Source organism: Brevundimonas sp. FV2ps16, from assembly GCF_058681075.1.
Genome location: NZ_CM178728.1, coordinates 1,461,876 through 1,683,771 on the forward strand (window position 1 = coordinate 1,461,876; position 221,896 = coordinate 1,683,771).

Genomic DNA, 221,896 nt, shown 5'->3' on the forward strand with positions numbered 1-221,896 from the left:
TCGGCGCAGGCCTTCTGGATCGACTGCAGGGCGCGCAGGGTCGGGGGCGACAGGGGGTCGTAGCGATCCGAGACCAGAGGATTGGTCCGGTCGGCGGCGTACATGTACTGGAACAGGTCGTTGGTCCCGATCGAGACGAAGTCGGTCAGCGGCAACAGCGCGTCCAGATGCCACAGCAGCGACGGGCATTCGACCATGGCCCCGACCCGCAGCAGGGCGGGCAGGGCGCGGCCGCGTCGCTTGGCCCAGGCGCATTCGACGTCGACCAGTTCGCGCGCGGCCCGGAACTCGTCCACCGTGGCGATCATCGGGAACATGACGCGCAGCTCGCGGCCCGCCGCCGCCGTCAGCAGGGCGCGCAGTTGCATCCGTAACAGGGACGGCCGGTCCAGGCCCAGGCGGATGGCGCGACGGCCCAGGGCGGGGTTCTCCTCCCGCTCGGCCTCCAGATAGGGCAGGACCTTGTCGCCGCCGATGTCCAGGGTGCGGAAGGTGACGGGCCGGTCGCCGGCGGCGTCCAGCACCAGCTTGTACAGGGCTGTCTGGGCGTCCAGACGGGGCAGCTCGTCCGAGACCATGAACTGGAATTCGGTGCGGAACAGGCCGATGCCCTCGGCCCCCGTCTCGTTCAGGTTCTCCAGGTCCACCGCCAGCCCGGCGTTGGTCAGGATGGTGATGCGCTGGCCGTCCAGGGTGATGGCAGGGGTGTCGCGCAGCTGGGCGAACTGGACCTGGCGTTGATCGCGCACGGCCATCCGCGACTGGACCGCCTCGATCATGTCGGGGCGGGGCCGCAGATAGGCCTCGCCCGCCTCGCCGTCGGCGATGACGATGTCGCCTTCGGACAGCCGGTCGCGCAGGCCCATCAGACGGCCGACGCAGGGAATCTGTAGCGCGCGGGCGACGATGGCGGCGTGGCTGGCGGCCGAGCCTTCTTCCAGCAGCAGGCCCTTCAGCTTGTCGCGCGGGTATTCCAGCAGGTCGGCCGGACCCAGGTTGCGGGCGACCAGAATGGCGTCGTCGGGCAGTTCGCGCTCGCCCGGCTTGTCGCCCGCCAGCACCCGCAGCAGCCGGTTGGCCAGGTCTTCGAAATCGTGCAGCCGTTCGCGGATATAGGGGTCGCGGGCCTGGGCGAACCGGGCGCGGTGTTCGTTCCGGACGCGGTCCACCGCCGCCTCGGCGGTCAGGCCGTTGCGGACCGCCTCTTCCAGCGACCGGTTCCAGCCCCGGTCGTCGGCGAACATGCGATAGGTCTCCAGCACCTCGAACGAGGGGCCGGCCAGGCCCTGGCCCTTGTCCAGCATGGCGTCCAGGCCGGTCTTCAGCGAGGCCAGGGCCAGCTTCAGCCGGGCCTCTTCCATCGCCGGGTCTTCGGCCAGCAGTTTCTCAGGCGGCAGAGGCGCTTCGTGCAGGACCACCCGCCCGACCGCCAGGCCGTCGCCGAACTTCTGGCCCTTCAGACGCTCCGGACGATGAGGCGCCAGTTCGACGTCGCGCAGCTCGTCCTGTTCCAGCAACTCGCCGGAGGACACCGTCTCGGACAGGACCATGGCGATGGTCTGGATGTCCTCGACCTCCTCCTCGTCATAGCGCCGCTCGGTGCGGTTCTGGACGACCAGGACGCCGATGGCCCGGCCGCCGCGCAGCAGGGGGGCGCCGAGGAAGGCGTGATAGGGGTCTTCGCCCGTTTCCGGCCGGTAGGAGAAGGACGGATGCGACGGCGCGTCCGACAGGCTGATCGGCTGGGCCATGCGCGCCACTTCGCCGACCAGACCCTCGCCGGGACGCAGGCGGGTGTTGTGGACGGCGTCGGGGTTTAGGCCCTCGGTGGCGAACAGCTCCAGCTCGCCCGAGGCGCGGCGCAGATAGATGGAGCAGACCTCGGCGACCATGGACCGGGCGATGATCCGCACCACCATGTTCAGGCGATCCTGCGCCGGGGTCGCGCCCGCGCCGGCCCCGCCCAGAGCCTCGCGGATCTGGCGCAGGAGGACCCGAGGTCCTCTGGTCATCGCGCCGCCTGCCGGCATCATGGCTCCCGCGCTGTGGCGCCGAGGCGCCGGTTCAAATCACCTATATCGCGTCCAGGCCATAAGCCGAATGCAATGCGCGTACGGCCAGTTCGGCGTACGCCGCGTCGATCAGGACGCTGATCTTGATTTCCGAGGTCGAGATGGCCTGGAACTTGACCCCCTTGTCGGCCAGGGCCTTGAACATGGTCTGGGCCACGCCGGCGTGGCTGCGCATGCCGACTCCGACGACGGACACCTTGGCGACGTCCTCGTCAATGCGGATCTCCTCGAAGCCCAGCTGATCCTGGCCGGCCGTCATCAGCTCGGCGGCGCGTACGGCGTCGCGGCGGCCGGTGGTGAAGGTCAGGTTGACCGTATTGGCGGTGCGGGCCTGGCTCTGGACGATCATGTCCACATTGACGTTGGCCTCGGCCAGGCGGGTGAAGACGTCGGCGGGGGCGTCCACGCGGTCGGACAGGCCCAGCAGGGTGATGCGGGCTTCGTCACGGCTCATGGTCACACCGGACACGATGCGCTTTTCCAAGATCTCCTCCTCGTCGCAGATCAGGGTTCCGCCCTTGTCGGGCATTTGGCCGGATTCGTCCGGTTCGATGAAGCTGGACAGAACCCGCACTGGCACCTGCTTGGCCATGGCGAGTTCGACCGAACGGGTTTGCAGCACCTTGGCCCCCAGCGAGGCCATTTCCAGCATCTCCTCGTAGGAGACCTTGGCCAGGCGGCGCGCGCGGCTCTCGATGCGGGGGTCGGTCGTATAGACGCCGTCCACGTCGGTGTAGATGTCGCAGGGGCAGGACAGGGCCGCCGCAACGGCGACCGCCGAGGTGTCGGAGCCGCCCCGGCCCAGGGTGGTGATCTTGCCCTCGGGCGTCACGCCCTGGAAACCGGGGACGATGGCGATCTCGCCGGCGTCGACGGCGGCGCCCAGTTTGTCGCCGGGAATGTCGATGATCCGGGCGCGGGCGTGGGCGTCGTCGGTGACGATCGGCACTTGCCAGCCCATCCACGACCGGGCGTTCAGCCCCATGTTGCGCAGGGTGATGGCCAGGAGCCCGGCCGTCACCTGTTCGCCCGAGGCGACCACGACGTCATATTCGTCGTCGCTGAGCGGCAGGCCCGCGGCGGCCGGGCCGGCGCCGTCGGTCCAGGCGACCAGTTCGTTGGTCTTGCCGGCCATGGCGGAGACCACGACGGCGATCTTCTTGCCCGAGGCGGCCTCGGCGGCGACGATCCGCGCCGCGCGCCGGATTCGTTCGAGGTCGCCCATCGAAGTGCCGCCGAACTTCATCACCAGTCGCGTGGTGTCGGATCGTGAAGAATCGGGCCGCGTCATCGTGGCGTTCCGCCCCCTGCTTGCGTGAAAGGGCGCGAAGGTTCATCCCTCGCGCATGACCGCTTCTAGCGACGCCGCACCGTCTCGCCTACCCCGCGAAGGGCATGGTTTTCCGCAAAATTCGTCCGAGGCCGCGTTCGGCGCATCGATCGACCCGGCCGACGTGGCCCGCTTCTCGGCCCAGGCGGCCGAATGGTGGGACGCGCACGGGCCGTTCGCCCCGCTGCACCGGTTCAATCCGGCGCGGCTGGCTTTGATCCGCGAGCAGCTTTGTACCCGTCAGGGACGCGATCCGAAGGCGCGTCGCCCGTTCGAGGGGCTGACGCTTCTGGACGTCGGCTGTGGCGGCGGGCTGATCGCCGAGCCGATGCGGCGGATGGGCTTCATCGTCACGGCCATCGACGCCTCGTCCGAAAATATCGGCACGGCGCGGGCCCATGCCGAGATGGTCGGGCTGGACATCGCCTATCGCGCCGCCACGGTCGAACAGATTGAGGCGGAAGGGGCGGGGCCGTTCGACGTTGTCTTGACCATGGAGGTGATCGAACATGTCGCCGACCCGGAAGCCTTCGTGCGCGCCTGCTCGCGCCTGGTCCGGCCGGACGGGGTGATGATGGTCGCCACCCTGAATCGCACCCTGAAGTCCCTGGCCCTGGGCAAGGTGGCGGCGGAATATATTCTGCGCTGGGTGCCGGCGGGCACGCACGACTGGCGCCAGTTCCTGAAGCCCGACGAGATCCGGGCGATGCTGGCCCAGGAGGCTGTGACGGTCGAGGGACCATACGGCCTGAACTACGACCCGCTGACCGACCGCTGGAGCCAGAGCGACGACGCGGGGATCAACTATATGATGGTGGCCACGCGGGCGGCCTAGCGGTTCTCCCTCCCCCTGCGGGGGAGGGGCGTCGCGCAGCGACGGGGTTGGGGGCGGCCAGGCACGGGCGCACCGATCAGAACTTGGCTTGATTTGCGATGTGTCGCCCTGCCGCTCCCACCCGGCTCCGGCTACGCCTCCGCCCCCCTCCCCCGCAGGGGGAGGGAGAATGTCAGAGTCACACCGCCTTGGCGCGGCTGCGGGTCCAGGCGTAGAGGCCGAACACCGCGACGGCGAAACTGATGATCCCCGCCAGCATGGCCGGCCAGGTCGAACCCTCGGGCAGCATGGCGAACGGCGCATCGTCTCGCGTCGCCACGATCACCCCGGCGGTGAAGACGCCGAACAGGCTCTCGCCGACGATCAGGCCCGAGGCCAGCAGCACGCCCATGCGGCGCGCCACGTCGGCGTAACGGGTGCTCGATACGGCCTTGTCGTAGATCCAGCCGCAGACGGCGCCGATGACTAGCATCGTCGTGACGGCGGCGGGCAGGTAGAAGCCGATGCCGACGGCGAGCGGCGGCAGCTTGACCTTGCCGTTCGTGGCCTTCGACACGACGGCGTCCAGCACGATGATGATCACGCCGATCACCGCGCCCAGGCCGATCAGGTCCCAGCGCAGATCGCCGCCGATGACGCCGCGCGCCAGGGCCGAAATCAGGGTGGCCTGGGGCGCGGCCAGGGTCTTGGCGCCCTCGACGATGGCGGGCGGGCCGCCTTCGAAGCCGAAGGCCTGGTTCAACAGGTTCAGGATCAGCGGAATGACGATGGCGCCGGCGCCGACGCCGACGATCAGGGCGACCTGCTGGCGCCAGGGCGTGGCCTCGACCAGTTGGCCGGTCTTCAGGTCCTGAAGATTGTCATTGGCGATGACGGCGACGGCGAAGACCACAGCGGTCACGATCAGGGCGAAGGCGATGATCGACGGATCGGCCGGAACCCCCGCGATGGCCATGACGCCCAGCATCAGCAGCGAGGCGATGACCACGGCCAGGATGCCGACGCCCGAGACCGGGCTGTTCGACGAGCCGATCAGGCCGGCCATATAGCCGCAGATGGCGGCGACGGCGAAACCGATCAGGACAACATAGACCAGGCCGCCGATGACCAGCAGCGGGGTCGATCCCGCCAGGGCCGGGGCGCTCTGGGCGAACCAGGCCAGCAGGCCGGCGATGCCGATCAGGCAGACGACCGAAATCCCGCCGACCAGTTTGATGGGCAGATCCTGTTCGGTGCGTTCCAGCACCTCGCCATGGGCGCGCTTGGCGTTGGCGGCCAGGGCCGAGGTCAGGCCGCCGATCAAGGGACCGGCCAGTTTGACCAGGGTCCAGATGGCGGCGACGCCGATGACGCCGGCGCCCATGAAGCGGACCTCGCGGCTCCAGACGGTCGCCGCCAGCTCCTCGGCCGGCGCGCCGGCGGGCAGGGTTGAGGCGATGGAGGGGATGCCGTGCGCCGTCAGCCAGGCCACGGTGTCAGGGCTGGTCAGGATCGGCACGGCGATGGCCCAGGCCAGGATCAGGCCGAACAGCTGGGCCAGACCCACGGTCAGGCCGATCAGATGGCCCGCGCCCAGAAGCGCGAACTGCATGCCGAAGCCCATGCCGGTGGCGCCGCCGCCCAAGGCGGCCGGAAGCTTGAAGAAGCGCGCCGCCTCGCCGGCGAAGACGCGACCCGCGACCAGCAGGGCGTAGCCGGCCGAAACCACGGCGCCGGCCACCACGATCCACAGGCCGGACTTGTTCTCGCGCACCGCGCTTTCGGTCTGTTCGGCGCCGCGCGAGCCGACCTTCAGCACCTCGGCGGCGGCGACGCCCTCGGGGTAGGGCAGGCCGCCGTTGGTCACCAGGGCGCGGCGCAACGGGATGGAGAAGGTCACCCCCAGCACGCCGCCCAGGATGCAGATGGCCACCGACTGCCAGAAGGGAAACTCCAGCCACCAGCCGATCATCACCAGGCCCGGTAGGACGAAGATGATCGAACTCATGGCCCCGCCGACCGAGGCCACAGTCTGGACGGTCATGTTTTCCCAGATGGTCGAGGTGCGGAAGGCCCGCAGCACCGCCATCGAGATCACCGCCGCCGGAATGGCCGAGGCGAAGGTCAGGCCGACCAGCAGGCCCAGATAGGTGTTGGCGGCGGTGAAGATCACCGCCAGCAGACAGCCCAGGACCAGGGCGCGAAGGGTCAGTTCAAGCCGGCCTTTAGGCGCAGCGACGGCGTCAGTCATCGAAATCGGTTCCCACGTTCGACGCGGACGTAAGCCCATAACGCCGCCTGCGGCAACCGGTCACGCCCAGACAACGCTCAGGCGGGCACGGGCTGGAGCTGTCGGAACCGCCGCCGCGCCCGGCGCACCAGACCGGGGGAGGCCACGGTGACCCGGTACACCCCGACCATGACCAGGGCCGTCAGGGCCCAGGACAGCAGGATATCCGACAGGAAATGCCCGCCGAAGGCCAGTCGGTTCATCGACAGGGCGAAGGCGTAGACGAGGCCGAGCGGCAGGACGACCGGCCGCCATTTCGCCGGCGTCAGCACCAGCAGCACCCCGACCATCCAGGCCGCGCTGGAGCCCTCGCCCGAAACGAAGGAGCAGTTGGACTGGCAGCCGTCGCTGATCACCCAGACGGGGGTGAAGACGGCCTCGCCGCCGAACTGGTCGATATGGACCGGGCGGGGGCGCCCCCACAGGCCCTTGAGCAGGGTGTTCACGACCAGACCCGGCCCGAGCGTCAGGGCGGCCAGGACGAAGACGGTCCGCCGCGCGGTCGCGCCGACGGAACGCCGACGCAGTGCGCGCCAGGCAAGCCGTCCGATCACGCCGAGCAGCAGCAGGGCCAGCACCAGAGTCGAGCTCTTGCGTAACGCCTTCAGCAAGGGATTGTCGGCGAGGAAGAAGCCGGCTTCAGGTCGATAGAATAGGCGGCTGACGGCGATGTCGACGCCAGGGAAGACCAGGAAATAGACGCTGATCGCCAGAACGGCTGTCGCCGCCAGGATCGCGGCGTCGTCGCGCGAGAAGCCGATAGACCGGACCAACTCGCGCAGGCGTGCGACGCGCGAAGGCGGCGTATGGATGATGACGGACTGAGACACATTCCCCCCGGACTGCTCAAGACGGCAATGACATGCCGGGGTGTCGTTCCCACGTCGGTACGAACAATGTTTTCCTAACATCCGGACGGGGGCGGACGATCTGCTTGGCGCACGCTCCGGGACGGGCTAGGACCGCCCCATGCCTGAACTTCCCGAGGTCGAAACCGTCCGCCGCGGTCTGACGCCAGTGCTGGCGGGTGCGCGTCTGTCGCGGGTGCGGATCAACCGGCCCGACTTGCGTTTTCCGTTCCCGGACCAATTCGTCGAGCGGCTTGACGGGGCGACGGTAGAGCGGGTCGATCGCCGCGCCAAATATCTGCTGGTGCCCCTGTCCACCGGCGAGACCTGGATCACCCATCTGGGCATGACCGGCCGCTTCACCCTGGATGGGAGCCAACTGGGCGAGTTCGAGGAGGCGGCGCCCATCGCCGGCAAGCACGAGCATTTCAGCGGCTGCGCCGTGCGCGACGGCGCCGCGACCCGCATCGGCTACGCCGACGCCCGCCGATTCGGCTTTATGGGCCTGATCCGCACCGACCAGGTCGAGGCCCATCCCTGGTTCGCCGGCCTGGGGCCCGAGCCGCTGGGCAACGGCTTTTCCGGCGCGCATCTGGTCGAGGCCTTCGCCGGCAAGACACAGAACATCAAGGTCTCCCTGCTGGACCAGCGCATCGTCGCCGGCCTGGGCAATATCTATGTCTGCGAGGCGCTTTACCGCGCCCGGATCTCGCCCCTGGTGGCGGCCGGATCGCTGTCGAAGGCGCGGCTGGAGACCCTGGCTTCGGTGGTCCGCGACGTGTTGAACGACGCCATCGCCGCCGGCGGCTCGACCCTGAAGGACTTCGCCAACGCCGAGGGCGGCCAGGGCTATTTCCAGCACCGGTTCGACGTCTACGGCCGCGAGGGCGAGGCGTGTCGGGGGGAGGGCTGCACGGGAACGGTCGCGCGCATCGTCCAGGGCGGACGTTCGACCTTCTATTGCCCGTCCTGTCAGAAGCGCTGAGGCGACCGGCCGTCATGACGAACGGCCGCCGATCCTCTATGACCGGCGTCAACAGAGGAGACCGCCCATGGCCGACGCCTATTCCACCCTGCTGATTGAACGCCATGCCGACGGCTATGCGGTCGTGACCCTGAACCGGCCCGAGGCGCTGAACGCCCTGAACTCGACCCTGTTCGGCGAACTGGCGGCCTTCCTGGATACGGTCGAGACCGACGACAGCGTGCGCTGCCTGATCCTGACCGGCTCGGCCAAGGCCTTCGCCGCCGGCGCCGACATCAAGGAGATGGCGGACCAGTCCTACGCAGACATGTTCAAGGGCAATTTCTTCGCCCTGGGCCATGACCGGATCACGCGTTTCCGCAAGCCGATCATCGCGGCCGTGTCGGGCTACGCCCTGGGCGGCGGCTGCGAACTGGCCATGTTGTGCGATTTCATCATCGCCTCCGAGACCGCCAAGTTCGGGCAGCCCGAGATCAATCTGGGCGTGGCGCCCGGCATCGGCGGTTCGCAGCGGCTGACCCGACTGGTCGGCAAGTCCAAGGCCATGGACATGATCCTGACCGCCCGGATGATGGATGCGGCCGAGGCCGAGCGCGCCGGCCTGGTCAGCCGCGTCGTCGCCCCCGAGGCCCTGCTGGACGAAGCCCGCGCCGCCGCCGCCAAGATCGCTGCCCAGAGCCCGTTGGCGGTGATGATGAACAAGGAAATGGTCAATGTCGCGCTGGAGACCAGCCTGAGCGAAGGCGTCCGCTTCGAACGCCGCCTGTTCCACTCCCTGTTCGCCTTCGAAGACCAGAAGGAGGGCATGTCCGCCTTCGTCGACAAGCGCAAGCCGGACTTCAAGGGGCGATGACTAACGGTCGCGGCCGTCAACCGATCGCCGTGATCGGGCGTTAGGAGCGGGTCATGCGCCGTCTTCTTGCTCCGCTTTTCGCGATCCTGTTCGTCGTCCTGCCCGGCGTCGCCGCCGCCCGGACACCAGTATCGGCGTCTCTCGCCCCGGCCTTCCGTTCCGACAGGATCATCGTCGAGACGCGGGGCGCGGGGCCGGACATCGTCTTCATTCCGGGCCTGGGCTCAACCGGGGCCGCCTGGCGATCGACGGCGGACAAGTTGGAGGGCCGGTATCGGGTCCATCTGGTCACCATCCGGGGCTTCGGCCAGACGGACATCGGCGCCAACGCCGGCGGCGCTTTGGCCGCGCCCGCCGCCCTGGAGATCGAACGCTATATCCGCGAGCAGCGGCTTTCGCGCCCCGCCCTGATCGGCCATTCGCTGGGCGGCCAGATCGCGCTGCGGGTCGCGGCGGACATGCGGGACCGGATCGGCCGGGTGATGGTGGTCGACTCCGCGCCCTTCTTTCCGGCCCTGGTCGATTCCCGCGTCACCGCCCGCGAGGTCGAGCCCCTGGCGCGGCTGGGTTATCAGGCCCTGATGCTGTTCGGGGACCAGGCGCTGAAGGGCCAGGTTTCGGCCCTGGGCGGGGACCTCGGGCTTGCCGGCGACATGGTGTTCGACGGCCTGGGCCTGCAGGGCGGCGACAGGCGGGTGCTAGCCCAGGGGCTGTACGAAGCCCTGACGGTCGATCTGCGCCAACGGCTGCGCGATGTCACCGCCCCGGTCACGGTGGTCTATGGCTGGACGCCGGACACAAACAATCCGCGTAACCGGCTGGAGGGCCTGTACCGCTACGGCTTCTCCAACCTGCGCCGCCCCGCGCGGTTCGTCCGCATCGAAGGCGCCGACCACCAGGTGATGATCGACCAGCCGGCACGGTTTCAGGCGGCGGTGGAGCGGTTCTTGGGGTGAGCCCCGACCTTCCCCCGCTTGCGGGGGAAGTGTCAGGCCGTGGCGCGCAGCGACACGCCTGACGATGGGGGAAGTCTTCCTTTGAGCGACACTCCCCTCTCCGACCCTGGTTCGCTTCGCGAACGCCGGGCCACCTCTCCCGCAAGCGGGAGAGGGTCTTAGCGGCTGCGGGCCTCGCGATGGATATGGTCGGTGACGGCGGTCAGGTCGTTCAGGACGTCGCGGGCCGGAATCCGCAGGGTGCGTATGCCCTGCTCCAGCAAGAAGGCGTCGCGCCGGGCGTCTTGAGCGCCTCGCCCTTCATGACTTTCGCCGTCGATCTCGACCGCCAGTCGGGCGCCGGCGCAATAGAAGTCGAGCACATAGGGGGCGATCGGATGCTGGCGGCGGAACTTCAGCCCGCCCAATTTCTCGCCCCGCAGCGCCTGCCATAGCTGGACCTCGGGCAAGCTCATCTCCCGGCGCAGATCGCGCGCCTTGTCGATGATGTCGGACGGACGACCCTCTTCTGACGCCAGACCCTTCGCCAACGTCTCCAGCACCCCCTTGCCGTAGCGGTCCAGTTTCGACTGGCCGACGCCGGGCAGGGCGCCCAGGGCGGTCAGGTCGCCCGGTTCGGCGTGGGCGATTTCCAGCAGGGTCTTGTCCTGGAAGATGACATAGGGCGGGACGTGCTGTTCCGAGGCGCGGTCGCGGCGCCAGGCCCGCAGGGCCTCGAACCGGGCGCGGACGTCGGCGTCCATGGTCTCGAGCGCGGCGTTGCGACCTTCGCCGGTGCGGTCGCGGCGATTGCGCGGATTGCCCGAGCGCGTGCCGACGTCATAGCCTGCGGGCACGCGGCGGACCTCGATCTTGCGTTCGGCCTTGTAGACGGCGCGCACGGCCTCGCCGTCGCCCAGACCGACCAGGGGCTTGCCGTCGTTCGGATCCTCGACCAGCAGGCCCTCGAACAACAGGTGATCGACGATGTCGCGCCAGCCGTTGGGCGAGATGTCGGCGCCTATGCCCCAGGTGGACAACTGCTGCTCCCACGGCTGGACCGTTTTGGTGCGGCCGGTCAGGTGATCGACGATCCGGCCCCGGCCGAACCGGCCGCCCAGACGCTGGACCGCCGCCAGGGCCTTCTGCGCCGGGACAGTGGCGTCGTAGAGAAGCGGCGGGTCGCCGCAGATGTCGCAGACGCCGCACGGGTCGGCGTCGGTCTCGCCGAAATAGCGGCGCACGGCCTGGGCGCGGCAGACGGCGCCGTCCAGCATGGCGAACAGCTGGCGGGCCTTGCGCACCTGAACCTGTTTGACCTCTTCGGCCATCGGGCGGCTGTCCAGCCGACGCAGGGTCCAGGCGATGTCGGAGGGGCCGTACAGGGTGATGCCCTCGGCCGGTTCGCCGTCACGGCCGCCCCGGCCGATCTCCTGCCAATAGGCCTCAAGACTGCCCGGCGGATCGGCGTGGATGACGAAGCGGACGTCGGCCTTGTCCACCCCCATGCCGAAGGCGATGGTGGCGACCATGACGGCGCCGTCCTCGGCCAGGAACCGTTCCAGCCGGCGGTCCCGCTCCTTGTTGTCCATGCCGGCGTGATAGGCGATGGCGTTGGTCCCGGCGTCGCGCAGAGCCTGGGCCACGCGGTCGCAGCCGTCGCGGCTGCCGCAATAGACCACGCCCGGCTTGCCGCGCCGCTCGCGCACCAGTTCGATGACCCGGGCGTCGGTCTTGGCGCGTGAGGCGCTTTCCTTGCGCTCGGCCGACAGTTGCAGGTTCGGGCGGGCGAAACTGTCGACGAAGACCTTGGCCTGTTCAAGCCGCAGCGAGCGCAGGATGTCGTCGCGGGTGCGGGCGTCGGCGGTGGCGGTGACGGCGATGCGCGGGACGTTCGGGAACCGCTCGGCCAGCAGACCCAGGTTGCGATAGTCGGGACGGAAATCGTGCCCCCATTGAGAGACGCAGTGGGCCTCGTCGATGGCGATCAGGCTCAGCGGCAGCTCGGCCAGCCGGTCCATCATGGCGCCGGCCGCAAGGCCTTCCGGCGAGACATACAGCAGGTCCAGATCGCCGGACCGGGCCGCGGCCCAGATGGCCGAACGCTCGTCCAGCGAGACGCCGGAATCCAGCCGGGCGGCGGCGACGCCCTGCTGCTTCAGAGCCTCGACCTGGTCGGTCATCAGGGCGATCAGGGGCGAGACCACCAGGCCGAGGCCGGGGCGGAGGATGGCCGGGATCTGATAGCAGACGCTCTTGCCGCCGCCGGTCGGCAGGACGGCCAGGACGTCGCGCCCGGCCAGGATTTCGTCCACGACCTGGCTTTGCAGGCCCCGGAAGTCGGCATGGCCCCAGACGCGCGACAGCAGGGACCGGGCGTCGTCCAGCGTCGGGTCTTGGGCGGGGCGGGACTGGGTTTGCGTGGCCGGCATCCGAGAGTTGTGCACTATTTGTTCCGGAATGCGAAGACGCCCCGGCCGTTTTCACGGCCGGGTCTAAGGTTAGGTTGGGCCGTTTCCACGGCCGGGTCTCAGATCAGACGGGACGAAGCCTCAGTGGGCGGGCGAGACGGCGAACTGGCCGCCGTCGCGATAGCGCCACAGGTAGGAGGGGGCGATGGCCTCCATGCCGGTCGGCGTGGTCAGGCCCAGGTCGGCCAGGGTCGCGGCGCCGGGCGAGACGACATTGTCCTTCTCCAGCATGACGACCTGATCGCGGGTCAGGGGCGGGGTCAGGCCGATCAGGCTGACGGTCTGAAGCACCGAACCCAGCAGCTTGGCGACAGGGAAGGGGATGGGCGCCAGCAGGCGGTCGCGACCGGTCTCGCGACGCACCAGCTCCAGCACTTCGCGGAAGCTGTAGACGTCCGGCCCGCCCAGTTCGTAGGTGCGGCCGGCCGCGTCGCCGCGGACGACGGCGCGCGCCACAGCCTCGGCCACGTCGGCGACATAGACCGGTTGGAACCGGGTCTTGCCGCCGCCGATCAGCGGCAGGGCGGGCGACGAGGTCGCCATGGCGGCGAACCGGTTCAGGAAGCCGTCGCTGGCGCCGAACACCAGGGACGGACGCAGGATGACGGCGTCCGGATAGACGGCGCGAATTTCGTTTTCGGCCTCGCCCTTGGTGCGGGCGTAGGCGGAGCGGCTGTTGGCGTCGGCGCCGATGGCCGAGATCTGGACGACGCGCTCCACCCCGGCGGCCTTGGACGCCTGGGCGATGTTCTTGGCGGCCTCGACATGGGCGCTCTTGAAGCCGCGCTTGCCGCCGCCGTCGTGCAGGACCCCGACCAGATTGACCACGGCGTCCGAGCCGCGCACGGCGGCCGCCACGTCGTCGGCGTTGGTCACGTCGCAACGCATGAACTGGATCTGGCCCGGATCGCCCAGGGGCTGGACCTCGATGGCCAGAACCGGGTTGCGCACCGCAACGCGGATGCGCCAGCCGCGACGGGCCAGGGCGCGCACCGCCTGCGATCCGATGAAGCCGGAACCTCCGAAGAGGGTCACGACGCCGGGGGCGAGGTCAGCCATGGGGAAAGCTCCAGTCGAAATCCGTGTTGCGGGATAGCCGATGGGGCGCCGCGCCGCAACGCGGCGATTGACGGTCAAGCTGGCGATCGACGCGTGCGCGCCCATCTGTGGTTCATGCAAGTCTTCACCATAGGCTACGAAGGCGCGAGCCAGGCGCAGGTGATCGATCGGCTGAAGGCGGCCCGGGTCGATCTGTTGGTCGATGTTCGCGCGGTCGCCGCCTCGCGCCGCGCCGGATTTTCCAAGACGATTCTGGGCGAAAGCCTGAAGGCCGAGGGGATCGACTATCTCCATCTGCGCGGCCTCGGCACGCCCAAGGCTGGGCGGGACGCGGCCCGCAAGGGGCATGTCGCCGAGATGCGCGCCATTTTCGCGGACCATCTGGCCGAGCCTCAGGCCCAGATGGAATACGAACGGCTGAAGGCGCTGGCGGGCGAGAAGCGCGTGGCCCTGCTGTGCTTCGAGGCCGACCACGCCGGGTGCCACCGCGCCGTGCTGGCGGAGCGGCTGTCGGACGAGGCCGGCGCGACCGTGATCAACCTTTAGGGACGTCCGTATCTTCTTTCGTCATTCTCCGGCGAGCGTAGCGAGACCGGGGAACCCAGCGGCGCGCGAGAGCGCGAACCTGTCGCGGACCCGATCTTTAAACATCCCGCGGTGGACACATCGCCTTCGGCGCCGCTGGGCTCCCCGGTCTGCGCCGCGAAGGCGCGGCTTGCCGGAGAATGACGAAAGAATAAGGGGGCTGCGCCTTCTAACCCGTCATCGCTTCGCGCGCCTCCTCCCCGCAACGCGGGGAGGAGGCGCGGACAGGTTAAGGTCGGCCCACCAGCTGATCGACCGAACCGCTGGTGACCGGGTGATACAGCGGCCGGGCCTCGGCGTAGATGCGGCGGGCGATGGGGCGACCCCAGTCGCCCTCGTTCCACAGGGTCTGGAACAGGGGCATGACGAACTTGCGCCGGCCCTGGCTGGTCAGGAACCGCTCGGCCGTCGCGACCGACGGTTGGTAGCGATGGGCCAGGGCGATCTGCAGCCAGGCGAAGGTGAGTTCGCTGTTGCCTTCGTTCGCCAGGTTCAGGGTGCGCTCCAGATCGGCCAACTGGGCGGCGGTCAGCCAGTCGGCGTTCGCCGCCAGGCCGTCGGGACGCCAGCCCAGGAAGCGCTGCCGCTGCTGGGTGTTCCACTCCGCCCAGGGAATGGCCGAGGCCGGTCCCTTGTCCTTGAAGAAGGCCACGGCGGCCGCATCGACCGGGGCGAAGGCGTTCGAGACCGGCGCCACGGCGTTGGACGGCAGGCCGGGCTGATAGACCCAGGCGTCCAACTGCAACTGCGACTCCAGGGTGGCGTCGCTCCTCACCAGATGGGTGCGGATGTCCTCCAGGAACATGGCCGTGGTCATCGGCCGATAGGCGTTGCGGTCGAAATAGCCGCGCAGCCAGGCGTCGAACTTATCGCGCCCGGCGATCCGCTCGATGGTGCGCAGGAAGGCCGAACCCTTGTCATAGGCGATGGTGTTCATGCCGTCGTCGGGATCGCGGCCGGTCAGGTCCAGATGCAGGCGGGTGTCGGCGGGGGCCAGGGACTTCAGCTCGTCCTGCAGCCCGTCCCAGCTCAGCACCTGTTCCTGCACCGCCCGGTCATGGCCGTAGATCGACTCCATGATCCGGTTCTCGAAATAGGTGGTGAAGCCCTCGTTCAGCCAGAAGTCGTTCCAGGTGGCGTTGGTGACCAGATTGCCCGACCAGGAGTGGGCCAGTTCGTGCGCCACCAGCGAGACCAGTGACTGGTCCCCGGCGATGATGGTCGGGGTGGCGAAGGTCAGTTTGGGGTTTTCCATCCCGCCGAACGGGAAGCTGGGCGGCAGGACCAGCAGGTCGTAGCGGCCCCACCGATAGGGGCCGTACAGCTTCTCGGCCGCGTCCACCATTTCGGCGGTCGGCTCCAGCTCGGCGGCGGCGGCGCGCAGGCGGCTGGGCTCGGTCCAGACGCCGGTCCGCTCGTCGAAGGGGGCGAAGGCGATGTCGCCGACGCCGATGGCGATCAGATAGGGCGGGATCGGATTGTCCATCCGGAAGCGCCAAGACTTCATGCCGTTTGCGGCCGCCTCGCCCTTGGGCGTCAGCTGGTCGGCGCTCATGACCACGGTCAGGTCGGCCGGGGCGGTGATGCGGGCCGAATAGGTCTGCCGGATGCCGGGGCTGTCCTGGGTCGGAACCCAGGTGCGGGTCAGGATGGCCTGGCCCTGGCTGAACAGATAGGGTTTCTGGCCGCCCGCCGTCTGGCTGGGCGACAGCCATTGCAGGGCCGCCGCGTCGGGACGGGTCGAGTAGCGGACGGTGATCTTGCGCCGCTCATTGGCGGCGAAGGCCGGGAAATAGACCGTCAGGGGCTGGCCCTTGATGGCGTCATTGTCGCCGACGACATAGCGCAGCGGTTGCCCTGAGGCGTCGCGCACGTCCTGGATGTCCAGGTTGCGGATGTCCAGGATCACCTCATTGGCGCCGGGGACAGCCAGGATGTCCAGCGTCGCCGTGCCCGACAGGGTCTTGGCGTTGAAGTCGGCGGTCAGGTCCAGGGCCACGTCGACGACGCGGGCGATCTCGGGCCGGGCGTAGGTGTGGCTGTCCACCGCGTCCGGACCCGGAGCCGGGGCGACGGCGGGCGGCGCCAGGGACGCGGCTCCGGTCGTGGCGGAGCAGGCGCCCAGAACCGAGGCAAGGGCGATGGCGGAGACGAGACCGAAGACTTTGCGCTTCATCGAGGCTTTCCGGGGCTGACCTTAAGGATTGGCCGGAGAACGCGCGGAAAAGCCGAAAAGATCAAGTCTGGGGTCCGTAAAGCCTCAGTGCGCCGCCGCCGGGGCGTGGTGGGCCCGGAACAGACGTCCCCGCTCGGCGAACAGGACCCAGGCCAGGGCGATCAGGCCGAAGACGGTGAAGCCCAGCACCATGGGCACGGTCGTGCCGTTGAACTGCTGCCCCACTGCAAAGCCCAGCAAGGAGCCGAAGATGGTGGAGATGAAGCCCTGGATCGAGGCGGCGGTGCCGGCGATATGGCCCATGGTCTCCATGGCCATGGCGCCGAAATTGCCGGCGATCAGACCGAAGCAGAACATGGTCAGGGTCTGAAGGATCGCAAAGGTCCAGATGGTCTCGTGACCGCTCAGGGCCACCACCGCGTGGATCGCCGAAATGCCGGTGAAGCCGATCAGGGCGGTGTGCGAGATCTTCCGCGACCCCAGCCTCACCACCAGCCGCGCATTGACGATTGAGGCGACGGCGATGCCGCCGGCGATCAAGGCGAAGATCGCCGGGAAGGCCGCCTCGGCGTCGAAGACGTCTGCGAAGATCTGCTGCGACGAGTTGATGAAGCCGAACAGGGCGCCGGTGATAGCCGTCATGGCCAGGGTGTAGCCCATGGCGGTGCGGTCGGTCAGAGCGGTCTTGTAGGCCGAGGTCAGGCGCTTCACCTGGATCGGCAGCCGATCCTCGGGCTTCAGGGTCTCGGGCAGGCGCAGGGCCGCCCAGACGATCAGGCCGACGCCGATCAGGCCCAGGCCGGCGAAGATCCAGCGCCACGGCCCGACCAGCATGATCAGCTGGCCGATGGACGGCGCCAGGATGGGCACGCCCAGGAAAACCAGGAAGCTGAAGGACATGACGCGGGCCATGGTGCGGCCTTCGTAACGGTCGCGCACAATGGAGACGGCCAGCACGCGGGTGCAGGCGCTGCCCAGGCCCTGGCCGATCCGGGCCAGGATCAGCATGTCGAAGGAGGGCGCCAGGGTCGCCAGCAGGCTGAACACCACATAGAGGCCGACGCCGACCATCAGCACGGACTTGCGTCCGAACCGGTCCGCCAACGGGCCGTAAATCAGCTGGGCCCCGCCGAAGCCGAGCAGATAGGCGGTCACCACCCATTGGCGGCTGTTCTCATTGGCCACGCCCAGGTCTTCGCCGATATGCGGGAGGGCCGGCAGCATGGAGTCGATGGCCAGGGCGTTCAGCGCCATCATCAGGGCGATTAGGCAGACGAACTCGACGAAGCCGAGCTCCTTCTTGGCGGGGGCTGACGCGGGGGAAGAGGACATTCGGGCCAGATGCGCCGTCGCGTTGCGAACCGCAACCATGCGCCTGTCATAAATTGCTGCAACGCAGCGAAATCGAGGTTGACCGCCGGGCGCCTCGCCAAAGCCAAGAAGCTTCGCTAGAGGAAGTCATGACAGAACAGATGACAGCACAGGCGGCGCTGGACCGCCTCGAAACCCTCTACACCCAATCCGTGACCAATCTGCGCGACGCCGTGCGGGATTTCGTCAACACCGGCGCGCGGCCCGACCCGCTGAAACGCGCCGAAGGGGTGTTCGCCTATCCCGAACTTCGCATCCGTTGGGACGGGGATCGCCCACAGGACCTGGAGCCGCGCGCCTACGCCCGGCTGTCGAAACAGGGAACCTACGCCACCACCGTCACCCGGCCGGACCTGTTCCGTCCCTATCTGACCGAACAGCTGGGCCTGTTGGAACAGGAATACGGCGCGACCTTTGAGGTCGGGATCTCACGCCAGGAGATACCCTTCCCCTATGTGACCGACGGGCTGGAGGTGGCGCTGGACCGGTCGATGACGGCCGCCCTGGCGCGCTGGTTCCCGACCACGGACCTGGCCCATATCGGCGACGAGATCGCCGACGGCCTGTTCGACATGGGCGGCGACTTCCCTCTGTCGCATTTCGACGGCTTGCGGACCGACTTCTCGCTGGCGCGGCTGCGGCACTACACCGGAACCCCGGTGGACGATGTTCAGTCCTATGTCCTGTTCACCAACTATAATCGCTACGTCGACGAGTTCGTGCGCTGGGCCATCGAACAGCTTCAGACGCCGGGCACGCCCTACGAGACCCTGTCCTGCGCCGGCGGGGTGATCATCACGCGCGAGACGGCCAACCCCGAGGCGGCGATCAGCGACACGGCCTGGAAGAAGCACCAGATGCCGGCCTATCACCTGACCGCGCCGGGCCATCAGGGCGTGACCCTGGTCAATATCGGCGTCGGCCCGTCCAACGCCAAGACCATCACCGACCACCTCGCCGTCACCCGCCCGCACGTCTGGCTGATGATCGGTCACTGCGGCGGCCTGCGCGCCAGCCAGACCATCGGCGACTATGTCCTGGCCCACGCCTATCTGCGCGACGACCATGTGCTGGACGCGGTCCTGCCGCCGGACATTCCGATCCCTTCGATCGCCGAGGTCCAGCGCGCCCTGTACGATGCGACCAAGTCGGTCAGCGGCATGCCCGGCGACGAGGTCAAGCGGCGCCTGCGCACCGGCACGGTCGTCACCACCGACGACCGGAACTGGGAGCTGCGCTATTCCAAGTCGGCCCTGCGCTTCAACCAGAGCCGCGCCGTCGCCATCGACATGGAAAGCGCCACCATCGCGGCCCAGGGCTATCGGTTCCGCGTCCCTTACGGCACCCTGTTGTGCGTCTCGGACAAGCCGTTGCACGGCGAGATCAAACTGCCGGGCCAGGCCAACCGCTTCTACGAAGGCTCGATTTCTGAGCATTTGCAGATCGGAATCCAGGCGGTTGACCTGATGCGCAACGAGGGGCCGAAACTCCACTCCCGCAAACTCCGCGCCTTCGACGAGCCGCCGTTCAGGTGATCGGTGCATGCCTCCTCCCCGCGTTCGCGGGGAGGGAAGCGCCTCAGAAAAAGAACTTTACATAGTAAAGTTCATTGTGCATCCTGTGGTCATCGGATTTCAGGAGGAGGGTGCCATGACGCGCGAGACGCAGACTATTCAGGACGACATCGCCTATATGCGGGCACTGGCCCAGGAGGGGCGGCACGCGCCCTTGCTGGCGGGGCCGTTCCTCGTTACGGCCGCCGTTGTTTTCGGTGCGGCCAATATAGGGCAATGGGCTCTGCTTAGCGGGGTGATCGACGCGAGCCCCTGGGCGCCGGTCTGGCTCTGGATCGGAGCTGGGCTTGTCTTCGGTGCAGCCTTGGCCGTGTTGATTCAGCGGATGAAGGGCAAGCCGGGCTTCAACTCGTCGGGCAATCGCGCGGTTGGGGCGGCCTGGTCGGCCGTGGGGTACGGCATCTTCGCCACATGGCTGGGGCTGATGGCCAGGGGGCTGAACAGTGGCGATTGGTCGGCCATGATGGCCATGCCAATCGTGGTCTTTGTGGCCTATGGCTCGGCCTGGATCATTGCCGGGACTATGACGAACACGCGCTGGATGACCCTGACCGGGCTCGGGTCCTATGTCGGGGCGGTGGCCATGGGCTGGTTTGCGGGCTACATGGCCATGTATCTGGTTTTCGCAGGGATGATCTTCGCCGTCGCCTTTGTTCCCGGCCTGATACTGATGCGGCAGGAACCGTCGGAGATCGTCTGATGGCGGATGATTTCGACATCAGCCGCATCGACGAGGTCATCCACGGGCGGATCCGGCTGGGCATCATGGCCTATCTGTCCGGGGCCGAGGCGGCGGACTTCAATACGCTGAAGGCCCGATTGCAGACGACCGACGGCAATCTGTCGGTCCATCTGCGAAAGCTGGAGGAGGCGGGCTTCGTCGCCGTGACCAAGAGCTTCATCGGGCGCAAGCCTCTGACCGAGGCCAGTCTGACCGAGGAAGGCCGCGCCGCCTTCGTCGCCTACTTGGACGCCATGGCGGGCCTGCTGCCGGCGCGCTAGAAGCGGGGGCATGAGTCACCGTCTCCACGCCTTCGAGGCCATCGACAATTTCCGCGACTATGGCGACTACGCCACGGCGGCCGGGCGACGCGTGCGTCCCGGCCGCCTGCTGCGTTCGGGTCATCACGCCCGGGCCAGCGACGCCGATCTGGAGCGGCTGAAGGGGTTCGGCCTGGGGGCGGTGGTCGATCTGCGCCGACCGGGCGAAAGGCGCGACCAGCCCTCGCGACGGCATGACGGCTTCGACGCCCCGGTGATCGAGGGCGGGATCGACGACGGGATCGAGGCGCCGCACATCACCTTCCTGAAGACGGCGGACCTGACGCCGGATTCGGGTCGGCGTTTCATGACCCAGACCTATCGCACCCTGCCGTTCGACGCCGCTCACATCGACGTCTTCGGCCGCTATTTCCACGCTCTGGGCGATCAGGATCGGCCCGTGCTGATCCACTGCGCGGCGGGCAAGGACCGGACCGGTTTCCTCGCCGCCCTGACCCATCATCTGCTGGGCGTCCACCGCGACGACCTGGTCGAGGACTATCTGCTGACTAACACGGCCGTCGACCTGGCCGGCCGCGCCCCCGCCATTGCGCGGCGTCTGCACGAGATGACCGGCCGTGTCGCCTCCGACGACGCGGTTGTGGCCTTCCTCGGGGTGGAGGCCGCCTATCTGGAGGCCGCCTTCGCCGAGGTCGAGGCGCGGCATGGATCCCTGGACGCCTATCTGGAACAGGCCCTGGGCGTCGACGCGGCCCTGCGCGCCCGGATCGAGGCGCGGCTGTCGGCGTGAACGGCGCACTGACCCATGTGGTCGTCCGCGATCATCCGTGGACGGACCCCCTGGCTGTCGCGGCCGGGATCGGCGGGGCGGACGGCGCCCTGGTCCTGCTGTCTGACGGCGGGCCGGGCGGCCGCTGGTCCCATGTGGCGGCAAGGCCCGACCGGGTGCGTCTGGGCGAAGTCGAGGCCGATCTGTTCGATCCCCTGCGCGATCCGGCCTGGGGGGCAGGCACGGTGGGGCTGGCCGCCTATGACGCCGGCGCGCGACCGGCGACCGGCGAGCGGCCTCTGGTCTGGCCCGACCTGATCCTGGCTCGCTATCCGGCGATGCTGAGCTTCGACCATCATCAGCGGCGTGTTCGCGCCGTCGGTCGGGGGGCGACGGCGGCGCAGGCTGAGGCGGCGGCCGCCCAGGCGTCGCAATGGCGAGCGGCGGCGGTCACGCCTGCGACGCCCGGGGCTCCGGCCGAGACCTTTACGGCCGAGGCGCCGGACCAGGCCTACCGCGACGCCGTAGCCGAGGTCGTGGCCCGCATCGCCGCCGGTGAACTATTCCAGGCCAATATCGCCCGCGCCTGGGGCGGCGCGCTGAAGCCCGAGGCCGATCCGTTCGACGTCTTCCTGCGGCTGCAACAGGGGCGGGCCTCGCCCTATGGCGCCTTCTGGCGGATCGGCGACCGGGCCCTGGTGTCCAACTCGCCCGAACTGTTCCTGGCCTTCGACGGCGAAACCCGGCGCATTGAAGCGCGGCCGATCAAGGGCACGCGCGCCCGATCTTCCGATCCGCGTCAAGACGCGGCCCTGGCCGCCGAGCTTCAGGCCAGCGCCAAGGACCGGGCCGAAAACCTGATGATCGTCGATCTGATGCGCAACGACCTGGCCCGCGCCTCGCGCGTCGGCTCGGTGGCGGTCGAGCGGCTGTTCGCGGTCGAAAGCCATCCGACCGTCCACCATCTGGTCTCGACCGTGGTGGGTCGAGCCGAGCCGGGGGTGACGCCGGCCGACCTGCTGGACGCGACCTTCCCGCCCGGCTCGATCACCGGGGCGCCCAAACACCAGGCCATGAAGGTCATCGCCGACCTGGAGCCCCCGCGCGGCGCCTGGTGCGGTTCGTTGTTCATTCTGGAAGAGGGCGGCGGCCTGACCGCCTCTGTGCTGATCCGCACGGCGTCGTTCGAACGACGGGACGGCCTCTGGACCTATCGCACCCTGGCCGGGGCGGGCATCGTGGCCGACAGCGATCCTCAGGCGGAACTCGCCGAGACCCAAGTCAAGATATCCGCCCTGCGGCGCGCCCTTATTGGGTGATCAGGCGGGATGATCAGCAGGTCGAGCAGGTGATGACGGCGGTCCGCCGCGGCTCCAGCAGGGCGCGGCGCTCGAACCTGAACTCCGGCAGGAACTGCTGGAAGGGCGACGCATAGGTATAAGCCACTTCGGCGATGATCACCGACTCGCCATTGGCCAGCATGTCGGCGGGCACCTTGGCGGCGGCGACGGTCAGGTCCCCGGACAGGGCGCCGGTGGTCTTGGAACTGCGGCTCCAGTCCACCTTGTAGCTGGACGCCGATACGCGGGTGACGCTGCTGATCCTCTGTTCCAGATCCGTAGAGTTGAAGGGAGCCATGATGCCGGGGCCGGCCTCGAAGATGCCGTCCACCTCGGTCGCGGTCAGGACGGTGGACTGGGAGGCCAGATCGGCGACCGCAGCAGCCACGTGACTGGTCCGCTTCAACGCCATATAGCCCTGACACAGGTCCACCAGCCCGGCGTAAAACAGGATCATCACCGGGGCGATCAGGGCGAATTCGACTGCGGACACGCCCCGCTCGTCGCCGGCCAGTCTGCGCAACAGTCTGCGGATCGAGAGCCTAGGCATTCCAGGGCTCGTTGCGGAAGGCGGTGGTGGACGAGATGACGACCTCGCCCGCGCCGCCGCTGGTGACCGCCTGGGTCAGCGACGGGGCGATCATCGGCTGGCGATACCAGATCCGCACCAGGATCAGGTCCTGCGCGTCGCCGCCGTCATAACTGTCTTCATCGGGCACGCCGTCGCCGTCGGCGTCAGTTCCTTCATCTTCCGCGGCGAAATGGGCGACGACACGAACGTCGATCGTGGTCCGTGCCGCGCAGTCGCTCTGGAACACGCTCATGTTGGCGCAGAAGGCCGTCTTGAACTTGGCTGCGTCGAACCCCTGCTCCTGGGCCTGGCCCGTGCGGATCAGACGGGTGGCGTCGATCACGGCGTTTTCGGCCACGGCGTCGATCATGAAGACCAGACCCAGCTCGAGCAGCGAATACAGCAGGACGAAGAAGGGCACGGCCACCATGGCGAATTCGACAGCCGCCGCGCCCTCGCGCGCCTTGCGGGCGGCGCTGCGGCGTGGCCGGATCAAGACAAGGCGGCGGATCATCAAGCGGTCCCTAGGGCGCGACGGCGGCCGCCGCGCCTTGAGACTTGCGTACGCTGGGGGCGCAGGAGGAGCCGCACGCCATTTCGGTCGCTTGGGCCCCGCGCCAGACGCGCACCGTGCCGGTCGAGCCGCCGGTGACGACGATTTCGCGCTGGAACAGGGTGCGGCCCAGGCTGTCCACGGCGACGACCTCGGTCACGCCATAGCCCTTGCCGAGGATGAACAGGGTGTTGGCGTCCACGACGGTGACGTCGGCGATCCCCGGATTGCCGACGATCACAGAGGAGGCCGGACCGCTCAGTTGAACCCGGGCGGAGCGATCGATCTCGACATTAAGGGCGCTGTTCTGGGCGGACGTCGCCATTGGAGCGGCGACAAAGGCGGCGGCGAGCAGGATCGGAAGGGGGCGGGGCATCGGCGGCTCTGGTGCGATAGCGCGTATGAACGCGGACGCGCGCATATTGCCGCCCGCTTCCTCAACAAAGGCTGAAGCAATAAAATTCCGATTTTCTTTGGTGAATCCAAACGTAACCACAATTTGTGACTCACCCTTAATAGGCGTTGGCCATTCTGTCCCTGCGTTTGGGGGTCAAGCGGGCTACCGGCTCCCCCCGCCAAGTTGCTCGCTGGACAATTTTAAAAGGGATCTACCATGACCAAGTTCATTTCGCGTTTCGCCAAAGACGAGTCGGGCGCCACCGCCATCGAATACGGCCTGATCGCCGCTCTGATCGCCGTCGTCATCATCACCGCCCTGACCACCCTGGGCACGAACCTTGACGCGACCTTCAAGGGCGTGAGCGACAAGCTTTCCAAGCCCGCCGCCTAAGGCGCGGTCAAGTCTTGAAATCGTGAAGGGCCGGGGCGGCGACGCCCCGGCCCTTTCTCTTTGTCCTTTGCGGACAGGGGAAACGCGGCCTTAACGTCCGGCCGGTAAGGATGAGGGATGCACGCCTTCCTCCTACTGGCCCTGGGCCTGATGCCTGCGCTCGTCATCGTCGGCGGTCTGCACGACCTGGTGACGATGAAGATTCCGAACTGGATCTCGCTGGCGCTGATCGTGCTGTTCTTCCCGGTCGCCCTGGCGGCGGGGCTCGGCCTGACGGGCATGGGCGTCCATGTCGGAGTCGCCGTCCTGGCCCTGATCGTCGGCATGGGGATGTTCGCCCTGAACTGGATCGGCGGCGGCGACGCCAAGCTGATCGCGGCCAGTTGCCTGTGGCTGGGCTGGAGCGGCTCGGCCATGTTCCTGCTGTGGACCGGCGTCGCGGGGGGGCTGTTCTGCCTACTGCTGATCCTGGCGCGCCAGCATCTGCAATTCCTTACGCCCACGGCGCCCGGCTGGGTCGCCCGGTTGCTGGAGCCCAAGGGCCATATTCCCTATGGCGTCGCCATCGCCATCGGCGCCCTGCTGGCCTTCCCAGAGGCTGATCTGATGAGCGGCTTTCTGGCCGGACGGTGACGTCGTTCCCACCTGACCGGAGCGCATCCAGGCTTAGGAGCGCATTAACCCGCAGGCCTCATGATTGTTAACGGCAGCGCACCATGGACCGGGTCCGGGTCGCGGCGTCTGTCGGAGTTCTCTGGATGAAGCCCGCCCGTATCGTCGTCATCTGCATCGCCGCCGTATCGGCGCTCGGTCTGGCCCTGGTGGTCCGCGCCATGGGCAATGGCGCCCCGGCCGCGCCGGCCGCCGCCGCGTCTGTCGAGGCGCGCCCCATGGCCAAGATCCTGGTCGCGGCCAAGGATCTCGAGCCCGGCAAACGTCTGACCGAGGGCGACCTGGCCTGGAAGGACTGGCCGCTGGACGAGGTCAATCCCGCCTTCATCACCGACGGCTCCACGCCTATTCCCGCCAAGCCGGCCGCCGAGAGTTCAGCCGAGAAGACCGAAGCCGCCGTCGAGGGCACGGCCAAGGCTGTCGCCCAGATGGCCGGCCCGGGCGCCAAGGCGGACTATGTCGGCTCGGTCGTGCGCGAGCCTATTCTGGCCGGCGAGCCGATCGTCGGCCGCAAGATCGTGCGCGCCGGCGACAGCGGCTATCTGGCCGCCTATCTGGAGCCCGGCATGCGGGCCATGGCCATCGGCGTGACGGTGGAATCCGCCGCCGGCGGCTTCATCCTGCCGGGCGACCGCGTGGACGTGGTCTTCACCGGCGAGGACAAGAGCGGCGTCGAGGGCGGCGGCGGCAAGTTCATCGCGGGCACCGTCCTGCATAACGTCAAGGTCCTGGCCATCGACCAGTCGACCCGCGCCGGCGACGACGAACAGGCCGTAGTGGGCGCCACCGCCACGCTTGAGGTCGGGCCGCGCGACGCCGAGATCCTGGCCCAGGCCAAGGCCCAGGGCGAGCTGTCCCTGTCGCTGCGTTCCTATGCCGATACGGCCGGGCCCTCCGGCTCGCTCCGTCGCGGCCCCGCTCCCGCCCAGTCTCAGCCCCAGACCGTCCGCATCTACCGCGGCGGCGCCCCCGAGGTGGTGACGCCGTGAGGAAGACGATCATGCGCAAGACCGCCGTCCTCGCCTGCGCCCTGCTGGCGGGCCTAGCCGTCGCGCCCGCCCTTGGCGTGGCCCAGAGCCGCACCGCCGTCTCGACCGGCGCCGCGCCCCGACTTATCAACCTGCCGCGCGGGACCTCCTTCGCCGTCGACCTGCCGGCCGACGCGCGCGACGTCATCGTTTCCAACCCGCAGGTGGCCGAGGCCATGCTGCACTCGCCGCGCCGCATCACCGTCATCGGCGTCACGCCGGGTGAGACAGACGCCGTCTTCCTGGACGCGGCGGGCCGCACCATTCTCAGCCTGCGCGTCCGCGTGGACGCCGGAACCAGCGCCCTGCAGGACACCCTGAGCCGCCTGATCCCCGGCGGTTCGATCCGGGCCGAGGCGGTCAACGACACCATCATCCTGACAGGCACGGCCACCAGCCCGTCCCAGGCCGACCAGGCGCGCCGCGTCGCCGGCGCCTTCGTCAGCGCGCCAGAGAAGGTCATCAATCTGATCGGCGTCACCGGATCCGATCAGGTCACGGTGAAGGCCCGGATCGTCGAAGTGCAGCGCTCGGCGGTCAAGCAACTGGGCATGGACGTCAGCGCCGTGTTGAACACCGTCGGCGACGGTCTGGCTCTGAGCCAGACATCGACCTTCGCGGTTAACGGCAGCCTGCTGGGCGGCGGCGGGGTGGGCTATCGCGACATCAGCGGAAACGGCAACAGCCTGTCGGCCACTGTCCGCGCCTTCGAACGCGCCGGCCTGATGCGCACCCTGGCCGAACCCAATCTGACCTCGGTCAACGGCGAGAACGCCGAGTTCCTGGCCGGCGGCGAATTTCCGGTGCCGGTCGGTCTGTCCGACGACGGCAACGGCGCCCGCGTCGGGATCGAGTTCAAGCCTTACGGCGTGCGTCTGGCCGTGCGGCCGATCGTCCAGTCGGCAGGCCGGATATCGCTGCAATTGTCGACCGAGGTGTCCGAACTCAGCACCGACGGCGCCTTTACCCTGGGAACGGACTCGACCACCCTGGTTATCCCGGGCCTGACCGTGCGCCGCGCCTCGACCACGGTCGAGCTCCCCTCCGGCGGTTCGCTGATGATCGCCGGCCTCTTGAGCGAGTCGACGCGCCAGAACGTCGACAAACTGCCGGCGCTCGGCGATGTGCCCGTGCTGGGCGCGCTGTTCCGGTCGCGCGACTATCTGTCGGGCGAGACCGAGCTGGTCATCATCATCGAGGCCTATCTGGCGTCGCCCACGGCGCCGGGGCGCCTGCAGACGCCTGCCGACGGGCTGCACATCGCCAATGACGCCCAGACCATCCTGTTCGGACAACTGAGCCAGACCTACGGCACGCCCCAGGCTGCACCCGGACCTGCCTCCGCCGGTTGGTCCGGCCCCGTGGGCTATGTGATCGAATGAGCCGTCCCATGATCAGATTCGCCGCCATCGCCGCCGTCTCGGCCCTGGTTTCGGCCTGCGCCGCCAACGGATCGACCGGCGCGCCGCCCCTGAACGCCGCTTCCCGCTATGTGCTGCAGGTCGAACCGGGCGTCGATCGCATCGCCCTGGCGGTGCACGATGGCGGGCTGTCGACCACTCAGCAGGCGGCCCTGGCGGATCTCGCCGCCCGTTTCGTTCAGGCGCGCGGGGACATCATCCGTGTCGAGACCCCGACCGGCGACGATCCGGTCGCGCATCAGGTCGCCTGGAACACCCGTGACGCCCTGGTCGCGCGCGGCGTCCCGGCCGCCCGGGTTCAGGTCGTCTCCTATGACGCCCCCGCCGCCCGTGCGCCGATCCTCGCCGGGTTCGAGACCGTCCGGGCGTTCGTTCCCAACTGCGCCGCCACCCAGGCCGGCATGCGGTCCAGTTTCTCGAACCAGCCGTCGGCGTCGTTCGGTTGCGCCGTGACCGCCAATCTGGCCGCCCAGATCGCCAATCCCCGCGACATCGTCGCTCCGGCCGCCCTCGCCGCGTCGGACACGGGGCGTCGGGGCAAGGTGTTTGACACCTATCGCGCCGGCGCCACCACCTCGGCGCCGCAAGAGCCGTTGATCGACGGCGAAATCTCCAGAGCGGTCGACTAGTTCATGACTATCCCCGCTTCCCGAACCCCCGAGCCCTACGACGATCCCTATGACGTCGATATGGATTTTTCGGAGGCCGCCGCCTTCCCCAGCGAGCCTGCGCGTTCGCCGCTTCAGTTCACGCCGCCCGCCTCTATGCCGACTTCAGCGGAAGCCCAGTCCGTGACCCCGCCGACCGCCGGCGCCGGCTTCAATCCTGTCGGCGACCTGCTGGCCCAGGCCCAGTCGACCCTGACGCCGGCGCCGCAGGAGACGCTGGCGCCGGCGGACCTGGCCGCGTCTGATCTCGCTCCCTCAGGCCTGCCGCCCGCCGGCTTGGCGCCTGCGACCCTGGCCCCCGTCGGTTTGGCCCCGTCCAGCGCTATCGGCGAAGTGTCGGTGCCGCGCATCGCCATCCATGTCTTCGCCGAGCGCCAGGACACCCTGGCGGCGGCCGAGCGCGCCGCTCAGGACCGTCGCCTGTCGCGCGCCACCACCCAGATCCGCATCGGCGGGATCATGGCCGCCGTGGCCGCTTATCAGCACGAGCCGACTCCGCCGCTGATCATCGTCGAATGCCTGAAGGACCCCCAGACCCTGTTGTGGGAGGTCGATCAGCTGGCCGAGGTCTGCGATGCAGGCACCAAGGTCGTCGTCGTTGGCCCGACCAATGACATTCTGCTGTTCCGCGAGCTGATGCGTCGCGGCGTCAGCGAATATCTGGTGGGGCCGCTCCAGCCCCTGCAACTGATCGCGGCCATCGGCGGCCTGTTCAACGACCCGGCCCAACCCTTCGTCGGCCGCTCCATCGCCTTTGTCGGCGCGCGGGGCGGGGCGGGGGCCTCGGCCGTGGCGCACAACACCGCCTACGCCATTTCGGAACGGATCGGCGCCAACACGGTCATCGTCGATTATGACCTGCCGTTCGGCACCGCGGGCCTCGATTTCAACCAGGACCCGCTCAGCGGCGTCGCCGACGCCCTGGGTCAGCCCGACCGGCTGGATTCGACCCTGCTGGACCGGATGATGGTCCGCTGCACCGACAAGCTCAGCCTGTTCGCGGCGCCCGCCACCCTGGACACCGACTGGGACATTTCGACCGAGGCCTTCGAAGAGGTGACGACGCGCATCCGCTCGACGGCGCCCTTCGTGGTCCTGGACCTGCCGCACCTGTGGTCGCCGTGGATGCGCCGCACCCTGATCAGCGCCGATGAAGTGGTGATCGTGGCCACGCCGGACCTGGCCTCGCTGCGCAACGCCAAGAACATGATGGACCTGATCCGTTCGGGTCGGCCCAATGACGCCCCGCCGCGCCTGGTGTTGAACCAGGTCGGCGTGCCGGCCCGTCCCGAGATCCCGGCCAAGGATTTCGGCGCGGCCCTAGGCGTCCATCCCAGCCTGATCATCCCCTTCGACGCCAAGACCTTCGGCGCCGCCGCCAACAACGGCCAGATGATCCTGGACGCGGGCGCCAAGACCAAGGCGGCCGAGGCCTTCCAGACCCTGGCCCAGATCGTCTCGCAGCGGGAGATTCCGGCGCTGGCCGGACCCAAGGCCAAGCCGGGCAAGACCAGCGGCGCGACCGAGTCGAAGTCGCTGTTCGCCGGCATGTTCAAGAAGCGCTGACGGGTGTTCGGAAAGCGCACAGGCCAGCCCGGCGCCGCGACGGTCCCCCTGCGTCCCGCGCCCGCCGCCGGCGCAGGGCCTGAGGTCGGGACCACCTCGCGCCAGCCGACGCCAGGCGTGCAGACCGAGGCCTTCGCCTTTGGGGGCCCCGAATTGGAGCCTGTGGCTGAAGCCTTCGCCGCGGCCGACGCTCCCGCCCAGTTCGGCGGCGCCTCGTCCGGTACGATGGCCGGCGCGGCGAAGGCCGACCGGCTCGACGCCCTGGCCTCTCGCCCCGCACCCGATGCGCCGCATCCGGCCGCCGCTGCTCAAGGCGGCAAACCCGGGCCCGGCCCCAAGGCCACGGCCGGCTTCGAACAGCTGAAAAAGGCTCAAGCGGTCGCCGAGATCGTCCGGGAACAGAGCGACTATTACCACGCGACGAAGACCACCATCTTCAACGCGCTGATGAACACGATCGACCTGGCCCAGCTGGCTCAGCTGGACACCAAGGCCGCGTCGGAAGAAATCCGAGACATCGTCGCCGAACTGGTGGCGATCAAGAATGTCTCCATGTCTGTCGCCGAGCAGGAGCATCTGGTCCAGGACATCGTCAACGACGTCCTCGGCTACGGCCCGCTCGAGCCGCTGCTGTCCCGCGACGACATCGCCGACATTATGGTCAATGGCGCCGGCCGGGTCTTCATTGAGGTCGCGGGCAAGGTCCAGCTGACCAATGTCCGGTTCCGCGACAACAACCAGCTGATGAATATCTGTCAGCGGATCGTGTCCCAGGTGGGCCGCCGCGTCGACGAGTCGAGCCCGATCTGCGACGCCCGCCTGCCCGACGGATCGCGCGTCAACGTCATCGCCCCGCCGCTGGCGCTGGACGGCCCGACCCTGACGATCCGGAAGTTCAAGAAGGACAAGCTGACGATGAAGAACCTGGTGGACTACAAGTCCATCAGTCCCGAGGGCGCGCGCGTCCTGGGCGTCATCGGCGCCTCGCGCTGCAATATCGTCATCTCGGGCGGCACCGGCTCGGGCAAGACGACCCTGCTCAACACCCTGACGGCCTTCATCGACCCGACCGAGCGGGTCATCACCTGCGAGGACGCCGCCGAGCTGCAACTGCAGCAGCCGCACGTCGTGCGCCTGGAGACCCGGCCGCCGAACCTGGAGGGCCAGGGCACCATCACCATGCGCGACCTGGTGAAGAACTGCCTGCGGATGCGTCCCGAAAGGATCATCGTCGGCGAGGTGCGCGGCCCCGAGGCCTTCGACCTGCTGCAGGCGATGAACACCGGCCATGACGGCTCCATGGGCACCCTGCACGCCAACTCCCCGCGCGAGGCCATCAGCCGGATGGAATCGATGATCACCATGGGCGGCTACGGCCTGCCGTCCAAGACCATCCGAGAGATGATCGTCGGCTCGGTCGACGTCATCATCCAGGCCGCCCGCCTGCGCGACGGCTCGCGCCGCATTACCCACATCACCGAGGTGGTCGGGCTGGAAGGCGACGTGATCGTGACCCAGGATCTGTTCGTCTACGATATCACCGGCGAAGACGAGCACGGCAAGGTCATCGGTCGCCACCGCTCGACCGGCATCGCCCGTCCCCGCTTCTGGGACCGCGCCCGCTACTATGGGCTCGAGCGCGAACTGGCCGACGCCCTCGACGCGGCGGAGTAGGGACATGTTGCCGATCCTCGCGGCGGTCCTCGCCTTCATCACCATCGGCGGTCTGGGCTGGGTCTTCGTCGGCGGAGACGATTCTTCCGGTCAGGCGATCAAACGCGCCAAGAGCCTGGGCGAAGGCAAGCGCGACGCCGCGGTCGCTCGCAAGGCCGCCGCCGCCGCCAATACGCCCGAGGCGCGGCGCAAGCAGATCATGGTCCAGCTTCAGGAGGCGGACCGGCGCGAACGCAAGGCGCGCGCCAACATGGCCTCCAAGCTGAAACAGGCGGGTCTGTCGATCAGTGTCCGGACCTTCTATATCGCCAGCGGCGTCATCGGCCTGATCGCCGGCTTCGCCGCCCTGCTGGGCGGCCTGAATATACTGCTGGCGCTCGGCGTCGGAGTGGTCGTCGGCCTGGGCCTGCCGCGCTGGGTCGTCGGCTTCCTGGCCAAGCGGCGGATGAAGAAATTCTCGCTCGAGTTTCCCAATGCGGTGGACGTCATCGTTCGCGGCATCAAGTCGGGCCTGCCGGTCCACGAATGTTTCAAGATCATCGCCCGCGAGAGCCCCGCACCCCTCGGCCCGGCGTTCAAGAAGCTGGTCGAGGCTCTCGGCGTCGGCATGACGCTGGAGCAGGCGCTGGACAAGATGTTCGAACAGATGCCGACGCCCGAACTGCGCTTCTTCACCATCGTCATCGCCATCCAGCAGAAGACCGGCGGCAACCTGGCCGAAGCCCTGGGCAATCTGTCGACCGTGCTGCGCGCCCGTCGGATGATGGCCGAGAAGGTCAAGGCCCTGTCGTCCGAGGCCCTGGCTTCCGCCGGCATCATCGCCGCCCTGCCGCCGGCGGTCATGACCATGGTCATGTTCTCGAGCCCCAGCTACATGATGATCCTGTTCACCGACATGCGCGGCAACTTCCTGCTGCTGGTCGCGGCCGCCCTGATGAGCCTGGGCGTCTTCGTGATGAAGCGCATGATCTCGTTCAAGATCTGAGGCGGGGACCATGCAGGGCTTCATCCGCTTCATCACCGATCCGCAGAACCTGCTCAGCCTCGGCGTGGGCGTGTTGGTCTTCGCCACCGTCCTGACCCTGCTGTCGTCGATGACCGGCGGGGTCAAGCTGGACAAGCGGATGAAGGCCGTGTCCGAACGCCGCGACGAGCTTAAGCGTCGGTCGCGCGCCGCCATCCACAGCGGTCCGGGCGGCCTGCGTCACACCGACGACGGCGGCTTCAAGAAGCGGGTCGTGGACCGGCTGAACCTGACCCAGCTGCTGGAGGATCCCAAGGTCGCCGACCAGATGGCCCAGGCCGGCTATCGCGGGCCGCGCCCGCTGACCACCTTCTACTTCTTCCGCTTCGCCTCGCCCTTCCTCTTCCTGGTCGTCGCGGCGTTCTACATGTTCGTGATCAAGATCGTGGACTGGCCCACGATGCAGAAGATCACCGCCTGTATGGCCGCCGCCGTGGCCGGCTTCTATGCGCCCAACCTGTTCCTGACCAACCGGATCACCAAGCGCCGCACCTCGATCATGCAGGCCTTCCCCGACGCCCTCGACCTGCTGCTGATCTGCGTCGAGGCGGGTATGTCGATCGAGGCGGCCATCGCCAAGGTCAGCCAGGAGATCGGCACATCCTCCATCGATCTGGCCGAGGAGCTGTCCCTGCTGTCGGCCGAGCTCTCCTATCTGCCCGACCGCCGCATGGCCTATGAGAATCTGGGCAAGCGGACCAATCATCCCGGCGTCAAATCCGTCGCCGTCGCCATGACCCAGGCCGAGACCTACGGCACGCCCCTGTCCTCGGCCCTGCGGGTCATGGCCAAGGAAAACCGCGATCTGCGGCTGTCTACGGCCGAGAAGAAGGCCTCGGCCCTGCCGGCGCAGCTGACCGTGCCGATGATCCTGTTCTTCCTGCCGGTCCTGTTCATCGTCATCCTGGGCCCGGCGATCCTGAACATTATGGACACCATGGCCAAGGGCTAAGATCAGGCTTCCATTCAGGCTTCGGCCGCCGCCTTCAGCCGATCGACAATGTCCTGGTGCGCATCGCGCAGGGCGATCCGGTGCTTGTCGTGGAACAGCTCGCCCCTCAGGCCCGCGAACTTGTGCGCCGACGAGACGATGCAGCTGCCCTTTTCCAGCTCCTCGATGTCGATGTAGCGCAGGGTGCGGAACAGGAAGCCCCGGTTCTCGGTCCAGACCAGCCGCACAAAGGGGCGCCAGTCGGCGACACGGGCGGTCGCGCGTCGCTCGGGCTGGCCCGGAAAGGCCTCGGTCAGGCTCAGCTGACCGCCGAAGGCGATGGCGCCCTCGACCTCCGTCTCAAACGAATTCCATTCGCTCCAACGCGACAGGTCGCTGACCAGCTCCCAGATCCGGTCGGAGGTCGCTCGCACGCCGGCGCGTTTCTCGATCTTCGTGTCGTCCATGCCGCCGATCTGGCACGACTGGACGGCGGAAGAAAGACGTCTCAGTCGGGGACGACCACCTTCAGCCGCCGCCCATCGTCCAGCCCCAGCCGCGTCTTGACCTCGAACAGGTCGGCGCCAGCCGGGATGATCAGCAGTTTCTTGGGATGGGCGGCGTTGACCGCCACCACACCGCCCTTGGGACAGATGTCGAAACAGTCGGTCCCCGCCACGGTCAGCTCGCCCTTGCGCCCCTTCTTGCCCTTCTTCAGGTGCAGATATTTGCGCAGGGCCTTCTTCAGGGTCAGGTCGCCGTCCGGGCCGAACCCGCCGTCCAGCTTCTTCGAACATTTACGGCACACCAGCACGACGTCGCGCCACTCGGTCGTCGTGCTCTTGATCGGCTTGGCCATGATTCGAGTGTCGCCGAGCGATGGGCGTTGCACAAGCGCGGCGGGCGCCCTCATCCTGCGGCTCTGACGATTTCACAGGATGATCACATGCGCCGCCTGTTCGCCGCCTCCACCCTGACCCTGCTGCTCGCGGCGGGCGCCGCCCCGGCCCAGGCTCAGGCCCAGGTCTCTGCGGCCAGCGTGGACGCCGCCATCCAGCGCGTGACGCCCCAGGTGGTCGAATGGCGCCGCGACTTCCATCAGCATCCCGAACTGGGCTTCGCCGAGACCCGCTCGGCCGCCGTCATCGCCGACCATCTGCGGTCCCTGGGCCTGGAGGTCCGCACCGGGGTCGGCAAGACCGGCGTCGTCGGCGTCCTGCACGGCGCCCGTCCCGGCCGGGTCGTGGCCCTGCGCGCCGATATGGACGCCCTGCCGGTGCAGGAGGCGACGGGACTGGATTTCGCCTCGACCGCCACAGGAACCTATATGGGCAATACGGTGCCCGTGGCCCACGCCTGCGGCCACGACATGCACATGGCCATGTTGATGGGGGCGGCTGAAGTCCTGGCCGGGATGAAGGATCAGATCGCCGGCACAGTGGTCTTCATCTTCCAGCCGGCGGAGGAGGGCGCACCTCCCGGCGAACCCAAGGGCGGCGCCGCCCTGATGATCGCCGAGGGCGGGCTGAACGATCCGAAGCCCGAGGCCATCTTCGGCCTGCACGTCGTCCCCGGCCGTCCGGGCAGCGTCTTCTACCGCCCTGAAGGCTTCATGGCCGCCTCGGACCGGGTCGATATCGTGCTGAAGGGCAAGCAGACCCACGGCGCCTGGCCCTGGCGCGGCGTGGACGTGATCGCGGTGGCGGGCCAGGTGATCGAGACGGTCAACACCCTGACCGCCCGCACGGTCGATCCGACCACCACCCCGACGGTCTTCACCATCGCCACCCTGAACGCCGGCGTCCGCTATAATATCATCCCCGACAGCGCGACCCTGTCGGGCACGCTTCGCACCTTCGACGTCGCCCAGCGCGACGCCCTGGTCGCCCGCGCCGAGACCGGCATCGACCACGTCGCCGCCGCCTATGGTGCCACCGCCGAGTTCGGCGTCAAACAGAACGCCGCCCTGGTCTTCAACGACCCCGGCCTGTCCGCCTGGCTGGCCCCGGTCCTGACCGAGGCGGCGGGCGCCGACAACGTCAACCCCGCCACGCCTCCGACCACGGTGGCCGAGGACTTCAGCTATTTCCAGCAAGCCATCCCGGGCGTCTTCTACCATCTTGGAGTCAGTCCCGACGGCGTGGACCCGTCCCAGTCGGCGCCCAACCACTCGCCGGCGTTCTCGCCGAACGAGAAGGTGTTGCCGCTGGGGGTGAAGACGCATGTCCTGACCGCGCTGCGGTTTTTGGAGCGCAGGTAAAGAATGGGTGCTGCCCGAGATGCCCTTGCAGAGACCAAATCTGGCGGCCCAAGCGTGACTGCTGAGTGAGAATGTTTACAAACGAAATACGATGTAATACAAACTTCGCATGGCTTCCCTGACCACCCCTCTCAGTGTCCGGCTTTCTGAGGACGACACCAGCTTCCTTTCGAAGCTGGAGATCGACGGCGCGGTGACGGCCAGCGATAAGATTCGCGGTCTTATCAGGCAGGCGCGGCAAAGGGCTGAGCCGCTCGATTCCTTTCCCGCGGCCCTGGCGGTCAGTCACAATCACATGGCCGCGACGGTCCGTGCGGTCCGCATCATCGAGCAGGATCTGGACCGTCACTCAGACGTCGCAGTGGGGTTGATGAACATCGCCGAGGAATTCCTGGCCCTGGCCCTGACCGCCCCGCGCCCTGGCTCGACGGGCGTTTCGGACGAGCTTGTCCGGCACGAGGCGCGACTGGTGGATTGCGCGACCCGGATGACCGATCAGCTGTTGCGCTGGGCCCTGACGCCCACTGCTCCGGCCTATGACCCCGCCGTCATCTCTCGCCGACTCGCCGAGTCGGCCGAACTGATGCGGCTTGTTTCTGCGGCCCTGGCCGCGCGCTAACGGAAGGATCAAGAGCATGGCGGATACACTTAGCGCTCGCGTCGGCCGCATCGTCTCGGGCAGTGCGCACGCGCTGATCGATACGATCGAAGGCGCCATGCCGGACGCCATCGTCCAGCAGACCCTGCGTGAAATCGACAAGGCGGTGGACGATGTTCGCGCCGAACTGGGCCGCACCATCGCCGGCAAGCATCTGGCCAACAAACGGCTGACTGAACAGAGCAGCCGTCACGAGGAGTTGGCGGGCCAGATCGAACTGGCGCTGCGTGAAGGCCGCGAGGACCTGGCCCGCGCGGCGGTCGAGCATCAACTCGACGTCGAAGCCCAGGTCCCCGTCCTGGAGGCCACGGTGGCCGATGCCGGCAAGCGCGAGATCGAGTTGGAAGGCTATGTCGCCGCCCTGCTCGCCAAGCGCAGGGAGATGGAGGAAGCCTTCCAGTCCATGCTTCTGGCCCGGGCGCGCGGCGCCGAGGACGCAGGTGCGGCCACGGGCGGTGTGGGCTCCGACGGCAAGCCCAGCGTGACCCGCCGCGTCGAGAACGCGACCGGCGCCTTCGACCGGCTGATGGCTCGCGAAGGGGCGCCGCCCCTGGGGGGCGTTGACCGCGAGCAGGGCGCCAAGCTGGCGGAACTGGACGGTCTGGCGCGCCGGAACCGCGTCGAGGAACGTCTCGCCGCCATCAAGGCGCGCACCGGCGACAAGGGCTGACGCCGCCGATGTGGGGGTTTCTTTTTTCGCCGGACAATGTGCCCTTTGTCGCGGCCCTCGTTCTGATGATGCTCATCGGCGTGGTCGAGGCCCTCGGTCTGGGCGGCGGCCTGGCGGCCGGCGATGGGCTCGACGGGGTGGACGCGGACGTCAATGTCGAGACCCCCTCGCTTCTGTCCTGGCTGAATGTCGGGCGGTTGCCGCTGCTGATGTTGATCGTCGTCTTCCTGTTCGCCTTTGGCATGACGGGGCTGATCGGCCAGAGGATCGTCGCCGCAATTTTCGGCCAACCCGCCCCTTGGTTTCTCGCGGCCCCGCTGGCCTTCGCGGTTGGCCTGCCGGTGACGCGAGTCTTCGGTCGCGGCGTCGCCAAAATCATGCCGCGTGACGAGACCACGGCGGTTTCGCGCGACAGTCTTGTCGGGCGGGTGGCGGTCATTGTCACAGGGGAGGCGCGCCACGCCAGCGCGGCCGAGGCCCGCGTGCGCGACGAGCATGGCCAGGTCCACTACGTCATGGTCGAGCCGGACAACGCTACAGACGTCTTCGCCCAGGGTAGCAGTGTGCTGTTGGTCCGGCATGCGGGGGCCAAATACTTCGCCATTCACAACACCAGCGCGTCGCTGCTCGACGCGTCTGTCTGACGACTTTTCAAGTTTAGGGGCCCTTCAAATGAACTCGCTCATAGAGATCGCCATTCTGTCCGGTGCAGGGCTTGTCGCCCTGTTGATCCTGGGCCTGATCTTCGCTCGCCTGTACAAGCGAGCGTCTAAGGAGACTGCCTTCGTTCGCACCGGCTTCGGCGGCGAGAAGGTCGTCATGAACGGCGGCGCCCTGGTACTGCCGGTCCTGCACGAGACGATCCAGGTCAATATGAACACCCTGCGTCTGGCGGTTCAGCGCAGCAATGAACAGGCGCTGATCACCAAGGACCGCATGCGTGTCGACGTGCTGGCCGAGTTCTATGTCCGGGTTCAACCCAGCGCCGACGCCATCGCCTCGGCCGCCCAGACCCTGGGCTTGCGGACGATGCACCCCGAACAATTGAAGGACCTGGTCGAGGGCAAGTTCGTCGACGCCCTGCGCTCGGTCGCGGCCGAGCTGACGATGACGGAGCTGCACGAGCAGCGCACCCACTTCGTCCAGAAGGTGCAGCAGGTCTCGTCCGAGGATCTGCTGAAGAACGGTCTGGAGCTTGAGACCGTGTCGCTGACCGGCCTCGACCAGACCGCGATGGAGCATTTCAATCCGTCCAACGCCTTCGACGCCGAGGGTCTGACGCGGCTGACCGAGGAGATCGAACTGCGCAAGAAGCTGCGCAACGATATCGAACAGGACACCCAGGTCCAGATCCGCACCAAGAACCTTGAGGCCCAGCGCCGTACGCTGGAGATCCAGCGCGACGAAGAATACGCTCAGCTGGAACAGGAGCGCGAGCTGGCCAATCGTCGGGCCGAGCAGGGCGCGGACGTGGCCCGCCAGGAGGCCGAGAAGGCGCGCGAGGCCGAGGCCGCCAAGATCACTTCCCAGCAGCAGATCGAGCAGGCGAGGATCGAGGCCGAGCGTCTCGTCGCCCAGCAGCGCATCGCCATGGAACAGGAAGTCGCCGAGCGCGAAATCTCCAAGGCCCGCGCCGTCGAGACCCAGGACATCGAGAAGGCCAAGGCGATCGAACTGTCCGAGCAGGATCGCGACATCGCCGTCGCTGAGAAGTCCCGCGCCCAGTCCGAAGCCAAGGCCGAGGCCGACAAGGCGCTGGCGCTCGCCGTCCAGGCCGAGGAGCAGGTCAAGACGATGCGAGACCGCGAAGCCGCTGATCGTCAGAAGATCATCGAGCTGATCGAGGCGACCAAGGAGGCCGAGCGCGAGGCCATCACCGTCCGCGTCGCCGCCGAGGCCGAGAAGATCGCCGCCGCCGACCAGGCCGAAGCCCTGCGTGAACAGGCGCGCGGTCAGGCCGACAAGACCACGATCGAGGCCGAGGCCCAGGCCAAGGCCGTGCGCGCGGCCGCCGAGGCGGCGCGGGTCCACTACGAGGTCGAGGCCGCCGGCCAGCAAGCCTTGAACACTGCGGCGAATCTGCTGTCTGCCGAACAGGTCGCGATGCAGATACGCATCAAGCTGATCGAGAACCTGGACCGTATCATCGCCGAGTCCGTCAAGCCGATGGAGAGCATCGACTCCATCAAGATCGTCCAGGTCGAAGGCCTGAACGGCGGCGGCGCTTCGGCCGGCGCGGGCGCCGGCGGCTCGCACGACGGCAACCTGTCGGAACAGGTCGTCAGCAGCGCCCTGCGCTATCGCGCCCAGGCCCCACTGGTCGATCAACTGATGGCCGAGGTGGGCCTGTCTGGAGCTGATCTGAAGGGATTGACCGGCGCACTACGGACGCCGGAGCCCGCGCCGAGCCTGCAAAGCGCGCCCTCGGCTGACGAGGCCGCCGCCCCCGGGCCGGCGAAGAAGAAGCGACCGGACGCCGCCCAGGCGGACTAGGTCTCGGCGGGACGAGCAGGCTTGGCCTGTTCGTCCCTTGGCTTTCACAGCGTGATTGAGTCTATTTCCCCGGCTTCACAGCCGCTCGAACACCGTCTCGATCACCCGGCGATAGACCGCCGTCAGTGTCTCCAGCTCCGCCGTCGGCACCCGTTCGTCGATCTGGTGCATGGTCTGGCCGACCAAGCCCAGTTCCAAGACCGGGCACAGGGCGCGGATGAAGCGGGCGTCGGAGGTGCCGCCGGTGGTGGAGGCCTCGGGGCGGCGGCCGGCGACGGCCTCGACCGCGTCCTGCACCGCCGCGACGAAGACGCCGGGCTCGGTCAGGAAGGCCTCGCCCGAACACAGGTGCTCCAGGCGGATCTGCAGCCCGGTCTCGGCCTGCATGGCCCCGGCCTCGCGGTTCAGCCAGTCGATCAACCCGTCGCCCGTATGGCTGGGATTGAAGCGGATGTTCAGCCGCGCCTTCGCCTCGGCCGGTATGATGTTGGTCGCCGGATTGCCGATGTCGATGCTGGTGATCTCGAGGTTCGACGGCGGGAAACCCTCATAGCCGTCGTCCAGCACATGGTCGTTCAGCCGCGCCATCAGCCGGGCGATCACCGGCGCCGGATTGGCCGCCCGTTCCGGATAGGCGACGTGGCCCTGTTTGCCCGTGACCGTGATCCAGGTGTTCAGCGAGCCGCGCCGCCCGACCTTGATCATGTCGCCCAGGTGCTGCGACGAGGACGGTTCGCCCACCACGCAGGCGTCGATCACCTCGCCCTCGGCCATCAGGGTCTCGACCACCCGTTTGGTGCCGTGCAGGGCCGGGCCTTCCTCGTCGCCGGTGATCAGAAAGGAGAGGGAGCCCTTCGGCTCGCCCCCATTTTCGGCATGATGGGCCAGCACCTGGGACACGGCGGCGACCCAGGCGGCGATCCCGCCCTTCATGTCCACCGCGCCCCGGCCATACAGGACGCCGTCCCTGACCTCGGCAGTGAAGGGCTGGGCCGACCACTGCTCCGACGGCCCGGTCGGCACCACGTCCGTATGGCCGGCGAAGCACAGATTGGGCGAGGCGGTTCCGCGCCGCGCATACAGGTTCTCGATCCGCGCATGGACCCCTTCGCCCCCCGGCCCCTCGAAGGCCAGACGGCGGCAGTGGAAGCCCAGGGCCGTCAGATGGCGTTCCAGCACGTCCATGGCCCCCTCGTCGGCGGGGGTGACGGACGGAATACGGATCAGGTCGCGGGTCAGTTCGACAGGATCGATCACAGGAGTTGATGCGCGGCTCATGCGGCTATGCTTTACGGACATCGCGTCACGGCGAGAAGTCCCATGCCCAAGATCGACATCGACGCCGCGCCCCGGGGCGACGGCACGACCTATCCGGACGAATTCGCCGGCCCCTGCCTGTCGCGCCGCCGCTGGAAGCTGGGCGATGCGGCGGGCCTGAGCCAGTTCGGCGTCAACCTGCTGCGCCTGCCCGACGGCGCCTGGTCCAGCCAGCGGCACTGGCACGAAGCCGAGGACGAGTTCGTCATGGTGGTCGAGGGCGAGGTCGTCCTGGTCGAGGAGGACGGCGAGACCGTGCTTCGCGCGGGCGACTGCGCCGGCTTCAAGGCCGGCGTTCCCAATGGCCACCGGATCGAGAACCGATCCGGCCGTGAGGCGGTTCTGCTCGAGGTCGGCACGCGCAGCCCGACCGTCACCCCTTGCGACTACCCCGACATCGACATGGTCCTGCCTGCGGGCGCGGACCGCTACTTCCACCGCGACGGTTCGCCCTATCCGAAACAGCCCAGACGCACGTGACCACAGACTCTACCGACACCGCCCTTGCCGAAGGCCCCTCCAGTCCCTGGGGCATTCGCGACTTCCGCCTGCTGTGGTTCGGCCGTGTGGTCGCCGTGCTGGCCATCCAGATCCAGTCCTCGGCCCTGTTGTGGCAGGTCTATGAGATCGCCCGGCGCGATCACCCGATCGAGCAGGCCAGCCTGTATCTGGGCCTAGTCGGCCTGTGTCAGTTCCTGCCGCTTCTGGCCTTCACCCTGCCGGCCGGGGCTATGGCCGACCGGCGCGACCGCAAGCGTACGGTGTGGATCTCCATCCTGGTCGAGGCGGCCTGCGCCGGGTCTTTCCTGGCCATGGCCCTGCACGGAAACCCGCCCCTGTGGGGGTTGCTGGCGGTGGCGGCTTTGTTCGGCGCGGCCCGGGCCTTCCTGGCGCCGGCCAGCCAGGCCTTCCTGCCGATGGTGGTGGGGCGCAAGGCCCTGCCGCCCGCCATCGCCGCCCAGTCCATCGCCTTCCAGACCGGGGCCATCGCCGGTCCGGCCCTGGGCGGGGTGATCGTCGGGGTCAACGTGCCCCTGGCCTATGCCGTGGCCCTGGGCATGTTCCTTCTGGCCGTGGCGGCCTTCCTGCTGATCCGCACCAGCGGCAAGCCGGCGCCCCAGGCCAATCCCCTGTCGCCGATCGACTCGGTCAAGGAGGGGCTGGCCTATGTGTGGCAGACCAAGATCGTCCTGGGCGCCATCTCCCTGGACCTCATCGTGGTCCTGTTCGCCGGCGTGGCCCTGCTCACGCCGATCTTCGCGCGCGACATCCTCCACGTCGGCCCCCAGGGGTTCGGCCTGTTGCGGGCTTCGTTCGGGGTCGGCGCCATGGCGGTGGCCATCTATCTGAGCCGCTATCCGATCGTGCGGCACGGCGGCCGGTGGATGTTCGCGGCGGTGGCGGTGTTCGGCCTGTGCACCCTGACCTTCGGCCTGTCCAAGATCGTCTGGCTCAGCGCCCTGGCCCTGCTGATCGGCGGCGGTGCGGACATGATCAGCGTCAATATCCGCCAGACCCTGATCCAGCTGGCCACGCCCGACCATATGCGCGGCCGGGTCTCGTCGGTCTCCATGCTGTTCATCGGCGCCTCGAACGAGCTGGGCGAGGCCTATTCCGGGGTCATGGTCCGGCTGCTGGGCGCGGTCGGGGCGGCGGTGTTCGGCGGGTTCGGCGCGCTGGCGGCGACCGGCGCCTGGTCGGCGATGTTCCCCGGGCTGAGGAAGGCGGACAGGCTGACGTGAAGTCTCCGTCTCTCCCTCCCCCGCAGGGGGAGGGAGAGGTTTGTGGCTCACCACACCCTGAAATGCTTCGACAGCTTAAGGCCCTGGTTCTGATAGTGACTGCCGCTCTCGCCATACAGGCGGCTGGGCCGTTCGGTCAGGGGTTCGTAGACCAGGCGGGCGACGATCTGGCCGTGTTCCAGCAGGAAGGGGGTGTCGTGGGTGCGGACCTCCAGCACGCCCTTGGAGCCGGCGCCATGCGCCTCGTCCGTACCGAAGCCGGGGTCGAAGAAGCCGGCGTAGTGGACGCGGAACTCGCCCACCGACGGGTCGATGGGGGTCATTTCGGCGGCCTGATCGACCGGGATCTCGACGTCGTCGGACGAGGCCAGGATATAGAACTCGCCCGGATCCAGCAGCAGTTCGCCACGCCGCAGCGTCAGCGGCTCCCAGAAATCGCGCGGGTCGTGGCCGTCGATATGGTCCAGATCGACCACCCCGGCATGGCGACGCCCGCGGAAGCCGACGATGTCGCCGCCTTGCAGATCGACGCCGACGCTGCGGGTCTCCAGCTTGGGCGGATCGCCGGCCTTGAGCCGCAGCTGGTTCAGACGGGTGCCGGGGCGGACCAGGATGGAGAAGGTCTGGGGCGCGACCTCCATATAGAGTGGGCCGTCATAGCCTTCGGCCACATCGTCGAAACTGGCGCCCTGATCGGTCAGCAGGCGCACGAAGACATCGACCCGGCCGGTCGAGCTCTTGGGATTGGCGCGGGCGATCAGGCCCTGGGGCAGTTTGAGCCGCTCTTGAAGGCGCACGATATAGACGCAGCCCTTTTCGAGCACGACGCCGGCGTCGGTGATCTCGATGGCGTGCATGGCCACATCGGCGATCCGTTCCTCGACCTTGCGACGGCCGGGCAGGAAGGAGGCGCGGACGCGCCAGGCCTGGTCCGACAGGCGCAGGTCCAGACTGGCGGGCTGGACCTGGTCGTGATCGAATTCTGTGTCCGACGTGATGGCGCCTGTGGCGATCAACGTCTCAATGGACTGGGCGGGCAGGATGCCGGGACGGGGCGCTTGGAAGGAGCTCATGGCGTCTGTCTCACACGGTTTTCGCGACTTGTCTCCAAGTCGCGCTTGCAGCCCGCGCGCGGCGGGGCGAGCATATAGCCCATGCACGATGGTCCTGCCTATACCGCCGAAACGAACGGCATCCTGATCCGGGTCCGGCCCAGCTATCTGGCGGGCCAGTCGGATCCTGACGAGGGCCGCTGGGTCTGGGCCTATCAGGTCGAGATCGTGAACCTCAGCGGATCGACGGTGCAACTGATGGCGCGCCGCTGGACCATCACCGACGGCCACGGCCATGTCGAAGAGGTGCGCGGGCCGGGCGTGGTCGGCGAACAGCCGGTGATCGAACCGGGCGGCAGCTATGCCTACGCCTCGGGCTGCCCGCTGCCGACCGACAGCGGGTCGATGGTCGGCGCCTATTATATGACGGACGCGGACGGCCGCAGTTTCGAGGCGGAAATCCCGGCCTTCTCGCTGGATACGCCCGATGCGCGGCGGGTGCTGAACTGATCGAAAAGCGGATGGGGCTGCGTCAACCCGGATGAACCGCAGCCCCGCCCCCTGAAGTCTCGCCGGCCGCTTGCGCAGGCCGGCGAGGGGGAAGTCGGCTCCCTAAAGAGCATCTGTGACGCGGGGATGAACCCGCGCGAAGCGCGGCGCTCAAGCAGCGAGCGACCGCGTCGTGAGCGTAGCGCCCTCAAATGTAACGCCGCAGGCTGCGGGCCAGGTCCGAACCGCTTTCCTTGCTGCCGCGACGGACTTGCGGCTGGTAGGCGACGCGGGCGTGTTCGACGCAATAGACGCCTTCCGAGGCGCGGCGGCCGCAGAAGCTGAACTCGCGCGACGACGGGTCGCCGATCGGCCATTTGCACATGTGCGCGCCCAGGGTCATCACCGTGGCCGTGCCCGGCAGATCCGGGATCGGAGCGGGCGCCGGGGCGGCCGGCTGAACCGGCTTGGGTTGGACGGCCTCGAGGCGACGCGGCGCCGAGGGCTGGGGCGCCTGGGTCGTGGTCACGGCCGGACGCGGGCGGGTGGTGCGGAAGGTCGTGGCGGTGCGCGCCGGCTGCGACGGGGCGGCCCGGCCCGACAGGCCCAGACGGTGCACCTTGCCGATCACGGCGTTGCGGGTGACCCCGCCGCCTAATTGTTTGGCGATCTGGCTCGCGGACTGGCCCTCAAGCCAGAGCTTTTTAAGCGCGCCTACGCGGTCGTCGGTCCAGCCTGCGGTCATGCCACCCTCCAGCGAGTTTGGATTCAATATCTAGGTTCAGGCTCCCCCTCCGGGGTCTTGACCTACCACTAATCGTAAACCAGCCGTTAAGAGACGCAAGATGTGCGAATCACACTGTCCACAGAAACCAGATATTGAATCTTCGTTAAGGTTAAGCCGGGGGGGGATGACGTGTGAACCGTGAGCCAGCGAAGGTCACGATTCACCAATCACGAGTCACCACGCTCTTGCGAAGCCCGGCCCCAAAGCGCATCTGGCGGCCCATGACCGAGACGCCCGACCTGATCGCTACCCGCCCCGCCGGCCTGCCGCAGCCGCGGCGTTATCCGGGGGTCAACTGGATCGGGGTGCAGACCCTGTATCTGCGCGAGGTGCGGCGGTTCTGGAAGGTCGGGGCTCAGACGGTGGCGGCGCCGGTGGTGACGACCCTGCTCTATATGCTGGTCTTCGTGGTCGCGCTTCAGGACGCCCGGCCGCCGCTGCACGGCACGCCCTTCGCCCTGTTCGTCGCGCCCGGCCTGATCATGATGGCGGTGCTGAACAACGCCTTCGCCAACGCGTCGTCCAGCCTGATCCAGGCCAAGATCATGGGCACGGCCACCGACTTCCTGACCCCGCCGCTCAGCCCGCTGGAGCTGACCCTGGGCTTCACCCTGGGCGCCGCGACGCGCGGGGCGGTGGTCGGCCTGGTCACGGCCGTGTGCGTCCTGCCGTTCGCGCCGCTGGGAGTCGCCAATATCTTCGCCATCGTCTGGTTCGCCCTGGCGGCCAGTTTCATCATGGGCATGACCGGGGTGCTGGCGGGCCTGTGGAGCGAGAAGTTCGACCATCTGTCGGCAGTTCAGAACTTCATCGTCATGCCGATGACCTTCCTGTCTGGCACCTTCTATCTGGTCGAAAACCTGCCCGAGCCGTTCCGCTCGCTCAGCCGCTACAATCCCTTCTTCTATCTGATCGACGGCTTCCGCTACGGCTTCATCGGCCATGCCGAGAGCAATCTGACCGTCGGAGTGATCGGCTCAGCCGTGCTGATGGTCGTGATGGGTGTCGTCTGCTGGCGCGTGTTCCGCTCGGGCTGGCGTCTGAAGAGCTAGGCGGCTAACTCTGGCGGATCACCCTGGGGAGGTCCGCCATGCTGTTCCGTTCATTTGTCGCCGCTGCGGCGCTTCTTGTCGCCGTTCCGGCCACAGCCCAGGATACGGGCGCCGCGATCCAGACCGCCGCCGCTGCCTTCGTGAAGCCGACGAACGCCGAGCGTATGGCTGTGATCGTTGATCAGCTGACCGCCGCCGGCCTGCCGCACGAAATCCAGAGCTTTGAGGGCGGCAATCCCCGCACCGGCCCCATGGCCGGATCCAACGTCGTCGTCACCCTGGGCGACGGCCCCAAGGACATCGTCCTGACCGCCCACTATGACGCGGTGAAACTGCGCGACGGGTCGATGTCTCAGGGGATCGTCGACAACGCCGGCTCGGTCCTGGCCATGATCGAGGCGATGAAGACGCTGAAGGGCCAGACCACCGGCCACCGGCTGATCTTCGTCCTGACCGACCAGGAGGAGCTGGGCCTGATCGGCGCCAAGGCCTGGCTTGACGCCCATGACAAGAGCCGCATCCACGCCGTGATCAACGCCGACGTCGCCGCCTATGGCCGCACCGTCATGTACGGCGAGAACAACGGCGCCCAGTCCGGCTTCGTGCTCTCGGCCCTGCGCAGCCAGTGCGCGGAGCAGGCCGTGAACTGCATCGCCTTCCCCGTCTATCCGCCCAGCGACGACCGGGTCTTCTCGGCGGCGGGCGTGCCCGTGGTCTCCCTGGGAACCCAGGACGCCGTCGGCGCCCACCAGATGTGGCTGGCCTTCAACGGCGGCGAGGACAACGGCCTGAAGGAGGGCTTCGTCCCTCCGGTCTTCCAGCGCATCCATTCGCCCGAGGACAAGCTGTCGTACCTGAACGGCGAGGACGTCGCCCGTTTCGGTCGGTTCATCGCCGATCTGACCCTGCGGCTGGACCGAACGGCGCCCTGACGAAAGCCCATGGCGACGGTGTTGACTAACACCGTCGCCCGTCCGACAACGCCTGTCCCTATGAAACCGGCTCCGTCGCGCCTCGCGTCGGGGCCGTATCGCTTTTGGAGGTCTTAGTCCCGTGTCCACGAACCATCTGATGGGTGTCTACAATCGCGCGCCGCTGGAAGTGGAACGCGGCCGAGGCGCTCGCCTGTGGTCGACCGACGGGACCGAGTATCTGGACTGCGTCGCAGGCATCTCGACCAACGGCCTGGGCCACGCCCACCCCGAACTGGTCCAGGCGGTCAAGGACCAGGCCGAGAAGCTGTGGCACGTGTCCAACATCTTCCGCATTCCGGGCCAGGAAGCCCTGGCCGACGCCCTGTGCGAGAGCAGCTTCGCCGACGTGGTCTTCTTCACCAACTCGGGCACGGAATCGGTCGAGTGCGCGCTGAAGACGGCGCGCAAATATCATTCAGCCAAGGGCGCGCCCGAGCGGATCGACATCTACGGCTTTGACGGCTCCTTCCACGGCCGCACCTATGGCGCGATCAACGCCGCCGCCAACCCCAGCTATACCGAGGGCTTCGGCCCGGCCATGCAAGGCTTCCACCAGCTGAAGTGGGGCGATCACGAGGCCATCAAGGCCGCCATCGCCAATCCCACGACCGCCGCCATCATCGTCGAGCCGGTCCAGGGCGAGGGCGGCTGCCGCGCCATGCCGGAACAGTGCCTGCGTGGCCTGCGCGAGCTGTGCGACGAACACGGCGTGCTGATCATCTTCGACGAGGTCCAGTGCGGCATGGGCCGGACCGGCAAGCTGTGGGCCCACGAATGGGCCGGCATGTCGCCCGACATCATGGCGGTGGCCAAGGCCCTGGGCGGCGGCTTCCCCATCGGCGCCTGTCTGGCCACGGCCCGCGCGGCCTCGGGCATGACGGTCGGCGTCCACGGCTCGACCTTCGGCGGCAACCCCCTGGCCATGGCCGTGGGTCAGAAGGCCCTGTCGCTGATCAACACGCCCGAGTTGCTGGCCAACGTCAACGAGATCGCCGGCTATCTGAAGCAGCAGTTGGTCGGGCTTCAGTCGCGCTTCCCGGACGTCATCGTCGACGTGCGCGGCAAGGGGCTGCTGATCGGGGTCAAGCTGGTCCCGAACAATCGCGAGTTCATGGCCCTGGCGCGCGACACGCAACAGCTGCTGATTGCCGGCGGCGGCGATAACTGCGTGCGTCTGCTGCCGCCGCTGAACCTGACGCTTGAAGAGGCCGGCGAACTGATCGTCCGGTTCGAAGCCGCTTGCGAGGTCGCCCGCGAGAAGTGGGCGGCCTGATGGTCCGCCACTTCCTCGACATCCACCTGCTGGACGCCGCCGATCTGCGGTCCATCCTCGACGACGCCCACGCCCGAAAGGCCGCCCGCAAGGGCTGGCCCCAGGGGCGTCCCGACGCCGACGCGCCGGGCAAGGACCGGGTCCTGGCCATGATCTTCGAGAAGAACTCGACCCGGACCCGCTTCAGCTTCGACGCGGCCATCCGCCAGCTAGGCGGCGCCTCGATCATCGCCACGGCTTCCGATATGCAGTTGGGCCGGGGCGAGCCGGTCGAGGACACGGCCCGGGTCCTGTCGCGCATGGTCGACGCCGTCATGATCCGCGCCAACAGTCACGAGGACGTCGAGCGCTTCGCCCGCGTCTCGACCGTGCCGGTGATCAACGGCCTGACCGACCGGTCGCACCCGTGCCAGATCCTGGCCGATCTGCAGACGATCGAGGAGCATTGCGGCCCAGTCTCGGGCAAGACCATCGCCTGGGTCGGCGACGGCAACAATGTCTGCCACAGCTTCATGCATGCGGCGCCCAAGTTCGGCTTCCACCTGAACGTCGCCTGTCCGGCCGAATACCACCCCGACCTGCGCGACCTGGCCAAGGGCGGAAATGCGGTGACCCTGACCAGCGACCCGCGTGAGGCGGTCAAGGGCGCCGACGTCGTCGTCACCGACACCTGGGTCTCCATGGGCGACCAGGACTATGAGGCGCGCCTGGCGGCGTTCGAGGCCTATTCGGTGGACGAGGCCCTGATGGACCTCGCCGACCCGGACGCGGTCTTCCTGCACTGCCTGCCGGCCCACCGGGGCGAGGAAGTCACCGACGCCGTCATCGACGGCCCCCGCTCCCTGGTCTGGGACGAGGCCGAAAACCGCATCCACGCCCAGAAGGCGGTCCTGGCCTGGTGTTTCGCGGGCTGACCCCGATCTGACGATCGCCAGACCGTGCGTCGCGCGGTCTGGCTCTTGCTTCCTTACGGTCACGCTTGTCGCGCTTGGGGAGGCTGAGGCCATGACCACTATATCCGCTGCGGGTTCCACCCTCACGCAGCAGCTCTATCAGAAGCTGTTCGACCGTCTGAACACCGACGGCGACGACGCCCTGACCCTCGACGAAATCAGCGCCGTCGATGCTGGAAACACCAAGGTTTCAAAGGCTTTCGAAACCTTCGACGCCGATGCGGACGGTCGCGTCACCCGCGCCGAAATGACGCCCGCCGATACCTTCGGCGCCGACACCCTGAACGCCCTAATCCAGGCCCAGTCCGGGTCGGAATCCATTTCCGATCAGGAATATCTTGCCGACTGGTTCGCCCAAACCGACATGGACGGCGACGGTTTGGTGTCGAAGTCGGAACGCGAGGCTTCGGCGGATCTGCGCCGCGCGGCCGCCTATGACGCCGGCTATGCGACCGACCGTGTCCTGATGACCCGGCGCGGCGTGGATACGGATCAGCCGCTGTCCGTCGACGACTTCATCGTCGGCCGTCACCTCGTGATCGATCCGGCGCAGGTTTCCGAGATTCCTCCCGAGCTGAAGGCCGAGATTGAGCGAATGCTGGACAGAAGCAGTGAGGAGACCGGTGCGCCGAGCCCGGAAACGGCGCCCGCCCAGCCGTCTCGCGAACAGATCACTGCGGATCTGGCTGAAAGGGCCTCAGGGCCCACCGGCAGCGTCAGCTTCCTCAGCCGCGAGATCGAGGATCTGAGAACCTCCGAGGCGGCCCGCATCGCCGCCGCCCCGATGAGCGACGCCCTGGCGGCCCGGCTGTTCCAGCAGGCGCTGAACAGCTGGACGCCCTCGGCCGCCAGCCGCGAGACGGTCGCCTGATCAGCGACCGCTCTTGACGTCCATGGGCGGTGACGCCGTCCACGGCCCCAGGGCCAGCACCCCGTCAAAGCCGCCTTCTTCTGGCGGGACGAGAATGACGCCGCGCGCATCGGGATCATAAACCGCCATAGAGGGATGCTCCCCGCACCCCTCTGGCGCGCAATGCCAAGATGATCCGCCTTGTTCAACAACTCTGAGGCTCAGGGTTTCCTGCGTCGGTAGGTGCCCGGCGGCTGGAACGCCCAAGTCGGGATAGTCTTCGAAGGCGGTCTTGCGGGCGTGGATATTGCCGGCCAGGCCGATAACGCGCGCGTCGGGCCGGGTTTGTCGCGCCCGGCTGAGCAGATAGCCCATGTTCAACTCGTACCAGGCCTGATCCAGACCTTCGCCCCGGGACAGGCTGCTGGGCTGGAACAGGTGCAGGCTGATATCGCGGCCGGAGGCTTTCAACGCGCGAACGCGCATCAGCAGATCCAGCAAGGCTTGGCTGGTTCGCCCGTCCTGCACCGCGCGGTTAAGCAGGGTTGAGCCCTCCAGCGTCTCTACTGCGCCGGCGTCGTCCGGCGCGGCGATGAAGGCGTCCAGCGTGGGCTGAAGCGTGTCTTCCAACTCCAGGGCGACGACGACCGGCCCTTGCTCGCTGGCGGCGCAGGCGATCTCGCCGACCGCCCGCGGAGCTTCGGCCGTGCCGTGAAGTTCTCCGATCATGATCACCCGTTCCGGCCGCTCCAGCAGGGTGGATGTTCCTTCAGGCGGAGAACAGGCCGCGATGGCGGCGGCGGTCAGCAAACCCAGCATTGGATACCCCTCAATGTCCTGGATTGCAGCTGAAGCAACCAGAGGGGCGGAATTGTGGTCAAGCCGGACAAGGAAACGCGCGCCAGACTCGGTCTGGCGCGCGTAATCTCAGATCAAGCATCCCGCAGCCTTCAAACCACGGGATAGTCGTGGCCGGCGATCCTATTGCAGGTTCACGTCCGACACGCCGCCGACGTCCGGCTGGGTCTTGGTCAGATTGGCCTTCATCACCTGATAGCCGAAGCCCAGCCCGCCCTTGTCCGAGACCCAGACCCGGCCGTCCTCGGCGTCGAAGCGGATCAAGGTCAGGTGCGGGTCGTCCTTGCCCTCCGGGTACCAAGCGGCGACGACGGGGTTCCAGTATTTGTCGATCCGGGCGCGGTCCTGGTCGATCGACAGGTCGCCGTGGATACAGGCCTGAACCTTGCCGTCCTTGGCCTGGTAGCAGAACATGCCGTCCTGACCGCCGACCGCCACGTCGCGGGCGAAGTCGGTGTCATTGCGGCTGAAGAACCAGATCGTCCCGGTCTCAGGCTCGCCGAAACCGGTCATCGGCTGATGGTGGTATCCGGCCTGGTCCAGGCCCAACATGCCTGTGTTGGATTCTTTCAGGCTGTTCCAGAATTCCTTTTCCGCCTCGGCGGGGGTCAGTTTGTCGGCCATTGTGCGTCTCCTGTCTGGGGTTCGCAGGATCAACCGCTCGGGCTCGCTCGGGTTCCTGAACCGCCTGGACGGGGCGGCCGGTCGGGAGCGGGCGGCCCCGATAGGGGAGCGAACCGCCGCCAGCCATCCCAATTCTGGAAACTAAGTTCTGTCTTTTCAGGGGCCTGAAAATAAAAACCGTGATCAACACGGCGGGGTTGGAAGCCGGGTTATGATCCTGACCTGGTCTTTGACATCGCCATCGGCCCCTGGACTATTTTTCGGAGTTCGACGTCATCCGAACCCGTGCTCCGATGGCGCCGTGCCACTTGCGACGTAAAAAAGACGCTTGGAAACATTGGCTTGCGCAAATGGCGCCTGGCACATGTCACCCTGTTTAGGGGCCGTTTCTCGTTTCGTGTCGGACGGGGCGGCGGCGTTCCTCGCCCTCAGGGGGCGGACACCCAGGGCGGCCGTTCGGCGCCGAACAGGGTGGCCAGATGGATCAGCAGCAGCATCGCCAGGGCGGCGGCGCCCAGCATGATGAACCGCCAGGGGACCATGCGCGGTCCCTTGAATGGATCGGGCGGCCGCGCGCCGCGCCAGCCGGCGAAGACCATGACGGCCAGGGCGGCGCACAGCAGGATCAGGGTGGTGGTCAGGCTCATGGGCTCGCAGGTGGCCCAGGCGCGGCGGGGATGCAAGGCGAAGCGGGCGTGGTTGATGCAGAGATGTCCACAGGCTGGCGAGTCGCCGCAACATCTAGCGGTTAACCATGCGTTTACACCCTCGATATTGGCGTTATAGCCTCCCTCCCATGGGTCGGGAGCCGAATCAGTGAGCGCAGCGGCGCCTTGGAGCGTAAAGGGTATTGATCCGAAGGCCCGCGAGGTCGCCAAGGATCTTGCGCGCCGCTCGGGCATGACCCTGGGCGAGTGGCTGAACTCCATGATCATGGAGGACGAAGACGAAGGGTACGCCACCCTGCCGCGTCGTCCGGCCGCATCCGAAACCTTCGAACGTCGCGGCCGCAGCCGCCGTCTCGACGACGCCTATGACGCCGGCGACGAGGGCTGGCAGCGGATCAGCGCCTCCATCGACGCCATCGCCGCCCGTCTTGAGGCCGCCGAGCGCCGCTCGACCGTGGCGATCCAGGGCGTGGATCAGGCCGTGTCCGGCCTGGTGCGCCGCCTCGACGGTCAGGACGCCCAGACCAAGGGCCAGGCCCGCCGTCTCGACGAGATCTCCGAAGAACTGCGCGAGGGCCACCGCCGCCTGCGCACCTTCGAACGCGACACCGGTCCTCAGGTCCAGGAGAGTTTCGGCAAGGTCGAACAGACCCTCGGCGCCCTGGCCGGTCGTCTTTACGACATCGAGGAGCGTCAGCGCTCCGGCGTCTCTGAACTGCGTCAGCGGATGGAGGCGGTCGAGAAGGCCGCCGGACCCGGCGTCGGCACGGACCTGCTGGCCCAGGTCGGGGCGCGCCTCGACCAGGCCCAGAGCCGCACCACCGAGGCGCTGAAGACGCTCGAACGCTCCTTCGCCGAACTGGACCAGCGGCTCCGCGCCGCCGAAGGCCGCGTCGAACCCGAGGGCGTGCGCGACTCCGCCCGCTTCGAGAAACTGGCCGAGACCCTCTCTCGCCAGATCGAGAACAACCGCGCCGAGATGATGCAACGTCTCGACGCCGCCGAGACCGGCGCCCGCATCGACCGGATCGAACAGGCGGTCCGCACCGTCGGCGACCAGTTGAACGCCTCCGAGATCAAGGGCGCCCAGGGGCTGGAGGCCATGGGCCGCGAGGTCCTGAAGATTGCCCAGAACCTGAACACCCGGGTCCAGACGGTCGAGCGCGAGGCCGTCGGCCGCGCCGAGGTCATCACCCGCAGCGTTACTGACGTGGTCGGCCGCAAGGTCGAGGCCGACCTGTCGCGCCACGCTGAACGCGTGGACCAGGAGTTCGCCCGCCACGTCGATCGCGTCGACCAGCGTCTGACCGCCAGCGACGACCGCCACGCCCTGGCGCTCGAGAAGCTGGGCGGCGAGATCACCCGTATCTCGGACCAGCTCAGCGACCGCATCTCCCAGTCCGAGCGTCGCTCGCAGCAGGCGCTGGACGACATCGCGCGCCGCCTGTCGGAAAGCTCGGAGAAGATCGAGCAGCGCTACGACCGCGCCTCCGGCGAACTGGCCGAGCGCATGCGTCTCAGCGAGGAACGCACGGCCCGACTGGTGGCCGAGGCGCGCGACACCATGGATGCGCGACGCCAGACCGCATCCCGCGACGACGCCTCGCTGGACATTCCCGACAGCGAACCGGCCGAGCCGACGCGGCGCGCCGTCGCCGAACGCGCCATGACGGCCTCGGTCTCCGCCCCGGTCGAGGGCGACTGGCGCTCGACGGTCTTCCCCGAGGACTCGTTCGACGCGGACGACGACTGGTCCGTCGATCCGGTCTCGCCCGAAGCGGCCATGGCCACGCCCTTCCCGGCGGCGCCCTCCGCCGCCGTCATGGCCGAACCCGCCCGGCCAGAGCCGGCGCCTGAACCGCAGACGTTTGCGGCCGCGCCCGAACCTGAGCCCGAGCCCGAGCCCGTCATCCAGCCCTTCGCCGGCTTCGGCGGCGCCGACGTCGACGACGCCCTGGACGCCACAGCGGGCGGGTTCGCCGCTTCGCCTGAAGCGCCGGTCGCCAAGACCGTCGCTCCGGTTGCTCCGGCGATGTCGGACGGCGACGACGACTTCCGCGGCGAGACCGAGTTCGTCGATCCGCGCCGGATTCGGGCCAGCATGGGCGCCGCCGCCGCCGCCGGTCGCGCCGCCTCGACCCGCAGCACCATCGACGCCGCCCGTGCGGCCATGATCACGCCCGCCCTGCCGGCTGAGGCTCCGCCTCGCCAAGGCTTCGGCCTGGCGCCCAAGCGCGGCGGCAAGTCCAAGCTGCAGGAACGGCTGGACAAACAGGCCGCCCGAGACGGATCGACGGTCAAGAAGGCCTTCCTCGCCTCGGTGACGGCCGTGGCCCTGACCGGCGGCGGCTACGCCTTCCTGACCATCGCCGACGGATCGGGCCTGCCCGACATCGAACTGCCCGGCCTGACGGGAACGGTCGCCGCCCCAACCTCGACCTCCACTTCGGACACGCCGATCGCCATGGCGATCACGCCGACCGACGCCGTCCCGACCGCCGACGCCGGCGCCGCCGAGTTCGAGCGCGCCGTGGGCCGGATTGAAGGCGGCGACATGGAGGGCGTCGAAGAGCTGAAACGCGCCGCCAACCTCGGTTACGCCCCCGCCCAAACCTATCTGGGCCAGTTGTATCTGACCGGCGCCAACGGCGTCTCCGCCAACCCGGCCGAAAGCCGCCAATGGGGCCGTCGCGCGGCCGAGGCCGGCGACCCCGGCGGCATGCACCTCTATGGGATGCAACTCTACGAAGGCGACGGCGGCGTGGCCAACCAGGCCGAGGGCCTGATCTGGCTGCTCCGTGCGGCCGAGCGCGGTCTGACCGACAGCCAGTACAATGTGGCCCGCATCTATGAGACCGGCGCAGACGGCGTGGCCAAGAACCCCACCGAGGCGCTCAAGTGGTACATGATCGCCGCCCGCAACGGCGACAGCGAGGCCCAGGCGGCGGTCACCCGCCTTCGCCCTGCGGCCTCCGCCACCGCCCAGCGCGCCGCCCGGACCGCCGCCGACGCCTTCGTGCGCCAGCAGGTGCAGGCTCAGGGTTAGCGCCCTAGGGTTAGATCTTAAACCTTTGCGCGTACGGGTGGCGGCGCGTCGCCCGCGTCGCTAAAGATCACCCGGCGCCTCTCGGCGTCTCCCGTCCCGCTCCAGCCGAAGGCGCGTCCTTTGGACATCTATCTGCCGATCGCCGAAGTTTCGGTGAACTGGCCGACCCTGGTGATTCTGGGGGCGGTGGTCGGGTTCGTCTCGGGCCTGTTCGGCATCGGCGGCGGCTTCCTGATGGCGCCGATCCTGGTCTTCATGGGCATTCCCCCCACCGTCGCCGTCGCCAGCCAGGCCAGCCACGTGGTCGCCTCCTCGACCTCGGGCGTCATCCGCTACGCCGGCCAGGGCGCGGTCGATTTCAAGATGGGCGGCGTCATGGCCGCGGGCGGCGCCGGGGGCGCGATCGCGGGCGTCGAACTGTTCCGCTACCTGCGGCTTCTGGGCCAGGCCGATCTGGTCGTGGCCCTGTCCTATCTGATCTTCCTCGGCGTCATCGGCTCCCTGATGCTGCACGAGAGCCTGACCGAGATCCTGCGTCGCCGACGCGGCGAGCCGGCGCCGCGCAAGGACCGACGCCGGCCCCTGTGGCTGTACGGCCTGCCGCTGCGGATGAAATTCCCCAAGTCCGGCCTTTATATCAGCGCCCTGCCGCCGTTCGGCCTGGGCGTCTTCGCCGGCGTCCTGTCGGCCATCATGGGGGTCGGCGGCGGCTTCATCCTGGTGCCGGCCATGCTCTATGTGCTGCGGATGCGGGCCGGGGCGGTGGTGGGCACCAGCCTGTTCCAGATCATCATCACCACGGCCATCACCACCATTCTCCAGGCTGGCCGCAACCAGACCGTCGACATCCTTCTGTCCACCATCCTGCTGCTGGGCGGGGTGGTCGGGGCCCAGATCGGCGCCCGGTTCGCCGGCCGGTTCCGGGCGGAGGAGTTGCGCGCCGCCTTGGGGCTGATCGTGTTGCTGGTCGGCATACAGATGGGGCTCGACCTGTTCGTCCGGCCTAGCGACATCTTCCTGCTTGCGCCGGGGATCTCGGACTGATGCTGGCGCTTCCCTCACCTCCGCCCGCGATAGAAGCGCCCGCGCCGGACCGGTCCGAGGCCACGACCGGCGAACTGCGCGTCGCCGCCGCCCTCACCGACGCCCAGGTGCGCGTCGATTCCAGCTTCACCGGCGCCTCCATCGTCCTGTACGGCGCGGTCTTCAACCCGACGGATCAGCCGGCCGACGTGGTCGTGGTGGTGCGCGGCCCAGACGCCCCCGTTCGCCTGGTCAAGAAGACCCGCAACATGGGCGTCTGGCTGAACAGCCGTCCGGTCCTGTTCGAAGGCGCGCCCGGCTTCTACATGACCGCCTCGACCCGCCCCCTGTCCGATATCGCCGATTTCGGCCAACTGCGTCGGCTGGGCGTCGGGGTGGACCATCTGCGCATCGACGCGCCGGAAGAGGCCGGGACCGTGACCCGCTACGGCGTGCGCGACGTGGTCGTCAGCCGTCTGGGCGACGACTACCTGGACTGGCGGCGCGCCGTGATCCGGCTGAAGGAGGCGGCGGCCCTTTACGATACCGACCCAGACGGGGTCGAGTTCGTGGATCGCGGCCTGTTCCGGGCCGAGGTCAAGCTGCCGACCGTCGCCCCCACCGGGAAATACTATGCCGAGGTCTGGCTGTTCCAGGACGGCGAGCCCCGGTCGGTGTCCAACATGACCCTGACGGTCGAGAAGGTCGGGCTGGAGCGCGACATCTACGAGTTCGCTCATCGTCGCCCCTGGCTGTACGGCCTGTTGTGCGTCGTGCTGGCGGCCCTGACCGGCTATGGCGCTTCGCGCCTGTTCAGCCGTCGCGACTGAAGCCTAACTCGGCGCGCAGGGCCTCGGCCGTCAGCCCGCCCGCCCGCAGCTCCGCCAGGGTCACTGACCGGTCCCGCTTGGCGTAGCGCCGCCCATCGGGCCCCGTCAGCAGGCGGTGGTGGCGATAGACAGGCGCCGGCCAACCCATCAGCGCCTGAAGCAGCCGTTGCACATGGGTCGCCTCGAAAAGGTCTTCGCCGCGGATGACGTGGTCGATGCCTTGCAGGGCGTCGTCATGGGTCACGGCCAGATGATAGGCCACACCCGTATCCTTGCGCGCCAAGACCACGTCCCCCGCCGTATCCGGACGGACGGGCACGACGCCGGTCTCTCCGTTCGGACAGGCACCCTGTTCGATGAAGTGGAGCCCGCTCCACGCCGCCTCGCCCAGAGCCTCCCGCGCCCGATCCAGTGACAGCCGCCAGGCGAAGGGCTGTCCCTCTTCCAAAAGTCGGGCTTCGTCGTCTGCCGAATGCGGCCCCGGCCGCACCGCATCGCTTGCCCCATGCGGCGCATTGCCGATCTGGTCGAGAATCTCTTTCCGGGTACGGAAACATCGATAGAGCAGGTCACGCGCCCTCAGGGCTTCGATCACCGCCGCGTAATCCGCAAGATGCTCTGACTGGCGTCGAACCGGCGTATCCCAGTCCAGCCCGAGCCATGCCAGATCCTCCAGAATGGCGGCCTCGTACTCTGGTCGACAGCGCGTGGGATCGATGTCCTCGATCCGCAGCACGAACCGCCCGCCCGCCGCCTTCGCCGCCGACCAGGCGGTCAGGACCGAAAAGGCATGGCCCTTGTGCAGGCGGCCGGTGGGGGAGGGGGCGAAACGGGTGGCTGAGATCAAGGTGCCGGCTCTCGCACCAGGGCGCCGCTGGCAGTCGCCTGAGCGATTGCAGCGTGGATGTCGTCTGCAGCGACGAAATCGAACAGGGCGACCAGCCGCTCAAGGGCGAAACTACTCTGTGCCGCGGCCCATTCCATGGCGTGGGCTACCGGGCCGTCAAACCGCGGCCAGGGCCCCTGTCCTGCTCGATAGATGGTCAGCGGCGTCGGCCGAGGCAGTGTGATCGCTCCAGGGCGCAACACCAACCGCTCCTGCGTCATGACGATCTCTTCGAAGAAGGCTTCCGAGGCGCACAGTCGCGCCAGATGGTCGCCAAGGCGGCTGAGCTGCTGCTTGAGCTGAACCTCATCTCGCGAGGGCGCGAAATATTCCCGGAACGACCGGTCCTGCAGCGCGGCCTGTTCCAGCAGGCCGAACAGGATGCGGCCATATAGCGGCGTAACGGAGAAGGTCACATGTAACGACGGGCCTTCGACGGCGATTGCGTCATGATACCAACCGCGTGGAAGGTAGAGCAGGTCGCCCGGACGCATGCGAACCTCCTGGGCCACAGGGCCTCGGCTCTGTTTCAGCCAGGCGCGTGTCTCCGGGGTGTCGGGCGGAAAGTCGACGGGATTGTCGGCGCGGTTGGCGTAGAGGCGCCACAGCTTCTCGCCTTCCAACTGGATGACGAAGACGTGGTGCAGGTCATAGTGGCTGTCGAAAGCCTGAACGTTTTTGAAGGAGCAGTAGATGTTGGCTCCGATCGCTGCGGCGAAGCGTTCGCCCAGCATCTGGGAGACCTCGGCCAGCGCCGGCGTCAGCGTCTGGACGTCGCCTGCCACCACGCTTGCCCCTTCGGCCATGAAGATGGCGACCTTGGCGGGGTCGGGCTGGGTCTGCACACCCGATTGCCCCCGCACGACCCGGCAGTAGTCCTCAAGTGGGATACCAACCCCATCTCGGACCAGTTTCAGCGTCGAAGCCGTCCATATCTGGCTTTGGTTCAGAAGGTGGGCGAAGCCGTTCCAATCGAGCATCCTGCGCTTGTCCGCTTCTTGCGTCGCCGGTACGTGAAGCGGTGCGCGATCATGATGATCGGTCATAAAGCGTTCGACAGCGAACGGCTGGAGCAAGTCGGCGAAGTCACGCATGGTGGCGACGCTAGATCGGAGAGATCATCGTGTCGACCGTCCGTCTTAGCGCTCGTCCCACGACAGCCGACATCGCCACCGCGCGTCAGGCCCTGGCCGACGCCGATCCTGCCCTGGCCCGCGCCCACGCCCAGACGCCCGTGTTCGAGTGGCGGCTGCGACCCGGCGGCTACGAAGGCCTGTTCCGCATGATCGTCGAGCAACAGGTGTCGGTCGCCGCCGCCGCCTCGATCTGGGCGCGCACCATTCAAGGACTGGGCGGAACGGTGACGCCGGACGCCGTGCTGGCCCACGACATCGACGCCCTGCGCGCCTTTGGTCTGTCGGGCCAGAAGGCCAAATACGGCCGCGAGATCGCCCTGGCGCAGGTCGAGGGCCGCGTCGATCTGGACCATATGCAGACCCTGTCGGACGACGACGCCGTCGCCGCCCTGACCGCGATCAAGGGCGTCGGCAAGTGGACGGCGGAGACCTATCTGATGTTCTGCGAGGGCCGGCTGAACGTCTTTCCGGGCGGCGACGTGGCGCTGCAGGAGGCGATGCGCTGGGCCGACCGCGCCGAACAGCGCCCGACCGAGAAACAGGCCTATGTCCGCGCCGAGATCTGGCGTCCGCATCGCGGGGTGGCCGCCCATCTGCTGTGGGGATGGTATGGCGGCGTGAAGCGTGGCGAGATCGCGCTGGAGGACTTCACCGCGTGACCCCCCTCGATCCTGCCCTTACCGAGCCGCTGCGCGATCCCCGCACCGTGCTCGCCGCCCTCGACTTCGCCGGGGTGGCGGTGTTTGCGGCCACCGGCGCCCTGGCCGCCGCACGCGAAAAGCACGACGTTATCACCTTCGCCTTCTTCGCCGCCATCACCGGGGTCGGAGGCGGCACCTTGCGCGACCTGCTGCTGGGCCTGCCCGTCTTCTGGGTGCAGGATTGGCGATATATGGCCGTCTGTCTGCTGGCGGCCGTCGCCATCTGGCTGATCGGTCAGCGCGACTGGCGATTCCGCGCCCTGCTGTGGCTCGATGCGATCGGCCTGGGCGCCTACGGCGTCATGGGGGCGGCCAAGGCCGAGGCGGCCGGCGCCCATCCGCTGATCTGCATCGTCATGGGCACCCTGACCGCCTGTTTCGGCGGGGTGGTGCGCGACATCCTGGCGGGCCAGCCCTCGATCCTGCTGCGGCGCGAGATCAATGTCACCGCGGCCATACTGGCGGCGACCCTCTATATCATCCTGCGGATCCCCGAGGCGCCGATCTGGCCAGCGGCCATCGTCGCCGCCCTCGCAGGCTTCATGCTGCGGGCCGGCGCCCTGCGCTGGGGCTGGACCCTGCCGGGCTTCCCCGAGCGAAATTGAGCCCGTTTCGTCGTCTCTTCGTCATGGCGGCGTCTTCGAATCGGGCGTAGGCTGAACGCCTCGGACTTAGGGAAGGAGACGCGTCTTCAATCCTGTAGCTTCCATACCCCCCGCCGCGAACGGGAGGACCTGATGCAGGTCCTCCACCGACCGCCGTCGGGCTTTCCCGCCCTGGTTCTGAACGCGGACTTCCGGCCGCTGTCCTACTACCCGCTGTCGCTCTGGCCGTGGGAGGAGGCGGTCAAGGCGGTCTATCAGGACCGGGTGGACGTGGTGTCGCTGTATGACAAGGTGGTCCGCTCTCCGTCGATGGAGATGCAACTGCCCAGCGTCATCGCGCTGAAGAACTATGTCGATCAGGATCGCAGCCCCGCCTTCACCCGCTTCAACGTCTTCCTGCGCGACGGTTTCGCCTGTCAGTATTGCGGGGAATCGACCGAGCTGACCTTCGACCACGTCATTCCGCGCTCGCACGGCGGCCGCACGACCTGGGAGAATATCGTCGCCGCCTGCGGTCCCTGCAACCTGACCAAGGGCGGCCGCACTCCCCGCCAGGCCATGATGCCGATCCGCCGCGAGCCCTATCGCCCCAACGCCTGGCAGCTGCAGGAGGCAGGTCGGCGATTCCCACCCCACTACCTGCACCAGAGCTGGCTCGACTACCTCTACTGGGACATCGAGCTCGAACCCTAGGGTTGTCGGCGGCTCAGGTTCCGGGCTGGATATAGGGGATGGCCGAAAAGAACTGGCGCTCGTCGCCGCGCGGGTCGTCGGCCATCTGCGAGGTGACGTCGAACAGCATCGTCTGGCGGCGGGGCAAAGCATATCGATCCCAGCGCGGCAGGCCGGAATGGTTCGGATCGCCATCCCGCGCCAGGGCGACGAAGGCCTGGCGCATCGCGTCAGACACGGTCTGTGCGCCGGGGCCGTTCACGCGAGACTCAGGCGAGGTCACATTGTCGAACACCAGAGGGATGTCGGCCGTATGGAAGGCGCCCCTGCGGCCTGACGGCATCGTGCCCGGATAGTCCATCTGGTACACCCAGGCGGGCGCGCCCGCACGGGCCCGTTCTTCCGCCTCGATCACCGCGCCGCGCCAGGAGCGTCCGGCTGTGGTGGCGGCGATCAGCACCTGGTCCGGAGACCAGTCGGGGTGCATGGCGCGATAGCCCGCGATCACCGCCTCGGGCGTGATGTCGATCCGCATGACGCCCGGCGTCAGCCGCTCCGCCAGGCTGTCCCAGGTCAGTCCGATGTTCCTGGGATCGTCGCCCATGAACCCCAGGGTCTCTTCGCGGGTATTGCCGATGATCATGGGGATCGGACGGCCTTGAGGCGCGGCGTCGGGATAGAAGGGGTGGCGGGGCAGGGTGCGGAAATCGAGCACCGGGCCGAAATAGAGACCGCCGAAGCCCAGGATCGGGTCTTCGGTGGTCTGGGCCTCCAGCAGTCGCTCGATCGGCATCGTCGCCGCTTCCGCCGCGCGATCCGGCGTCAGGCCCAGGGCCTTCAGCCAGGCCGTGGCGCGGGTCGTGGCGTTGATGGGGCCGGAGGCGGTGACCTGCTGACCGCTCATGGTCGCGGCGCGGTGGAACAGGCCCTGGGCCGCCGGCGTGGCCATCAGGGTGGCGATCTTGGCCCCGCCGCCGGACTGGCCGAACAGCATCACACGGTCGGGGTCGCCTCCGAAGGCCGCGATATTGTCCCGTACCCAGCGCAAGGCCAGGATCAGGTCCATCTGACCGACATTGCCCGAATCTTCGAACCCCGGCGTCAGCCGCGCCAGATAGGCGTAGCCGAAGACGTTCAGCCGATGGTTCAGCGTCACCACGACCACGTCGCCGTGCTCGGCCAGCCGTGAGCCGTCGTAGAGTGGATGACTGCCCGAGCCGGTCGCATAGGCGCCGCCGTGGATATAGACCATGACCGGTCGTCGCCCGGCGTCCGTCGCCGGGGTCCAGACGTTCAGGAACAGACAGTCCTCGCTCTGGTTCGGTTCGCTGCCGCGCTGGGGGCTGGCGGCGCCGAATGTGGCGGCCGGGACGGGGGCGCGCCACGGCGTCGGCGGCTCGGGCGGTTGAAACCGCTTTGTCGGCGCGCCGTACCTCAGGCCCTTGAAGACGCTGATCGCTTGCTGGCGGACGCCGACAACCGGTCCGGCCTTCGTCTGGGCGCGGGGATCGCCCGTCCTTGCCGCGCCAAAGCCGGGGCCGGGAAGGGCGGCGGTCGCCATCCCTAGCGCCAATGCCGTGCGACGGTTCACGAGGGGCGATCGGCCCGTTGTCTCGACATTCTGCGCCTGGGTCATTTCGTCTCCTGTCCTTGCCGGCTGTCTGTCGCGCTGGTCGTCATCTGGTTTTGCTTCGGCTTGTCCGTTGAAGATATCCAGGCGGACGAGCTGTTCGCCTTGTTCTTGCCACGGGGCCGCAACTGTGCGTACAACTTCTATGACACCGGTAGCAGCAATCTGGCAAACCAGAACTGACACCGGTGTCGCCCGCCAGCAGCGGGCGGTGAAACGGGGACGATACGATCCCTGAGCGCCAGATCTGGGAGGAGATTTGAAAATGAACCAACGCCACAAATTCGTGCGTTGCGCACTGACGACCACCGCATCGCTGGGCGCTTTGACCCTGGCGCTCATGGCGCATGACGCCGCCGCTCAGCCCGCCGGGACGGGGCAGGCTGCAACCGATGAGGCCGCCGAAGTGGGCGAGATCGTCGTCACCGGCTTCCGCGCCAGCCTTCAGAACGCCCTGAACATCAAGCGGCGCGAGGCTGGCGTCGTCGATGCGATTTCCGCTGAAGACATCGCCGACTTCCCCGACACCAACCTGGCTGAGTCGATCCAGCGTATTCCCGGCGTCTCCATCGACCGGGACGCAGGCGAAGGGCGCAGCCTGACGGTGCGCGGGTTGAGCTCTGAGTTTACCCGTACCCGCATCAACGGCATCGAAGCTCAGGCCTCGACCGGGGCGACAGACTCCTCGGGCGGCGTGAACCGGGGCCGGGGTTTTGACTTCAATGTCTTCGCCTCCGAACTGTTCAACAACATCACTGTGCGCAAGACGTCCTCGGCTGAGATCGAGGAGGGGTCCCTGGGCGCGACCGTGGACCTGAGAACCAGCCGTCCGTTCGACAAGATGGGGTTCCAGGGCGCGATCTCGGGCCAGTACGGCTATAATGATCTGTCCGAGGACTGGAGCCCGCGCTTCGCGGCCCTGGTCTCCAACACCTGGGCCGATGACCAACTCGGGGCCTTGTTCTCCATCGCCTATAGCGAGCGCGACAGCCTTGAAGAGGGTTTCAGTTCGGTGCGCTGGGGGCCTGCGAGCGGCGACTCCGGCTTCCAGAACACCAGCGTCCTGCCCAGCCCTACGACCACCTACCACCCCCGGATTCCGCGCTACGGCAGTTTGGAACATGGTCAGGAGCGCCTAGGCGCGACCCTGTCGTTGCAGGCGCGTCCAGGCAATGGACCGACCCTGTTCACCATGGATATGCTGTACTCGAAGCTGGATTCGACCCGCAGCGAGAACTTCCTTCAAGCCTGGTCGCTGAGCCGTAACGCCAGTCAGGGCGGCAAACCTCAGGTCGATATCGTCGATTTCGAGATCGATCCCGACACGGGGGAGATGATCTACGCTCGGCTCGACGACATGGACATCCGCAGCGAGCAGCGGTTCGACGTGCTGGAGACAGAGTTCAAGCAGATGACGTTTGCGGTCGAGCATGAGTTCTCCGACCGGCTGCGTTTCGACGGTCTGATCGGTCGCGCAGAGTCCAGCTTCGGCAATCCTGTGCAGGTCAGCGCGATCATCGATCGCCAGAACGTCGACGGCTATTCCTACGACTTCCGCGAGAACCGCAATCTGCCCGCCATCAACTGGGGCTTCGATGTCACCGACCCGGCGCAGTGGTCGGTCGTGGGGCCGACCGGCGCTCAGCCCCGTTCAGAGCTGCGCGCCAGCTCCAACTTCCAGGAGAACGTCTATACGACGAGCGAAACGGCGTTCACGTTGGAGGTAAATGACTGGCTGACCCTGAAGGCCGGCGTCAGCCGTAAGGAATATGAGTCCAGCAGCACCGCATTTGCGCGCCTGGCCAACGGCTCGCCGAACCTGCCGGCGGGCGTCTCCGTGGCCGACGTCACCAATATGCTGGAAGGTTTTGGTCGCAATCTTGATCTGCCGGCCGGTTCGGCGACCTCGTGGGTTCGGCCGGATCTCGCCGCGCTGCAGGACGTCTGGAACTACCAGTGCAACTGCGACACCGGGGTTGCGGGCGGCGATTTCCGGTTGATCGGTCTGAACGGCAATACCTCGACCTATGGCAACTGGCGCGACGTCAAGGAAACCGACACCGGAGCGTTCGTTCAGGCTGACTGGGACACTGAACTGATGGGCCTGCCCTTCCGCGGCAACATCGGCGTGCGTCAGGTGAAGACGGAAGTCGAAGCCCTGGGCTATTCCAACGTCGGCGGCGTCGCGACCCCGGTGACGGGCGAGAACGAGTATGACGACACCCTGCCGTCGCTGAACCTCGCGATCGAGCCGATGGAGGACCTGATCGTGCGCTTCGGCGCGGCCAAGGTCATGTCGCGACCGCCGGTCACCAGCCTTGTTCCGGTCTTTACGTTGAGCGCGGCCAATGCCGCCAACAACACGGCGTCACTGGGCAATGTCGAGTTGGAGCCCTACCGCGCCAAGACATACGATCTGTCCATCGAATACTATTTCGCGCCCGAGGCTCTGCTGTCCTTCGCCTATTTCTACAAGGACATCTCGACCTTCGTGCAGACGACGCGTGAAGATCTGACCTATGCGCAACTCACGGCTCTGAACCCGATCGCCTTCCCGGCCGGAGCGCGCGACGCGGCCCTTTCGTTTGCGTTCAGCACGCCCAATAATACCGAAGGCGGCCCCTTGAAGGGGTTCGAAATCAGCTATCAGCAGACCTTCAGCTTCCTGCCGGGTCCATTCGCGAACCTGGGCACGCTCTTGAACTACACCCATGTCGAGTCCCAGATCGACTATTGCACCACGCCAACTTGTCAGGTCATCGCGACCGAGGACCTGGTCAACCTGTCGCCCGAGGCCTGGAACGCGACCCTGTATTATGATGACGGCAAGCTGAGCGCCCGGATTTCGGCCGCCTATCGCGACGGCTATTATCAGAACGTTCCCGGCTCGAACGGCGGCGCCGGCTTGATCCCCTTCCAGGGCAAGTCGGAAACGACGACGATCGACGCCTCGGCCTCCTACAATCTCACTGACAATCTGAGCCTGTCGGTGGAGGGGTTGAATCTGACGGACGAGGAGAACCGCCAGAACCATGGCGATCTCGGAGAGTCGCGCGACAGCACCTATGTCTATCACCACACCGGTCGTCAGCTCTATGTGGGCGCGCGTTACCGGTTCTGATTGCCCGGGCGCCGTTCACGCGGCGCCCTCCTTCCCCTGCCTGGAGAGACGGAATGATCACGAGGCGCGCCGCCGCCGCCGGTCTGGGCCTCGCGGCGGGAGGATGCGCGACGATGGGAGGCGCCGCCGTATCGCTAAACGGCGCTCGAGACGGTGCGCGGGTCTGGACCTTCGACAATCTGCGCCAGGTCGATGGGCTTGCTCTGCATGTCGAGGGCGCGCCGGCCCTGGTGGAGACGCCTTGGGGAAATGGGGTGCGCTTCGACGGCCAGAACGACGCCCTGTTTCTGGATACCCATCCGCTCGCGGGTGCGACCGCATTCACCTTCGAGGCCCTGTTTCGACCCGAGGGCGGCGCGTTCGAGCAGCGGTGGTTCCATCTTCAGGAGATCGGGCCCGATGGAACGCCGACGGACACCCGCATCCTGTTCGAGATCCGCACCCGCGACGGCGAATGGTGGCTGGACGCCTTCGCCAAGGGGCCGGGCTATAGCCACACTCTGATCACCGAGGCCAAGCGGTTCCCGGTCGGGCGTTGGTTCCATGTGGCCCAGACCTTCGGCGACGGCCTCTACAGCAGTTTCGTCGACGGGGCTTTGCAGGATCGGGCGCCTCTGGCCTTCAAGCCTCAGGGCGAGGGGCGCTGTTCCGTCGGCTGCCGCTACAACCGGGTCAGTCCCTTTCGGGGCTCTGTCTGCGCCGCCGCGTTTGACCGGCGGGCGCGGCCGCCCGCCGCCTTCGTGCTGCCGAGCGCGAGAACTCCAGCCTAATCGCCTCGCCTATTGGTAACCGGTGGCATATCTTCCCGTAGACCGCTCGGTTTCGAAGGATTCCTTTATGCCGCATCCTCTTCGTCTCAACCCGGACCGCCTGTTCCCGGCCGACGCCGACAGCCGCACGATCGCGCGGCGTCTGTATGCCGAAATCAAGGGCCTGCCGATCATCAGTCCGCACGGCCATACGGACCCGAGCTGGTTTGCCTTGAACGAGCCCTTCGCCAATCCGGCCGAACTGTTGATCACCCCCGACCACTACGTCTTTCGCATGCTGCACTCGCAGGGGATGGCGATGGAGGACTTGGGCGTCCCCCTGCAAGGTCCCGAGGGCGCAGACGGCGGCCCGGTCGAGTCCGATCCGCGTGCGATCTGGCGCCGGTTCGCCGAGAACTATCACCTGTTCCGGGGCACGCCGTCGCGGATGTGGCACGACTGGGTCTATGCCGAGGCCTTCGGCATAGACGTGCGCCTGTCGGCCGAGACGGCGGACCACTATTACGACGTCATCGACGCCGCGCTGAGGACCGACGCTTTCCGGCCTCGCGCCTTGTTCGATCGCTATAATATCGAGGTCCTGACCACGACCGAGAGTCCGCTCGACACGCTGGATCACCACAAGGCCATCAAGGCGTCGGGCTGGAAGGGGCGGGTGCTGACCGCCTATCGCCCTGACCCTGTGCTGGATCCGGATTACGAGGGCTTCCGTGACAATCTGAAGGTCCTGGCCGAACAGACTGGGCGCGATACCCTGTCGTGGGACGGCTATCTGCAGGCGCTGCGCGATCGCCGCGCGGTCTTCATCGCGATGGGCGCCACCTCGACCGACCACGGCCACCCGACCGCCTTCACCGCCGACCTGCCTAAGCCCGAAGCCGAGGCCCTGTTCCGTCGCGTCTCCACCGGACCGGCCAGCGCCGCCGACGCCGAACTGTTCCGGGGGCAGATGCTGACCGAAATGGCCGCCATGTCGGTCGAGGACGGGTTGGTGATGCAGCTCCACTCCGGCAGCTTCCGCAATCACTCCGCCACCGTCTTCAACCGCTTCGGCCGCGACAAGGGTTGCGATATCCCGACCCAGACCGATTACGTCCGGGCGCTGAAGCCGCTGCTGGATCGGTTCGGATCGGACAGCCGCCTTTCGCTGATCCTCTTCACCCTGGACGAGACCAGCTACAGCCGTGAACTGGCGCCCCTGGCCGGCCACTATCCGGCGCTGAAGCTGGGGCCGAGCTGGTGGTTCCACGACAGCCCCGAGGGGATGCGGCGCTTCCGCGAACAGGTCACCGAGACGGCCGGCTTCTACAACACCGTCGGCTTCAACGACGACACCCGCGCCTTCCTGTCGATCCCGGCCCGTCACGACGTGGCCCGGCGCATGGATTGCGGTTTCCTGGCCCGGCTGGTGGTCGAACACCGGATGGAGGAGGACGAGGCCCATGAGCTGGCGCGCGCCCTGACCTATGATCTGGTGAAGGCGGCCTACAAGCTGTGAGCCGTCTTTCTGCCGCGACCCTTTCGGTCCTGCCCGCCGACGTCGCCATTCCCGGTTACGACCGCGCCCAGGTGAAGACCGGCGTGGTCCATCTGGGCATCGGCGCCTTCCAGCGCGCCCACCAGGCGGTGGTGTTCGACGATGCGCTGGCGAGCGGGGATATACGCTGGGGCGTGCTGGGGGCCTCGCTGCGGTCGCCGGGGGTGCGTGACCAGTTGAATCCGCAGGACGGCCTCTACACCCTGGTCGTTCGCGATGGCTCGAACGAGCATCTGCGGGTGATCGGCGCCGGTCGCGGCGTTCTGGTCGGGCCGGAAGATCCCGCCGCGCTTGTCGCGGCCATGGCGGACGCCGATGTCCACATCGTCACCCTGACCGTGACCGAGAAGGGCTATCGTCTCGACCCGGCGACCGGCGAACTCCTGCTGGACGATCCGGACGTCGCCGCTGACCTGGCCGATATCGCCGCGCCCCGCACCGCGCCGGGCTTCATCGTCGCGGCGCTGCGGGCGAGAAGGGCCGCGGGGCTGAAGCCCTTCACCGTCATCAGTTGCGACAATCTTCCGCACAACGGCAAACGGATCCGCGCCGGGGTCGTCGCCATGGCTCGCCGGATTGACCCGTCGCTGGCCGAGTGGATCGAGGCGGAGGGCGCTTTCCCCCAAACCATGGTCGACCGGATCGTCCCGGCGACCACGCCCGACGACATCGCCGGCTTGACCGCCCGGCTCGGCGTCGAGGACCGGGGCATGGTCAAGGCCGAGCCCTTCTCCCAGTGGGTGATTGAGGACTTGTTCGCAGGCGAACGGCCGGACTTTGCGGCCTTGGGCGTGCAACTGACCGAGGCGGTCGAACCGTGGGAGGACGCCAAGCTGCGCCTGCTGAACGGCGCCCATTCGGCCATCGCCTATCTCGGCGCCCTGTCGGGGCGCGAACATGTTCATGAGGCGGTCGCCGTCCCTGCCCTCCGCGCCTATGTCGAGGCCCTGTGGGACGAGGCCCAGACCACGCTGAACCCGCCGCCGGGCCTGGATATCTCCGCCTATCGCGAGGCGCTGATGGGCCGGTTCTCCAACCCGGCGCTGATGCACCGCACCCGCCAGATCGCGATGGATGGGTCGCAGAAACTGCCCCAGCGCCTGCTGGCCGCCGCCGCCGAGCGGTTGGCCGCCGGGAAGGGGATCGCGGCGCTGGCCCTGGGCGTCGCCGCCTGGATGAAGTGGCAGTCGGGGGTGACCGAGAGCGGCGAGGGCTTCGTCGTTGACGACCCGCTGGCGGCGAAGACCGCAGAGCGGCTGGCCGGCGCCGAGGATGACGCGAGCTGCGTTCTGGCTTTGCTGGGTCTGTCTGCGGTCTTTCCGACCCGGTTGGCGGGCGACAGCCGGTTCGCGGTGGCGGTCACCGACGCCTATCTGTCGCTCAGCCGGAACGGCGCGGTCGAGGCCGCGCGTCTGCTGACGGAGTAGTTCATGTCCCGCGTCCTGATCCTCAACCCCGTCGACGACGTCGCCATTGCTCTGGACGAGATCGCGACCGGGGACACGCCCGACGGTCTGGACGCACCTGCGCGCGCCGACATCGCCACGGGGCACAAGATCGCCCGTCATGCTGTGGAGGCGGGCGGTCTGGTCCGCCGCTACGGCCAGGTCATCGGTCGCGCCAAGGCGGATATTGCGGCCGGAGATCATGTCCACGTGCACAACCTGGCCATGGCCGAGGATGGGCGTGAGGCCGAGGTCGGGGCCGACCTGCGCCCGCCCGCGCCTTTGTCGGGCGCCGCCTTCAAAGGCATCGTCCGCCCGGACGGTCGTGTCGGCACGCGGAACTACGTGGGCGTCCTGACCAGCGTGAACTGTTCGGCCACCGTCGCGCGCCGCATCGCCGACGCCTTCCCCGACTCCAGCCTGCCCAAGGGCGTGGATGGCGTCGTCGCCTTCACCCACCAGGGCGGTTGCGGCGGCTCGTCCCTGTCCAGCGACGTGACCCTGTTGCAGCGGACGCTGGCCGGTTACGCCCGTCATCCGAACTTCCATTCCATCCTGATCGTCGGCTTGGGCTGCGAGGCCAATCAGATCCCCGCCTGGCTCGCCAACGAGGGTCTGGTCGCCGGCCCGCACCTACGCGCCCTGACCATCCAGGAGGCCGGCGGCACGGCCCGCGCCATCGAGGCCGGGATCGCGGTCGTTCGCGAGCTGGTCGCCGAAGCGGCGAAGGTCGAACGCCAGCCCGTGTCCGCGTCGCACCTGACGGTCGGGCTGCAGTGCGGCGGCTCGGACGGCTGGTCCGGCGTCACCGCCAATCCGGCCTTGGGCGCGGCGGTGGATCTACTGGTCGCTCACGGCGGCTCGGCCATGCTGTCCGAGACGCCCGAGATCTGGGGCGCTGAACACCTGCTGCTGCGTCGCGCGGCGTCGCAGGAGGTGGCGGACAGGCTGAATGCGCGTCTGGCCTGGTGGCGCGACTATGCCGAGCGGCATCAGATGGAGCTGAACAATAACCCGTCGCCGGGCAATCTGAAGGGCGGGCTGACCACTATATTGGAGAAGTCGCTGGGCGCGGTGGCCAAGTCGGGCTCCACCCCGCTGAACGATGTGATCGGCTATGCCGAGCCGCTGACGGCCAAGGGGCTCAGCTTCATGGACAGCCCCGGCTATGACCCCTGCTCGGCCACGGGTCAGATCGCCTCGGGCGCCAATCTGATCGTCTTCACCACGGGCCGGGGCTCGGTCTTCGGCGCCAAGCCCGCGCCTTCGATCAAGGTCGCTTCCAACGCCAAACTGGCCAACTGGATGGACGAGGATATGGACGTCGACGCCTCGCCCGTCCTGACCGGGACCAGCCTGGCCGAGGTCGGCACGGCCATCTTCCAGAAGATGCTGGACGTGGCTTCGGGCGAACCGTCCAAGTCTGAAGCCTTAGGCATCGGCGACAATGAGTTCGTGCCCTGGCAGGTGGGGGCCTATCTCTAGGCTTACGCGCCCAGGGCCTCGATCAGGTCGCCCATGTTGCGGATGAAGACGGCGGTCGAGACGCCCTCGACCGGGAAGTCGGTCTGATAGGGCGAGGTGTCCCACAGGTCGCCGACGCGGGTCATCTGATACTCGCCGCCGGTCACCGCTGTGGGCGACGGCCCCTTGTAGGGGTTCGAGGTCGTGGTCAGAGGCGTGGACCAGTAGCCGCGCGCGTTCAGTCCGGCCATCACCTCTGCGGCGCGGTTGGCGTGCGGACGGCTGAGGCGCCGTGCGTCGCTGGACATGTCCCAGACATCGACGTCCTGAAGCGTGAAATATCTCGGCAGGTTCAGCGAACCGGGGCGGGCCTTCAGCGGCGAGCCTTGGGTCGCCTCCTCGACGGACAGGGCCGACAGGCGGGCGTATTCCGCGCGCAGGGCCGGGGTGTCCACGTTGCGGAACGAGCCGTAGTGGACAATCAGATTGGTCGGATTGTCGTCGGCGTAATACTGGCCGTTGGCGATGTTCGACCCGCGCCGGTGGATATAGATCGGGGTGTTGGCGCCCTCCAGGATGAAGGTCGGATGCGTGCGGCCCGGCGTGTTCAGCGGCGGTTTGGCCGCGACCTGATCCAGCCAGTCCATAGCCTCGGGCAGGCGGGCCAGATATTTGCGGTCGCCGGTCAGGCGGTAGAAGCCCAGCATCGACTTGATGTTCGTCCCCGTCGCATGGGTGACGAAGGCTTGCGGCTCGATGGTGCGGGCGCCGGCCGGCTTCAGCGTATCGGGGAAATGTTGCAGGCCCCAGGCGGGTTGCGGCTGGGGCTGCTGGGTCTTCACGAAGATGTCCATGCCACGATGAATGGCGTCCAGCACCTTGGCGTCGCCCCGACCGTTCCGCGCCAGGCCGTGATAGGCGTAGATCAGGAACTCCAGGTTCTCGCCCGCCACATCGTCGTTGAAGGTGATGTAGGGGGTGTAGTCGGCGTGCCCGTGAAGGCCGCCGTTCTCGACGAAGGGATAGCGCTGGGGCCAGCCGCCGTTGGCGTACTGGCTGTCCAGCACGAAGCGGATCGCCTTGTTCAGCGGCGCCAGATATTTGCGGTCCTTCTTCTCCAGATAGACCCGCAGCAGCAGTTGCGACGCCTCGGCCGTGCCGGCGTCGTCGAAGGTGGCGTTGCCGTAGTAGTGGTGGAATTCCTCAAGCCGCCAGGCGTTGGCGGCGACCGTGGCGTACCACTGTTTCAGCGAGTCTTCGCCGGCGGTGTCGATGACGTAGTTCCAGCCGCCGGCCGGGTGCTGGCCCCGGATCAGGGCGTCGGCGGCGGACTTGGCGGCCTCGTAATAGAAGGCGTCGCCGGTGGCGTGATAGGCGTCCAGGTAGAGGTGGCCCATGGTGGCCGTGCCGGGCGGCTGGACCCAGATCATGGTCGGATTGGCTTCCAGCTCGCCCCAGCGGCGCGAGAAGTCGGGCAGGTACTGCCAGACGTAGCCGCCTTGCACAGCGGCCTCCTCGACCATGAACCGGGCGGCGCGCTTCATGGCGTCCAGGACGGCGGCGCGGTCGGGCGAAGCCTGGGCGCCGGCGGGCAGGGCGGGGGCCGAGGCGGCGACGAAGGTGGCGGCGGCGCCGACGGCCAGCAGGGCGCGACGGTTCATGGACGGTACGGGCATGGGAACTCCTGGGTGACCTCTCGACCGGCTCTTGGCGACCGTTTCGAGCGATGACTGAAGCATGATTGACACCGGTTTCCTAGCCCCGATGGGAATGGGGCGGTCACGGGTCCGTCAACGACTTTGTCCCGCCTTGAGGGCATGGAGAAGCCCCGCATTAACTGGACAATAGCTGGAGAAACTTTGGAGATAATTTCCAGCTCTATCGTCGAATATCGAAACCTTCGTGCTGCATGGCGGCTTGGACATCCGCTGCGGAGAAGAGGTTGAAATCGCCGGGGACAGAGTGTTTGAGGCCGGCGGCGGCCAGACCGAAGTCGAGCGCCTGCTGGTCCGACCATCCGCTCCACAGACCGAACAGGACGCCGGAGGCGAAGGCGTCGCCGCCGCCGACGCGGTCGATCACGCCGGCCATCTGGATGGCCTCGGCCTGGCTCTCGATCACGTCGTCTCCGTCGCGGGTCAGCATGACGGCGGACAGGGCCTGGTCGGCGACGCTGTCCTGGACGCGCAGGGTGCAGGCGATGCGTTGCAGGCGGGGGAAGGCGGCGAAGGCGGCGGCGGCGGCCTGACGGCGGCGCACGGCCGGATCGGGATCGTCGAACTTGGTCTTCAGCACCAGGGCGAAGTCGCGGTCGTCGGCGAAGGCGACGGTGGCGCCGGCCAGCATCCGGCCCAGGGTGGTGGGCGGATCGCCGTCCCACTGCTCCCACAGCTTGCCGCGGAAATTGCCGTCATAGCTGACCTTGACCCCGCGTCGCACGGCGGTCTCGATCAGGGCGACGGCGGCGGCTGAGCCGTTCGGCCCGGTCGCCGGGGTCACGCCCGAGGCGTGCAGCCATTCGACCCCGTCCAGCAGCTGGTCCCAGTTGAAGGCGGTGTGGACGTGTTCGACGAAGGCCGAGCCGGCGCGGTCGTACAGCACCTCGGACGGGCGACGCACGGCGCCGGGGGTGAGGAAATACAGGCCCATCCGTCCCGGTCGGAAGACCACGGGCGAGGTGTCGACGCCGTGCTTGCGCACCTCGTCCCGCGCCGCGCGGCCCAGGGCGTTGTCGGCCAGCACGGTGGCCAGGCTGGTCGGGGCGCCGAACTGCGCCAGGGACACGGCGACGTTCGCCTCGGCCCCCGCCGGACGGACCGTCAGGGCGGGGGACTGGAGCAGAAGCTCGTTCTGGTTCGGCGAGATCCGCAGCAGCATCTCGCCAAAGCAGAGGATGCGGTTGGAGGAGGCGTTCTGGGACATGAGACTAACCGCAGCGGGATCGGAACGGCACTGTGCCTGAAAGCGATGCGATGGCGAACGCCTTCAATATTTCTCCGTCATCCTCGCCACAAGGGCGAGGATGACGGAGATGGGGGGGCGTTAGCGCGCCTGCCAGCCGCCGTCGACCGGCAGAATGGCGCCCTGGACATAGTCGGAGGCCCGGCTGGCCAGGAAGACGGCCGCGCCGCCCAGGTCCGACGGCTCGCCCCAGCGGCCGGCCGGGATGCGGCCCAGGATCTCGGCCGAACGGACCGGATCTTCGCGCAGGGCCTGGGTGTTGGCGGTGGCGAAATAGCCCGGCGCGATGGCGTTGGCGGTGATGCCGTGCGGGGCCCATTCATTGGCCATCAGCTTGGTCAGGCCGGCCACGCCCGACTTGGAGGCGGTGTAGGACGGCACGCGGATGCCGCCCTGGAAGGACAGCATGGAGGCGATGTTGATGATCTTGCCGCCGTCGCCTTGCTTGATGAACAGACGGGCGACCGCCTGGCTCATGAAGAAGACCGTCTTCAGATTGATGTTCATCACCAGGTCCCAGTCGGCCTCGGTGAAGTCCACGGCGTCGGCGCGGCGGATCAGGCCGGCGTTGTTCACCAGAATGTCGATCCGGCCCATGGCCGCCAGGGCTTCCTCGACCACCCGTCCGACCGGCTCAATCGAGGTCAGGTCGGCGCTGACGGCGTGGGCGCGACGGCCCATGGCCTGAACCAGGGCGACGGTCTCGTCGGAATCGGACAAGGCGACCGAGACGATATCGGCGCCGGCCTCGGCCAGGGCCAGGGCGATGCCTTGCCCCAGGCCCACATTGCCGCCGGTCACCAGGGCGACCTTGCCGGTCAGGTCGAATGGGTTGCTCATGACAGGCACGTTTCCTCTCAGATCTATTTCAGGCGCCGGAACGGACCCGGCTTGTCTATGTTGGTAACCGGTGTCATATACTGATGCAAACGCTTAGACCATAACCGAAACACAGGCTCGTCGCCCCGCCGCACCCGGAAGGCCAGCCATTGCTGATATTGTCGGCAGCGCCCGCAACCGCCCCAAAAGGATTCCCCCATGAAGATCGCGCTCATCATTGAAAACAGCCAGGCCGCAAAGAGCGAGACGGTGCACACCGCCTTGACCTCCGTCGCCGAGCCCATGGGCCACCAGGTGTTCCACTATGGAATGTATGCGGCTGAGGACAAGGCGTCCCTGACCTATGTCATGAACGGCCTGCTGACCGGCATTCTGCTGAACTCGGGCGCGGCCGATTTCGTCGTCACAGGCTGCGGAACCGGCATGGGCTCCATGCTGGCCTGCAACAGCATGCCTGGCGTCTTCTGCGGCCTGGTCATCGATCCGACCGACGCCTTCCTGTTCGGCCAGATCAACGACGGCAACGCCATCTCCATGCCCTACGCCAAGGGCTTCGGCTGGGCGGCGGAACTGAACCTGCAAGACGTCTATCGCAAGCTGTTCGAGGGCGAACGCGGTCTGGGCTATCCGCGGGAACGCGCCGAGATCATGCGCAAGAACCGCGGCGTGCTGAAGGATCTGAAGGCTGTGACCTGCAAGGACATGCTGACGGTTCTGAAGACCATGGACCAGGATCTGCTCAAGGCGACCGTGGCGGGTGAACGCTTCTCCGAATACTTCTTCGCCAATGCGACGGATGAGGGCATTCGCGAGTATCTGAAGGGCGTCGTCAGCACCTCGCCGGCGCTCGAAACGGTCTGATCGACCAAGGGGCGTTTGGCGTGTGAGGTCGCACGCCGAACGCCCCTGCCATCGACAGGTTCGGTCAGTCGCCCTGAGGAATCGCCGACTTGCGCGTCACGAGCGCCGGGCGAACCTCCTGCTGCTGCAGCTTGGCCGGATCGACGCCCCGCAAAGGCGCCAGAAGTTTTTCCGCCGCCATTCGCCCCATGTCGCGAATCGGAAGCCGTACCGACGTCAGGTTCGGCCAGACACGCGCCGCCATCGGCAGGTCGTCGAAACCCACCACCGAAAGGTCGCGCGGCAGTTCGAGACCCCGCTCGCGGGCGGCCTGCATGACGCCGATGGCCATGTCGTCGTTCAGGGCGAAGATGGCGCTGGGCGGCGTGGCCAGGGAGAGGAGGGCGTGCCCGGCCTCGACCCCGGATTCGAACGTATAGGCGCCCTTGAAGTCGAGCTCGGGGTCCAGCGGAATGTCGCGTGCAGCCAGGGCGTCGACGAACCCCTCGCCGCGAACGGCCGAGGACCGGAACAGGTCCGGGCCGCGCACAAGGCCGATGCGGCTATGGCCCAGGTCCGCCAGGTGATTGGCCGCTTCGGCGGCGCCGACGCCGTCGTTCGTCACCACCATGACCTCGGGTTCGTCGAGGGCCACCGAGGCGATGCGGACATAGGGGCAGTCCAGTTCGCGCAGCAGGTCGATGACCCGTTCGTCCTCGGACACCGAGGGGGGCATGATGACGCCGTACAGGCGCTGGCGCTCGACGAAGCCGCGGATGTCTTCCAGCAGGGTCGGCGAATTGCGGTTGCAGGGATGGACGACCAGCTCCAGGCCCGAACCCTTGAGCGCGTCCAGAACCCCCTGTTGCATGTTGACCACATAGGTCGGGCTGGGGTTGTCGTAGATCAGGCCGATCAGGAACGAACGCCCGAAAGCCAGGCCGCGCGCCTGGGGATCGGGGGTGAAACCCAGCTCTTTGATGACGGCGTTGACGCGTTCGCGGGTGTCCGTCTTCACGAACGGCGACTGGTTGATGACCCGCGAGACCGTCTTCTTGGAGACCCTGGCCTCACGCGCGACGTCATTGATGGTGGCCCGCTTTCCCGGCTTGCCGGCGCGCGGATCGTCTTGAGCCAAGGTCCGGCTCCTTCCTCTTGTCGAGCCCAAGCCATAGCCGCGACTCGCGTCGGACGCCATGGGCCTGTTCTAAACTGGATTGACACCGGTTTCCTTCATGGTTCTTATCGAAGCTTGTTCAAGAGGCGACGGCTTTGACTTCCATCCCCCAATCCGCGAGCCGCGCAGCATGAGCGCGACGCCCGTCACGATGTCCGGCCCTGCCGACGTCCAGACCGCCGAAGCGACGGCGATCGCGCAGCAATTCGTCTCGGCGCGCCTGGCCCGGCGCTGCACGCCCGACTATCCAGGCCGTATTCCGCAGACCATGGCCGAATCCTACGTCATTCAGGACATCGCCATCGGGCTGGCGCCCGATACGGTCGTGGGTTGGAAGGTCGGGGGTGTGCCGCCGGCCCAACGACCGAATCTGGGCGTGCATCGGCTGGCCGGGGCCATCTTCGCCGCCAATGTCTGGCCCGCGACAGCCGACACGGCCACGCCCCTTCCTGAAATCGAGGGTGGATTCGCCGCTGTGGAAGCCGAATTCATTGCCCGGATCGGGACGGACGTGGATCCCGCCAAGACCGAATGGACCATCGACGAGGCCCGGGCCGTGATCGACAAGGTCTTCGTCGGCGTCGAACTGGCCGGCAGCCCCTTGTCGGCGATCAACGACCTGGGCTCGGCCGTGGTGGCCTCGGACTTCGGCAATAACGGCGGACTGGTCGTGGGACCCGAGTTGGAAGACTGGCGCGATACGCTGGACGATATTCAGGTCGAGACCTTCATCAACGGCGCCAGCGTCGGCGTCGGCGGTTCGCCGTCGCTCGAGGGCGGGGCGATGGAGTCGGTGCGGTTTCTGCTGGAACACTGTGCGCGCTGGGGCCGTCCGCTGAAGGCCGGGATGCTGGTCTCGACCGGCGCTGTCACCGGGGTTCACCGCGTGCATGCCGGCGATCAGGCCGTGTGCGTCTTCAAGGATATCGCTGAACTCCAGTGTTCGGTCGTGAGGGCCGAAGCGAAGTAAACATCATCAGGCGCGGAACCCGTTCGCCCTCGCGGTCGAACAAGAAGACGGGGCGCGCCGAGGAACATCAGGAACGGGTAAGAGTCATGACTGACGCGTCGAGCGCAGGTCCGATAAAGATTAAGGCGCCGTCGCCGGGCAAATACCGGTGGGTTATCATGTGGCTGCTGTTTGCGGCCATGGTCATCAACTATGTCGACCGGCAGATGATCGGCTTCCTGAAGCCGACCCTGTCAGCGGAGTTCGGCTGGTCCGAGACGGACTATGCCGACATCGTCTTCTGGTTCCAGGCTTCCTACGCCGTCTTCTACCTGTTGTGGGGCCGGATCATGGACAAGGTCGGGGCCCGCTGGGGCCTGGGTGTGGCCTTCGGCATCTGGCAGATCGGCCATATCCTCCACGCAGGCGCCCGCGACCTGACGCACTTCATCATGGCCCGGGCCGTTCTGGGCGCCGGCGAGGCCGGTGGTTTCCCCGGCAGCATCAAGGCGGTCGCCGAGTGGTTCCCGAAGAAGGAACGCGCCCTCGCGACTGGCCTGTTCAACGCAGGCACCAATATCGGCGCCATCGTTACGCCGTTGATCGTGCCGGGCCTGGTGCTGGCCTTCGGATGGCAGATGGCCTTCGTCATCACCGGCTTGCTGGGCCTGATCTGGCTGCCGATCTGGCTGCTGGTCTATCGCCGTCCGCGCGAGCAGAAGAACCTGTCCGCGACCGAACTGGCCTATATCGAGCAGGACCCGGCCGATGTCGTCGAGAAGGTCAAATGGACCAGGCTTCTGACGGTCAAGGAGACCTGGGCTTACGCCCTGGGCAAGTTTCTGATCGATCCGATCTGGTGGATGTTCCTGTTCTGGCTGCCGGACTTCCTGGGCAAGACCTATGGTCTGGACCTGAAAACCTTCGGTCCGCCGATTGTCGTGATCTATCTGATGTCGGATGTCGGCTCGGTCGGGGGCGGTTGGCTGTCCTCGCGATTCATGCACCGGGGCATGGACGTGAACAGTGCGCGCAAGATCACCATGCTGATCTGCGCCCTGTGCGCCGTACCGGTGGCCTTCGCCGCCATGGCGTCAAACCTTTGGGTCGCGGTGGGCATCATCGGGCTGGCGACAGCGGCGCACCAGGGCTTCTCGGCCAACCTCTACGCCCTGCCGGGCGACGTCTTCCCGCGTTCGGCGGTGGGTTCGGTCGTCGGCATCGGCGGCATGCTGGGCGCGATCGGCGGTATGGCCATGGCCAAGTACGCCGGCTTTGTCCTGGAGAAGATCGGCACCTATACGCCCATCTTCGTCGTTGCAGCCTCGGCCTATTTGATCGCCCTTCTGGTCATCCATCTGATCACGCCGAGGTACGAACAGGCCAAGGTCTGATCCCGCAAGCGGCCGGGGATTTACCGGCCGCCGCCTTCTCTCGGGGATGATATGAAGATCGAACGCAGAAGCTTGCTGGGTTTGGCCGCCGCCGTGGCGGCGGGCGCCGCCCGTCCCGCGCGGGCCCTTGCGCCGCCCGACCCTGCCGAAGTCATTCGACTGTGGCCGAACGGCGCGCCGGGCGGGGAGGGGGTGTCCGTTACGCCGATCGTGCCGGAGCGTTCGACCGACCCGGCCTTCCATGACCGATACGCCCAGTACACGACGGACCCGATCCTGACCGTCTTCCGCCCCGCGCGGCCCAATGGGTCAGCCCTGCTGCTGATCCCCGGCGGCGGCTATCGCTGGGCGGTGCTGGACAAGGAAGGCTATGACGTCGCCCGCGTCTTCGCCGCATCGGGCACGACCTGTTTCGTGTTGCGCTATCGCCTGCCCGCTGACGGCTGGAAGGCCGGGGCTGATGCGCCCCTGCAGGACGCCCAGCGCGCGCTTCGCCTGATCCGAAGCCGGTCGGCCGACTATGGTCTGAATCCCCGCAAGATCGGCGTGCTCGGCGCCTCCGCCGGGGGGCATCTGGCGGGCTTGCTCAGTGCTCGGACGGACGCGACCTATGATCCCATCGACGCCGCCGATACGGTTTCGCTGCGGCCCGACCTGACGGTTCTGATGTATCCCGTGGCCACCATGGCGGACCCGTTCGTGCACGCGGGGTCGCGCCAATACCTTTTGGGCGATGCGCCGACGGCCGAGCGGATCGCCGCCTATTCGCTGGAACAGATGGCCTGGGCCGGCGCAGCTCCGGTCTTTCTGCTTCACGCCATGGACGACGGGGCGGTGCCGGTGGAGAACAGCCTCCAGCTGCTGTTCGCCCTAAAGGCCGCCAACGTCTCGACCGAGGCGCATCTGTTCCAGGAAGGGGGGCACGGATTCGGCGTCCGCCTGATCAAGGGCCGACCGGCAGAGGCGTGGCCTGACCTCGTTTGCGCTTGGGCGGGACGGCTCGACTTCGTTCTGTGACGTGTCAGGCCGCCGGGGCGGGCCTGGCGAAATCTGCCATGGCATCGACAGGCGAAGGGGGCAGGAGCGCCTGTATCTCGCTGAGCAGCAAGGCCAGCGTGAACGGTTTGCCCACATGTCGGTCAGCGCCGGCCTTGCGGGCGGCAGCCACATGTTCGGGCTGCGTATTGGCGGTCAACATGATGATGGGGACAGGGGATCGGCCCGTCTCGCGTTCCGCCTGACGAATGTGGGCGACTGCAGTGATGCCGTCCATCCGCGGCATCTGGATGTCCATTAGGATCACGTCGAAACGCTCGCGTCGCGCTGCCTCCAGGGCCTCGACGCCGTCTTCGGCGGTGGTGATCTCTGCGACGGTCTCCAGCATCATTTCAAGGATGCGCCGATTGGTCGGATGGTCATCCGCAACCAGAATTCGCCACCGCGCGGCCGGAACGAGCGCGGATTCGGGCGTCGCATCCGGCGGGGGAAGGTCCAGCCAGAAGATCGAGCCTCCGGCTTCTCGCGGGGCGGCGTCGATCACGCCTCCCAGCGCGCGGGCGGCTTCCTGCGCCAGAGATAGACCCAGACCCATGCCGCCGAACCGGCGTGTCAGGGCGTCGTCCTGCTGCCGGAAGGCGGCGAACATGGCGTCCTTCGAAGCGGGATCGAAGCCAACACCGGTGTCGATACAGACAAAGCGTAGGCCGCCGTCCAGACGCGGTCCAACGGCCAGGCGGATTTCGCCCTCCTGTGTGAACTTGACGGCGTTGTTCAGCAGCGGCGTCAACACTCTTCCCAAGGCGGCGGCGTCCCCCGTGAAGGTGGAGGGAAGATCCGGCGCAATCGTCACCACGATCTTCAATCCCTTGGCGGCGGCGGGGCCGCGAAGCGGTTGGACCAGACGCTCGATCAGATCCACGAAGGGGCAGGTTTCCAGCTGGGGCGGCGACTCGTCGCCATCCAGGTGAGCGACGGCGAGAAGCTCTTGAAAGCGCTCTTGCAGAGCCGCGGCGGAGGATCGGATCATCGTCGTCACCTCCTCAAGCTCTGGCCCGCGGGATCGGGCCGCGAGCAGATCGGCGCCGGCGATGACGCCGTTCAGCGGCGTTCGGATCTCGTGGCTAATGTTGCTGACGAAGGCGCTGCGCGCCTGATTGGCCTTTTCGGCCTCCTCGAGCGCAATCCGAAGGGCGTCGGCGTCGCGGTGCTTTTGAGTGATGTCTTCGGTCAGGCCGATGAGATGACGAACCCCCTGGTCGTCATAGGTGGCGACCTTGGTGGCGGATAAATATCGCACCCCGCCAGGCGCCGGCGCCTCGTGCACTGCTGACTGGGACCCCATGCCAGGCGTCGCGTCGGCCGCCCATTCCGCAAAGGCGGGCGGCAGCACCTCGGCGACCAGCAGACCGGCCAGACCTTCAAACTTCCCGAACAGCGTCTCCGCAGCGCGATTGGCCAGAATATAGCGACCGGACCGCGCGTCCTTCACCGTCAGGGCCAGGGGCAGCACGTCGATGACGGTGTTCAGGAAGGCGGCGGATTCCGTTTCGCCCGTGACGTCCTCCGCCTTGACCAGTAGCCGCACGATGCGGCCGGTTTCGTCCCGCACGGCGCTGACCGAGGTGTTCAGATACACCGCTTCCGACGCGTCCGTTGCGAAACGCGTCCGGAAGGCGAAGGCCCTGCCGTCCTGCGCCTCCTGTACGCCCCGCTCGATGGAGAAACGGCAGTCCGCCGGCCAGGCGTCTTGCCAGGCCATGGTGTGGGGAGCGGGGATGTTCGGCTGAAAACGGCGGGCGGCTGGATTGACGTGGACGATCCGCCCTTGTGGATCCAACAGCCAGATGTAGGCCGGCGAGGCGTCGGCGATCTGCGCGTGAAACCGGTCGCCCTCGTACGCCAGGTCGTCCTGAACAGCCTCTTGTTTAGCGCCTGAATACCGCACGCCTGAGTCGAGCAACTGATCACCCCCGTCTGGCCATTCCGGCGACGGACGAGTTTTAGCGGGGCTGAATGAAATCTAGGTTAAGCACATCCTTGCATTGCTAACAGTCAAGCTAATGGCAAAGCTAAGTATAATTGCGTATAAACGCCTTGAGGTCGATTTAACCGCACTCGTCAAACATGTTCCCATGATGCGTGGTAGTAGGCCGCGCTTGTAGGGACGGGGCATGACGAAACGTTTGTCTATCGACGCTGCGCTGGTGGTGAAGAACGCCGCTGTCATCCGGCAGTCCATCCTCGACGCTTTTGAAGAAGGCGACACGATCAGCCTTGACCTCGTCGACGATCAGGTTGTCGATCTATGCGGCCTGCAACTGATCGAGTCCGCCCGGCGCCAGGCGCGCGCTGTCGGCAAGACCCTGGTTCTCGAACGTCCGGCGACCGGTTTCCGGTCCGTCTTGGACGCCGCCGGCTTCCTGACGGACGCCCCCTCCGACGATCTTCAGTTCTGGTTTCACGAAGGATCCGCTCAATGACGGCTTCGATTCTCACGGTCGATGACTCGCCCAGCATTCGCGTCGCGCTGAAGATCGCGCTGACGAACGCCGGCTATTCGGTGGCCGAGGCGGTCAATGGCGCCGAGGGCATCGAAAAGGCCAAGGCCAGCGCCTTCGACCTGATCATCACCGACCTCAACATGCCGGTCATGGACGGACTGACCATGATCGAGGAAATGCGGCGCATGCCCGATCAGATGGGCGTGCCGATCGTCTTCCTGACCACGGAATCCGACGAAGGCTTCAAGGCCCGCGCCAAGGCTGCCGGAGCCACGGGTTGGCTGACCAAACCCTTCGATCCCGATCAACTGGTGCGTGTCGCCAAGAAGGTGCTGGGCAGATGAGCGACGAAGCCATTGCGGTCTTCCAGGTGGAGGCTCGGGAAAATCTGGAGTTGATCGAGCAGGGGCTTCTGGACCTGCTGGACCGACCGGAGGATCGCGATCTGGTCGACGCCGTCTTCCGCGGGCTTCACACGCTGAAGGGGTCCGGAGCGATGTTCGGCTTCGACGCCCTGGCCGGCTTCACCCACCACTGCGAGACCGCCTTTGATCGGGTCCGCAAGGGCGAGGTGGCGGCCACCACCGATCTGGTGTCGGCCGTTCTGGCGGCGCGGGACCATATGCGTCAGCTGATGGAGGACCCGTCGGGCGATTACGGCGCGGCGGGCGACCTGCTGTTGGCCGATCTCGAACGGGCCGTGCAAGAGGCGGACGGCGCGGGTCCGCCCGCCGCCGTGACGCCGGGACTGACGACGTGGCGCATCAAGTTCGACCTGCCGGCCAACGCCTTCAAGAACGGAGCCAACCCCCTGGCCCTTCTGGCAGAGCTGCGTGAAATGGGCGAGGCGCGGGTTGTCGCCGACGCCTCGCGTGTGCCGCCGCTGAGCCAGATCGAGCCCACCGACCATTATCTGGCCTGGGACGTGACCCTGACCACCGATCAGGACCGGGCGACGATCGAGGATGTCTTCATTTTCGTCATCGACGACATGAACCTGTCGATCGAGGCGCTGGACGAGGGGCGGCTCGGGGCGTCGCCTGTCCAGACCGCAGCCGCCGCTGAACCGGTCGAGCCGGCGCCTGCCCAGGTCGCTGATCCCATTGCGGCGCCCGCGCCGGTCCAGGCCGCTGCGGCGGTCGCCAATGATCCGGTCGAAGCCGGCGCCGCCAAGACGGCCAAGGCGGTCGAGAGCGTGCGCGTGCCCGCCGACCGCCTGGACGAGCTGATGGACCGGGTCGGCGAGCTGGTCATCGCCCAGTCGCGGCTGACCCAGATTTCCAACTCGGGAACCGACACCGCCCTGCGCGCCGTGTCGGAAGAGATCGAGCGGCTGTCGGGCGAACTGCGCGACACCATGATGGTGCTGCGCATGGTGCCGGTCGCGACCCTGTTCGGCCGCTTCCGCCGACTGGTTCATGACCTGGCGCGCGAGACCGGCAAGGCCATCGATCTGTCGACCGACGGCGAGACGACCGAGATCGACAAGACCGTCATCGAACGCCTGGCCGACCCCCTGGTCCACCTGATCCGCAACGCCGCCGACCATGGACTGGAGACGGCCGAGGATCGGGCCGCCGCCGGCAAGCCCGCCACGGGCCGCATCCGCCTGTCGGCGCATCAATCGGGCGGCGAGGTGGTCATCACCATCCGCGACGACGGTCGGGGCATCGACCGCGAGCGCGTCCGCGCCAAGGCGGAATCGCAAGGCTTGATCGAGGCCGGCGCGGTCCTGAGCGACCACGACCTGTTGCAGATGATCTTCCACCCCGGCTTCTCCACGGCGGCGGCGGTGACCAATCTGTCCGGCCGCGGCGTCGGCATGGATGTCGTCAAGCGCACCATCGAGGCGCTGCGGGGCTCGATCGACATCGCCAGCCGTCCGGGCGAGGGGTCGGAGGTGTCGCTGCGCATCCCGCTGACCCTGGCCATCATCGACGGCCTGCTGGTTCGCGTCGGCCAGGGCCGTTACGTCATCCCGCTGGGCGCCGTCGAGGAATGCCTGGAACTGTCGCTGGACGAGGATCTGCGGTCGCGTGGTCGCAGCTTCATCTCGCTGCGCAACAGCCTGGTGCCCTATCTGCGCCTGCGCGAAATGTTCGAGACCGGCACTCCGCCTGAACTGCACCAGAAGGTCGTGGTCGTCTCGACCGGGACCGAGCGGATCGGCTTGGTTGTCGATCAGATCATCGGCGACCACCAGACGGTGATCAAGTCGATGTCCAAGCTCCATTCCGGCCTGCCGACCTTCTCGGGCGCCACCATCCTGGGCGACGGCGGCGTGGCCCTGATCCTGGATGTCGGACACCTGGTCGCCAAGGGCCAGCAGCAGGAGGCGCAGATGCGCGAGGCGATATGAGCACTCAGACCGAACTCGCCACCGCCCCCGGCTGGACCGGCGCCGAACAGGTCGAGGTCCTGACCTTCGAACTGAACGGCGAACTGTTCGCCCTGCACGCTGTCGGCGTGCAGGAGATCATGGATCTGACGCCCGAGACCGTGGTGCCCGGCGCCGGCGCCTTCGCGGGCGCCGTGATCAACTTCCGCGGCAAGGTCATTCCCCTGGCCGATCTGCGCGTCGCCTTCGGTCTTGAGCGGAACGCCCCCACGATCGACAGCCGCATCGTGGTCATCGAGATCGAACTGTCCGGCGAGCCGACCCTGGTCGGTCTGCGTACCGACAAGGTCCACGAGGTCACCACCCTGGCCCGCGCCGACTCCGAGGCGCCGCCCAGCGTCGGCATGCGCTGGCGGCCCGAGTTCATCCAATGCCTGGTGAAACGAGACGGCGAGTTCATCGTCGTGCCCGACCTCCAGACCATCTTCAATCAACAGCAGGACGCCCGCCAGCCGGTCACGTCCGCCACACGTCATTGACCGACTTCAGGGGCACTGAGTATGCGTTTCACCATCAAGGCTAAACTGGCCGTAGGCTTCGGGATGATGATCATCCTGCTCGTCGGCGTCGCCGGTCTGGGCGTTTACAGCCTGGGCAATCTCAATCAGGCGATCTCCGACGTGATCGCGGGGCCGGCGAAGCGGCTGGAGAATTCTCAGACAGCGAATATCCGCCTGCTGGAATTGATCCGGGCGGAGAAAAACCTGATCCTCTCCTCGAGTGCTGAGGAAATGAGCCGTCACGTGGCGACGGGCGAACAGGCCCGCGAAGCCATGGCTGAGCTCCTGGCGACAGGCGCAGAGAAGGCCTCCGCCGCCGGCAAGCCGGATTGGCAAAGATTGGAAGCCCTGTTGTCGCAGATGACGACGATGGAAAGCCGGATGGCTGAACTGGTGCGCGCCGGGCAGAATGCGGAAGCCATCGCTCTTTCCAATGGTGAAGGTCGTGAAGTCGCGACCGAGATGACGGAAATCTTCCAGAAGATCGTGGCGCGCAACCAGGCCGCCATGGTCCAGGCGGACGACGACACGGGCAAACAATACGCCGACACCCGCAACCTCGTGATCGCCCTGACCCTGGCCGCCCTGGCCATCGCTGTGGCCTTCGCCCTGTGGATCGCCCTGGGGATCAGCGCCGGCCTGAGCCGTCTGATGACCGTGGCCGACGCCGTCGCCATCGGCGATCTGGACGAGCGGGTCGAGATCAAGTCGAACGATGAAATCAAGGATCTGGTCAATGCCTTCAACCGCCTGACCGACAATCTGAAGGCCACCGCCACCATGGCCGACGAAATCGCCAACGGCGACCTGACGGTTCAGCCCAAACCACTGTCGGACAAGGACACCCTGGGAATTTCGCTGCAGTCCATGGTCGAGCGTCTGCGCGGCGTCGTCACCGACGCCCTCTCGGCCGCCGACAATGTCTCCTCGGGCAGCCAGGAACTGTCGGCCACGTCGGAACAGATGAGCCAGGGCGCCACCGAACAGGCCGCCGCCGCCGAACAGGCCTCGGCCTCGATGGAAGAAATGGCCGCCAACATCAAACAGAACGCCGACAACGCCGCCCAGACCGAGAAGATCTCGCGCCAGTCGTCCAAGGACGCCGAGGCCAGCGGCGAGGCGGTCAACCGCGCCGTCGAGGCCATGCGCACCATCGCCGACAAGATCGGCATCGTGCAGGAAATCGCCCGCCAGACCGACCTGCTGGCCCTGAACGCTGCGGTCGAGGCCGCCCGCGCCGGGGAACATGGCAAGGGCTTCGCCGTCGTCGCCTCGGAAGTGCGCAAACTGGCCGAGCGCAGCCAGACGGCCGCGGCCGAAATCGGCGCGGTCTCGGGCGACACGGTCAAGGCCGCTCAGGAAGCCGGCGAGATGCTGCAACGCCTGGTGCCGGACATCCGCAAGACCGCCGAACTGGTGTCGGAGATCAGCGCCGCCTGCCGCGAGCAGGACGTCGGCGCCAGCCAGATCAACGACGCCATCCAGCAACTGGACAAGGTGACCCAGCAGAACGCCGGCGCGTCCGAGCAGATGTCGGCCACCTCCGAGGAACTGGCGGCCCAGGCCGAGGAGCTGCAGACCTCGATCGCCTTCTTCCGCACCGATACCGCCGGCGCTCGCAGTCGCGCGCCCGCTCGCGCTCCGGCCCGCGCCTCGACCTTCAAGCCCGCCGCCAAGCCGGCTGCACGGCCTGTGGCCAAGGCCGCGCCGGTCAAGCCGAGCGTCCACGCCCAGCAGGCCCGCGCCAAGGGCTTCGCTCTGGACATGGCTGTCGGCGGCGCGGACGCCGAGGACATGGACTTCCGGGAGAGCGCCTGATGGCTGAAGCCGCCGAGGGCCAGTATGTCACCTTCAGCCTGGGCGACGAGGTCTTCGCCGCCCCGGTCGGCCTGGTGCGAGAGATCCTGACCTATCAGGCCCCTTCACGCATCCCCAACGGTCCTGACTATCTTCTGGGCCTGACGGACGTGCGGGGCCGGGGCGTGCCGACGGCGGATCTGCGGATCCGCCTGGGCATGGCGCCGGTCGCGCCGACGCTGAACACCCGAATCCTGGTGCTGGACATTCCACTGGAAGACCGGGTGCTGAGCCTGGGCCTGGTCGCCGACCGGGTGTTCGAGGTCGCAGCCTTCAGCGCCGATCAGATCGAGCCTTCGCCTGACATCGGGATCAAGTGGCGTTCGGACTATATCTCCGGCGTCGTCCGTCGCGAGGACGGCTTCGTCGTCCTGATCGATCTGGCGCGTCTGCTGTCCAGCACTGACGCCGTCTCGCTGGCGTCCTTCTCCGACGTCGAACGCGCGGCCTGACGGTCGCTGAAAGTCTGCTGAAAGAGCATGGCCTTGTCACAAGCGGCGCTAGAACAGTCCGCCCCGATCACCGATCAGGTCAGCGCTCGCAATTTCGAGCGTTTGGCCAGGTACATCTACGATTATAGCGGCATCAAGATGCCCTCGTCGAAGCGCACGATGCTGGAAGGACGGCTGCGGCGTCGTCTGCGTAGCACAGGCCACCCGACCTTCGACGACTACTGCGACTATCTGTTCAAGGAAGACGGGCTCGAGGCCGAGTCCGTCTATCTGATCGACGCGGTGACGACCAACAAGACCGATTTCTTCCGCGAGCCGCGGCACTTCGACTATATGGCCAGCCACGTCCTGCCTGAAATCAAGGCCTCGGGCGTGCGCCGTATCCGCGCCTGGAGCGCCGCCTGTTCGATGGGCGCCGAGCCCTACACCATGGCCATGGTGATGCAGAAGTTCGCCGACGAGCAGGGTGGGCCGGACTACCAGATCCTGGGCACGGACCTGTCGACCGATGTGCTGGAGACGGCTTTGCGCGGCGTCTATCCCAGCGAGATGCTGATGCCGGTGCCCGCCGATATGCGGCGCTGGGTCATGACTGCGCGCGACGGCGCCCGTCGCGAGGGCCGCATCCATCCTTCGTTGCGGTCGAAACTCTCTCTCGCGCGGGTCAATCTGATGGACGAGACCTATTCGGTCGGCGACCCGTTCGACATGATCATGTGCCGCAACGTCATGATCTATTTCGACAAACAGACTCAGGCCAAGGTGTTGAAGCGTCTGTGCGACCGGCTGAAGCCCGGCGGACACCTGTTCATCGGCCATTCCGAGAGCATCACCGGTATCGAATTGCCCCTGGTCACTGTGGCCAACACCATCTTCAGAAAGATCTGATCCCATGCCCAAGGTCCGCGTCCTGGTCATCGACGACTCGGCCAGCGTTCGCCAGACCCTGGTCGATGTTCTTTCCGCCGATCCAGGCATCGAGGTCATGGGCGTGGCCTCCGATCCCTTCGTCGCGGCGCGCCGTATCGCCGAGGACGTGCCGGACGTCATCACCCTGGACGTTGAGATGCCGCGCATGGACGGCATCACCTTCCTGCGCAAGCTGATGGCCCAGCGGCCGATCCCCGTGGTCATGTGCTCGTCCCTGACCGAGGCCGGATCCGAGACCTTGATGCAGGCGCTGGAAGCCGGCGCCGTCGACATCATCCTGAAGCCTCGCATCGGTGCGGCGGACCATCTGGCCGAGAGCGCCGATCGAATTCGCGACGTGGTCAAGGCGGCGGCGCGCGCAAGATTGGGGGCGCGGCGCACGACGACACGAAGTCTGGATCCTGGGACCAAGTTGACCGCCGACGCCATGTTGCCGCCGCCGACGGGTGCGGCGATGGCCCGCACCACCGAGATGGTCGCCTGTCTGGGGGCCTCGACGGGCGGCACGGAGGCGCTGCGCGAGGTGCTTCAGGCCCTGCCGGCCAATGCGCCCGGCATCGTCATTGTCCAGCACATGCCGGCGGGGTTCACCGCCGCTTTTTCCAAACGGCTCAACGGTCTGTGCGAGGTCGAGGTGAAGGAGGCCCAACACGGCGACCCCGTCCTGCGGGGGCACGTCCTGATCGCACCGGGCGACAAACATATGCTGCTGGAACGCCACGGCGCCCGCTATCAGGTGGCGATCAAGGATGGACCGCCCGTGTCGCGCCACCGCCCCTCCGTCGATGTGCTGTTCCGCTCAGCCGCCCGTGCGGCCGGAAAAAACGCCATGGGCGTGATCATGACGGGCATGGGCGACGACGGCGCCCGCGGTCTGCTGGAACTGAAGGAGGCCGGCGCCACGACGGTGGCTCAGGACGAGGCGACCTCGATCGTCTTCGGCATGCCCAAGGAAGCCATTGCGCGCGGAGCCGCCCAGAAGGTGATGGCGCTGGAGCATATCGCCCGCGAGATCATGGCCGTCGATCGGTCCAGATAGACTGGATCGACGCCTGCGACACGTGCGTATCGCAGGCGTCTTCGTTTCAGAACAGCAGGTCGTCGAATTCGTCGACAGCCTCGGCGGGCTCGATCGGCGCGTCCACCGTGGCGCCGTCCTGCTGGGCTTCGATCCGGTCGGCCTCGCTGAAGACGGCGTGAGCCGCGTGGATGGTCCGCTCACGCGCCATGGTGTAGCAGCGGCCGATCTCGGTCAGGGCGGCGTCCACCACCCCGGCGATATCCGTCAGGTCATCAACGACGGGCCCCGCCGCCTCGGCCAGGGCGACAGCGGCGGCATGCAGGGCGTCGCCCAGATCTTCCTTGAGGCCCAACTGGTCGGCGGCCTGGGCCAGAGACCGTGCGGTCTCCTCGCCTTGAGCGCCCAGCCCGGCCAGGTCCTTTTCGACCACGTCGGCCGCGCGGCGCAGATCTTCGTGCACGCGATTGAGGCGGCCGGCGTCGAGTTGGGCGCCTTCGGGTTCGTCTTCCGAAACACTGTGCGCCAGTTCGGCCAGGGTCTTTAGAGAACCCAGCGTCTGGTCTGCGGCGTCTTCCAGATGGCTGGCGTGGCTGCTCAATTCGATGGCGATGACGCTGAGCGGCTTGCCGATCTCGCCCAGCCGATTGCAGCGCAGGCTGCTGTTGATCGCCATCTGCTGGATGTCGCGCTTGACCTTCTGGATGGCGTCGACCCGACGCGCCAGGGCCTCGACAGACGAGACGGTCTCGCCGCTGATCCGCTGAGCATTGGTCATCGCCGCCGTGACGTCATCGACCAACAGACCGGCGCGACCGAGGCTGACTTCGAGGTCCCGAAGGTCGCCTCCGTCGTCGGAGAGACCGTGTATGACCATCAACTGGGTCGTGTCCTTGGCCATGCCCGCCAGGTTCTGCGTCACCTTGGCGGCCTCGGCCTCGAAGTCCGAGGCTATGTCGGCCATCTGGTCGGCGACCATGTGCAGCAGCCGGCGTTCAGCACGGTCGCGGGCCTCGGGGGATAGATCCGCCTCGGCGACGGTGCGGGCCGACACCTGAATGCCGAGTTGAACGTGCTCGATCCGCTGGCGGGTGATGTCGCCGATCTGTAGCGCCATCAAGGCCTTGCCGACCTTCATCTGTATGTCCCGCGCGATGGCGGCGACCGACGCGGCGACTTCGGCGATGCGGGCGTGGTGGACGCGCAAGGTCTCGGCGTCGACCGCCAGCTTGTCCGGCACTGCGGGGATCAGCTGCTTGTACTTGCCGCCCAGGCCCTGTTCGAAGGTCAGGGCGCCGTCGAGCTGATTGCGAAGGCGCGTCAGTTCGTCGGCCAGTTCGTCGAGTTGGGTGACGCCGAAGTCCAACTGCTGGCACATGCGGTCGGCGAAGCCGGCGAATTCGTCCGCTCCGCGGATGGTCGAGCCGGCTGTGATCTTCACGTTCAGGGCGAAGGCGCGCAGATAGCGCAGCGTCGTGCGCATCGTGTCGATGTCGGTGTCCAGCGAGGCGCTGGCGGTTTTCAGCTGGTCCAGATGGGCGACGCGGCGCTTCTGAGATTGCGGCAGGGCGCTGAGGCCTGATGCGGTTGAAAGCAGGTCGTTGCTGGTCCGGGAAACCGAGTCGACGTTCAGTGTCAGGCCCAGCCGGTCAAGCGCCTCGATCAAGCCGCCGATCATCTCCAGCGAGCCGGCCAACTGTTGTCCGGCGTGGGAGAAGCGAGTCTCGACCCGCGCGCGGGCCGTTTCAAGCTGATCCGTGACGTCCGGGGCGACAATGGGCCCTGGGGCGGAGGTCGCGAACGTCCCGCCGGGGAAAGGGTCGATCTGCTGCGCTTCCGCCTGCATGAACGGTCTCGTTCTGAGAGTCATGGCGTCAACTTAGCCGCGACATGAAAACCGTCGGTAAACGACGAGAAGAAACGGTCGTACCTCGGGACAAGGTCAATGGGTCAGGTCCGGCGAACGCGCGCGGGCGACCCGGGCGTCTGAACAGCGGAGGTCAGGGCTCGACGGCGACGGCTGATGGCCGACGCCTGAGCAAGCGTGAGGTTCGGGTGGCGCCGTGCGGCATGACGCACCTGTTCGACAAACCCGGGCAGCCAGGCGGCCACGGCTCCGCCGGCTCCAGCGAGGAAATCCCCCACCGAGACGCTGCGGCCTGTGAAGAACTGCAACCCTTCGGCGGCGAGGGCGGCGGCTATAGCGAAGACGACGAGATCATCGCGGCGGCGGCCCGGAGAGATCAGAAACAGGCCGACCGTCATGCCGTAAAAGGCGATGGCGTGGGCGGCCTTGTCGTTCAAGCCGAACTCCTGCTCCAGGCCCTGAAAGGGGCCGAGCATCAAAACGGCCATGCCTGTCGCGGCGAAAACGAACAGCAGGCGAGCGGCGAGGATGATGCGGCGCGACGTGAGCATTGAGGAGGGCGTCCAGGACGGTGATGACGCCATCCTGCACAGGCCGCCCCAAGATGCGGTGAAGCGATATGCTGAACCGTTTACGAACGCCGCTGCTGCCTGCTCTGCTTCAGAGCAGGCTGGACCAGGCAATGGCGTGAACCTTGTCGCGACCGAGAACGGCGGCGAGAGGTTCCTTCGAGAACAGTCCCGCAATGGCGGGATAGCGGACGCTGAGCCCGCCGGTGAAGGCCCCGAAGGCGGGCAGGAGCAGTCGTGAGCCGTCAGTGACGAAACAGGGCCGTCGCACGCCGCGACCATAGCCGACCACGTGCGCTGCGGGATGGAGATGGCCCGCCACCTCGCCGTGGCGGTCGTCGTCCGCTGTCAGCGCCTCGGGTTCGTGCGTCAGCCGCAGCCTGCCAAGGGTCAACTCGCCCACGATCCGGCCGGGCAGGGGCGATGACAGATCGGCCTGGTTCGCCAGGGCGTCGCGGTCGTGATTGCCCTCCAGCCACAGCCAGTCTCGCCCTGAGGACAGACGGTCGAGGCGGTTCCGGTCGTCGCCCGCCATCCGTCCAATGGCCCTCGTGTCATGGAAACTGTCGCCCAACAACACGATCATGGCGGGGTCGAGGTCGGCGATCTCGGTCTCCAGCCGGTCCAGGGTGGCGCGGCTGTCGTAGGGCGGCAGCATCTGGCCACGCGCGGCGAAGGCCGAGCCCTTCTCGAGGTGGAGATCCGCCGCGATAAGGGCGCGATAGGCCGGAAGCCACAGTGCGCCGGAACAGCGCAGCACGCAGGTTTCGCCCGCGATGTGCACCCGCAGCGAACCGCACGCCTTGCGGATGGGGGACAGGGTCTGGCGCAGGGCGGCGTTCATGCGGCGTCCGGCTCCGCCGCGTCCATCACCTCGGCGATCAACAGCTCGGCGCTCTCGTCCAGAATCATTTCGGCGGCGTCGCCGCCGACCCGTTCGCGACCGATCTGCACCAGGACCGGCACGCAGAAGGGCGAGGGGCGCGTCAGGGGCTGATGCCGGATATGACCCTCGATCCGCGCCAGCATCTGGCCCAGTCGCGCCACGTCCAGCAGGCCCGAGGCGGCGTCGGCGCGGGCGGTCTTCAGCAGCAGATGGTCGGGTTGGTGGCGGCGCAGCACGTCGTAGATCAGGTCGGTGGAAAAGGTCACTTGCCGTCCGGTCTTCTCGGCCCCCGGCTGGCGTCGCTCGATCAAGCCGGAGATCAGGGCGCAATTGCGGAAGGAGCGCTTCATCATGAAGCTCTCCTCGAGCCAGGCCTCCAGGTCGTCGCCCAGCATGTCGGATTGGAATAGGGCGTCCAGGTCGATCTGGTCCATCGGCTTGATGGACCAGATGGCCAGAGAATAGTCGGTGACGACAAAGCCCAACGGTCCGACGCCCAGCCGGTCCAGCCGCCGGGTCAGCAACATGCACAGGGTGGTGTGGGCCAGATTGCCCTCGAATGGATAGGCGACCAGGAAATGCCGACTGCCGCGCGGGAAGGTCTCGACCAGCATGGATTCGGCGTCGGGAATGGCGGACCGTTCGGCCTGAAGCTCAAGCCATTCCTGCACGTCGGGCGGCAGGACGCGCCAGTGGTCAGGGTCCTGGACCATGGTCCGCACCCGGTCGGCCAGGGAGGTGGAAAGGGGGAACTTGGACCCGCCCCAGGAGGGGATCTTCGGTTCCTTGTCATTGGCGTGGCTGACCAGGGCGTCGGTTCCGACAATGCCCTGAAACGCCCAGACCTGGCCGGCGAACAGGAAGGTGTCGCCGGGTGTCAGCTGTTCGAAATACCACTCCTCGGCCTCGCCGACCTTGCGGCCGGCGACCAGCTGGCGCGAGGCGCCGCCGCGACGGGCCGCCACGCGCACGTTCAGGGTTCCGGCCGAGACGATGGCGCCGACATTCATCCGGTGGCGCTGGGCGATGTCCTTGGTGCGGGCCTTCCAGCGGCCGTCTGGGGTGCGGACGATGCGGGCGAACCTGTCGTAGGTGCGCAGCGCATAGCCGCCGGTGGCGACGAAATCGACCACCTCCTCGAACTGCTCCCACGCCAGGTCGCGATAGGGGCCGCAGCCGGTGATCTCGTCGTACAGGGCCTGGATGTCGAAGGCTTCGGAACAGGCGACGCCCATGATGTGCTGGGCCAGCGCATCCAGCGTGCCGATGTGGATCGGCTCCCAGTCGAAGGCGTTGTCGGCCACCGCCTCGCGCGCCGCCTGGCATTCCAGCATCTCAAACCGGCTGGCGGGCACCAAAAGGGCGCGTGACGGCTCGTCCAGCCGGTGGTTGGCGCGGCCGATCCGCTGGACCAGACGGCTGGAGCCCTTGGGCGCCGCCATCTGGATGACGAGGTCGACGTCGCCCCAGTCAATGCCGAGGTCCAGGGTCGAGGTGCAGACGACGGCGCGCAGATCGCCGCGCGCCATGGCCGCCTCGACCTTGCGCCTTTGCTCCGCCGCGAGCGAGCCGTGGTGCAGGCCGATGGGCAGATTGTCGTCGTTGATCGCCCAGAGCTGCTGGAAGACAAACTCCGACTGCCAGCGGGTGTTGACGAAGATCAGGGCCAGACCCGCGCGCTGGATGGCGGCGTAGACCTCGGGGATGGCGTGGCGACCCGTATGACCGGCCCAGGGGACCTTCCCCTCTGAGATCAGCACGTCGATGACGGCCGGCGCGCCGGGGTCGCCCTTCACGAGGACGACTCCTTCTCCCCTTGCGGGAGAAGGTGGGCCCGGAGGGCTCGGATGAGGGGGGGGGGCAGCCTCGACGGCGGGCGCCGGTACGTTCGGAAGCAACCCCTCATCCGTCTCGCTGCGCGAGCCACCTTCTCCCGCAAGGGGAGAAGGAAGTCTCGGGGCCAGCCACCCCCGGATCAGATCGGGATCCTCAATGGTCGCGCTCAGACCCACCCGACGCATACCCGGCGAAAACTGCTGTAGCCTCCCTAACCCCAGCGACAGCAGGTCCCCACGCTTGCCGCTCCAGATCGCGTGCACCTCGTCCAGGACGACGCATTTCAGGTCGGCGAAATAGGATCGAGCCCCCTCCCAAGCGCAGAACAGGGCCAGCTGTTCGGGCGTGGTCAGCAGGATGTCGGGGGGAAAGTCACGCTGGCGCTGGCGTTTGGACTGTTTGGTGTCGCCGGTGCGGGTCTCGACATGGATGTTCAGCCCGATCTCGCGGATCGGGGTCATCAGATTGCGCTCGACGTCGGTGGTCAGGGCCTTCAGCGGCGACAGATAAAGGGTGTGGACGCCGGACGCCGGTCCCGTCTGCGGCTTGGGGCCGCGTTCCGCCAGGTCGATCAGACTGGGCAGGAAGCCGGCCAACGTCTTGCCCCCGCCTGTCGGCGCCACCAGCAGGGCGTGCGCGCCTGCTTGGCCGGCAGCGACCATCTCCAGCTGATGGCGCCGAGGCGACCAGCCGCGCGCGGCGAACCAGTCGGCGAACAGGGGAGGAAGCGTCGTCATCCGCTCCACGGCGACAGCAGGCGGCAGCCGCTGTGTTCGAAATGGCGGGTGTTGCGGGTGACGAGGGTCAGGTCATGGACCAGGGCGGTCGCCGCGATCAGTTCGTCGATCACGCCGGCCGTCAGGCCCTGCCTCCGATGTGCGTCGCTGACGGCGCCCCATCGCCGCGCGACGTCGATATCGACGGGCAGGATCCGCTTTCGATAGACCGACAGGATCAGATCCCGCCGCTTCGAAAGCTCGGCCCGCTTTGGATTTTCAGGCAGGTTCAGAATGCCGCGATCCATCTCGCCCAGCAGAAGAACGCTAAGGAATATTCCTTCTTGCCTGTCCGCAGTTTCGGCCTGCTGGTCGTGCCAAGCCATGAAACCGGAATCGGGGCGAGGCTTGCCCAACTCGCTGATGGCGTTGGTGTCGAGCAGAAACCTCAAAAATCAGCCTCGCGCGCCGGCCGAGGATCGCGGGTAAGATCGACGTCGGACCAGTCCATGCCACGGAGAATCTCCAGCATGGTCGGTTTGCGCTTCTGCATCTCCTGGAAACGATTCAAGGGGATCACGACCAAAGGATCGTGGCCTTCGACCTCCAGCTTTTGAGGGCCGTCCGCCTCGACACGAGCAGCCAGCGCCTCCAGCCACGCATCAGGATCAATCGGCTTGTTCACGGCGATCTCCTCGTTCGGACGACATATAGAGCCACAAGACGGTCGAGACCAGATGTTCCCGTTCCGTTTCGCGGCCGGCGTCGCTATGTTGAGGCTGTGTCCGACGAATCCGTCATTGCAGAATCCCGCGTGAGCCGCGCCGAGCCCTGGCTCGACCTGCCGCCGGCGCTCGCCACCCCGCCGGGCGCGGGGGCGGTGTGCGACGAGGCGGGGGCGAGGAAGATCGGGCGGGGGGCGGCCGAAGGGTTGTTCACCGGCGGGCCGGTGCTGGTGGCGCATGCGTCGCTAACGGCGCGGCGGCTGGGGCTGACGCCGCCGCCGCGGTCGAGCGAGTTGATGGATGTGCTGGAGCTTTACGCCTTCGTGCGGCCGGCGCAGTTCTGCGCGCCTTCGCCGACAGGGCTGGCGCTGTCGCTGGGGCTGTCGGAGCCGAAGTCGCCCGAGGCGCAGGCGGCGGTGTTGCGTGAGGCGGCGGCTGTGCTGCTGCGAGAACTGGCGGCGCCCGCCTATCCGGAACGCGAGGCCGCCTATGTTCTGGCCCTGACCCTGCAACGGGCCGACTGGGCCTGGGGCGAACGGGTGGTGCAGGCTCTGGAGGCCGGCGGGGTGCGGGCGCGGCAGCATCGCGGGTCGGGCCTTGACGTCTGGAGCCGGCTGACGGAGTGGGAGGACGAGGCGCCGCGCGGTGAGGCTGGGTCGGCGCCGGTCGATAGCGAGAGCGCCCGCATCCGGCTGGCGAAACTGCTGCAGGCGTCGGGCCTGGACGAGACGCGGCCGACCCAGTCCGACTATGCCGCCGAGGCCGCCTTCGCCTTTTCGCCGCGCAACGAGGAGGGGCGGCCGCGCGTCCTGCTGGCCGAGGCGGGGACGGGGACGGGCAAGACCCTGGGCTATCTGGCGCCGGCCTCGCTGTGGGCGGAGCGGAACCAGGGGGCGGCCTGGATCTCCACCTATACCCGCGCCCTGCAACGCCAGATCGACCGCGAGAGCCAATCGCTGTGGCCCGATCCGGAGGAGCGGCGCAAGAAGACCGTGATCCGCAAGGGGCGCGAGAACTATCTGTGCGTCCTCAATCTTCAGGACATGGTCCAGGCGGCCCAGTTGGGGAACGGCGACCTGATCGGCCTGGCCCTGGCGGGGCGCTGGGCCCTGCATACGCGCGACGGGGACATGACCGGAGGGGATTTTCCGGGCTGGCTGCCGGGCCTGTTCGCCATGCCGCCCGCCCATGCGGCGGGGGCGGCCAATCTGGTGGATCGGCGGGGCGAATGCGTCCACGCCGCCTGTCCCCACTATCGCAGCTGTTTCGTCGAGAAGACGATCCGCGCCAGCCGTCGCGCGGACCTGGTCATCGCCAACCACGCCCTGGTCCTGACCCAGGCCGCCTTCGACGGCGCGCGCTCGGCCCGGGGGCAGAAGCAGGACGGCGAGACGGCGGCCCTGAAACGCATCGTATTCGACGAGGGCCACCACCTGTTCGACGCCGCCGACAGCGCCTTTTCCGCCTGTCTGTCGGGGCAGGAGGCGGCTGAGTTGCGTCGCTGGATCCGGGGTCCGGAGGGCAAGGGGCGTCGCGGACGCGGGCTTGAGCAGCGGCTGGGTGACATGGTCGGCGACAACGAGGCGGCGCTGAAGTCTTTGCAGGACGCCATCCGCGCCTCGGCGGCGCTTCCGGGCGAGGGCGTATCGGGGCGCGTCGCCCCGGCCTCGGGCGAGGTCAATCCCATCGGGCCGATCGAGGCCTTCCTGGCGGCCGCCCTGAACCAGTTGCGCGCTCGTACGGCAGAGAATAGTCCACACGGCGGCCCAGAGTTCGGCATGGAGTGCACACTCAAGCCGGTGACCGATCCGGTGGCGGAGACCGCTCGCGCGGCGGCCCAGGCCCTGGCCGCCATCGAGGCGCCCCTGCTGGCCCTGTCGCGGCATCTGGAGGATATTCTGGATGACGAGGCGGCGGAGCTGGACGGGTCGCAACGGTCACGGATCGAGGGGGCGCTGCGTGGGCTGGACCGGCGCGCACGGATGACCTTGCCGGGCTGGCGCTCGATGCTGGCGGCGCTGGAAGACGGCGGGGATCAGCCTGATCCGGACTTCGTCGACTGGCTGTCGGCCGAGACCGCCTTCGGCCGCATCCATGACGTGGCCCTGCGTCGCCACTGGATCGACCCGACCGTGCCGCTGGAGGCGGCGGTGATCGCGCCGGCGCACGGGGTGCTGGTGACCTCGGCGACCCTGTCCGACCCGTTGCAGGAGGACCCGTTCGACCTGGCGCGTCTGCGGACCGGCTCCGCCCGGCTGATCGAGCCGCCGCGCACCCTGAAGGTCGAGAGCCCGTTCGACTATGCGGCCAACAGCCGGGTCATCGTCGTCAATGATCTGGTCAAGGACGATCCGCGCCAGACGGCGGCGGCGATGCGCGAGCTGTTCCTGGCGGCCGGGGGCGGAGGACTGGGCCTGTTCACCGCCATTCGTCGGCTGAAGGCGGTCTATGAGCGGCTGGGGCCGGATCTGGCCAGGGTGGGGGTGCCGCTTTACGCCCAGCACGTCGATCCGCTGGAAGTGGGCGCCCTGGTGGACATGTTCCGGGTCGAGGAAAACGCCTGTCTGCTGGGCACCGACGCGGTGCGGGACGGGGTGGATGTGCCGGGACGGTCGCTGCGCGTGCTGGCGTTTGACCGCGTGCCCTGGCCGCGTCCGGACCTGCTGCACAAGGCGCGGCGCGAACGGCTGGGCGGACAGTTCTCGCAAGGCAAGGGTTATGACGACGCCCTGGCCCGCGCCCGCATCGCCCAGGCCTTCGGGCGACTGATCCGGCGCGGCGACGACAAGGGGGTGTTCCTGATGCTGGACGCCGCCACCCCGACGCGGCTGTTCGCCAGTCTGCCGCCCGGGACAGAGGTCCAGCGGATGGGCCTGGCCGACGCGGTCGAGACGGTGCGGACCTTCCTGGCGGACTGAACATCGTCGTCCCGGCGACGTTCCCGACGCTAGCGAGCAAGCCTTCGCTTCGACTAAGAAGACCCCATGACCGAGCTTCCCACCAAGCGACACAGCCGCGCGGGCCTCTACGCCCCCTTCGTCATCGCGTTGATCGCCCTGGCCGGCTGGACAGGGTGGTGGTTCTATCTGACGCGCCAGATCGACAAGGGACTGGAGGCTCAGGCGGCGACGATGCGCCAGGCCGGCTGGGACGTGCGCTACGCCGAGAAGCAGATCTTAGGCTGGCCGTTCCGCGCCAATGTGAAACTGACCCAGGTGATGATCGCGGCCCCATCCGGCCACGCCATATCCGCGCCGGAGCTGAACGCCGAAGCCAACGCCTATCAGCCGACCAAATGGGTCGTCGTCGCTCCGGACGGCCTGACCCTGACCCGCGCCGGCAAGGGCAAGGTGGCGGTCAGGGGCGACGCCATCCGCATGAGCGCCAGCGGCATCGACCAACGCTGGCCCAATCTGGCGCTGGAGCTGGTCAATCCAGTCTTCACCGCCCAGGCCGACGGCGAGCCCTTCCCCATCGCCCGCGCGGCGCGGATCGAATTCTATTCCCGGCCCCATCTGGAAGGCTCCACGACCCCGAGCGACGACATCGATGTGATGTTCCGTCTGGTGGACGGTCAGGGACGAAGCGACGGCCCGGTCGAGGGCTTCGCCCAGGACGGCCAACTGACCACCCAGCTTGAGGCGACCATCGGCCGGGCCGACCTGCTGAAGCTCGGGGACGCGGCCGGGGTGTTCTCACAGTGGACCAAGGGCGGGGGGACGTTCCGCAAGGTGCGGGGCGACCTGCAGGCGGGCGACAGCCGCGCCACCTTGAGCAGCGAGGTGCTGAAGGCCGACGCCAACGGGCGACTGATGGGTCAGGTGGCCCTTCAGTCTCAAAAACCTCTGCCAGCCCTGTCCGGCCTGCTGGAGTCGCGTCAGGGGCCGGTGAACCGGGTCGGCGCCGCCGGCGCCGCTGCGGTTGCGGGGGCGGCCGACGCCGCCGGGCGCGAAGACATGGCTTTGACAATCATCTTCCGGGACGGACGCACCTGGCTGGGGCCCTTCCCCCTGGCCCCGGCGCCCAAGCTGTTCTGATGGGACTGCTGGAAGAACCCCAGGACGACGCCGTCCTGTCGGCGCTGGACCGGGCGGTGGTCGAGGCTGTGCGGGCCAGGATCGCGGCCGGTCCGCGGGATCGGTTCGACGCGGGGGGTCTGGCGCTGCGTGATCTGACGGCGGACGTCGGCCCTGTCGAGCGGTCGGCGCTGAAGGCGCTGTGGGGGCGGATCGAGGCGGCGACCGGGCCCTCCCTGGTGACGTGCGGTGGCCTGGCCCAGGCTCTCGCGACCGACCGTTATGGTCTCGGGTCCCGCCCCCTGTCCGCCGATGACGCACTGAAGGCGGTTGAGGGCGGGTCTCGCGCCATGCTCGATCTGACATCGGATCGGCCTTGGTGGGGGCGGCTGCTGGCCCGGCCAGAATTGAGGATCGTCGCCGCCCTGCCGGACGATGGCCGGGGGCGGCCTCAGGCCTTTCTGGTGTCCAAGGAAATCTCAGGCCCGACGGGGGGCGACCGCACCTTCTGGGTCACCGACAGCGGCTGGTCAGAGGCCAAGATCGGGGAAGCTCTGGGCGAGGCCGGCCTGATCGCCGATCCGCTTGCTGCGGCGGGCGGCTTGAAGCTGTTCGTGTTGACGGGCTATGTGCAGGCCGAGGACGGGCGGCTGAGCAACGCCCCCGGCCGACTGACCGGCGTCATCGGCGCCGCCCCCATCTTCTGAGTTCAAGGCTTTCCATGACCGACGCGACCCAGGGCCCCAAGCCCAAGCCCGGCATCCTCGACATCGCTCCCTATGTCGGCGGCAAGTCGTCCATCGCCGGCGTCGCCGAGCCGATGAAACTGTCGTCGAACGAAAACATGCTGGGCGCCGGCGAGAAGGCGCGCGCGGCCTATGAGGCGGCGATCAAGAACATTCACATCTACCCGGACGGTCGGGCGACCAAGTTGCGCGATGCGGTGGCGGAGAAGCACGGGCTGGAGCCCGAGCGGCTGATCTTCGGCAATGGCTCGGACGAGGTCTTCGCCCTGCTGAACCAGACCTATCTGACGGCGGGCGACAATATCGTCTGCGGCCAGTACGGCTTCCTGGCCTATCGGATCAGCGCCCTGGGCTGCGAGGCCCAGGTCAAGCTGGCGCCGGAGCCGAACTTCAAGGCCGAGGTGGACGCCCTGCTGGCCCAGGTCGATGACCGGACCAAGGTCGTCTATGTCTCCAACCCGTCGAACCCGACCGGCAGCTACAACACCGGCGAGGAGATCCGCCGCCTGCACGTGGCCCTTCCGGTCAATGTCATCCTGGTGATCGACGAGGCCTATGCGGAATATGTGACCGAGGCCGATTGGGAAACCGCCTTCCCGCTGGCCAAGGCGGCCGAAAACATCGTCGTCACCCGCACCTTCTCCAAGATCCACGGTCTCGGCGGTTTGCGCATCGGCTTCGGCTATGCGCCGCTGAAGGTGGCCGAGGCCATCGACCGCATCCGCCTGCCGTTCAACGTCTCCGTGCCGGGGCTGGAGGCCGCGACCGCCGCCCTGTTCGACGAGGCGCACCAGACGGCGTCGCGTGATCTGGTGTCGAACTGGAAGCCGCGCCTGACCCAGGCCCTGCGCGGCTTCGGCCTGGAAGTCCTGCCCAGCGCCGGAAACTTCGTGCTGGTGGTGTTCAACGGCGCTGAACGCGCCGCCGCCGCCAACGACCACCTAAACACTCGGGGCGTCATCGTGCGCCCGGTCGGCGGCTATGGTCTGCCCCAGGCGCTGCGCATCACCATCGGCACCGAGGATCAGAACCGCGCCGTGATCGACGCGCTCAGCGAGTTCGCGGCGACCTGACCGGTCGTCGCTTTTCCTCAGCCGCCGAAGCGGCGGGCGAGGAAGACGCCCGTGCGGATGGTGTCGTCTTCCTGGGACAGGGGGCTGTCGGCCACGTCGCCCAGGCGGCGTTCATAGTTGACCAGGGCGCCGGCGCCCCATTTGTCGTTGAGGGGAACCAGCAGGAACAGGCTGGCGCCTGCGCCTTGCAGGCCGCTGCCCGGCGAATAGGCGTCGATGCCGTTGCGGGCGGCCTCGGCGGCGCTGACGCCATAATAGGCGTCGGCCAGCTTGGCGTCGCCGCCACGGGCATAGACCGAGACATTCATCAGGCCGATCGGCGTCACGCGCTGGTGGCCGATCGAGGCGTAGTATTCGGTGCCCTCGCTGACGTCCGTGACGTCGCGACTGATCCGGCCGCCGACCACGATATTGCCGGGCAGGCGTTTGAAGGCGTAGGCGGCGACGTCGGCGCCGAAGTCGGGGCGATCCAGGTCCAGGCCCTCGATGTCTTCGGGCGAGAAACGCGGACGCAGTTGCAGGCCGGCGCGGAAGTCGTCGGTCTTGATCGCATTCCAGCCCAGGCCGTCGATGGCGCTCAGATAGACCACGTCGCGATAGTTGGCGGAGACCCAGGGCACGACCTGGGTCTCGGAGCCCGTGTCGCCGCCGCTGTCCTTGCTGTAGAGGGCGCCGACGCCGAGATCGACGGTCCAGCTGTCGGGCGCGGGGCGCAGTTGCTCATAGGGCTGCGACTGGGCCAGGGCGGAGCCGGCGAAGGAGGTGGCGGCGACGGCGGTCAGAGCCAGGAGGCGCAGGGACATTGGGTGGTTCCTAGTACGGGATCGGTCAGCCCATACGTTCGAGCTGGGCCTTTGGCTCCAAGAGGGCGGTCGAAGCCGTCTCTATGCGACTTTCCAGCAACGCCATCATCGCGCCGCGCTTCAGTCCGGCGGGGATCGGCTCCAGGAACTCGAACACCACCTTGCCCGGATAGCGGCGGAAGCCGTGGGCCGGCCAGTGGACGCCGGAGTTGGTGGCGACCGGCCAGCAGGGGCCTTCCAGATCGCGATAGATGGCCGCGACGCCGGGCTTGTAATCGCCGGGCACGCCGGGGTCGTTGCGGGTGCCCTCCGGGAAGATAACGATCTGGCGGCCTTCGGACAGCCGGTCATGAGCCTGGCGCGTCATGTCCTTCAGCGCCCTGGCGTGGCCCGCGCGGTCGACGGCGATCATCTTGGCCTTCCAGGCGAACCAGCCGAAGAAGGGCAGGGGCATCAGCTCCTTCTTCATGACGAAACAGGCGTCGGGCAGCACGGCCAGCAGGGCGACGATGTCCAGCATTCCCTGGTGCTTCGACGCGATCAGGGCCGCGCCGGACGGGGCATGCTCGAGCCCGCGCACCTCGACCTTGACCCCCGCAATCCAGCGCAGGCCGAACAGCACGATCTTCGCCCACAGCTTGCACACCCCCTGCACATAGCGGTGCGGCGCCAGAAGTATGGGCGACAGGCCGATGGCGACGATCGGCATCGACAGATAGAGCCAGGCGGTGAAGAGCAGGGAACGCAGGGTGTTCACTTAGGCAGGGGCCTTTTCGGGGGGAAGGTCGGAGACAGGGGTGTCGGATGCGGGGGCGTCGCGGCTGAGGCGACGGACGCCCTCGCGACCCAGGGCGGCCAGATATTTCATGTATTCCAGCGTCATCCGACGCGCCGTCACCGTCGCCCGCCACCAGTGCCGATTGTCCAGCGACGGGGTCGAGACGGCGTAGGGGGTCAGTTTGACGCCCGGCAGCTGGCCCCGGATCTCCACCAGCGAGCGCGGCATATGATAGTCGGAGGTGACGACGATCAGGTCGTCATAGCCCTTGGAGCGCGCCCAGGCGGCGATCTCCTGGGCGTTGCCGACGGTGTCCTCGGCCTCGAAGCCCAGGTCGACGCAGCAGTTGAACAGGCGGCTGGAGCCCGGCGTCAGCTCGCGCAGCTCGCGACGACGGACCTCGCGATTGACGCCCGAGATCAGGACGCGCTGGCCCTTGCCCTGTTCCAGCAGGCGGATGGCGGCGTTGACCCGTTCGGCGGACGGGCCGGTCAGGGCCACGATGGCGTCGGCCTGAGCGGGATCGTCGGCGGGCGTCAGCTCGCGCACCCGGTGGGCGAAAGCGAACAGGCCGACCAGCCAGATCAGGACGACGATGCCGACAACGACGAGCAGCCTCACGCCTTCCTCCTGCCTGAGCCCAGCACCTGCATGGCGGCGAATCTGGCCGCGACAAGCGCCACCGTAGCCGCCAGCAGCGGACATGGCGAGAGCAGCAGCAGGTCGCCCCAGGTCACGGGCAGGGCCTGGGTCAGGCCGTCCGAGCCGCCCAGGAACCGCAGGAAGGCCAGCAGCAGGCCTGCTGCTCCCGCTCCGACGGCGCCGGCGCCGGCCGCGATCAGGGCGAAACGCCTTTGGAACAGCCAGGCGATGCGTCCGTCGGTCGCGCCGTTCAGGCTGAGGGTCTCGATCACGCCGCGCCCAGCGGCCAGACCGGCGCGGGTGGCGTAGGCGATGGCGGCGGCGGCGGCGAAGGCGGTGGCCAGGAAGGCGGCGCCGGCCAGGGTTGTGATCAGGGCGGCCGAGCGTTCGACCTCGCCGCGCCACAGGCTGTGGTCGTCGACGGTGGCGTCCAGCCCGGCCTCGGCCAGGGCGCGGCTCAAGGTCAAGGCGCTGGCGGGGGCGTCGGGTTTCAGACGCACCGTCACCAAATGGGGCAGGGGCAGATCCGGCAGGACCGCGTCGCCCAGCCAGGGACGCAGCAGATCCTCGGCCGCCTTGCGGTCCAGGGCCGCCGCCTCTTCGACCCCTTCAACGCCCGACAGGGCTTCGGCCGCGCGGGCGGCGGCGGTGTCGCCGCTTTCGCCGACGCGAGGGCGGACCTGAACCGTGGCCTCCGACCCCAGTTGGCGCGCCCAGCCGTGGGCGGCGCGGTCGGCGGCGGAGGCGGCGACGGCGGCCAGGCAGGCCAGGAAGCACAGGACGGCGATGACGGTCATCAGCCAGGGCTCGCCTGCGGCTGCGGGCGGCAGCAGGCCGGGACGCCCCCTCGACAGGCGGAAGTCGGACAGCCGGATCATGCCGCGACCCTCGCCGCCTTGCTGAGCCGTCCCTGGTCCAGCCTCAGCACCTGAGCGCCCGAGCGTTCGGCCAGGGCCTGGTCATGGCTGGCGATCAGGACGGTGGCGCCCAGCCGGTTCAAAGACTGGAAAAGGCGCAACAGCTTGTCAGCCATGACGGCGTCCACGCTGCCGGTCGGTTCGTCGGCGACGATCAGGCCGGGGCGGGTGATGACGGCGCGGGCGATGGCCAGGCGCTGCTTTTCACCGCCCGACAGGGCCGGGGGACGGGCGTCCATCCGGCGGCCCAGGCCGACCCATTTCAGCATTTCTTCCACATCGGCGGCGTAGTCGGCCTCGCGCCCGCCCGCCAGACGCAAAGGCAGGGCGGCGTTGTCGAAGGCCGACAGATGGTCCAGCAGGCGGAAATCCTGGAACACCACCCCCATGCGACGGCGGAAAGCCGGAATGTCGCGTCGGTCGATATCCGACACATCGGCGCCGAACAGGCGGATGGTCCCCGTGGTCGGTCGGTCGGTCAGGGTCAAAAGCCGCAGCAGCGAAGACTTTCCGGCTCCGGACGGCCCGGTAAGGAAGTGGAAAGAGCCTCGCGTCAGAATGAGGTTAACGTCTCGCAGCACGTCGGGCGCGTCCGCATAGCCGAAACCCACGCCCGACAGGCGGACGGTCTCGGTCACGGGGGCGGCATCGGCGGCGCTGGTTGGCGAGGACGGCATAGAGTTTGTTTCAGGGACAGGGCGCGAAATCGCGCCTTACAGGAGGGGGCGAGAGCCTCGCAGTCAGCGACATGATACTGACCTGCCCCGCCTGCGCCACCAGCTATTTCATTCCCGACGACGCCGTGGGCGCGAACGGGCGCAAGGTGCGTTGCAAATCGTGCGGCGAAATCTGGCGCGCGACCAGCGATGAACCCCTGGAATTGAACGTCGCGCCCGAGCCGCGCGTCATTCCGACACCCGAGCCGGACGCCGCATCCGAGCCCGCCAGTCTGGCCGAGACCCCGGCGCCGGAATTGCCCAAGGCTTTCCGCGCCCGCGCCGAGCAGCAGCGTCGCCTGCGCCGCGCCGCGACCCATGGCGTGGTCTGGGCCGGCCTGGCCAGCGCCTTTATCGGCGTGATCGTTTCGGCCTTCCTGTTCCGGATCGAGGTGGTCGAGGCCTTCCCCCGCGCCGCCGCCGCCTATGCCGCCGTAGGGGCGCCTGTGAACCCAGTCGGCCTGGACTTCGAAGCCATGACCGCCAAGGAAGTCGCCACCCATCCGGGGATGGTTCTGGTCTCGGGCGCTCTGCGTAACGTCCGTGACGCCGAGATCGTGGCCCCGCCGGTCCGCGTCGCCCTGCTGGACGAGCATGGCGCCGAGGTCGGATTCAAGATCGTGACCATCGACGCCGCCCCGGTCCTGCCCGGCAAGGTCCAGGGGTTCGCGGTGCTCATCCCCGATCCCGGCGGCCATGCGGCCGATATCGGCGTCAACTTCGTGACGGCGGAAACCTCCCACGCCAAGCGGGCGAAGGATCATGGCTCTGATGGCCATGCTGCGCCGGCAAAGCCGCATGGGGACGGTCACGGCGAGGATCACGCGGCGCCGGCTCATCCCCCGGCGGACGCACATCCCGCAACTGACGCCCATCCTCCGGCTGACTCTCATGCCCCCGCTGACCATGCCCCGGCAGACGCCCATGCCGAGCTTGCGCCCGCCTCAAACGGCCTGCGTTCGGCCGTGGCGCCGGGGCTCGGAGGGCGCGGCGCAGGCGCTCCGATCGAGGCCCGGCCCATTCCCGTGGTGGACAGAGGTCATGGCGAGGCGGTATCCGCCTCGCATGGCTGATCTCTCTCCTGAGCCGACCGTCCTCCTGGCCGAGGCCGACATCGCCCGCGTCGTGGCGGATCTCGCGGCGCGCATCGCGCCGGTCATCGACGACGAGACGGTCGCCGCCGTCCTGCTGACCGGCGGTCTGTGGTTCGCCGCCGACCTGACCCGCGCCTTGTCGCGCGTCGGCCGCAATGTCCGGTTCGACGCCCTCTGGCTGGCCTCCTACGGCGACGACAAGACCAGCCGCGGCAAGATCGACGTCTATGCGCCGTTCCAGCGTCCCATCGCCGGCCGGAAGGTCCTGATCCTCGACGACGTCTTCGATACCGGCCTGTCCCTGGCCGAGGCCGCGCGAATCGCCCGCGATGGCGGGGCGTCCGAAGTCCTGACTTGCGTCTTCGCCCGCAAGCCCTGGCCCGCCCCTCGCGCGCCCGAGCCCGACTTCGTCGGCTGGGAGGCCCCGAACCGCTTCCTGGTGGGCTATGGCCTCGACAACGCGGGCGGATTGCGTGGCCTGCCGGACATCTGCGCGCTGGACTGACGATAAAGCGACCGGTTCGGCGTTGACTCCGAGACGCCCTTCCGTATATGTCGCCGCTCTTCGCCCCCGGGGGTCTCTCCGGAGGGCGTCTTCATTTTTGCGTTTGCGCTGAGGCTTCAACATGTACGCGGTGATCAAGACCGGCGGCAAGCAGTACCGGGTCCAACCGGGCGATACGATTGTCGTCGAAAAGCTCGATGGCGACGCCGGCTCGGAGCTGAAGTTCGACAGCGTCCTGATGCTGGGCGGCGACAAGGGCGTGACCCTGGGCGCTCCCCTGATCGACGGCGCCTTCGTCGGCGCCACCCTGGTCGAAACCCGCAAGGGTGAGAAGATCAAGATCTTCAAGAAGACCCGCCGTCAGGGCTATCGCCGCACCAATGGTCACCGCCAGATGGAATCGGTCCTGCGCATCACCGGCATCGAAGGCGCCGGCGAGACCGCCAAGTGGGACGGCAAGGTCGATCTGACGACCAAGGCCGAGATCAACCTGCGGGCCCGCAACCTGGCCACCCGCGGCGCGACCTCTTCGCTGGGTTCGACCGAGACGGTCGTGACCGACGTGGACGGCGCCGAGATCAAGGGCGTCGTGGTCGAGAGCTCGGCTCCCGCCAAGAAGGCCCCGGCCAAGAAGAAGGCTGCGCCCAAGGCTGAAGCCGCCGGCGACGAAGCCTAAGACATTCACCGGCGCCTAACCGCGCCAGACCAGTTAAAGAGAGACGTCCTCAAGTAGGCCGAAAGGCCGGTAGGACACTCAGGAAAGACGGAGCGGCAAGATGGCTCACAAGAAATCCGGTGGTTCGTCGCGTAACGGTCGCGACTCCGAGTCAAAGCGCCTGGGCGTGAAGAAGTATGGCGGCGAGCGCGTGCTGGCCGGCAACATCATCGTGCGCCAACGCGGCACCACCTTCCACCCGGGTGAGAACATCGGCATGGGCCGCGACCACACCCTGTTCGCCCTGACGCACGGCGCGGTGAAATTCACCAAGAAAGCCGGCGGCCGATGCTATGTGTCGATCCTCGCGGCGAATGATGACGCCGCTCAGGCGCTCGCCGCCGAGTAACGCAGTCTGGAAATCTCCGGATCGCGTTGCTCCTCCAAGCAGCCGATCCGGACCAGGGAAGATATTCCGCGGGGAGTCTGGATCACCAGGCTCCCCGTTTGCGTTTCCCCGCCTCGAAGACCGTCCGAGCCCTCTAAGGAGGCGGTCCCTGAGAGAGGCGACTGCCCATGTGCGTCATAGAAACCTCCCCCGTCGTCGAGACGCGGCGTCTGGTGCTGCGCGCGCCTGCGCCCCAGGACGCGCCCCGGATCGCGGCCCTGGCCGATGACCTGGATATCGCGCGGATGACCAAGCGGATGCCGCATCCGTTCCGCGTCCAGGACGCCGACGACTTCGTGCTGCAGGTCGCGTCCCAGGATCCGGCGCGGGCCAATACCTTCATCATCGAGCACGAGGCGGCGGGACCGGTCGGGGTCATCGGTCTGTTCGAGGGCGAGGATCGCGTGCCTGAGGCCGGCTACTGGATCGGGCGGGAGTATTGGGGGCGGGGCTTCGCCACCGAGGCCCTGGACGCCGCCCTGGTCTGGGCCAGCCGCAAGTGGAAGCGTCGGGCGCTGGTCGCGGGGCATTTCGCCGACAATCCGGCGTCGGGCCGGGTGCTGGAGAAGGCCGGCTTCCTCTACACCGGCGAGACGCGTCGGTCGTGGAGCCGGGCGCGGCGGGCCGAGGCCGATACGCGGATGATGGTCTGGCTGGCCTGACCTAGCCGGCGGCGAGGCCGGGACCGAAGACGGCGGCGGCGCCCAGGACGCCGGCGATCAGCATAGCCGCGGCCCCGGCGATGAAGGCGGTGGCCGTGCGGGCGCGGCGGCGGCGCATGCCGCCCGCGCGATACTTGCGGATCAGGATCATGGGGCCCCGGGTAAAGGCCTCGGACCCGATGATGTTGTGCTGGGACAAGAAGGCGCTCCCCGACTGTCTCGTGAGCGGGGATCTGTCCGGGGTCGGAGTGGTCAGAAGATGGCGATCCGCGTTACCGGGGTCGCATCTTCGTGAGCGGGGTCAGCCGCAGAAGACCAGCCGCCCGTCATAGGTCCGGTAATAGCCGCTGGCGGGATCGTAGGAGCGGTAGGCGCTGCGGCACCAATCCATGCGACGCGCATCACGGCCGCCATGGCCATAGGTCGAGCCGCCGCCGGGGTAGATCAGGTCTGGACGGCCATAGGCGCCGGGATAGACGCTGGGGCCATAGCCGTAGCCTGAGGCGCGGTAGCGGCGCGGATGCGCCGGCCGCTGATCCCGCCAGGCGGCGCCGCAGTCGGTGCGGCCGGCGTCCCAATAGGCGTCGCAGCGGTAGTCGCCCGGTCGGTCGGCCTGACCGTTGAAGTCGTAGCGGGCGCCGTAGTCCCTGGCGCCGTAATTCAGGGAGCGATAGCTGTCCCGCCCCTGATAGGCTCCGTGGTCGTAGCGGGTCGGGGGCTCGTACCAGGTCTGGGCCACCGCTGGTGCGGAGGACAGGGCCGTGGCGACGGCGGCGATCAGGGCGAGTCTCATGATGTATCCCCAGAGCGGCCGAAGGCCGGGGCGGATGGGAACGCTTACTGAAGACGCTTACTGAAAACCCTTACGGGGCAGATTTACCGAACTAGAGCGTCACATTGACGACGCGGCCGCCCCGGGTGTCAACGCGCCGCATCAGCACCAGGGGGGCTTCGTCGCCGGTGCGGACCGGGACGATCAGGAACCAGCCGCCGTCGGGCAGGCCGCTGAAGCGGAAGCGGCCGTTGGCGCAGGTCTCGGAGCGGACGAAGCCGCTGTAGTTGGCGTTGGCGTCGGGTACGGTGCGGGCGCGAACGACGGCGGCAGGGACGGCGGCCCGGTCGGTCGAACCGTACAGCGTGCGGAAGCGGGCGCGGGTGTAGGGGGTTACGGGCGTCAAGCCGACGGAGGCGACGCAGTCATAGGTCTTGCCGTCCTGAACATAGGCGATCCGGCCTTCGATGGCGGCCTGGCCCGAGCGTTCAGACCAGGCGAAGTCCGCCGTGTTGAAGGCGGCGGGGCCGCCGACGGGGGTTCCCGTCGGGAAGGTGGTCGGGGCGCAGGCCGACAGGGCGGTCGCGGCCAGCGCGGCGGCGAGAACGGCGCGGGGGGCGAGGGGACGGATCGACATAGGCTTCCTCCGGAAATCCGGCCTGCCCTCGGGGAGCCGGAGCCGGAATGATCGTGGACCGGTCGCGGGGGTGCGACGGCCCTCTATCGCACGGGCGATAACGTCTGTTCCACGGTCAAGGTTGCACCCTCTGGACCAGGAACCGACAAAGCGCGAAACAGGCGGGAGAATTCGTCGGGCGCGCCGCCCGGCCGCCTGTACTGGAGTGCGCCCATGACCGTCACCTTCGCCGATATCGAGGCGGCACAGGGCCGAATCGCCGGCCAGGTCGATCGCACCCCGACCCGCTACTCCCGCAAACTGTCGCAGCTGACCGGGGCCGAGGTCTGGGTCAAGTTCGACAATCTGCACTTCACCGGCAGTTTCAAGGAGCGCGGGGCGCTGAACCGGCTGCTGATGCTGACGCCGGAGGAGCGCAAACGGGGGGTGGTGGCGGCCAGCGCCGGGAACCATGCCCAGGCCCTGGCCTATCACGGCGGGCGGCTGGGCGTGCCGGTCACCATCGTGATGCCGGAGGGGACGCCCTTCGCCAAGATCAACGGCACCCGGTCCCATGGAGCGACTGTGGTGATCGAGGGGCTGGACTTCACCGGATCGACCGAGGCGGCTCAGCGGCTGAAGGCGGAGAAGGGCTATGTCTTCGTCTCGGCCTTCGACGACGAAGGGATCGTGGCTGGCCAGGGGGTCTGCGCCATCGAGTTGCTGGAGGACGCGCCGGATGTCGACGCCCTGCTGATCCCCGTCGGCGGGGGCGGGCTGATTGCGGGCTGCGCCATTGCGGCCAAGGCGATGAAGCCAAACATCAAGGTGTTCGGGGTCGAGGCGGCGCGATACCCGTCCTTTACCGCACGGCGGGCGGGCAAGCCGCCGGTCTGCACCGGTCAGACCATCGCCGAGGGCATCGCCATCAAGGCGGTGGGCGAGATCCCCTTCGCCCTGGCCGACCCGCTGGTGGACGAGGTCTTCGTCTGCGAGGAAGCGGACTTCGAACGGGCGGTGGCCCATTACGTCACCTATGAGAAGACGGTGTCGGAGGGGGCGGGCGCGGGCGGTCTGGCGGCCCTGCTGGCCTATCCCGAGCGGTTCAAGGGGATGAAGGTCGGGCTGGAGCTGTGCGGCGGCAATATCGATGCGCGGATGCTGGCGGTGGTGCTGAACCGCGAGATGGTCCGTGAACGGAGGTTGATCGTCTATCGCATCCTGGGCGACGACCGGCCGGGCATGCTGTCGGCCATGGCGGCGGTGATCGGGGGCCTGGGCGGTAATATCATCGACGTGGTCCACAACCGTCTGGCCCTGGATGTGCCGGCCAAGGGCGCCGAGTTCGACATCATGGTCGAAACGCGCGATAGCGCCCACGCCGACGAGATCGGCGAAGCCTTGAAGGAACGCGGCTATGAACTTCGGATGGGGTAGGGCGGCGGTCGTCGCTGTTCTGATGCTGGCGGGCTGCGGCCGGTCGGAACCGGTCGATCCGAACGCGGGCAAGGCCGAGGCGGCCGCCTTCCTGGAGAAGAACGCCAAGGCGGAGGACGTCGTGACCCTGCCGAGCGGGCTTCAGTACCAGGTGGTTCAGTCGGGTGCGGCCGGCGGCGTCAGCCCGGACCGCAACGACCTGGTCAAGGTCGATTACGAAGGCAAGCTGGTCGACAATACCGTGTTCGACAGCTCGTTCGCGCGCGGGGCGCCAGCGGTCTTCACGCCGGAGACGGTCGTGCCCGGCTGGACCGAGGCCCTACAGAAGATGCGCGTCGGCGATGAGTGGATACTGTTCGTGCCGCCGGCCCTGGGTTACGGCGAGGTCGGCGGGGGCAGCGATATTCCGCCCAACGCCGTGCTGATCTTCCGGCTGAAGCTGCTGGATGTGGCGCCCGTGCCGGGCGGCGGATCGGGCGTCGGGACCGGGATGGGGTGAGTGAAGGGCGTCTCCGTCCTCCCTTGTGAGGGGGCGTCCATACATTCAGAAATTAGGCGCGCAAGCCCTGCCATTCCTCCAGAACCTGGGCGTCGGTCTCATTCGCGGCCTGGGCCAGGGCGGTGAAATCGGCGGGGGCCATCAGACGCGACAGGGCCCAGACGGCGGCGCCGCGCACCAGGGTGGCGGGGTCGCTGAGCAGGGCCTGCGTCGGGGCGATCAGGGCCGGGTCGTTGGAATTGCCGACCGCATAGAGGACGTTCCTCAGGAACCGGTCGCGGCCGATGCGCTTGACCGGGCTCTTGGTGAACAGGGCGCGGAAGGCGGCGTCGTCCAGCGTCAGCAGGTCGGACAGCCGCGGGCTGTTGAAGGCGGGGCGGGGCGTCAGCCGGATCTCGCGGGCTTCCTGAGCGAACTTGTTCCAAGGACAGACGGCTAAGCAGTCGTCGCAGCCATAGATGCGCGACCCGGTCAGGGTGCGGAATTCCACCGGCCACGGCCCCGCGAATTCGATGGTCAGGTAGGACAGGCAGCGCCGGGCGTCGAGCTGGAACGGGGCGGGGAAGGCGTTGGTGGGGCAGGCGTCGAGACAGGCGGTGCAGCGGCCGCAGTGTTCGGTCTCTGCCGCGTCCGGTTCGATCTCGGCGGCGGTCAGGATGGTGCCCAGGAACAGCCAGTTGCCGTGGGTGCGGCTGAGCAGATTGGTGTGTTTGCCCTGCCAGCCCAGGCCGGCGCGCTGGGCCAGGGGCTTTTCCATCAGGGGGGCGGTGTCGACGAAGACCTTGATGTCGGCGCCGTTGCGGGCCGCGATCTGACCCGCCAGCTGTTTCAGCCGACCCTTGATGACCTCGTGATAGTCGTCGCCGCGCGCATAGACCGAGATATAGGCGGCGGAACGGTCGGCCAGCTGGTCCAGCGGATTGTCGTCGGGGCCGTAGTTCATGCCCAGGACGATGGCGGTCTTCGCCTCGTCCCACATGGCGGTGGGGTGCTGGCGGCGGTCCAGGGTCGTTTCCATCCACGCCATGTCGCCGTGCCGGCCCTCATCCACGAAATGCCGCAGCCGCTCGCCCGCGGGCCAGGCGTCGGCGGCCGAGGCGAAGCGGCAGACGTCGAAGCCGAGCTCGGCCGCGCGTTGGCGGATGAAGGTTTTCAGGCGGTCAGACACGGGCGGGGGATAGCACGAAATCGGGCGAGGAAGACCGTCCCCCGCTTGCGGGGGAAGTGTCAGGCCGTGGCGCGCAGCGACACGCCTGACGATGGGGGAAGTCTAGCCTTTGGCGACACTCCCCTCTCCGCCCCTGGTCCGCTGCGCGGACGCCGGGCCACCTCTCCCGCAAGCGGGAGAGGGTCTTGGGGCGGTCATTCGTCCGAGGTGGGCGCGCCGTCGAATAGTTCAAGGATCTGGCCCTGGATGTCCGCAGGCCACGGCGTGATCAGGGCGGCGAGCCGGTCGCGGTCTGCGGCGAACAGGGCGCGGCTGGCTTCTTCGAAATCGGGGGCGTCGCCGGCCATTTCGACCATGAAGCCATAGGCGGCCTCGGTGCGGCGGCACCGCGCGTCGTCGTCCGCGCCGGCCTTGCGGGCCTGGTCCACCAGACGTCGCAGGGCGGCCGAGGCGCCGCCGGGCTGGGCCGCCAGCCAGTCCCAGTGGCGAGGCAACAGCGTGACCTCGCGCGCGGCGACGCCCAGACGCGGACGACCGCGCCTGGCGGCCCGAGCGGGTTCTGTCTCGCGGGGGTCCAGATCGACCGGCCGACCGGTCGCCAGATCGAACACGCGCAACGCGGCTTCAGGTGAGACCACCAGAGCCTTGCGGAAGGCGGCCGCCACAGCGGCGTCCGAGCCTCTGGCGATGCGGCGGGGGCCGTCGAACAGAACCAGATCGCGATCTTCGTTGCTCATGTATTTACCCGGGTGAAATTAGCTGGCATGTTTATACCCGGATAAATAAGAGGACGCCATGACCCAGACGAATCGCAAGACCCTGATCGCGGCATACAAGGAGCGGCCGATCATCGCCGGGGTCTATGCCGTGATTTGCAGCGCCACGGGTCAGGCGTGGGTCGGCAAGAGCCGCCACATCGACACCGAACAGAACGGGTTGTGGTTCGCGCTGCGACATGGCGGCAGCCCCTATCGGTCGCTGCAGGCGGCGTGGAAGGCGCATGCGGCCGAGGATTTCCGGTTTGAGCAACTGGACCGCCTGCCGGAGGACATTTCCGACCTGCGGCGCAAGGATGAACTGGCCAGTCGGGCGAAGCTGTGGATCGCGCGCTTGGGCGCGGAGGCGCTTTAAGGGGGCTCGCCTTAGAAATCCAGGTCCGCGTACCAGGCCGAGGGCGGCACGCCGACGAAGCGGTCCGCCAGCAGGGGGCGGAAGCAGGGGCGGGATTTGAGTTTGGAGTACCAGGTCTTGAGCGCGGGCCAGTTGGCCCACTGGACCTCGCCGAAATAGTCGAGGACGGACAGGTGGGCGGCAGCGATCAGGTCGGCCTGGCTGAGGCGGCGGCCGGCCAGCCAGTCGCGGGCGGCGACCAGCTCTTCCAGCATGGCGAGGTGGGATTTCAGGGCGTCGCGGCCGTGGCGCAGGGCGCGGGCTTCGGGCGGACCCAGTTTGAGCAGGGGTTTCTCCATCCGCTCGTGCAGCAGGACGGCGTCGACCTCGTCGGTGAAGCGGCGCTCGAACCAGCCGGTCAGGCGGCGCGCCTCGGCCCGTTCGGCGGGGTCGGCGGGCAGGAGCAGGGGGGATTTCTGCTGGTCCTCGATCCAGCCCAGGACGGCGGGCAGTTCACACAGGGTCAGGGGGCGGCCGCGGTCGGTGGTCTGGACCACGGGCGGCAGGCCCGAGGGGTTCAGGTCATTGACCGGGCAGTCGTCTTCCCACGGACGAACCGGCGTGTCGGTCCATTCGATGCGCGCCTCGCCCAGGGCCAGGCGCGCGGCGCGCGAGGCGGGCTGGAAGGCGAAATGGAACAGGACGCTGGACTCGGACATCACCGCTTAATGCGCCGGCATCCGTTAATGTCCGTTTACCGGATCAGGACCAGGGGCCCTTGGGACGGGGCTGGAGCGGCGCCGGGGAGGCCGGCGCCGCAGGCTCCAACGGGGGCGAGGCGGGCGTCGTCTCGGCCGGCTGGGGGCGGGGGCGGCCGCGCGGGTCGGCGTGGATCAGGATGTCGGCGCTGGGATAGTGGCTGAGGATGCGGTTCTCGGCCTCGACGACGATGGCGTGGGCGGCGTCCAGCGTCAGCTCGGGGTCCAGGTCGACGTGCATCTGGACCATCATCACCTGGCCCGCCATGCGGGTGCGCAGCTGGTGGACGCCGGAGATGCGCGGATCGGCCAGGACGGCGTGGGTGACGGCGGCGCGGTCGGACTCGGGCGCGGCGCGGTCCAGCAGGTGGTCGGCGGCGGCCTTCAACATGCCTGTGGCGCCCCAGAAAAGCCAGACGGCGACCACCAGGCCGGCGGCGGCGTCCAGGCCGGGCGCGTTCAGGAAGGCCCCGGAGATCACCCCGATCAGCACCACCAGATTGGCGGCCAGATCTGCGGCGTAGTGGGCGCGGTCGCCCGCGACGGCCATGGAGCCGGTCTTCTTCATCGCCCGGGTCTGCATCCAGACTAGCCAGGCGGTGATGGCGATGGAGACGATCACCACCCCGCTCGCCCAGCCGCCCGAGGTGACGGGGCGCGGGTCGAAGATGCGGTGAAGGCCCTCCCAGCCGATGAAGACGGCCGAGGCGAAGACCAGGCCGGCCTGGACCAGGGCGGCCAGGGCCTCGCCCTTGCCGTGGCCGTAGCGATGATCCTCGTCCGGCGGGGCGGCGGCCCAGCGGACGGCGTAGAAGGCAGCCAGAGAGGCGACCAAATCCAGCACCGAGTCTGTCAGGCTGGCCAGGATGGAGACCGAGCTCGAGGCGCCCAGGGCGAAGGCCTTGAGCGCGATCAGGACCAGGGCGACCCCGACCGAAAGACGCGTGATGCGCCGGGTCGCCAGATGGGCGTCCTCGATCGGCGTGGGCGCGGGCGGAGAGGCGGGCGGCGTCGTCATCAGGCTCCCTTGTCGCGCAATCATGGCCGAAAGCCAACCGGGAGGAAGTCGAGGCGGCAAATCCAGCGCCCCAACTGGATCAAGCGGTGCGTTAGCGTTAAGGACATGAAACGGCGCTATGTCGGTTTCGGTTCTCTACTTGTGGCATCGGTCGTGGAGACGACATGAGCGCTGACGAACGTTGGATCGCGAGAAGCGAGGCCCTGACCCGACTGGGGGTGAAGGCCCAGACCCTGTACGCCTATGTCAGCCGGGGCCGGATCGCGGCCCGGCCGGACCCTACTGATCCCCGACGCAGCCTGTACGCCGTGTCCGACGTCGCGCGGATGTGCGGCGAGGGCGAGGAGGTCGAGGCGTCCGAGGTCCGCAGGCCGGTCGTGGGGGCGGCGGCGCGCGGCGAGGCGGACATCCAGTCGTCGGTGTCCCTGATCGTCGATGGACGGCTGTTCTATCGCGGTCTGGACGCGGTGCAGATGTCCGAGGCCGCCACGGCTGAGGCGGCGGCGCGCACCCTGTGGGACGCGCGCGAGGCGGATCCCTTCGCCGAGTTGAAGCCCCGGATCGATCCCATCGTCGGCGGCGCGACCCAGAGGCGGGTGCTGGCCGTGCTGGGCCGGCGCGCCATCGAGGACCGGTCGCTGCGGGCGCATGACGGAGCCAGTCTGAAACGCGAGGCGGCCTCGCTGCTGAGCGAGGTGGTGGACAGCGTGTCTGGGCCGGGGCCGCGCCTGTATCTGCACCAGCGGCTGGCGCGCGGGTTCAAGACGGCCGAGCGCGACAGCCATCTGATCCGCCGGGCCCTGGTCCTGGGGGCCGAGTGCGGTCTGGATGAAGCCGTGCTGGCGGCGCGGGCGGCGGCCGGCGGCGGGGCGCCCCTGGCCGGAGCGGTGCTGGCGGGCGTGACCACCCTGTCGGGCCGGGCCCTGACGGAGATGGACGAGGTGACCGCCTATGTCGGCGAGGCGCGGCGAGATCCGGCCGGGGCGGCCCGGCGTTGGATCGGGCTGAAGGGCGGCGTGCCGGGCTTCGGCTTCGCGGCGGAGTTCGGCCGGGTCGATCCGCGCGTTCCGGCCCTGCTGGATTCGGCGGACCTGCCCGCCGATCTCAAGGCGGTATGGACCGAAGGCGAGACGGCGGGCGGCCAGGCGGCGAGCTTCGCCCTGGCCCTGGCCCTGATCGCGCGGCGGCTGGACCTGGGGCCGACCGGGGCGGGGGATCTGCTGGTGCTGGGGCGGCTGATCGGTCTGCTGGCCCATGCGGTGGATCAGGCCACGGACGGCTCGCCTATCCGGGCCAGATTGCGCTATGTGGGTCCGGAGCCGGGCTCCCACTGACACCGGCTCTGCGGGGATCACATGTCTGACTGGCTTGCGGCGATCATTCTTGGTCTGGTCGAAGGACTGACCGAGTTCATTCCGGTGTCCTCGACAGGACACATGCTTCTGCTCGGCCATTTCATGGGCTTCGAGAGCTCGGGCAAGACGTTCGAGATCGTCATCCAACTGGGCGCCCTGCTGGCCATAATCAGCGTCTATTTCAAACGGCTGTGGACCCTGGCGACGCGCTGGCCGTTCGATCCGGAGGCGCGGCGGTTCCTGATCGGCCTGTTGCTGGCGTTCGCCCCGGCCGTGGTGATCGGCTTTTTGGCCTATGACTTCATCAAGACCGTGCTGTTCGAAACGCCCCAGGTGATCTGCATCGCCCTGATCGTCGGCGGGGTGATCCTGCTGGCGCTGGACCGGATGGACAAGCGGCCCCAGTGGCTGGACGCCAATCAATATCCGATGCGGATCTATTTCCTGATCGGCCTGTTCCAGTGCCTGGCCATGATCCCCGGCGTGTCGCGCTCGGGCGCCACCATCGCCGGCGGCCTGCTGCTGAAGACCGACAAACGGTCGGCGGCCGAGTTCAGCTTCTTTCTGGCCCTGCCCACCATGGGGGCGGCCGTGGCCTATGACCTGCTGAAGAACCATAAGACGCTGGACTTTAGCGACGTCGGCCTGATCGTGGTGGGCTTCGTCACCGCCTTCCTGACGGCCCTGGTGGTGGTGCGGTTCCTGCTGGACTTCGTGTCCAAACACGGGTTCGGCCCCTTCGCCTGGTGGCGGATAGTGGTTGGAGTTGTCGGGCTGGCGCTGTTGCAGGCGGGGTTCTGAGTCCCGCGACGCTGGCGAATTGCAGCGTCTGCCTCTAAGGGGCGGGCATGACCACGCTTCTTTACGGCCGACCGCCGGTCGTCTTCGATCCTCCCGGCACTGGAGCGGGCGGCGCGATCCAGACCTCGCCCCTGATCCCCGGCTCCACCGCGCTTGAGACCGTACTCGAGGGTTCGGTCGACGACATCATGATCTACGCCCCGCCCGGCGTGTTGGAGCGGCGCTATGTCCTGGCCCTGGCGCTGAGGGCGCTGAAGGTCGGCGGGCGGCTGGACGTCATGGCGCTCAAGGACAAGGGCGGGTCGCGGCTGAAGAAGGAGCTGACCGGCTTCGGCGTCGAGGTCGGCGAGACGGCCAAGGCGCACCATCGCCGCTGTATCGTGATTAAGCCCGAGACGATGGCCGGGATCGACGCGGCCATAGCCGAGGGCGCGCCACGGATCGTGCCGGGGCTGGAGGCCTGGTCCCAGCCGGGGATCTTCGCCTGGGACCGGATCGACGCGGGTTCGGCCCTGCTGGCGCAACATATGCCGGCGCTGAAGGGGGCGGGCGTCGATCTGGGTTGCGGCTATGGGGCGCTGGCGACGGTGGCCCTGCGGTCGGCGGCGGTGACGTCGCTGCGGCTGATCGACCTGGATCGCCGAGCGGTCGAGGCGGCGCGGAAGAACGTCGAAGACCCGCGCGCGAGCGTCGAATGGGCCGATGTGCGGACGATGATTGCAGAAGGCGAGCTGAACTTCATCATCAGCAATCCGCCCTTCCACGACGGCGGGGCCGAGGATCGCCGGCTGGGCCAGGCCTTTATCAGGAAGGCGGCCGAACTGCTGAAGAAGGGCGGTGTGGCCTGGATCGTGGCCAACCGGCATCTGCCGTATGAGGCCGAGCTGAATACGGCGTTCAATCGGGTGCGGCTGGTTGCGGATTCGGGTGGGTACAAGCTGTTCGAGGCGGTGAAGTGAAGACCCCCACTTCCCGCGTCGACCGACTGCTGGGGTCGATGGGCTATGGATCGCGGGCCGAGATGGCGCGGATGGCCAAGGCGGGGGGGATCGTGCTGGACGGCGCGGACCTGACGGACGTGTCCAAGCGGATCGCGGTAACGCCGGACCTGCCGACCCGGATGGAGATCGACGGCGAGCCGCTGGATCCGGTTCAGGGGCTGGTGATCCTGTTGAACAAGCCGCTGGGCATGACCTGTTCCCACAAGGAAGAGGGCGCGCTGGTCTATGACATCCTGCCGGGACGGTGGCGGGCGCGCGACCCGGCCATCTCGACCATCGGGCGGCTGGACAAGCAGACCACGGGCCTGCTGCTGCTGACCGACGACGGCGACCTGTTGCACCGGGTGATTTCGCCCAAACGCCATGTGGGCAAGGTCTATCGCGCCGGGCTGGCGCGGCCGCTGGTCGGAACCGAGGGCGCGCTGTTCGCCTCGGGCGAACTGGTGCTGGAGGGCGAGGACAAGCCGCTGGTGCCGGCGGTGCTGGAGGTGGTGTCCCCGACCGAGGCCCTGCTGACGGTGACGGAGGGCCGCTATCACCAGGTGCGGCGCATGTTCGCCGCCGCCGGCAACCATGTCGAGACCCTGCACCGCGAACGGCTGGGCGGCCTGACGCTGCCGGCCGATCTGGCGCCCGGACAGTGGCGGTTGCTGACGCCGGAGGAGATCGTGTCGATCTTCGCCTGAGCCGAGATTGTGGACTTTTGACGCCAGATGGCTATCTTGATGGCCATGTCTAGCTACTCCGTCGCCGAAGCCAAGAACAACCTGCCCAAGCTGCTGGATCGCATGCTGGCGGGCGAGGCCGTGACCATCACACGGCGCGGCGTGCCGATCGCGCGGCTTGAACCGACGCAGGAGACAAAGCCGACGTCGGGGCCGATCGATATGGCGTGGGTTGAGAGGGTGCGGATCAAGTCTAAGTCGCCCATCGACTCCGTCACGCTGATCCGGCGCATGCGGGACGAAGAGATTTGACTGTTTATCTCGACACCAGCGTTCTGGTGTCTCTGTTCCATACCGACAAGCACACGCAGCGTACATCGACCTGGATTGCCGACATTGACGATTTCGTTCTGAGCAGTTGGGCGCTGGCCGAGTTTTCCTCGGCCTTGGCGGTCAAGGCGCGAATGCGCCATTTGCTCGACGAGGAGCGGAGGTCGTTTGAACGCGTGTTTGACCAATGGTTGAAGGGCCGGATCGTGCTGTCGGTCGTTGATGGCGACATCGTAGAGTCGCGCGCCATGCTGAGGGCGGACACGAGATTGCGGGCGCCCGACGCCGTGCATTTGGCCATCGCCGCCAGACACGGCTGCGTCGTGGCGACACTGGATGAGGATATGGCCGCGGTAGGCCGCGACATTGGACTGACGGTGATCGTCCCATGAAGACAGCCATCAAGATCTGCGGCCTGACCACCGCCGACACCCTGGACGCCGCCCTGGACGGCGGGGCGGATTTCGTGGGGGCGGTGGTGTTTCCCAAGAGCCCGCGCCATCTGGCGCCCGAGGCGGCGGCGCGTCTGTTCGAACGGGCGCGGGGACGGGCGAAGATCGTGGCGGTGACGGTCGATCCGGACGACGGCCTGCTGGAAGAGATCGCGCGGACGCTGAAGCCCGATTTCATCCAGCTGCACGGGGCGGAGGCCCCGGCGCGGGCGGAAGGCGTGCGGGCCTTGACGGGCGCGGGGGTGATCAAGGCCCTGCCGATCCGGCATGGCGACGACTTCTTCGCCGCCGACGAATGGGATTATCACGCCGATCACCTGATGTTCGACGCCAAGCCGCCGGAGGGTTCGGTTCTGCCTGGCGGGGTGGGGCATAGTTTTGACTGGACCCTGCTGGCGGATCGGGCGTTTCGCCATCCCTGGTTCCTGGCTGGCGGGCTGAATCCCGACAATGTGGCCGAGGCGCTGCGGATCACCGGGGCGCCGATGCTGGACGTCTCCTCTGGCGTCGAAAGCGCGCCGGGTGTTAAGGACCCCGACCGGATCGCAGCCTTCATCCAAAACGCGCGCCGGACGTAATTACGACGCCTCCCTGCGTGAAAGTTGGACTCGTGAACGCTCAAACCCCCATCCAAGCCCTACCCACTGGCCAGCCGTTGTCCAACGCCTATGCCTGGCCGGACGCGCAGGGTCGGTTCGGGCCCTATGGCGGGCAGTTCGTGGCTGAGACCCTGATGCCGCTGATCCACGAGCTGGACGCGGCCTATAAGGCGGCCAAGGCGGACCCGAGCTTCCAGGCTGAGCTGGACGGCTATCTGACCCATTATGTCGGGCGCGAAAGCCCGCTGTATTTCGCCGAACGTCTGACCGAACATTTCGGCGGGGCGCGGATCTGGCTGAAGCGCGAGGACCTGAACCATACGGGCGCGCACAAGATCAATAATTGCATGGGCCAGATCCTGCTGGCGCGGCGCATGGGCAAGACCCGGATCATCGCCGAGACCGGCGCGGGCCAGCACGGGGTCGCCTCGGCCACCGTCTCGGCGCGGTTCGGCCTGCCTTGCACCGTCTATATGGGGGCGGTGGACGTCGAGCGGCAGCAGCCGAACGTGTTCCGCATGCGCCTGCTGGGGTCCGAAGTCTTCTCGGTCACGGCCGGGGCTGCGACCCTGAAGGACGCGATGAACGAGGCGATGCGCGACTGGGTCACCAACGTCTCGGACACCTATTACATCATCGGCACGGCGGCGGGGCCGCACCCCTATCCGGCGATGGTGCGTGATTTCCAGTCGGTGATCGGCAAGGAGATCAAGACGCAGTCGATGGCCCGGATGGGCAAGCTGCCGGAGGCCGTCGTGGCCTGTATCGGCGGCGGGTCGAACGCCATCGGCGCCTTCCACCCCTTCATCGACGACGCGGCCGTGCGGCTGATCGGGGTCGAGGCGGCGGGGCACGGGCTGGATACGCCGGACCATGCGGCCTCGCTGAAGGGCGGTCGATCGGGCGTGCTGCACGGCAACCGGACCTATCTGCTGCAGGACGACGACGGCAATATCGTCGAAGGACACTCGATCTCGGCCGGTCTGGACTATCCGGGCATCGGGCCGGAACACGCCTGGCTGCACGACATCGGCCGGGCCGAATATCGGTCGGCGACGGACGACGAGGCGCTGGAGGCCTTCCAGCTGTGTTCGAAGCTGGAAGGCATCATCCCGGCGCTGGAACCGGCCCACGCCCTGGCGCGGACTGGCGAAGTGGCGCGCGAAGTCGGCAAGGGCGGCGATATCGTCCTGCTGATGTCGGGCCGGGGCGACAAGGACATCTTCCAGGTCGCCAAACACTTGGGAGTGGAACTGTGATCCGTAGCCTGCTGGCGGCGACCGCCGCGCTGAGCCTTTCGACCGCCGTTCAGGCCCAGACGGCGGCGCCCGCGCCTTCGCAGGTCCAGCCCGCCGACGTCGCCCTGCTGCCCGGCGCGCAGCTGTCGCCCGATTGCGGCGGTCTGAACAATCTGGCCGGTCGTGCCTGGTGCGTCACCGCGCCCCTGGGTCAGGTCGGCGCCCTGGCGGACGCCTATATCGCCGATCTGGAGACCAAGGGCTGGCTGGCGGCGGGCGGCGACGAGAATCGCGTCGTCCTGATCAAGCGCCGCGAGGCCGGCGGTTGCGAGGGCATGCAGATGGTCGCCTTCTACGACACCACCAAGACCGCCGTCGCCGAACTGCCCGGCTATCTGGGCTTCGCCGTCGTGCCCGGCGATGTCTGCGCGCAGGCTGCGGCAGAGAAGTCCGCCGCCGAGAAGCCCGCTTCGGAAACCACGCCGCAATGACCACCGCCCGTATCGACGCCTGTTTCGCCGCGCTGAAGGCCGAGGGCCGCGCGGCCTTTATTCCCTATGTGATGGGGGGCGATCCGTCGCGCGAGGAGGCGCTGGAGCTTCTGCGCGGCCTTCCCGCCGCCGGGGCCGACATCATCGAACTGGGCTTTCCGTTCAGCGATCCGATGGCCGAGGGGCCGCCGATCCAGCGGGCGGCGATCCGGGGGATGAAGGCGGGTTTCGGCCTGCGCTCGACCATGGATCTGGCCAAGGAATTCCGCAAAGGCGACGACGTCACGCCGATCATCCTGATGGGCTATCTGAACCCGATCGAGAGCCTGGGCTATGACGCCTTCGCCGCCTATGCGGCCGACTGCGGCATCGACGGGCTGATCGTGGTGGACTGCCCGCCGGAAGAGGCCGGGCCGCTGATCGAAGCGCTGGACAAGGTCTCAATCTCGCTTATCCGTCTGGCCACGCCGACCTCGGACGACGAACGGCTGAAGATCGTGGTCCAAGGCACTTCGGGCTTCGTCTATTATGTCGCCGTCGCGGGCGTGACCGGCGTCAAGGAGGCGAACGCCGAGGTGGTGGCGCCGGCGGTGGAGCGGGTGCGCAAGGCCTCGGGTCTGCCGGTCGCGGTCGGCTTTGGGGTCAAGACGCCGGAGCGGGCGGCCGAGATCGCGCGCGTGGCCGATGCGGTGGTGGTCGGTTCGGCCCTGGTGGACGAGGTGGCGGCCGCGCTGGAGGCTGGCGAAGCCGTTGCGCCGCGCGTGCTGGCCCGGGTCAAGGCGCTGGGCGACGCGGTTCGGTCGGTGCGGACTGGTGCATCCCTGGCGGAAACCGTCTAAGAGCCCGCCCATGGTCGACAAGAACAAACCCCAGGAAAAGCGCGGCGGCTGGCTGAGCCGTTTCGCGCCCGGCGTCCGCAAGATCGTGTCGCGTCGCGACACCCCCGACAATCTGTGGGTCAAGGACCCCGATACGGGCGAGATGCTGTACCGCTCGGATCTGGAGGCGTCGCTGTGGGTGACGCCGTCGGGCCGCCATATGCGGATCGACGCGCCGACGCGGCTGAAGGCCACCTTCGACGGCGGCCAGTATGAGTCCATCGACACGCCGGACGTGCCGGAAGACCCGCTGAAATTCTCGGACGGCAAGCCGTACAAGGACCGGCTGAGCGCGGCGCGCAAGGCGGCGGGGCGCAAGGACACCATGGCCATCGGCTATGGCGTCGTCGGCGGCCAGGCGGCCGTTGTGATCGTCCAGGACTTCACCTTCATGGGCGGGTCGCTGGGCATGGCGGCCGGCGAGGCCTTCATCAAGGCCGCACGCGAGGCCGTGGCCCGCAAGGTTCCGATGATCTGCTTCACCGCCGCCGGCGGCGCGCGGATGCAGGAAGGCGCCCTGTCTCTGATGCAGATGGCGCGGACCACCCTGGCCATCGAAGAACTGAAGAACGCGAAACTGCCCTATGCCGTGGTCCTGACGGACCCGACCACGGGCGGGGTGACCGCCTCCTACGCCATGCTGGGCGACGTGCACCTGGCTGAACCGGGCGCGCTGATCGGGTTCGCCGGTCCGCGCGTGATCGAGGCCACGATCCGCGAGAAACTGCCGCCGGGCTTCCAGCGCGCCGAATATCTGCAGGAAAAGGGCATGGTCGACCGCGTGGTCGTCCGCGCCGATCTGCCGCGCGTCCTGGGCCAGATCCTGTCCATGCTGATGGGCGGAAACCGCCAGGCGGCCTGACGGCCTTGGACCCGATCTCTGAGCGACTGCGCGCCCGACATCCGCAGCGGATCGACTTGTCGCTGGATCGGATGAAGGCCCTGTGCGCCGCCCTGGGCGATCCGCAGCACAGGCTGCCGCCGGTGGTTCATGTAGCGGGCACGAACGGCAAGGGGTCCACCGTGGCCATGATCCGGGCCATCGCCGAGGCGGCGGGGCTGAAGGTTCATGCCTATACCTCGCCCCATCTGGTGCGGTTCAACGAGCGGATCCGGCTGGCGGGGCGGTTGATCGAGGACGATCAGCTGAACGCCATCCTCGACCGGATCGAGGCCGCCATGGCCGAAACCGGCAGCGAGGCGACGGTGTTCGAGAGCACCACAGCCGCCGCTTTCCTGGCCATGGCCGAGACACCGGCCGATCTGGCCATTATCGAGGTCGGGCTGGGCGGGGTGCTGGACGCCACCAATGTCATCGAGCGGCCGCTTCTCAGCGTCATTGCGCCGGTCGATTACGATCATGCGGAGTTCCTGGGCACGGACCTGGCCGTCATCGCCTCGGAGAAGGCGGGCGTGTTGAAGGCGGGCGCGCCGGCGGTGATCGCGCGTCAGCAGGAAGAGGCGATGAAGGCCATCGAGCGGCGAGCCGTCGATGTTCATGCGCGGCTGACCGTGTTGGGGGTGGATTTCGACGCCTGGGCCGAGCGGGGCGGGCTGGCCTTCCAGACGGCCGAACTGTTCATGGACCTGCCGGCGCCGGCCTTGGCGGGGGCTCACCAGATCGATAATGCGGCTTTAGCCGTCGCGGCGGCGGTCGAGTTGGACCTGCCCGAGGCGGCGATCGCGCAGGGGCTGAAGGCCGTGCGCTGGCCCGCGCGGCTACAGCGGATCTCGGCCGGTCCCTATGGCGAGGCGGCGCGGGCGGCCGATGCCGAACTGTGGCTGGACGGGGGGCACAATCCCCATGCGGCGAGGGCGCTGGCGGCGTTTCTGGCCGAGCGACAGGCGCGGGCGCCGCGTCCGCTGGCCCTGATCTGCGGGATATTGTCGAACAAGGATGCGGGTGGGTTCTTTGCGGCGCTGAAGGACAGTCAGGCGACGGTCTTCACGGTCGGCTTCGACGGCGCGGCGGCCGAGCCGGCGGCCCTGGCGGCCGTGGCGCGCGGGCACGGGCTGGCGGCGACGCCGGCGGGATCAGTGGGCGAGGCGGTGGATCTGGCGCTGCGGCTCGGCGCGGGGCGGGTGGCGATCTGCGGGTCGCTGTATCTGGCGGGCGAGGTGCTGGGGGCCAGCCGCGAGACCTGGCCGGAGTGATTTCTCTCCCTCCCCCTGCGGGGGAGGGGCGTCGCGCAGCGACGGGGTGGGGGCGGCAAGGCAAAAGCGCACTGATCTGACTTGAGATGTGTCGCCCTGCCGTTCCCACCCGGCTCCGGCTACGCCTCCGCCCCCCTCCCCCGCAGGGGGAGGGAGAGTCTGGTGTGCTGTCTTACTTGCTCATCCAGGGGCGGGACTTGCCCGCCGCGATGCGGGCGTTCTGTTCGCGTTGGAAGCGGCCGCCACGCGGGGCCTGGGGCCGGGCGTCGAGCGCCGCCTTCTTCAGGCGCAGAGCGCGCTGAACGGGGGTTTCGTCGGCGGGGGCGGACGGGTCCGGGGTCTGATCGTCGTGGCTCATAGTTCGTGACCTATCACACCGCGACGGGCTTCGTCCCAAAGACGTGAAGCCGCGGCCCGGCGACCGGGTTGCCGGGTATTGTTGTTAGCGCTACCAAAAGAAAAACAACGGCGGATGGAAACCATGGATCGGATGAAGATGGCAGGCCGAGCGGGGCTGGCCCTGATCGGGGCCTTGGCGATGCTGGCGGGGCCTGCGGTGGCGCAGAGCGCGTCGGCCGCTCGGCCCATCGTGGTGGACGCCCGAGGGGCGACGACGCCGCGCGACCGGTTGGCCGACTTCTCGGTCGGGGCCGACTATCCGGGCACGACCGGCCGCGAGGACGCCCTGGCCCAGTTGCAGACGGTGCGCGACGAGCTGGGCTTCCGCTACATCCGCTTCCACGACATCTTCCACGACGACATGGGCGTGTATCGCGAAGTGGACGGCCAGCCGGTCTATGACTGGACCCGCATCGATCAGCTGTACGACCGCCTGCTGGGCATGGGGATCAAACCCTTTATCGAACTGGGCTTCACGCCGGATGCGATGAAGACCTCGGACCAGACCATCTTCTACTGGAAGGGCAACACCTCCCATCCGCAGCCCGAGAAATGGACCGGGCTGATCGACGCCTTCGTGCGACATCTGATCGGCCGCTACGGCGCCGAAGAGGTGCGGTCCTGGTATTTCGAGTTCTGGAACGAACCGAACCTGGACGGCTTCTGGGAACGGGCCGATCAGGCGGCCTATTTCGACTATTACGGCCGCACGGTTCGGGCCATCAAGGCGGTGGATCCGGCGTTGCGGGTCGGCGGACCGTCCACCGCCGGCGCGGCCTGGGCGCCTGAGTTCCTGGCCTATGCCGATCAGCACCAGCTGCCGGTCGATTTCGTCACCACCCACACCTATGGCGTCGAGGGCGGCTTCCTGGACGAGAAGGGCGAGGGGGACAACAAGCTGTCGCGGGCGCCCGACGCGGTCGTCAGCGACGTGCGCAAGGTGAGGGGGCAGATCGAAGCCTCGACCCGGCCGGGCCTGCCGCTGTTCTTCACCGAATGGAGCACCAGCTATAATCCGCGCGATCCGATCCACGACGACTATTTCGGCGCCTCCTACATCCTGACCAAGCTGCGCGAGAGCGAGGGCCTGGTGCAGGGCATGAGCTATTGGGCCTACAGCGACCTGTTCGAGGAGCCGGGGCCGCAGACCAAGCCGTTCGACGGCGGCTTCGGCCTGATGAACCCGCAGGGCGTGCGCAAGCCGACCTTCTTCGCCTACAAATATCTGAACAGCCTGGGCGACCGGGAGCTGCCGACCGGCGACGCCCAGAGCATCGCGGCGCTGAAGGGCGAGACCGTGCAGGTGCTGGCCTGGCGCTATGAACTGCCGGACCAGCCGATCAGCAACCGGCCCTTCTTCCGCCAGGTGCGCGAGCCGTCGGCGGCGGCGCCGCTGGACATCGTGGTTCAGAACCTGACGCCCGGCGTCCACCGCGCGACGGTGCGACGGGTCGGGTTCCGGTCCAACGACGCCTATACGGCCTATCTGGAAATGGGCGCCCCGGCCGCGCTGGACGCCGCCCAGTTGCAGCGGCTGAACGACCTGACGCGCGATACGCCCGAGGTGCAGTCCGTCACCGTCGGGGCCGATGGGCGGGGGCGGCTGAGCGTGCCGATGAAGACCTATGACGTGGTGCTGGTGGAGATCGACCCGGCCCAGCCGTAAAACGAAAACGCCCGCCGGTCTGAACCGGCGGGCGTTTGATCTTCAGCGGTCCGTCAGGATCAGGCGTCGGCCTTGACGCCGGCCTCGGCCAGCCATTCGACGATCTTGCCCTTGGGCATGGCGCCGACCTTCATCGAGGTCATCTGGCCGTCCTTGAACAGCATCAGGGTCGGGATGCCCTTCACGCCCAGTTTGGACGGGGTCAGGGGGCTGTCGTCGATATTGATCTTGGCCACGGTGACCTGACCGCCCAGTTCGTCGGCGATCTGTTCCAGCGCCGGGCCGATCTGTTTGCAGGGGCCGCACCATTCGGCCCAGAAGTCCACCAGCACGGGGGTGGAGGATTTCAGAACGTCGGCGTCGAAGCTTTCGTCCGTGACTTTAACAGTCGCCATGAATGGCTCCTTGGGGCGCGGTCGCCGGGCCTGCGGGGGCAAGCGGCTTGAGCGCAAATGAAAGTTGGCCGGATACGTCCCGGTTCAGTCGCAGATGTGGGAGCGAATCATGGGCAATTCAACTCCCGCCATCGACCGCGTCAGCGCTCCTTCTCCGTCGTCGTCAGGTTTGGCCCGAGGACGACGGGGGGCTTAGGCCTTCGACCCCCGGAACGCCGCCACGGCGTCCACGGTCGCGCGGACCTTGGCCTCGATAGCGGCCCAGTCGCCCGACTTGACGGCCTCGTCCGTCACCAGCTTCGACCCCATGCCCGCCGCCACGATGCCGGCGCCGAACCATTTGGCGATCGAGGCCTCGTCCGGATCGACGCCGCCCGTCGGCATGATCTTGACCCAGGGCATCGGTCCCTTGACCGCCTTGACGAAGTCCGGGCCGCCGACCGACGAACCGGGGAACAGTTTGACGATGTCGCAGCCCAGCTCGTGCGCCTCGCCGATGTCCGTCACCGAGCCGCAGCCGGGGAAATAGGCGACCATGCGGCGGTTGCAGACCTTGGCCACATCGGGGACCAGGCAGGGGCTGACGACAAAGCGCGCGCCCCGGTTCAGATAAAGCGACGCCGTGCCGCTATCGACCACCGAGCCGATGCCCAGCACCACATCAGGGTCGGTCTTGATCAGTTCGCGATTGATCTCGCCGAACAGATCGCAGGCGAAGTCGCCGCGATTGGTGAACTCGACCACCGGCGCCCCGCCGCGCGCGCAGGCGCGAATGACGTTCAGGCTGACCTCGGGATCGGGATGATAGAAGACCGGGCAGACGCCCTGGGTCTCGAGCGCCTGAAGCACGCTGACGCGATCATGGGCCATGTCTAAAATCTCCGCCTGTCCGACCCGCGCCGGAACGCCTGTGTTGCACCGACCGGTCGCCCGGCCTTCACGCCTTGCTTATCCCAGCCGCTACGGAAAGCGAAAGCCGCGCGGCTGGGTTCATAGCGCTGCGGCGGAACATATTGTTTCACGGACGGCTCATTGCGCCGCGCAGGCCGTCCGCGTCAGTTCATAGGCGGCGAACACCTCTTCCGCCCCCGCGCTGTCCCTCATCGTGATCGTCCAGTGCAGCCCCGCCGCCCCCAGGGCCCAGCGGTTGATGAAGCGGGCGTCGGGATAGGTGTAGGCGACCTCGAACCCGTCGGCCGTCGGCGCGCCCGACCCCGTGGCGGTGTAGTCGCCGCCGAAACTGTCGGCCCAGAAGGCGGAGATGGTCTCGGCCGCGCCTTCGGGCGCCGACTTGCCGCCGAAGATCAGGTGGGCGGCATAACGGTCGGCGGGGTCGGCCGTGGCCTCGCTGTCAGCCTCGATCAGAAACAGGGCGCCGTCGGCGACGGGGCGGGCGGCCAGGCGGATCGTCACCGGCTTGCCCATCACCGCGCCCGCGCCCTGCCAGCACCCGGCCAGGACCGTGACCTGCGACGGCACGACGGCGGCGCCCGGCTCCTGAACGGCCGATCCCACAGTCAGGGCGGCGATCATCCAGACACCGGCGACAACAGACATGCGATTCTTCCCCAAACGACGCTCAAGCGTCGCCATATCCTATGCCGCAACCCGGCCCGCCGTCGCCGATGAAATCAAGCGACCTCATCGGCGGGGGACGGACGCGCCGGGGGATCAGGCCAGCATGCGCACCTTCGGCTCGCGGTCCCACTGACGGGTGCGGGCCGGCGTCAGGAAGGCGTCGGCGCCCGACGACAGGTCGATCACCCCTTCGTCCGGCTCGACCCCGGCCTTGTCCAGCAGGGGCTGGGCCTCGGCGGTGAAGCCGACGGCCTTCAGGTGGCCGAAGGCGTCCTTGGCGAAATCGACGGCGGCGCCTTCCTTCATCAACTGGGCGCAGCCGTCCGCCGACAGGACGATGGCCACGGCGTCGAACAGCACCGAGGGACTGCCAGCCAGCTGCCCGTCCGCCGCCAGGGTGGAACCGTCCGCCAGCTTGGCCCCGCCGATCTTGGGCGCGACGACGAAGACCGAACCGCCGTCGCCCTCCACCGCCTTGCGAACCTGGGCGACCACCGCCCCGTCCGACCCGTCGGCGACCAGGATGGCCACCTTGCGGCCCTTCAGGGTGTCGGGATATTTGCCGATGATCCGCAGCGCCGGCGACGGCTCCAGATCGACCGGCGCGACCGCCGGCGTGGACGCCTTGGGCAGGGGCAGGTTCAGCCCCTCCGCCACCCGCTGGGCCAGGGTCTCGTCGACGTTGATCAGGTTGGACAGAACCCGCTCACGCACGTGCGGCAGCGACACCTTGGACAGTTCGAACACGATGGCGCTGGCCAGGTGGGCCTGTTCGGGCGCGGTCTGGGACTGGAAGAACAGCCGCGCCTGGCTGTAGTGGTCGGCGAAGCTCTCGGCCCTCAGCCGCACCTTCTCGCCCTCGACCGGGATGGGCGCCGTGCGGAAGCCGCCCTTGGGATCTTCGCGAGGACCGCCGTCCTCGCCCGCCTCGGCCAGGCTGTTGGGCTCATAGTTGGCGCGGCCCTTGAAGACCTGGGTCTGCATATGGCCGTCGCGCTGGAAGTTCTGGAAGGGGCAACCCTTGGCCTGGTTGATCGGGATCTGGTGGAAGTTGACCGTGCCCAGGCGCGACAGCTGGGTGTCCTGGTAGGAGAACAGCCGCCCCTGCAGCAGGGGGTCTTCGGAAAAGTCGATGCCGGGCACGATATTGGTCGGCAGGAAGGCCGCCTGTTCGGTCTCGGCGAAGAAGTTGTCCGGGTTCCGGTCCAGCACCATCCGCCCGATCACCCGGATCGGATAATCCTCTTCCGGCACCAGTTTGGTGGCGTCCAGAATGTCGAAGGGCAGGGCGTCGGCTTCTTCCTGAGTGAACAGCTGAACCCCGAACTCCCACTCCGGGAAGTCGCCCTGGGCGATGGCCTCATACAGGTCGCGTCGGTGATAGTCGGGGTCGGCGCCGGCGATCTTGACCGCCTCGTCCCAGCAGGTCGACTGCGTCCCCAGCTTGGGCCGCCAGTGGAACTTGACCAGGGTCGCCACGCCCTCGGCGTTGATCAGGCGGAAGGTGTTGACCCCGAAGCCCTCGATCATCCGCAGCGAGCGGGGAATGGCCCTGTCCGACATGGCCCACATGATCATATGGGTGCTTTCCGGCATCAGGCCGATGAAGTCCCAGAAGGTGTCGTGCGCGCTGGCGGCCTGGGGATAGCCCTTGTCCGCCTCCATCTTCACCGCATGGATCAGGTCCGGGAATTTGATCGCGTCCTGAATGAAGAAGACGGGGATGTTGTTGCCGACCAGGTCCCAGTTCCCCTCGGTCGTATAGAATTTGACCGCAAAGCCGCGCACGTCGCGCGGCGTGTCCACCGACCCGGCGCCGCCTGCCACGGTGGAGAACCGTGTGAACAGTTCGGTCTTCTGGCCCACCTCGGTCAGGATTTTGGCGGTGGTGTAGTCGGCCAGGCTGTCCGTCAGTTCGAAGAAGCCGTGGGCGGCAGAGCCGCGGGCGTGGACGATCCGCTCGGGGATCCGCTCATGGTCGAAATGCTGGATCTTCTCGCGCAGGATGAAGTCTTCCAGCAGGGTCGAGCCGCGCGCCCCGGCCTTCAGCGAGTTCTGGTTGTCGCTGATCGGCACGCCATGATTGGTGGTGGTGCGGGTCTCGGGCGTCGAGGCGGTCTGGTGCAACTCGGCGGTTTCGCCCAAGGCGGTCGGCCCGGCGTTGGTTGGGGTTTTGGCCATGTCGGTGTCCTGTGTTTCGGGTAGCCAGGCCCGTGTCTCGGCCGGCGTGGCCCCACCAACGTCGTGCCGGCCATATCGTTCTGAGCGGTTGCGCACAGGTCCGTGTTCAGCGCGCGGTTTTTACCGGCGGATGTGAATCCCGTCTCGGCTTGTCGGCCGCCATCCGCTACGAAGCGCAGCCTCGCTCCAAAGGACGCCGCCCCATGATGACCGCCATCTTCGTCTTCATCAAAACCGAGCTGGGCTACGCCAACGACGTGGCCGCCGACATCGTCGACAATGTCGAGAACGTTTCCGAGGTCTATTCCACCTCGGGCCAGCACGACCTGCTGGCCAAGTTCAACCTGCCGCGCGACGCCGACATCGGAACCTTCGTGACGAAACAGGTCCAGACCCGGCCGCATGTCCGCGACACCTTCACCGTCATCACCTTCTCGCCCTTCCTGCCCAAGTCGGCCTAGGACTTCCGGGCGTCGGCCTTGCGCTTGACCTCGTCCTTGCGCTCCTCCGCCTCGTCGTCGTCGCCGACCTTCTCCTCGACCGAGGCCGAGAACCGTTGGAAGGCGCCCAGGCCGACCAGAACCAGGACGGCGGCGACCAGCAGGGCGGCGGGATAGATCAGCAGGGCCACATCCTCGCGCGCCGTTTTGAACACCACCACCAGGGCCTCAAGGAACAGGGCGATGACGATGGTGGACAGGAACTTGGTCAGGCTGCGCCGGGCCTCGGCCGCGCTGCGCCGCTCGTTGCCGCGCCGCACCTCGTCCTCGAAGATATATTTGGCCACGTCGAACACGGCGATGGCGACGATGACATAGCCCAGCATGTCCAGCACGGCGTCCGCCCCGGATTGGTCCGGCCGTCCGATCCCCTCCAGCGCGTCCTTCACGCCGAACCCGATCAGGGCCATGGCCGAAAACAGTAGGAGAAGGCTGGCGAAGCCGAAGACGGCGCGGGTCAGATAGGTCATGGCGGTGCGGCTCCCTGGCGGCTGTCAACGCGCGGACGGCCAAGCTGTTGCAGGCGTGAACAGGGTGACGACGGTCGCCGCCCCGGCTAAACGGAAGGGATAGGGAGACCCACATGACGCGATCCAACGCGCCCGCCTATCAAACCGGCTTCGGCAATCATTTCGCCACCGAGGCCGCGTCCGGCGCCCTGCCACAGGGCCAGAATTCGCCGCAGAAGACGCCGATGGGCCTGTATGCCGAACAGCTGTCCGGCACGGCCTTCACCGCCCCGCGCGCCGAGAACCGGCGCAGTTGGCTGTACCGCCTGCGTCCTTCAGCCCAGCACGGCCCCTATGTCGCCTTCGACCAGGGCCGCGTCCGCTCCGGGCCGTTCGACGAGACTCCGCCCAATCCCAACCGCATGCGCTGGGATCCCCTGCCCATCCCCGAGGTTGCGACCGATTGGGTCGAGGGGCTCGTCACCTACGGCGGCGCGGGCGACCCCGACGCCGGCGCCGGTGCAGGAATCCACCTGTATGTCGCCAACCGGTCGATGACCGACCGCGTCTTCTACGACGCCGACGGCGAACTGCTGATCGTGCCCCAGCAAGGCGCCCACCGCTTCGTCACCGAGATGGGCGTCATCGAGGCCCAACCCGGCCATGTGGTCCTGATCCCGCGCGGCGTCCGCTTCCGCGTCGAGGTCGACGGCCCCGTTCGGGGCTATGTCTGCGAAAACTACGGCAGTCCGTTCCGCCTGCCGGACCTGGGGCCGATCGGCGCCAACGGCCTGGCCAATCCGCGCGACTTCGAAACCCCGGTCGCGGCCTATGAGGACGTGGATCGCCCGACCCAGTGCGTCCAGAAATACGGCGGCCGCCTGTGGGCCACGACCTTCGACCATAGCCCGCTCGATGTCGTCGCCTGGCACGGCAATCTGGCCCCCTGCCGCTATGACACGGCGCGGTTCAACACGATCAACACCGTCAGCTACGACCACCCCGACCCGTCGATATTCACCGTCCTGACCAGCCCGTCCGAGACGCCGGGCACGGCAAACATCGACTTCGTCATCTTCCCGCCGCGCTGGATGGTGGCCGAGCACACCTTCCGCCCGCCCTGGTTCCACCGCAACGTCATGAGCGAGTTCATGGGGCTGGTGACCGGCGCCTATGACGCCAAGGCCGGCGGCTTCGCGCCCGGCGGCGCCAGCCTGCACAACCGGATGAGCGGCCACGGCCCGGACCAGGCCAGCTACCAAGGCGCGATCCAGGCGGAACTGAAACCGCACAAGATCACTGACACCCTGGCCTTCATGTTCGAGACCCGGGCGCCGATCCGTGTCACGAAATGGGCGTCGGAATCACCGCAGATGCAGCTCGACTACGACGACGTCTGGTCGGGCTTCACCAAAGGACAGGTCAAATGATCCGCATCTCCCTCATCGCCGCCGCCGCCCTGATGGCCGCCGCCTGCACCCCTCAGACGACAGGCGCCGGCTCCGACGCCCCGATGCAGAGCGCCGACGCCTCGGCCTGCGCCACGCGGGGCGGCACGATGAAACAGGTCGGCCGGCTGCAATCCTGGCAGTGCGTCATCTCTTACGCCGACGCCGGCAAGCGCTGCACCGACGGCGACCAGTGCCAGGGTGACTGCCGCGTCGAAGGCAACACCGGCATCGAGGCCGGCGCGACTACGGCCGGCGTCTGCCAGGCCACAAGCGACCGCTTCGGCTGCAATACGCCGGTCGAGGACGGCAAGGCCGGCCCGACGCTCTGCATCGACTGAGGCGTAAGGTTCAGGGCGGAGAACGCCCTATCCCTAAGACCGTCATCCTCGCCATCTCTCCAACTTCGTCATCCTAGGGCTTGTCCCTAGGATCCATACTCCCGGTGCGTCCGCAGCGTGCATCGCCGTCAGACGCCGCGCGTATGGATCCTCGCCACAAGGGCGAGGATGACGACATGGAGAGGACGGGCAGGGGAGCCCCCCGCCCTCAATCCCCGTGCTTGCCGTTGCTGGAGAACTCCGGCGGCGCCGCCTTGTGCACATACTGCTCCGCCACCAGCCAGGCCTTGAACGGCCGCAGGCAGCCCAGACACATGGCGATCAGGATCGGCAGGGTCACCACGGCATGCACCCAGATGGGCGGCTTCACCGTAAAGTCGAACACCATCAGCAGGATCATCCCCACCACCCCGACCGCCGTCATGACGAAGAAGGCCGGGCCGTCGGCCGGATCGGCGAACCCATAGTTCAGCCCGCATTTGGGGCAGGATTCGCGCAGGGTCAGATAGCCGCGGAACAGGGCCCCCTGCCCACAGCGTGGGCAGCGACAGGCCAGGCCGGTTTTCAGGGTGCTCAAGCGCGGATATTCGGTCATGGCCCATCATGGGCCGGATCGCGCGCGGTGTCGCGGGGACGAACCGTCCTATCCGTAGAATTCCGGTCGATATCGGTTAACCGCGATTAAAGAGCTTGTGAGGCAAGGCTCCACGGATATGTCCGGGACCTCGCACAGAAAGCGCCTCCTGAAGTCGACCGTGGCCGCCGCCGCGGCCGGCGCGGTCGCCTTTGCGCCCCTGGCGCCCCTGGCCCAGGAGGTCGGCCGGTCGGGCGATCCCCTGTCGATCAGCATCGGCCAATCCAGCGAGTTCACCCGGGTCGAGTTCGGCGGCGTCATCGGCGTGCGCAGCCAGGTGCGGCGCGAGGCCGACAAGGTCATTGTCCGCCTGGGCGTCTCGGCCGCGCCCGACGTCTCGCGCCTGCGGGTCGACCCGCCCGAGGGGGTCAAGGCCGTCGAGACGCGGATGGCGCGGGGCGGGGCGACCGATCTGGTCATCACCCTGGCCGAGGGCGCCGACGCCCGATCGGGCGTCGCCGACGGCGCCGTCTGGCTGAACCTCTATGCGCCGGGCAAGGCGCCCGAGCCGACGCCGGAAGAACGCGCCGCCCTCGTCAATTCCGTCGTCCCCGTCCGCGCCGTCTCCTCGCCCGAAAAGACGGTTCTGACCTTCCAGTGGGGCGCGCCGGTCGGCGCCGCCGTCTTCCGTCGCGGCGAGGCCGTCTGGGTCGTGTTCGACACCGCCGCCAAGATGGACCTGACCGGGGCCAAGGCCCTCGGGCCCGCCAAGGACGCGCGCTGGGCCGCCGGGCCTGACTATACCGCCGTCCGTATCGCCGCGCCCGATGGCCTGCCCGTCGTCGCCGAGGGGCAGGGCGGAACCTGGACCGTGACCATCGGCGGTCCGCCCGCCGGCGCGTCGGGCGTCGAGATCGACCGCTCGGAGGACGGGTCCGCCAGCCTGGTGGCGCGGATGGCTGGGGCGACCAAGACGGTCTGGCTGACCGATCCCCTGGTCGGCGACCGTTTCGCCGCCGTCACCGCCCTGGCGCCCGGCAAGGGGTTTTCGGGCACGCGCAGCACCGTCGATCTCACCCTTATCCCGACCGCCCAGGGTCTGGCGGTCGAAACCGCCACCGATGACCTGAAGATCGAGGCCGAAGGCGACCTGGTCACCCTCAGCCGCCCCCAGGGCCTGACCCTGTCGCCGCCGTCGGCGACGCTGGAGGCCGCCGGCGCTGAGAGCGACGCCCCCAAACGCGCGGCCTACCCGGCGCTGATCCTCGAGGAATGGGCGGCCGCCGGCGAGGACGGCTTCTCCGAACGCTATCGCCGTCTTCAGGACGCGGCGGCTCAGGAGACCATCGCCGGAACCGACAATCCCCGCGCCCCCATCGCGGCGCGGATGGCCCTGGCCCGGTTCCTGGTCGGATCGGGCCTGAACTACGAGGCCATCGGCGTCCTCAACGCCCTGATCGCCAAGGCCCCCAATATGCAGGGCGAGCCCGAGGTGCGCGGCCTGCGCGGCGCCGCCCGTGTCGGCGTCGGCCGGCTGGAAGAGGCCCAGGTCGATTTCGCCGGCTCGGCCCTGTCCAATGATCCCTCCGCCAAGGTCTGGCAGGGCTATCTGGCGGCCGAACGGGGCGACTGGGAAGAGGCGCGGCGGGCCTTCGCCGCCGGCGCCTCGGTCATCGACGACTTTCCCAAGGAATGGCGCGCCCGTTTCGGCGCCGCCCACGCCCTGGCGGCTCTTGAAACCAACGACCTGCCGGCCGCCCGTCAACTGCTGGACTATGTCTTCAGCCAGAACGCCTCGGCCGCCGATCAACTGACCGCCCGGGTGGTTCAGGCACGGCTGTTCGACTTGTCCGGCGACAAGGCGCGAGCGCTGGCGGTCTACAAGGCCGTGGCCCGCGCGCCGCTCGACGGCATCGCCACCCCCGCCAAACTGGGCGCCATCAGCCTCGAGATGGAAAAGGGCGTCCTGACGCCGGACCAGGCGGCCCAGCAACTGGAACTTCTGAAGTGGCGCTGGCGCGGCGACGCGACCGAGCTGGCGGTGGTCCGCAAGCTGGCGGGCATCTATCTGCAGCAGGGTCGCTACCGTGAGGCCCTGGACGCCCTGCGCGGCGCCGGCAAGCGGATGGCGGGCGTGCCCGGCGCGGCCGAGATCCAGGCCGATCAGTCCAACGCCTTCCGCGCCCTGTTCCTGGAAGGCGCCGCCGACGGCCTTCAGCCGGTCCAGTCCCTGGCGCTGTTCTATGATTTCCGCGAACTGACCCCCATCGGCGCCGACGGCGACGAGATGGTGCGCCGTCTGTCGCGTCGTCTGATCGACGTCGATCTGCTGGACCAGGCCGCAGAGCTGCTGAAATATCAGGTCGACAACCGTCTGGACGGGGTGGCCCGGGCCCAGGTCGCCACCAACCTGGCCACCGTCTATCTGATGGATCGCCAGCCGGAGAAGGCGCTGCAAGCCCTCTGGGGTTCGCGCACCACTCTGCTGCCGACCGCCGTCAACGCCGAACGTCGGGCGTTGGAGGCCCGCGCCCTGATGGACCTGGGCCGCTACGACCATGCGCTGGAGGTGCTGGACAAGGATCAGTCCGGCCCGGCGCGCGAGGTGCGCGGCGACATCTTCTGGAAACAGCAGAAATGGGCCGAGGCGGCGCCCCTGTATGAGGCCCGACTGGGGGATCGCTACAAGCAGGGAGCCACGCCCCTGACCCCGGTCGAGGAAAGCTGGTTGATCCGCGCCGGCGTCGGCTATTCGCTGACCGGCAATCGCGCGGCGCTCGACCGGCTGCGCGGCCAGTATTCGCCCTTCATCGCACGGGCCCGGTCCGCCAACGCCATCCGCGTGGCGCTGGACGATGATCTGTCGGGCGTGGCGGGCGTCGCCGATTTCTCGGGCTTGTCGGCCAATGCCGACACCTTCGTCGGCTGGGTCAATGCGGCCAAACAGGACTTCAGAAAAGAAACGGGCGGGAATCGCCCAGCGACCCCCGCCCGTTGATCAGCAGATCGGCCCCCGCAGGGACCGAAAAACCTTAGCCGTTGACGGCGTCCTTCAGGGGCTTGGACACGCGGAAACGGACAGCCTTGGAGGCGGCGATCTTGATGGTCGCGCCCGTGGCCGGGTTGCGGCCTTCACGCTCGGCGCGGGCGGCGGTGTCGAAGACGCCCAGGTTCGAGATGCGCACGTCGCCGCCGGCCTTCAGGCTGGCGTGGATGTTCTCGACGATGGCGGTCAGCACCTTGCCGGCGTCGGCCTGCGAGACACCGGCGTCCTTGGCGACGGCGGCGATCAGTTCGGCTTGAGTGGTCATAAGAAACATTTCCAGTGTTAGTCGCCCGATTCAGGGCGAGGACTGGGGGATCAACACGGATTTCGCCCGGTATTGCAAGCGGGTAAAAGGCGCAAAGCCTTATGGGGCGGGGATTATCCGGTTCCGGACGCCCGCTGGAAGCTCTCGACCAGGCTTCCCGCGACCAGTCTCCAGCCGTCCACCAGCACGAAGAAGATCAGCTTGAAGGGCAGGGAGACCACCACCGGCGGCAGCATCATCATACCCATGGACATCAGCACGCTGGCCACCACCAGGTCGATGACAAGGAACGGAATAAAAAGAAGAAATCCGATCTCGAACGCCTTCTTCAACTCGCTGATCATGAAGGCCGGCGTGACCACCCGCAGGGGCAGATCCTGCAGGTTGGTCGGGGCCTCGACACGGCTCAATCGGGTGAACAGGGCCAGGTCTGAACGGTCCACCTGGGCCAGCATGAAGGTTTTCACAGGTTCCGACGCCGCATCGAAGGCCTGGGGCAATTCCATCTGCTGATCCAGCAGCGGACGGATGCCCGAATCATAGGCGTCCTGCCAGGTTGGGGCCATGACGATGGCGCTCAGGAACAGGGCCAGGGACACCAGAACCGCGTTCGGCGGCGACTGCTGCATGCCCAGGGCCGTCCGCAACAGCGACAGAACCACGACGATTCGCACGAAACTGGTGGTCATGATGACGATCGACGGCGCCAGCGACAGCACGGTCATCAGCCCGACCAGCTGCACCACCCTCTGGGTCAGGCCCGCGCCCGTTCCCAGGTCGATGTTCAGCGACGATCCCCCCGCCGCCGCATCCTGGGCGAAGGCCGCCAGCGGCCAGGCCAGGCAGACCAGGGTGGTGAACAGCGACAGCAGGGCCGCGCGCTTCAGCTCGGCGCCTGTGGGGATCGTGAAAATCCCCTTCACTTGAAGATCTCCGTCTGGCGCGGCTCGATCAGTTCGCGGCCTTCGCCCAGCAGGATCAGCCGTTCCTCCTCGTCGATCCGCACCAGGACCAGCCGCCGCGCGGGATCCAGCACCAGGGTCTCGACCACCTGCATCCGCCGCTCGCCGCGCTGGGCGTTCAGCCTGGCCATCAGCTGCGGGGCGTAGCGGCGCGCCGCATAGGCGGCCAGGCCGATCAGACCCAGGGTAAAGGCCAGGCCAAAAACGGCGCGGGCGAGATCGAGGAAATTCATACGCTTAGGGCCCCGCGCTGTCGGCGCTGTTCCCAGAGTCTTAACCACCACGGTTAACGATGGGTTTAGATAACGGCCTGTTAACCATGCAGGCGGCATTTTCTGCCCATCGCGCACATCTGCGCCACGGGAGATCGCCATGGGCGTCGCCGACATTCCGCTGCTGGGGCAGATCAAGGGCCGGCTGGGCTGGCTGGACGAACGCCAGCGGGTCATCGCCGAGAACGTGGCCAACGCCGATACGCCCGGTTACGGCGGCCGCGATCTGAAACAGCCGACCGACTTCGCCGCCGCCCTGCGCTCGGGCGGGGGGCTTCAGGTCGTCCGCACCAACCGCGCCCACATCGCCCCCGCCGTCAGCGCGCCGCGCTTCGACGCATCCAAGTCGCCGGACTCCGAGACCACGCTCGACGGCAACTCGGTGGTGGTCGAGGAGCAGATGCTGAAGATGGCCGAGAGCCGCATGGCCTATGACGCCGCCATCGGCTTCTACCAGAAATCCATGTCCATGATCCGCATGGCCGCGCGCAAGCCCGGCGCGGCTTGAGACGAAGGACTGATCCATGCCTGATCCCATCCCCCCCTCGAACAGCGCCATGGCGGTGGCGGCCTCGGCCCTCAAGGCCCAGCAGTCGCGCATGCGCGTCATCGCCGAGAACATCGCCAACGCCCAGTCCACCGCCCGCACCCCCGGCGGCGAGCCCTATCGCCGCCAGATCCCGGTCTTCCAGGCGCGCGAGGTCGACGGTGCCACCGGCGTCACCCTGGCCGAGGTCCGGCCGGACGACAGCGATTTCAACATGGACTACGACCCCTCGCACCCGGCCGCCAATGAACAGGGCTATGTGATGCGGCCCAACGTCAACACCCTGGTCGAGGCCATGGACATGCGCGAGGCCCAGCGCGCCTACGAAGCCAATCTGAACGTCATCGAGACGGCGCGGTCGATGGACAGCCGAACCCTCGACATCATCAAACGCTGAGGACTAGGCCATGAACCCGATGATGGCCGCCCGCGCCTACGCCGCCGTTCAAGGCTCGGCCATGCCCACGGCGGCGCAACCGCCCGCCTCCGGCGACAACGGCTTCGCCGACCTGGTCAAGAACGCCATGACCGACATGACGCAGCAGTCCAGGGCGGCCGAGACCCAGATGACCCAGTCGATCCAGGGCAACGGCAATCTGATCGATGTCGTGACCGCGCTCAGCTCGGCCGAAGCGTCTCTGGAAACCGTGATCTCCGTCCGCGACCAGGTGATTTCCGCCTATAAGGAAATCATGGCCATGCCGATCTGATCGGCGGCGCCTGATTTCAGAGCGGGCGGCGGCTCAGGCTGACCTGTCCGCCGGCCGAGGCCGTCTGCACCAGCTCGCGCGTCTCCCCCTCCAGCCTCAGCGCCGTCAGCACGCCGGTGGCGTAGGCGCCGGTGTCCAGGCCGATCCGGCGGTGATCCGCGTGGACGGCTTCCGTGGGCGTATGGCCATGGACGACGACCCGCTCGAACGGGGCAGGGTGGTTCAGGAATTCGTGCCGCACCCACATCAGCTGCTGCGGATCCTGCTGGTCCAGCGGCACGCCGGGTTCGGCCCCCGCATGGGCGAAGAAATAGTCTCCCAGGGTGAAACTGTATTCCTGGGCGGCCAGGAAGGCGCGCTGGCGCTCATCGACGGCGGCGTTCAGGGCCTCGCAGGCGGCGGCCCATCCGGCGGCGTCGGTCTTGTCGAACGGCGGGCTGACGCCATACGAGGCCAGGCATTCGCGCCCGCCATAGTCGCACCAGCCCGGACCCATGTCGGGATCGACCAGGAAGGCCTCCATCCGATCCTCGTGATTGCCGCGCAGGAAGTGCAGCTCGAACATGCCCCGGCGACGCAGACCCGCGAGCAAATCGATGACCCCCTTTGAGTCCGGCCCCCGGTCGATATAGTCGCCCAGGAAGATCATCAGCTTGCGGCTGGCGGTCGAGGCCTCGAGGTCCGCGATCATCGCCTCGACCAGGGGCGTCAGCAGGTCCAGCCGCCCGTGGATGTCCCCCAACGCCCACGCGACCGTGTCCTCTGGCGTCGAGGCCTTGCGGCGCTCGGAGTCCAGAGGGCGGCGTTTGAACAGTTTGGCGAACATCCCCCTAGATCAGCAACCGCAGGGGGCTTGGCAAGCCTGTCGCCTCAGAAGAAGCGCTCGCCGATGCGGATGGTGTCCCCCGGCGCCACCTGGGTCGCCGTCGTCAACGGATAGGCCTGTTCGCCCGTGCCGTCGGCGCGCTTGATATAGACCTGACGGGTATTGGCCCGGTAGGTGAAGCCTTCCGCCGTGGCCACCGCGTTCAGAACCGTCAGATTGTTGGTGTAGGGATATTCGCCCGGCTTGTTCACCTCGCCCAGAATATAGAAGGGACGATAGTTCAGAACCTCGGCCGAGACGCGCGGCTCGTTGATATAGCCCTTCTTCAGGGACTCGGCGATTTCGGTCTGGAACTCGGTGATGGTCAGGCCCGCAGCCTGGACCTCGCCGATCAGGGGCATGGAGACGCGTCCGCTGCCGCCGACGATGAACTCGCCGGTCAGGCCTTCTTCGCCATAGACGTTGACCCGAACCTTGTCGGCGGCGCCCAGCCGATATTCAGGCACGGTGCGGACGACGCTGGGATCCACGGGCGTATCGACCAGCCCGGCTGCGGCCAGGGGACCGGCGCCGCACGCGGCGACGGTGAACATCAAGGTGAGCCCCAACAGGGCCGCACTCAACCAATTCCGCATGATCGTCATCCTCGCTTCTCCCCAGCATAGCGCAAGCCGTTCGATGTTTCCAAGGCGATGCGTGCGGCGCCGCAGCAAAGATCGGGCCGAAGATGAAAACACCCTTAATGCGGCCGAAACCAATCTTCTACAGCACCCCTAAACCCTACTTCTAAGGCTCATATTGATATGGCTCGGGCAGGGTGGTCCCATGAAACAGGGATCGCCCATGTCGATTGTCAGCTCGCCGCGCCGTTCAGGCGTGATCGGCGCCGCCGTCCTCGCCGCCGCCGTCTTGGTTTCCGGAGCCGCCGTGGCGGGACCGCAACCTGCCGGTCCTGCGCGCATGCCGATCGGCGCCGTCGCTGCGGCCCCCTCCGGCTTCCTCGACTTCTGCGAGCGCTCGCCCCGCGACTGCCTCGCGCCGGGCGAGCGGGTGAACCTCGCCGAGATCCGCGCCCGCGCCAACTCCCTCTATTGGGCCGGCGTTTTCGGACGCACAGAACAGGTCGCCTCCAGCCGCCCGGCCTCGACGCGCCCGGCTGCAAACGCCGCCAACGGCTTCGACTGGAGCCGCGTCTTCCCTCAACGCGCCGCCGCTCCCGCCGTCTCGGATCCGCGTCGCGAAGGCGCCGCCGTGGCGATGGAAGACGTCGCTACGGCTGCTGTCGAAGCGGGCGCAGCTCAAGGCGATGCGGCCCCGTCGGCCGAGGATTTCGGTCGCGACGTCTCGGCCCGCGTCAGGGATCTGGACCGCTCCTGGGCGCGCCCTGCGGCGGTCAAGACCGCGCCGGTCATCGCCCTGTCGGACAGCGACTGGAAGGCGATCAGCGACATCAACCGCCAGGTCAATCGCCAGATCCGCAGCGGCTCGGACGCCCGGGTCTATGGCGTAGGCGACTACTGGACCGTGCCCAACGGCGACCGCGCCCGGGGCGACTGCGAGGACTTTGTCCTGGCCAAGCGCCGCGCCCTGGTGCGCGCCGGCTATCCGGTCGGGGCCCTGTCCATCGCCGTGGTCGAGACCCGCTGGGGCGAAATCCACGCCGTGCTTCTGGTGGCCACGGACCGGGGCGACTACGTCCTCGACAATCTGACCGGCCGCATCTCGCGCTGGGACCAGGCGAACTACAAGTGGCGCGAGCGTCAGGCCCCCGGCAAGACGTTTGAATGGGTCCGCATGGCGGGCTGAGTCCGCTTTCCGGAAGATTTCGCGCTCCCGTCCTGATACACTCGCGCCTAGCACTGGGTCGAAACGGCACAGGGCGGCGTGGCGCCTCAAGGTTCATCACTCTCCAGGCGGCGTCGCCATCGCGGCGCCGCACTTGCTGTGTGGACTGATCGGACGCCCCGCGCGGCCCGCGTCCCTCTGCCGGAGCAAGAATGACCATCGACCGCGAAACGCCTCCTACGCCGCCGCCCTTCGCCGGACCGCGTCGGCCACGCCCGACGCAGCGGCCGCGGCGCCGTATTCGTATTCGTCGGATTCACGTGATTGGCTTGGCGCTTCTGGCCCTGGCGCTCGCCGTGGCGGCGGTTCTGGTGTTCCGGTCTCAGGGCGCGGCGCGCGGCGCGCCCGCCGTCGTCCGTCCGACCGGACTGGCGCAACAGACCCCGGCCGGCATGCAGCAGATGCTGGACACCACCCTGGCGCCCGACGAAATTCGCCCGATCACCCCGGACGAGGCGCGGGCGTTCAACGCCGCCCTGCCGTTCTCGACCCTGCCGATCCTCTCGGCCAAGCCCTTCATCATGCCGGCCGACCAGCTGGAGGACTACGCCCGCGCCCTCGATTGCCTGACCGCCGCCGTCTATTACGAGGCGGCCAGCGAGACGGCGGCGGGCCAGGCGGCGGTGGCCCAGGTGGTGGTCAACCGCATGCGCCACCCGGCCTATCCCAAGACGATCTGCGGCGTGATCTTCCAGGGATCCGAGCGGACCACGGGCTGCCAGTTCAGCTTCACCTGCGACGGCGCCATGACCCGTCCGCCTTCGCCCGAGGGCTGGGCGCGCGCCCGTCTGGCCGCCGGCGGCGCCCTGAACGGCTTCGTCGCCTCCGGCGTCGGCATGGCGACCCACTATCACACCGACTGGGTCGCCCCCTACTGGGCCGAGCGTCTGGTCAAGATGCGCCAGATCGGGACCCATATCTTCTATCGTTGGGGCGGGGGCTGGGGCCTGCCGCCCGCCTTCACCGGCCGCCATGCGGGCGTCGAGCCGACGATCGAGAAGATGGCCCTGGTGGCGACGCCGATCGAGCCGCTGGAGCTGGACGATCCCTTGCTGGCCCCACCGCCGCCCGTCGTGGTCACCATGGCTCCCCCGCCGCCGCTCCCCCTGCCGTCGTCGACGCCGGTTCAGGCCCCGGTCGCGCCCCGACCCGCGCCGGCCCCGGTCTCCAGCGCGCCGCCCCCGCCGCCGGCGGCCACAGCGCGTCCGGTCGTCGAAAATCCCCTGACGACGCCGTCGGGCGAGCCCCAGCCCCGCCGCCGCTCCCGGATCGCCGCGCCGTCCTGATCGATCAGGCGCCGCGCGGGAAATTATCGACGGGCGGGGCGCCGAAGTCCTCGGTCCGCCGGGCCTGCTTGCCGACCATGCGACGCCGCGCCGCGCGCAGGTCGCGGATCGCCAGCGGGATCAGGGCCCAGGGTTCGACGCAATAGCGGGTGAACAGCCGACGCGGATCCTGCACCAGCCGATAGGCCCATTCGACCCCGGCCCGGCCCATCCAGCGGGGCGCCGGGGTCTGGGTTCCCGCCTCATAGTCGAAGGCCGCGCCGACCGAGAAGATCACGCAGTCGGGCAGGGCGTCGTACACCGCCAGGGTCCACAGCTCCTGACGCGGCATGCCCATGCCGACAAACAGGATATGCGGTTTGAAGGCCTGGATCTCGGCGACGATCTCGGCGTTGTCGGCCGAGCCGGGCGTGGCGTCGAAGAAGCCGTGGCGGGTGCGGATCTCGGTCTTGGGATAGCGGGCGCCGAGGCGTCGCGCCGCCTCTTCGCCCACGCCCGGCTCGCCGCCGACCGACATGACCCGCCATCCCTTGCGGTCGGCGACGCTCCAGAAATGGTCGCGCCAGTCCAGATAGGTGCAGCGGTGAAAGCCCCGGCTGTGCAGGCCCAGGGCCCGCGAGAACCAGATCATCGGCGTCGAATCCACCTCGATCATCTCGGCCTTGTCGTAGAAGGGCCGCAGCTCCGGATGTTTCTGGATCAGGTAAAGACTGTGCAGATTATGGTTGGCGACCAGGCTCTTGCGGCCCTCGGCCACGGCGTCCTGGACGTGGTGCAGCACTTCTTCGGGCTTCACCAGATCGACCAGCTGGCCGAACATATGCACCCGCTCGCGCCGCCGCCGCCGCTTGCGATAGGCCGCGCGGGGGCTGGTGCGACGCTCTTTCGTCGGTGAAATCTGGGACGCGTCCGCCATGTCCCAGAGATAGGGGGGCAGGCCTCAAAGCGGGGTAAGCGAACAGGCTTAACGCGCCGAAAACAGGTCCGGTCTCGCCCGCTCGGCCCAGACCCGCACGGCGCTCGCCGCCGCCACGCCCACCCCGTCCGCCATCAGGTCGAACAGATTGGCCGAACGTCCGCTGACCCCCTGAACCACTTCAACGCCCGCGCCCAGCGCTAGCGCCAGTAGGGCCGTGCGCCACACCCCCAGGCCGGGCGCGATCAGCGTCAGGCAGACGGTGATGATGAAGAAGCCGATGGCGTGCGCCGGCTTGTCGCTCAGGCCGATACCCTCCTCGGCCCCCTGAAAGGGACCGAGCATGGCGACGAACAGGATCAGCAGCGCCAGGACGGCGCCGCCGCGAAGGACGGTCAGAATCACGGGCGCACCGATCAAGGGGAGGAGAAGGCGCGGAAAACAGACGCCACCCTAGTCGCAGACCCGCCGAATGGCCACCCGCCGGGGGTTACGGCCGCGCTTGCGAAATAAAACCGACCTCCGACGAAAAATCCCTGTTGACCCCGCCCGGACCCTCCCTTAGAGGTCCGCGCCTTCCCGATGGAAACGCCGCAAGGCGCTGCCGACGGGGCCCAGATGGCGGAATTGGTAGACGCGCTGGCTTCAGGTGCCAGTGGCTTAACGGCCGTGGAGGTTCGAGTCCTCTTCTGGGCACCATATTATAAGCGGCGTCGTGTTTTCGGACACGGCGCCGTTTGCTTTTTGGGCCTATCGCCTCGCGCGCGGCGATAGGCGGCTTGAGGCCGCTTTCGACCTTTGCCCTGCGCGTGTAAGAACCTGACCATGACCGTTTACCTGCACGAGGGCGACCTGCCCGACGACTTGGACTTGGGACCGGACGTCGCCATTGATTCCGAGACCATGGGCCTGCGCTTCCGCCGCGATCCCCTGTGCGTGGTCCAGCTGTCGTCCGGCGACGGAAACGCCCATGTCGTGCGGCTGAACCGTCCCGACTATGACTGCCCGAACCTGAAGCGGCTGCTGACCGATCCGGCGGTGACCAAGATCTTCCACTTCGGCCGTTTCGACATCGGCATGTTCCTGCTGCACCTCGGGGTCGAGACCCGGCCGGTCTATTGCACCAAGATCGCCTCCAAACTGGCCCGCACCTACACCGACCGCCACGGCCTGAAGGACGTGGTGCGCGAGACGGTCGGCGTCGACCTGTCCAAGGCCCAGCAGTCGTCCGACTGGGGCGCGGCCGAATTGACCCAGGCCCAGCTGGACTACGCCGCCTCGGACGTCCTCTACCTGCATGCCGCCCGCGCCAAGCTGGACCTGATGCTGGCGCGCGAAGGCCGCACTGAACTGGCGGCCCGCTGCTTCGACTTCCTGCCGGACCGTTCGGCGCTCGATCTCGCCGGCTGGGACGAGATCGACATCTTCGCCCACAGCTGACCCGTGACCGCCCCCCGCGACCCCATTGGCCCCGGTCATACAGGCGACGAAGCCGACGAGGCGCGGGTGGTCCTGGCCGGCGCGCGCTGGCGGGCGCATTCGCGGCGGGTCAAGCTGTTCCGCCGCATCCTGCCGATCATCATCCTGGTGCTGGCGGGCGGCGTCCTGACCTGGACCGTGTTCCGCACCGTCATGTCGGGGGTCGAGCGCAAGGCCAGCCAGGGCCAGGAGGTCCGCCTGGACAAGCCCCTGTTCCACGGCCAGGACGCGCAAGGCCGCGCCTTCACCGTCGGCGCCCAGGGCGCGATCCGCGATCCCGCCACCGGCCATTTCCGCCTGGTCGGCCCGGCGCTGAAGCTGAACCTGGGCGGGCGCAAGGTCACCGAAATGACCGCCGACGGCGGGACCTACAACGAACAGGCCAAGACCGTGACCATCGGTCCGAACGTGCGGATTTCGGACGGCGGCTCCGGCTTCGTCCTGACCACGCCCGAGGCGGTGGTCGACACCTCGACCGGAATCATCACGGGTTCACGGGGCGTTCAGGGCGCCGGCCCTATTGGAACCATCAACGCTTCGTCCTATGCGATCTATGATCAGGGCGAGCGCGTGGTGTTCAAGGGCTCTGGCGACACCAAGATCAGCGGCACCATCAATCCCTCGGGATCAGGCGAATGACGGCGATGACATCGAAAACCTCCCTCAGTCGCGCTGCAGCGGCCCTGGCGGCGCTCAGCCTTCTGGCCCTGCCCGCCGTCGGCGACGCACAAACCACCCGCACGACCTCTCGCCAGCCGATCGCCATCGGCGCGGACGACGGCGAATACGCCACCGATCGCATGAGCCTGCGCGGCCGCGCCGAAATCACCCAGGGCGACAATCGTCTGCGGGCCGAGGCGATGACCGCCTATCGCGACGCCCAGGGCCAGATCACCCGGGTCGAGGCTACGGGGACCGTCTATTTCGTCACCCCGACCCAGTCGATGCGCGGCGACCAGGCCGTCTATACGCCCTCGAACGGCGAACTGATCGTGACCGGAAACGTCATCCTGAACCAGGGCAAGAACGTCCTGACCGGCGGACGGCTGACCTATAACGTCAACACCGACGCGGCCACCATGTCTGGCGCCCCGCGCGGCCAGGGCGCCGGCAGCCGCATCCAGGGCGTCTTCTATCCCGACGGAACCAACTGAGGCTGCGGCCCAGCTGAGCACGGATCTAAGATTTGGCCCGCAAGGAACTCTCCGCCCTGAACCTGGCCGACCGGCCTGCGGCAAAGTCCGAGCCGGCTGTTCCGGTCGCCGAAAAGGGGCTGCGGGTGCGCAACATCGCCCGCGCCTTCGGCCAGCGCCAGGTGGTGCGCGACGTCTCCCTGACGGTCCAGCGCGGCGAGGTCGCCGGCCTTCTGGGCCCCAACGGCGCCGGCAAGACCACCTGTTTCTACATGATCACCGGCCTGATCCCGCCCGATTCCGGCTCGATCTGGCTGGACGGCGAGGACATCACCGGCCAGCCCATGTACCAGCGCAGCCGCATGGGCCTGGGCTATCTGGCCCAGGAGGCCTCGATCTTCCGCGGCATGACGGTCGAGCAGAACATCAAGGCGGTGGTCGAACTCAACTATCCGCGCGACCAGCTGGACGCCGAGACCGACCGTCTGCTGAACGAGCTTCACATCGACCATCTCCGTCACGCCCCGGCCACCGGCCTGTCCGGCGGCGAACGGCGCCGGGTCGAGATCGCCCGCGCCCTGGCCGGCCGCCCCTCCTTCATCCTGCTGGACGAACCCTTCGCCGGCATCGACCCCCTGGCCATCGCCGACATCCGCTCGGTCATCCGTTATCTGGCCGGGCAGGGGATCGGCGTCCTGATCACCGACCACAATGTCCGCGAGACCCTGGACATCACCGACCGCGTCTCGATCATCTCGGGCGGCTCGGTCCTGTTCGAAGGCACCGCCGACGAAGCCGTCAACGACCCCGAAGTCCGCCGCGTCTACCTCGGCGAAAACTACGCCTGAGAAGGACTTGACCCTCTCCCGCTTGCGGGAGAGGTGGCCCGGCGTCCGCGCAGCGGACCAGGGTCGGAGAGGGAAGTGTCGCTCAAAGGAAGACTTCCCCCATCGTCAGGCGTGTCGCTGCGCGCCACGGCCTGACACTTCCCCCGCAAGCGGGGGAAGGTCTGTGACCACCGTGTCAACGAACGCCCGCAGGGGGCGACTCGGCGCCTTCGCGCTGAAAGCCAAAGAGCGAATTCGCGGCTAAGAGCCCCTCCACCACCGCGCAAATCGGCGCGGCGGTCCCCCTCCCCACTGCGTGGGGAGGAGACGCCGCGAACCTCTGTCTCCTCCCCACGCAGTGGGGAGGTGGATCGACGCGCAGCGGCGAGACGGAGGGGCTCTTCGACGCCGCACCGCGCATAATGACGCTGCCTCCCCTTCAACAATTCCAACCCCTTACAAGAATCTCACCCCCCTCTTCTAATCACTCCCCAAAACCCCCGCATAATACCCCCGGTCTCGTCGCTAGGAGGGCTCGTAAGGCCTGCGACCTTGCGGCGGCGGGAGCGTAGGGATCAGGGGCGGGGGTGGGATTCCCCCGCGCCGCATGACGGTGCATCGGTGGGCTCATCCCGCGCAGAAACGTCGGCGGAGGACTCGGGGTTAGGAACCCGGTCGCACTCGGGACGGTCCTTCGCAGGGATCGCCGACCTGACGCAGGCCTTGGGGAAGAGGCATCACAACTGCCGCTTCAATATCCCCGGCCGGCAGAAACACCCTGCGCGCGGAGCGTCTGTCTTCGTCGAAACGGTAAAAACTATTCTCTCCGGGCGAGGCCCGGCGCTCCGTCCCGCCCTCCACTCGCGATGGGCCTCCAACTTCGCAGCTGAGGCGCGAGGGGGCTTCTGCACACCCGTGTTTCGATATTTGTCGGGCGTTAACCAATAGGCCGCCATTCTGCACAGCAAGTTCCGGGCCAGTTCGGCGCGCGGAGGGGATTTTTCGAACGTGATCGGGCAACGTCTAGAGATCAGACAGGGGCAGGGGCTGGTCATCACGCCCCAGCTGCAGCAGGCGATCAAGCTGCTGCAACTGTCGAACCTCGAGCTCGAGGAGTTCGTCGAGGCCGAGCTGGAACGCAATCCGCTGCTGCAGCGCGACGAGCCCGAGGGCGACGGGCCCGACGCCCCGGACAAGGTCTCCGACGCCGCGTCCGACGTTGAAATGTCCTTCGGCGACGGCGTCGGCCAGGATTCCGTGGCCTCGATGGACGCCGGGTCCGACGACGTCTACGGCGACGCCGCCCCCGGCGAACGCACCAGCGACCGCATGACCGACGAGGCCCAGCCCGGCCTGTCCGACTGGTCCAGCGCGGGCAAGGGCGGCCAGGTCTTCGAAGGCGACGGCGAACGGCCCGACGCCCACGAGCTGACCTTGTGGGAGCATCTGCAGGCCCAGGCCTCCTCGGCCGGCCTGTCGCCCGCCGACCACGCCATCGCCCTGACCCTGATCGACGCCACCGACGAGGGCGGCTATCTGCGCGGCGAAATGGCCGAGTTTGCGGATCGGCTGGGCGTCGGCCTGGATCGGATCGAGGCGGTGGTGAGCGTCTGCCAGGGTTTCGAGCCGACCGGTATCATGGCCCGTTCGGTGCCCGAATGCCTGAAGCTGCAACTGATCGAGCGCAATCGGTTCGACCCGGCCATGGGCGCCCTGCTCGACAATCTGGACCTGCTGGCCCGCCGCGATCTGGCGGGCCTGAAGAAGGTCTGCGGCGTCGACGGCGAGGATCTGTCCGAGATGATCTCGGAGCTGAAGGCCCTGACCCCGCGCCCCGGCGCCGGTTTCGGCGGCGAACCGGCCCAGACGGTCGTGCCCGACGTCCATGTCCGGGCCGATCCGGCCGGGGGCTGGCGGGTCGAGCTGAACGCCGACACCCTGCCGCGCCTGCTGATCGACAAACGCTATCACGGCCTGGTCCAGGCCGGCGCCCGGTCCGACACCGAAAAAACCTTCGTCGCCGACTGCGCCGCCCAGGCCAGCTGGCTGGTCAAGTCGCTGGACCAGCGGGCCAAGACCATTCTGAAGGTCTCGTCCGAGATCGTGCGCCAGCAGGACGCCTTCCTCGCCTTCGGGGTCGAGTTCCTGCGGCCGTTGAATCTGAAGACGGTCGCCGACGCCATCGGCATGCACGAATCGACGGTCAGCCGCGTCACCTCGAACAAATATGTTTCGACCCCGCGCGGCGTCTTCGAGCTGAAATTCTTCTTCACCGCCTCCATCCAGTCGGTCGACGGCGTCTCGACCCATTCGGCCGAAGCCGTCCGTCACCGGATCAAGGCCATGATCGACGGCGAGGGTATGGACGGCGACGTTTTGTCCGATGATCGGATCGTCGAAATCCTTAAGGAGACGGGCATAGATATCGCCCGTAGGACGGTCGCCAAGTATCGGGAAGCCTTGAGGATTCCCTCCTCGGTCGAACGCCGCAGGATGCTTAAGACGGCCTGAAGCGTGACCACAAATCGGTGATCTCGATTGACACCAAATGCGGGCGGGAGCGTTCTATCCGTATGCAAGTCCAAGTCAGCGGCAAGCAAGTGGATGTCGGCGAAGCGTTAGGCTCGCGCATCTCCCAGGAACTCGAAGACGGGGTCGGAAAATACTTCGCCCGCGGCGGTGACGACGCCGAGGTCGTGGTGTCGAAAGACGGCCACAACTTCAAGGTGGACTGTTGGGTCCGCCTCGCGTCGGGCCAGACCCTGGTGACGACCGGCATGGGCGGCGACGCCCATTCGGCCTTCACCGAGGCGCTGGACCGGCTCGAAAAGCGCGTCCGTCGCTACAAGCGCCGGCTCAAGGATCACCACATCGGGCCCAAGGGCCTGTCGCCTGAAAAGACTGAAAACGCCGCCCGCGAAGTCGCTCGCAGCATCGTGCTGCGGGATCCCGACAGCGTCGAGGACGACGTCTTCGGCGACGCCAGCGAAAACGACGGCCCGCCCCCGCTGGGCATGGTCATCGCCGAGACCGAGCACGAGATCCGCACCATCACGGTCGGTCGCGCGGTGCTCGAGCTGGACATGACCGGCTACCCGGTCGTCCTCTTCCGCAACGCCGCCCACGGCGGCCTCGCGGTGGTTTACCGCCGGCCCGACGGCAATGTCGGCTGGATCGATCCGGAGCGCACCAAGAAGACCAACGGCCATTAGTTAACGGCCCAGTTTGACTTTGTCGCGGGAGCCTCTAAAGGGGCGCCCGCGACTCCCAGTCGCTTATCTAGAGTTGGGCTACCATGGACATCGCAGATCTGCTTGCGCCGAACGGCGTGGTGCTGCGCGGCGGCGCCTCTTCAAAGCGTCAGGCCCTTCACGTCGTCGCCGAAGCGGCCTCCATGGCCCTGGGCGTCGATCAGGGCCGCATCTTCGAAGCGCTGCTTGAACGCGAAGCTCTGGGATCGACCGGCCTGGGCTCTGGCGTCGCCGTGCCCCATGCTCGTCTGACCGAGATTGATCGGGTCACGGCCGTCTTCGTCCGGCTGGATTCGCCTGTCGCCTATGACTCGGTCGACGATCGTCCAGTCGATCTACTGCTGGCGCTGTTCGCTCCGCCCAAGGACGGCGCCGAACACCTGCGCGCTCTGGCCGCCGTGTCGCGCGCCCTGCGCTCGCCCGAACTCCGCGAGCAGTTGCGCCAAGCTCAGACGACGGACGCCATCAAGGCCCTGTTCGTCAAGGATCAGGCCCCCGCCACGGCGGCCTGATCGTCTGTCTCAGTGAACTGAAACCGGCTCAAGCTCGTGCGCCACGGCGGCGGCGAAAGCGGTCTCGCGGTCCAGCATCACCGCGAGCCGTTCTCCGTCCGCGCTATGCACGGCGTACAGCGACTGATTGGGATCAAAGGCTATGTCCTTCATCTCGACCGCCTCTTCCAGCAGATCGGACGCCTTCACCTCGCGCACATAGACGAGGTCGGGCGCGCCCATTCCTGCAAAATCTTCCTTGGTCATCATCGGCGTCATTAGGACCGCCTCCTTCAAATGTACAACGCCCGGATCGCCGGGCGGTTCTAATGGTCGCGCTTTTCAGCCGGCCGTGATGGGAATCCGCCGCACCTGACGCTCGGCCTCGGGCCGGATCAGGTCGACGTGCAGCAGGCCGTGCTCCAGCCGCGCGCCCTGAACTTCGAGCCCGTCGGCGAGCACGAAACTACGTACGAAACCGCGCGCGGCGATACCGCGATGCAGGAAGGCCTGTTCGCCCTTGCCCGCGTCGTCGCGCTTGCCGGCGATTGTCAGCTGCCGCCCGTCCAGGGTGATGGCCAGTTCGTCGGGCGCGAACCCGGCGACGGCCAGGCTGATACGCACGCCCGCCTCGCCGATCTGTTCGACGTTGTAGGGCGGATAGCTCTCGGCGGCCGCCTTTGCGGCGCGGTCGATCAGGGCGCGGGTGTGGTCAAAGCCCAGCAGGAAGGGGCTGTCGAAAAGAATGGTGCGGGTCGTCGTCATCTGGGTCCTCGCAAAGCGACCGACCGTCGGCCTCCCGCAATCGGCAAGGCTCCCGGTCACAGATGAAGATGGGGGCGGACAGGGACGGGATCAACCGTCGGCTGTTGGTCATCCCAATTCGTCAACAGACAAGGATGACGGAGGGAAGAAAGGCCGCGTAAGAAGCCGTCATGAAGCTGGCCCTCATATACCCGATCGCAGCGCTGGCGGAGATCGCCGGCTGTTTCGCCTTTTGGGCCTGGCTGAAGCTGGATCGCTCGCCGCTGTGGCTGGCCCCGGGCGTGATCTGTTTGATCGCTTTCGCCGGACTGCTGACCCTGGTCCCCAGCGACGCGGCGGGCCGGGCCTTCGCCGCCTATGGCGGGGTCTATATCTGCGCGTCTCTCGTCTGGATGGCGATGGTCGAGAAGACGCCCCCCGACCGCTGGGACCTGATCGGCGGCGCGGTTTGCCTGGTCGGGGCGGGGATCATCCTGTTCGGCCTGCGCGAATAGGGAAATCTCAGCTGAGTTGGACGGGGTCCAACTCAGCTGATTTCGCACGGGGTAAACGCGTTGGGGGTCAGGCCTTGGCGGCGCCGCCGCTATAGCCCTTGCCGCCGTTCGACGGGCGACGACGCGGACGGCGCTTCATTTCGCCCTCCGCCGGCTTGACGTTGTCGTTGATCGACGGGACGCGCTCGCCGGCCAGGGGGTTGTAGGCGCGTTCGGGACGCGGGGCCGCCGGGGTTTCGCCGGGACGGTTGCGACGCTGACGATGCGGCTGGCCGCCGCCTTCCGGACGGACGCCGTCGCGATGCGGGACGCGGCTGCGTCCACGACCGCCGCGGCCGCCTTCATTGCGGTCGCCGCCTTCGCGTTCCGGCATGGTCGCCTTCTTGCCGACGCCGGTCGCCATGATGGTGGCGTCCAGCTGGCCCAGGGCCTTGTCGTTGCGGCGGTCGATGGCCGGGATCTTCTGGCGCGTGACCTTTTCGATATCCTTCAACAGCTTCATCTCGTCGCCGGCGACGAAGCTGACGGCGGTGCCGTCCTTGCCCGCCCGCGCGGTGCGGCCGATGCGGTGGACATAGCTTTCCGGCACATGGGGCAGTTCGAAGTTCACGACGTGCGAGACGCCGTCCACATCGATGCCGCGCGCGGCGATGTCAGTGGCGACCAGGACGCGCAGCTTGCCCTTCTTGAAGGCTTCCAGCGTGCGTTCACGCTGGGGCTGGGACTTGTTGCCGTGGATGGCGCCGGCCTCGACCCCGCCCGCTTCCAGATAGGCCGCGACCTTGTCGGCGCCGTGCTTGGTCTTAGTAAAGACCAGGCAGCGCGTGTACTCGGGATCGCTGAACATTTCGGTCAGCAGGGCGCGCTTGCGGCCCTGTTCGACGTGGACAACCGACTGGCTGATGCGCTGGACGGTGGTGGATTGCGGCGTGACCTGGACCTTGACCGGGTCCTTCAGCAGCTCACCCGCCAGCTTGCCGATCTCGGTCGGCATGGTCGCCGAGAAGAACAGGTTCTGGCGCTTGGCCGGGATGCGGCTGACGATCTGGCGGATCGGCTTGATAAAGCCCAGGTCCAGCATCTGGTCTGCCTCGTCCAGCACGAATATCTCGGTCGAGGACAGGTCCAGGTTCTTCTGCTGGATGTGGTCCAGCAGACGGCCGGGCGCCGCGACCAGGATGTCCAGACCCTGTTGCAGGGCCCGCTCCTGGGCGCCGTATTTCACGCCGCCGAAGATGACCGCGACCCGGAAGCCCAGGTGGGCGCCGTAAGCCTTGAAGCTGTCGCCGATCTGGGTGGCCAGTTCACGCGTGGGCGACAGGACCAGCACGCGCGTCGTGCGCGGCTTGGGGGCGATGCGGTTCTCGGCCAGGCGATGCAGGATCGGCAGGGCGAAGGCGGCGGTCTTGCCGGTGCCGGTTTGGGCAATGCCCAGCAGGTCCTTGCCCTGCATGACGTCGGGGATGGCCTTTTCCTGGATCGGGGTCGGCTTGGTGTAGCCTTCCGACGCCAGCGCCTGAAGAAGGGCCTTGTTCAGGCCCATGGATTCGAATGTGGTGCTCACAGCAGTGTCTTTCGCGTGCGGCAGAGCGCTTTCAGCCATGGCATGACGCCTTAGGGCCGCGCACCGCCAGTCCCGGCCGGGCTTCGGAATGAAGCCTGCGGGGTGGATCGGGCGCCGCCCCGCGTGTCCGGGCAGCGAATGAACTTGAGGGGCCGGCGGCTTCTACAGACAGGTCCGGGAAGGACCCACACGCGCTGGAGACGCCGGAGATCGCGATTGTGCGACGCAGCGCAAATGGGCGCTTGCGGCCGCAAAGTCAAGTCTCGGGCCGCTCAGCCCGCCAGGGCGGCGGCCACCACCGTCTTGGCCTCGGCCTGGACCTGGGCCAGGTGATCCGAGCTCAGGAAGGACTCGGCGTAGATCTTGTAGACGTCCTCCGTGCCCGACGGGCGGGCGGCGAACCAGGCATCGGCGGTCACGACCTTCAGTCCGCCGATGGCTTCGCCATTGCCGGGGGCCTTGGTCAGGATGTCGGTGATCGGCTGGCCGGCCAGGGTCGTCGCTGTGACGTCGGCGGGGCTGAGGGCGGCCAGGCGCGCCTTCTGAGCCCGGTCGGCGGGGGCGTCGATCCGGGCATAGGCGGGGTCGCCGTATTGTTCGGTCAGGCCGGTATAGAGCTGGCTGGCGCTCTGGCCCGTTCGGGCCTGGATTTCGGCCGCCAGCAGGCACAGCAACAGGCCGTCCTTGTCGGTGGACCAGACCGTGCCGTCGCGGCGTAGGAAGGAGGCCCCCGCCGATTCCTCGCCGCCGAATCCGACCGTTCCGTCCAACAGGCCGGGCACGAAATGCTTGAATCCGACGGGCACCTCCAACAGGCGGCGACCCAGACCGACGACGACGCGGTCGATCATCGACGATGAGACCAGGGTCTTGCCGACCGCCACATCCGGGCCCCAGCCGGGACGATTGGCGAACAGATAGGCGATGGCCGCCGCCAGGAAGTGATTGGGGTTCATCAGGCCGCCGTCGGGGGTGACGATGCCGTGGCGGTCCGCGTCGGCGTCATTGCCGAAGGCCAGATCATAGGCCGATCCGCCTTGCATCATCTGGATCAGATTGGCCATGGCCGAAGGCGAGGAACAGTCCATCCGGATCTTGCCGTCGGCGTCCAGCGGCATGAAGGCCCAGCGCGGATCGACGGCGTCATTGACCACGGTCAGGTTCAGCCGGTGGCGGTCGGCGACCTCGCCCCAATAGGCCACGGCCGCCCCGCCCAGGGGATCGGCCCCGATGCGGACCCCGGCGTCGCGAATGGCGTCCAGGTCCAGCACGCTGGGCAGGTCGTCGATATAGGCGCTCAGGAAGTCGAACCGGCCGGCCACGGCATAGGCCTTGTCGAACGGGACGCGCTTCACCTCGGCCAGGCCGCCCTCGATCAGCTGATTGGCGCGTGCGGCGATGGCGGAAGTGGCCTCGCTGCCGGCCGGACCGCCGGAGGGGGGATTGTATTTGATACCGCCGTCTCGCGGCGGATTGTGTGACGGGGTGATCAGGATCCCGTCGGCCTGACGGGTATTGGCGCGGTTGTATGACAAGATGGCGTGGGAGACGGCCGGGGTCGGGGTGAAGCCGTCGCGGGAATCGATCAGCACCTCGACGCCGTTGGCGACCAGCACTTCCAGCGTCGAGCGCCAGGCCGGTTCGGACAGGCCGTGGGTGTCGCGTCCGACGAACAGCGGGCCATCCACGCCTTGCGTTCCGCGGTATTCGGCGACGGCCTGGGCGATGGCCAGGATGTGAGGTTGGTTGAAGGCGCCGTCTAGGCTGGAGCCGCGATGGCCCGAGGTGCCGAACACGACCCTTTGCGAAGGATCGGTCATGTCCGGGCGGCCGGACTCATAGGCGCCGATCAGGGCGTCAAGGTCGATCAGGTCTTCCGAAAGGGCCTGGCGGCCGGCGCGAGCGTGCATGCGGAATATCCGTCTGAAAGGGTCGATTTGATCGCAGAGGCCGGGATCGCGGGGAGGCGCGCGGCGTCTCCCTCATGACTGACATTTGCGACGTGGGATTGAAAGCCTGTTACAGCTCAGCTTGCGCTGAAGGTGTCACAAACCGCAGCGTCGCCGGATTGATAGCCCCGTTGCAGCCATTCGACCCTTTGAGCCGACGACCCATGGGTGAAGCTCTCGGGCGAGACGCGCCCGCCGGCCCGGCGTTGCAGCGTATCGTCGCCGATGGCCTGGGCGGTCTTCATCCCTTCCTCGATGTCGCCGGGCTCCAGCGCCACCTGACCGTTCGAGACGGCTGAGGCGTTCTTGGCCCAAACGCCAGCGTAGCAGTCGGCCTGAAGCTCAAGCGCGACGGAATACTGGTTGGCTTCGGCTTCTCCTTGCGCGCGCTGCTGCGCCTCGCGCACCTGAGCCGAGGTTCCGGTCAGGGTCTGGACGTGGTGGCCGAATTCGTGGGCGATGACATAGGCGCGGGCGAAGTCGGCGCCGGACGCGCCCAACTGTGTCTCCATCTCCTGCCAGAAGTTCAGGTCCAGATAGACGGTTTTGTCGGTCGGGCAGTAGAAGGGACCCATGGCCGATTGGCCGAAGCCGCAGCCGGTCTGAGTGCCTTGCTCGTACACGACGACGCTGGGCTGCTGATAGCCGTTCAGCTTCTGAGCCCAGACGTCATTGATATTGCCGCCGATCACATCGACGAAGCGGCCCGCCTGATCCTTGGGTGTGCCGACCTCGCCCTGTTGTTCCGCGCCCACGCCGCCGAACTGACTGGCCAATTGGGTCGTGGTCGATGGATCAATGCCGAAGAAGAGGTAGCCGATGACGGCCAGGACGCCGACGCCGATGCCGCCGCCCGTCAAGGCGCCTCCACCTAGGCCCCTGCGATCCTCAATACCGCCCCCGCCCGTCCGTCCGCCCTGCCAGCGCATCGATTTCCCTCCGCCCAATCCGATCCCAAGCCGGGCCGTAACGCGACGGCGGCTGAAGGGATGCGTTACTGCGCCTGATCCAGCCAATCGTCGATCTGACTGACGCCTTGGCGGATGGTTTCGCGTCGCGCCGCAGCGCCCACGCGGAGGCCGCGTTCCTGTTCGACGGTGTACAAGGGGCGAGCAGGGCCGCCGGAGGGGGCTGCCAGCTCGCGGGCGGCCTCGATCTCAAGTCTCCGCTGATAGGCCTCCGCCTGCTGTCGGCGGGCAAGGGCCGTATTGGTCTCGGCCTGACGTCGCAGACGGTCGTTTTCGTAACGGTGCTGGTCGGCGATCGCCGCCGGAGCGCCCCCCGAATAGGCGGTATAAGGGGGCATATAGGGCCGTGTCTGAGCCACGGCTGCGGAGGCTGCGCCGGACAAAAAGAGCGTGGAGAGAGCAAGCGTCTTCAGCATAGACGTCATATGGGAAGTCTGGCCGTTGGGCCAAGCGGAACCGGCGGTCACGGCATGGACCAGACTGAAGAGCGTTTGATTTCAAGGTCCTCCAGTTCTCGCGTGGTGGGGACGCTGTACTCGGCGAGGAAGTTCAGGCCGGTGCGCGGGAAATAGGTGCGGCCTGGATCGCCGATCAGGACGCGGGTCCCGGCGGTGCGGGCTTTAGTCAGCCAGGCCAACACCGCGTCGGTCATCGGCTTTTCGTAGCAGATGTCGCCGGCGCAGATGACGTCGACCGGAGGCGGAGGGGCGTCGAGCAGGTTCTGATCGGAGAAAGCCAGCGTCACGCCATTGGCCTGGGCGTTGGCGGCGACGGCGGCCTGACAGAAGGGGTCGATGTCGGCGCACAGGACCGAAGCGGCGCCGGCCTGCATGGCCGCCACGCCGACCAGGCCGGAGCCGGCGGCGAAATCCAGCACCTGTTTGCCGGCGACCTCATCCGGGTGATCCAGCAGGTAGCGGCTCAGGGCCTGACCGCCGGCCCAGGCGAAGGCCCAGAAGGGCGGGGGCAGGCCCAGTTCGCCCAGTTCCTCTTCCGTCAGCCGCCAGATGGGGGTGATCTCGTCCGCCAGCCACAGTGAGATTTCCGGCGCATGGGGCACGGGCTGAAGCCGCGTGTTGGCGCGGATGAAGGCGGCGGGGTCGGGGATGGTCATGACGTCAGGGTAGCGGCGCGGACGGTGGGGGAACAGCGCAATGGAGGCGTAACGTCAGCCTGACAAAAAGTCAGGTTGACATGACATTCGACTGATGTAAGGTTGGCCTTACACAAGGAGGCGGACATGTTGTCTTTTGGAAAATCAACCACCCCGGCGCACCGGCGGTACGTCATTCGGATCATGGCGTTCACCCTTCCCTATGTGGCCATCTGCGTGGCCATGATGACGACCGACGCCTTTGACGATCTAATGGGAAAGCCGGCGGCCTGGCTGCTGGCTGCGGCGGTTTCGGCGCCGGTGATCGGCCAGATCTGGGCCGTTCTGTCCCTGATGCGGGAAAGCGACGAGTTCGTGCGCGGCGTGATGGCGAAACAGTTCATCGTGGCCGCCGGCCTGACCCTGGCGATCGCGACCTTCTGGGGCTTTGGCGAGAGCTTTGCAGGCGCGCCCCATATGCAGACCTGGCTGGTGTTGCCCCTGTTCTGGGGGATGCTCGGGATCGTCGCGCCCTTCATCCGGAGCAGCCGATGAAGAACCGCCTGAAACTGTTGCGCGTCGAGCGCGGCTGGACCCAGGAGCAGTTGGGCCAGGCGCTGGGCGTGTCGCGACAGGCGGTGATCGCCCTGGAGACCGAGCGGCACGATCCGTCGCTGGACCTGGCCTATCGGATCGCCGCCGTCTTCGACCGGCCGGTCGAAGAGATCTTCGAAAACCCGCACGCCTGACGGCGGCGGACCCGACTTCAAACCCAAGGGAGACTTAGAATGTTCAACGCCTTCTTCAAGGCGCGCCCGCGCCTGTGCTTCGCACTGATCGGCCTGGCGGCCTGCGCGCCGTCGCTGATGATCGGGGTCACCGCCGCCTTCGCCGCAACGCCGGCCGCCGCAGCCCCGGCCTTCGTGTCCGACCGGCTGTCGGTCGAGGTGGTCGGCAGCGGCCCGGACGTGATCCTGATCCCCGGCTTCGGCTGTTCGCGGGAGGTGTGGCGCGCCACGGCGGATCGGCTGAAGGCGACGCACCGGGTGCATCTGGTGCAGTTGGCGGGCTTCGCCGGGGAGGCCTGGAGCCATGACGACGGTCCCTTCGTCCAGCCGGTGGTCGAGGAACTGGAGCGCTACATCCGCACTCAGGGTTTGGAGCGACCGGCGGTGATCGGTCATTCGATGGGCGCCCTGACGGGGCTGGTGCTGGCGCAGCAGCATCCCGAGGCCGTCGGCCGGCTGATGAGCGTGGACAGCCTGCCCTTCTTCGGCGCGCTGCGGGGGCCGCAGGCGACGGTGGAGACCATGAGGCCGGCGGCGGAACAGACGGTGCAGACCATTCTGGCCCTCTCGGACGAGTCGTTCCGCGCCGCCCAGGTCGGCAGCGCCCAGGGCATGACGCGGGACGCGGCATTGCGGGTCAGGCTGGTCGAATGGACGACCGGATCGGACCGCAAGGCCATGGCGGCGGCCATGCGGGACGTTCTGCTGACGGATGCGCGGCCAGGTCTTGCGAGCCTGAGCGTGCCGGTGACCGCCCTCTATGCCTCGGACGCTGACGGCGGGGCGCCGGCTGCTCAGGCCGATCAGGCCTGGGGTCACGAGTATGCGAGCCTGCCCGGCGTCAAGCTGATCCGCGTCGACGGCAGCCGGCACTTCATCATGGCCGACCAGCCGCAACGGTTCGCCGAACTGGTGGATCAGTTCCTGGCGGATTGATCAGCCTCCCTTGGGCGTCACGTCCCCGGCCTTGACCGGCGCGCCGGCGAACTCGTCGGCGTAGGCCGGGTTGAGCAGGGACCGGAAGACCGACTGGGGCACGGCGATCCGGTAGGGGCCGTCCGAATAGGGGCCGATCTGATAGGCGCCGATCAGGAAGATCACCCCGCCCGCCTTGCTCGGCGTCGTGCTGGGGGCCAGGACGAAGGGGGTGGAGACGGCCTTGGGGCAGGTCCACATGTCGCCGCCCGGGGTCGCGCTTTCTGAGCCCGGAGAGCGGGCCTGTTTGGCGACATTGGCGGCGTCGCACAGGGCCTTGTTCAGGCCGGACAGGTCGGCGCCGGGGCGGAACAGGTCGGCGAAGCCCAGCTGCTTCTTCATCGCCTTGTCCCACAGGACGGCCGAGAAGCTGGTGTTGGGATGGGCGCCGCCGGTGAACTCGAAATCGGTGCGGGCCAGGCTGAACAGCTTGCCGGTCTCGGCGCCGGGTTCGAAGGCGATGGTCTTCTCATAGCCGCCGGGGCCGCCGCCGGCCTCGGACAGGTCGGCCTGGGCGCCTTCGGAGAACTGGCGCAGGTCGCGCACGGCGGCGGCGTAGAGGGGGGCGTGCAGGTCGGGCTTGGATTTGACCGCGTCCGGCAGGGTCAGTTTGACCGTGGCGTACTGTGTCTTGGAATCGAAGCCCATCGGGGCGCCGGCGGCGGCGGGACTGACCGGGGCGGCGGCGGTCGGGGTCGGCGCGGGGGCGTCAGCCTTGTCCTCGCGCCTCTGGCAGGCGGCCAAGGTGGCGGCGACGGCGGCGGACAGCAGCAGGATGCGAACGGTGGAGGTCATGGGGGGCTCCTTCACAGGCCGAGGGATCCGAGGGCGAGGGCGGCCAGCAGGATGAAGCCCGCCTCTCGGTTGGACTTGAACAGTTTCAGCGCCAGGGCGCCGTCGGTGCGGTCGAGGCGGAGGACCTGGCGGGTCAGATGGGCCGCGTAGAGGGCCAGGCCCAGCCAGAACAGCGGGCCGAGACCGGCGGCGAGGCCGGCCGAGGCGGCCATGACTAGGCTGATCACATAGAAGACGGCGACGCCGGGGCGGACGGCCGAGGCCAGGCGCCGGGCGGAGGATTTGACGCCGACCATGGCGTCGTCCTCGATGTCCTGAAGGGCGTAGATGGTGTCGTAGCCCAGGGTCCAGAAGACGCCGCCGAGGTAGAGGAGGACGGCGGGGACATAGGCCTGCCAGACCAAGGCGACGGCGTGGCCGCTGTCGCTGGGGGCGGACCAGAGGAAGGGGCGGAACTCGCCGGCGTTCTCGGCGGGCAGCAGCAGGGCGGCGGCGGCCAGGGGCAGGGCGGCGGCGAAGCCCATCAGGGCGCCCCAGTTGAAGGTCAGGCCCAGCCAGGCCTGAGGCCACCAGGTGATCCGCTTCATGAAGGGATAGGCGGCGACCAGGGCGAGGGAGCCGACGCCTAGACCGATGGCGACGGTGGGCAGGGTCAGCAGGATCAGGAGGCTGATAAGGCTGCAGCCGATCACGAAGGCCCAGGCCTGTTTGACGCTGATCAGGCCGGCGGGGATGGGGCGAAGGGCGGTGCGGGCCACCTGGGCGTCGAAGTCGCGATCGACGATGTCGTTGAAGGCGCAACCGGCGGCGCGCATCAGACAGGCGCCGATCCCGAAACCGACGAACAGCCACAGGTCATAGAAGCCGGGCGGCTGGCGATACTGGGCCAGGGCCAGCGCGACGCCCTGCCAGCCGGGCAGGAGCAGCAGCCAGATGCCGATGGGCCGGTCGAACCGACCCAGCTTCAGCCAGGGCTTCAGCCGCTCCGGCGCATGGCGGTCCACCCAGTTGGCGCCGGCGTCGGGAAGAGGGGCGGAGGTCATGGGCATGGCTTAGCCGGAATGGGGGACAGGGTGAAGGCGTGACGAAGCGCTCCGTCCTTTCGGCGGAGTGATGGAGGGCGGGACGGAGCGCCGGGCCTCGCCCGGAGAGAATAGTTTTTACCGTTTCGACGAAGACAGACGCTCCGCGCGCAGGGTGTTTCTGCCGGCCGGGGATATTGAAGCGGCAGTTGTGATGCCTCTTCCCCAAGGCCTGCGTCAGGTCGGCGATCCCTGCGAAGGACCGTCCCGAGTGCGACCGGGTTCCTAACCCCGAGTCCTCCGCCGACGTTTCTGCGCGGGATGAGCCCACCGATGCACCGTCATGCGGCGCGGGGGGATCCCACCCCCGCCCCTGATCCCTACGCTCCCGCCGCCGCAAGGTCGCAGGCCTTACGAGCCCTCCTAGCGACGAGACCGGGGGTATTATGCGGGGGTTTTGGGGAGTGATTAGAAGAGGGGGGTGAGATTTTTGTAAGGGGTTGGAATCGTTGGGGTGGAGGCAGCGTCATTGTGCGCGCTCACCTCCCAGCGCGGGGAGGACAGGTCGCGTAGCGACCAGGAGGGGGCGACTCCGGCGGTGGTGATGACCTCAAGAGCTTCAGACACCGAGTCGCCCCCTCCTGGCGCTCGCTGACGCTCCCGCCTGTCCTCCCCGTCGGCCTTCGCCGACGGTGAGGTGAATGTGGCGGTCACAGACCTTCCCCCGCTTGCGGGGGAAGTGTCAGCTCGTCGAGCGGAGCGAGACGGCTGACGATGGGGGAAGTCTTCCTTCAGGCGACACTCCCCCCTCCGAGCCTGGTCCGCTTCGCGGACGCCGGCCCACCTCCCCCGCAAGCGGGGGAGGGTCTGAGGAGCAAGTCACCTCCCTGCGCGCGAAGGCGCGCGGGGAGGACAGGTCGCGCTTGCGACCAGGCGGGGGCGACTCTGGCGGGGGTGATGACCGGACCAGCTTCAGACACCGAGTCGCCCCCTCCTGGCGTTCGCTGACGCTCCCGCCGGTCCTCCCCGTTCGCCTTCGCGAACGGGGAGGTGAAGTCGCTGCGTCGTCAGTTCTGGTACACGTCGCCCGAACCGGCGATTTCGCTGGTCAGCTTGGCCGGGCGGGTGGCCAGGGTGACGTCGCCGGAGCCGGCGATGCTGACCTGGACGTCGCCGGTGGGGGCGATGTCGGCGTCGCCGGAGCCGGCGATGTCGACGGTGGCGTCGCGGGCGTCCAGGGCCCGGAGATCGGCGTCGCCCGAGCCGGCGATGTCGATGTCGAGGGCGTCGGTGCGACCGGCGGCGGTGACGTCGGCGGAACCCGAGATCGACAGGGTCATCGAGGGCTGGTCATAGGCGCTGATGTCCAGGTCGCCGGAGCCGCTGGAGGCGAAGCGGCGGACGTTGGGCGCCGTGACGACGACGCGCAGTTCGTCGCGTTCGGACCGGGCGGAGAAGTTTCCACCGCTCCAGCCCCACACGATCCGCTCGTCGCCGTCGCCCAGGGACAGGCGGCCGTCGGTCAGGGTGACCCGGTCGGTCAGGCCCTTGGGCCCGGTGACGACCACGGTGTTGGCCGGACCCTGGACATAGTCGACGTCGATGCTGGATTCGATGTCGAGGGTCTCGCCGCCGGTCCAGGCCAGGGTGCGGGTGGTGAAGGGGCCGAGGTCGTCGAGCTCGCCGCCCTTGACCCGTTCGAAGCGGATGGTTTCCCCGTCCCGGTCCTTGATGGTCCAGGCCCAGCCGTGGCGTTGGAGGTCGTGGCCGCCGAGGGCGATGGCTCCGCCCACGGTGGCGATGCAGAGCACCAGGGCGGCGCCGGCGATGATGAACAGTGTGCGGATCATAGCGAGCCTCCCGTGCTCGAGACGTTGGATTGGGTTTCGGATTGGGGCTCCAGCGCCGGCTTCAGTAGGCGGTAGTGCAGGCGGGCGTACCAGACGATCCCGTTGACCAGCCAGACCGTGACGATGCTCAGCAGGGCGCCGATGAAGACGGCGCCGGCCATCAGGCCCAGCCCCATCAGGATGGCGGCGAACGGACCGCCCGGGAAGCCGGCGAAGGGCCCGGCCACCATGACGCCGCCGCCCGAGATGAACAGGGCGATGGCGGCGATGAAGAAGCCGAAGAGGGTCCCGATCACGCCCATCAGAATGGGCAGGAGGATCAGGATGTCGATGGCCCCCAGGCCCAGGACGGCGAAGACGGCGGCGGCGGCGGCGGAGGGGTTCTTCTCCTGGCGCCAGCGCTGGATCCCGGCCTCGGCCTTCAGTTCGCGGGCCAGCCGGCCGGGATCGCCCAGGGCGGCGGCCACCTCGGCCTCGGTGCGGCCGGCGGCCAGGCCGTCGGCGAAATGGGTCTCATAGTCGGCGACGATGTCGGCCGCCGTGGCGGTCGGCAATCCGACCAGGCCGCTTCTGAGACGGGCGATGAATTCCGCGCGCGTCATTGTTCCGTTCCCTCCGGTTGAGCGTCGGCCGCCTGGGGCGCCGGCGTCTGGATCGTGGTTGCGTCGCTGGCCAGGACGGCGTCGACGGCTTGGGTGAAGGCCGACCATTCGACGGTCTGGGCGGCGAGGGCCGTCCGTCCGGCGTCGGTCAGGCGATAGTATTTGCGGGACGGGCCGGACGAGGATTCGACCAGATAGGTCTCGACCTGTCCGTCCGACTGCATCCGCCGCATCAGGGGGTAGATGGTGCCTTCCCCCATATCGATCGCATCCGACAGGCGGCTGGCGATCTCGTAGGCGTAGCTGTCGGCCCGGTTCAGAAGCGCCAGGACGCAAAGCCCCAGAACCCCCTTCTTCAGCTGTATCTCGATGGTTTCGGTCACCTCGATGTCTCCTTTGATGGAGATTGAGTACGACAAGGTACCTTGTGACGCAAGGTACCTGTTTAAACATGACGAAGGTTTAATCCAACGAAGTTCGGCGAGGCGCGAGCGGGTTTGGGGCGAGTTTGCGGCGGAGGCGGCGCGGATCGCTTGGCAAGCGAGGGGCGATCCGATAGGGACTCACAGCAGTGCCGGGCGGATGAACATGCCCATGTAAAGACTTGCGATTCACTCGCAAGTCTCTGCTGTAAAAGACAATATAGGGACTTCGTATGGGAATGGGGACACGAGCCCTGGGAAGAGCGAAGGCGGCGGCTGCAGCTGTCGGGATCGCACTGTTCTCCGCCGCGCCGACGTGGGCGCAGGATCTAATGGGCCAACCCACGCCGGGCGGCATCGACCTGCAGCCGGCCGCCGCGCCGCTGAAGCACGACGCCATCTGGTTCCACAATATCGTGCTGATGCCGGTGATCACCGGGATTACGCTGCTGGTTCTGGCCCTGCTGGCCTGGATCGTGTTCCGCTACAACAAGAAGTCCAATCCGACGCCGGCGCGCTGGAGCCACAACACCACGGTCGAGGTGATCTGGACCGTGCTGCCGGTGGTGATTCTGGTCTTCATCTCCCTGTTCTCGTTCCGGCTGCTGTTCGCCTATCACGACATGCCCGAGCCGGACCTGACGGTGAAGGTGACGGGCAACCAGTGGAACTGGGCCTATGAATATCCCGACCAGGGCGTGGCCGAATATATCTCCAACATGGTGCCCGAGGACGAACTGGCCGAGCGCGGTCTGTCGCACGCCGTCTATCGTCTGGCCGCCGACGAGCCGATGGTGGTGCCGGTCGGCAAGACGGTGCGCCTGCTGATCACCGCCTCGGACGTGATCCACGCCGTGGCCCTGCCGGCCTTCGGTCTGAAGACCGACGCCGTGCCCGGCCGGGTCAACGAGACCTGGTTCAAGGCCGAGCGCACCGGCGTCTTCTATGGCCAGTGCTCGGAACTGTGCGGCGTCGACCACGCCTTCATGCCGATCCAGATCAATGTCGTGACCCAGGCCGAGTTCGAGCGCTGGATCGCCTCCAAGGGCGGCTCGATGACGCCGAAGACGCCCGAGGCCGCGCCCGGCGGCACGGCGGCTCAGGTCGAGGCCGGAACCACCGGCGCGCCCGTGATCGGCACGGCGACGACCGGCCCGCAGGCCGGCGCGACCACCGGCATCCCCACCGCTCAGACCGCGACGACGCCGACGGCGCCGACCGTTCAACCCGCTCCCGCCGCGGCCCCCGCCGCGCCGGCCGCCCAGTAAGAGGCGAGCAGTTCCATGGCTGACGCAATCATCTCGACCCGCGATACGCTTCACGCGCCCGAGGCTCATCACCACGACGACCACAAGCCGGGCTTCTTCACCCGCTGGTTCCTGTCGACTAACCACAAGGACATCGGCACCCTGTATCTGCTGTTCGCCATCATGGCGGGCGTGGTCGGGGGCGCACTGTCGGGCCTGATCCGCTGGGAACTGGCCGAGCCGGGCATCCAGATCTTCAAGGAAGGCTCGTCGATCCAGCTGCTGGGTCTCGTTGAGCAGTCCAAGCACGGCTATAATGTCACCGTCACGGCCCACGCCCTGATCATGATCTTCTTCATGGTCATGCCCGCCATGATCGGCGGCTTCGGCAACTGGTTCGTGCCGATCATGATCGGGGCGCCGGACATGGCCTTCCCGCGCATGAACAACATCTCCTTCTGGCTGCTGGTGGCGGCCTGGGTGCTGCTGGTGCTGTCGATGTTCACCGACGGCGGGCCGGGCAAGGGCTTCGGCGGGGGCTGGACGGCCTATCCGCCGCTGTCGACCACGGGCCACGTCGGCCCCGCCTTCGACCTGGCCATCTTCGCCCTGCACGTGGCGGGCGCCAGCTCGATCCTGGGCGCGATCAACTTCATCACCACCATCCTGAACATGCGGGCGCCGGGCATGACGCTGCACCGGATGCCGCTGTTCGCCTGGTCGGTGCTGATCACCGCCTTCCTGCTGCTGCTGTCGCTGCCGGTGCTGGCGGGGGCGATCACGATGTTGCTGACCGACCGCAACTTCAACACCCACTTCTTCGATCCGGCCGGCGGCGGCGACCCGATCATGTACCAGCACCTGTTCTGGTTCTTCGGCCACCCGGAAGTCTACATCCTGATCCTGCCGGGCTTCGGCATCATCAGCCACATCGTCTCGACCTTCAGCCGCAAGCCCGTGTTCGGCTATCTGGCCATGGCCTACGCCATGGTGGCCATCGGCTTCGTCGGCTTCATCGTGTGGGCGCACCACATGTACACGGTCGGGATGAGCATCAATCTGCGGGCCTATTTCATCGCCGCGACCATGATCATCGCCGTGCCGACGGGGGTGAAGATCTTCAGCTGGATCGCCACCATGTGGGGCGGGTCCATCAGCTTCAAGACGCCCATGCTGTGGGCCATCGGCTTCATCTTCCTGTTCACCGTGGGCGGGGTGACCGGCGTGGTCCTGTCGAACGCCGGCATCGATTACAGCCTGCACGACACCTATTATGTCGTGGCCCACTTCCACTATGTGCTGTCTCTGGGCGCCGTCTTCGCCATCTTCGCGGGCTTCTACTACTGGTTCGAGAAGATGTTCGGGGTGAAGTACAACGAGTTCCTGGGCGCGACCCATTTCTGGATCATGTTCGTCGGCGTGAACCTGATCTTCTTCCCGCAGCATTTCCTGGGTCTGCAAGGCATGCCGCGTCGCTACATCGACTATCCGGACGCCTACACCCTGTGGAACCAGGTCTCGTCCTGGGGCTATGTGATCACCATCGTCGGCGTGATCGTCTTCCTGGTCATGCTGGCCGAAGCGGCGATCCGTCGTCGTCCGGGCGTCGCCAATCCGTGGGGCGAGGGCGCCACGACCCTGGAGTGGACCCTGTCCTCGCCGCCGCCGACCCACCAGTTCAACGAACTGCCGGTGGTCAAGGGCGACGAACACTGAAGCCCGTTCGTCGCCCTCGGGCCTGTCCCGAGGGCGACGGCGGACCTCACAATACAGCGAGGGCCTCGGGCGTCATGTTCGAGGCCCTTTTCGTTTCGCTGAGACCTCGAGTCTCGGGACAAGCCCGCGGCTGAGGGTGTAGAAGATGACCATAGTGACTCCGACAGACCTTGATCGCCCCGTCCTCTCGACCGCCCAGCCGGAAGACTTTTTCCAGCTGCTGAAGCCGCGCGTCATGTCGGTGGTGGTCTTCACCGCCGCGACCGGACTGGTCATGGCGCCGGGATCGATGAACCCGCTGGTCGCCGCCATCGCCATCCTGTGCATCGCCGTGGGCGCGGGCGCGGCCGGATCTCTGAACATGGCGCTGGAGGGCGAGACCGACGCCCTGATGCGGCGCACGCGCGGCCGGCCGGTGGCGGCGGGGCGGGTGCGCAAGAATGACGCCATGGCCTATGGCGTCATCCTGAGTCTGTTCTCGGTCATGCTGCTGGGGATGAACACCAACTGGTCTGCGGCCGGTCTGCTGGCCCTGACCATCGTCTATTACGCCGGCTTCTACACCCTGCTGCTGAAGCGTCGGACGCCGCAGAACATCGTCATCGGCGGGGCGGCGGGCGCCTTTCCGCCGGTGATCGGCTGGGCGGCGGCGACCGGCGACGCGCCCTGGCAGGCCTGGCTGCTGTTCCTGATCATCTTTCTGTGGACCCCGCCGCATTCGTGGGCCCTGGCCCTGTATTCGGCCGGCGACTACGCCAAGGCGGGGATACCGATGATGCCGGTGGCGCGGGGGGCCAAGTCCACGCGGTTGCAGATCCTGATCTATTCCCTGGTCTTCATCGCCTCGGCCGTGGCGCCGGCCCTGGTGGGCATGGGCGGACTGATCTACGCCGTGGTGTCGGTCGCCGGCGGCCTTGGCTTCCTCGGTCTGGCCTGGCGGCTGTATCGCTCGCGCGCCGGGGACGAGCCGGACAAGGCCGATACGGTGGGACGCGAGGCCGCATTGTATGATGTGAAGGCCCAGGCCAAACCGGCGCGTGACCTGTTCGCCTTTTCGATCCTGTATCTGGTCGCCCTGTTCTCGGCCTTCCTGGTCGAGGCCGTGGCCGGCCTGGGAGTGTAACGAACCATGCGTCTGACGCCCGAGGAACTGCGCGCCCGCAAGCGGCGCAACGTCTGGATCGCGGCGGCCCTGGTGGCCTTCATCGTCCTGGTCTTCACCACCACGGTCTTGCGCCTGCAACAGAACCAGGCGGCTGAGCGCGCCCTGCTGGAAGGCCCGGCGCCGGGCGGTTCGATGGCGGCGCCGCGATGAACAATCCCGGCCGCAAGAACCTGATCGCCATCGTCTGCGTCCTGGGCGTGATGGGGATGACGGGCGCGGCCTTTGCGGCTGTGCCGCTTTACCGGATGTTCTGCCAGGTCACCGGCTTCGACGGCACGGTGCGCCGGGCCGACAAGGCGCCGGACACGGTCCTGGACCAGACGGTGCTGGTGCGGTTCGACACCAATGTGCGGGGCGGCCTGCCCATGAGTTTCCGCGCCGAACAGACGACCCAGAGGGTGCGGATCGGCGCGACGGGCCTGGCCTATTTCGACGTCACCAACACCTCGGACCAGCCGATCCACGTGCGAGCCGGCTACAATGTCGTGCCGGAATACACCGGCCCCTATTTCCAGAAGCTGCAGTGCTTCTGCTTCCAGGATCAGACCCTGGCGGCGGGCGAGACGCGCCAGTTTCCGGTCCAGTATTTCATCGCCCCCGAACTGGCCACGGATCGCGAGGCCAAGGGCGCGCGCGAGATCACCCTGAGCTACACCTTCTATCCGTCGGTCGACGCGCCGACGGGTCCGAACGTCTGATGGCCCGACCCGGCGTCGATTTTCCCGGCGTCGGCTGTGGTCTGGTGATCCAGCGCGCCGACGGGCGGGTGCTGCTGTGCAAACGGCTGAAGGCGCCCGAGGCGGGGCACTGGAACATCGTCGGCGGCAAGGTCGATCATGGGGAGCCGTCCGCCGAGGCCGCGCGTCGCGAGGCCGAGGAGGAGAGCGGGCTGACGATCGGGGCGGTCGAGTTCCTGTGCGTGTCTGAGGAGATCATCGCGGCGGATCGCCAGCACTGGGTGTCGCTGATCTATCTGGCGCGGGATTTCACCGGCGAGCCGCGGCTGACCGAACCGGACAAGCTGTCGGAGATCGGCTGGTTCGCGCTGGACGACCTGCCGCAGCCGCTGTCGGTGTTCTCGAAGACGGCGTTCGCGGCGTTGGAAGCGCGGGGGGAGGCGCGGGGGTAGCGCGGGGTGGCAGTGGTTGAGGGGAACATCCGGCGTTGCGATCTGTTATGCTGGCGCTTGAACCCTCTCAACCCGGAGCGTCCCCATGTCCGTCCGCGTCGCCCTGATCGTCGGCAGTCTGCGCGAGGGGTCCTATTCCCGCGCCATCGGCCTGGAAATGAAGGCTCTGGCCGCGCCCGCGCTGGAGGTGGAGTTGGTCGAGATCGGCGACCTGCCGCTGTATAATCCCGACCTGGATACGGACACGCCACCGGCCGCCTGGGCCCGGTTCCGGGCGGAGATGGCGGGGGTTCAGGCCGTGCTGTTCGTGGCGCCGGAATACAACCGCTCGATCCCCGGCGCGCTGAAGAACGCCCTGGACGTCGGCTCGCGCCCCTATGGCCACAGCATCTGGTCGGGCAAGCCGGCCGCCATCGTCAGCGTCTCGCCCGGCGCCCTGGCCGCCTTCGGCGCCAACCACCACCTGCGCCAGCCCCTGGTCTTCCTGAACATGCCGACCATGGCCCAGCCCGAAGCCTATATCGGCAATGTCGCCGATCTGTTGGACGAGCACGGCAAGCTGAAGAACGACGGCACGCGGGACTTCCTGAAGGGGTTCCTCGACGCGTTCGCGGCATGGATCGAGAAGACGAAGGCGTGAGGCGGTTGACTTAGTCTGATTGACGGAGCGGAAGCCGTTTCTCTTTTCGACCCGTTGCGAACACTCATGCTGTTCGGTTTGGCGCGCTTTAGTGATCGTTCAAGTTCATGCTCGCCATACCGGTCGGGCATAGGAAGGCGGTTTGCATGTTTGAAAAGATTGCGAGCAAGCTCGGCTACTTCACGAAGCCGAGGGCCTACGAGCAAGCGGTCTTAAACGCATGCGGAGATTCGCTAGGGCCAGAGGATCGGGCGGCTTTCACTGAACATCTCCGACTGTCTCGGGGACTTCAAAGATCAAACAATGATCGGGTCGCGATCATCGCTGTGAGGCGGTCGAAGGCTCGACTGAAGTTCAATGTGTCTAAAGATACCAGCATCTACGCATGCCGCTTAAAGAACGACGCGTCCGGGTTCTCTTGCCGTGCGCAAATATATGTCTCCGCCCTCGGCTATCTAGCTACACTCGAATTTCACAAGCCGCCTGAGAAACTTGGGACGGGACCATTCTCCTTCCATCCCGAGAAGTCGCGGCAGTCCGTCACGGTAGAGATCGACGCTGAAGAGCACGGCCCAGCCCGAAGCCTTATCTGGGCGGCGTCGCCGACCTGCTGGACGAGCACGGCAAGCTGAAGAACGAAGGGACGCGGGACTTCCTAAAGGGGTTCATAGACGCCTTCTCAATGTGGATCGAGAAGACCAAGGGGTGATCGCGGTCTGAGCGCCGCAGGCCTGGATCAGGAAACCAGGCATAAGTAGTCGCTCGTGTTGGAATGCCACACTATTCTGGCTTTGGATTGTGCAGCGCCAGACCAGCGACAGTAAAATATTCGAATATTCCAAATAAAATTGTAGAGTAAATGCTCTCAAATATTGGAAAAATGGAACAAAATGCTTCGTTGGACGCTGGTATCGGGAACAGCGTTATTGGACGCGAGCCCATGTGCCTCACTATCAAGATGAAGATCAGTTCGACCATCAAGTTCTAAATCTCGGCATTGTCCTGATCTCGCTCCTCGACAGCTTGGGAGCCCGCCTGAGGAAAGGGGTAAGCTCACGCCCTGATCCGACGCCGAATCTCCGAGAGGTCTGGGTCGAGGGGCGCCGACGGGAGCCCATTGATCGGGCCCCGAGAAACGAACCCTCGCTAGAGGCCGCCTAGAGGCCGCCTAGAGGCGGAATTGAAAACGGCGGCTCCTTGCGGAGCCGCCGTCGCCAAATCAGCTGTGACGCTGAAATCAGCCGATGGTTTGCAGCTGGCCAGCGGATTCCTTGCCCGAACGCTTGTCGCGTTCCAGCTCGTAGGAAACCTTTTGGTTTTCATCCAGGCCGCGCAGGCCAGCGCCTTCAACGGCGGAGATGTGGACGAAGACGTCCTTGCCGCCGTCGTCGGGTTGGATGAAGCCGTAACCCTTGGTGGGGTTGAACCATTTAACAGTGCCGGTAGCCATTTTGAGACCTCCGTTAGCAGTTGACCGAGGGAACGTCCGTTCGGCCTGTCGGGTCTGAATGGGAGCGGCCTTGACTCGTGCGTTCGCAGAGAGAGTGGGCGTTACGCAGAGAGATCGACGAGCTCTATGTATTCAGGTCTTTGAGACAAATGCAAGCGCGGCCGCAGAGAAGGATTTTCCGGGCTAGGGAACGGTGGAGCTTGAAGCGCGTTATATGTGGACACGAAAAGGCTTCACCATGAACCGTATCCATGTTGTGGAGCGCGCCTATCAGCTCGCTCGCACCCCTGATTGTTTGAACACCGGCGACGTCGTCAAGGCGCTGTCGGCCGAGGGCTATTCCAGCGCGGAAATGTCCCATTTCCAAGGCAGCTCGATCCGCGCCGACCTGAACCGCATCTGCAAGATCCCGGTCGAAACCGAGGCCGCCTAATCAGACGAGGCCTGTCAGGGCCGGCGCCTCGGCGCCGCTGTCGGGGAAGACGCGGGCGTCCAGTGAGGCGCGGTCCAGGCCCAGATGGTCGCGCAGCACGCCCTTGAACACCGACCGGATGTCCAGGGTCGGAGCCAGGTCGCGCCCTTCGAACAGGCGGTTGTCGGCCAGGGTCGGCCAGTCGCCGATCAGGCCGCCGGGCTTCAACGCGCCGCCCGCCAGCAACAGCGACGAGCCCGTGCCGTGATCGGTGCCCTGGGTGCCGTTGGCGCGGGCGGTGCGGCCGAACTCGGTCGCCACCACCACCACGGTCTGGGCCCATTGGTCGCCCAGACCCGCTTCAAGCCCCGCGATCAGCTGGTCCAGACCCGTCAGCCGGGTCTGAAGCTGGCCGCGCTGGCCCGCATGGGTGTCCCAACCGTCCAGGGAGACCGCGACGATGTCGGCGCCCTCTGGACCGGTCATTAGTTTGGCCGTGGCGCGGCCCAGCGCCTGGACGTCGTTGCGGCGGACGGTTTCGCCCGGACCGTCCATGGCGATCAGGGCCTCCGTCGCCAGGCCGCGCGCTAGATTCTGGCCCAGCATCGGATCGTCGACATAGAGGTCCTGCAACAGGGAGGCGATCCGGTCGCCGCCCCGGACGCGCCCGCCTGGCGCCCAGCTGGACACAGGGGCGTCGCCGCGCAGGATCAGCGGCGTCTGGGCGCCGATCGACAGGCCGCGCAGCCGCGTCCCGCCGGCCGCGACCAGGGCGCGGTTCAGCCAGCCGTCGTCCAGCCGGCTCAGGGTCTCGCCGCCGTTTTCCAGCACGTCTTGGGCCTCGAAATGCGAACGAATCCGCACGGGCAGGGCCACGGCGGGGGCGAAGCGGAGCTGGTTGCGGCCATGGAGGGCGTGCAGGCCGGTCAGAGCGGGATGCAGGCCGAAGCCCTCGCCCAGGGCCAGCGCGCCGTCGGTCTCGCCCGGCGCGGGCAGGGCCAGGCCGCCGCGCAGGGGGACATAGTTGGGGTCGGCGTAGGGGACGGTGACGGACAGGCCGTCCATGGCGCCGCGCGCGATGACGACCACCAGCTTGTTGGCCGGGTCTCGGCTCTGGGCGGCGACGCGGCCCGCGAAGGCCAGGCCGATTCCGGCGGCGGAGGCGCCCAACAGGGCGCGACGGTTGAGGGCGAGGCCATTCATGGGCGGACGGGTCATCGGCGTTGGAACTCCGGCGACATTAGGAGAAGGGTGAGGGCTTCGGTGCGGCTCTCGGCGCGGGCGACGGCGAGGCGGGTGCGCTCGGACAGGCGGTCGCCGAGCGTGTCGTTCGCCGTGGCGACGATGTCGGCCGTGCGGGCCATCTCCGCGGCGGACCGCGCCCAATTCAGTCGTTTGACCAGGGCGTCCGGCCCGGCCCAGTCGGCCGCCGTGTCGGGCCAGCCTTCCGGCGAAGGCGGGGCGAACGGCGGCTGGCCCATGGCGACCAGGGTCTGGCGCAGGGGCGTTAGACGCTCGGGCGGGACGCCGAGCGCTCGGTGGGTCGAGACCACGAACTCATACGGCGTCTTGATCTTGGACGGCGGGGCCGCCCAGGTCTCGGGCGCCTCGACCAGGGCGCGGGCGACCTGGGCCAGGTCGCCGTCGGAGCGGGTCCAGGCCGTTTCCAGTCGCGCGACCAGGGACGGGGGCGGGGCGTCCGCGACGAAATGGGCCGCGATCCGGTGCGACAGACGTCGCGCCGTGGCCGGATGACGCGCCAGATCGCGCAGGATCGCCTCGCCCTGATCCTTTCCGGCGGCGCGGCCGGTCGCCGGATAGATCTTGCCCATGACGGTGCGGGGGCCGGGCTCATGGACATTGGCGCGGAAGACGAAGGCGCCCTGAGTTTGCGCGTCCTGGTGTCTGGGAACGGACCAGCCGGTCAGGGCGCGGGCCAGTTCGGTGACGTCCGCCTGGGTATAGCCGGCGTCGGCGCCCACGGTGTGAAGCTCCAGCATCTCGCGGGCGAGGTTTTCGTTGAGGCCCAGCTTGCGCCGGGCGCCGGCCGGACTGCCGGGGCCGGTCGAACGCGCCTGGTCGAGGTACAGGAGCATGGCCGGATGCTGTTCGGCGGCGACGACCAGGTCCTGGAACGCGCTGAAGACGTTCGGTCGGATGGCCTCGCGCTCATAGGAATCGACGAAGGCGCCGCTGTCGAACTTGACCGCCGATACAGTCAGGACGTTGGCCCAGAACAGGGCCCAGCGCTCGGCGAAGCCCTGGTCCGTCGTCGCCCCGTGGCGTGTGCGGGCGAGGAAGGCATCGGCCGTGTCGTCGGTGATGGCGCGGCGGGCAGACTGGCGCGCCGCTCGCGCCGCCTCGGCTTCGGCGTCAGACAGGTTGCGCCGTGGGCCCTCGCTGCCGCGATAGGCGAGGAAGGCGGTCATGCGCTGGTCGGTGGTCTGGAAGGTCCCGAGCGGCTGGGGCGCGCCGTCGGATCTGATCTGCGCCAGGGCCCAGCCGCGCGGATCGGCGGCGACGCGGGCGATCTCGCCGGGGCGGGCGCCGAGACCCAGGCGGGTCAAGGCGACAGCGGCGTCGGTCGAAGATGCGGCCATGGGCGGTCTCCTTGTCCGTCGGTTCTAGTGTAACGCCTCGGAAATAAAACTCCGTCGCCGATCAGATTCCCGTGCGTCTGTCGCCAAGCGGCCGGCGGCGCGCTAGGTTGCCGTTCGATGGCCCTCCTGGACTGGATGAGCGATGTAGCCGGGCCGGTGGTCCGGGGCGACGGCGTGCTGTTGAGGCCGCCGCGGGCGTCCGACTATTCGGCCTGGTCCGCCCTGCGCGACGGGTCGCGCGACTATCTTCAACCCTGGGAGCCGGCCTGGCCGGACGACGACCTGAGCAAGGCGGCGTTCCGGCGCCGGCTGTCGATCTATGGGCGGGAGATGGAGCTGGGCAACGCCTGGCCGTTTTTCGTCTTCGTCGATGGGGGTAAGACCCTGGTCGGCGCCGTCACCCTGTCGAACGTGCGGCGCGGTGTCGCCGAGACGGGGACCCTGGGCTACTGGATCGGTCAACCCTACGCCGGGCGCGGCTACGCCACGGCGGCGATGCGGGCGGTGGTCGCCTACGCCTTCGAGCGGCTGAAGCTGCACCGGCTGGAGGCGGCCTGCCTGCCGACCAACCAGGCCTCGCGGCGGGTGCTGGAGAAATCCGGCTTTCGAAACGAGGGTTTGGCCCGGGCTTATTTGAAAATTAACGGCGAGTGGGCAGATCATCTGCTGTTCGGCCTCGTCGAGGACGAGATCGATCGCGGCGGCCGGACGCCGTCTTGAGAGGGCGACAGCTTTGAACGCGCGACCCCGATCCCTGGCCTGGGACGCCACGAGCGCCATCGAGGCGCTGGCGGCCGCCGGCACGGCCCTGTGGGTCTGGACGCCCGCGCTGGATCAGCTGCGCTTCACCGGGGCGACCCGCGCCCTGGGGCTGGGGCCGCTGGCGCCGGAATGTTCGGGCGCCGGCTTCGTCGCCTCGTCCATGCCGCAGGACCGGTCGCTGGCCGAGAAAATGCTGAAGCCGCAGGAGGAGGGGACCGAGATCGCCGTGCGCCTTCGCATGCGCGGATTCGAGACCTGCCTGTGGCGGGGGGTCTGGCTGGAGGACGGGTTGCGCGCCGCCGGGGTGGTGGCGCTGGAGACCAAGTTCGCCGGTTCGGACCGGGACGTGCTGACCGGCCTGCTGGACCGTCGCGCCTTCGTCGCACGGGTCGGCGAGGTCCTGACCCAGCCCGGCGAATACGAGATCGTGGTCGGCGACGTTGACCGTCTGCGCCGGCTGAACGAGGCCCTGGGGCACGAGCGGACCGACCTAGTGCTGTCGGCCCTGGGATCGCGTCTGGCCGCCGCCTTCTCCAAGGAGGCCTCGCCCGCGCGGATCGGCGAGGACGAGTTCGCCGTCATCATCCCCAAGACATCCTCCCACGCCAGCTATCGCCTGCGCGAGGCGCTGGAGCAGCCGCTGCGGGTGGCGGGTTTCGACATCTATCCGACCGTCTCCATCGGCGCCGTGGTGGTCGAGGGCGGGCCGGACGCGCCGGACGCCTCGGAACTGTTGCGCCGGGTCGAACTGGCGGTGGAATCGGCCAAGGGCGCCGGACGCGGCGGGTCGGCCGCCTATGGCCGGGCGCTGGAGAGCGACAGCCTGAGCCGACTGGCCCTGGAGGCGGATCTGAGGAACGCCTTCGTGCGCGGCGAGATCGTGCCCTTCTTCCAGCCGATCGTGAACCTGAACACCGGGGCCGTGGCGGGCTTCGAGGCCCTGGCGCGCTGGCGTCACCCGCGTCGCGGCCTGGTGCCGCCGGACGAATTCCTGGGCCTGACCGCCGACCTGGGCATGATGAACGACCTGGGCCTGCTGATGATGACCCAGTCGGCGCGGCAACTGGCCGAATGGATCCAGCGCCACCCCCTGGCCGGCAAGATGTTCTGCAGCGTCAACCTGTCGGTCGGCGAGATCGAACGCCCGCACCTGTGCGAGGACGTGGCCCGGATCATCAAGGAAAGCGGCCTGCCCAAGGGGGCGCTGAAGCTGGAGGTGACCGAGGGCGACATCATGCGCGACACCGCGCACGCCGCCGAGGTGCTGCAGTCGCTGAAGGATGTCGGGGCCTCGCTGGCGCTGGACGATTTCGGCACCGGCTTTTCGTCCCTGTCGTATCTGGCGCGCCTGCCGTTCGATACGCTGAAGATCGACCGCTATTTCGTCCTGACGATGAACAAGGACGAGGGCTCGGCCAAGATCGTCAAGTCGGTGGTCAACCTGGGCCGCGACCTGTCGCTGGAGGTCGTCGCCGAAGGGGTTGAGAACGCCGAACTGGCCGCCCTGCTGCTGGAAGCCCAGTGCCACTACGGCCAGGGCTTCGGCTATGCGCCGGCGCTCCCGGCCCAGGAGGCGGAGGTCTATCTGGCCGAGAGCCTGGCGGACGGCACGGCGCCGCTGAAACAGCGGTCGGCTTAGATTCCACTTTCCAAGTTTCGCCCGCCTAGGCCTTGTGCCTAGGATGGCGGCTCGGGGAGGGGATCGTGACCGACGCCAGACTGGAGATCGCCGCCGGTTTCGCCACCGCACAGGGGCCGAAGGCGGACAATCAGGATTTCGGCGGCGTGCATCTGGGCACGGCGGCGGAGCAGCGCGAGCATGGGGTCATCGCGGTCATTGCCGACGGGGTGTCGGGCTCCAAGGCCGGGCGGATGGCGGCCGAGCTGACGACGCGCAGCTTCATCGACGGCTATCTGGATCAGAACCCGCTGAACGGCATCGCCGCCAACGGGATCAAGGCGCTGCGGGGCTTCAACCGTTGGCTCCATGCGCGCGGCAAGATCGACCCGGCCATGGAGGCGGCCGCGACCACCTTCACCGCCCTGATCCTGCGCGGGCGGGAGGCGGTTGCGCTGCACGTGGGGGACAGCCGGGCCTGGCATTTCCGCGACGGGGTGCTGACGCGGCTGACCGAGGATCACACCCGGGCGCAGGAGGGGCTGAGCCATGTGCTGTACCGCGCCGTCGGCATCGAGGCGGACGTCAAGCTGGACGTGCGCCATGTGGAGCTGCACCCGCACGACCGGCTGTTGCTGACCACGGACGGGGTGCACGGGGTGCTGAGCGACGCGAATCTGGCGCGACTGCTGGCGCGGCGCGGATCGCCCGACGCGGACGCCCAGGCCATTCTGGACGAGGTGGCCGAGGTCGGGGCGCGCGACAACGCCACGGCCCTGGTCATCGACGTCATGGGGATCGGGGCGCCGGACTGGGAGGCGATCACGGCCGAGGCCGAGGGGCTGGCCATCCTGCCGCCGCCGAAACAGGGGCAGACGGTGGACGGGTTCCATCTGGAGCGGCTGTTGGCGGACGGGCGCTATACGCGGCTGTTTCTGGCGCGATGGGGCGAAGAGCGGGTGGTGCTGAAGTTTCCCAAGCCTGCGGCGGTGTCGGAGCGGGGCGCGCGGACGGCCTTCCTGCGCGAGGCCTTCATCGGCCGGCGTATCGACAGCCCCTTCGTCGGCAAGGTGCTGACGCTGGATGCGGGCCGCCAGAGCCGGCTCTATATCGTCCAGCCCTTCTATCAGGGCCAGACCCTGCATGCGCGCTTAGCCGAGGACGGGCCGTTCGAGATCGCCGAGGGGATCGGCGTGGCGCTGAAGCTTGCGCGGGGGGTGGCGGTGCTGCACCGGGCCGGGGTCATCCACCGCGACATCAAGCCCGACAATGTGATCCTGGAGGCGAACGGCGGACTGAAGCTGGTTGATCTGGGCGTGGCGCGGCTGAAACGGGCCGAGGAGTTCGCCGAGGCCGAGGCGCCCGGCACCCCCGGCTTCAAGGCCCCCGAGATGTACGCCGGCGAGAGCGGGAACGCCGCCACCGACCAGTTCGCCCTGGGCGTGACCCTGTACCGGCTGTTCACCGGCGCCTATCCGTGGGGCGAGGTGGATCCGTCGGACGCGCCTCGCTTTGATCGCGCGCCCGTATCCTTGGGCCGTCGGCGACCGGACATGCCCGCCTGGCTGGAGGCCGCCGTCATGCGCGCCGTCGCCGTCGATCCGGATGAGCGGTTCGAGGACGTCGAGGAGCTGATCCATGTGCTCGAGACAGGCAGCGCCGCCGCTGCGCCCGCGCCCCGCCCGCTGTCCCTGATCGAACGCGATCCGGTGCGGTTCTGGCAGGGGCTGTGCCTGGTTCTGGTCATCCTGCTGATGCTCGCCCTGGCCACGCGTTAGGGCCCCTACGTCGCCGAGAACAGATCGGATGCCGCGACATTTGGCGGCGCGACGTGGGCGGAACAGGCTCTGGTTTCAGGGTTTTCGGCTGCGCGGGACATTCGTGCCCGCATGGCACGAAGGACTCCTCCCCGATGATGAAACTCGCCTGCAGCGCCCTGGCGCTGGCCCTGGTCTCCACCCCCGCCCTCGCTCAGTCCTGGAGCCAGTCCAGCACGCCCGACTGGTCCGGCCCCTATGTCGGGATCTTCGGCGGCTATAACCAGTCCAACGACGACGGCGACGAAATCCTGCGCTTTGACCGTAATCTGGACGGCGCCTATGGCGACCAGGTTTCGACCGCCGCCGGCGACAACGCCTTTAGTCCCGGCTTCTGCGGCGGCGCGGCGACCAGCACCGCCCCGGGCACGGGATGCCGCGACGACAACGACGGCGTCGAAGCCGGCGTGCGGGCCGGTTACGATATGCAGTTCGGCAATATCGTCGTCGGCGCTCTGGCGGAATACAGCGTCAACACGGTTCAGGATTCGGTGACGGGCTTCAGCACCACGCCGGCCTACTACACCTTTACGCGCGAGCTGGAGAGCACGGCGGCCGCCCGTCTGAAGCTGGGCTACGCCTATGGCCCGGCACTGATCTACGGCACCGGCGGCTACGCCTATGGCCAGTTCGACAACACGTTCCGCACCTCGAACCAGGCCAACAGCTTCACTGAAACCAGCGAGTCTGACGATGGCGACGGCTGGCAGGCCGGCGGCGGCGTGGAATACGCCTTGGGTCGCGGTCTGACCGTCAGCGGCGAGTACCTCTATACTTCGCTGAGCGTGGACAGCCCGGTCATCCGCGTCGGCAACACCGGCACGACCCCGCCGGCCAATCCCTTCATCTCGGCCCCGAACACCACCGGGACCGACATGACGCGCGGCAACGGCAAGTTCGGAACCCACATGTTCCGCGTCGGTATGAACTACCGGTTCTAGAGCCGAAGGGCGGACATGAAGACGGCCGGGGAGCGATCCCCGGCCGTCTTTCATATTCCAGGAGGGGCTTGAGGCCTAGGCGGCTTCGGCCATCTGGGGCAGGACGTTGTCCAGATCCAGCAAGCTGATCATCTCGCCGTCGACAGCGAAGATGCCGGCGATCACGCCCGCTCCGCCGGCGCCGTCGCCCAGTTCCGGCGTCTCCTGCCGGGCGGAGTCGTCCAATTCGACGATATCCGACACGGCCTCGACCAGCAGGCCGACTGTACGTGCGCCGCACTTGACCACCATGATGGCGTGACGGGCCGACGGCTCCTTGGTCGGCAGGCCGAGCCGCGCCGCCAGATCGATGATGGGGAGCACCAGGCCGCGAAGATTGACGACGCCCTTCATATAGTCCGGCGCCTTGGGCAGGGGCGTGGTCGGGGTCCAGCCGCGGATTTCGAGCACGGAGGTTATGTCGATGCAGAAGGCCTGTTCGCCGACGCGGAAACCGACCAGTTCACGACGGCCGCCCTTGGAAACTGTCATCTCAGAACGCCTCTCCATCCGCTGCCAGGTCGGCCGCCGGGACTACTCGCTTCAGGCGAACCCGCGTCGAGTCCTCCCGTCAGCTTCAGTCTCTCGCAAGCGCCTAGCGATTTCGTTAATGAGGGGACAGATCTGTGCATGCCAAACTAAGTCCACGCATTCGCGATCAGCGATCCAAGGCTAATTTGTGTAAACAAGTATTGAATATTCCACTACGTATTATGGTTGCCCGGCTAACTGAAGCTTAGCTTCGATGAGTGGTTAATTTTCAACCCACAGGGTATGTGCGCTTGCGAAACTACAGCCGCGCGACTAGGTGATTCTGCGTAAATTTTACGGGGCGACTCACGTAGCCCTGAGTAGCGCGGGTACGAATTCTTTCAATGTCTGATGATGTCCAAGTAGATGGAGAGAAAGACTTAATTCGTCCGTCTGGCTCGGACCTGGGCGGAGGAAGTCGGGACGAGGTTCAGATCCGGATCAAGCAAAGGATCGCGCTCATTTCCCGCCGCTGGACGACGCGCGCGAGCCGGCTTTTCAAGGCCTATGGATTTACGAACGCGCAGCGAGCGCCCCTCCATCTCCTGAAACACGCCCCCCAGGGTCTGACGCAGTCTGAACTCGCCGACGGGCTACAGCTGTCGGAGCCGACGCTGTCGCGCCGGGTGACGCGGCTGCTGGCCGACGGCCTGGTGACGAAACATCGCTTGCCCGGCGACGGACGCGCGAACCTGATCAAGCTGGAGCCGGCGGGCCTGAAGGCGCTGGACGGATCGGAAACCACGGCGGCTCTTGATCGAGACCTGTTGTTCCAGGGGCTTTCGGACGAGGATCTGGCGGGCGCCTTGCGGGTTTTGGACGTCCTGGCGGCGCGGATGGACGACCCCCTCGACAACGAGATCGAGGCCGAGGCTGAAATCGCCGCCGTCTGACGCGCCAGCCTAACGGCTGAGCGTGTTTTAAGCCCGCCCGCCCTGGCTGGACAGCCGGCCGGCTTCCACGCCCATCTGGGCCAGGGCGCGGGCCCATTTCGACTGGTGGTCGCCGTCGAAGATCAGATCAAGGTCGGCGTCCGCGGTCAGCCAGACGTTCTCGGCCAGCTCATCCTCCAACTGACCCTCGCCCCAGCCCGCATAGCCGAGCAGCAGGGTCGAGCGCCGCGGACCGGCGACCGCGTCGGTCATGGCGGCCAAGGCCTCACGCGTGCCGGTCATGGCCAGGCCGTCGCCGAAGGGCAGGGTGTCGGGGCCCACGCCCCAGTCGTCGGTGTGAAGCACGAAGCCGCGTTCACGCTCGACCGGCCCGCCCATCAGCACCGGCCGGCCGACAGCCTGTTCGGGCGCCGGCGCGTCCAGCTTGTCCAGCACGGTCTTAAGGTCGACGCCCTGGGCGGGGCTGTCGATCCGCAAACCCATGGCGTGGTCCGGCCCATGGGCGCAGATCAGTATGACGGCGTGTTCGAACCGAGAGTCGCCGATGCCGGGCATGGCCACCAGTAGACGGCCGGTCAGGGAGGAGGCGTCGGTCATGATAACCATATCATCGGGTGCGAAACGCCCCGGCGCAAGGCGTGTTGACGCTTGCAGCGGCGGCGGGGGCGGCTATCTGTCTCGGGCGCATCCAACCAACCCCGCGCGGAGAGACCTCATGACCATCCAGATCGGCGACCGCATTCCCGAGGCGACCTTCGCCCAGGCGACGGCCGAAGGCCCCAAGCCCGTGAATACGGCTGACATCTTCGCCGGGAAAACCGTCGCCCTGTTCGCCGTTCCCGGCGCCTTTACGCCGACCTGCTCGGCCCGCCATCTGCCGGGCTTTAGGGACAATCTGGAGGCCATCAAGGGCAAGGGCGTCGATGTGGTCGCCTGTATCTCGGTCAACGACGCCTTCGTCATGAAGGCCTGGGCCGAAAGCCAGGGCATCGACGACGAGTCCATCCTCATGCTGGCCGACGGCAACGGCGACCTGACCCGCGAACTGGGTCTGGTGCTGGACGGTTCGGGCTTTGGCCTGGGACAGCGGTCGCAGCGTTATTCCATGTTGGTCAAGGACGGCGTGGTCGCCCAGCTGAACATCGAGCAAGGCGGTGAGTTCAAGGTGTCGTCGGCCGAACATCTGCTGGCGCAGCTCTGATCTGATGAACGAATGACCGACGTCTTCACGCCCGAACAACGCAGCGCTGTGATGCGCCGCGTGAAGGGGCGGGACACGTCGCCGGAACTGGCCGTGCGCAGGATCCTGCGCGCGGCCGGGATCGGCTATCGGCTGGGCGGCATGGGTCTGCCCGGCAAGCCGGATGTGACGATGAAGGGGCGCAGGATCGCGCTGTTCGTCCACGGCTGTTTCTGGCACGGCCACGACTGTCCGCGCGGCGCGCGCCGCCCCAAGGCCAACGCCGAATACTGGGCCGCCAAGATCGCCCGCAACCGCGCGAGAGACGCTCGTGTGACCTCAGATTTGGAGGCGACGGGCTGGCGCGTTCTGACGGTCTGGGAATGCGAACTGCGCCGGCCGGATCAGGCCGAACGGCTGGTCGCCGCCTTCAGGGCTCAGGCGGCGGCGGTTTCGGCCGCCGCAGCCGTCTCGTCCAGCACATGTTGCAAGGCGCCGAGCAGGGCCGGCGGCGTCAGGGGCTTGGAGACGAAATAGGCCATGCCGGCGGCCTGGCAGGCGGCGACGTCCTCGGGCGCGGTGTCGGCGGTGACGGCGACGACCGGAGTGCGGGCGTTGGGGCCGCCGCCGGCGCGGAGGCGACGGGTGGTCTCGCGACCGTCCAGCTCCGGCATGCGGACATCCATGAAGATGACGTCGAACACGGTTTCGGCGCAGCGCTCCAGGGCGATCATCCCGTCGGCGGCCGTGACGATGTCGCAGCCCAGCGGCTGGAGGATCAGCTGCACGGCGCGGCGATTGATGTCGTGGTCGTCGACGACCAGGACGCGCAACGGACGATCCTGATCATCGTCGGACGCCGCGTCAGGCAGGTCGGCTTCAGCGGGAGCTACGATAGGGGTCGGCGCGACGGAAGTGACCGTGGCGGATTGCGGCCAGGCCGTTTCAGAGGAGGTCAGGGCCTGGGCGATGTCGAGGCGGCTTTCATCGATCAGGATCGGCGCCGGTCCGGCGTCCTCGGCGCGCGGAAGCGTCAGCGAAACCGTGAAACAGGCGCCCTGACCCTGGAGGCTGCGCGCTGTCAGGCGGCCGCCCATCAACTCGACCAGGTCGCGACTGATCGCGAGGCCCAGACCGGATCCGCCATGGCGGGCGCTGACGCCGTCGGCCGTCTGGTCGAACGGGTTGAACAGCCGCGTCAGCTGTTGAGGAGTCAGTCCCGGCCCAGTGTCCTGCACCTCAAGCAGTAGGCAATAGCCGGAAGGCTCTTCCAGCCAGGCGTCCAGTCGCAGGGTGATCTGTCCGCTGGGCGTGAACTTTACGGCGTTGGACAGCAGATTGTTCAGGACCTGGCGGATGCGCATGGCGTCGCCGCGGACGCCGCAGGGCATGCGTGACGCGCCCTCGACGCGCAGCTTCAACCCCTTGGCCTCGACGGGGCCGCGCCATAGGCGAAGGGTCTGGGCCAGCATGGCCCGTAGGTCGAAATCGACGACCTCGACGGTCATTCGCCCTGCGCCGATCTTGGTGTGATCCAGCAGGTCGTCCAGCAGGGATTTCATCATCAGGCCGGCGTCGCTAATCAGAAATGTGGTGGCTCGCGACTGCGGGTGCAGGCTCTGAAGCTCGGCGGCGCCGGTCAGGATTGCGCCGATGGGGGTGCGCAGATCATGGCCGATGGCCGCGAGGAAGGCGGTATGCGCGACCAGATCCTGCTCGGCCTTGAGACGAAGGGCTTCGGCTTCGGCGCGAGCGCGCATCTGGCTTTCGGTCGCTTCGCTCATCCGCTGCCAGCTGATGATGGTGAAGAAGGCGACCAGGATGACCGCGGCTGCGGCCGTCATCACCATGGGCGGCGGGGCGCCGAAGGCGGCGGCCAGGAAGGGAACCGCCAGCAGATAAAACATCGGCGGCGCCAGAGACGCTGCGAGAACCGATTTGGACCGCGGCGAATTGATCATGGAGAACAGCATCAGCGCCGGCAGCATCAACGCCGCACAGACGCCGCCCATCGGGCCGCCGATCAACCACATCGGGATCGAGAGACTGCCGAACACCGAGGCGCTGGTGAACAGGATCAGACAAGTGGCGATCCTGCGTCCTAGCGAGACCTCGGCAATGTCTCGGCGCGCTGAAGGGAGCGCGAGCCGTTCCAGCCCCTGCACCAACAGATAGGCGGCGAACCAAGCCAGGCAGATCCGCCAGCCGACCATCGGCATGACCACCAGGCCCACGGCGCCGCCCATTCCCACGCGCTGGAGCAGCGTGCTGCGACGGTGGCGGGCGGCCACGGTCCAGCCGCTGTCGGCGGTCGCGTCGGTGGGCGTCTTGGACATCCAGCTTCCCGGCAATGCGAACCGTGTTCGTTCGCTTCCGCACATTAGACACCAAGCGGGCCTAACGCTCCGTCAACGGGCGGCGGCGATAGCCTCTGAAATCGAAGAAAATCCATCGGCGCGCAGCCGAGCCGCCAGATCTCGCTTGATCCGCGTCACCAGGCCCGGGCCTTCGTAGATCAGGGCCGAATAGATCTGGACGGCCGAGGCGCCCAGGCGGATCCTTGCGTAGGCCTCGCCCCCGCTGTCGATTCCACCTACGGCGACCAGGGGCAGGCGGTCCTGTGCGGCCTCGGCCGCGGCGCGCAGGGCCTTTTCCGCAAAGGGTCGGATCGGCGCGCCGGACAGGCCGCCGGTCTCGTGCGCATCGGACGACCGCAGGCTCTCCGGCCGTTCCAGGGTGGTGTTGGACACGATCAGGCCGTCGATCCGGTGGGCCAGCGAGGCCTCGACGATCATGCCGACCTCGTCGGCGACCAGATCGGGCGCGATCTTCAGGAAGACCGGAACGCGCGCGGCCGCTTCGGCCGGCCGGGCGGCGTCGATCCGGCCCAGCAGATCGTCCAGCTGTTCCCTCCCTTGCAGGGCGCGCAGGCCGGGCGTGTTGGGCGAGGAGATATTGACGGTGAAATAGGAGGCGCGGCCGACCAGGCGTTGCAGGCCGGCGACATAATCCGCCGCCTTGTCCTCCGTATCCTTGTTGGCCCCCAGGTTGGCGCCGACGACCACGCCCGACGGGCGGCGATCCAGCCGGGCGGCGAACGCCTCCAGGCCGTCGTTGTTGAAGCCCATCCGGTTGATGATCGCCCGATCCTCGGTCAGGCGGAACAGGCGGGGCTTGGGATTGCCGGGCTGAGGGCGGGGCGTGACCGAGCCGCATTCGACAAAGCCGAAGCCCAGACGCGACAGACCCCGCAGCGCCTCGCCGTTCTTGTCCAGGCCGGCGGCCAGACCGACGGGATTGGGAAGAGAAAGTCCCGCCAGCGTCGTGTGCAGGATGGGATCGTCGGCCGCGGGCGCGGGCAGGGGGGCGAAGGTCAGGCCTTTGATCGCCAGTTGGTGGGCGGTTTCGGGATCGAGACCGCGCAAGGCGGCCGCGCCCGCGTCGGACAGACGGGCGGCGAGACTGTCGAACAGGCTCATGCCAGGTCCTTGAAGATCATCGCCCCGTCGTCGGCGACCGCAAAGGCGCGCGTTGCCGTGACGGCCGTCGCAGGCAGGGGGGCGTAGAGGTGTGGAAACAGATCGCCGCCGCGCGACGGCTCCCAGATCAGCTCGTCCCCGAAGCCTCGCAGATCGACGGTGAGCAGCACCAGGTCGTCGCGCCCGGCGTAGTGACGGCGCGCGGTTTCGACCAGTTGTTCGCCGGTCGACATGTGGATGTAGCCGTCAGCCAGATCCACGGTCGAGCCCTCGTACCGGCCCTCGGCCAGGGCGACGCGCCATTCGTCGGCGGCGACGATCTTGTAGGCGGCGTCGGTCATGCGGCGCCGCCCTGGCCGAGTGGGGGCAGGCCACGCGGCGTGATGAAGCCTTCATAGGCGCACCGGCCGGCGACATCGACGGTGAACAGGGCGGCGGCTCCGGTCGGGAAGCCGCCGGCCAGACGGTCGAGAATGGCCGGAGAGGCGGCGCTTTCGCTCAGATATTCGCCGGCCAGGACATGGACGCCGGGATTGTGGGCCAGGACCAGCAGGCAGCCGGTCTGGTCCTCGTTGTCCTCGACGAAGCGGCGCAGCACTTCGGACGGCGCGTTGTAGAGGCGCGGCTCCTCGCGCACCTCGACGTCGCCGAGGGCGTCGTGCATCTGCTCCCAGGTCTGGCGCGTACGCGTGGCCGACGAGACCAGGGCTAGGTCGGGCTTCAGCCCGCGCTCGGCCAGGGCCTTGCCCATCAGCAGGGCTTCGCCGCGTCCCACGGCGGACAGGGGGCGGGTTTCGTCGCCGCCGGACGGGCTGGAGCCCTCGGCCTGGGCGTGTCGCATGAGGATCAGTCGGTGCATGGGCTTCGCCATAAGGCCGTTCGAGTTCCGCGACCAGATGGGTCGGGCTCAACTCCCCGTCAGCGCGGCCAGTCCGGCGTGACGGAGGCGGCCGGTTGGGGCGTCAGCGCCGGCTTGGCGGGAACCCGCTGGGCGTGGCCGTTGGGGCGGATGCGGGCATAGGCCTGACGCGAGGCTTCCAGCAGGATCAGTCCAGCCGTTCCGGGCGCGATCCGACGCCCGACCTGTTCGAAGCCGTCGGCGAGGGGCAGAAGAGGCGTCCAGGGCGGGACATACAGGGTCTGGGACCAGGCCGCCGGCTCCAGCCCCGCCTCGCGCACCAGCCGTTCCAGCTGACCTCGGGTGAAGGGACGGCCGTGGCCGAAGGGGGTGTTCTCGGCCCGCGCCCAAAGACCGCCGCGCGCCGCCGCCGCCAGAATGATGCGCCCGGTCGGGGCCAGGGCCCGTACGGCCTCCAGCAGAAGGGCGGCTGGATCGTCGGCCTCTTCCAGGGCGTGGACCAGCAGGATGCGGTCGAAGGACCCGGCGGCGAAGGGCAGGCGGCGGTCATCGACCAGAAGGGTGCGGTTGCGCCCCACGCTGGGCCAGTGTTCGACGCCCTGACCGCCGGGCATGGCCGCGACCACACGTCGGGCGCCGACGAAGGCGTCCAGCCAGGGTGTGGCGTAGCCTATGCCCAGCACGTCGCAGTCGGGCGTCTCGCCCCAGGCGTCGTCCAGCCGCCGCGCCAGAAGACGTCGCACCAGCGCCCCGGTCGGTTCGCCGTAGAAGGTTCGAAGCTCGTCGATGCTGCGCCGCATGGATCCACCATAGGCCGGGTCGGGGCCGCCTGCTAGAATGCGATCATGACCCTGGATGTTCACCTGTTTCCCTGCCGCAGCGACAATTACGGCTTTCTGATCCGCGATACCGCCACCGGCGTCGTGGCCACGGTCGATACGCCCGATGCGGCGCGCATCTTGGAAGAGCTGGAGGCCCTGGGCTGGGGCCGGCTGGATATGATCCTGAACACCCATTGGCACCCGGACCACACCGAGGGCAACGAACGGCTGAAGGCCGAGACCGGCTGCGAGATCGTGGGGCCTGAGGAGGTGGCCCGCGTCGCGCCGCTGGATCGGGTCGTCGCGGACGGCGACGGGGTCATGGTCGGCGAGACCCGGTTCGAGGTTACAGCCACGCCCGGCCACACCCTGGGCCATGTGGTGTTCCGCTCGGTCGAGAACCAGCTGGCCTTCGTCGGCGACACCCTGTTCGCCCTGGGCTGCGGCCGGCTGTTCGAAGGGACGCCGGAGCAGATGTGGGACAGCCTGCGCAAGCTGGCCGCCTGGCCCGAGGCGACCGTGATCTGGTGCGCTCACGAGTATACGGCTTCGAACGCCCGCTTCCTGCTGAGTCTGGATGATCGCCCTGAGGCCCGGTCTCACGCCGAGACGATCTTCGCGGCGCGGGAACGGGGCGAGCCGACTGTGCCGACCACCATAGGGGCTGAGCTGCGGTTCAATCCGTTTCTGACGGCGACCGATGCGGCCCAGTTCGCCGCGCGGCGGGCGGCGAAGGACGGCTTCAGCGGCTGAGGACGTCGTCCGCGACCACGCGGACGACCCGGGCCGAGGAGGGCCGGCCGGCCACGCCGGCGCGCGGTTCGATCACGATGCGCAGGACGCCGCGAGAGAAGGTCGCCTGGGGGCCCCGACCTTGATCGACAATTTCGATACGGCGGATCCGGTCGGCCTCACGTCGCAGTATTTGCGAACGGGACATGCGGGCGATGGCGTCGACAGCGGTCGATAAGGCGTCGGCGGCGACGGCTTCCGAGCCCGGTTGGATGTCCACATCCACCACCACCAGCCGGCCCAGGGCGCGACTGGCCCGGTCGCTCTGACGAATGATGTAGTTCCACAGCTGGACCGCCGTCAGAGCCGGCGCCAGCAGCGGCGCGGCCTGACCCGACGGCGAGACCGGCGACCCTTGCGGCGCACTGGTCGTGTACAGGGTCATGCGGCCGTCGGCCGTAACGCGCAGAACCTGGTCGCCGTTGTCGTTGCGATAGACGATGTCGCCGCGTGGGGCGGGGGTGGCGCGCAGCACCCAGATCTCGGTCGACCGGTCGAACCGCAGCAGGGGGCGCGACCCCGTAACATCCAGCACAAACCCCTGACCGGTGCCCGAGATATAGCGGGCCGAGGGTTCCAGGTTACGGCGGGATTGGGCGTGGCAGTCCGACGGCAGGACGGCGGGCGCGGCAACGGACAGGCCGAGGCCCACGACGGCCGCGAACGCCATCGCGGTCACGCGAGGCGATTTTTTCGCCCAAGCCGTTTCCGTCAACTTCATGAGACTGTGGATGAAACCGTCACGCGGCGGATTTTGGGCGAAGCCCGTTCACCCGACCAGGTATTGGCCGCCGTTCAACGACAGTGTGCAGCCTGTGACATATCCGGCACGCTCTCCGACCAGCCAGGACACCATGTCGGCGATCTCCTCGCCCTTGCCTAGGCGGCCGACCGGGATCTGGGCCACGATGGAGTCCAGCACCTTGGGGTCCATCGCGCCGACCATCTCGGTGTCGATATAGCCGGGGGCGATACAGTTGACCGTTACGCCCTTCTTGGCGTTTTCAAGCGCCAGCGCCTTGGTGAAACCGATCATCCCGGCCTTGGCGGCGGAATAGTTGGTCTGGCCGACCTGGCCCTTCTGGCCGTTGATCGAGGAGATGTTGACGATGCGGCCGTGGCCGCGTTCGCGCATGCCGTTGATGACCTGGCGGGTCGTGTTGAAGACGCTGTCCATGTTCACCCGGATCACGTCGGACCACTGGTCATGGCTCATCTTGTGGAAGAAGCCGTCGCGGGTGATGCCGGCGTTGTTGACCAGGATGTCGACCGGCCCCAGCTGGGCCTCGACTTCGGCCACAGCGCGGGCGCAGTCGTCGAAGCTGCCGACATTGCCCTTCACCACCATACAGCCCAGGGCCTGGGCCGTGGCGAAGGCGGCCTCGTCATTGCCGGAGTAGCCGGCGGCGACGCGAATCCCGTCCTCCGTCAGGCGTTGCACGATCGCCTTGCCGATTCCCCGGGTCCCGCCGGTCACGAACGCTACGCGCATCGCTGCTTCCTTGTCCCATTACGCCCGTCTGACGCGAGCCGTTCCAAAGAGGTTTAGCCACGTCTCGGTTGTAGGCAAAGCCCGATTTCCTTTGCGGAAACCGGGCTTGATGTCGCGGAAGGCTCAGGCCGCCAGCTTTTCCATGTCGATGACAAAGCGGTAGCGGACGTCGGACTTCAGCATCCGCTCATAGGCTTCGTTGATCTGGTCCGGCGCGATCGTCTCGATGTCGCAGGCGATGCCGTGTTCGGCGCAGAAGTTCAGCATCTCCTGGGTCTCGGCGATACCGCCGATCAGCGAACCGGCGATGCGGCGACGACGCCACAACAGCGGCACGGCGTAGACCGGCAGGCCCTCGGTGGTCAGGCCCAGCATGACCATGGTGCCGTCGCGGGCCAAGAGCTGGACCTGGCTGGAGATCTCATGCGTGGCCGAAACGGTGTTGATGATCAGGTCGAAGCTCTCGGCCGCGGCCTTCATCGCCGCCTTGTCCGAGTTGATCAGGAAATGTTTGGCGCCCATCCGCTCGGCGTCGGCCTTCTTGCGGTCCGAGGTGGACAGGACCGTGACCTCGGCGCCCATGGCCGCCGCCAGTTTGACGGCCATATGGCCCAGGCCGCCCAGGCCGATGACCGCCACCTTGGAGCCCGGACCGACGCCCCAGGTCTTCAGCGGCGAATAGGTGGTCACCCCGGCGCACAAGAGGGGGGCGGCGGCGTCGAGCGGCAGGCTGTCGGGGATGGACAGGACGAAATGCTGGTCCACGGTGATGTGGTTGGAATAGCCGCCCTGGGTGATGGTCTCGGCTGTGCCGCCCTTCGTATCCTTGGCGCCATAGGTGCCGGTGAAGCCGGGCACGCAATATTGCTCCAGCCCTTCCTGGCACGACGAACATTCGCGGCAGCTATCGACCATACAGCCGACGCCGACACGGTCGCCTTCCTTGAAGCGCGTGACGTTCGAACCGACGGCCGCCACCACGCCTGCGATCTCGTGGCCCGGCACCAGGGGGTAGGGGGCCGGACCGGTCTCGCTGCGGGCCATGTGCAGGTCGGAGTGGCATATGCCGCTGAACTTGATGTCTATCAGGACGTCGTCCGGGCCGGGGTCGCGCCGTTCGAAACTGTAGGGCGTCAGGGGCTTGTCAGCAGCGGTTGCGGCGAAGGCGCGTGTGGCGATCGGCATGGGGAAGTCCTTAGGGCTTTGTGCAGGCTTGGGGGCGTAGGGGGCAGATGTGGCCCGAGACGACCGGCCGCAAGGCGGGCGGTGCTATTTCAACTGGGCGATCAGCGCCTGGGCCGCCGCCGGGTTCCGCACCTTGGCCCCCGAGATGAAATAGGCGAAGACCTCGCCGCGCTTGGCCCAGGCCTTGGCCTTGTCGGCGACGGCGGCCAGTTCGGCGGCCGTCATGCCGGTCGGCTCGTCCTCGCGGCTGGACATCAGCCGGGCATAGGTAAAGTCAGCGGTCGCCTCGTCGATCTGCGGCCAGGTCGGCTCCTCTTCATCGACGGCGTAGACGATGGCGGCTCCGTATTTGCGGGCCAGATCATAGAACTGCTCGGTGGCGAAGCTCGGGTTACGCACCTCCAGGGCGTGGCGCAGGCGCAGGCCGTCCTTCTCCGGGGGCAACAGTTTCAGGAAGCCTTCGAAATCCTCGGGATCGAACTTCTTCGTCCCCATGAACTGCCAGTTGATCGGCCCCAGCTTGTCGCCCAGTTCGGTCAGGCCCTGGGACAGGAACCGGTCGAAACTTTCGCCGCCCTCCGACAGGATCTTGCGATTGGTGCAGTAGCGGCTGGCCTTGACCGAGAAGACGAAACCGTCCGGCGTCTCGTCGCGCCATTTGCGCCAGCTATCGGGTTTGAAGGTCGAATAATAGGTGCCGTTGATCTCGATACTGGTCAGTTTCGACGCCGCGTATTCCAGCTCGCGCTTCTGCACCAGACCCTCGGGATAGAAGACCCCGCGCCACGGCTCGAAGGTCCAGCCGCCGACGCCGATGTGGATGGGGTGGGTCATGTGTCGTGGTCCTCAGGTCCGCGCTATTCGCGGTTCAGAGTGGCGTGCTGACAGGCTTTGTCAATTTTGGCGGGGCGCTAATCCTTCGTCCAGATCTCCCCTTGCCGCGTCCGCCAGGGCGAAGAAGCGGTTGCGGACTTCCGCCGCGAAGGGGTTGTCGCGTTCGATGGCGCGGAAGACGGCGGGGCTGTCGTGGCGGACCATGTCGACGGCCTGCATCAGGCGGTCGAAACTGGCGGTGGTCATGCGGGTCGGCAGGGGCTCCATGGCCAGCAGTAGCCGGGCGATCAGATGGGTCAGGCCCTGGACGACGGCGGCCTCGCGGTCGTGGTCCTCGGGGCTGACCTGGAAGACCTTCAGGGCCAGGGCGCGACGGCAGAAGGCGGCGACGCGGCGGGCGTCTCTGCGCGCATCGGGGGCATCCCGGACGGCGCAGACGGCGATGCGCAGGCCGGCGATGCCGTCCTTGCCGCTCTGGGGGCCGAACAGGGGGTGGGTGCCGACGATCCGCACGCCGGGGGGCAGCAGGTCTTCCATCAGCCGGGCCGGTTTGACCTTCACCGAGCCGACGTCGATGACCAGGGCGTCGGGGCGCAGGTGGGGGCGAATGGCGGTCAATGTCGCTTCCAGCGCCTCGACCGGCACGGCCAGAATGATGGTGGGACAGGCGGCGGCGGTCGCCAGGTCGGTCAGGGTCGCGTGGCCGTCGCCGCCTGACGCCGCGGGATCATGGGCGTGGATGTCGAACCAGGGCGACAGATGCCGCGCCGTCAGCCGTCCGAAGGCGCCGAAGCCGATCAGGCCGAGTTTTTCCCTTACCCCCGTCACCCTCGGGCTTGTCCCGAGGGCCCACCTGTCCGCGCGCGGATCAGGTGACGATCATGCGCCGTCGCCTTCGCGTCGGGGGGCGTGGGACGTCCGCCGTGGGCCCTCGGGACAAGCCCGAGGGTGACGGTTGTTGAAACGCCGGGGCTCACAGCGTCTCCATGAACCGCACCGGCCGACCGTGGGCCGCGCCGACCAGTTCGCCGTCCTGCATCACCACCCGGCCGCGCACGATCGTCGCCATCGGCCAGCCGGTGGCCTCGACGCCGTCGAACGGGGTCCAGCCGCAGCGCGACGCCTGCTGGTCGTGGGTGATCACGCGCTTGGCCTTCAGGTCCACGATGGTCAGATCGGCGTCATAGCTGACGGCCATCCGCCCCTTGTTGGCCGTGCCGAACACCCGCTGGGCGCCGGCCGAGGTCAGGTCGATGAACCGCTCCAGGCTGAGCCGGCCCTGGGCCACATGGGTCAGCATCAGGGGCACAAGCGTCTGCACCCCCGGCATGCCCGACGGCGAGGCCGGATAGGGTTTGGCCTTTTCCTCCTTGGTGTGCGGCGCATGGTCCGAGCCCAGGACGTCGGCGACCCCCTGCTGCATGCCCCACAGCCACAGGGCGTCCACGTGCTCCTGCGACCGGATCGGCGGGTTCATCTGGGCATAGGCGCCCAGCCGCTCGTAGGCTTCGGGGGCGGCCAGGGTCAGGTGTTGCGGCGTGATCTCGACGGTCGCGACATCCTTGTGGAAGCGCAGGAACTCCATCTCGTCCCTGGTCGTGACGTGCAGGACGTGGATGCGGGCGCCCGTCTCTTGGGCCAGGCCGACAAGCCGGCGGGTCGAGCGGATGGCGCTCTCGGCGTCGCGGACCTCGGGGTGGCTGGTCCAGTCGCCGGTGCGGGCCAGGCCGCGCCGCTCGACCAGCCGGTATTCGTCCTCGGAGTGGAAGGTGGCGCGGCGGCGCACGTTCGACAGAACCTTGCGCACCCCCTCGTCGTCGGCGATCAGCAGGTCGCCGGTCGAGGCGCCCATGAAGACCTTGACCCCGCAGCAGCCCGGCAGCCGCTCCAGCTCGCCCAGATAGTCGGCGTTCTCGTGCGTGCCGCCGACGTAGAAGGCGTGGTCGGTCCACATCCGGTCCTTCGCCCGGACCAGCTTGTCGGCCATGGTGTCGGGGTCGGTGGTGTTGGGATTGGTGTTCGGCATTTCGAACACGGCGACGACGCCGCCGAGAGCCGCCGCGCGCGAGCCGGTCTCCAGATCTTCCTTCCACTCCAGGCCCGGTTCGCGGAAATGGACCTGGGTGTCGATGACGCCGGGCAGGACGGTCAGGCCCGTGGCGTCGAAGGTCTCGCCGGCCGAGGCCTGGGACAGGTCGCCGATGAAGGCGATCTTGCCGTCGATCACCCCGACGTCGGCCAGGCCGCGCCCCGCGTGATTGGCCACCTCGCCGCCACGGACGATCAGGTCATAGGTCTGGGTCATGGGGCGGGCTCCTGAGGCTGATTTGCGAGCTTCTAGCGGATGCGGCACGGGTCGTGAAAGCGGCTTAACCTCTCCCTCCCCGTCCGGGGAGGGTGGCCGAGCCGCAGGCGAGGACGGGTGGGGCGGGCAGGGCGATACAGCGCGGTCCGTCGAGACGGTTCCGGCTCGCTCCTCTCTTTCGTTCGCCTGTGCCTGGCCGCCCCCACCCGGCCGCTGCGCGGCCCCCCTCCCCGGACGGGGAGGGAGAGGGTCAGCCCCGTTCCTTCAACACCCGCAGCGACGCCTTCAGCACCCGTTCCCACGGCAGGTCCATCATGTGCTGGATCGCCTGGTTCAGCCGGGGGTCCAGGGTCTTGAACTCTTCGAACGAACGCGGGCCGCGCACGGAGACGCCTTTCCAAGGACCGCGCGTCGTCTCGTCCGACGGGCCGAACACCGCCACCACTGGCGCGCCCGAGGCGGTCGCCAGATGGGTCCAGATCGAATCCGCCCCGATGTACAGCCGAGCCTTGGACAGGGCCGCGACGGTCTGGAGCCGGGTCAGTTTGCCCTGAAGCTCGATCACCCGCGCGCGGGGCACGGCGTAGCGGATGGTATGGGCCGCCTCGCGGTCGATCTCCTCGCCGACCAGCATCAGCCGCCCGCCCGCCAGAGGCCCGTCGTCGGCCAGCAGCTTGGTCGCCACCTTGGCGTAGCGTTCGGCGGGCCAGCGTCGGCCCATCCATTCGACGCCGGGGCCGATCGCCAGAATGGGCCGATCCTTTTCAGAATTGGCGCCGCCGCCGGTCGGTATCAGAGCCTCGACCTGGGCCATGGTCAGATCCGAGACATGGATCCGGGGCGTCGGCGCCTCATGCGGCTCCATCTGCAGGACGGCGGCCGCCGCCTCGACGGCGTGGAGGCCGGGCGCATCCTTGCCGCGCACCGCGCGCTTGTGACGTCTCAGCCGTCCCGACAGGGTCGAGCCGCGCATATCGACGACCAGACCCCATTTGGTCCCGCGCACCTGGTTCCACAGGGCGATCCAGTCGAAATGCCCCTCGCGCTCCAGCACCAGCAGTCGCTCCAGGCGCGGCGTATCGGCGAACAGGGGGGCGCTGGCGGCCGAGCCGACGACAGTGAAGGCGGCGTTCGGCAGGCTCTCGACCAGATGCGCCAGGACGCCTGAAGACAGCACGGCGTCCTCGGCGTCGGCCTCGGCGATATAGAGGATGGGAAAGCGCCCGATCATCCGTGAGCGTCATACAGGGATTCTGTTCGCGGTTCACCGTCAAACGGCCGTATCCACAGGCCGGTTTCCCCTGAAGACGCGATGGGTTAGAGCCACGGCCATGAACACCGCCCCCCATCCGGCGCCCGATCCCGCCGCCCAGACCGCCCTCGAGCGCTTCAAAGCCCAGCGTGTGACGGCCATCTATCGGCTCGACCTGATCGCCCAGGGGGCGACCATCGCCTACGAGGATGGCACGCCGGTGGACATGGCGTCGGAGAAGGCGCGGCTCGAGGCTGTCGTCGCCGACATGGACCGCCGCATCGCCCGGCTGGAGCGGGCGGGCGGTTGAGCCTGCCCCTGCTGCCCGACCGGACCTGCGGGGCCTGCGTCGAATGCTGCCGGGCCATTCCGCTGGACCTGCCCGAACTGGCCAAGCCGACCGGCGAGCTGTGCGCCTATTGCGTCGAGGCCGCCGGCTGTTCGGTCCATGCCATCCGGCCGAACACCTGCCGCGTCTGGTTCTGCCTGTGGCGGGTGGTCGAGCTGTCGGACGACTGGCGGCCCGATCTCAGCGGGGTGATCGTGCGGCCCGACGGGATCGAGGACGGGGTGATCACCCTGTATGTGATCCGACCCTCGGACTTTTTGGCCTCGCCGGACTTCTTCGCCACTGTGGCCGGCTGGATCGCCGAAGGGGTCGAGGTGGCGCTGAGCATTCCCGGCCCGGTGGGAACCTATCCGACCCGCGCCGTCGTCACCGACTGGCTGCGTCCGGCGGTGGAGGCGGGCGATCCCGCCGCCTTCCTGGCGCGGGTGCTGCGGTCGCTGGACAAGCTGGGGGAACACGCGTTCCAGCCCGATGGAATCATGGCGCGATACGCCGTCGTTTGAAGGCGCAGCCAGCCTGGCCTGCGGCGGCTGAGCGCAACTAAGCGCGTTCCCCTAGAGGCGGCTTAGCCGATCATTAGCCCTTTGCTTTGATAACGGATGATCGTTGATCGACGTCCAGAAGGGACGCGCCGTGCCAATGCATGCCTGGGACGACCTGCGTCGTCCGATATGGTTGTTCGACCCCGCCAGTCGGCGCGGCGTCTACGCCAATCCGGCGGCCCTAGAGCTGTGGGAGGCGGACAGTCTCGAAGCCTTGCTGGCTCGCGATTTTGGCCAATTGTCCCCGGCCGCCGTGGCTCGGGTCGAAAGACTGGTGCGCGAAACGGCCGGCGGCGCCGCTGTCTGCGACCAATGGACCTTCTATCCCAACGGCCATCCGGTGCCGGTGTCGGCGGTGATCTCGACCTATCGTCTGGAAGACGGCACGCCGGTGCTGCTGATCGAGGCTTCGCCTATCACGGCCGACGCTGACGAAAACCGCACGACCGAGGCTCTGCGCCATACCTCCACCCTGATCAGCCTGTTTGATGCCGACGGCAGTCCGATCTTCTCCAATCCCGCAGCCTTTGCGGCTTATGGCGCGACCGACGGCTTCGCGGCGCGGTTCTCCGAGCCGGAGCGCGCACAGCCGCTGCTAGACGCCGCCCTGGCTGGAAACCCCGTCAGCGACGTCTGCCAAGTGATCACGCGCGAGGGCCTGCGCTGGCATCAGCTCGACGTCCGCCAGACCACGGATCCGGCCACCGGCCAAATCGCCGTCCTGCTGGACGAACATGATGTGACGGCGCGGATACAGGCGGAACAGGCCCGCGCCGCCGCCGAGCAGAAGGCCGCCATGGCCGAGGCGCGCCAGGTCTTCCTGACCGACATGTCGCATGAGCTGCGCACCCCGTTGAACACGGTGATCGGCTTCTCGGACCTGTTGGCGACCACAGGTCTGGACGACGAACAGGCCGCCCACGCAGCGCGCATCAACGACGCCGGCCAGAAGTTGTTGTCCGTGGTCAATGAAATGATCGAACATTCGGCGCGCGACGCCGAAGAGGCGGACCAAGGCGCGTCCCTGCCGGCGACGTCAGAGTCTCTGCCGCACGCCAGCGCCCCCGTGTCACAAGAGGCATGCGTCGTCGTTCCGAAAGGGGGCGAGGGGCGACTGGGCGGGCCTCGGGTTCTTTACGTCGATGATCATGACTGCAACCGCGCCCTGGTCGTCGCCGTGCTGGACGCTCAAGGCATCGTCTGCGCCACCGCCGAGAACGGCGCCGACGGGCTGGAGGCGGCCCGCACAGGCGACTGGGACCTGATACTCATGGATATCCAGATGCCGGTCATGGACGGCGTCGCCGCCACCCGCGCCATCCGCGCCTTGCCGGGCCATCGCGGGGCCGTCCCCATCGTCGCCCTGACGGCCAACACCCTGTCGGCGCAGAAGGCCGAATACGCCGCCGCCGGCATGGACGGCTGTATGGCCAAGCCGATCAATATCGTCGAACTGACCCATATGGTTCTGAGCTGGATCGGCAGCGATTGGCGCAAGAGCGGTCCGCCGCTGATCGCCGCCGTCGCCTGAGTTTCTGTCGTCTAAGCGACGACCGCCTCAATCCGCCAGGACGGACTGGATGCCGGCCAGCAGGCTGGCGGCCGTGATCGGTTTGGGCACATGGCTGTCCGCCCCCGCTTCCCGCGCCTGGTCGCGGTGTTCGGCCATGGCGTTGGCGCTCAGCATGATGACCGGGGTGTGGGCGTTGGCGGCGCGTTCGGCTTCCAATACACGGATGGCGCGGGTCGCCGTCAAGCCGTCCATGACCGGCATCTGCATGTCCATCAGCACCAGGTCGAACTGCCCCTGCTTGAAGGCATCGACGGCGCGGGCGCCGTCTTCCGCGATCACCAGCTCGAACTGCGGGCCCGCCAGGATCATCTGGACCACGCGCTGATTGGTCGGGTGGTCCTCGGCCAGGAGAACGCGGAGCGGGCGCTGCGGCCTGTCGGACGCCGGGATCGCGAAGGCGGGGGCGGCGAGCGCCGCAGGATCGGCCGCGCGGACAAGCGGCAGGTGAACGCTGAACCTGCTGCCGACGCCGGGCGTCGAACAGGCGGAGATGCGCCCGCCCATCATGTCGGTCAGGGCATGGCAGATCGACAGGCCCAGGCCCGTGCCGCCGAACCGCCGGGTGATGCTGGCGTCGGCCTGGCTGAACCTCTGGAACAGGCGCGAGGCGTGGTCCGAGTCGAAGCCGACCCCTGTGTCCTCGACCTCGACCTGCAGCATGGCGCCTCCATCGGCGGCCTCGGTCAGGGCGACGCGGACGGTGACGGAGCCGGACTCGGTGAACTTGACCGCGTTGGAGATCAGATTGGTCAGGATCTGCCGGATGCGGGTGCTGTCGCCGACGAAGGCGCCGCGCGCGTCTGCGCCACGCTGGAGCTTGAACTCCAGCCCCTTGTCGTCGGCGCGCTGGCGCATGATGTCGAGTGCGGGCGCCAGGGCCTCGTCCAGGTCGAAGGTGCGGGCTTCCAGTTTCAACTGGCCCGCCTCGATCTTGGACACGTCGAGAATATCGGACACCAGCCGTTCCAGGGTCTCGCCCGAGGCGGCGATCAGGGCGACCATCTCGGCCTGGACGGGGTCCAGCGCCGTGCGCGATAGCGCGTCGACGATGCCGATCACCCCGTTCAGGGGGGTGCGGATCTCGTGGCTCATATTGGCCAGGAAGTCGGACTTGGCCTGGTTGGCGGCTTCGGCGGCGGCCTTGGCTTCGATGAGGGCCTGCTCGTCGGCCACCTTTTGGGTCACGTCGCGCGCCACGCCGTAGATGCGGTCGCCGAACCGCCGGGCGCGCCATTCCAGAGTGACGTAATGACCGTCGCGGTGGCGATAGCGGTTGGTCTGACCCAGCGCGGGGTCGCCGGGACGTCGATTGGTGACCTCGATGATGGCCTTGCGGGTGGCCTCCTGATCGTCTGGATGGATCAGGCTGGGCAACAGGCTGCCGACCAGTTCTTCCGCACGATAGCCGAGGACGGCGAACCAGGAGGCGCTCGCCTTGACCACCGGTCCATTGATGTCTCGCACCACCAGCAGATCCAGGGACACATCGAAAAAGGTGTCAAGATCCACGTCGGGCGTGGCGCTGGGCGTGAACGGGTCTGTGATCGAGGTGCTGATCATTGCGGGGCTATCCTTAGGGGGCTCACCTTACGGGGGCCGGGGTTAAGGACGCCTTGTCTTCAGTAGGCGAAGTCCGCGTAGATGCGCTTCACATCGCCGCACCAGGCGCCGTGATACAGGTCCAGCAGGCGTTCGGCCGGGGTGACGCCGCTGTCGGCGATGTCTTCCAACTCCGACAGATAGCCGCGCTCGTCCACCATGCCGCCCGAAAATTTCGCGCGGTTCTTGAGACCCTGTTTGGCGATATTGACCAGATCGACGGCGATGTCGCGCACCGACCGGCCCGCCACCTCGGCCTTCAGGCCCAGGCGGGTCACGTCGCGGCGCAGGCGTTCGTGGTCGGCGATGTCCCAGTCCTTGACCAGGTCCCAGGCGGCGGCCAGCGAGGGGGCGTCGTACAGGACGCCGGCCCACAGGGCGGGCAGGGCGCAAATCCGGCTCCACGGGCCGCCGTCAGCGCCCCGCATCTCCAGATAGGCCTTCAGCCGCACCTCGGGGAAGAGGGTGGTCAGGTGGTCGTTCCAGTCCTTGATCGTCGGATATTCGCCGGGCAGGGCGGGTAGCTTTCCGGCCTGGAAATCGCGGAACGACTGGCCCGAGGCGTCGACGTATTTGCCGTCGCGCTTGGCGAAATACATCGGGGTGTCGAGCGCATAGTCGGCATAGCGCTCGAAGCCGAACCCGTCCTCGAACACAAAGCCCAGCATGCCGGTGCGGTCGGCGTCGGTGTCGGTCCAGACATTGGCCCGCGCCGACAGGAAGCCGTTCGGGCGGCCCTCGGTGAAGGGCGAACAGGCGAACAGAGCGGTGGCGATCGGCTGCAGCGCCAGGGAGGTGCGGAACTTGGCCACCATGTCCGCCTCGCTGTCGAAGTCGAGGTTGGCCTGGATGGTGCAGGTGCGCAGCATCATGTCCAGGCCCAGGGTCCCGACCTTGGGCATATAGGCGCGCATGATTTCGTAGCGGCCCTTGGGCATGACCGGCACCTGGTCTCGCGTCCACAGCGGGTCGAAGCCGGCGCCCAGGAAGCCGACGCCCAGCTGGTCGGCCACCTGCTTGACCTCCATCAGGTGCTGGCCGGTCTCGGAACAGATGTCGTGGATGGTCTTCAGCGGGGCGCCGGACAGTTCGAACTGGCCGCCGGGCTCCAGGCTGACCGAGGCGATGAAGCCTTCGTCGTTGCGGCGCTCCAGTCCGATCAGGACGCCGTTTTCCTCGACGGGCGCCCAGCCGAACCTTTGCAGCCCTTCCAGCATGGCCTTGATGCCGTTCGGCCCTTCGTAGCCGGGGCGGGCCAGGGTGGTCTTGTCGAAGCCGAACTTCTCGTGCTCGGCGCCGATCCGCCACTGGTCCTTGGGCTTGGCGCCCTTGGACATGGCTTCGATGAGGACGTCCCGGCTCAGCGGCGCGTTGTCGGTCATGCGTCAGATCCCCTCCGGCGCATCTCTGAGCGACCGTGTGTCGCGGCTAGATGGGCGAGGTTGAGGCCGGGCTCAAGGGGGCAGGAAATAGCGGAGTGAAAATCAACGCTCCCAATCGCCCACGGCCGCCTGCCACAAGGTCATGGCGGCGATGGCGGCGGTGTCGGCGCGCAGTATGCGCGGACCCAGAGAAACGGCGGTGGTGAAGGGCAGGGACCGCAGGCGTTCGCCTTCTTCTGGCGAGAAACCGCCCTCGGGGCCGATCAGGATTGACCATTTTCGGTCTTGGGGGCCCGCACCCGCATCGCGCAAGGCCGACATCGCCGGCGCGCCGCCGGTCTCGTCGCAGAACATCAGCCGGCGTCCCGCCTCCCAGCCGTCCAGCAGGGCGTCCAGCTTCACCGGATCATCGACCGGGGGCACGTCCAGCCGGCCAGTCTGTTCGGCGGCTTCTTCGGCGATGGCGTCCAGCCGGTCCAGGCGGATCCGGTCGGCGTTGGTCCGTTTGGTCAGGACCAGCCGCACCCGGCGCGCGCCCAGTTCAGCGGCCTTTTCGACGATGGTCTCGACCCGGGCCTTCTTCACCACCGCAACGATCAGCTCCAGATCGGGGCCATAGGTCTGGGGCCGCGCCTGTTCCTCGGCGCGCAGGATGACGCCCTTCTTCAGCACTTCGGCGATGGTGCAGCGCCATTCGCCGTCGCGGCCGTTGAAGACCAGCAGTTCGTCCCCGAGCTTCAGCCGCATGACCTGAGTCAGATAGCGGGATTGGTCGAGGGTGGGAGCGACGGGGGCGGCGGCGGCGAGGGGCGATGTGACGTGGAGGCGGATCATATCCGCCTTCCTAACTCAGCCGCCCTCTCTGGACCATCAAGCTGAGCCCCCCTTTTTCGGTCAGCCGCCGAGTTGTCCCCCTGAGGGGACGTCAGATTAGGCCTGCTTCTTCATGATGGTGAAGTTTTGAGAGACGCCGATGGGGCCGATCGATTCGTCCTCGCGGATCTCGACGGGGAGGCAGCCTTCTTCGTCTATAATCTTGTGGATTACCGATTGGGGAAGTGCGTGCATCTCCATCTCTCCCGAGGCCCAGGCGAGGTAGTCCGCGATTCTGAAAACGGGATTGATGTAGGTTGGGATCTGAATAACGGCGAACCCGCCCGGTTTGAGAGCTCCGAGCAGCGCTCTGAAAGCAAAGGCCATCACCGGAGGGGGATTGTGCTGCAGGACGATAAGCGAGAGGACCAGATCGTAGTTTTTGAACTGCCGAAGATCGCGAAGATCTTTCAGTTGCACCCATTCGACGTTGTGCACTCCGGTCTGGGCAGCGCGTTCGCGCGCAAGTTTCAGGTGCCCGGCCGAGACGTCAATCGACGTCACATGGTCGGCAAGTTCGGCGAGTGCAAGAGAAAGTCGTCCCACTCCGCAACCGAAGTCCAGCGCCCGTTCGAAACGATCAACTCGAACTCCGCCCCTGCGGAGTGAGTTCAGGCAAAAATCAACGTCGCCGATACCAGTTTTGTAGAACTGATTGATGTTCTGACTGATGGTTTCAGGCTTGTATTCGTCTGTAACCAACACTGACCAATGCGGGGCTTCTTCACCGAATGTCGTCCAGACCTCAGCTGTCCTCAACAGCATTTCCTGAAGAAGGTCGGGGGCGCATTCCCACTCGATATCGTGCACCCGTTGATCACGGTATCCGCCCAGCGAAGAAGGGCGCTGTCCGCGAGCTTCTTTGATGCGAAACTCGTCGCTCGTCAGAAAATGAAGGCCGAGAGAGGCCAGGTCTGCGTGGTTGAGTTGTTCTTCCACGACCCGCTCATTCTCGGGCTCGCGTCCAAGGATCAGGCGATACGCGTTGCGCACGTCGTCTTTCGTCACCATGGGTAACTACCTGCCATTGTGAGTTGCGAGATGTGAGTTGGGAGCAGGTCAGGATCGATAAGGTTCTCCCCTGGTGTGTCAACCTAGAAACGGGTTACAGCGTTCGCGCGATCAGCAGCTTCATGATCTCGTTGGTGCCGCCGTAGATGCGCTGGACTCGCGCGTCCTTGTACAGCTGGGCGATGGCGTATTCGTTCATATAGCCATAGCCGCCGTGCAACTGCAGCATCTCGTCGATGGTCTCGCCCTGGATATCCGTGACCCAGTATTTGGCCATGGAGGCGGTGGCGGCGTCGAGCTGGCCCTTCAGGTGCAGGCCGATGCAGTGGTCGACGAAGACCTTGGCGACGGTCAGCTTGGTCTTCACTTCGGCCAGCTTGAACTGGGTGTTCTGGAAGTCGATGACCCGCTTGCCGAAGGCCTTGCGTTCCTTGACGTAGGCGAGGGTCGCCTCCAGGCCGCGCTCGGCGGCGGCGACGCCCTGGACGGCGATGTTCAGCCGTTCCTGGGGCAGTTGCTGCATCAGCTGGACGAAGCCCTGGCCCTCGGCCCCGCCGATGATGTTGTCGCCAGGGACCTTCACATCATTGAAGAACAGCTCGGAGGTGTCGTTCCCCTCCATGCCGATCTTGTGCAGGTTCCGGCCGCGTTCGAAGCCTTCGGCTCCGTCGGTCTCGACCACGATCAGCGACGTGCCCTTGGCGCCCTCGGCCGGGTCGGTCTTGGCCACGACGATAATGAAATTGGCCAGTTGGCCGTTGGTGATGAAGGTCTTGGAGCCGTTGACGACATAGCCGTTGCCGGACTTGACCGCCGTGGTCTTGACCCCTTGCAGGTCCGAGCCCGCGCCCGGTTCGGTCATGGCGATGGCGCCGACCAGTTCGCCGGACTGGAGCCGCGGTAGCCAGCGCGCCTTCTGCTCCGGCGTGCCGTAGTGCCAGATGTAGGGGGCGACGATGGCGTTGTGCAAGCTGATGCCGAAATGGTCTGCGCCCTTCCAGCCCAGTTGGCGCATCAGCACGACTTCATGCCGATAGTCGCCGCCCATGCCGCCGTCTTCTTCCGGCATCGACAGGCCCAACAGGCCGTCGGCGCCGGCCTGGGTCCACAGGTCGCGGGGCACGCTCGAGTTGACGATCCAGGACTGGACCTTCTCGGGCGGCGCGTGCTCGTCGATCCATTTGCCGACGCTATCGGAGAAGAGGGTGATCTCCTCCTCGCGCATGAAATCGGGGTCGGGGCTGCCCAGCACGTTCATCGGTTTCGGTCCCTGTGATCCGAGGGCTTTGCGCCCTTCTGGTTGGAAAGAAAAAGCGGGCCGGCGACATCAGCCGGCCCGTTCCATCGTCAGTCTAGGCTCAGAACGCCTCGGCCGGCATGGCCATCAGCACGTCCGCGCCGGTCTTCATCTTGGCCAGATGCGCGCCGGCATCGGGCAGGATGCGCTCGACGAAGTAGCGGCCGGTCTGGAGCTTGGTGGCGTAGTAGGGGTCGGTCGAGCCGGCTTCGACCTGGGCCTGGGCGACCTTGGCCATCTGGGCCCACATATAGGCCAGGGCCGTCAGGCCGAAGACGTTCAGATAATCGGTCGAGGCGGCGCCGGCGTTGTCCGGGTTGGCCATGCCGTTCTGCATCAGCCACATGGTGCCTTCCTGCAGCTTCTTCTTGGCGTCGGCCAGGCCGTCGACGAAGGGCTTGATCGCCTCGTTCGATCCGTTCTCGGCCACGAAGGCGTCGATCTCGCCGAACCAGGTCATGATGGCGCGGCCGCCGTTGGCCGGCAGCTTGCGACCGACCAGGTCCAGCGCCTGGATGCCGTTCGTGCCCTCGTAGATCATGGTGATGCGCGCATCACGCAGATACTGCGAAGCGGGGAAGTGTTCGGTATAGCCCGAACCGCCGTGGACCTGCATCGCCAGCGAGGCGACGTGGAAGCCCCTGTCGGTCAGATAGGCCTTCAGCACGGGGGTCAGCAGGCCCATGTAATCCTTGGCCTTGGTCGCCACGGCCTCGTCTTCCGACTTCTCAAGATCGGCGTGCAGCGCGGTCCACAGGATGAAGGCCTGGCCGCCTTCGACGAAGGCGCGGGCCTCCAGCAGCATGCGGCGCACGTCCGGGTGGACGATGATCGGGTCGGCGGGGCCTTCGGGGTTCTTGGGCCCGGTCAGGCTGCGGCCTTGCAGGCGGTCCTTGGCGAACTCGGCGGCGGCCTGATAGGCGGCGGTGCCGATGGCCAGGCCTTGCAGGCCGGTGCCCAGGCGGGCCTCGTTCATGACCACGAACATATTGTTCATGCCGCGGCCTTCTTCCCCCAGCAGCCACCCCTTGGCGCCGTCATATTGCATCACGGCGGTGGCGTTGCCGTGGATGCCCATCTTGTGCTCCAGGCCGGCGCATTCGAGCGTGTTGCGCTCACCCAGCGAGCCGTCTTCGTTGACCAGATATTTCGGGACAACGAACAGGGACAGGCCCTTGATGCCCGGAACCGCGCCTTCGATACGGGCGAGGACGGTGTGAATGATGTTGTCCGAGAAGTCGTGCTCGCCCGCCGAAATCCAGATCTTCTGGCCGGTGATCGAATAGGAGCCGTCGCCGTTCGGCACGGCCTTGGTGCGCACCATGCCCAGGTCCGTGCCGCACTGCGGCTCGGTCAGGTTCATCGTGCCGGACCACTCGCCCGAGACCATCTTGGGCAGGTATTTGGCCTTGATCTCGTCCGAAGCGCTGGCGTGGATGCCGGCGTAGGCCGAGGCGGTCAGGCCCGGATACATGGAGAAGGCCGCCGAAGCGCCGGCCGTCATCTGGCCAAAGGCCGAGGCGACGATGCTGGGCATGCCCTGGCCGCCGTAGGCCGGATCGGCGGCCAGCGCCATCCAGCCGGCTTCCGACATGGCCTTGTAGGCTTCCTTCCAGCCCTTGGGACCGGTGACGACGCCGCCCTCGGACCAGTGGCAGCCTTCCTTGTCGCCGGGATTGTTGATCGGGGCGATGACCTCGTCGGCGAACTTGCCGCCTTCCTCCAGGATCTGGTTGACCAGGTCCGAAGACACGTCCTGGAAGCCGGGCTGGTTGGTGTAGCGATCGATCTCCAGCACCTCGTTCAGGATGAAGGTGAAATCGCGGACGGGCGACTTATAGGCCATGGGGGTCAGGCTCTCGCTTTGAAGGGGTGGTGGTGATCGTGGTTGAGACGCGCGCGCAGCACCTTCTCATAGTCTTCGGCGCCGGGCAGCAGGTCCGGACGATGTTCGCCCAGCTTTGACTCCATCCAGGCGCAGGCGTCCTCCGCCGTCTGGATCGCGCCCTCGATGTCCTCCAGCTGCTGTTTCAGCGTCTCGATCTGGGCGCGGTGGCGACGCAGGGCCACCGCCATCTGATGGACGTTGTGATCCTTGCGATCGTACAGGTCCAGCATCTCCTGGATTTCCTGCAGGGTGAAGCCGATACGACGGCCTCTCAGGATCAGTTTTAGCCGGGCGCGGTCGCGGGCGTCATAGACGCGGGTCTGACCCTTGCGCGCAGGGGTCAGCAGGCCCTTGTCCTCATAGAATCGGAGGGCGCGGGCCGTGGCGTCGAACTCGCGGCACAGCTGGCGGATGGAATAGGTGCGGTGATCGTCGGCGGTGGCCATGCGGACACCATAACTTTACGTGCGCGTAAAGGAAAGGCTTTACGTGCGCGTAAGGGTAAGCTTTCGCCGCACGCCGTTTCAGGCAAAGAAAAGCCCGGAGCCTTGGGGAAGGACTCCGGGCGCGACGACCGGGGCAGGAGGGGGGAGAGGGCCCCGGCGATCGATCTTGGTGCGGCCCAGCCGCGAAAGGGTTTAGGGCGCGAAAAGCTCAGGCCGTGCGGCGGCCCAGGAACACCGCCAGGGTGAAGACCAGCAGGATGGCGTTGACGACCGCCAGACCGATGTCTTGGCTCAGGGCGTGGATGACCAGCATGGTCGATTCCATCACGATCAAGCCTGCCGAAGCGGTCAGCAGCAGGGGGCGACCGACACGCCATGAGATGAGCGGCGTCAGGACGCCGAGCGCCAGGACCAGTTCGACCACACCCAGGCCGCGCACCATGTTCTCGGGCGCTACGGCGGGCCAGCCCATCAAGGTGATGAGGTTAGTCATCGGCTCGGTCAGTTTGGCGTAGCCGGCGGCGATGAAGAACATCGCGATCCAGCCCTGCAGGGTCCAGAGGGTGACGTTCTTATAGACTGCGCGCGAGCGCGACCGGGCGACAGGAAGGTGTGTGGTGGTCATCGGAAGGGGCCTAATTCGTAACAGCCGCGATATCGGATTGCGTGGCTCCGTTCGCAAGGGGGGGTATAGCGGCGTCTTCCGATTTTGTCATCAAGCGATGACATCAATCGATGACATCAGCTGATGACTTTGTGTTTCAGGGGCGGCGCGAATGGCCCGATTCGCGCCGCCGAAGCAACGGGTGCTGATGATTTTCGCTGCTTCAGGCCTCTTCGGGTTGAGGCCCCGGCGTCTGGACGATCAGGTCGCCGGGCTGGCATTGCAGTTCTCGGCACAGGGCGTCCAGGGTGGAGAAGCGGACGGCGCGGGCCTTGCCGGTCTTGAGGATCGACAGATTGGCCAGGGTCACGCCGACCCGGTCGGACAGTTCGGTCAGGGACATGCGGCGTTCGAGCAGCAGCCGGTCCAGTTGGATCATGATCATGGCGCGCCCTCAGACCGTGGTCAGATGTTCGTCGCGCATGGCCGACCCCTGGCGGAAGACCTCGGCCAGGATGAAGACCACCAGTATGCCCAGCCAGGAGCCCAGGCTGAAATCATAGTCGGAGACCGATTGTCCGATGGCCTGGGGGGCGACGATCGCCAAGAGCAAGGCGGTCAACTGAATGCCCAGCAGGCCGAAACCGACGGCCTGGAGCCGTTTGACATTGGCGAACTCGAAGGCGTCGCCCTGGTTTACTGACAGCAGGATCCGCCGCAGCCGATTAATGATCCACCAGGTGAAACCACAGGCCAGGAAGGCACCCAGCAAGGTCAACCGCCCCGTCAGTTCAAAATTGGAATGGGGGTCGCTGTCGATGCCTCTCAGGCCGTCCATAAGCCCGGCGCCGAAGCTCGGCACGACGACGCTGACGACCAACGCCGCCCCGACCGCGATCGCTCCGATCATCACGAAGACGTTCGCAAAGCCCAGGATCAGACGCACTGCGCTGGCGATAGACCGCCTGCCGATCATTTTCATTTCCGTTTGCCCTTCACTGCGTCGCCCCTTGCGACGCCCTTGGTGATTATCGATATGGATTTATCGATAAGCGAGCAAGAAAGTTATCGATAAACGAGATGAAGCTTTTGTAAGGTTTGTTCTAGACGTTGAAGTCCCAGGCGAGGCGCGCGGCCTCCAGCCGCGCCAGCTTGGCCTGGAACGGCCCCCAGTCGTCGCTGGCGTCGATAGCGGCCCATATCGCCTCGACCTCCTCGATCAGCATCTCCTCCGGCTCGCGGGCGGCGAACATCGGGTGTTCCAGACGTTTGATCCGGTCGGGTTCGTGCTCCATCAGGGCGAAGCGGAAGGCGTCGAAGGCCTCGCCCTGGTACAGTTTGGCCCGCGGCCCCGACAGGGCGCGGGCCGAGGAGGCGAAGCCGCCGAACCAGTCGAAGAACAGCGGCTCCCAGCGCAGGGTCTCGCCGCCTTCACGCAGCAGGGCCAGGGTTGCGTCCACCAGTCTCTGGTCCGCCGCCTCGCCCAGGCTCAGCACGCCCAGCCGCATCAGGAAGGCCGCGCGCAGTTCGCGGATATAGGCGGGGCCGAAACTGTTCAGAGCGTCGGTCAGGGGCTCGGCCTCGGCGACCAGTTTCAGACAGCCGGCCAGCTGGGTCAGGTTCCAGAACACCGCCTCGGGCTGGCGCGCAAAGGCGTAGAGGCCGGTCTGGTCGAAATAGGCGGCGGTAAAGGCCGGGTCGTATTCGGGCAGGAACCGCCAGGGGCCATAGTCGAAACTCTCGCCCGTGACGTTCAGATTGTCGGTGTTCAGCACCCCGTGGACGAAGCCCGCCGAGATCCAGCGCGCCGTCAGTTTCGCCGAGGCCTCCACGACGGCGCGCAGCAGCCCGGGCGCGTCCCCGGCGGCGACCGTCGGATGATACAGGGTGCGGACGTGTTCGATCAGCGCCTCGATCTGGTCCTTGCGGCCCAGATAGGCGGCGCGCTGGAAGGTGCCGAACCGGATGTGGCTGTGCGACAGGCGCACCAGAACGGCCGACCGCGTCGGCGACGGCTCGTCCCCCCGGTCCAGCGCCTCGCCGGTTTCGATCAGGGAGAAGGCCCGACTGGTGGGCACTCCCTGGGCTTCCAGCATCGAGGCGGCCAGAACCTCGCGCACTCCGCCCTTCAGCGTCAGCCGGCCGTCGCCGCCGCGCGACCACGGGGTCTGGCCGGACCCCTTGGTCCCCAGGTCGAGCAGCCTGCCCAATGCGTCGCGCATCTGCGCCGCCAGGAAGCCGCGTCCGTCGCCCAGGTCTGGATTGTACTGGCGGAACTGGTGCCCGTGATAGCGCATGGCCAGAGGACCGGGTTGGCCCGGCAGGGGCGCGAACCGCCCGAAGGCGCTGATCCACTCGGCGTCGCTGAGGCTGTCCAGCCCGACCTCCGACGCCGCGCGGTCGTTGCGGAACCGCAGCAGGGTCTGGGGGAAGTCCGCAGCGGCGACAGCGTCGGCGACATCCGGTCCGAGGTCGAAGACGCGCGGTTCGGGACAGTAGGCGGGGGAGGGGGGCATGAGGGCTAGGTGCGACCGCCGCATCTGTTTCGCAAGTCGCCTATGGTGACGGTTTCGGTTGAACCTCTGGGCCCATGCCGTATTCTTGTCGGCAGACATCAGGCCGCGCTTGCGGCCAGGCCGGCGCCGTCTTCACACGATGAAGCGGCGAACCCGGTCCGACGCCCGTCGATAACCTGGCGTCACGACAGCTCATCCTTTCGATCGGAGGCCGCCGTGGCGCGCAAACTGACTCTCGACTTCCTCAAGACCGAGGCCGCGTCCGGCTCGGCCCTGGCCCTGGCGGCCATCGCGGCGGTGCTGGTGGCCAACTCGCCCTGGTCGGCGGACTATTTCACCTGGCTGAAGAGCTATCATGTGCTTCAGATCGGTCCGATCCGGCTGGAGGAATCCATCTCCGACTGGATCAAGGAAGGCCTGATGGCGATCTTCTTCCTCGTCGTGGGGCTGGAGATCAAATACGAGATCGTGCGCGGCGAACTGAGCGATCCGCGCAAGCTGGCGACGCCGGTGCTGGCGGCCCTGGGCGGCATGGCCGGGCCGGCGGCGGTCTATCTGCTGCTGTCGGGGACCATGGGGGCGCCGCACGCCGGCTGGCCCATTCCGCTGGCCACCGATATCGCCTTCGCCCTGGCCATCTTCGGTTTCGTCGGCAAGGGCCTGCCGTCGTCGCTGCGGGTCTTCCTGCTGACCCTGGCCATCGTCGATGATCTGGGCGCCATCGCCCTGATCGCCGTCCTGTTCAGCGAGGGCGCCAACTGGACGCCGCTGTTCTGGGCCCTGGGCCTGATCGCCGTCGGCGGGCTGGTCGCGCACCGGATCCGCATCCCGACGCCCTTCTGGGTGCTGGGCTTCGCGGCGGTCTGGTATCTGACGGTCCTGTCGGGCCTCAGCACTTCTCTGACCGCCGTGGCCTTCGCCATGATCGTGCCGATCGCGGCCCGCAAGGAAGATCGTCAGAGCCCGCTGAAGGAGGCGATGCACGACCTGCACCCGTGGAACGCCTATCTGGTGCTGCCGCTGTTCGCCTTCGCCAAGGCCGGGGTCTCCTTTGCCGGTCTGACGATGGATCAGGCCTTCGCGCCCCTGGTCGTCGCCATCGCCCTGGGCCTGTTTTTCGGCAAGCAGATCGGCGTCTTCGGCGCCGCCTGGCTGGCCTCGGCGCTCAAGATCGGCGCCCGCCCGACCGACGCGACCTGGCTGCAGGTCTATGGCGTGTCGCTGCTGTGCGGCGTCGGCTTCACCATGAGCCTGTTCATCGGGGTGCTGGCCTTCCCCGGCGCGGTCGATTCGCCCGAACAGGTCGAGGTCAAGCTGGGCGTGATCGGCGGCTCGATCCTGTCGGCTCTGACGGCGGCGCTGGTGCTGGGACTGGCTGGACGCCGCCGTGAGGCTGATCCGGCTGCGCTCAAGCCCGAGATTGAACCGATCGGCTCGAAATCAGGTCAAAACTGACGCAACGTCAGCATTTTATGTCGCTTCCTTGTCACAGGAAGGTCGAACTGCGGCGAAAAATCGTCGCGGCTAACAACGCTCGCTTGTACCCCGGCCCGAAGCGGGCTTAGCCTCTGCCGTATTGAGCGCGTCTCCACGTAGAGGCGGGCCGAATGGGAACTAGGAAACGCTGCGGTCGCTCCGCGCGACCGGGCTTCAGAGCCGGGAGGACGCCTCGTGCGCCACACTAACCGCTATCTCAGGACCACTGTGTCCGCCGCCGTCGTCGGCGCCGCCGTCTTCGGTTTTGCCGGAATCGCCGCCGCCCAGGAGGCGCCGAGCACCATCGACGACATCATCGTCACCGCCCAGAAACGCGAACAGAGCCTGCAGGACGTGCCGATCGTGGTCACCACCCTGTCGCAGGAAATCCTCGACGGCGCCGGGGTGCAAGACATCAAGGATCTTCAGATCCTGACGCCGGGCATGACGGTCACCTCGACCCAGTCGGAAGCCTCGACCACGGTCCGCATCCGCGGCGCCGGCACCGTCGGCGACAACCCCGGCCTGGAGTCCTCGGTCGGCGTGGTCATCGACGGCGTCTATCGTTCGCGCAACTCGGTCGGCTTCGGCGACCTGGGCGAACTGAGCCGCATCGAGGTGCTGAAGGGGCCGCAAGGCACCCTGTTCGGCAAGAACACCTCTGCCGGCGTCATCAACATCATCACCGAACGCCCGTCGTTCAATCCGTCGGTCTCGGCCGAACTGACCGCCGGCAACTTTGGCGCCATGGGCGGCTCGGTCTCGGCGACCGGCCCGATTAGCGACATGGTCGCCGGCCGCATCTTCGTGGCGCACCGCGAGCGTGACGGTTTCTATGACGTCAACGTCGGCGACGGCCCGCGCACCCTGACCGAGGACAACACGCAGGATTACTGGACCGGCCGCGGCCAGCTGCTGATCCTACCCAGCGACGAGGTGTCGATCCGCCTGATCGCCGATTACACCAAGCGCGACGAATACTGCTGCTCGGCGGTCCAGACCCGCGTCGGCCCGACCCAGGCCTTCATCGCCGCCCTGACCGCCCCCAACGGTCCCGGCCAGCAGCCGCCTGTGGCCGGCTTCGGCACGGTGCCCTTCAGCCGCACCGCCTATTCGAACCGCGAGACTCCGCAAGAGATCGAGGACATGGGGCTTTCGGCCGAGGCGACAATCGATCTGCCCAGCCTGAACGCCACCCTGACGTCCCAGACCTCGTGGCGCGACTGGTCGTTCCAGCAGGGCATGGATCTGGACTATACGGGGGCCGACCTCCTCTATCGCGCCAACGACGGCTCAAACGGGTACGGCGTGGATAACCTGACCCAGGAGTTCCGCCTGGCGGGTGCGACCGACAAGTTCGACTGGCTGGTCGGGGTGTTCGCCACAAAGGAAGGCGTCTATCGCGACGACTCCTATTCCTACGGTGCGGACAATAACGGCTTCGTTTCATTCCTGCTGACGGCGTCCCTGCCGGCGGCGGTGGGAGGTCCGAGCCCAAGCCGCCTGGGCTGCTTCACCAATCCGCAAGGCTTCCTGGTGACCGCCGCCGCCCCGAACACGCCGCTCTGCGTCGTGGGCGCTGTACCGCCGAGCGCGAGCGCGCCCCTGTTCTCGCCCGGCAAGGCCTATGAAGACCACTATTCCCAGAAGTCCGAGTCGGTCGCCGTCTTCACCAACAACACCTACCGGGTGACCGAGGCTTTCGACATCAATCTGGGCCTGCGCTACACCTATGACAGCAAGCGGTTGCTGGGCTTGCAGGACAATCTGGGGACCAATGGCGCGGCCTGCGGCGGTGCTCTGGCCAACCAGAACCCGGCTAACCGCGCCGTGTCGCCCATCCCTGGAACCGTGAACGTCGGCACCCCGGCGGCTGCGGTGGGGCTGCTCTGCCTGCCCTGGTCCAATCCGCTCTATGACAATCGCCGGATCCAGGAGAAGTTCAGCGACACCGACGTCAGTGGCACCATCAAGGCGTCGTACAGGCTCAACCCGTCCATCATGGGCTATGTCTCCTACGCTCGCGGGTACAAGGGCGCCGGCTATAATATGGACCGGGTGCAGACGGGCGTGACGCCGGACGCCTCGCTGTTCTTCGACGCCGAGACGGTCGACAGCTACGAAGCGGGTCTGAAGACGACCCTGTTCGACCGCACCATGCTGTTGAACATCACCTACTTCGATCAGAAGTTCGAGAACTTCCAGCTGAACACCTTCCTCGGCACCGCTTTCGTGGTGGAGTCGATTCCCGAACTGACCTCGCGCGGCGTCGACGCCGACATGGTCTGGTTCACCCCGGTCGAGGGCCTGTCGTTCCAGGGCGGCGTCACCTACACCGACGCCAAATACGGGAACTTCGGCGCCAATGATCTGTCGAACCCGGCCCGCTTCCCGGCCCTGTCCCTGCTGCCGGGCGCCCGCGCCTCGTTCGCTCCGGAATGGTCGCTGACCGGCGCTCTGGCCTTCGACCGCTCGCTGGGCGGCGGCCTGCGCGGCGGCTTCAACCTGTCGGCCAAATATTCGACCGAATACAACACAGGCTCGGACCTGCTGCCCTACAAGAACCAGGAGGCCTTCACCGTCGTCAACGGCCGCATCACCATCGGCGCCGAAGACGAACGCTGGACTGTCGACATCTGGGGCCAGAACCTGCTGGAAGAAGAATACACCCAGGTCGGCTTCGCGGCCCCGTTGCAAGGCACCGCCTTCACCAACACCACCACGCCGCAAGCCGACGGCACCTATTATAATATCGCCACTGACACCGCGACCTACAACGCCTACCTGGGCGCCCCGCGCACCTGGGGTGTGACGCTGAAGGTCAAATACTGATCGTCCAGCCGCCCGGGCCGCACGGCATACAGGGTGGAACGACGAAGGGCCGACCGGGCGACCGGCCGGCCCTTTTTCTATTCTTCGGATTGGCGAGTGGGGGCGGAGAACATCGGGAAACGGGCTGCTTTACCAACACGAACACGAGGGCGCGGCTCATGTCATGCGCCAAAGTTTGGTTACAGCCGGTGTTTTTCCGCTGGACGGCGCGTTCGGGATGCCCGAACCAAGGCGACCAGAACCGCGCGGGCAAAGCGCGGCCGTCCTTAGTTCATATCCGCAGGGGGAATTATGTCCGCTCCAGAGGCCGCAAAGCGCCAGGGTACGACCCTGGCCTTCGCCTATGTCACCACGCTCTTCTTCGCCTGGGGGTTCGCCACCTCGCTGATCGATCCGCTGATCGCGGCGGTGAAGCGGGTGTTCGATCTGAACAACGCCGAGGCCTTTCTGACGACCTTCGCCTGGTTCATCGCCTATGGGCTGATGTCCCTGCCGGCGGCGGCGGTGCTGGGCCGGCTGGGCTACAGCCGGTCGATCATCGGCGCCCTGGTCGTCATGGTGGCGGGCTGTCTGATCGTGCCGGCCGCCACGGCCGCCGACTGGTATCCGGGCGTGCTGATCGCCCTGTTCGTCATCGCCTCGGGCGTCACCCTGCTGCAGGTGGCCGCCAATCCGCTGGTCGCCGAACTGGGCAGCCGCAAGGGCGCGTCCAGCCGTCTGAACCTGTCCCAGGCCTTCAACTCGCTGGGCACCACGATCGGTCCGTGGCTGGGCTCTCACGTCCTGCTGACGGGGGGCGTCTTCGCCGCCGGCGCCGTGGTCACGGTCGCGACCCGGACCCAGTCGCTGCGCAGCATCGACATGGCCTTCCTGAGCATGGGGGCCTTCTTCGCCGTGGTGGCCTTCTTCATCTTCACCGCGCGCAAGAAGATCAATGCGGCGGCGCCGGCTGCGACCGAGGCGGTCTCGCCGCTGAAGGCCCTGTCCTCGCCCTGGGCGATCTTCGGCGCCCTGGCCATCTTCCTCTATGTCGGTTCGGAAGTGGCCATCGGCGGCATGCTGACCAACTTCCTGGAAAGCCCCGAAATCCTGAACGCCCCGATCGAGACGGCGGGCAAGATGGTCGCCCTCTACTGGGGCGGCGCCATGGTCGGCCGGTTCATCGGCTCGTGGGTTCTTTCGCGGGTCTCGCCCGGCGTGGTCCTGGCCTGCTGCACCGTCGCCGCTGCGGCCCTGTGCTTGCTGGTCAGCCAGATCGGCGGACCGACGGCGGCCTATGCGGTCCTGTCCATCGGCCTGTTCAACTCGATCATGTTCCCGACCATCTTCACCCTGACGCTGGAGCGGTCCACGGCGCCGACCTCGGCGACCTCGGGTCTGCTGGTCTTCGGCATCATCGGCGGCGCCCTGCTGCCGCAGGTGGCGGCGCGTATCGCCGACGCCGCCGGCGCGCTTCAGCCGGCCTTCCTGGTGCCGATGGCGGGCTATGTAGGCCTGACCGTCTTCGCCATCGCCTGCGCCCGCACAAAGGCCAAGGCGGAAGTGACGACGACCGTGTCGCACTAAACGCCGGTCATCGGACAAGACAATGGGCGCGGAGGGCAACCTCCGCGCCCTTCTTTATGTCAGGGGATCAGCCGTCGATCAGGGACTGAAGAATGGGCGCCAGTCGGTCGCGCATCGTCTCGCATTCCGCCGGCTCGATATTGAACGTGCCGCCGCCCAGTTCGCGGCTGACCGACATACCCATGATGAAGCCCGCCAGCAGCCGCGCCCGCACCGTGGCGTCCGGGCCGCTGAGCCAGTCTTCCAAGGGGCCGAAGAAGCGCTGGGTGCAACTGGACTGCACCATTTCCGCCGCCTTGGCCGAGCCGATGGAGCGCAGCATGATCGACATGCCCTTCAGCTTTTCGGCCTTCTTGGGTTCGAACACGATCTCATGCGCCACGCGCCGGCCGAAATCGGCCTTCTCGCCGGACATCAGGGCGCTGCCGTCGCCACAGCTGTCCAGCGCCGCGAGGAACAGATCGTCCTTGGATCCGAAATAGCGACTGATTAGGGCAGCATCGACCCCGACGTCCCGGGCGATGTCGCGCATGCCCACGTCGTCATAGCTCTCGGCCGCGAATCTTTCGCGTGCAGCGTCAAGGATGGCCGTGCGGGTGGCGGCGGCGTTCCTCGGGCGGGGGCCGGGACATAACAAGGGGACAAAACTCCACAGAACAATAACCGTAGAACACATATGGCTTTGTCAACGCCTGTTGACAAGCGTCACGATGCCTCGCATTAAGTCACCACGCGTTGACAAGGCCGACTCCCCATCGGCCTCTGTCCGCACGACTGGGATTTACCTCCGACAGGGAGATTGCGCAGATGCGCGGGCTGAAGATTGCGGCCGTGTCCGTCATGGTGACGGGTGCGCTATATGGTTGTTCCCCCAAGGCTGAAGGCCAGGCGCCCGGCGGCGCCCCGCCCGTAACCGTGGCCACGCCGTTGCAGCAGCAGGTGGTGGACTGGGACGAATTCACGGGCCGCTTCGAAGCGGTCGAAAGCGTGGACGTTCGCGCCCGCGTCGGCGGCTATGTCCAGGCCGTCCACTTCCGCGACGGCCAGATGGTCCAGCGCGGCCAGCTGCTGTTCACCCTGGACCCGCGTCCGGCCCAGGCCGCTCTGGCCCAGGCCCAGGCCCAGGTCGCCCAGATGCAGTCACAGCTGACCCTGGCCCGAGCCAACCTGGCCCGCAGCGAGACCCTGTTGGCCTCGCAGGCGGTGTCCAAGGCGGAATATGATTCCAACAAGGCTGCGGTCGACGCGGCCGTGGCCAATATCGCCGCCGCCAATGCGGCCGTGCGGACGGCCCAGTTGGATCTGGAATACACCCGCGTCACGGCGCCGACCTCGGGCCGCGTCTCTGATCGCCGGGTCGATCCAGGCAATCTGGTCGCAGGCGGATCTTCGGCGGGCGACATCCTGACCACCATCATCTCGGGCGGCCCGATCCACTTCGTCTTCGACGGATCGGAAGCGGTCCTGCTGAAGTATCTGCGCGACGGCGGCGCCGCCAACGGCGCCCCGGTCCGCATCCGCCTGCAGGATGAAAGCGGCTTCACTCGCACCGGCCGCCTGGACTTCTCGGACAATGCGCTGGACACGTCTTCGGGCGTCATCCGCATGCGCGCCATCGTGCCGAACGGCGACGGTTTCTTGCGTCCCGGCCTGTTCGGTCGCGCCCAGGTCGCGGGAGCCGGTTCCTATGACGCCCTGCTGGTGCCGGACACCGCCATCGGCACCGATCAGTCGCGCCGCGTCGTCTCGGTGGTCAACGCCGACGGTTCGGTCACGGCCAAGCCCGTTCAGTTGGGCCCGATCGTCCAGGGTCTGCGCGTCATCAAGTCGGGCCTGGCCCCGACCGACCGCGTGATCATCGCCGGTCTCCAGCGCGCCGCACAGCCCGGCTCCAAGGTCACGCCCAAGAACGGCCGTATCGCCCCCGTCGCCGAACAGGCGTCGGACGCTCCGGTCACCCAGGCGGCTCCGGCTTCGACCGGTTCGTTCGCCAGCAGCCTCTCCACCGGCGACTAAGCCATGAACATATCCCGTTTCTTCATCGACCGGCCGATCTTCGCGGCCGTGATCTCGGTGGTGATCACCATCGTCGGCGTCTTCGCCTATCCGCTGCTGCCCCTCTCGCAGTATCCGGAGATTGCGCCGCCGACGATCACCATCAACGCCGCCTATCCGGGCGCCTCGGCCGAGACCCTGGCCGAAACCGTCGCCGCTCCCATCGAGCAGGAGGTGAACGGCGTCGAGGACATGCTGTACATCACCTCCTCGTCCACCTCGGACGGGGCGGTGGCCATCACCGTCACCTTCCAGCCCGGCACGGATCTCGACGCCGCCCAGGTGCTGGTCCAGAACCGCGTCTCCCTGGCTGAACCCCGTCTTCCCGATGCGGTCCGTCAGACCGGCGTCGTGGTCAACAAGGCCGAGAGCGGCTTCCTGATGGTGCTGGGTCTGACCTCGCCCGACGGCTCGCTCAGCAACGACTATGTCGGCAACTACGGCAACTCGACGCTGCGGGACCGGCTGCTGCGGCTCGAGGGCGTGGGCGCAGTCCAGGTCTTCGGCGGCGGCAACTATTCGATGCGGATCTGGATCGACCCGGCCAAGGCGGCCGAGCGCAACCTGACCGGCCCCGACATCGTCGCCGCCCTTCAGGCCCAGAACGTCCAGGCCGCCGCCGGCTCGATCGGCCAGCCGCCGTTCGCGAACAACGCTTCCGCCTTCCAGCTGCCGATCCAGGTCCAGGGTCGTCTGACCAGTCCGGACCAGTTTTCCAACGTCGTCCTCAAGACGGACAGCGAAGGGCGCGTCACCTATCTGCGCGACGTGGCGCGGATCGAACTCGGCGCCCAGGATTACGGCATCCGCGGCTTCTTCGACGGCCAGCGCGGCGTCGGTCTGGCCATTGTTCAGCAGCCGGGGGCCAACGCTCTGGGCACCGCCGAACGCGTCCTGGCCGAGGTCGAGGCCGTCAAGGCCGAGCTGCCCGCCGGCATGGAGCTGTCCGTCCCCTATAACCCGACCGAATTCGTCGCCGCCTCGGTGGAGTCGGTTCAGCATACCCTGGTCGAGGCCGTCGTCCTGGTCGTGATCGTGGTCATGGTCTTCCTCCAGACTTGGCGTGCCGCCATCATCCCCATCGTGGCCATCCCGGTCGCCCTGGTCGGCACCTTCGCGGTGCAACTGGCCCTCGGCTATTCGATCAACTCCCTGTCCCTGTTCGCCCTCGTCCTCGCGGTCGGCATCGTCGTCGATGACGCCATCGTCGTGGTCGAGAACGTGGAACGGGCCATCAGCGAAGGTCTGACGCCCAAGGAGGCCGCCTATCGATCGATGCAGGAG

Annotated in this window: 224 protein-coding genes, 1 tRNA gene and 1 pseudogene (2 of these 226 only partly in view); 125 read left to right on the forward strand and 101 right to left on the reverse strand. The window is 67.5% G+C overall.

The window, feature by feature from the left end; genetic code table 11:
• On the reverse strand, positions 1-2,012 hold the 5' portion of the coding sequence (gene ptsP / locus ACW170_RS07000) for a phosphoenolpyruvate--protein phosphotransferase (RefSeq protein WP_492088926.1). The gene continues 247 nt to the left of window position 1, outside the view; 2,012 of the gene's 2,259 nt are visible here — the first part of the coding sequence; its start codon is at positions 2,010-2,012; its stop codon lies off the left edge, out of view.
• A 61-nt stretch (positions 2,013-2,073) separates the two neighbouring features.
• Entirely contained in the window at positions 2,074-3,363 is a 1,290-nt protein-coding gene (locus ACW170_RS07005; protein WP_492088927.1) for an aspartate kinase, read from the reverse strand.
• Between the two features lie 55 nt (positions 3,364-3,418).
• Between ACW170_RS07005 and ubiG the strand changes: the two genes are divergently transcribed.
• Positions 3,419-4,237, forward strand: a complete 819-nt coding sequence (gene ubiG, locus ACW170_RS07010; protein ID WP_492088928.1) for a bifunctional 2-polyprenyl-6-hydroxyphenol methylase/3-demethylubiquinol 3-O-methyltransferase UbiG — start codon at positions 3,419-3,421, stop codon at positions 4,235-4,237.
• 178 nt (positions 4,238-4,415) lie between these two features.
• On the opposite strand, the gene ACW170_RS07015 is transcribed toward ubiG, so the two are convergent.
• The gene (locus ACW170_RS07015; RefSeq protein WP_492088929.1) at positions 4,416-6,467 is read right to left on the reverse strand and encodes an OPT family oligopeptide transporter; all 2,052 of its coding nucleotides are present in this window, start codon (positions 6,465-6,467) and stop codon (positions 4,416-4,418) included.
• Positions 6,468-6,544: 77 nt separating this feature from the next.
• Positions 6,545-7,336, reverse strand: coding sequence for a phosphatase PAP2 family protein (locus tag ACW170_RS07020; protein WP_492088930.1), 792 nt, complete (start codon positions 7,334-7,336; stop codon positions 6,545-6,547).
• 139 nt (positions 7,337-7,475) lie between these two features.
• On the opposite strand from ACW170_RS07020, the gene mutM reads away from it, so the two are divergent.
• From mutM to ACW170_RS07035, 3 genes are all read left to right on the forward strand, one after another.
• A complete protein-coding gene (gene mutM / locus ACW170_RS07025; protein WP_492088931.1) occupies positions 7,476-8,339 on the forward strand; it encodes a bifunctional DNA-formamidopyrimidine glycosylase/DNA-(apurinic or apyrimidinic site) lyase in 864 nt (287 codons plus the stop codon).
• 67 nt (positions 8,340-8,406) lie between these two features.
• Positions 8,407-9,192, forward strand: a complete 786-nt coding sequence (locus ACW170_RS07030) for an enoyl-CoA hydratase (protein ID WP_492088932.1) — start codon at positions 8,407-8,409, stop codon at positions 9,190-9,192.
• A gap of 53 nt (positions 9,193-9,245) precedes the next feature.
• Entirely contained in the window at positions 9,246-10,148 is a 903-nt protein-coding gene (locus tag ACW170_RS07035; RefSeq protein WP_492088933.1) for an alpha/beta fold hydrolase, read from the forward strand.
• 158 nt (positions 10,149-10,306) lie between these two features.
• Here the strand turns inward: ACW170_RS07035 and ACW170_RS07040 are convergent, their stop codons facing one another.
• The 3 genes and pseudogenes from ACW170_RS07040 to ACW170_RS07050 form a co-directional block, all read right to left on the reverse strand.
• Positions 10,307-10,603, reverse strand: coding sequence for an endonuclease domain-containing protein (locus tag ACW170_RS07040; RefSeq protein ID WP_492043850.1), 297 nt, complete (start codon positions 10,601-10,603; stop codon positions 10,307-10,309).
• Between the two features lie 72 nt (positions 10,604-10,675).
• A pseudogene (gene recQ / locus ACW170_RS07045) lies at positions 10,676-12,559 on the reverse strand (DNA helicase RecQ); the annotation flags it as partial.
• A gap of 120 nt (positions 12,560-12,679) precedes the next feature.
• Complete coding sequence (locus ACW170_RS07050) at positions 12,680-13,657, reverse strand: complex I NDUFA9 subunit family protein (RefSeq protein ID WP_492088934.1); 978 nt, start codon at positions 13,655-13,657, stop codon at positions 12,680-12,682.
• Between the two features lie 114 nt (positions 13,658-13,771).
• Between ACW170_RS07050 and ACW170_RS07055 the strand changes: the two genes are divergently transcribed.
• On the forward strand, positions 13,772-14,203 hold the full coding sequence (locus ACW170_RS07055; protein WP_492089151.1) for a DUF488 domain-containing protein: 432 nt from the start codon (positions 13,772-13,774) through the stop codon (positions 14,201-14,203).
• A 268-nt stretch (positions 14,204-14,471) separates the two neighbouring features.
• Here ACW170_RS07055 and ACW170_RS07060 read toward each other — a convergent pair whose 3' ends face one another.
• Both ACW170_RS07060 and ACW170_RS07065 read right to left on the reverse strand, forming a co-directional pair.
• Positions 14,472-16,418: a M1 family metallopeptidase gene (locus ACW170_RS07060; protein ID WP_492088935.1), complete on the reverse strand. Its 1,947-nt coding sequence runs from the start codon at positions 16,416-16,418 to the stop codon at positions 14,472-14,474.
• Between the two features lie 84 nt (positions 16,419-16,502).
• Positions 16,503-17,750: a multidrug effflux MFS transporter gene (locus ACW170_RS07065; RefSeq protein WP_492088936.1), complete on the reverse strand. Its 1,248-nt coding sequence runs from the start codon at positions 17,748-17,750 to the stop codon at positions 16,503-16,505.
• Between the two features lie 128 nt (positions 17,751-17,878).
• On the opposite strand from ACW170_RS07065, the gene ACW170_RS07070 reads away from it, so the two are divergent.
• From ACW170_RS07070 to ACW170_RS07090, 5 genes are all read left to right on the forward strand, one after another.
• Positions 17,879-19,324: an AMP nucleosidase gene (locus tag ACW170_RS07070; protein WP_492088937.1), complete on the forward strand. Its 1,446-nt coding sequence runs from the start codon at positions 17,879-17,881 to the stop codon at positions 19,322-19,324.
• A gap of 115 nt (positions 19,325-19,439) precedes the next feature.
• Positions 19,440-20,063 (forward strand): hypothetical protein, encoded by a 624-nt coding sequence (locus tag ACW170_RS07075; protein WP_492088938.1) that lies wholly within the window; start codon positions 19,440-19,442, stop codon positions 20,061-20,063.
• On the forward strand, positions 20,063-20,365 hold the full coding sequence (locus tag ACW170_RS07080; RefSeq protein WP_492088939.1) for a winged helix-turn-helix domain-containing protein: 303 nt from the start codon (positions 20,063-20,065) through the stop codon (positions 20,363-20,365). Before ACW170_RS07075 ends, ACW170_RS07080 begins: the two co-directional genes overlap by 1 nt.
• A 10-nt stretch (positions 20,366-20,375) precedes the next feature.
• Positions 20,376-21,155, forward strand: coding sequence for a tyrosine-protein phosphatase (locus ACW170_RS07085; protein ID WP_492088940.1), 780 nt, complete (start codon positions 20,376-20,378; stop codon positions 21,153-21,155).
• Positions 21,152-22,453, forward strand: a complete 1,302-nt coding sequence (locus tag ACW170_RS07090) for an anthranilate synthase component I family protein (protein WP_492088941.1) — start codon at positions 21,152-21,154, stop codon at positions 22,451-22,453. Before ACW170_RS07085 ends, ACW170_RS07090 begins: the two co-directional genes overlap by 4 nt.
• A 13-nt stretch (positions 22,454-22,466) precedes the next feature.
• Here the strand turns inward: ACW170_RS07090 and ACW170_RS07095 are convergent, their stop codons facing one another.
• Genes ACW170_RS07095 through ACW170_RS07105 form a run of 3 tightly spaced genes read right to left on the reverse strand, consistent with a single transcriptional unit; the run spans position 22,467 to position 23,974 of the window.
• Positions 22,467-23,024 carry a TadE/TadG family type IV pilus assembly protein gene (locus ACW170_RS07095; protein WP_492088942.1) on the reverse strand — a complete coding sequence of 186 codons (558 nt, stop codon included), beginning with the start codon at positions 23,022-23,024 and terminating at the stop codon, positions 22,467-22,469.
• Positions 23,017-23,559 carry a TadE/TadG family type IV pilus assembly protein gene (locus ACW170_RS07100; protein WP_492088943.1) on the reverse strand — a complete coding sequence of 181 codons (543 nt, stop codon included), beginning with the start codon at positions 23,557-23,559 and terminating at the stop codon, positions 23,017-23,019. The genes ACW170_RS07095 and ACW170_RS07100 overlap by 8 nt, the downstream gene beginning before the upstream one ends.
• Positions 23,560-23,569: 10 nt before the next feature.
• Positions 23,570-23,974: a pilus assembly protein N-terminal domain-containing protein gene (locus ACW170_RS07105; RefSeq protein WP_492088944.1), complete on the reverse strand. Its 405-nt coding sequence runs from the start codon at positions 23,972-23,974 to the stop codon at positions 23,570-23,572.
• 237 nt (positions 23,975-24,211) lie between these two features.
• On the opposite strand from ACW170_RS07105, the gene ACW170_RS07110 reads away from it, so the two are divergent.
• The 9 genes from ACW170_RS07110 to ACW170_RS07150 all read left to right on the forward strand — a co-directional run bounded on the left by ACW170_RS07110 (position 24,212) and on the right by ACW170_RS07150 (position 33,393).
• Entirely contained in the window at positions 24,212-24,388 is a 177-nt protein-coding gene (locus ACW170_RS07110) for a Flp family type IVb pilin (protein ID WP_271165234.1), read from the forward strand.
• Positions 24,389-24,505: 117 nt separating this feature from the next.
• Positions 24,506-25,021: an A24 family peptidase gene (locus tag ACW170_RS07115; RefSeq protein ID WP_492088945.1), complete on the forward strand. Its 516-nt coding sequence runs from the start codon at positions 24,506-24,508 to the stop codon at positions 25,019-25,021.
• Between the two features lie 125 nt (positions 25,022-25,146).
• On the forward strand, positions 25,147-26,049 hold the full coding sequence (cpaB, locus tag ACW170_RS07120; RefSeq protein ID WP_492088946.1) for a Flp pilus assembly protein CpaB: 903 nt from the start codon (positions 25,147-25,149) through the stop codon (positions 26,047-26,049).
• An 11-nt stretch (positions 26,050-26,060) separates the two neighbouring features.
• Positions 26,061-27,470 carry a type II and III secretion system protein family protein gene (locus ACW170_RS07125; protein ID WP_492088947.1) on the forward strand — a complete coding sequence of 470 codons (1,410 nt, stop codon included), beginning with the start codon at positions 26,061-26,063 and terminating at the stop codon, positions 27,468-27,470.
• 8 nt (positions 27,471-27,478) lie between these two features.
• Complete coding sequence (locus ACW170_RS07130; RefSeq protein WP_492088948.1) at positions 27,479-28,138, forward strand: CpaD family pilus assembly protein; 660 nt, start codon at positions 27,479-27,481, stop codon at positions 28,136-28,138.
• Positions 28,139-28,141: 3 nt separating this feature from the next.
• Entirely contained in the window at positions 28,142-29,743 is a 1,602-nt protein-coding gene (locus ACW170_RS07135) for a cellulose synthase operon protein YhjQ/BcsQ (RefSeq protein WP_492088949.1), read from the forward strand.
• A gap of 225 nt (positions 29,744-29,968) precedes the next feature.
• The gene (locus ACW170_RS07140; RefSeq protein WP_492089152.1) at positions 29,969-31,417 is read left to right on the forward strand and encodes a TadA family conjugal transfer-associated ATPase; all 1,449 of its coding nucleotides are present in this window, start codon (positions 29,969-29,971) and stop codon (positions 31,415-31,417) included.
• 4 nt (positions 31,418-31,421) lie between these two features.
• The gene (locus tag ACW170_RS07145; RefSeq protein WP_492088950.1) at positions 31,422-32,402 is read left to right on the forward strand and encodes a type II secretion system F family protein; all 981 of its coding nucleotides are present in this window, start codon (positions 31,422-31,424) and stop codon (positions 32,400-32,402) included.
• Positions 32,403-32,412: 10 nt separating this feature from the next.
• Complete coding sequence (locus tag ACW170_RS07150) at positions 32,413-33,393, forward strand: type II secretion system F family protein (RefSeq protein ID WP_492088951.1); 981 nt, start codon at positions 32,413-32,415, stop codon at positions 33,391-33,393.
• Positions 33,394-33,407: 14 nt separating this feature from the next.
• Here ACW170_RS07150 and ACW170_RS07155 read toward each other — a convergent pair whose 3' ends face one another.
• Positions 33,408-33,839, reverse strand: a complete 432-nt coding sequence (locus ACW170_RS07155) for an SRPBCC domain-containing protein (protein ID WP_492088952.1) — start codon at positions 33,837-33,839, stop codon at positions 33,408-33,410.
• 41 nt (positions 33,840-33,880) lie between these two features.
• The gene (locus tag ACW170_RS07160; protein WP_492026597.1) at positions 33,881-34,231 is read right to left on the reverse strand and encodes a hypothetical protein; all 351 of its coding nucleotides are present in this window, start codon (positions 34,229-34,231) and stop codon (positions 33,881-33,883) included.
• An 87-nt stretch (positions 34,232-34,318) separates the two neighbouring features.
• On the opposite strand from ACW170_RS07160, the gene ACW170_RS07165 reads away from it, so the two are divergent.
• From ACW170_RS07165 to ACW170_RS07185, 5 genes are all read left to right on the forward strand, one after another.
• Positions 34,319-35,632 carry an amidohydrolase gene (locus ACW170_RS07165; protein WP_492088953.1) on the forward strand — a complete coding sequence of 438 codons (1,314 nt, stop codon included), beginning with the start codon at positions 34,319-34,321 and terminating at the stop codon, positions 35,630-35,632.
• A 109-nt stretch (positions 35,633-35,741) separates the two neighbouring features.
• Entirely contained in the window at positions 35,742-36,251 is a 510-nt protein-coding gene (locus ACW170_RS07170; RefSeq protein ID WP_492088954.1) for a hypothetical protein, read from the forward strand.
• A 16-nt stretch (positions 36,252-36,267) separates the two neighbouring features.
• Positions 36,268-36,960, forward strand: a complete 693-nt coding sequence (locus tag ACW170_RS07175; protein WP_492088955.1) for a PspA/IM30 family protein — start codon at positions 36,268-36,270, stop codon at positions 36,958-36,960.
• A gap of 8 nt (positions 36,961-36,968) precedes the next feature.
• Positions 36,969-37,604: a YqiJ family protein gene (locus tag ACW170_RS07180; RefSeq protein ID WP_492088956.1), complete on the forward strand. Its 636-nt coding sequence runs from the start codon at positions 36,969-36,971 to the stop codon at positions 37,602-37,604.
• A 28-nt stretch (positions 37,605-37,632) separates the two neighbouring features.
• On the forward strand, positions 37,633-39,453 hold the full coding sequence (locus ACW170_RS07185; protein WP_492088957.1) for a flotillin family protein: 1,821 nt from the start codon (positions 37,633-37,635) through the stop codon (positions 39,451-39,453).
• A gap of 75 nt (positions 39,454-39,528) precedes the next feature.
• Here the strand turns inward: ACW170_RS07185 and dapE are convergent, their stop codons facing one another.
• Positions 39,529-40,731, reverse strand: coding sequence for a succinyl-diaminopimelate desuccinylase (gene dapE, locus ACW170_RS07190; RefSeq protein WP_492088958.1), 1,203 nt, complete (start codon positions 40,729-40,731; stop codon positions 39,529-39,531).
• Positions 40,732-40,773: 42 nt separating this feature from the next.
• On the opposite strand from dapE, the gene ACW170_RS07195 reads away from it, so the two are divergent.
• Together ACW170_RS07195 and ACW170_RS07200 are read left to right on the forward strand one after the other, a co-directional pair.
• Positions 40,774-41,250 (forward strand): cupin domain-containing protein, encoded by a 477-nt coding sequence (locus ACW170_RS07195; protein ID WP_492088959.1) that lies wholly within the window; start codon positions 40,774-40,776, stop codon positions 41,248-41,250.
• On the forward strand, positions 41,247-42,512 hold the full coding sequence (locus tag ACW170_RS07200; RefSeq protein ID WP_492088960.1) for an MFS transporter: 1,266 nt from the start codon (positions 41,247-41,249) through the stop codon (positions 42,510-42,512). The genes ACW170_RS07195 and ACW170_RS07200 overlap by 4 nt, the downstream gene beginning before the upstream one ends.
• A 47-nt stretch (positions 42,513-42,559) precedes the next feature.
• On the opposite strand, the gene ACW170_RS07205 is transcribed toward ACW170_RS07200, so the two are convergent.
• Positions 42,560-43,585, reverse strand: coding sequence for a 2'-deoxycytidine 5'-triphosphate deaminase (locus ACW170_RS07205; protein ID WP_492088961.1), 1,026 nt, complete (start codon positions 43,583-43,585; stop codon positions 42,560-42,562).
• An 81-nt stretch (positions 43,586-43,666) separates the two neighbouring features.
• Between ACW170_RS07205 and apaG the strand changes: the two genes are divergently transcribed.
• Entirely contained in the window at positions 43,667-44,074 is a 408-nt protein-coding gene (gene apaG / locus ACW170_RS07210) for a Co2+/Mg2+ efflux protein ApaG (protein ID WP_492088962.1), read from the forward strand.
• Between the two features lie 187 nt (positions 44,075-44,261).
• On the opposite strand, the gene gcrA is transcribed toward apaG, so the two are convergent.
• The gene (gene gcrA / locus ACW170_RS07215) at positions 44,262-44,798 is read right to left on the reverse strand and encodes a cell cycle sigma 70 cofactor GcrA (protein ID WP_492088963.1); all 537 of its coding nucleotides are present in this window, start codon (positions 44,796-44,798) and stop codon (positions 44,262-44,264) included.
• 263 nt (positions 44,799-45,061) lie between these two features.
• On the opposite strand from gcrA, the gene ACW170_RS07220 reads away from it, so the two are divergent.
• The 5 genes from ACW170_RS07220 to ACW170_RS07240 all read left to right on the forward strand — a co-directional run bounded on the left by ACW170_RS07220 (position 45,062) and on the right by ACW170_RS07240 (position 49,963).
• A complete protein-coding gene (locus ACW170_RS07220; RefSeq protein WP_492088964.1) occupies positions 45,062-45,892 on the forward strand; it encodes an ABC transporter permease in 831 nt (276 codons plus the stop codon).
• A 38-nt stretch (positions 45,893-45,930) separates the two neighbouring features.
• Positions 45,931-46,824, forward strand: coding sequence for a M28 family metallopeptidase (locus ACW170_RS07225; protein WP_492088965.1), 894 nt, complete (start codon positions 45,931-45,933; stop codon positions 46,822-46,824).
• 139 nt (positions 46,825-46,963) lie between these two features.
• Positions 46,964-48,139 (forward strand): aspartate aminotransferase family protein, encoded by a 1,176-nt coding sequence (locus ACW170_RS07230; RefSeq protein WP_492089153.1) that lies wholly within the window; start codon positions 46,964-46,966, stop codon positions 48,137-48,139.
• Positions 48,139-49,053 (forward strand): ornithine carbamoyltransferase, encoded by a 915-nt coding sequence (argF, locus tag ACW170_RS07235; RefSeq protein ID WP_492088966.1) that lies wholly within the window; start codon positions 48,139-48,141, stop codon positions 49,051-49,053. The genes ACW170_RS07230 and argF overlap by 1 nt, the downstream gene beginning before the upstream one ends.
• Positions 49,054-49,144: 91 nt before the next feature.
• Positions 49,145-49,963: an EF-hand domain-containing protein gene (locus ACW170_RS07240; RefSeq protein WP_492088967.1), complete on the forward strand. Its 819-nt coding sequence runs from the start codon at positions 49,145-49,147 to the stop codon at positions 49,961-49,963.
• On the opposite strand, the gene ACW170_RS07245 is transcribed toward ACW170_RS07240, so the two are convergent.
• The 3 genes from ACW170_RS07245 to ACW170_RS07255 form a co-directional block, all read right to left on the reverse strand.
• Entirely contained in the window at positions 49,964-50,761 is a 798-nt protein-coding gene (locus ACW170_RS07245; RefSeq protein WP_492088968.1) for a hypothetical protein, read from the reverse strand.
• A gap of 162 nt (positions 50,762-50,923) precedes the next feature.
• The gene (locus tag ACW170_RS07250) at positions 50,924-51,424 is read right to left on the reverse strand and encodes a pyridoxamine 5'-phosphate oxidase family protein (RefSeq protein ID WP_492088969.1); all 501 of its coding nucleotides are present in this window, start codon (positions 51,422-51,424) and stop codon (positions 50,924-50,926) included.
• Between the two features lie 428 nt (positions 51,425-51,852).
• On the reverse strand, positions 51,853-52,071 hold the full coding sequence (locus ACW170_RS07255; RefSeq protein WP_492088970.1) for a hypothetical protein: 219 nt from the start codon (positions 52,069-52,071) through the stop codon (positions 51,853-51,855).
• Between the two features lie 169 nt (positions 52,072-52,240).
• On the opposite strand from ACW170_RS07255, the gene ACW170_RS07260 reads away from it, so the two are divergent.
• The 3 genes from ACW170_RS07260 (at position 52,241) to ACW170_RS07270 (ending at position 56,991) form a co-directional block, all read left to right on the forward strand.
• Complete coding sequence (locus ACW170_RS07260; RefSeq protein WP_492088971.1) at positions 52,241-55,138, forward strand: SEL1-like repeat protein; 2,898 nt, start codon at positions 52,241-52,243, stop codon at positions 55,136-55,138.
• 120 nt (positions 55,139-55,258) lie between these two features.
• Positions 55,259-56,182, forward strand: a complete 924-nt coding sequence (locus tag ACW170_RS07265; RefSeq protein ID WP_492088972.1) for a sulfite exporter TauE/SafE family protein — start codon at positions 55,259-55,261, stop codon at positions 56,180-56,182.
• Positions 56,182-56,991, forward strand: coding sequence for a TIGR02186 family protein (locus ACW170_RS07270; protein WP_492088973.1), 810 nt, complete (start codon positions 56,182-56,184; stop codon positions 56,989-56,991). The genes ACW170_RS07265 and ACW170_RS07270 overlap by 1 nt, the downstream gene beginning before the upstream one ends.
• On the opposite strand, the gene gluQRS is transcribed toward ACW170_RS07270, so the two are convergent.
• Complete coding sequence (gluQRS, locus tag ACW170_RS07275) at positions 56,975-57,838, reverse strand: tRNA glutamyl-Q(34) synthetase GluQRS (RefSeq protein ID WP_492088974.1); 864 nt, start codon at positions 57,836-57,838, stop codon at positions 56,975-56,977. The genes ACW170_RS07270 and gluQRS overlap by 17 nt on opposite strands.
• On the reverse strand, positions 57,835-58,971 hold the full coding sequence (locus tag ACW170_RS07280) for a JmjC domain-containing protein (protein ID WP_492088975.1): 1,137 nt from the start codon (positions 58,969-58,971) through the stop codon (positions 57,835-57,837). Before ACW170_RS07280 ends, gluQRS begins: the two co-directional genes overlap by 4 nt.
• A 29-nt stretch (positions 58,972-59,000) precedes the next feature.
• Here ACW170_RS07280 and ACW170_RS07285 point away from each other — a divergent pair, with 29 nt between their 5' ends.
• The 3 genes from ACW170_RS07285 to ACW170_RS07295 all read left to right on the forward strand — a co-directional run bounded on the left by ACW170_RS07285 (position 59,001) and on the right by ACW170_RS07295 (position 61,012).
• Positions 59,001-59,672: a DNA-3-methyladenine glycosylase family protein gene (locus tag ACW170_RS07285; protein ID WP_492088976.1), complete on the forward strand. Its 672-nt coding sequence runs from the start codon at positions 59,001-59,003 to the stop codon at positions 59,670-59,672.
• Entirely contained in the window at positions 59,669-60,319 is a 651-nt protein-coding gene (locus ACW170_RS07290) for a trimeric intracellular cation channel family protein (protein ID WP_492088977.1), read from the forward strand. Before ACW170_RS07285 ends, ACW170_RS07290 begins: the two co-directional genes overlap by 4 nt.
• A gap of 132 nt (positions 60,320-60,451) precedes the next feature.
• Positions 60,452-61,012 carry an HNH endonuclease gene (locus tag ACW170_RS07295; protein ID WP_008264308.1) on the forward strand — a complete coding sequence of 187 codons (561 nt, stop codon included), beginning with the start codon at positions 60,452-60,454 and terminating at the stop codon, positions 61,010-61,012.
• Positions 61,013-61,025: 13 nt separating this feature from the next.
• Here ACW170_RS07295 and ACW170_RS07300 read toward each other — a convergent pair whose 3' ends face one another.
• Positions 61,026-62,627, reverse strand: coding sequence for a carboxylesterase/lipase family protein (locus ACW170_RS07300; RefSeq protein WP_492088978.1), 1,602 nt, complete (start codon positions 62,625-62,627; stop codon positions 61,026-61,028).
• 259 nt (positions 62,628-62,886) lie between these two features.
• Between ACW170_RS07300 and ACW170_RS07305 the strand changes: the two genes are divergently transcribed.
• From ACW170_RS07305 to ACW170_RS07325, 5 genes are all read left to right on the forward strand, one after another.
• The gene (locus ACW170_RS07305) at positions 62,887-65,742 is read left to right on the forward strand and encodes a TonB-dependent receptor (protein ID WP_492088979.1); all 2,856 of its coding nucleotides are present in this window, start codon (positions 62,887-62,889) and stop codon (positions 65,740-65,742) included.
• 53 nt (positions 65,743-65,795) lie between these two features.
• On the forward strand, positions 65,796-66,512 hold the full coding sequence (locus ACW170_RS07310; RefSeq protein ID WP_492088980.1) for a LamG-like jellyroll fold domain-containing protein: 717 nt from the start codon (positions 65,796-65,798) through the stop codon (positions 66,510-66,512).
• A 67-nt stretch (positions 66,513-66,579) separates the two neighbouring features.
• Positions 66,580-68,010 carry a glucuronate isomerase gene (gene uxaC / locus ACW170_RS07315; RefSeq protein ID WP_492088981.1) on the forward strand — a complete coding sequence of 477 codons (1,431 nt, stop codon included), beginning with the start codon at positions 66,580-66,582 and terminating at the stop codon, positions 68,008-68,010.
• Positions 68,007-69,476: a mannitol dehydrogenase family protein gene (locus ACW170_RS07320; protein WP_492088982.1), complete on the forward strand. Its 1,470-nt coding sequence runs from the start codon at positions 68,007-68,009 to the stop codon at positions 69,474-69,476. Before uxaC ends, ACW170_RS07320 begins: the two co-directional genes overlap by 4 nt.
• Positions 69,477-69,479: 3 nt before the next feature.
• Entirely contained in the window at positions 69,480-70,979 is a 1,500-nt protein-coding gene (locus tag ACW170_RS07325) for a UxaA family hydrolase (protein WP_492088983.1), read from the forward strand.
• 2 nt (positions 70,980-70,981) lie between these two features.
• Here the strand turns inward: ACW170_RS07325 and ACW170_RS07330 are convergent, their stop codons facing one another.
• From ACW170_RS07330 to kduD, 3 genes are all read right to left on the reverse strand, one after another.
• A complete protein-coding gene (locus ACW170_RS07330) occupies positions 70,982-72,634 on the reverse strand; it encodes a pectate lyase (protein ID WP_492088984.1) in 1,653 nt (550 codons plus the stop codon).
• A gap of 202 nt (positions 72,635-72,836) precedes the next feature.
• The gene (locus tag ACW170_RS07335) at positions 72,837-73,880 is read right to left on the reverse strand and encodes a sugar kinase (RefSeq protein ID WP_492088985.1); all 1,044 of its coding nucleotides are present in this window, start codon (positions 73,878-73,880) and stop codon (positions 72,837-72,839) included.
• 120 nt (positions 73,881-74,000) lie between these two features.
• Positions 74,001-74,759, reverse strand: coding sequence for a 2-dehydro-3-deoxy-D-gluconate 5-dehydrogenase KduD (gene kduD / locus ACW170_RS07340; RefSeq protein ID WP_492088986.1), 759 nt, complete (start codon positions 74,757-74,759; stop codon positions 74,001-74,003).
• Between the two features lie 198 nt (positions 74,760-74,957).
• Between kduD and ACW170_RS07345 the strand changes: the two genes are divergently transcribed.
• Positions 74,958-75,620 carry an RpiB/LacA/LacB family sugar-phosphate isomerase gene (locus ACW170_RS07345; protein ID WP_492088987.1) on the forward strand — a complete coding sequence of 221 codons (663 nt, stop codon included), beginning with the start codon at positions 74,958-74,960 and terminating at the stop codon, positions 75,618-75,620.
• A gap of 64 nt (positions 75,621-75,684) precedes the next feature.
• Here ACW170_RS07345 and ACW170_RS07350 read toward each other — a convergent pair whose 3' ends face one another.
• Positions 75,685-76,737 carry a LacI family DNA-binding transcriptional regulator gene (locus tag ACW170_RS07350; RefSeq protein WP_492088988.1) on the reverse strand — a complete coding sequence of 351 codons (1,053 nt, stop codon included), beginning with the start codon at positions 76,735-76,737 and terminating at the stop codon, positions 75,685-75,687.
• A gap of 169 nt (positions 76,738-76,906) precedes the next feature.
• On the opposite strand from ACW170_RS07350, the gene ACW170_RS07355 reads away from it, so the two are divergent.
• From ACW170_RS07355 to ACW170_RS07365, 3 genes are all read left to right on the forward strand, one after another.
• Positions 76,907-77,746 (forward strand): 2-keto-4-pentenoate hydratase, encoded by an 840-nt coding sequence (locus ACW170_RS07355; RefSeq protein WP_492088989.1) that lies wholly within the window; start codon positions 76,907-76,909, stop codon positions 77,744-77,746.
• A gap of 86 nt (positions 77,747-77,832) precedes the next feature.
• On the forward strand, positions 77,833-79,119 hold the full coding sequence (locus ACW170_RS07360) for an MFS transporter (RefSeq protein ID WP_492088990.1): 1,287 nt from the start codon (positions 77,833-77,835) through the stop codon (positions 79,117-79,119).
• A gap of 51 nt (positions 79,120-79,170) precedes the next feature.
• Positions 79,171-80,136: an alpha/beta hydrolase gene (locus tag ACW170_RS07365; protein WP_492088991.1), complete on the forward strand. Its 966-nt coding sequence runs from the start codon at positions 79,171-79,173 to the stop codon at positions 80,134-80,136.
• A 4-nt stretch (positions 80,137-80,140) separates the two neighbouring features.
• On the opposite strand, the gene ACW170_RS07370 is transcribed toward ACW170_RS07365, so the two are convergent.
• Entirely contained in the window at positions 80,141-82,078 is a 1,938-nt protein-coding gene (locus tag ACW170_RS07370) for a response regulator (RefSeq protein WP_492088992.1), read from the reverse strand.
• A gap of 211 nt (positions 82,079-82,289) precedes the next feature.
• On the opposite strand from ACW170_RS07370, the gene ACW170_RS07375 reads away from it, so the two are divergent.
• Genes ACW170_RS07375 through ACW170_RS07410 form a run of 8 tightly spaced genes read left to right on the forward strand, consistent with a single transcriptional unit; the run spans position 82,290 to position 89,795 of the window.
• Complete coding sequence (locus tag ACW170_RS07375; protein WP_492088993.1) at positions 82,290-82,598, forward strand: STAS domain-containing protein; 309 nt, start codon at positions 82,290-82,292, stop codon at positions 82,596-82,598.
• A complete protein-coding gene (locus ACW170_RS07380; RefSeq protein ID WP_008263549.1) occupies positions 82,595-82,963 on the forward strand; it encodes a response regulator in 369 nt (122 codons plus the stop codon). Before ACW170_RS07375 ends, ACW170_RS07380 begins: the two co-directional genes overlap by 4 nt.
• On the forward strand, positions 82,960-84,978 hold the full coding sequence (locus ACW170_RS07385) for a chemotaxis protein CheA (RefSeq protein WP_492088994.1): 2,019 nt from the start codon (positions 82,960-82,962) through the stop codon (positions 84,976-84,978). Before ACW170_RS07380 ends, ACW170_RS07385 begins: the two co-directional genes overlap by 4 nt.
• Positions 84,975-85,496, forward strand: coding sequence for a chemotaxis protein CheW (locus ACW170_RS07390; RefSeq protein ID WP_271163886.1), 522 nt, complete (start codon positions 84,975-84,977; stop codon positions 85,494-85,496). The genes ACW170_RS07385 and ACW170_RS07390 overlap by 4 nt, the downstream gene beginning before the upstream one ends.
• A gap of 21 nt (positions 85,497-85,517) precedes the next feature.
• Positions 85,518-87,335 carry a methyl-accepting chemotaxis protein gene (locus tag ACW170_RS07395; RefSeq protein ID WP_492088995.1) on the forward strand — a complete coding sequence of 606 codons (1,818 nt, stop codon included), beginning with the start codon at positions 85,518-85,520 and terminating at the stop codon, positions 87,333-87,335.
• Positions 87,335-87,826, forward strand: a complete 492-nt coding sequence (locus ACW170_RS07400) for a chemotaxis protein CheW (protein WP_492088996.1) — start codon at positions 87,335-87,337, stop codon at positions 87,824-87,826. The genes ACW170_RS07395 and ACW170_RS07400 overlap by 1 nt, the downstream gene beginning before the upstream one ends.
• Positions 87,827-87,853: 27 nt before the next feature.
• Entirely contained in the window at positions 87,854-88,714 is an 861-nt protein-coding gene (locus ACW170_RS07405) for a CheR family methyltransferase (protein ID WP_492088997.1), read from the forward strand.
• Between the two features lie 4 nt (positions 88,715-88,718).
• The gene (locus tag ACW170_RS07410) at positions 88,719-89,795 is read left to right on the forward strand and encodes a protein-glutamate methylesterase/protein-glutamine glutaminase (RefSeq protein ID WP_492088998.1); all 1,077 of its coding nucleotides are present in this window, start codon (positions 88,719-88,721) and stop codon (positions 89,793-89,795) included.
• A gap of 46 nt (positions 89,796-89,841) precedes the next feature.
• On the opposite strand, the gene ACW170_RS07415 is transcribed toward ACW170_RS07410, so the two are convergent.
• From ACW170_RS07415 to ACW170_RS07440, 6 genes are all read right to left on the reverse strand, one after another.
• Positions 89,842-91,620: a hypothetical protein gene (locus ACW170_RS07415; protein WP_492088999.1), complete on the reverse strand. Its 1,779-nt coding sequence runs from the start codon at positions 91,618-91,620 to the stop codon at positions 89,842-89,844.
• A 104-nt stretch (positions 91,621-91,724) separates the two neighbouring features.
• Positions 91,725-92,192, reverse strand: a complete 468-nt coding sequence (locus ACW170_RS07420) for a hypothetical protein (protein ID WP_492089000.1) — start codon at positions 92,190-92,192, stop codon at positions 91,725-91,727.
• Positions 92,193-92,301: 109 nt separating this feature from the next.
• Positions 92,302-93,054: a ligase-associated DNA damage response endonuclease PdeM gene (gene pdeM, locus ACW170_RS07425; RefSeq protein ID WP_492089001.1), complete on the reverse strand. Its 753-nt coding sequence runs from the start codon at positions 93,052-93,054 to the stop codon at positions 92,302-92,304.
• Positions 93,051-95,669, reverse strand: a complete 2,619-nt coding sequence (locus tag ACW170_RS07430) for a ligase-associated DNA damage response DEXH box helicase (RefSeq protein WP_492089002.1) — start codon at positions 95,667-95,669, stop codon at positions 93,051-93,053. Before ACW170_RS07430 ends, pdeM begins: the two co-directional genes overlap by 4 nt.
• Positions 95,666-96,100: a type II toxin-antitoxin system VapC family toxin gene (locus ACW170_RS07435; protein ID WP_492089003.1), complete on the reverse strand. Its 435-nt coding sequence runs from the start codon at positions 96,098-96,100 to the stop codon at positions 95,666-95,668. Before ACW170_RS07435 ends, ACW170_RS07430 begins: the two co-directional genes overlap by 4 nt.
• Positions 96,097-96,333 carry a hypothetical protein gene (locus tag ACW170_RS07440; RefSeq protein ID WP_054764169.1) on the reverse strand — a complete coding sequence of 79 codons (237 nt, stop codon included), beginning with the start codon at positions 96,331-96,333 and terminating at the stop codon, positions 96,097-96,099. Before ACW170_RS07440 ends, ACW170_RS07435 begins: the two co-directional genes overlap by 4 nt.
• A 129-nt stretch (positions 96,334-96,462) precedes the next feature.
• Between ACW170_RS07440 and ACW170_RS07445 the strand changes: the two genes are divergently transcribed.
• The 4 genes from ACW170_RS07445 (at position 96,463) to hisC (ending at position 102,208) form a co-directional block, all read left to right on the forward strand.
• Positions 96,463-99,291, forward strand: a complete 2,829-nt coding sequence (locus ACW170_RS07445; protein ID WP_492089004.1) for an ATP-dependent DNA helicase — start codon at positions 96,463-96,465, stop codon at positions 99,289-99,291.
• Positions 99,292-99,357: 66 nt separating this feature from the next.
• Positions 99,358-100,410 (forward strand): DUF2125 domain-containing protein, encoded by a 1,053-nt coding sequence (locus tag ACW170_RS07450; RefSeq protein WP_492089005.1) that lies wholly within the window; start codon positions 99,358-99,360, stop codon positions 100,408-100,410.
• The gene (locus ACW170_RS07455) at positions 100,410-101,096 is read left to right on the forward strand and encodes a hypothetical protein (RefSeq protein WP_492089006.1); all 687 of its coding nucleotides are present in this window, start codon (positions 100,410-100,412) and stop codon (positions 101,094-101,096) included. Before ACW170_RS07450 ends, ACW170_RS07455 begins: the two co-directional genes overlap by 1 nt.
• 14 nt (positions 101,097-101,110) lie before the next feature.
• Positions 101,111-102,208 (forward strand): histidinol-phosphate transaminase, encoded by a 1,098-nt coding sequence (gene hisC, locus ACW170_RS07460; protein ID WP_492089007.1) that lies wholly within the window; start codon positions 101,111-101,113, stop codon positions 102,206-102,208.
• 17 nt (positions 102,209-102,225) lie between these two features.
• Here the strand turns inward: hisC and ACW170_RS07465 are convergent, their stop codons facing one another.
• From ACW170_RS07465 to ACW170_RS07485, 5 genes are read right to left on the reverse strand one after another with little or no spacing between them, the layout of a single operon-like run.
• Entirely contained in the window at positions 102,226-103,011 is a 786-nt protein-coding gene (locus tag ACW170_RS07465; RefSeq protein WP_492089008.1) for a MipA/OmpV family protein, read from the reverse strand.
• A 25-nt stretch (positions 103,012-103,036) separates the two neighbouring features.
• Entirely contained in the window at positions 103,037-103,768 is a 732-nt protein-coding gene (locus tag ACW170_RS07470; protein ID WP_492089009.1) for a lysophospholipid acyltransferase family protein, read from the reverse strand.
• Positions 103,769-104,410, reverse strand: coding sequence for a YdcF family protein (locus ACW170_RS07475; RefSeq protein ID WP_492089010.1), 642 nt, complete (start codon positions 104,408-104,410; stop codon positions 103,769-103,771).
• Positions 104,407-105,309 carry a cell division protein FtsX gene (locus ACW170_RS07480; RefSeq protein WP_492089011.1) on the reverse strand — a complete coding sequence of 301 codons (903 nt, stop codon included), beginning with the start codon at positions 105,307-105,309 and terminating at the stop codon, positions 104,407-104,409. The genes ACW170_RS07475 and ACW170_RS07480 overlap by 4 nt, the downstream gene beginning before the upstream one ends.
• On the reverse strand, positions 105,306-106,025 hold the full coding sequence (locus tag ACW170_RS07485; protein WP_492089012.1) for a cell division ATP-binding protein FtsE: 720 nt from the start codon (positions 106,023-106,025) through the stop codon (positions 105,306-105,308). The genes ACW170_RS07480 and ACW170_RS07485 overlap by 4 nt, the downstream gene beginning before the upstream one ends.
• Positions 106,026-106,096: 71 nt before the next feature.
• Between ACW170_RS07485 and ACW170_RS07490 the strand changes: the two genes are divergently transcribed.
• The 5 genes from ACW170_RS07490 to ACW170_RS07510 all read left to right on the forward strand — a co-directional run bounded on the left by ACW170_RS07490 (position 106,097) and on the right by ACW170_RS07510 (position 109,428).
• Positions 106,097-107,137 carry an MJ0042-type zinc finger domain-containing protein gene (locus tag ACW170_RS07490; RefSeq protein ID WP_492089013.1) on the forward strand — a complete coding sequence of 347 codons (1,041 nt, stop codon included), beginning with the start codon at positions 106,097-106,099 and terminating at the stop codon, positions 107,135-107,137.
• Positions 107,130-107,663, forward strand: a complete 534-nt coding sequence (locus tag ACW170_RS07495) for a phosphoribosyltransferase (RefSeq protein WP_492089014.1) — start codon at positions 107,130-107,132, stop codon at positions 107,661-107,663. The genes ACW170_RS07490 and ACW170_RS07495 overlap by 8 nt, the downstream gene beginning before the upstream one ends.
• Positions 107,664-107,784: 121 nt before the next feature.
• A complete protein-coding gene (gene rplU, locus ACW170_RS07500) occupies positions 107,785-108,339 on the forward strand; it encodes a 50S ribosomal protein L21 (protein ID WP_492089015.1) in 555 nt (184 codons plus the stop codon).
• Between the two features lie 100 nt (positions 108,340-108,439).
• Positions 108,440-108,727, forward strand: a complete 288-nt coding sequence (rpmA, locus tag ACW170_RS07505; protein ID WP_267515499.1) for a 50S ribosomal protein L27 — start codon at positions 108,440-108,442, stop codon at positions 108,725-108,727.
• Between the two features lie 167 nt (positions 108,728-108,894).
• Entirely contained in the window at positions 108,895-109,428 is a 534-nt protein-coding gene (locus ACW170_RS07510) for a GNAT family N-acetyltransferase (protein ID WP_492089016.1), read from the forward strand.
• A gap of 1 nt (position 109,429) precedes the next feature.
• On the opposite strand, the gene ACW170_RS07515 is transcribed toward ACW170_RS07510, so the two are convergent.
• The 3 genes from ACW170_RS07515 to ACW170_RS07525 form a co-directional block, all read right to left on the reverse strand.
• A complete protein-coding gene (locus ACW170_RS07515) occupies positions 109,430-109,627 on the reverse strand; it encodes a hypothetical protein (RefSeq protein WP_492089017.1) in 198 nt (65 codons plus the stop codon).
• Between the two features lie 102 nt (positions 109,628-109,729).
• Complete coding sequence (locus ACW170_RS07520) at positions 109,730-110,221, reverse strand: BA14K family protein (RefSeq protein ID WP_492089018.1); 492 nt, start codon at positions 110,219-110,221, stop codon at positions 109,730-109,732.
• 91 nt (positions 110,222-110,312) lie between these two features.
• A complete protein-coding gene (locus ACW170_RS07525) occupies positions 110,313-110,837 on the reverse strand; it encodes a hypothetical protein (RefSeq protein ID WP_492089019.1) in 525 nt (174 codons plus the stop codon).
• 213 nt (positions 110,838-111,050) lie between these two features.
• Here ACW170_RS07525 and ACW170_RS07530 point away from each other — a divergent pair, with 213 nt between their 5' ends.
• Positions 111,051-112,253 carry a threonine ammonia-lyase gene (locus ACW170_RS07530; protein WP_492089020.1) on the forward strand — a complete coding sequence of 401 codons (1,203 nt, stop codon included), beginning with the start codon at positions 111,051-111,053 and terminating at the stop codon, positions 112,251-112,253.
• Positions 112,234-112,752 carry an FKBP-type peptidyl-prolyl cis-trans isomerase gene (locus ACW170_RS07535; RefSeq protein WP_492089021.1) on the forward strand — a complete coding sequence of 173 codons (519 nt, stop codon included), beginning with the start codon at positions 112,234-112,236 and terminating at the stop codon, positions 112,750-112,752. The genes ACW170_RS07530 and ACW170_RS07535 overlap by 20 nt, the downstream gene beginning before the upstream one ends.
• A 52-nt stretch (positions 112,753-112,804) precedes the next feature.
• On the opposite strand, the gene queG is transcribed toward ACW170_RS07535, so the two are convergent.
• Both queG and ACW170_RS07545 read right to left on the reverse strand, forming a co-directional pair.
• On the reverse strand, positions 112,805-113,920 hold the full coding sequence (gene queG, locus ACW170_RS07540) for a tRNA epoxyqueuosine(34) reductase QueG (protein WP_492089022.1): 1,116 nt from the start codon (positions 113,918-113,920) through the stop codon (positions 112,805-112,807).
• 194 nt (positions 113,921-114,114) lie between these two features.
• Positions 114,115-114,657, reverse strand: coding sequence for a DUF2239 family protein (locus ACW170_RS07545; protein ID WP_492089023.1), 543 nt, complete (start codon positions 114,655-114,657; stop codon positions 114,115-114,117).
• A gap of 58 nt (positions 114,658-114,715) precedes the next feature.
• Here ACW170_RS07545 and ACW170_RS07550 point away from each other — a divergent pair, with 58 nt between their 5' ends.
• Positions 114,716-115,051 (forward strand): GIY-YIG nuclease family protein, encoded by a 336-nt coding sequence (locus tag ACW170_RS07550; protein ID WP_492089024.1) that lies wholly within the window; start codon positions 114,716-114,718, stop codon positions 115,049-115,051.
• Between the two features lie 11 nt (positions 115,052-115,062).
• Here ACW170_RS07550 and fzlA read toward each other — a convergent pair whose 3' ends face one another.
• Positions 115,063-115,749 (reverse strand): FtsZ-binding protein FzlA, encoded by a 687-nt coding sequence (gene fzlA, locus ACW170_RS07555; protein ID WP_492089025.1) that lies wholly within the window; start codon positions 115,747-115,749, stop codon positions 115,063-115,065.
• Between the two features lie 43 nt (positions 115,750-115,792).
• Positions 115,793-116,806 (reverse strand): cation diffusion facilitator family transporter, encoded by a 1,014-nt coding sequence (locus ACW170_RS07560; protein WP_492089026.1) that lies wholly within the window; start codon positions 116,804-116,806, stop codon positions 115,793-115,795.
• A 164-nt stretch (positions 116,807-116,970) separates the two neighbouring features.
• On the opposite strand from ACW170_RS07560, the gene ACW170_RS07565 reads away from it, so the two are divergent.
• From ACW170_RS07565 to ACW170_RS07620, 12 genes are all read left to right on the forward strand, one after another.
• On the forward strand, positions 116,971-118,140 hold the full coding sequence (locus ACW170_RS07565) for a citrate/2-methylcitrate synthase (protein ID WP_492089027.1): 1,170 nt from the start codon (positions 116,971-116,973) through the stop codon (positions 118,138-118,140).
• 21 nt (positions 118,141-118,161) lie between these two features.
• On the forward strand, positions 118,162-118,962 hold the full coding sequence (locus ACW170_RS07570) for an undecaprenyl-diphosphate phosphatase (protein WP_492089028.1): 801 nt from the start codon (positions 118,162-118,164) through the stop codon (positions 118,960-118,962).
• A 47-nt stretch (positions 118,963-119,009) separates the two neighbouring features.
• Complete coding sequence (locus ACW170_RS07575) at positions 119,010-119,921, forward strand: class I SAM-dependent methyltransferase (protein ID WP_492089029.1); 912 nt, start codon at positions 119,010-119,012, stop codon at positions 119,919-119,921.
• A 38-nt stretch (positions 119,922-119,959) separates the two neighbouring features.
• Positions 119,960-120,649, forward strand: coding sequence for a pseudouridine synthase (locus ACW170_RS07580; protein WP_492089154.1), 690 nt, complete (start codon positions 119,960-119,962; stop codon positions 120,647-120,649).
• Positions 120,650-120,676: 27 nt separating this feature from the next.
• A complete protein-coding gene (locus ACW170_RS07585; protein ID WP_489179547.1) occupies positions 120,677-120,940 on the forward strand; it encodes a type II toxin-antitoxin system Phd/YefM family antitoxin in 264 nt (87 codons plus the stop codon).
• Positions 120,937-121,350, forward strand: coding sequence for a type II toxin-antitoxin system VapC family toxin (locus ACW170_RS07590; protein ID WP_476695375.1), 414 nt, complete (start codon positions 120,937-120,939; stop codon positions 121,348-121,350). Before ACW170_RS07585 ends, ACW170_RS07590 begins: the two co-directional genes overlap by 4 nt.
• Positions 121,347-121,988 carry a phosphoribosylanthranilate isomerase gene (locus ACW170_RS07595; RefSeq protein ID WP_492089030.1) on the forward strand — a complete coding sequence of 214 codons (642 nt, stop codon included), beginning with the start codon at positions 121,347-121,349 and terminating at the stop codon, positions 121,986-121,988. Before ACW170_RS07590 ends, ACW170_RS07595 begins: the two co-directional genes overlap by 4 nt.
• A 77-nt stretch (positions 121,989-122,065) precedes the next feature.
• On the forward strand, positions 122,066-123,268 hold the full coding sequence (gene trpB, locus ACW170_RS07600) for a tryptophan synthase subunit beta (protein ID WP_492089155.1): 1,203 nt from the start codon (positions 122,066-122,068) through the stop codon (positions 123,266-123,268).
• Positions 123,265-123,738, forward strand: a complete 474-nt coding sequence (locus tag ACW170_RS07605) for a hypothetical protein (protein WP_492089031.1) — start codon at positions 123,265-123,267, stop codon at positions 123,736-123,738. The genes trpB and ACW170_RS07605 overlap by 4 nt, the downstream gene beginning before the upstream one ends.
• Positions 123,735-124,577, forward strand: a complete 843-nt coding sequence (gene trpA / locus ACW170_RS07610; protein ID WP_492089032.1) for a tryptophan synthase subunit alpha — start codon at positions 123,735-123,737, stop codon at positions 124,575-124,577. The genes ACW170_RS07605 and trpA overlap by 4 nt, the downstream gene beginning before the upstream one ends.
• Positions 124,578-124,587: 10 nt before the next feature.
• Entirely contained in the window at positions 124,588-125,478 is an 891-nt protein-coding gene (locus ACW170_RS07615; protein WP_492089033.1) for an acetyl-CoA carboxylase carboxyltransferase subunit beta, read from the forward strand.
• Positions 125,479-125,483: 5 nt separating this feature from the next.
• A complete protein-coding gene (locus ACW170_RS07620; protein WP_492089034.1) occupies positions 125,484-126,770 on the forward strand; it encodes a bifunctional folylpolyglutamate synthase/dihydrofolate synthase in 1,287 nt (428 codons plus the stop codon).
• A 172-nt stretch (positions 126,771-126,942) separates the two neighbouring features.
• Here the strand turns inward: ACW170_RS07620 and ACW170_RS07625 are convergent, their stop codons facing one another.
• Positions 126,943-127,128: a hypothetical protein gene (locus tag ACW170_RS07625; protein ID WP_492026509.1), complete on the reverse strand. Its 186-nt coding sequence runs from the start codon at positions 127,126-127,128 to the stop codon at positions 126,943-126,945.
• A gap of 123 nt (positions 127,129-127,251) precedes the next feature.
• Here ACW170_RS07625 and ACW170_RS07630 point away from each other — a divergent pair, with 123 nt between their 5' ends.
• Positions 127,252-128,835, forward strand: a complete 1,584-nt coding sequence (locus ACW170_RS07630) for a GH39 family glycosyl hydrolase (RefSeq protein ID WP_492089035.1) — start codon at positions 127,252-127,254, stop codon at positions 128,833-128,835.
• Positions 128,836-128,894: 59 nt separating this feature from the next.
• On the opposite strand, the gene trxA is transcribed toward ACW170_RS07630, so the two are convergent.
• From trxA to ACW170_RS07650, 4 genes are all read right to left on the reverse strand, one after another.
• Complete coding sequence (gene trxA, locus ACW170_RS07635) at positions 128,895-129,230, reverse strand: thioredoxin (RefSeq protein ID WP_054764133.1); 336 nt, start codon at positions 129,228-129,230, stop codon at positions 128,895-128,897.
• A 192-nt stretch (positions 129,231-129,422) separates the two neighbouring features.
• Complete coding sequence (locus ACW170_RS07640; protein ID WP_492089036.1) at positions 129,423-130,100, reverse strand: bifunctional 4-hydroxy-2-oxoglutarate aldolase/2-dehydro-3-deoxy-phosphogluconate aldolase; 678 nt, start codon at positions 130,098-130,100, stop codon at positions 129,423-129,425.
• 159 nt (positions 130,101-130,259) lie between these two features.
• Positions 130,260-130,787, reverse strand: a complete 528-nt coding sequence (locus tag ACW170_RS07645) for a hypothetical protein (RefSeq protein ID WP_492089037.1) — start codon at positions 130,785-130,787, stop codon at positions 130,260-130,262.
• 114 nt (positions 130,788-130,901) lie between these two features.
• The gene (locus ACW170_RS07650) at positions 130,902-132,989 is read right to left on the reverse strand and encodes a catalase (RefSeq protein ID WP_492089038.1); all 2,088 of its coding nucleotides are present in this window, start codon (positions 132,987-132,989) and stop codon (positions 130,902-130,904) included.
• Positions 132,990-133,192: 203 nt separating this feature from the next.
• Here ACW170_RS07650 and ACW170_RS07655 point away from each other — a divergent pair, with 203 nt between their 5' ends.
• Positions 133,193-133,450, forward strand: coding sequence for an Lrp/AsnC ligand binding domain-containing protein (locus tag ACW170_RS07655; RefSeq protein ID WP_183196185.1), 258 nt, complete (start codon positions 133,193-133,195; stop codon positions 133,448-133,450).
• Here ACW170_RS07655 and ACW170_RS07660 read toward each other — a convergent pair.
• The gene (locus ACW170_RS07660; protein WP_492089039.1) at positions 133,447-133,959 is read right to left on the reverse strand and encodes a GNAT family acetyltransferase; all 513 of its coding nucleotides are present in this window, start codon (positions 133,957-133,959) and stop codon (positions 133,447-133,449) included. The genes ACW170_RS07655 and ACW170_RS07660 overlap by 4 nt on opposite strands.
• Positions 133,960-134,072: 113 nt before the next feature.
• Between ACW170_RS07660 and hmgA the strand changes: the two genes are divergently transcribed.
• Together hmgA and ACW170_RS07670 are read left to right on the forward strand one after the other, a co-directional pair.
• Positions 134,073-135,368, forward strand: a complete 1,296-nt coding sequence (gene hmgA, locus ACW170_RS07665) for a homogentisate 1,2-dioxygenase (protein WP_492089040.1) — start codon at positions 134,073-134,075, stop codon at positions 135,366-135,368.
• Positions 135,365-135,727, forward strand: a complete 363-nt coding sequence (locus ACW170_RS07670; RefSeq protein ID WP_492089041.1) for a hypothetical protein — start codon at positions 135,365-135,367, stop codon at positions 135,725-135,727. Before hmgA ends, ACW170_RS07670 begins: the two co-directional genes overlap by 4 nt.
• A gap of 208 nt (positions 135,728-135,935) precedes the next feature.
• Here the strand turns inward: ACW170_RS07670 and ACW170_RS07675 are convergent, their stop codons facing one another.
• On the reverse strand, positions 135,936-136,322 hold the full coding sequence (locus ACW170_RS07675) for a DUF983 domain-containing protein (protein ID WP_492089042.1): 387 nt from the start codon (positions 136,320-136,322) through the stop codon (positions 135,936-135,938).
• A 160-nt stretch (positions 136,323-136,482) separates the two neighbouring features.
• On the opposite strand from ACW170_RS07675, the gene ACW170_RS07680 reads away from it, so the two are divergent.
• On the forward strand, positions 136,483-139,299 hold the full coding sequence (locus tag ACW170_RS07680; protein WP_492089043.1) for a tetratricopeptide repeat protein: 2,817 nt from the start codon (positions 136,483-136,485) through the stop codon (positions 139,297-139,299).
• Between the two features lie 34 nt (positions 139,300-139,333).
• Here ACW170_RS07680 and ACW170_RS07685 read toward each other — a convergent pair whose 3' ends face one another.
• The 3 genes from ACW170_RS07685 to ACW170_RS07695 form a co-directional block, all read right to left on the reverse strand.
• Positions 139,334-139,612: an HU family DNA-binding protein gene (locus tag ACW170_RS07685; RefSeq protein WP_008263548.1), complete on the reverse strand. Its 279-nt coding sequence runs from the start codon at positions 139,610-139,612 to the stop codon at positions 139,334-139,336.
• A gap of 113 nt (positions 139,613-139,725) precedes the next feature.
• A complete protein-coding gene (gene fliP, locus ACW170_RS07690; protein ID WP_492089044.1) occupies positions 139,726-140,535 on the reverse strand; it encodes a flagellar type III secretion system pore protein FliP in 810 nt (269 codons plus the stop codon).
• Positions 140,532-140,807: a flagellar biosynthetic protein FliO gene (locus ACW170_RS07695; RefSeq protein ID WP_271163761.1), complete on the reverse strand. Its 276-nt coding sequence runs from the start codon at positions 140,805-140,807 to the stop codon at positions 140,532-140,534. Before ACW170_RS07695 ends, fliP begins: the two co-directional genes overlap by 4 nt.
• A gap of 139 nt (positions 140,808-140,946) precedes the next feature.
• On the opposite strand from ACW170_RS07695, the gene flgB reads away from it, so the two are divergent.
• From flgB to fliE, 3 genes are read left to right on the forward strand one after another with little or no spacing between them, the layout of a single operon-like run.
• Positions 140,947-141,354, forward strand: coding sequence for a flagellar basal body rod protein FlgB (gene flgB, locus ACW170_RS07700; RefSeq protein ID WP_492089046.1), 408 nt, complete (start codon positions 140,947-140,949; stop codon positions 141,352-141,354).
• A gap of 16 nt (positions 141,355-141,370) precedes the next feature.
• Positions 141,371-141,790 (forward strand): flagellar basal body rod protein FlgC, encoded by a 420-nt coding sequence (flgC, locus tag ACW170_RS07705; protein ID WP_492089047.1) that lies wholly within the window; start codon positions 141,371-141,373, stop codon positions 141,788-141,790.
• A gap of 10 nt (positions 141,791-141,800) precedes the next feature.
• Positions 141,801-142,103: a flagellar hook-basal body complex protein FliE gene (gene fliE, locus ACW170_RS07710; RefSeq protein WP_492089048.1), complete on the forward strand. Its 303-nt coding sequence runs from the start codon at positions 141,801-141,803 to the stop codon at positions 142,101-142,103.
• 16 nt (positions 142,104-142,119) lie between these two features.
• On the opposite strand, the gene ACW170_RS07715 is transcribed toward fliE, so the two are convergent.
• Entirely contained in the window at positions 142,120-142,929 is an 810-nt protein-coding gene (locus tag ACW170_RS07715) for a metallophosphoesterase family protein (protein WP_492089049.1), read from the reverse strand.
• A gap of 44 nt (positions 142,930-142,973) precedes the next feature.
• Positions 142,974-143,564 carry a polysaccharide biosynthesis/export family protein gene (locus ACW170_RS07720; protein ID WP_492089050.1) on the reverse strand — a complete coding sequence of 197 codons (591 nt, stop codon included), beginning with the start codon at positions 143,562-143,564 and terminating at the stop codon, positions 142,974-142,976.
• Positions 143,565-143,772: 208 nt separating this feature from the next.
• Here ACW170_RS07720 and ACW170_RS07725 point away from each other — a divergent pair, with 208 nt between their 5' ends.
• Positions 143,773-144,735 carry a transglutaminase-like cysteine peptidase gene (locus tag ACW170_RS07725; RefSeq protein ID WP_492089051.1) on the forward strand — a complete coding sequence of 321 codons (963 nt, stop codon included), beginning with the start codon at positions 143,773-143,775 and terminating at the stop codon, positions 144,733-144,735.
• Between the two features lie 191 nt (positions 144,736-144,926).
• On the forward strand, positions 144,927-146,060 hold the full coding sequence (locus tag ACW170_RS07730; RefSeq protein ID WP_492089052.1) for a cell wall hydrolase: 1,134 nt from the start codon (positions 144,927-144,929) through the stop codon (positions 146,058-146,060).
• Between the two features lie 4 nt (positions 146,061-146,064).
• On the opposite strand, the gene ACW170_RS07735 is transcribed toward ACW170_RS07730, so the two are convergent.
• Together ACW170_RS07735 and ACW170_RS07740 are read right to left on the reverse strand one after the other, a co-directional pair.
• On the reverse strand, positions 146,065-146,976 hold the full coding sequence (locus ACW170_RS07735) for a WecB/TagA/CpsF family glycosyltransferase (RefSeq protein ID WP_492089053.1): 912 nt from the start codon (positions 146,974-146,976) through the stop codon (positions 146,065-146,067).
• Between the two features lie 48 nt (positions 146,977-147,024).
• Positions 147,025-147,381, reverse strand: a complete 357-nt coding sequence (locus tag ACW170_RS07740; RefSeq protein ID WP_492089054.1) for a VanZ family protein — start codon at positions 147,379-147,381, stop codon at positions 147,025-147,027.
• 207 nt (positions 147,382-147,588) lie between these two features.
• Between ACW170_RS07740 and ACW170_RS07745 the strand changes: the two genes are divergently transcribed.
• The 8 genes from ACW170_RS07745 to ptsN all read left to right on the forward strand — a co-directional run bounded on the left by ACW170_RS07745 (position 147,589) and on the right by ptsN (position 154,178).
• Positions 147,589-147,675: transfer RNA gene (locus ACW170_RS07745), tRNA-Leu, on the forward strand.
• A 126-nt stretch (positions 147,676-147,801) separates the two neighbouring features.
• Positions 147,802-148,416: a ribonuclease D gene (locus tag ACW170_RS07750; protein WP_492089055.1), complete on the forward strand. Its 615-nt coding sequence runs from the start codon at positions 147,802-147,804 to the stop codon at positions 148,414-148,416.
• 3 nt (positions 148,417-148,419) lie between these two features.
• On the forward strand, positions 148,420-149,094 hold the full coding sequence (gene lptC / locus ACW170_RS07755) for an LPS export ABC transporter periplasmic protein LptC (RefSeq protein WP_492089056.1): 675 nt from the start codon (positions 148,420-148,422) through the stop codon (positions 149,092-149,094).
• Positions 149,091-149,609: an LptA/OstA family protein gene (locus tag ACW170_RS07760; protein WP_492089057.1), complete on the forward strand. Its 519-nt coding sequence runs from the start codon at positions 149,091-149,093 to the stop codon at positions 149,607-149,609. Before lptC ends, ACW170_RS07760 begins: the two co-directional genes overlap by 4 nt.
• Positions 149,610-149,641: 32 nt before the next feature.
• Positions 149,642-150,436 carry an LPS export ABC transporter ATP-binding protein gene (gene lptB / locus ACW170_RS07765; RefSeq protein ID WP_492089058.1) on the forward strand — a complete coding sequence of 265 codons (795 nt, stop codon included), beginning with the start codon at positions 149,642-149,644 and terminating at the stop codon, positions 150,434-150,436.
• A 987-nt stretch (positions 150,437-151,423) separates the two neighbouring features.
• Positions 151,424-152,926 (forward strand): RNA polymerase factor sigma-54, encoded by a 1,503-nt coding sequence (gene rpoN, locus ACW170_RS07770; protein ID WP_492089059.1) that lies wholly within the window; start codon positions 151,424-151,426, stop codon positions 152,924-152,926.
• A 62-nt stretch (positions 152,927-152,988) separates the two neighbouring features.
• Positions 152,989-153,627 (forward strand): ribosome hibernation-promoting factor, HPF/YfiA family, encoded by a 639-nt coding sequence (gene hpf / locus ACW170_RS07775; protein WP_492089060.1) that lies wholly within the window; start codon positions 152,989-152,991, stop codon positions 153,625-153,627.
• A gap of 83 nt (positions 153,628-153,710) precedes the next feature.
• Entirely contained in the window at positions 153,711-154,178 is a 468-nt protein-coding gene (ptsN, locus tag ACW170_RS07780) for a PTS IIA-like nitrogen regulatory protein PtsN (RefSeq protein WP_271163747.1), read from the forward strand.
• 9 nt (positions 154,179-154,187) lie between these two features.
• On the opposite strand, the gene ACW170_RS07785 is transcribed toward ptsN, so the two are convergent.
• Positions 154,188-154,436, reverse strand: a complete 249-nt coding sequence (locus tag ACW170_RS07785; protein ID WP_271163746.1) for a DUF1150 domain-containing protein — start codon at positions 154,434-154,436, stop codon at positions 154,188-154,190.
• Positions 154,437-154,499: 63 nt separating this feature from the next.
• Positions 154,500-154,922: an Hsp20 family protein gene (locus tag ACW170_RS07790; protein ID WP_492089061.1), complete on the reverse strand. Its 423-nt coding sequence runs from the start codon at positions 154,920-154,922 to the stop codon at positions 154,500-154,502.
• A gap of 170 nt (positions 154,923-155,092) precedes the next feature.
• Here ACW170_RS07790 and ACW170_RS07795 point away from each other — a divergent pair, with 170 nt between their 5' ends.
• Positions 155,093-155,416, forward strand: coding sequence for a YnfA family protein (locus ACW170_RS07795; protein ID WP_492089062.1), 324 nt, complete (start codon positions 155,093-155,095; stop codon positions 155,414-155,416).
• A 67-nt stretch (positions 155,417-155,483) separates the two neighbouring features.
• On the opposite strand, the gene ACW170_RS07800 is transcribed toward ACW170_RS07795, so the two are convergent.
• The 5 genes from ACW170_RS07800 to ACW170_RS07820 all read right to left on the reverse strand — a co-directional run bounded on the left by ACW170_RS07800 (position 155,484) and on the right by ACW170_RS07820 (position 161,011).
• Entirely contained in the window at positions 155,484-157,019 is a 1,536-nt protein-coding gene (locus tag ACW170_RS07800) for a DEAD/DEAH box helicase (RefSeq protein ID WP_492089063.1), read from the reverse strand.
• A gap of 233 nt (positions 157,020-157,252) precedes the next feature.
• Positions 157,253-158,890: a phosphoglucomutase (alpha-D-glucose-1,6-bisphosphate-dependent) gene (gene pgm, locus ACW170_RS07805; protein WP_492089064.1), complete on the reverse strand. Its 1,638-nt coding sequence runs from the start codon at positions 158,888-158,890 to the stop codon at positions 157,253-157,255.
• 116 nt (positions 158,891-159,006) lie between these two features.
• Complete coding sequence (gene ypfJ, locus ACW170_RS07810) at positions 159,007-159,858, reverse strand: KPN_02809 family neutral zinc metallopeptidase (protein ID WP_492089065.1); 852 nt, start codon at positions 159,856-159,858, stop codon at positions 159,007-159,009.
• Positions 159,859-159,923: 65 nt separating this feature from the next.
• On the reverse strand, positions 159,924-160,235 hold the full coding sequence (locus ACW170_RS07815) for a hypothetical protein (RefSeq protein WP_492089066.1): 312 nt from the start codon (positions 160,233-160,235) through the stop codon (positions 159,924-159,926).
• Positions 160,236-160,360: 125 nt separating this feature from the next.
• Positions 160,361-161,011: a class I SAM-dependent methyltransferase gene (locus tag ACW170_RS07820; RefSeq protein WP_492089067.1), complete on the reverse strand. Its 651-nt coding sequence runs from the start codon at positions 161,009-161,011 to the stop codon at positions 160,361-160,363.
• Between the two features lie 183 nt (positions 161,012-161,194).
• Between ACW170_RS07820 and ACW170_RS07825 the strand changes: the two genes are divergently transcribed.
• From ACW170_RS07825 to ACW170_RS07835, 3 genes are read left to right on the forward strand one after another with little or no spacing between them, the layout of a single operon-like run.
• On the forward strand, positions 161,195-161,545 hold the full coding sequence (locus tag ACW170_RS07825) for a hypothetical protein (protein WP_492089068.1): 351 nt from the start codon (positions 161,195-161,197) through the stop codon (positions 161,543-161,545).
• On the forward strand, positions 161,542-161,739 hold the full coding sequence (locus tag ACW170_RS07830; protein WP_492089069.1) for a helix-turn-helix transcriptional regulator: 198 nt from the start codon (positions 161,542-161,544) through the stop codon (positions 161,737-161,739). The genes ACW170_RS07825 and ACW170_RS07830 overlap by 4 nt, the downstream gene beginning before the upstream one ends.
• A 39-nt stretch (positions 161,740-161,778) precedes the next feature.
• Entirely contained in the window at positions 161,779-162,714 is a 936-nt protein-coding gene (locus ACW170_RS07835; RefSeq protein ID WP_492089070.1) for an alpha/beta fold hydrolase, read from the forward strand.
• Here the strand turns inward: ACW170_RS07835 and ACW170_RS07840 are convergent, their stop codons facing one another.
• The 5 genes from ACW170_RS07840 to ACW170_RS07860 form a co-directional block, all read right to left on the reverse strand.
• Positions 162,715-163,548, reverse strand: coding sequence for an RsiV family protein (locus ACW170_RS07840; protein WP_492089071.1), 834 nt, complete (start codon positions 163,546-163,548; stop codon positions 162,715-162,717).
• An 11-nt stretch (positions 163,549-163,559) separates the two neighbouring features.
• Positions 163,560-164,591 (reverse strand): UbiA family prenyltransferase, encoded by a 1,032-nt coding sequence (locus ACW170_RS07845; RefSeq protein ID WP_492089072.1) that lies wholly within the window; start codon positions 164,589-164,591, stop codon positions 163,560-163,562.
• A 1,046-nt stretch (positions 164,592-165,637) separates the two neighbouring features.
• Entirely contained in the window at positions 165,638-166,420 is a 783-nt protein-coding gene (locus ACW170_RS07850) for a GIN domain-containing protein (protein ID WP_492089073.1), read from the reverse strand.
• On the reverse strand, positions 166,417-167,022 hold the full coding sequence (locus tag ACW170_RS07855; protein WP_492089074.1) for a DUF1700 domain-containing protein: 606 nt from the start codon (positions 167,020-167,022) through the stop codon (positions 166,417-166,419). Before ACW170_RS07855 ends, ACW170_RS07850 begins: the two co-directional genes overlap by 4 nt.
• Entirely contained in the window at positions 167,019-167,405 is a 387-nt protein-coding gene (locus tag ACW170_RS07860) for a PadR family transcriptional regulator (RefSeq protein WP_492089075.1), read from the reverse strand. The genes ACW170_RS07855 and ACW170_RS07860 overlap by 4 nt, the downstream gene beginning before the upstream one ends.
• 272 nt (positions 167,406-167,677) lie before the next feature.
• Between ACW170_RS07860 and coxB the strand changes: the two genes are divergently transcribed.
• The 7 genes from coxB (at position 167,678) to ACW170_RS07895 (ending at position 173,341) form a co-directional block, all read left to right on the forward strand.
• Positions 167,678-168,712, forward strand: a complete 1,035-nt coding sequence (gene coxB, locus ACW170_RS07865; protein WP_492089076.1) for a cytochrome c oxidase subunit II — start codon at positions 167,678-167,680, stop codon at positions 168,710-168,712.
• Between the two features lie 15 nt (positions 168,713-168,727).
• A complete protein-coding gene (ctaD, locus tag ACW170_RS07870; RefSeq protein WP_492089077.1) occupies positions 168,728-170,407 on the forward strand; it encodes a cytochrome c oxidase subunit I in 1,680 nt (559 codons plus the stop codon).
• A 145-nt stretch (positions 170,408-170,552) separates the two neighbouring features.
• Positions 170,553-171,530: a heme o synthase gene (gene cyoE, locus ACW170_RS07875; protein WP_492089078.1), complete on the forward strand. Its 978-nt coding sequence runs from the start codon at positions 170,553-170,555 to the stop codon at positions 171,528-171,530.
• Positions 171,531-171,536: 6 nt separating this feature from the next.
• Entirely contained in the window at positions 171,537-171,722 is a 186-nt protein-coding gene (locus ACW170_RS07880; protein ID WP_492089079.1) for a cytochrome c oxidase system small membrane protein, read from the forward strand.
• The gene (locus ACW170_RS07885; RefSeq protein ID WP_492089080.1) at positions 171,719-172,270 is read left to right on the forward strand and encodes a cytochrome c oxidase assembly protein; all 552 of its coding nucleotides are present in this window, start codon (positions 171,719-171,721) and stop codon (positions 172,268-172,270) included. Before ACW170_RS07880 ends, ACW170_RS07885 begins: the two co-directional genes overlap by 4 nt.
• Positions 172,270-172,701 carry an NUDIX domain-containing protein gene (locus ACW170_RS07890; RefSeq protein ID WP_492089081.1) on the forward strand — a complete coding sequence of 144 codons (432 nt, stop codon included), beginning with the start codon at positions 172,270-172,272 and terminating at the stop codon, positions 172,699-172,701. The genes ACW170_RS07885 and ACW170_RS07890 overlap by 1 nt, the downstream gene beginning before the upstream one ends.
• Positions 172,702-172,786: 85 nt before the next feature.
• Positions 172,787-173,341, forward strand: coding sequence for an NADPH-dependent FMN reductase (locus ACW170_RS07895; RefSeq protein ID WP_492089082.1), 555 nt, complete (start codon positions 172,787-172,789; stop codon positions 173,339-173,341).
• 1,237 nt (positions 173,342-174,578) lie between these two features.
• On the opposite strand, the gene ACW170_RS07900 is transcribed toward ACW170_RS07895, so the two are convergent.
• Positions 174,579-174,791, reverse strand: coding sequence for a cold-shock protein (locus ACW170_RS07900; RefSeq protein ID WP_008260410.1), 213 nt, complete (start codon positions 174,789-174,791; stop codon positions 174,579-174,581).
• Positions 174,792-175,029: 238 nt separating this feature from the next.
• On the opposite strand from ACW170_RS07900, the gene ACW170_RS07905 reads away from it, so the two are divergent.
• On the forward strand, positions 175,030-175,224 hold the full coding sequence (locus tag ACW170_RS07905; protein ID WP_271164422.1) for a hypothetical protein: 195 nt from the start codon (positions 175,030-175,032) through the stop codon (positions 175,222-175,224).
• Here the strand turns inward: ACW170_RS07905 and ACW170_RS07910 are convergent, their stop codons facing one another.
• Both ACW170_RS07910 and ACW170_RS07915 read right to left on the reverse strand, forming a co-directional pair.
• A complete protein-coding gene (locus tag ACW170_RS07910; RefSeq protein ID WP_492089083.1) occupies positions 175,225-176,421 on the reverse strand; it encodes a DUF1501 domain-containing protein in 1,197 nt (398 codons plus the stop codon).
• Entirely contained in the window at positions 176,418-177,803 is a 1,386-nt protein-coding gene (locus ACW170_RS07915) for a DUF1800 domain-containing protein (protein ID WP_492089084.1), read from the reverse strand. The genes ACW170_RS07910 and ACW170_RS07915 overlap by 4 nt, the downstream gene beginning before the upstream one ends.
• Before the next feature lie 117 nt (positions 177,804-177,920).
• On the opposite strand from ACW170_RS07915, the gene ACW170_RS07920 reads away from it, so the two are divergent.
• From ACW170_RS07920 to ACW170_RS07935, 4 genes are all read left to right on the forward strand, one after another.
• Positions 177,921-178,523 (forward strand): GNAT family N-acetyltransferase, encoded by a 603-nt coding sequence (locus ACW170_RS07920; protein ID WP_492089085.1) that lies wholly within the window; start codon positions 177,921-177,923, stop codon positions 178,521-178,523.
• A gap of 13 nt (positions 178,524-178,536) precedes the next feature.
• Positions 178,537-180,204, forward strand: coding sequence for a putative bifunctional diguanylate cyclase/phosphodiesterase (locus ACW170_RS07925; RefSeq protein ID WP_492089086.1), 1,668 nt, complete (start codon positions 178,537-178,539; stop codon positions 180,202-180,204).
• Between the two features lie 65 nt (positions 180,205-180,269).
• On the forward strand, positions 180,270-181,961 hold the full coding sequence (locus ACW170_RS07930; RefSeq protein WP_492089087.1) for a bifunctional protein-serine/threonine kinase/phosphatase: 1,692 nt from the start codon (positions 180,270-180,272) through the stop codon (positions 181,959-181,961).
• Between the two features lie 134 nt (positions 181,962-182,095).
• Positions 182,096-182,941 (forward strand): outer membrane protein, encoded by an 846-nt coding sequence (locus ACW170_RS07935; protein ID WP_492089088.1) that lies wholly within the window; start codon positions 182,096-182,098, stop codon positions 182,939-182,941.
• Between the two features lie 75 nt (positions 182,942-183,016).
• Here the strand turns inward: ACW170_RS07935 and ACW170_RS07940 are convergent, their stop codons facing one another.
• On the reverse strand, positions 183,017-183,472 hold the full coding sequence (locus tag ACW170_RS07940) for a chemotaxis protein CheW (protein WP_492089089.1): 456 nt from the start codon (positions 183,470-183,472) through the stop codon (positions 183,017-183,019).
• 383 nt (positions 183,473-183,855) lie between these two features.
• Between ACW170_RS07940 and ACW170_RS07945 the strand changes: the two genes are divergently transcribed.
• Complete coding sequence (locus tag ACW170_RS07945) at positions 183,856-184,404, forward strand: MarR family winged helix-turn-helix transcriptional regulator (RefSeq protein ID WP_492089090.1); 549 nt, start codon at positions 183,856-183,858, stop codon at positions 184,402-184,404.
• Positions 184,405-184,431: 27 nt separating this feature from the next.
• On the opposite strand, the gene ACW170_RS07950 is transcribed toward ACW170_RS07945, so the two are convergent.
• Positions 184,432-185,001 carry a YqgE/AlgH family protein gene (locus ACW170_RS07950; protein ID WP_492089091.1) on the reverse strand — a complete coding sequence of 190 codons (570 nt, stop codon included), beginning with the start codon at positions 184,999-185,001 and terminating at the stop codon, positions 184,432-184,434.
• Positions 185,002-185,119: 118 nt separating this feature from the next.
• On the opposite strand from ACW170_RS07950, the gene ACW170_RS07955 reads away from it, so the two are divergent.
• Positions 185,120-185,605: a peroxiredoxin gene (locus ACW170_RS07955; protein ID WP_492089092.1), complete on the forward strand. Its 486-nt coding sequence runs from the start codon at positions 185,120-185,122 to the stop codon at positions 185,603-185,605.
• Positions 185,606-185,617: 12 nt separating this feature from the next.
• Complete coding sequence (locus tag ACW170_RS07960) at positions 185,618-186,121, forward strand: very short patch repair endonuclease (protein WP_492089093.1); 504 nt, start codon at positions 185,618-185,620, stop codon at positions 186,119-186,121.
• On the opposite strand, the gene ACW170_RS07965 is transcribed toward ACW170_RS07960, so the two are convergent.
• The 5 genes from ACW170_RS07965 to ACW170_RS07985 all read right to left on the reverse strand — a co-directional run bounded on the left by ACW170_RS07965 (position 186,022) and on the right by ACW170_RS07985 (position 190,722).
• Complete coding sequence (locus tag ACW170_RS07965) at positions 186,022-187,920, reverse strand: ATP-binding protein (protein ID WP_492089094.1); 1,899 nt, start codon at positions 187,918-187,920, stop codon at positions 186,022-186,024. The two genes, ACW170_RS07960 and ACW170_RS07965, sit on opposite strands and share 100 nt — an antisense overlap.
• Positions 187,921-187,992: 72 nt before the next feature.
• Positions 187,993-189,063, reverse strand: coding sequence for a quinone-dependent dihydroorotate dehydrogenase (locus ACW170_RS07970; protein WP_492089095.1), 1,071 nt, complete (start codon positions 189,061-189,063; stop codon positions 187,993-187,995).
• Entirely contained in the window at positions 189,060-189,404 is a 345-nt protein-coding gene (locus tag ACW170_RS07975; protein WP_492089096.1) for a DUF952 domain-containing protein, read from the reverse strand. The genes ACW170_RS07970 and ACW170_RS07975 overlap by 4 nt, the downstream gene beginning before the upstream one ends.
• Complete coding sequence (locus ACW170_RS07980; RefSeq protein WP_492089097.1) at positions 189,401-189,922, reverse strand: SixA phosphatase family protein; 522 nt, start codon at positions 189,920-189,922, stop codon at positions 189,401-189,403. Before ACW170_RS07980 ends, ACW170_RS07975 begins: the two co-directional genes overlap by 4 nt.
• 59 nt (positions 189,923-189,981) lie before the next feature.
• Positions 189,982-190,722 carry a class I SAM-dependent methyltransferase gene (locus ACW170_RS07985; protein WP_492089098.1) on the reverse strand — a complete coding sequence of 247 codons (741 nt, stop codon included), beginning with the start codon at positions 190,720-190,722 and terminating at the stop codon, positions 189,982-189,984.
• Between the two features lie 45 nt (positions 190,723-190,767).
• Here ACW170_RS07985 and gloB point away from each other — a divergent pair, with 45 nt between their 5' ends.
• Positions 190,768-191,496, forward strand: a complete 729-nt coding sequence (gene gloB / locus ACW170_RS07990; RefSeq protein ID WP_492089099.1) for a hydroxyacylglutathione hydrolase — start codon at positions 190,768-190,770, stop codon at positions 191,494-191,496.
• Here gloB and ACW170_RS07995 read toward each other — a convergent pair.
• The 7 genes from ACW170_RS07995 to ACW170_RS08025 form a co-directional block, all read right to left on the reverse strand.
• Positions 191,486-192,205: a DUF4908 domain-containing protein gene (locus tag ACW170_RS07995; RefSeq protein WP_492089156.1), complete on the reverse strand. Its 720-nt coding sequence runs from the start codon at positions 192,203-192,205 to the stop codon at positions 191,486-191,488. The two genes, gloB and ACW170_RS07995, sit on opposite strands and share 11 nt — an antisense overlap.
• 99 nt (positions 192,206-192,304) lie before the next feature.
• Positions 192,305-193,027 carry an acetoacetyl-CoA reductase gene (gene phbB, locus ACW170_RS08000; protein WP_492089100.1) on the reverse strand — a complete coding sequence of 241 codons (723 nt, stop codon included), beginning with the start codon at positions 193,025-193,027 and terminating at the stop codon, positions 192,305-192,307.
• Between the two features lie 123 nt (positions 193,028-193,150).
• Positions 193,151-194,212: an NAD(P)-dependent alcohol dehydrogenase gene (locus tag ACW170_RS08005; protein ID WP_492089101.1), complete on the reverse strand. Its 1,062-nt coding sequence runs from the start codon at positions 194,210-194,212 to the stop codon at positions 193,151-193,153.
• Between the two features lie 84 nt (positions 194,213-194,296).
• On the reverse strand, positions 194,297-195,046 hold the full coding sequence (locus ACW170_RS08010) for a DUF72 domain-containing protein (protein WP_492089102.1): 750 nt from the start codon (positions 195,044-195,046) through the stop codon (positions 194,297-194,299).
• 60 nt (positions 195,047-195,106) lie between these two features.
• Positions 195,107-195,874, reverse strand: coding sequence for a prephenate dehydrogenase/arogenate dehydrogenase family protein (locus ACW170_RS08015; protein WP_492089103.1), 768 nt, complete (start codon positions 195,872-195,874; stop codon positions 195,107-195,109).
• Positions 195,875-196,019: 145 nt separating this feature from the next.
• Positions 196,020-197,351: a dihydroorotase gene (locus tag ACW170_RS08020; protein WP_492089104.1), complete on the reverse strand. Its 1,332-nt coding sequence runs from the start codon at positions 197,349-197,351 to the stop codon at positions 196,020-196,022.
• Between the two features lie 250 nt (positions 197,352-197,601).
• Positions 197,602-198,582 (reverse strand): glycosyltransferase family 9 protein, encoded by a 981-nt coding sequence (locus ACW170_RS08025; RefSeq protein WP_492089105.1) that lies wholly within the window; start codon positions 198,580-198,582, stop codon positions 197,602-197,604.
• A gap of 100 nt (positions 198,583-198,682) precedes the next feature.
• Between ACW170_RS08025 and ACW170_RS08030 the strand changes: the two genes are divergently transcribed.
• From ACW170_RS08030 to ACW170_RS08040, 3 genes are all read left to right on the forward strand, one after another.
• Entirely contained in the window at positions 198,683-198,913 is a 231-nt protein-coding gene (locus ACW170_RS08030; RefSeq protein WP_492089106.1) for a hypothetical protein, read from the forward strand.
• Positions 198,910-199,455: a hypothetical protein gene (locus ACW170_RS08035; RefSeq protein ID WP_492089107.1), complete on the forward strand. Its 546-nt coding sequence runs from the start codon at positions 198,910-198,912 to the stop codon at positions 199,453-199,455. The genes ACW170_RS08030 and ACW170_RS08035 overlap by 4 nt, the downstream gene beginning before the upstream one ends.
• 136 nt (positions 199,456-199,591) lie before the next feature.
• Positions 199,592-201,025: a response regulator gene (locus ACW170_RS08040; RefSeq protein ID WP_492089157.1), complete on the forward strand. Its 1,434-nt coding sequence runs from the start codon at positions 199,592-199,594 to the stop codon at positions 201,023-201,025.
• Between the two features lie 27 nt (positions 201,026-201,052).
• Here ACW170_RS08040 and ACW170_RS08045 read toward each other — a convergent pair whose 3' ends face one another.
• The 11 genes from ACW170_RS08045 to ACW170_RS08095 form a co-directional block, all read right to left on the reverse strand.
• Positions 201,053-202,627 carry a PAS domain-containing hybrid sensor histidine kinase/response regulator gene (locus ACW170_RS08045; RefSeq protein WP_492089108.1) on the reverse strand — a complete coding sequence of 525 codons (1,575 nt, stop codon included), beginning with the start codon at positions 202,625-202,627 and terminating at the stop codon, positions 201,053-201,055.
• A gap of 59 nt (positions 202,628-202,686) precedes the next feature.
• Entirely contained in the window at positions 202,687-204,048 is a 1,362-nt protein-coding gene (locus tag ACW170_RS08050; protein WP_492089109.1) for a glutamate--cysteine ligase, read from the reverse strand.
• Between the two features lie 102 nt (positions 204,049-204,150).
• Entirely contained in the window at positions 204,151-204,882 is a 732-nt protein-coding gene (locus ACW170_RS08055; protein ID WP_492089110.1) for a 16S rRNA (uracil(1498)-N(3))-methyltransferase, read from the reverse strand.
• Positions 204,883-204,978: 96 nt separating this feature from the next.
• Positions 204,979-205,932, reverse strand: coding sequence for a class I SAM-dependent methyltransferase (locus tag ACW170_RS08060; protein WP_492089111.1), 954 nt, complete (start codon positions 205,930-205,932; stop codon positions 204,979-204,981).
• A gap of 94 nt (positions 205,933-206,026) precedes the next feature.
• Positions 206,027-207,190 (reverse strand): acyl-CoA dehydrogenase family protein, encoded by a 1,164-nt coding sequence (locus ACW170_RS08065; RefSeq protein WP_492089112.1) that lies wholly within the window; start codon positions 207,188-207,190, stop codon positions 206,027-206,029.
• Between the two features lie 100 nt (positions 207,191-207,290).
• Positions 207,291-209,075 (reverse strand): acyl-CoA dehydrogenase C-terminal domain-containing protein, encoded by a 1,785-nt coding sequence (locus ACW170_RS08070; RefSeq protein ID WP_492089113.1) that lies wholly within the window; start codon positions 209,073-209,075, stop codon positions 207,291-207,293.
• Positions 209,076-209,080: 5 nt separating this feature from the next.
• Positions 209,081-209,563 carry a MerR family transcriptional regulator gene (locus ACW170_RS08075; RefSeq protein WP_492089114.1) on the reverse strand — a complete coding sequence of 161 codons (483 nt, stop codon included), beginning with the start codon at positions 209,561-209,563 and terminating at the stop codon, positions 209,081-209,083.
• A gap of 208 nt (positions 209,564-209,771) precedes the next feature.
• Positions 209,772-210,188 carry a DoxX family protein gene (locus ACW170_RS08080; RefSeq protein ID WP_492089115.1) on the reverse strand — a complete coding sequence of 139 codons (417 nt, stop codon included), beginning with the start codon at positions 210,186-210,188 and terminating at the stop codon, positions 209,772-209,774.
• Between the two features lie 202 nt (positions 210,189-210,390).
• Entirely contained in the window at positions 210,391-210,612 is a 222-nt protein-coding gene (locus ACW170_RS08085; RefSeq protein ID WP_492089116.1) for a helix-turn-helix domain-containing protein, read from the reverse strand.
• 9 nt (positions 210,613-210,621) lie between these two features.
• Positions 210,622-211,143 carry a DUF2975 domain-containing protein gene (locus ACW170_RS08090; RefSeq protein ID WP_492089117.1) on the reverse strand — a complete coding sequence of 174 codons (522 nt, stop codon included), beginning with the start codon at positions 211,141-211,143 and terminating at the stop codon, positions 210,622-210,624.
• A 127-nt stretch (positions 211,144-211,270) separates the two neighbouring features.
• On the reverse strand, positions 211,271-212,683 hold the full coding sequence (locus ACW170_RS08095) for a protein adenylyltransferase SelO (RefSeq protein WP_492089118.1): 1,413 nt from the start codon (positions 212,681-212,683) through the stop codon (positions 211,271-211,273).
• A gap of 216 nt (positions 212,684-212,899) precedes the next feature.
• Between ACW170_RS08095 and nhaA the strand changes: the two genes are divergently transcribed.
• The 3 genes from nhaA to ACW170_RS08110 all read left to right on the forward strand — a co-directional run bounded on the left by nhaA (position 212,900) and on the right by ACW170_RS08110 (position 218,557).
• Positions 212,900-214,138 (forward strand): Na+/H+ antiporter NhaA, encoded by a 1,239-nt coding sequence (gene nhaA, locus ACW170_RS08100; RefSeq protein WP_492089119.1) that lies wholly within the window; start codon positions 212,900-212,902, stop codon positions 214,136-214,138.
• Positions 214,139-214,354: 216 nt separating this feature from the next.
• The gene (locus ACW170_RS08105; RefSeq protein ID WP_492089120.1) at positions 214,355-216,991 is read left to right on the forward strand and encodes a TonB-dependent receptor; all 2,637 of its coding nucleotides are present in this window, start codon (positions 214,355-214,357) and stop codon (positions 216,989-216,991) included.
• 291 nt (positions 216,992-217,282) lie between these two features.
• Positions 217,283-218,557, forward strand: coding sequence for a sugar MFS transporter (locus ACW170_RS08110; RefSeq protein ID WP_492086235.1), 1,275 nt, complete (start codon positions 217,283-217,285; stop codon positions 218,555-218,557).
• Positions 218,558-218,624: 67 nt separating this feature from the next.
• Here ACW170_RS08110 and ACW170_RS08115 read toward each other — a convergent pair whose 3' ends face one another.
• On the reverse strand, positions 218,625-219,089 hold the full coding sequence (locus tag ACW170_RS08115) for a TetR/AcrR family transcriptional regulator (RefSeq protein WP_492086236.1): 465 nt from the start codon (positions 219,087-219,089) through the stop codon (positions 218,625-218,627).
• 275 nt (positions 219,090-219,364) lie between these two features.
• Here ACW170_RS08115 and ACW170_RS08120 point away from each other — a divergent pair, with 275 nt between their 5' ends.
• Entirely contained in the window at positions 219,365-220,573 is a 1,209-nt protein-coding gene (locus ACW170_RS08120; protein ID WP_492086237.1) for an efflux RND transporter periplasmic adaptor subunit, read from the forward strand.
• A 3-nt stretch (positions 220,574-220,576) separates the two neighbouring features.
• Positions 220,577-221,896 carry the 5' end (the start) of an efflux RND transporter permease subunit gene (locus ACW170_RS08125; protein ID WP_492086238.1) on the forward strand. Its footprint extends 1,959 nt past the window's final position, so only the first 1,320 of its 3,279 coding nucleotides appear in the window; its start codon is at positions 220,577-220,579; its stop codon lies beyond the right edge, outside the window.

Bases quoted from the DNA above. Each gene is read 5' to 3' on its own strand.
- ACW170_RS07005 (WP_492088927.1), bottom strand. From the start codon at position 3,363: ATGACGCGGCCCGATTCTTCACGATCCGACACCACGCGACTGGTGATG.
- ubiG (WP_492088928.1), top strand. From the start codon at position 3,419: ATGACCGCTTCTAGCGACGCCGCACCGTCTCGCCTACCCCGCGAAGGG.
- ACW170_RS07015 (WP_492088929.1), bottom strand. From the start codon at position 6,467: ATGACTGACGCCGTCGCTGCGCCTAAAGGCCGGCTTGAACTGACCCTT.
- mutM (WP_492088931.1), top strand. From the start codon at position 7,476: ATGCCTGAACTTCCCGAGGTCGAAACCGTCCGCCGCGGTCTGACGCCA.
- ACW170_RS07030 (WP_492088932.1), top strand. From the start codon at position 8,407: ATGGCCGACGCCTATTCCACCCTGCTGATTGAACGCCATGCCGACGGC.
- ACW170_RS07035 (WP_492088933.1), top strand. From the start codon at position 9,246: ATGCGCCGTCTTCTTGCTCCGCTTTTCGCGATCCTGTTCGTCGTCCTG.
- ACW170_RS07040 (WP_492043850.1), bottom strand. From the start codon at position 10,603: ATGAGCTTGCCCGAGGTCCAGCTATGGCAGGCGCTGCGGGGCGAGAAA.
- ACW170_RS07050 (WP_492088934.1), bottom strand. From the start codon at position 13,657: ATGGCTGACCTCGCCCCCGGCGTCGTGACCCTCTTCGGAGGTTCCGGC.
- ACW170_RS07055 (WP_492089151.1), top strand. From the start codon at position 13,772: ATGCAAGTCTTCACCATAGGCTACGAAGGCGCGAGCCAGGCGCAGGTG.
- ACW170_RS07060 (WP_492088935.1), bottom strand. From the start codon at position 16,418: ATGAAGCGCAAAGTCTTCGGTCTCGTCTCCGCCATCGCCCTTGCCTCG.
- ACW170_RS07065 (WP_492088936.1), bottom strand. From the start codon at position 17,750: ATGTCCTCTTCCCCCGCGTCAGCCCCCGCCAAGAAGGAGCTCGGCTTC.
- ACW170_RS07070 (WP_492088937.1), top strand. From the start codon at position 17,879: ATGACAGAACAGATGACAGCACAGGCGGCGCTGGACCGCCTCGAAACC.
- ACW170_RS07075 (WP_492088938.1), top strand. From the start codon at position 19,440: ATGACGCGCGAGACGCAGACTATTCAGGACGACATCGCCTATATGCGG.
- ACW170_RS07080 (WP_492088939.1), top strand. From the start codon at position 20,063: ATGGCGGATGATTTCGACATCAGCCGCATCGACGAGGTCATCCACGGG.
- ACW170_RS07085 (WP_492088940.1), top strand. From the start codon at position 20,376: ATGAGTCACCGTCTCCACGCCTTCGAGGCCATCGACAATTTCCGCGAC.
- ACW170_RS07095 (WP_492088942.1), bottom strand. From the start codon at position 23,024: ATGCCTAGGCTCTCGATCCGCAGACTGTTGCGCAGACTGGCCGGCGAC.
- ACW170_RS07100 (WP_492088943.1), bottom strand. From the start codon at position 23,559: ATGATCCGCCGCCTTGTCTTGATCCGGCCACGCCGCAGCGCCGCCCGC.
- ACW170_RS07105 (WP_492088944.1), bottom strand. From the start codon at position 23,974: ATGCCCCGCCCCCTTCCGATCCTGCTCGCCGCCGCCTTTGTCGCCGCT.
- ACW170_RS07110 (WP_271165234.1), top strand. From the start codon at position 24,212: ATGACCAAGTTCATTTCGCGTTTCGCCAAAGACGAGTCGGGCGCCACC.
- ACW170_RS07115 (WP_492088945.1), top strand. From the start codon at position 24,506: ATGCACGCCTTCCTCCTACTGGCCCTGGGCCTGATGCCTGCGCTCGTC.
- cpaB (WP_492088946.1), top strand. From the start codon at position 25,147: ATGAAGCCCGCCCGTATCGTCGTCATCTGCATCGCCGCCGTATCGGCG.
- ACW170_RS07125 (WP_492088947.1), top strand. From the start codon at position 26,061: ATGCGCAAGACCGCCGTCCTCGCCTGCGCCCTGCTGGCGGGCCTAGCC.
- ACW170_RS07130 (WP_492088948.1), top strand. From the start codon at position 27,479: ATGATCAGATTCGCCGCCATCGCCGCCGTCTCGGCCCTGGTTTCGGCC.
- ACW170_RS07135 (WP_492088949.1), top strand. From the start codon at position 28,142: ATGACTATCCCCGCTTCCCGAACCCCCGAGCCCTACGACGATCCCTAT.
- ACW170_RS07140 (WP_492089152.1), top strand. From the start codon at position 29,969: ATGGCCGGCGCGGCGAAGGCCGACCGGCTCGACGCCCTGGCCTCTCGC.
- ACW170_RS07145 (WP_492088950.1), top strand. From the start codon at position 31,422: ATGTTGCCGATCCTCGCGGCGGTCCTCGCCTTCATCACCATCGGCGGT.
- ACW170_RS07150 (WP_492088951.1), top strand. From the start codon at position 32,413: ATGCAGGGCTTCATCCGCTTCATCACCGATCCGCAGAACCTGCTCAGC.
- ACW170_RS07155 (WP_492088952.1), bottom strand. From the start codon at position 33,839: ATGGACGACACGAAGATCGAGAAACGCGCCGGCGTGCGAGCGACCTCC.
- ACW170_RS07160 (WP_492026597.1), bottom strand. From the start codon at position 34,231: ATGGCCAAGCCGATCAAGAGCACGACGACCGAGTGGCGCGACGTCGTG.
- ACW170_RS07165 (WP_492088953.1), top strand. From the start codon at position 34,319: ATGCGCCGCCTGTTCGCCGCCTCCACCCTGACCCTGCTGCTCGCGGCG.
- ACW170_RS07170 (WP_492088954.1), top strand. From the start codon at position 35,742: ATGGCTTCCCTGACCACCCCTCTCAGTGTCCGGCTTTCTGAGGACGAC.
- ACW170_RS07175 (WP_492088955.1), top strand. From the start codon at position 36,268: ATGGCGGATACACTTAGCGCTCGCGTCGGCCGCATCGTCTCGGGCAGT.
- ACW170_RS07180 (WP_492088956.1), top strand. From the start codon at position 36,969: ATGTGGGGGTTTCTTTTTTCGCCGGACAATGTGCCCTTTGTCGCGGCC.
- ACW170_RS07185 (WP_492088957.1), top strand. From the start codon at position 37,633: ATGAACTCGCTCATAGAGATCGCCATTCTGTCCGGTGCAGGGCTTGTC.
- dapE (WP_492088958.1), bottom strand. From the start codon at position 40,731: ATGAGCCGCGCATCAACTCCTGTGATCGATCCTGTCGAACTGACCCGC.
- ACW170_RS07195 (WP_492088959.1), top strand. From the start codon at position 40,774: ATGCCCAAGATCGACATCGACGCCGCGCCCCGGGGCGACGGCACGACC.
- ACW170_RS07205 (WP_492088961.1), bottom strand. From the start codon at position 43,585: ATGAGCTCCTTCCAAGCGCCCCGTCCCGGCATCCTGCCCGCCCAGTCC.
- apaG (WP_492088962.1), top strand. From the start codon at position 43,667: ATGCACGATGGTCCTGCCTATACCGCCGAAACGAACGGCATCCTGATC.
- gcrA (WP_492088963.1), bottom strand. From the start codon at position 44,798: ATGACCGCAGGCTGGACCGACGACCGCGTAGGCGCGCTTAAAAAGCTC.
- ACW170_RS07220 (WP_492088964.1), top strand. From the start codon at position 45,062: ATGACCGAGACGCCCGACCTGATCGCTACCCGCCCCGCCGGCCTGCCG.
- ACW170_RS07225 (WP_492088965.1), top strand. From the start codon at position 45,931: ATGCTGTTCCGTTCATTTGTCGCCGCTGCGGCGCTTCTTGTCGCCGTT.
- ACW170_RS07230 (WP_492089153.1), top strand. From the start codon at position 46,964: ATGGGTGTCTACAATCGCGCGCCGCTGGAAGTGGAACGCGGCCGAGGC.
- argF (WP_492088966.1), top strand. From the start codon at position 48,139: ATGGTCCGCCACTTCCTCGACATCCACCTGCTGGACGCCGCCGATCTG.
- ACW170_RS07240 (WP_492088967.1), top strand. From the start codon at position 49,145: ATGACCACTATATCCGCTGCGGGTTCCACCCTCACGCAGCAGCTCTAT.
- ACW170_RS07245 (WP_492088968.1), bottom strand. From the start codon at position 50,761: ATGCTGGGTTTGCTGACCGCCGCCGCCATCGCGGCCTGTTCTCCGCCT.
- ACW170_RS07250 (WP_492088969.1), bottom strand. From the start codon at position 51,424: ATGGCCGACAAACTGACCCCCGCCGAGGCGGAAAAGGAATTCTGGAAC.
- ACW170_RS07255 (WP_492088970.1), bottom strand. From the start codon at position 52,071: ATGAGCCTGACCACCACCCTGATCCTGCTGTGCGCCGCCCTGGCCGTC.
- ACW170_RS07270 (WP_492088973.1), top strand. From the start codon at position 56,182: ATGCTGGCGCTTCCCTCACCTCCGCCCGCGATAGAAGCGCCCGCGCCG.
- ACW170_RS07280 (WP_492088975.1), bottom strand. From the start codon at position 58,971: ATGCGTGACTTCGCCGACTTGCTCCAGCCGTTCGCTGTCGAACGCTTT.
- ACW170_RS07295 (WP_008264308.1), top strand. From the start codon at position 60,452: ATGCAGGTCCTCCACCGACCGCCGTCGGGCTTTCCCGCCCTGGTTCTG.
- ACW170_RS07300 (WP_492088978.1), bottom strand. From the start codon at position 62,627: ATGACCCAGGCGCAGAATGTCGAGACAACGGGCCGATCGCCCCTCGTG.
- ACW170_RS07305 (WP_492088979.1), top strand. From the start codon at position 62,887: ATGAACCAACGCCACAAATTCGTGCGTTGCGCACTGACGACCACCGCA.
- ACW170_RS07310 (WP_492088980.1), top strand. From the start codon at position 65,796: ATGATCACGAGGCGCGCCGCCGCCGCCGGTCTGGGCCTCGCGGCGGGA.
- uxaC (WP_492088981.1), top strand. From the start codon at position 66,580: ATGCCGCATCCTCTTCGTCTCAACCCGGACCGCCTGTTCCCGGCCGAC.
- ACW170_RS07325 (WP_492088983.1), top strand. From the start codon at position 69,480: ATGTCCCGCGTCCTGATCCTCAACCCCGTCGACGACGTCGCCATTGCT.
- ACW170_RS07330 (WP_492088984.1), bottom strand. From the start codon at position 72,634: ATGCCCGTACCGTCCATGAACCGTCGCGCCCTGCTGGCCGTCGGCGCC.
- ACW170_RS07335 (WP_492088985.1), bottom strand. From the start codon at position 73,880: ATGTCCCAGAACGCCTCCTCCAACCGCATCCTCTGCTTTGGCGAGATG.
- kduD (WP_492088986.1), bottom strand. From the start codon at position 74,759: ATGAGCAACCCATTCGACCTGACCGGCAAGGTCGCCCTGGTGACCGGC.
- ACW170_RS07345 (WP_492088987.1), top strand. From the start codon at position 74,958: ATGAAGATCGCGCTCATCATTGAAAACAGCCAGGCCGCAAAGAGCGAG.
- ACW170_RS07355 (WP_492088989.1), top strand. From the start codon at position 76,907: ATGAGCGCGACGCCCGTCACGATGTCCGGCCCTGCCGACGTCCAGACC.
- ACW170_RS07360 (WP_492088990.1), top strand. From the start codon at position 77,833: ATGACTGACGCGTCGAGCGCAGGTCCGATAAAGATTAAGGCGCCGTCG.
- ACW170_RS07365 (WP_492088991.1), top strand. From the start codon at position 79,171: ATGAAGATCGAACGCAGAAGCTTGCTGGGTTTGGCCGCCGCCGTGGCG.
- ACW170_RS07375 (WP_492088993.1), top strand. From the start codon at position 82,290: ATGACGAAACGTTTGTCTATCGACGCTGCGCTGGTGGTGAAGAACGCC.
- ACW170_RS07380 (WP_008263549.1), top strand. From the start codon at position 82,595: ATGACGGCTTCGATTCTCACGGTCGATGACTCGCCCAGCATTCGCGTC.
- ACW170_RS07385 (WP_492088994.1), top strand. From the start codon at position 82,960: ATGAGCGACGAAGCCATTGCGGTCTTCCAGGTGGAGGCTCGGGAAAAT.
- ACW170_RS07390 (WP_271163886.1), top strand. From the start codon at position 84,975: ATGAGCACTCAGACCGAACTCGCCACCGCCCCCGGCTGGACCGGCGCC.
- ACW170_RS07395 (WP_492088995.1), top strand. From the start codon at position 85,518: ATGCGTTTCACCATCAAGGCTAAACTGGCCGTAGGCTTCGGGATGATG.
- ACW170_RS07400 (WP_492088996.1), top strand. From the start codon at position 87,335: ATGGCTGAAGCCGCCGAGGGCCAGTATGTCACCTTCAGCCTGGGCGAC.
- ACW170_RS07405 (WP_492088997.1), top strand. From the start codon at position 87,854: ATGGCCTTGTCACAAGCGGCGCTAGAACAGTCCGCCCCGATCACCGAT.
- ACW170_RS07410 (WP_492088998.1), top strand. From the start codon at position 88,719: ATGCCCAAGGTCCGCGTCCTGGTCATCGACGACTCGGCCAGCGTTCGC.
- ACW170_RS07415 (WP_492088999.1), bottom strand. From the start codon at position 91,620: ATGCAGGCGGAAGCGCAGCAGATCGACCCTTTCCCCGGCGGGACGTTC.
- ACW170_RS07420 (WP_492089000.1), bottom strand. From the start codon at position 92,192: ATGCTCACGTCGCGCCGCATCATCCTCGCCGCTCGCCTGCTGTTCGTT.
- pdeM (WP_492089001.1), bottom strand. From the start codon at position 93,054: ATGAACGCCGCCCTGCGCCAGACCCTGTCCCCCATCCGCAAGGCGTGC.
- ACW170_RS07430 (WP_492089002.1), bottom strand. From the start codon at position 95,669: ATGACGACGCTTCCTCCCCTGTTCGCCGACTGGTTCGCCGCGCGCGGC.
- ACW170_RS07450 (WP_492089005.1), top strand. From the start codon at position 99,358: ATGACCGAGCTTCCCACCAAGCGACACAGCCGCGCGGGCCTCTACGCC.
- ACW170_RS07455 (WP_492089006.1), top strand. From the start codon at position 100,410: ATGGGACTGCTGGAAGAACCCCAGGACGACGCCGTCCTGTCGGCGCTG.
- hisC (WP_492089007.1), top strand. From the start codon at position 101,111: ATGACCGACGCGACCCAGGGCCCCAAGCCCAAGCCCGGCATCCTCGAC.
- ACW170_RS07465 (WP_492089008.1), bottom strand. From the start codon at position 103,011: ATGTCCCTGCGCCTCCTGGCTCTGACCGCCGTCGCCGCCACCTCCTTC.
- ACW170_RS07480 (WP_492089011.1), bottom strand. From the start codon at position 105,309: ATGATCCGGCTGTCCGACTTCCGCCTGTCGAGGGGGCGTCCCGGCCTG.
- ACW170_RS07485 (WP_492089012.1), bottom strand. From the start codon at position 106,025: ATGCCGTCCTCGCCAACCAGCGCCGCCGATGCCGCCCCCGTGACCGAG.
- ACW170_RS07490 (WP_492089013.1), top strand. From the start codon at position 106,097: ATGATACTGACCTGCCCCGCCTGCGCCACCAGCTATTTCATTCCCGAC.
- ACW170_RS07495 (WP_492089014.1), top strand. From the start codon at position 107,130: ATGGCTGATCTCTCTCCTGAGCCGACCGTCCTCCTGGCCGAGGCCGAC.
- rplU (WP_492089015.1), top strand. From the start codon at position 107,785: ATGTACGCGGTGATCAAGACCGGCGGCAAGCAGTACCGGGTCCAACCG.
- rpmA (WP_267515499.1), top strand. From the start codon at position 108,440: ATGGCTCACAAGAAATCCGGTGGTTCGTCGCGTAACGGTCGCGACTCC.
- ACW170_RS07510 (WP_492089016.1), top strand. From the start codon at position 108,895: ATGTGCGTCATAGAAACCTCCCCCGTCGTCGAGACGCGGCGTCTGGTG.
- ACW170_RS07520 (WP_492089018.1), bottom strand. From the start codon at position 110,221: ATGAGACTCGCCCTGATCGCCGCCGTCGCCACGGCCCTGTCCTCCGCA.
- ACW170_RS07525 (WP_492089019.1), bottom strand. From the start codon at position 110,837: ATGTCGATCCGTCCCCTCGCCCCCCGCGCCGTTCTCGCCGCCGCGCTG.
- ACW170_RS07530 (WP_492089020.1), top strand. From the start codon at position 111,051: ATGACCGTCACCTTCGCCGATATCGAGGCGGCACAGGGCCGAATCGCC.
- ACW170_RS07535 (WP_492089021.1), top strand. From the start codon at position 112,234: ATGAACTTCGGATGGGGTAGGGCGGCGGTCGTCGCTGTTCTGATGCTG.
- ACW170_RS07545 (WP_492089023.1), bottom strand. From the start codon at position 114,657: ATGAGCAACGAAGATCGCGATCTGGTTCTGTTCGACGGCCCCCGCCGC.
- ACW170_RS07550 (WP_492089024.1), top strand. From the start codon at position 114,716: ATGACCCAGACGAATCGCAAGACCCTGATCGCGGCATACAAGGAGCGG.
- fzlA (WP_492089025.1), bottom strand. From the start codon at position 115,749: ATGTCCGAGTCCAGCGTCCTGTTCCATTTCGCCTTCCAGCCCGCCTCG.
- ACW170_RS07560 (WP_492089026.1), bottom strand. From the start codon at position 116,806: ATGACGACGCCGCCCGCCTCTCCGCCCGCGCCCACGCCGATCGAGGAC.
- ACW170_RS07565 (WP_492089027.1), top strand. From the start codon at position 116,971: ATGAGCGCTGACGAACGTTGGATCGCGAGAAGCGAGGCCCTGACCCGA.
- ACW170_RS07570 (WP_492089028.1), top strand. From the start codon at position 118,162: ATGTCTGACTGGCTTGCGGCGATCATTCTTGGTCTGGTCGAAGGACTG.
- ACW170_RS07575 (WP_492089029.1), top strand. From the start codon at position 119,010: ATGACCACGCTTCTTTACGGCCGACCGCCGGTCGTCTTCGATCCTCCC.
- ACW170_RS07580 (WP_492089154.1), top strand. From the start codon at position 119,960: ATGGGCTATGGATCGCGGGCCGAGATGGCGCGGATGGCCAAGGCGGGG.
- ACW170_RS07585 (WP_489179547.1), top strand. From the start codon at position 120,677: ATGGCTATCTTGATGGCCATGTCTAGCTACTCCGTCGCCGAAGCCAAG.
- ACW170_RS07595 (WP_492089030.1), top strand. From the start codon at position 121,347: ATGAAGACAGCCATCAAGATCTGCGGCCTGACCACCGCCGACACCCTG.
- trpA (WP_492089032.1), top strand. From the start codon at position 123,735: ATGACCACCGCCCGTATCGACGCCTGTTTCGCCGCGCTGAAGGCCGAG.
- ACW170_RS07615 (WP_492089033.1), top strand. From the start codon at position 124,588: ATGGTCGACAAGAACAAACCCCAGGAAAAGCGCGGCGGCTGGCTGAGC.
- ACW170_RS07625 (WP_492026509.1), bottom strand. From the start codon at position 127,128: ATGAGCCACGACGATCAGACCCCGGACCCGTCCGCCCCCGCCGACGAA.
- ACW170_RS07630 (WP_492089035.1), top strand. From the start codon at position 127,252: ATGGATCGGATGAAGATGGCAGGCCGAGCGGGGCTGGCCCTGATCGGG.
- trxA (WP_054764133.1), bottom strand. From the start codon at position 129,230: ATGGCGACTGTTAAAGTCACGGACGAAAGCTTCGACGCCGACGTTCTG.
- ACW170_RS07640 (WP_492089036.1), bottom strand. From the start codon at position 130,100: ATGGCCCATGATCGCGTCAGCGTGCTTCAGGCGCTCGAGACCCAGGGC.
- ACW170_RS07645 (WP_492089037.1), bottom strand. From the start codon at position 130,787: ATGTCTGTTGTCGCCGGTGTCTGGATGATCGCCGCCCTGACTGTGGGA.
- ACW170_RS07650 (WP_492089038.1), bottom strand. From the start codon at position 132,989: ATGGCCAAAACCCCAACCAACGCCGGGCCGACCGCCTTGGGCGAAACC.
- ACW170_RS07655 (WP_183196185.1), top strand. From the start codon at position 133,193: ATGATGACCGCCATCTTCGTCTTCATCAAAACCGAGCTGGGCTACGCC.
- ACW170_RS07660 (WP_492089039.1), bottom strand. From the start codon at position 133,959: ATGACCTATCTGACCCGCGCCGTCTTCGGCTTCGCCAGCCTTCTCCTA.
- hmgA (WP_492089040.1), top strand. From the start codon at position 134,073: ATGACGCGATCCAACGCGCCCGCCTATCAAACCGGCTTCGGCAATCAT.
- ACW170_RS07670 (WP_492089041.1), top strand. From the start codon at position 135,365: ATGATCCGCATCTCCCTCATCGCCGCCGCCGCCCTGATGGCCGCCGCC.
- ACW170_RS07675 (WP_492089042.1), bottom strand. From the start codon at position 136,322: ATGACCGAATATCCGCGCTTGAGCACCCTGAAAACCGGCCTGGCCTGT.
- ACW170_RS07685 (WP_008263548.1), bottom strand. From the start codon at position 139,612: ATGACCACTCAAGCCGAACTGATCGCCGCCGTCGCCAAGGACGCCGGT.
- ACW170_RS07695 (WP_271163761.1), bottom strand. From the start codon at position 140,807: ATGAATTTCCTCGATCTCGCCCGCGCCGTTTTTGGCCTGGCCTTTACC.
- flgB (WP_492089046.1), top strand. From the start codon at position 140,947: ATGGGCGTCGCCGACATTCCGCTGCTGGGGCAGATCAAGGGCCGGCTG.
- flgC (WP_492089047.1), top strand. From the start codon at position 141,371: ATGCCTGATCCCATCCCCCCCTCGAACAGCGCCATGGCGGTGGCGGCC.
- fliE (WP_492089048.1), top strand. From the start codon at position 141,801: ATGAACCCGATGATGGCCGCCCGCGCCTACGCCGCCGTTCAAGGCTCG.
- ACW170_RS07715 (WP_492089049.1), bottom strand. From the start codon at position 142,929: ATGTTCGCCAAACTGTTCAAACGCCGCCCTCTGGACTCCGAGCGCCGC.
- ACW170_RS07720 (WP_492089050.1), bottom strand. From the start codon at position 143,564: ATGCGGAATTGGTTGAGTGCGGCCCTGTTGGGGCTCACCTTGATGTTC.
- ACW170_RS07725 (WP_492089051.1), top strand. From the start codon at position 143,773: ATGTCGATTGTCAGCTCGCCGCGCCGTTCAGGCGTGATCGGCGCCGCC.
- ACW170_RS07730 (WP_492089052.1), top strand. From the start codon at position 144,927: ATGACCATCGACCGCGAAACGCCTCCTACGCCGCCGCCCTTCGCCGGA.
- ACW170_RS07735 (WP_492089053.1), bottom strand. From the start codon at position 146,976: ATGGCGGACGCGTCCCAGATTTCACCGACGAAAGAGCGTCGCACCAGC.
- ACW170_RS07750 (WP_492089055.1), top strand. From the start codon at position 147,802: ATGACCGTTTACCTGCACGAGGGCGACCTGCCCGACGACTTGGACTTG.
- ACW170_RS07760 (WP_492089057.1), top strand. From the start codon at position 149,091: ATGACGGCGATGACATCGAAAACCTCCCTCAGTCGCGCTGCAGCGGCC.
- hpf (WP_492089060.1), top strand. From the start codon at position 152,989: ATGCAAGTCCAAGTCAGCGGCAAGCAAGTGGATGTCGGCGAAGCGTTA.
- ptsN (WP_271163747.1), top strand. From the start codon at position 153,711: ATGGACATCGCAGATCTGCTTGCGCCGAACGGCGTGGTGCTGCGCGGC.
- ACW170_RS07785 (WP_271163746.1), bottom strand. From the start codon at position 154,436: ATGACGCCGATGATGACCAAGGAAGATTTTGCAGGAATGGGCGCGCCC.
- ACW170_RS07790 (WP_492089061.1), bottom strand. From the start codon at position 154,922: ATGACGACGACCCGCACCATTCTTTTCGACAGCCCCTTCCTGCTGGGC.
- ACW170_RS07795 (WP_492089062.1), top strand. From the start codon at position 155,093: ATGAAGCTGGCCCTCATATACCCGATCGCAGCGCTGGCGGAGATCGCC.
- ACW170_RS07800 (WP_492089063.1), bottom strand. From the start codon at position 157,019: ATGGCTGAAAGCGCTCTGCCGCACGCGAAAGACACTGCTGTGAGCACC.
- pgm (WP_492089064.1), bottom strand. From the start codon at position 158,890: ATGCACGCTCGCGCCGGCCGCCAGGCCCTTTCGGAAGACCTGATCGAC.
- ypfJ (WP_492089065.1), bottom strand. From the start codon at position 159,858: ATGCGCTGGCAGGGCGGACGGACGGGCGGGGGCGGTATTGAGGATCGC.
- ACW170_RS07815 (WP_492089066.1), bottom strand. From the start codon at position 160,235: ATGCCCCCTTATACCGCCTATTCGGGGGGCGCTCCGGCGGCGATCGCC.
- ACW170_RS07820 (WP_492089067.1), bottom strand. From the start codon at position 161,011: ATGACCATCCCCGACCCCGCCGCCTTCATCCGCGCCAACACGCGGCTT.
- ACW170_RS07825 (WP_492089068.1), top strand. From the start codon at position 161,195: ATGGCGTTCACCCTTCCCTATGTGGCCATCTGCGTGGCCATGATGACG.
- ACW170_RS07830 (WP_492089069.1), top strand. From the start codon at position 161,542: ATGAAGAACCGCCTGAAACTGTTGCGCGTCGAGCGCGGCTGGACCCAG.
- ACW170_RS07835 (WP_492089070.1), top strand. From the start codon at position 161,779: ATGTTCAACGCCTTCTTCAAGGCGCGCCCGCGCCTGTGCTTCGCACTG.
- ACW170_RS07840 (WP_492089071.1), bottom strand. From the start codon at position 163,548: ATGACCTCCACCGTTCGCATCCTGCTGCTGTCCGCCGCCGTCGCCGCC.
- ACW170_RS07845 (WP_492089072.1), bottom strand. From the start codon at position 164,591: ATGACCTCCGCCCCTCTTCCCGACGCCGGCGCCAACTGGGTGGACCGC.
- ACW170_RS07850 (WP_492089073.1), bottom strand. From the start codon at position 166,420: ATGATCCGCACACTGTTCATCATCGCCGGCGCCGCCCTGGTGCTCTGC.
- ACW170_RS07855 (WP_492089074.1), bottom strand. From the start codon at position 167,022: ATGACGCGCGCGGAATTCATCGCCCGTCTCAGAAGCGGCCTGGTCGGA.
- coxB (WP_492089076.1), top strand. From the start codon at position 167,678: ATGGGAATGGGGACACGAGCCCTGGGAAGAGCGAAGGCGGCGGCTGCA.
- ctaD (WP_492089077.1), top strand. From the start codon at position 168,728: ATGGCTGACGCAATCATCTCGACCCGCGATACGCTTCACGCGCCCGAG.
- cyoE (WP_492089078.1), top strand. From the start codon at position 170,553: ATGACCATAGTGACTCCGACAGACCTTGATCGCCCCGTCCTCTCGACC.
- ACW170_RS07880 (WP_492089079.1), top strand. From the start codon at position 171,537: ATGCGTCTGACGCCCGAGGAACTGCGCGCCCGCAAGCGGCGCAACGTC.
- ACW170_RS07885 (WP_492089080.1), top strand. From the start codon at position 171,719: ATGAACAATCCCGGCCGCAAGAACCTGATCGCCATCGTCTGCGTCCTG.
- ACW170_RS07890 (WP_492089081.1), top strand. From the start codon at position 172,270: ATGGCCCGACCCGGCGTCGATTTTCCCGGCGTCGGCTGTGGTCTGGTG.
- ACW170_RS07895 (WP_492089082.1), top strand. From the start codon at position 172,787: ATGTCCGTCCGCGTCGCCCTGATCGTCGGCAGTCTGCGCGAGGGGTCC.
- ACW170_RS07900 (WP_008260410.1), bottom strand. From the start codon at position 174,791: ATGGCTACCGGCACTGTTAAATGGTTCAACCCCACCAAGGGTTACGGC.
- ACW170_RS07905 (WP_271164422.1), top strand. From the start codon at position 175,030: ATGAACCGTATCCATGTTGTGGAGCGCGCCTATCAGCTCGCTCGCACC.
- ACW170_RS07910 (WP_492089083.1), bottom strand. From the start codon at position 176,421: ATGACCCGTCCGCCCATGAATGGCCTCGCCCTCAACCGTCGCGCCCTG.
- ACW170_RS07915 (WP_492089084.1), bottom strand. From the start codon at position 177,803: ATGGCCGCATCTTCGACCGACGCCGCTGTCGCCTTGACCCGCCTGGGT.
- ACW170_RS07920 (WP_492089085.1), top strand. From the start codon at position 177,921: ATGGCCCTCCTGGACTGGATGAGCGATGTAGCCGGGCCGGTGGTCCGG.
- ACW170_RS07935 (WP_492089088.1), top strand. From the start codon at position 182,096: ATGATGAAACTCGCCTGCAGCGCCCTGGCGCTGGCCCTGGTCTCCACC.
- ACW170_RS07940 (WP_492089089.1), bottom strand. From the start codon at position 183,472: ATGACAGTTTCCAAGGGCGGCCGTCGTGAACTGGTCGGTTTCCGCGTC.
- ACW170_RS07945 (WP_492089090.1), top strand. From the start codon at position 183,856: ATGTCTGATGATGTCCAAGTAGATGGAGAGAAAGACTTAATTCGTCCG.
- ACW170_RS07950 (WP_492089091.1), bottom strand. From the start codon at position 185,001: ATGACCGACGCCTCCTCCCTGACCGGCCGTCTACTGGTGGCCATGCCC.
- ACW170_RS07955 (WP_492089092.1), top strand. From the start codon at position 185,120: ATGACCATCCAGATCGGCGACCGCATTCCCGAGGCGACCTTCGCCCAG.
- ACW170_RS07960 (WP_492089093.1), top strand. From the start codon at position 185,618: ATGACCGACGTCTTCACGCCCGAACAACGCAGCGCTGTGATGCGCCGC.
- ACW170_RS07965 (WP_492089094.1), bottom strand. From the start codon at position 187,920: ATGTCCAAGACGCCCACCGACGCGACCGCCGACAGCGGCTGGACCGTG.
- ACW170_RS07970 (WP_492089095.1), bottom strand. From the start codon at position 189,063: ATGAGCCTGTTCGACAGTCTCGCCGCCCGTCTGTCCGACGCGGGCGCG.
- ACW170_RS07975 (WP_492089096.1), bottom strand. From the start codon at position 189,404: ATGACCGACGCCGCCTACAAGATCGTCGCCGCCGACGAATGGCGCGTC.
- ACW170_RS07980 (WP_492089097.1), bottom strand. From the start codon at position 189,922: ATGCACCGACTGATCCTCATGCGACACGCCCAGGCCGAGGGCTCCAGC.
- ACW170_RS07985 (WP_492089098.1), bottom strand. From the start codon at position 190,722: ATGCGGCGCAGCATCGACGAGCTTCGAACCTTCTACGGCGAACCGACC.
- gloB (WP_492089099.1), top strand. From the start codon at position 190,768: ATGACCCTGGATGTTCACCTGTTTCCCTGCCGCAGCGACAATTACGGC.
- ACW170_RS07995 (WP_492089156.1), bottom strand. From the start codon at position 192,205: ATGGCGTTCGCGGCCGTCGTGGGCCTCGGCCTGTCCGTTGCCGCGCCC.
- phbB (WP_492089100.1), bottom strand. From the start codon at position 193,027: ATGCGCGTAGCGTTCGTGACCGGCGGGACCCGGGGAATCGGCAAGGCG.
- ACW170_RS08005 (WP_492089101.1), bottom strand. From the start codon at position 194,212: ATGCCGATCGCCACACGCGCCTTCGCCGCAACCGCTGCTGACAAGCCC.
- ACW170_RS08010 (WP_492089102.1), bottom strand. From the start codon at position 195,046: ATGACCCACCCCATCCACATCGGCGTCGGCGGCTGGACCTTCGAGCCG.
- ACW170_RS08020 (WP_492089104.1), bottom strand. From the start codon at position 197,351: ATGACCCAGACCTATGACCTGATCGTCCGTGGCGGCGAGGTGGCCAAT.
- ACW170_RS08025 (WP_492089105.1), bottom strand. From the start codon at position 198,582: ATGATCGGGCGCTTTCCCATCCTCTATATCGCCGAGGCCGACGCCGAG.
- ACW170_RS08030 (WP_492089106.1), top strand. From the start codon at position 198,683: ATGAACACCGCCCCCCATCCGGCGCCCGATCCCGCCGCCCAGACCGCC.
- ACW170_RS08040 (WP_492089157.1), top strand. From the start codon at position 199,592: ATGCATGCCTGGGACGACCTGCGTCGTCCGATATGGTTGTTCGACCCC.
- ACW170_RS08045 (WP_492089108.1), bottom strand. From the start codon at position 202,627: ATGATCAGCACCTCGATCACAGACCCGTTCACGCCCAGCGCCACGCCC.
- ACW170_RS08050 (WP_492089109.1), bottom strand. From the start codon at position 204,048: ATGACCGACAACGCGCCGCTGAGCCGGGACGTCCTCATCGAAGCCATG.
- ACW170_RS08055 (WP_492089110.1), bottom strand. From the start codon at position 204,882: ATGATCCGCCTCCACGTCACATCGCCCCTCGCCGCCGCCGCCCCCGTC.
- ACW170_RS08060 (WP_492089111.1), bottom strand. From the start codon at position 205,932: ATGGTGACGAAAGACGACGTGCGCAACGCGTATCGCCTGATCCTTGGA.
- ACW170_RS08065 (WP_492089112.1), bottom strand. From the start codon at position 207,190: ATGAACGTGCTGGGCAGCCCCGACCCCGATTTCATGCGCGAGGAGGAG.
- ACW170_RS08070 (WP_492089113.1), bottom strand. From the start codon at position 209,075: ATGGCCTATAAGTCGCCCGTCCGCGATTTCACCTTCATCCTGAACGAG.
- ACW170_RS08075 (WP_492089114.1), bottom strand. From the start codon at position 209,563: ATGGCCACCGCCGACGATCACCGCACCTATTCCATCCGCCAGCTGTGC.
- ACW170_RS08080 (WP_492089115.1), bottom strand. From the start codon at position 210,188: ATGACCACCACACACCTTCCTGTCGCCCGGTCGCGCTCGCGCGCAGTC.
- ACW170_RS08085 (WP_492089116.1), bottom strand. From the start codon at position 210,612: ATGATCATGATCCAACTGGACCGGCTGCTGCTCGAACGCCGCATGTCC.
- ACW170_RS08090 (WP_492089117.1), bottom strand. From the start codon at position 211,143: ATGATCGGCAGGCGGTCTATCGCCAGCGCAGTGCGTCTGATCCTGGGC.
- ACW170_RS08095 (WP_492089118.1), bottom strand. From the start codon at position 212,683: ATGCCCCCCTCCCCCGCCTACTGTCCCGAACCGCGCGTCTTCGACCTC.
- ACW170_RS08110 (WP_492086235.1), top strand. From the start codon at position 217,283: ATGTCCGCTCCAGAGGCCGCAAAGCGCCAGGGTACGACCCTGGCCTTC.
- ACW170_RS08115 (WP_492086236.1), bottom strand. From the start codon at position 219,089: ATGCGCGACATCGCCCGGGACGTCGGGGTCGATGCTGCCCTAATCAGT.
- ACW170_RS08120 (WP_492086237.1), top strand. From the start codon at position 219,365: ATGCGCGGGCTGAAGATTGCGGCCGTGTCCGTCATGGTGACGGGTGCG.